The organism is Ignavibacteriales bacterium, from assembly GCA_016700155.1.
Lineage (GTDB): Bacteria > Bacteroidota > Ignavibacteria > Ignavibacteriales > Ignavibacteriaceae.
In genome coordinates, this window is sequence record CP065001.1 from 115,343 (window position 1) to 346,028 (window position 230,686).

The following is a 230,686-nucleotide window of genomic DNA, read 5'->3' on the forward strand; positions in this document are numbered from 1 at the left end:
CGTTTCAATTTCCGGGGAGAGAATAGGCAGAATATTTCTGATTTCATATTCATCATCATAAGTTTCCAGATCTGAATCACCGCGGCTTCTTCTAAGCCAGTCAATCGCTTTCAGTCTTGCGAGAAGCACCATCCAGGTATAAGCATTGTAAATTACAAAGTCGAAGTGCTCGGTCCATTTCCAAATGATAAGAAAGACATCTGATAATACTTCATCAGCAGCGTCTTTATTGCCGACAATTTTTTTTATGAGTGTGTAAAGTAAAGGCGAGTATCTGTCGTATAACATCTCAAGTGAGGCTGAATCATTTTTCCTGACCTGCAGAAGCAGTTCTTCATCAGTTATAAAATCGTTGTTCACCAATTCCAGATCCCTTTTAAGCTACAGTTAGACGACAATTTTTGTCAGATTAATCAAATTTATAGAAATATTATGCCACCACTTATTCACACTAATATGTAAGTGCATTGATTGCTGGCTGTAATTATTACAAGAAAGATTTTTCTTTGCTGTAAATTTTACGGAAAAGTTTTCGCGCAGTTCATTTTTGAATTTAATTCTCAGATGGCGGGCGGTAAAAAATTCTTGAAATGTTTTTGTTTAATAATCTTACATTTTATTTATTTTCACCGAAAGTATTTTAAAATATATCATCCATATTTTGAGCAATTTAGTTTTAAATCTCCGTGTTAAGTTATCTGCTTTACATTTAGTATTTCTTCTTTTATTTGCTTTAGCGATTCCTTCCTGTAATGCTGACAAAAAAGAAACAGCAGTTCATTCCTCAGAATCAGAAGCGTGGTATAAACAAGTTAACATTGATCTTGGATACAGAATTAAAATGTACAGTGCAGATTCTGGATATGCGGTATCACGCGGAAGGGGTTCAATACCGGGCGGGTTGTATAAATTTGAAAATGGTAAATGGCAAAAAATATTTGAATACCCATATTCAGATTATCCCCTTATTGCTTCTTATGATTCATCCACCGTTTGGTTCATAAACCATCTTGTACACAATGGGAAATACAAACCTGTATTAAACTCTGTTACAGGAAATAGAATTTCTGAAATAGAATTGCCTCAAATAATGTGGGATGAAACTGATTATTCAATGTGGAAATCACTCTGGATAAATAGGGATAAGTCTGCCTGGCTTGCCGGTCAGCAGGGAAATATAATTTTTTATAGTGATGGGAAGTGGCAAAGAGTTTTAAGTCCTGTAGAGCGCGATTCACTTAAATCACTCCTATCTGGAGATATAAATGATTTATTCATGCTTTCTGCTTCGGAAGGATGGGGAGTTGGCAAGGACGGATTAATTATTAAATATGAACTCGGATACTGGAAAAAATTCAAATCGCCGGTCAGTACACATTTAAATAAAATTTGTATGGTCGATTCGGCTTCGGGATGGATAGTCGGGCAAAAAGGCACAATATTAAAATTCAATGGAACCGAGTGGGAAATTATTAATTCAGGAACTCCCGCAAATTTAAATTCAGTAAAAACGGGTACTCAGGGAAGTGTATATATCGCTGGTGATAACTCAACACTATTAACATTAGATCAAAATCAATTTATACCTGTTGATGAAGTAAAATATCTCGAGGACAATTTTATTGATATTGAAATTATTGATGATGAAAACTCAGGAGAACTTATCTGGCTGCTGGGAGATAACGGTATTTATACAAACTCAAAATCAATTGGATTTTCATTTACCGATTTTACAAACCAGGCATCACTTCATAAACATGGTAAGGGTGGAATATTCTTTAATCTTCAGGAGAATAAAGACCCGTCACTCTTTGTAATGAACGAAGACGGACCTTCACTATTATTTGCGAATAATGGCAACGGAATATTTTCTGAAACAAAAATTGATGAAAGTGATAAGGGAATTCTTCCCGGTAACTCTGCAACAGCCATAGGTGATATCAATAATGATGGATATAACGATCTCATTCAGTTATACTATGGAAATTATTTTAGACTATTAACAGGCAGCAATTCCGGGTATGATGACCGAACAGTAAAATCACAAATCGATCTGACTCAAGTTGAACCTCAATCACTTATATCAACTCACTTCTGGGATTTGAATAATGATGGGAATCTGGATCTGTTCATCTCCAATGATGAAAAGCAGCCATTGTTTTTTCTTAATGACGGAACAGGAAAATTCAAAAGTTACACAAATGAATTAGTTAAGCTTAAGAGCGGTGCAAGAAGTTTTGGGGCTACGTTAAGTGATTTCAATAATGATGGCTTGATCGATATTTTTTTCCCTTATCAGACACAGGTGAATAATCAGAAATACCAAATATACCTGAATATGGGTAACATGAAATTCAGTGAATACCAGGATAGTTTGTTTTTCACCAATTCATCTTTCTCAGCATCAGCGACGGTGAGTATTAGCGAGGACTTTAACAATGACGGGCTGATGGATTTGTTTATACATCAGCAAAAAGCTCCTCCGGTTTTGCTTTTAAACTCCGGCAGCAATCATTTTAAAGACGCTTCATATGAAAGCGGATTCAGAGAAATTGTATTTCATCCAGAGCCTTTAAATGGTATTGTAAATGCCGCAGATGTAAACAATGATGGGTGGATTGATATTTATGTAAGTTCAAAACTGTACCTTAACAGTGAAGGATGCAGGTTCACTGAAGTAAGTGAACAAACGGGAATAACTTTTACAGGGAACCCTTCATTCAGTGATGTTGATGATGATGGTGATATGGACCTGTTCATCGGCAGTTCCGAAGGTGCGCTTGGTAAAGGAGATCGCGCCGTGCTTTACAGAAATAATCTGAACAACAATAATTATCTAAAAGTAATTCCTGTCAGTGATGAAAGTAACCGCTCTGCTGTAGGTACGGTAGTTACTCTCTCTGCATTCGACAGGAACGGAAATGAAAAATATAAAAGCAAAAAAGTATTCGGCTTCGGTTCTTCACCAATGCTTCCACAGAGTATTTCTGAAATTCATTTCGGGATCAATCCTGATTTTAGTTATAAATTATTAGTTGAATATCCTTCCGGTAAAAAGCATACTGTTTTAAAAATCAGTCCGGGAGATAAAATTTATGTAAACGAATCAAACTTACTTGTGCGAAATTATTTTCATGTATTTAAAGACTTAGAAAGAACAATTAACTCACTTGACTACAGGTTTGAACTTATAAAACTTTTTTTGTTCATAGTCATAGTATTTGTTTTAAAAAGAATAGCGGTGAAGAATAAGATTGAAAAACTTCAAACATCAGCCGGGTACTATATAAGCTTGTTTATCATCTTCCTGATTTCATTACACTATTCAATCGATTCAAAAATTTTAAATCAAATTATTTCGACTTCAACAATTACATTTATTTTCGGTGCAGTGATATTGTTTATATTCAATGAAAAACAAAAACGGGATAAAAGAAATTTAATATCGCACTACAGGATAGCTGAACTGCTTGGTACCGGTGGAATGGGGAAAGTTTACCGAGCAATAGATATCAATACAAACAATCAGGTTGCGTTAAAGGTTATAAACCCTGAGCTGTTAAAAGATCAGGAGAATAAAAATCGTTTTGCATTTGAAGGAAATCATCTCTCTGCTTTCAAACATAAAAACATTGTGAGGGTTTTTGAATCTGTTTCACTTGAGGATAATAGTTTTATTGCCATGGAATTATTGGAAGGAGGTTCATTAAAACAATTCCTGAATAAACATCATCCTCTTACTAAAGAAAAATTTAAAAATATATCAATCCAGGTCTGTGAAGGTCTGAAGGAAATCCATTCAAAAAAAATTATTCACAGGGATATTAAGACAACTAACCTGATGTTTGATTCATCCGGTGTTCTTAAAATCATGGATTTCGGTATTTCAAAGTCAACTTTAGTTACGACTATGACATCGCTCGGAACAGTTGTTGGAACACTTGGGTACGTAGCCCCGGAACAAGTAACAAACACTAATGCTGATGAGCGATCGGATATTTATTCGCTTGGTGTTGTTATGTATGAAATGGCGACGAACAGACTTCCGTTCAATGGTGAAAATGAAATTGCGTTGATACATTCGATCTTCAATACCACCCCTGAATTACCATCAACATTGAATGATCTGCTGACAAAAGATATTGATGAAATAATTTTTAAATGTCTTTCCAAAGAGCCATCATTAAGGTACAAATCAGTTGAAGAATTACTCGATGTAATTTTAAAACTTTAAAACAGATTCTAATTATAAATAGTTTACAACAATCAACTATTATTATTTTCTTCATTCTTAAAAAAGAGAACCTTTATTTTTATTATTGGCATTCATTTAGAATTCTCCCGGCAATCAACTAACAATATCAATTGTATTTTAATTTTCATCATAAAAGAAATCCGCTGAAACTGTTCATTTGATGGAACAATATTTGTCTTAAAGCTTCAGATGAATTGAATAACTTGGTACACGTATGGAAAAACTTCAGGGGATTGCGGTAAAACGACTTGTATTTGTCGGAAGAAAGAAAGCCGGCAAAGCTGCCTTGATAAAACAATTCAGCGGGCAAGCAGATTCTGATTTAATAAATGGAGAAGCAAAACTACCCGGCGTAATAAGACTTGACCCTTATGATATTGATGTAATACTTGACAGTATTGATATCGAAGATCTGTATGAATTTAAAGATGAAGAAAATATCAGGCAGATAAAATCTCTTGCCGCTTCAGATTTCCTTATAATTGTACTTGACGGCACGGAGCGTATCACAGAAGAAGAAAAACAACTTATTAATCTTCTGAGAAAATTATCTATTCCACATTTAGCCGCAGTTAATAAAATTGAGTATGGAGTTAATTCAGAACTCCTTACGGAAATAAAATCATTGAGACTTGTTCACTTCGAAATATCCTGTAAAGAAAATGTGGGCATTGAAGCGCTGAAAGCAAAACTCATACGAATGCTTCCCTGATAAATTGCTGATCCTTGCCGGTCGGCAACATTTTATAATTGAATAATTAAGAAAAAATTATTGCTTGATTTTTTTTAAGGATAAATCTACACTCATCATAGAATAAAAATAATTAATTATGGTTCAACTAATATTTGGGCAATTTATGAAACCATTATTTGCACTTGGCTTTTTACTATTAGTATTGATTTTCAGTTGTTCAAATGAAAAAGATTCCCTAATCGTAAATCCTCCGCCGCACACACCTGATTCATCTTTACACATAAATAGTCTGAGTCATAATTCAATTCATCCCGGAGAAAAAATACTGGTCAGTGTGAATAATTTATCCGGGGCTGATCTTCATTTTGTGCAGCTTAACGGTATTTATGTTTATCATCGTGAGGAATCTGATTCTGTCGTTTCGGTTTTCATCCCCTTCAATGGCGCAAGCGGTAAACTTAAATTCGTCTATTCGGGAACCGCTGACACAGCCATTTACAGTGACTCTATAAATGTTATTCCGGATTGCGCGGATTCATTATGTATTGGCTGGAATAATGGTGAACGGATCACGGAATTTGATTCAAAATTCACTTCGTGGGATTCGACTCATACCTGGGACTATTATAAAAACGGAGACACTTCGTTCTTCAATATTTCCGGACTTTGCGGTGATGAATGTTCAATCACTAAAACTATAGCATTCCTGTCTAATGAGGATGAACAGCTTCCGCAGTTTTTATTCTCTGCTCAAACCATTAGGGATTATATGGGTGGAAACGAAGTTACGGATACTCTGCACCGGGGTATCTTAAGGGTGGATAATTGGAACACGAACAATATAATGAGCGGCACTTACTCTTTTACTGATTATTCGTGGGTTTTCTGGTTTAAAAATAATTAAAGCGGACAGTAAATAAATAGTAAATACATTCGATAATAACATGGATAATTATTTTTATTAATCCTTTTATCGAATGAAAAAAATGAATCTTAACAGTTTTCGATTACTTGCCGCTGTTTGGGTAGTGTCCCTGTTTTTTAATCCCTCTCTATCACAAAATGATAATCTCCAACAGATAAAACTTAATGCTGTATTGGTGAATGATCAGGTTGTTCCGGAAAGTGAATGGCAGGATCTTAATCTTACAACCAGCGATAAACTAACTATAGATTATTCTTATGAAGGTATTACAGGGAAAGAAATTTTCTATAAGATTTTTCTGAACGGGATTAAAGTTGAACCTGAAAAAAGAATAACAGCAGGTGATATTTCCTTAAGTAATTTTTCAGAAGGAAATCAAATAGTACGTATACAGGCTTATGATCTGGAAGGATGGGAATCGAACGCTTATATCCTGAAATTTAATGTAAGACATACTTCAAACGTCGGGCAGACAACTCAAATGCCAGCAGTTGCTGATAATACATTTCTTATTTATTTACTTGGCGGTATCTGTCTTATACTTGCCGTTATAGTTTCATACTTATTGATTAACCGTCCCGTTAAAGTAGTCAAAGAAGTGACTGACAAAAAAACTGAATACATATCAGATAAAAAACTTGAGGACAGTTTAAGATCACTCAAAGAAATAAACACACAGTTGAATGAAGAAAATACTTTTCTTAAGGAAAAGGTTAAGGAACTTGAATCAAATGTTAAAGACCTTGAATCCGCAAATCTTACTCTTCTTGAACAGAAAGAAAAATTCGCAGAAAGTAAACGTCAGCTTGAATTGCTTCAGTCACAAAAAGAAGAATTATTCGCAATCGCCGTTCATGATATTAAGAATCCCGCATCGGCTATAAAAAGTTATATCGATCTTTTAAATTCCTACGACTTGAACGCGACTGAACAACAGGAAATAATGACATCGCTTGTCGCTTCCTCCGAAGATATAGTTAAACTGACTCAACAAATCTGTCTCGTTATTGCAAAAGACAAACCGGATATCACACTTAAGTTCACTAAGACTTCAATTAAAAAATTAATTGAAAAAACATATAATCAAAACTTGTCTTACGCCCGCACAAAAAAAGTGATGCTGATAAATAAAGCGACACAAAATCTACCTGAAATAAAACTGAATGAGTCAAAGATCGAAGAAGTGATTGACAACCTGCTTAATAATGCGATTAAGTTTGCACCGCCGGAAACACAGGTAGAGATAAAATCTTTTATAAAAGATAATTCAGTTGTTGTTGAAGTAGTTGATAACGGTGTTGGATTATCACAGGCAGATCTTACAAAAATATTTCAAAAAGGCGCGACGTTAAGTTCGCAGCCAACAGGTCTGGAACACAGTTCCGGTTTAGGTTTGTGGATTGCAAAAAAAATGGTTGAAGAACATAACGGAAAAATTTGGGTCACCAGTCATTTAGGAAAAGGATCCGCATTTTTCTTTTCTCTTCCGTTGAATGAAAAAGAAACTGAATAAAGTGTTTCCTTATCAATTCCCGCAATTGATAAATGTGTTGTGAAATTCCACGCAATGCACGGCAGTTGTTAATATTTAGCAAATAGCAATTAACACAAAGATTGGGAATACTCCTTCTTACTATTAAGAAAAAAACATCATTCCTAAAAAAAAAATCACTTTAATTCATTTAGAGTAAACATTTTTTACTGCCTCAATGGCACTTAAAATGTGTAATCCGCAATGTATTTATGAACGAGGAAAAAATGCATTCGGAAATATTCAAAAACTACGAACCTAAAGAGAAAAGCGGATTGATTCCTTTACTGCAGGATGTTCAGAATATCTACGGTTACTTACCTGAACTTGCTTTACAAGAAATATCAGACTTTTTAGATATACCGCTAAGCCGTGTTTACGGAGTAGCGACTTTTTATAACCAATTCAGATTAACTCCGCTTGGCGAAAACGTAATTAAAGTTTGCCGCGGAACAGCTTGTCACGTTAAAAGTTCTGCTAATATTTTATTTGCACTTGAAACAGCACTTAAAATAAAAGCGGGCGAAACCACAAGAGATAAAAAATTTACAATTGAAGTTGTGAACTGCATAGGAGCCTGTAGTATTGCACCTGTTATAACTGTTAATGAAGAATACTTCGGAAGGATTTCTGCGAAAGATGTTCCTGCTATTCTTAAAAAGTTTAACAAACCGGCTAAACAAACAGAAGTAGTTCCGGAGGTGAAATTAGCATGAACACCTTTATAGAAAAATGCTGTAGTGAATGCTGGCACAGTCCGGAAACACCTTGTGATCTTTTTGTAAGATGTTCAACGGAAGGTGCGTTGTGCCATCATCATAAAGAATGTGAAGATAAAATAAAATCCCTGAACAGAAGATTAACATACCAGGAACATGAAGTCCCGGTGATCTTTATCGGAATGGGAACTTGCGGACTTGCATCCGGCGCACAAAAAGTTGAAGAAGCAATTAAAGCTGAATTAGAAAAGCTGAACATTACAGCACAAATTGAAGCAACGGGCTGCATAGGCTTTTGCGCTAAGGAAGTTATAGTCGATATAAAGCTGCCGGGACTCGACAGGATTTCATATTGTGAAATCACACCTAAGTTAGTTCCAAAGCTTATTCAAAAAACTCTTATTGATAAAGAAATATTCAGAGAGAAACTTCTTGGTTCACATGGAAAAGGAACTTCAGAGATTCCATCATTAAATGATATTCCTTTTTTCAGAAGCCAGCATAAAATTGTACTTGAACATTGCGGGGTAATAAATCCCGCTTCAATCGATACATACATCGTTTATGGCGGATTTAAAGCTCTTGATAAAGTTCTTCGCTTAATGAAACCTGAAGAAGTTATCAAAGAAGTTCTTGCAAGCGGATTAAGAGGTCGCGGCGGCGGCGGATTCCCAACAGGAAAAAAATGGGAGCTTGCATTCAAACAAAAATCAGATAAAAAATATTTGATATGTAATGCGGATGAAGGTGACCCTGGCGCATTTATGGATCGTTCGGTTCTTGAAAGTGATCCATTCAGAATTGTTGAAGGAATGATCGTTGCGGCTTATGCAATGGGCGCAACATTCGGTTACATTTATTGCCGCGCGGAATATCCACTTGCAATTTCAAGATTACAAAACACAATTGAACAATGCAGAAGATACGGGCTGCTTGGTGATAACATACTCAACAGCAGTTTCAGCTTTGATATTAAAATTAAAAAAGGTGCAGGCGCATTTGTCTGCGGTGAAGAGACTGCTCTTATCGGTTCAATTGAAGGCAGAAGAGGAATGCCGAAACCGCGTCCGCCATACCCGACAGATGCAGGACTTTATGGTAAACCAACAGTGATCAATAATGTTGAAACATTTGCTAACGTAACTGCCATCATCAACATGGGCTCGGAAAAATTTTCATCAATCGGAACAGCAACAAGTAAAGGCACAAAAGTATTTGCACTCAGCGGCAATATTAAAAACACAGGTCTTGTTGAAGTACCGATGGGAATTACGCTCGAAGATGTTGTGTTTGATATCGGCGGAGGAATTCCAAACAACAAACAATTTAAAGCTGTTCAGATAGGCGGACCGTCAGGCGGATGTTTACCTGAAAGCGTTATAACAACACCTGTTGATTATGAATCCTTAAAACAAGTCGGCGCAATGATGGGTTCCGGCGGATTTGTTGTTATGGATGAAGATACCTGTATGGTTGATGTTGCAAAATATTTTCTGACATTCATTCAGCAGGAATCGTGCGGTAAATGCGTTCCATGCCGTGAAGGTACAAAGCGAATGCTTGAAATAATTGAACGGATACCAACAAGCTATAAGAACACAAAAATAAAAACAGATCAGCTTCAAAGATTTAAAGGAATAGTTCATCTGCAAAGATTAGCTGATGTCATAAGAGATACATCGCTTTGCGGACTTGGTCAGTCGGCACCAAATCCGGTTTTATCAGGATTAAGATATTTCAAAGATGAATATGAAGAACATTTATTCGAACGTAAATGTCATTCAGGTGTTTGTAAAGAACTGTTAACGTTCACAATCGATAACAGCGTCTGCACAGGCTGCGGAGTTTGCATCCGTAAATGTTCAAGTGATGCAATCGTTGGTGAAAAAGGTCAGGCACACTACATAGTTGATGATAAATGTATCCGTTGCGGTATGTGTGTTGATTCGTGCAGGTTCGAAGCTATAAATGTTAATTGAAGTCTGACTTCTATTGGAGAAAATAATGGTACAGCTAACAATAAATAATATAAAAGTAAATGCAGAAGAAGGAATGACAATCCTTGACGCTGCCAAATCAGTAGGAATAACCATCCCCACTTTATGTCATCTTAAAGACCTTGCACCAACGGGTGCATGCAGAATTTGTTCTGTTGAAGTTGAAGGACAAAGAGGATTAATTCCATCGTGTGCATATCCTGTTTACAACGGAATGGTTGTGGAAACAAATTCAACAAGGGTTCGTAAAGCAAGAAAAACTATTGTAGAACTTCTTGTTGAAAATCATCCGCAGGATTGCCTGATATGTGTAAGAAACAAAAACTGTGAACTTCAGGACCTTACAGAACAGTATGGATTAAGAGAACACAGATTTGTCGGCGAAACAAAATGTCATGAAATAGATGCATCAAGCGCGTCGATGGAAAGAGATCCGGCAAAATGTATTCTTTGCGGAAGATGCGTACGCGTTTGTCACGAAGTTCAGAAAATAGGTGCGATAGATTTTACAAACCGTGGATTTGCAAGTCACGTTACAACCCCATACAACAAAGGTTTGAATATCAGTGATTGTATTCTTTGCGGTCAATGTATTCTTGTCTGTCCTACTGCAGCTTTGAGAGAAAAGAGTACATTGAAAGAAGTTTCAAATGCACTCAATAATAAAAACAGATATACAATCGTTCAGGTTGCGCCCGCAGTAAGAGCAACACTTGGCGAAGAGTTCAATATTCCGCTTGGTACAGATGTAACAGGGCAGCTCGTAACTGGTTTAAGAAGACTCGGTTTCAAAAAAGTTTTCGATACAAACTTCGGTGCTGATCTTACAATAATGGAAGAAGCATCCGAATTAATAAGCAGGATAAAAAGCGGTGGAACTCTGCCGATGTTCACAAGCTGCTGCCCTGGCTGGATTAAATATGTTGAACAGAACAGACCTGAAGTATTAGATCATATATCATCGTGTAAATCACCGCACGAAATGGAGGGCGCAGTTCTAAAAACTTATTATGCTAAGAAGATGGGAATAAAACCTGAAGACATTTATGTTGTTTCAATTATGCCTTGCACGGTTAAGAAGTATGAATCAAACAGGGGCGAGCTTAGTGAAGAAACAATGAAAGATGTTGATGCAGTTATCACAACAAGAGAACTTGTAAGATTCTTTAAGATAGCAGGTTTAGATTTTAATGATCTTCCTCATGATAATTTTGATAACCCGCTTGGTGAATCAACCGGCGCTGCTGCAATATTTGGTACAAGCGGCGGTGTTATGGAAGCTGCACTGAGAACAGCGTACTTCAAAATATCAGGTAAAGAATTAGAGAAACTTGAGTTTGAAGAAATACGCGGACTTGACGGAATTAAAGAAGCATCCATAAACATTGAAGGAACTGTGGTAAACATTGCAGTCGTAAACGGAATTGGAAATGTTAAACAGGTTCTTGATGATGTACAGAACGGTACAAGCAAATATCATTTCATTGAAGTTATGGCTTGCCCCGGCGGATGTATCAACGGCGGCGGTCAGCCGATACATCAAAAACCTGAAAAGGTTATGAAGAGAATCAAAGCTCTCTACCAGATCGATACAAATATGAAAACACGTAAGTCTCATGAAAACGAATCAGTAAAAGCTCTGTATAAAGAATTTTTTATTGAACCGAATTCACATATAGCTCATGAGATTTTACACACAGAATATTTTGACAGAAAAAATGTTTTGAAGAATTAATTTGAATACTGTGAAGTCATTTCGAAGGAGTCCTTGACTGAGAAATCTTTTAGTCTTTAAAGAAGATTTCTCAGGCTCCGCCGTCGAAATGACACAATAAGGCATAGATATAATCAGATAACTATATGAACAGCGGAATAGTCAGCACAATACTCGACAGATGCAAGAGATGTTACTCATGCATAAGGGAGTGCCCTGCAAAAGCAATCCAGGTTGTGAATGGCCAGGCTGCCGTTGTGGTAGAAAGATGTATTGCATGCGGACATTGTGTTAAGGTCTGTTCACAGGAAGCAAAAAGAATTCATAGTGATATGAGTAAAGTATTCACTGAAATTCTTCCTTCGGGTAACAGCATTGCAATTGTAGCACCGTCATTTGCCGCTTCTTTTCCTGATTCATATTTCAAGATTCCGACCGCATTAAAAAAACTCGGCTTTGATATGGTTGTGGAAACAGCATTCGGAGCTGACCTGATAAGCAACAGTTATCTTGACGAAATTCAGAAGAGTAATGGTAAAACTGTTATTAGTTCATCATGCCCTGCTGTTGTCGGTTATATAGAAAAATATTTCGGGGAGCTTGTTCCAAGTCTTGCAAAAGTTGTTTCACCAATGGTTGCGATAGGTAAGTACCTTAAAGAAAATCTTGGTGAGGATAGAAGAATAGTTTTTGTTGGTCCGTGCATCGCAAAAAAAAGTGAAGCAGTTCAGGATGAAATTCTCGGAACAATCGATGCAGTAATAACATTTTCGGAATTGAAAGAATTGTTCGCGATAAACGGAATAATTCCCGAACAACTTGAAGACAGTGATTTTGATCCGCCGCATGCTTATATGGGAAAATCATACCCGCTTGCCGGAGGATTATTAAAGACTGCAGGAATTTCCGACGACATATTAGAAAAAGAAATTATTGTTGTTGAAGGAAAGAACAAAGTTCTTGAAATCATTGACGAGATATCAAACAATCACATCAACGCAAAGTTTGTTGATATACTTTTCTGTGAAGGTTGTATTAGTGGTCCCGCAATTGACAGCAATCTCAATTACTATTCACGCCGTGAAAAAGTTATTAAGTACATTGAGCAAAAAATTCATTCGACAGATAAACAAGTCTGGAAGAGCAATATTTATAACAGCAGGAACCTTGATCTTAAAAGAGACTTCTCCATAAAAAATCAGAGGAAACCTTTTCCAACTGAAGACAGGATCAAGGAAATACTGGGACAGACAAATAAAACAAAACCCACAGATGAATTAAACTGCGGAGCGTGTGGTTACGCTACGTGTCGCGAGTATGCTGTTGCTATTGCAAAAGGTTTGGCAGAGACTGAAATGTGTCTTCCGTTTTTAATTGATGAATTGAATAAAGCGTATAACAATCTAAGTACTACACAGGAACAACTGCGAACTGCGGAAAAACTTGCATCGATAGGACAGCTTGCCGCAGGTGTTGCGCATGAAATAAATAATCCTCTTGGAACAATTCTTCTTTATTCTTCAATGCTGAGAAGAGATCTTGATAAAGATCCAGAACATCAGCAGAAAGTTGAAGACCTTGAATTAATAGTTGATGAAGCCAACAGGTGCAAGAACATTGTTTCGAACCTTCTGAACTTTGCCCGGCAGGGTAAATTGAAAATATCAAAAGTAAATATGGTGCAACTGTTTGCCGATATTCTCAAAACTGTAAGAGCAAATCCGGTTCATAAAGGAATTCATCTTAACCTTGAAAGATCATCACGTGATTTTATAATTGAAGGTGATGAAGATCAATTGAAACAGGTATTTCTTAACATCATCAACAATGCCTGTGAATCAATGGAAGAAACAGAAAAGAAAAATCTGGATATAAAAATGTTATACGAAGATGAATACTTCGTAGTTCAGATAAGCGATACAGGCTGCGGTGTTGCCAAAGAAAATTACAGCAAACTTTTTACACCTTTCTTCACGACAAAAAAAATTGGAAAAGGAACAGGATTAGGTCTTCCCATTTCTTACGGAATTGTAAAAATGCACAGGGGACATATTACTTTCCAGAGTGAAGTCGGGAATGGAACTACTTTTAAAATTAAGCTGCCGGTAAAACTCGACGCACAGACTATAAATGTGAATTAGAAAAGAGAACCAAAATGGATAACACAAAATCAAAAAGAATATTATTAGTGGACGATGATATCGATCTGCTTGAACAACATAAATTCTTACTCGAATCAAAAGGATATAAAGTAATAACCGCTGATAACAGTAAAGACGGCTGGGAAGTATTCAAAAAAGAAAAACCGGATGCATGCGTACTTGATCTAATAATGGAAGAACATGATTCGGGTTTTATTCTGAGTTATAAAATTAAAAAGGACGAATCCGGAAAAACAATTCCCGTGTTCGTGCTTACCTCAGCAACACTTGTTACGGGATTCAAATTCAGTTCAGCAACCGCTGAAGAAAAAGAATGGATAAGATGCGACGAGATCATTAACAAACCTGTTGTGATCGACGATCTTGTTCAGAAGTTAGAAAAATATTTTACTCTAACAGAAGTTCATTAAAATAAGGGGTGAACCCGGATTTAAATTTGGTAGCCGCAGGCTTTAGCCTGCGCGGATGCAGCGGCTCTACATGCAAATGGAATATTACTGCGGCACTTGCGCAACCTGAAGGTTGCGGCTACCAGGGATTGGCTTGATCCGGTTTCATTATTAAAATGGAAACGAACAACAAACCAAAAGTTCTTATTGTCGATGACGAAAAAGGTCTGAGGCTCGGAACAAAAAGACTTTTGGAAAGTGAGGGCTATTTTGTTGTTGCTGCTGAAAACGGTACTGAAGGAATTGAAGCAGGAACAACAACAGAATTTGACCTTGCAATAATAGATTTAAAGATGCCTGACATTGAAGGTACACAGGTACTGAAAAAGATCAGGGAAGTGCATCCAAATACCGTATGCTACATAGCGACTGCATATGCCTCTTACGAAACTGCGATTGAGTCAACCAAACTCGGGGCTTACAGTTACATACCAAAACCATTTACACCCGAAGAACTTTTACAACAATTGAAGGATGGATACAACCGCAGACTTGTTCTTGTTGAATCAGAAAAATGGAAACGTGAACGTGAAGAACGGCTGCTTGAAGTCGCGTTTGAAAAAACCCGGCTTAACACCATCATCAATTCAATTACAGATGGACTTCTTGTTGTAAATAAAAATGGTGAAGCAGTCTTATATAATCCGAGCGCACTTAATTATCTTAATCTTCCTTCAATAGCGATTGAAGAAAAAATTATTGACAAACTTCCTTCAGAAATTTCTTCGCTGATAAATAAATTTTTAGACGCAGGCATTTACGAAAATAAATCCTACTCCAGCCAGATCGAAATAAAACCAAACCGTGAACTTTTTGTTGAAGCTACAAGCTCGCCTGTTCCTCATCCTGACGGATCTCTCGCCGGTGTTGTTGTTGTAATGAAGAACATCACCGAAATGAAGAAGCTTGAGTTTTTAAAATCACAATTCGTTTCGATGGTTAGTCATGAACTAAAAGCTCCGGTCGCCGCTGTATATGGCTACTTAAAGCTGCTTGTTGATGATTCAATAAAACTTTCACAGGAACAGGAAAAGAATTTTATAAAGCGTTCGCAAATACGTCTTGATAACCTGCTTAAAATGGTAAACGACCTGCTTGATATTTCACGAATGGAAATGAAAACCGCAAAACGTGAGATCATATCTGTTAACCTTGCTGAGACAATTAAGTCCGTCATCGAACTTTTCCAGTTTGAAGCAGAAAAACGTGAAGTGAATGTGTTATTCAATTATGATGAGAACCTTCCGCTGCTAAATGCTGATCTTGATGAAATCACAAGGCTGTTTACAAATCTTATCAGCAATGCAATTAAGTACAATAAGGTTAAAGGGTTGATCGAGATTAATATTCATTACAACAAGCCATATATCATTACAGAAATAAAAGATAACGGAATAGGATTAAAGCCTGATGAAAAGAACAGATTGTTCCAGGAATTTTTCAGAGCAAAGAATGAAAACACAAGAGAGATAAGCGGGACAGGATTAGGTTTATCAATAGTTAAAAGAATAGTTGATTCGTATGCAGGTAAGATTGAAGTGGAAAGTGAGTTCAATGTTGGAACCATGTTCAGAGTATTTCTTCCATTGAAGAATGAAAATAACACTGATATAAAATCAGTTTGATATTTAAGGTTAAACAAAACATAATTCATGAATCATCAACATATATTCGAAAGGGAGAAATGATAAGAAATTTCTTACTTGCAATTGCTCTATTGATGAGCTTCTTTCCGTTTGCGGAAATGTCACTTGCTAACAATTCACCCGAAGGTGTAACGGTTACAAAGTCCGGCAGCAGCTATGTTATAAACTTCAGACTGCCGCAATTTGATTATCAAAACCTTTCTGTAGAGGGAGAAGATTTCTTCAGATTGAGGGTCGGCGATTACGGTACAACTTCAGAATTCGGACTCCCTGAACTTCCGATAGTGTCATTCAATATTCCCGTACCTTATAGTCAGTCAGGTGTGGGATACAAGGGGTTAACAACGCATCAGTTTGAACAGCCTGTAAACGGAAAAGTTTATCCGTTCCAGCAGCCGTGGGAAAAAGTTAATCCGGTTAGTGAAAGACCATTTACAATTAATCGTGATTATTACAACAGCAGGGGAAGCGCACTTCCTTTTATAAAAATTTCAGAACCATTTGTTATCGGAGGCGTTAAAGGTGTTACTGTAACATTGCAGCCTTTCAGCTATAACCCGGTTGAAAATAAACTGACAGTTATAGATGAAGGTAATTTTGTAATCAGTTTTGACGGAAATGTAAGTGTGAACGGACAGATTTCAGAATCAATGAACTCATTCCTGTCATCGATATTTGTTGCGTATGAAAATACCAATGTAAGATTGGTCAATAAGTATCTGATTATCACCGCGCCTGAATTTGAAGCCGGGCTGGCATCATTCGTTAATCATAAAAATTCATCGGGATATAATGTTGACCTGTTTACAACTACTGTAACAGGAACTACTACTACCGCAATTAAAACTTTTATACAAAACCGTTATGATGTTCCATCAACAAAACCTGATTACATTCTGCTTGTTGGCGATGTTGATAAGATCCCGGCATGGACAGGCGGCGGTGAAGGAAATCCAAAAACAGATTTGAACTACGCTCAGCTTGAAGGAGGAGATTATTTTGCAGATGCTTTCCTTGGAAGATTTTCAGTAACAAGTGCATCCGAACTTCAGAATGCTATAAATAAAACGATATATATGGAAAACTATATCGGAACGCTTGCTAAGAAAAATGTTTATATGTCTTCGGAGGATAACTGGAGTATAACAGAAGGCACTCACAATTTTGTAATTGATACATATTTTACTCCCGCAGGATATACTAATCTTAAATTATACTCACACACTTATAGTGCAACAACAGCACAACTGATTGCTGCGTTAAATGATAACCAGGTATTCGCAATTTATTCCGGACACGGTGCAGAAACTTATTGGGCTGATGGTCCGGTTCTTAACCAGACCCAGGTTCGTGCATTAACCAATACAGTTTTCCCGTATGTGTATTCATTTGCATGTGTAACAGGATCGTATACACTTGGTGAATGCTTTGGTGAAACATGGCTGCGTACCACAAACGGTGGTTCTGCTTTCTATGGTTCATCTGTAAATTCTTACTGGGATGAAGATGATATTCTGGAAAGACGGCTTTATAAGGCTATGTTTGAAGATGAACTGACAAAGATCACTCCTATGTTCGATAAAGGAAAAGTTTATCTCTATAACCATTATGGAAGTTTCACTCCTACAATCAAAAGATATTTTGAAATGTACAACCTGATGGGTGATCCTTCATTAGCAACTGTAAAACAAATTCCGCCTGACTCAACCGCGCCGCTTCCGGTAACAGATCTTGCAGTTGTAAATCCAACTTCAAATGATCTAACACTTAACTGGACAGCGCCGTATGATTCTACATTTAACGGTGTTACACGTTATGATATCCGTTACTCAACATCAAATATTACAAACGAAATTGAATTCAATAACGCACCGCAGATACTTTTCGGCGGACAGGCAGATACAGCCGGTACACCAAAAGTATTTACAGTTCCTGAACTTGTATTCAATACTCAGTATTACTTTGCAATAAAAGCAGAAGATATGTGGGGAAATAAATCCACAATGTCTAATGTTCCTTTTATGGCTACATACCAGGCACCGGATATTGCTTGTGATAAAGATTCAGTTTATTGCATGCTGTTACCGAATGTGAATAGCCAGGATAGCCTTGTAATTTCAAACGTAACTTCATTCAACTCTACACTGGATTATTCAGTTGAACTTACAAATAATACTTTCCCCGGAAATATGAGAGCGTACATCGTACCGATAAACGAAGATAAAGTGAGTTCCTTTGCGGATGATAAAAACTTTGTAATCAATAAAGCAGGAAGCAGTATTAAAGGAAGCGGCGGTCCTGATCTATTCGGATATGAATGGATTGACAGTGATGATCCGAATGGTCCGGACTATGTATGGAATGATATAGTTGCAACAGGCACACAGATTACAAACTGGGTATCAACTGGTTCCAGCGATCCTCGTGATGACGGTGTTGCAGGTCCATTCCCGCTTGGATTCAATTTTAAATTTTACGGTAATGTTAAAACACAGATTTATGTATATACAAACGGTATCTTCGCGTTTGAACCAATAACTGCTAACTGGTATTCTAACACTTCAATACCAACTGCAACAAGTCCCAACTCATTCATCGCTCCTTTCTGGGATGATCTTGATGGAAGAACACAGGGAACAGTCCATTACAAACAGGATGGAAATAAATTTATCATTCAGTTCACTAACTGGCAGAAGTACAGCGGTACAGGTTCACTTACATTCCAGGCAGTATTTAATTTAAACGGAAAAGTTCAATTCTATTACCAGACTCTTACAGGAACTTTAAATAGTTGTACAGTCGGTATTGAAAACGACTTAGGTACTGATGGTCTGCAGGTTGTTAGAGATGCTGCTTACTTAAAGAATAATCACGCAATTGAATTTGCTGCTGAACCGGACTGGCTTGCTGCAAACAATATCAGCGGCAGGATCTATAACGGAAATAACGCCGCCATCATTCTGAACTTTATGAATGATCAGCTAGAACTTGGTTTATATTCAATGGATATGGTAATAACAACAAACGACCCGGATGAACCAACCGTTACCGTACCCGTTGTGATGAATGTTACAAATGATGTCCCTGTTGAACTCTCAACTTTTTCTGTAAAAACTGTTTATGATGAAGTAATACTTAGCTGGCAGACAGCCACAGAAAAAAATAACAGCGGTTTTGAAGTTCAGAGAAGCATTAACAACGGAAATGAATCAAGATCATGGCAAACACTTTCATTCGTTGACGGAAAAGGAACTACAACGCAATCAACTAATTATTCTTACCGTGATCAGATAAAAGGTACTGGAAAATATGTTTACCGTCTGAAACAAATTGACTTTGACGGAACATTCAGCCTTAGTCCTGAAGTTGAAGTTGATATGACAGGTCCTGATAGATTTGAACTTGTACAGAACTATCCGAATCCTTTCAACCCGACAACAACAATAAAATATGCGCTTCCGGTTGAAAGCAATGTTACAATTTCAGTTTACAATCTTCTTGGTGAACTTGTTGAAACATTAGTCAACAAAGTTGAACAGCCGGGTTACTTTGAAGTTGAATGGAACGCATCGAACCTTTCATCAGGTATGTATATCTATTCAATGCAGACGAAAGAAGTTGCCACCGGAAATGAAACACGTTCAATCAAAAAAATGGTACTGATGAAATAATTTCTTTGCCTACGGAGATTACAGGCAGCTGCATGTTTGTAATCTCCGGGTAGGAATAAGAGAAAAGTTTAAGAGACAGAATAAATCCATATAACAAAACAATAATAAATATGGGGTTCGCAATGGCTAAAGTAGCAATAATAGACGATGATCCGGATATCCTTGATGCCAGCAGTTTGGTTCTGCTTTCAAAGGGATATGAAGTAGTTACCACTAGTAACCCGGATGACGGATATAAAATCATAAAAGAACAATCTCCGGATATCATCATACTTGATGTGATGATGAATGAACCGGATGACGGATTTTTCCTCGCACAGAAATTACGCAGAGAAAAAATCAGCATACCAATACTTATGTATACATCTGTTTCAAAAGCGCTGGGACTTGAGTTCGGTGCCGGTGAAATGGTTCCCGTTGATGACTTTGTTGAAAAACCTATTTCGCCTGAAACACTAATCGAAAAAGTTGAAAAACTTTTACACATACACGTAAAGGAGTAGAGCGAATGCTTGTTGTAGAAAAAAATGCTCTCTCCGAAGAGATAGAGAGCTACGTAAATAAATACGGCACTGACAGATCATCACTGCTGATGATTCTTCATGAAATTCAGAATAAACACAGACACATTTCTGAATTTGCACAGCAGGAAGTTGCAAGACTTCTTAACATACATCCTGTTGAAGTGTTCAGCGTTATATCATTCTTTGCTTTTCTGAATTCAAATCCGAAAGGAAGAAATCTCATTCGAGTATGCCAGACTATTTCCTGCGATATGCAAGGTAAAGGCGCTGTTATAAAAGCAATCGAAAGAGAACTGGGAATTAAAATCGGCGAAACAACAAAGGATAATAAATTCACAGTTGAATACGCAAACTGTCTCGGCTTGTGTGATATGGGTCCGGCTATGGCGATCAATGATCAGGTTTACACTAATCTGACGCCCGAAAAAGCAGTTGAACTTTTAAACAGGGTTAAGTGAGGTGAATATGGAATTAACAAAAACTAAAAGAACCGGTCCTGTAATCTTCTCTGAGTACAAAAGGGGGGATGCAATTAAAAAAGCTTTAAAGATGTCGCGTGAAGACGTCTTATTTGAACTTAAAGATTCTAAACTTAAAGGAAGAGGCGGCGCAGGATTTCCGACATCAACAAAATGGATGCTTACTGCTGCTGCAAAATCGGATAAAAAATTTCTTGTATGCAACGCTGATGAAGGTGAACCCGGTACATTTAAAGACAGAGTTCTTCTTATTGAATATCCTGAACTTATCTGTGACGGAATGGTTATCGGCGGATATACTATCGGTGCGCAGCAGGGAATAATTTATCTGCGCGGTGAATACGAATATTTATTAAAGCCGTTCGAAGATTATCTTGAATCAATGAGACAGGATAACCTGCTCGGCAAAAATATTTGCGGAGTTGATGGATTTGATTTCGACATCACTGTATTCCTTGGTTCCGGCGCTTATGTGTGCGGTGAAGAAACCGCATTGATCGAATCGCTTGAAGGACATCGCGGCGAACCTCGCAACAGACCACCTTATCCAATCAACACAGGTTATCTCGGTAAACCTACTTCAGTTAATAACGTTGAAACACTTGCTGCAATTACTCACATCATAATGAAAGGCGGAAAGTGGTTCAGTGAACACGGAACAGATAAATCGTCAGGCTCAAAATTATTTTCTGTCTCCGGTGACTGTGAAAAACCAGGTGTATATGAATTACCATGGGGAACTAAGATAAGTGAACTGCTTCAACTCGTCGGAGCTAAAAATACTAAGGCAGTACAAATTGGAGGCGCATCAGGAGTCTGCGTACCAAAATCACAATTCAACAGAACGCTTGCTTATGAAGATGTTGCAACAGGCGGTTCAATAATGATCTTTAACGAAAGCAGAAATATGCTTCACGTACTAAAGAACTTTATGGAATTTTTTGTTGATGAATCCTGCGGTCAATGTACTCCATGCCGTATCGGAAATACAAAACTTCTCGAAGGCATTGAGATGATCGAAAAGGGTCAGTTTACTTTTGCTTACATAAATAAGCTGAAGGACCTTGGAAGAACAATGCAGTTATCTTCAAAATGCGGATTGGGACAATCAAGTCCGAACCCATTCATATCAATTCTTGAAAACTTCAAAGATGAAATCTTTAACAGCGGTATCGGAGGAAAAAATGGAAGGTAAAAAATCAATGAGAGCACCAGTAAGCCAGAAGCCGCATGTTATTGAAAAGCCTGAACACCCGGAACATATCGGTGGTTCAATTTCAATTGAGATAAATGAAAAGAAAGTTACAGTTCCGTTCGGCACAACCATACTTGAAGCTTGCAGGCAAAACCAGGTACATATACCAACACTTTGTCATCATGAAGATCTTTGTGTTGCCGGGGTATGCCGTGTTTGCGTTGTTGAAGTTGAAGGAATGAGAACACTACAGGCATCGTGCGCGTTTCCTATAACAGCGCCGATAAAAGTCAGAACTACAACAAATGAAGTAAGAAGAGCAAGAAAAAATATTATTGATCTTCTTTTAAGTGAACATTACGGTGAATGTTATTCGTGTTTCAGAAATAACAATTGCGAACTTCAGACTCTTGCAAAAGAATACGGCGTTGATCATTACAATTTTGGTCATGTAACAAGTCCAAGATATGAAGTTGATAACTCATCATACTCAGTTGTTCGTGATATGGATAAATGTATTCTTTGTAAACGCTGCGTAAGGACCTGTATTGATCTGCAGGAAGTTGGCGTGCTTGAAGCAATCGACAGGGGACACAACACACACATCGGAACATTCTGGGATAAACCGCTTGCAGAAGTTATATGCATCAACTGCGGACAATGTATTAACAGATGTCCAACCGGTGCTTTACGCGCTAACGATCCGCGTGATGAAATATGGGCTGCCATCGACGATCCGAAAAAACATGTCGTCATTCAAACAGCTCCGTCACCAAGAGCGGCAATCTGCGAAGAGTTCGGAATGGAAGCAGGAACATCACTTACAGGTGAAATGAACACGGCATTAAAACGTATCGGCTTTGATGTTGTATTCGATACAAACTTTACTGCCGACTTAACAATCTTTGAGGAAGGAACAGAACTTATAATAAGATTATACAATGCGCTTGTAAAGAAAGAACCTGTATTCTTACCACAGTTTACATCTTGTTCACCGGGATGGGTAAAGTACCTCGAACATTTTTATCCTGAATATATTCCGAATCTAAGTACTGCAAAATCACCGCAGCAAATGTTTGGTGCATTGATCAAAACTTTTTATGCACAGAAAAAAGGCATTGATCCGAAAGACATAGTATCAGTTGCATTGATGCCTTGTTCAGCTAAAAAGTTTGAGTGCAACAGACCGGAAATGATTGACTCAGGATACAAAGATGTTGATTATGGTTTAACCACACGTGAACTTGCACAGATGATTAAGGAAGCCGGCATCTATTTACCTGAAATGCCGAAAGCCAATTTCGATGATCCGTTTGGAGAAGCATCCGGTGCGGGATTAATCTTCGGCGCAACCGGCGGAGTTATGGAAGCTGCTTTAAGAACTGTTGTAGAATTCGTAACAGGAAAGAAAGTTGAAAACATATTTGCCAATGCCGACATAATTCCTTTACGCGGATTTGAAGGTATTAAATATGCCGAACTTCCAATCACAGAAGTTGGTCCGGTTCCTGAATTGATTAAACATCTTGTAAAAGATTGGAACTGGCTCAAAGGCGCTACTCTTAAAGTTGCAGTTGCTCACGGAACAGCTAATGCTAAAAAAGTTATGGATGATATTAAAGCAGGCGGTAAGTTCAGTGAATGTCACTTCATTGAATTTATGGCTTGCCCTGGCGGATGTATTGGCGGCGGCGGACAGCCTATTCCGACAACACCGGAGATCCGTAAGCAGAGAGCAAAAGCTATCTATGATGAGGACAATTCACTTCCCGTTAGAAAATCTCATGAAAACAGGCATGTTGTTGAGATATATAACGAGTTCCTGAAAGAAGGTCCTTGCGGACATCTTTCACACAAACTTTTACATACTCATTATGTAAAAAGAGGAAAGTATATAGCATAACAAAATTGAAGCGAGTCTGTCTCAATATCCTAGGTTGTTGTTTAATACTCTAATCCCTGACAAACAACAAATTGGGACAGGCGCTTCGCTATAAGCATAAATTATTGTGAGAGTTTTATGCTGAATCTTGTTCCAACATGGGCGCATCATTACGAAGAATTCTGGACATCAATCCGGGGAAGAAATCTTTGGTTCATAAAACTGCGTTACGGTGCAGTTGTGATGCTGACTTTTTTTATTGTCAGTACAGAGTTCCTGCTGAAAATAAAACTTGGTGAATCCCAGCAGAAAATCATTATTCTGATAACGGCAACAATTCTTGTTTACAATTCTCTTCTCCATTTTTTCAGAAGATATTTGAAACTTGATGCACTTCAGTTCAATCCCTTACATCTCTCCTTTGTTCAGATCATACTTGACCTTACAGCATTAATGTTATTGGTGTATTATAGCGGAGGAATAGAATCTCCGCTGTATATGCTTGCTGTATTTCATATGATAATCGGAAGCCTGATACTTCCGAGTATTATAATCTATTCAATTGCTGTGCTGGTTGTTTTAAGTTTTGCATTTATAAGTTTTGGTGAGTACTCAGGAATTATACCTCATCAACCGCTGACGGGACTATTGAATTTTAATTTGTCAAATGATCTCAATTACATTATAGCATTCAATGTTGTATTTGTCTTTACAATTTTTGTAAGCGTTATGCTGGCAAACAGGATTGCCAAACAACTACTAAAACAGGAACAGGACCTGGTAGAATCATTTGAAAAGCTTAATACTGCCGAAATTGAAAAACAGAAATATATTATGGGCGTAGTTCACGAAATAAAAACACCGCTAACAGCAGTGCATTCATACATAGAACTTGTACTTAAAAAATATCTTGGTCCTATTAATCCGAGAATGGAAGAAAAACTTGAAAGGGCAAAGTTAAGATCAAGTGAAGCAATTGAAATGATCAATGATGTATTGAAAATATCAAGATTAAAACTTCTTGATGAGACTTCACATGAAGAAATCAATCTTAACGAGGTAATTGAAAATATTTTTGAAAAGCAAAAAGCTGTAGTACGGTTAAAAAAGATTTCACTTAAATTTTCAGATGAAAGAAACGAAAAAAATAATTTGTGCGGGGATAATGTCCTTCTTGAAATGGCATTTTCTAATCTTATAAATAACGCTGTTAAATATGTAACCTCTAACGGCGAAGTTCTTGTTACAGTCAGCAACGGAGCTAAAAAAAATATAATTACAATCTGTGATAACGGAATTGGCATCCCGGAATCTGAACAGAAAAAAATATTTAATGATTTTTACCGCGCATCAAACGTAAAACAAAAAGGATACGAAGGTACAGGACTGGGTCTTTCAGTTGTAAAACAAATTATAGAAAGACATGGCGGCACCATTTCAGTTGAAAGTCCATCGAAGTTGGGCACTAAAGAAAAGCCGGGTGCTTGTTTTTGCATAACATTACCTGCCGGGTAAAATATTACTAATTTTTCTTTACAATTTTTTTTTCCCCCAAAGTTCCGGTATCAGTAACCCTTTATCAGTGCAATTTTCTAAAACACCATCATGAATTCAGAAACTTATTTTAATCATACAAGCTAATTTCAAAATTCAAATTCTAAAATAGAAAAGAATCCGGAACAGATGAATAAAAGGTAGTTCGCATTATGTTGTTTAAGAAAATCCTAAAAAGAAAAGTAAGTTAATTATTAAAATTGAAAAGGCAGGTTGTAAAGAATTAATTATTATTTACTGTACTATTAAACTAAAAACGACCCTTTATTCTACTTTATTAAATAACCACGTAAGAATAATTATTCGACCAAATTGTTGAACTCCTCGACGAAATGAGTTGCTTAATTTCCTTACCATAATAAAATATCATTCTATCCTCTTAAATCGAATATTCTTTCCAGCCAAATTCTGGCTTGAATTTTTCTAATGGCTGAATATTGAAACCATTTTTTAGGAATATTGATTGAAAAAGATAGCGGTGATTTTTGGAACACGACCTGACACTATTAAAATAGCTCCTATTGTTAAAGAGCTTGAACAGCAAACCGGACATTTCCAACTAATTACTATCGCTACTGCACAACACCGTCAAATGCTTGATCAGGTTTTAGATGTATTTAAAATAAAGCCTGACTACGATTTAAACATAATGAAGCCTTCACAAACGTTAGCCGCAATCACAAAAAATACGATTGAAGAACTAGATATTATCTTTGAAAAAGAAAAACCTGACCTGGTTTTAGTGCAGGGTGATACTACAACAACTTTCGTTGGTAGTTTAGCAGCATTTTACCGACAAATACCAGTCGGACATATTGAAGCAGGATTGCGTACAAATGATAAAAGTAATCCTTTCCCTGAAGAAATTAATCGCCGATTAACAAGTGTAATTACGGATCTGCACTTTGCACCAACGCAAACCGCAAAAGAGGCATTGTTTGTTGAAAATGTAAATCCCAAAAATGTTTTTGTTACAGGAAACACTGTTATTGATGCTTTAAGTTATACCGTTAAAAAAGATTATATCTTTTCCTCAGATAATGTAAATCAGATTGTCGCCCAGGGTAAAAATATCATACTCATTACTATGCATCGCCGTGAAAATTTAGGGGAGCCTATGAAGAGTGCGTGTAATGCAATCAAAAATCTTGCTTTAAATTATAAAGAATATAATATCATCTTTCCCGTTCATCTTAATCCTAAAGTCCGGGAAGTTGCACATTCGATTTTAGGTAACATCTCAAATGTAAATCTTATCAACCCTCTCGACTACCCCGATTTCGTAAACCTGATGTCTAAATCATATTTAATTTTAACAGACTCCGGAGGCGTTCAGGAAGAGGGTCCGCATTTTGGTATTCCAATACTTGTTTTACGCCAGGTTACAGAAAGACCAGAAGCAGTTGAATATGGTACAGTCAAACTTGTCGGATTAGATGAACGTACAATTTTTACAACAGCCGATAATTTGCTGAGTAATGAAGAAGAATATCTGAAGATGGCGACGGCTATTAATCCTTATGGAGATGGCTTTTCAGCCAAAAGAACCATTCAGATAATTAAGAACTATTTTCAGATAACTAATACACCAGTAAATGAGTTTGATCCGCTTGCAATGAAGACAATATCAAATCATATGGTCTTAACTAAGAAATTGGAATATGAAAATAATATCTAAAATTTATTTCCCGCTGATACTTACAGTAATCTTATCACTGCAGATTTATGCTGAGAACAGCTATAAGCAAAAAAAAATATTAGTTGTTGTACAAGGTAGCTCTCAATTAACTAACTTAGCTATGGGTGATGGAAGACAATTGGCCCAACTGCTCGGACATTTTAACACAATAACTGATGTTATTGGAGTTGATGAATATAAAGCATCATCACTGGAAGACTATGATTATATTTTTTATTTAGGGTTCTATCAAAAAAATTTAGTGCCTGCGTCTTTTGTTAATGATGTAGTAAAAACAAATAAACCTTTAATCTGGATTAACACCGGATTCATAGAGTTTTCCGCAAAATATAACACATCAGATTTATTCGGATTTAAGGTAACGAAACTCGACACTACAAGTATTTTTGATTTTGTAAAATCGAACAATAAATCCTTCACTAAAGGTGAAGGAAATATAAATTTGATTGAAATATCTGATCACAGTAAAGTTGAAATAATTGCATCTGCTGTATCATCAAAAAAGAAAACAAAAGCTCCGTACATTATCAAATCTAAAAATTTAGTTTACATTGCAGACTCACCCTTTGCGTATGCAAATTCCACTGACCGCTATTTATTATTTGCAGATTATCTTCATGAAATATTAAATGAACATCACGAAGAATCTCACTCAGCAATTGTAAGAATAGAAGATGTAACACCGTTAGATGATCCGGATAAAATCCGAGATATCGCTGATTACTTATCTGAAAGAGGCATTCCATTTTTGATTGGTGTCGTTCCATTTTATGTTGATCCAATTGGCGGAATTAGAATTAGTCTTTCAGATAAACCGGATATGGTTGATGCATTGCACTATGTTGAATATAACGGCGGAACAATTGTGATGCACGGTGTAACTCATCAATACAAAGATGTAACCGCAGCGGATTTCGAATTCTGGGATGCAAATCTTAATCTTCCAATTCAAGATGAAGATGCAAATCTTATCAATAGAAAAATTGAAATGGGACTTGGTGAATTTTCTAAAAATGGGCTTCATCCATTATTATGGGAAACACCTCACTATACAGCTTCTAACATTTTATACAAAACAATCTCTGAATATTTTAGTACGGCTATCGAACAGAGATTATCAATTGAAAATCCTGATTACAGTCAATTTTTCCCATATGTTATTTATAAAGATTTGTACTGCCAAAAAATTTACCCGGAGAATTTAGGCTACATTCCCCTTGATCCAAATCCCAAAGCAATAAAAAAAGCTGTTGATGATATAATGAAAGGAGCTGAGGCAAATCTCTATGTTCGTGATGGTTTTGCCTCATTTTTCTTTCATTCTTTTCTTGATATAAAAATCCTTGAGGAGCTGGTTGATAAAATTGAAAGGCTGGGTTATACCTTTTTAAATTTAAAAGATGAAATCAACTCGGTTAAATCCAAAAAACAAATTCTTCTTTCAGGTTCACAGCATTATTCATTAACTGTGGATGATCAATATTTAACTGAAACATATTTTGATCAGGACGGAAAAATCAAACAGAAAAAAAATGCAGATAAAAGAACTCTTGGCAGTATCACTAAAAAGATAAATCTGAAACCAGGTGAATATTACCAGGCAGAATTAACCGAGTTTTATAAAAGTGAACCAGGTTTTTTAGAAAATCTATTTCAAAACGTTAGTAGTAAATATGATGAGATATTTGATTTAGATGAGAACTGGAATGAACTACGGGCGGTTATATTATGGAATCACTACGCTAAAGGAGCTGCATATAATGATCAGGCATCGTTGGCATCTGTGTTTCAAAGTGTTAACGTAACAGTCGATACAATATTTGCAGAACAGCATATCGATTTAAGTAAATACAATTTATTGATTGTTCCATATACTTCTGTGGAATCGTTAAAGCCGACCGACTATAACATTATAATCAACTTTGTAAGAGGCGGCGGAAATATAATTACAGATACCAAAAATTATTTATCTGAAGAACTGGGTATCAGGTATACCTCTACCCAAATTAATGTTGAAGGTATTCGTGATAATATTTTTCACGAAGAGAAAATTATTTGGAACGATCCGGAACTGGTAAACAAGTTTGAAACAAATGATGTTGATGAGATCTTCTGCTTTGATCAGGCTACTGAATTCCCGATGGTTATTGGTAAAAAATATGGCGCTGGAAAAGTAATTTACATCAGTTCTAAATTCGATCCTCATTCACAACTTGGTTACAGTCACTATCCTTACCTGCTGGAATATGTAAGACAATATTTCCGGTTAAAACCAACAATCAAAAAAAATAATTTGGAAGTTTATTTTGATCCTGGTTACAGATCAAAGATCAGCATTGAAAAATTAGTTACGCAATGGGTAAAACAAGGAATCAGAATAATACATGCTGCAGGCTGGCATCAATATCCCAAATATACCTACGATTATAAAACCTTAATTAATCTTGCCCATGCAAATGGAATTCTGGTGTATGCATGGTTAGAGCCGCCTCAGGTGAGTTTAAAATTCTGGACAGAACATCCGGAATGGAGAGAAAAAAACTTTTTAGGTGAGGATGTTAGACCTTCATGGCGATATCCGGTTTCTCTAACAGATGCACAATGTGTTAATACAATGAAGAACGAGTTTGTAAAATTTCTTGAAAGTTATGATTGGGACGGAGTTAATTTAGCTGAGTTATATTTTGAAGCAGGTTTAGGTTTCAAGAATCCAAATCTGTTTACTCCAATGCATCGTTCAGCGCAAAAGGAGGTAAAAGAAAAATATAACATTGAGCTTACTAAAGTATTTGAACCGACATCAAAATATTATTGGGAAAAGAATCCGCAGGTAAGAAAAACCGTAGTTGATTACAGAGTTAATAAACTAAATGAAGTTTACGAAACACTCTTAACTTCATTTCAAAACATAGCAAATAGAAAAAAAGGATTTCAAATTGTTGTTACAGCAATGGATAGTTACGGCTCGCCGGAGCTTCGTGAATATATTGCTGATGATATAGACAATGTTTTAAAGCTGCAAAAGAAATACAATTTTATCCTGCAGGTTGAAGATCCTCAGAATCTTTGGTCAACAAATCCAATAAGATATTATGATATTGGAATCCAATACCAGGAAAAGATCAGTGATAAAAGTAAGCTGATGCTGGATTTAAACATTTTAAAATTCCGAACTGAAAATGATGTAATACCATTTCCAACTTTAACACAAACCGGAACCGAAAGTTTCCACATGGTTCGCTCCGCTTCTCTGGGAGCCCCAAGACTAACGATTTATTCTGAATCAAGTATTAATCCTCAGGATCTTTATTACATGCCTTATGCTTTAGCAAGTGAAGTTAAATATAAAGTCACCGCAGATGGATTTGAATATTATTCACCAACCTCTTTTACTTTAGAATTACCAAAAAGTGTTATGAGTATTAACCTAAACAATAATACGATATCGCCCGGAAGAAATAATTCATTCATAATACCCGCCGGAACTCATCATATTAATTTCAACAAAAGTAAAGACCAGTTTAATCCAGTGGAATTACAAACTAAGGTGCTTGCATTTACCGGGAATCTTCTCTCACTCAACTATGGTTATCAGGATTTATCATTTAGTTATGAGTCAGATACAAGAGCAATTATTTCGCTGAATCGAAAGCCAACATTCGTGAAAGTCGATGGGAAAGATTTTAGTTTTAAAATTATGAGGGGAGATGATTGTTTCAGCACTTTTTTACCTGTTGGAAGTCATAATGTCGAGGTAACTGTGGGTGATGCTTTTGCAAAAGGAGTAAACCTGACGAGCTTCTGGTCATCAACGAGTATAGCGCTATTTGGAACGCTTTCTATTGTTCTGCTTTTAATAATGTTTTTATCAGTAAAATATTTAAACCGAAAGTTCAGACTGCAAGAGATTAGACAATGACAAATTTAGAATTAGATCTTAGTGTATTATTCCTTATAACAGTTATACTTATCTGGTTTATGATAGCATATCAATTTGTGCTGACTGTATTCGGATATATTAATTATTTAAAGTCGTTTAAGGAAAAAAGGGTTGTTGACGAAAATCATTTTGATTTGCCTACGTGTTCAATTTTAATTCCCGCTCACAACGAAGAGAAAGTCATCGGACGAACAATAGAATCAATGCTGCAACTGGATTATCCAAAAGACAAACTAAAAATAATTGTTATTAATGATGGTTCTGTAGATTCAACTAAACAAATAATTGATCATTTTGCTTTGAATGATGATCGGGTTGTTTTGTTCGATGTTCCAAAAGGTTTGGGTGGAAAAGGTAAATCCCGGGCACTTAATCTTGCTTTAGAAACTGTTGAATCAGAAACGATTGCTATTTATGACGCTGATAATACTCCGGATAAAAAGGCGCTTAAATATTTAGCGGCACAGCTTATTGCAAATAAAGAACTTGGTGCAGTACTTGGAAAATTCAGGACAATTAATAAAAATCAGAATTTACTGACAAAATTTATAAACATTGAAACGCTAAGTTTCCAATCAATGCTGCAGGCAGGCAGATGGCAAAGTCATAATATCGCAACTTTGCCCGGAACTAATTTTATTATGTGGACTGACCTAATCAGAAAACTTAAAGGCTGGGATGAAGAAGCACTTACTGAAGATTCCGAATTAAGTATAAGAATTTATCAGGAAGGATATAAAATTAAATATTTACCTTACTCTGTAACATATGAACAGGAACCGCAGGAATGGAAGGTGTGGATAAAACAGCGATTAAGATGGGTCAGAGGAAATCATTATGTAATTTCAAAGTTCTTTAAACAGATACCGCATTTTAAAAATAAACGTCTTGCCTTCGATTTACTTTACAATCTTGCGCTGTACTATATCTTTTTCTTTGCAATACTAATCTCAGATTTTCTTTTCATAATCAGTGCAATGGATTTGGTTAGCATGTCGCTTCCGGGTCCTTATACAGTTGTATGGTTAATCGCATTTGTACTTTTCATATTCGAAATAATAGTTTCGATTTCTTACGATGAAGAAGATAGTTTTGGAAAAATCGGGCTTATAGTTTTAATGTATTTCAGTTATTGCCAGCTATGGATTTACCTGGTTATCAAATCTTTTTATATCGAATACATAAAAAAAGAAAAACACGTGTGGGATAAAACAGTAAGGTTTGATTTGGCTTCAGAGAAAAAAAGCGAATGAAAATAAAATCAACAATATTGTTACTTGTTATCTTATGTCACGTAAGCAGTTTTGCACAATTATCTCTCTATGGTTCCGCCAGTTACGGATACTATCAAAATCCTCTTTACAATTATCAAGAGCTTGATGACCAGCTAAAACAAACTTACACTGAATTAAACTACTCAACAGCTTTTGACCACTCAAAATTAAATTTTAGTTACATCAGCGGCCTGGTATTGTTTAATCGATTTGAGGATAGAAATTATTATGAACATAATTTAACATCAAAATACTTGTTCGAATTTAAAGATGATGAACTTTCTGAAGAAAATACTCAAACTGTTTCAACTGATTCTATTAGCCCGCTTCTAACACTGGCAGTCAGAGTCGGGGGAAGACACGATAAAGACATTTTCAAAGACTTTAATAATTTTGGAACAAGCGCATTGGCTGGTTATAGATTTATGATTTCTGATGATTATTATTTTGAACTTACCAATACCTTTGGTTTTAGAGATTATTCAAACATCACAGTTTTGTCTAATATAACTGATATTCTAAATCTGCAGATCGGAAATAAAACTAATAGTTCATTTAATTATGGTCTCAATCTTTCCGGCGGGTTTAAGTATTATACAGAATCAATTTATGATACAAGTAAATTTGAAGTAGAAAGAAGTTTTACAATAAAGTATTCCGGGAAAGGCAAAACCGGCGCAAAAATAACTGTCCCATCAGATAAAGAAATTTTGATTTCTCCATTTGCAAAGGGTACTTCACAATTTGTAGCAGATATTTTTATGAAGACGAATTGGGGAGCTAATTCATTTCAAACAAATTTTCTCTATCGGTATAATCCAAACACTTTAGTCAGATACCTGGCACAGTATGCTAACACTACTTTTTTAACGGAAGATATTTATAATGATATTTTCAGTTATGAGGGATTGGAAATAAGATCTGCTTTAATTCAGAAAATATTTTATGATATCGAAGTTAAACTGGACCTCTCTATCCAACAAAAATTATTTGGTGCACCGGCGCTTGATCTGGTTGGAACTGAATTAGCCGATCAACGAATTGACCTGCGGTCATGTACCGAACTTTATATTTCCAGGTACTTTAATTTATCTGATAATCTTGGAATGGGCATTGCAATAAGTTCCGGGTTTGTCCGAAATCAATCTAATGATGCTTACAACGATTTTTCTTCTTACTACATTTCTTTATCAATGGGCTTTGGCTTTTACACGGAGTTTTAAATGTTTTATAAACTTATACTTTTTATGTTTTCATTTTTCACATTTACAATTGCAGGCGATTGGAATTGGCAATATCCAAAACCACAGGGAAATAATCTGTGGGCAATAGAATTTTATAATCAATATTATGGGTATGCTGTTGGTGAATGGGGAACTATATTATTTTCCTCAGATCACGGGATAACCTGGGAAGTACAATATGAGGCGATTACAGATAATTTACTGGATATTGCTGTAGCGGATTCAGTTACTGCATGGATTGTCGGTGATAACGGAACAATATTTAAAACAACTAACAATGGTTTTAATTGGATTGAACAAAATAGCGGCATCCAGAATGGATTAAACGCCGTTTATTTTATAGATAAAAATAACGGGTGGGCAGTTGGTGACAATAAAAGAATTATCAGAACGAACGATGGTGGAACTAATTGGGTGACTCAATCAGTGTCTTCTATTCCCAATAGTATAAGTTTTAACGGAGTGCATTTTGTTAGTTCATCAGAAGGATGGGTTGTAGGGTCTTCCGGTTACATACTCCACACTACCAATGGCGGATCAGATTGGATTGTTCAAAAGAATAGCGGGGCACCTTGCTTACAAGTAAAGTTTAACAGTTCAACTTCAGGATTTGTAGTTGGTTCAAACGGATCAATTTTTAAAACAACTAATTCCGGAACAAACTGGAACTCTATAACTTCAAATACTTCGCTTGGATTAAATGATATTCATTTTTCTACGGAAACAGATTATTGGATTGTAGGTGACAATGGAATTATTCTGAGGTCATCAAATTCAGGATCATCATGGTATTCTGAAAATCTGGATACTTATGCTTCAATACATCACATGACTGAGTTTTCCGGTATTAAATTTATTGCCGGTGAATATGGATTTTTAGCTAAAAAGACTAACTCAGATCCCTGGGATTATCTGAATAAAGGAATGAACATCAGTATTAATTGGATTACTTTCTCAGAAGGAGTATACGGATTTGGTGTTGGACAATACGGAAGAATTATAAAAACTTCTGATGGTGGAAAATTATGGACTGATGTTTACAACGGCATTACTGGTGATTCATTCTACGGTGCTGATATGCCTGAGAAAAATAATCTATGGCTTGTAGGCGATCTGGGAGTTCTTCTCCATACATCCGATGGTGGAAGTAGTTGGTTACAACAAACAACAAATACTACTAACACTCTCATGAGCATAAGCTTTGTTGATGAAAATAATGGATGGGCTGTTGGAGATTTAGGCACACTGATACACACCACAAACGGAGGAGTAACATGGGTCATTCAAAATTCCGGTACAAGTAAATTACTCTTTGGTGTCACCTTCAAAGATTTATTTAATGGCTGGATAACCGGGGAAGATGGTTTGGTATTGCGGACGACCGATGGTGGCAACACCTGGAATCCACAATCCAGCACCACAACCAACGCACTTTTTTATCCAACCTTTATTGATTTGAATATTGGATATTGTGCAGGTTCTTATGGAACAATAATTAAAACCATAAATGGTGGAAACACCTGGCTTACACAAGCAACCAATACAACTAATAATATTTATATGGTAAAGGGTATTTCAGATAATTCTATCTGGGCGATTGGTGATACTGGATTTGTCCTCCATAGCTCAGATGGAGGATCAAACTGGCAGACCGAGTTTGGAAAAACAGGCTATGATTTTTTTGGATTAGAAGTGCTTAATGATACTACTGCATGGATATGCGGTGACAATGGAACTGTACTTGTTACAGGTAATCCTGAATCTATAACAAATGTTTTTGAACAAGAAAACACTAATGTTGAGTTGCCCGCGGAATTTGAATTATCTCAGAATTATCCCAGTCCATTTAATCCTTCCACAAGAATTAGATTTTCTATCACAGAATATGCTCATGTCACGATAACTATATTCGATATTTTAGGTAATGAAATAGAAACTCTGGTGAACAAAGAAACTTCTCCAGGCATTCATGAAGTAAACTGGATCGCATCAACTTTACCAAGCGGGGTTTACTTTTACAGGATGCAGGCAGGAAACTTTGTTCAGACAAAAAAAACAGTTTTATTAAAATAAGAGCATCAATAAAATGCTTTTATATGATTAATGTTTTCGACCGTTTAGTCATACCGAACTTTGTTTGTCGATTACATTTAGTCTAAAGTTTGATATTCGTTGAACTTTAACAGTATTTCAAGTGGCATGTATATTGATAAATTCAAGCAGAGGTTTATATGAAAAAAATAATAACGATAGTATTACTTTCAGCCGGAATGATCTACAGCCAGGCAATTTCTGATTCGACTCAAATAAAAAACAGGAATAAGGAAAAAGAGAAAATCCAGAATCAACAGTCTGAAATGAAACAACCTCAGGATGAAACAGGGACAAAAAAAAATAAGCAAACAGAGACTAACGGACATCGCAAAAAGAAAGATGTGTTTATAGATAAAGACGGTGATGGTATTTCTGATACTCGCGCCGGTGGAATGGGAATCAACAAATTGAGAAAACGGAACAGAGGCGGGAATCATGGTTCAGGGTCAGGAGGTAATGGAAATGGTAACGGCGGCAATGGCGGTCACAGGTAACTCTTTCAGGTATGCATTATGAATATGCGTTTTATCCTTTCCGTCATGATTTTAGTTTTTATTTTTTCTGAAAAAATCTTTCCACAATTTTATCTTGGCACATCTTTCGAAAATTATTACGACGACAATATCTTTAATAACTACACCCGTGTTTCTGATTTTGTAAATAACTTATCAGGTGAAGCCGGATATGATTTTGAAACCGCAAGAAATAATTTTGAACTGTACTATTCAGGAAATTATAATTACTACAACACCAATATTACAAAAACATCTTCGTCACATAAGTTTGGTATTGTTGAAACATATTTATTTGCAGATGATGATAATCCTTTGAACATAGGCGCCAACTATGGTTTCAGATCAAACAGGGAAGAGTTTTCCGTTTATGATTACGGACAATTTTCAGCCTACGCAAATTATATGCATTCAATCTCAGAAGCCGATAAACTGCAGGGCGGGCTGATATTTAATAAAATTGATTTTAAAAATTATTCTTTGTTTTCATACAATGAGTATAAATTTTTTGTTAAATCAATTTTTAGTTTTGAAACAGGTACATCACTAATAATCGGAGCGGAGTTAGATCATAAACAGTATTCCGAAAAACTAAATGATCCTGAAATGGCAGAAACGGTTACCCAGTCAAAATTTTTGTTGCAATCCGGACAATCATTAACCGATGAGCTTGGAGTTAGTGCATATCTGCTCTATCGAAAAAATCTTAAAAGCGGAAACAGGTTTTTTAATGTAGATGATTTTGTTTACTACGAGGAAGAAATATTTAATGATGTTTATTCAAATGAGGGCTACGAAACAGGGCTTTCAATAACATATCTTATTTCACAAACGGTGACAGGAAAAGTTGAAGGTAGATACCAGGTCGGAAATTATCTTAATCTTCCGGCAGCGACTGCAGACGGAACTGAACTAAACTACAATAGAAAAGATAAGCTATATGCCATTGGTTCTGCGCTGCAAATAAATCTTAATTCATTTATAAGCGGAATGAATTTATACCTGAATTATAATATCCTGCTGAATGAATCGAATGATTATTTTTACGATTATTCAAACCAGCTTTTCTCATTTGGTCTTGGATGGGATTTATAGTTTTACTTGATGTCATACTTTTTCAGTTTATACCTGAGATTGCGTTCGGTTAATCCTAATATTTTACCCGCTTTAGTCTGATTTCCATTGCTTACATGAAGAGCATCGAATATTAATTTTTTTTCCAGCGCTTCAACCTGTTGTGTCAGAGTTTCATTTTCCCGTTGTGATAAATTCACTTCTTCCTTGAATCCGGTTACATTCATCGGCAAGTCTTTTGCTGTAATTGTATTACCTCTTGCAAGCACAACAGCGCGCTCTATAATGTTTTCAAGCTCACGCACATTACCGGGATAGTTATATTTCATCAATGTATCAACTGCTTCTTTTGAAATGAGAAGATCTTCTTTTGCATTTTCTTTACAGTACTTCTTAATAAAATATTCTATCAGCGGAATGATATCTTCTTTTCTTTCTTTTAAAGATGGAATTTTTATTGCGACTATGTTCAGCCGGTAGTAAAGATCTTCACGGAACAATCCATCCCTGATTTTCTTTTCAAGATCCTGGTTGGTCGCGGCAATAATTCTGACATCAATATTAATACTTTCGGTACCGCCAACTCTTTCAATTTGATGTTCCTGCAAAACTCTCAGTAGTTTTACCTGTGTTGAAAGCGGTATATCTCCAATCTCATCAAGAAAAATTGTTCCTGTATTAGCAAGTTCAAATCTGCCTTTCTTTAATTTATCTGCGCCGGTAAATGATCCTTTTTCATGACCGAACAATTCACTTTCCAAAATTGTTTCTGTAAGTGCGGGAATGTTAACAGCTATAAAAGGATTGCTGCTTCTCGGACTTATAAAGTGAATAGCTTTTGCGAGCACTTCTTTACCGGTTCCATTTTCACCTGTTATCAATACGGTTGCTTTGCTATCCGCAACCCTGGAAGCAATGCTTATCACTTCTTCCATCATTGATGAATTAGTAATTATTGAAGAGATGCTATGTTTCTCCTTCAACTGTTCTTTCAAAAACTTGTTTTCGGATTTAAGATTTTTATTCTCAATTATCCTTTCAAGTAACAGGTCGAGTTCATCAAGATCAACAGGCTTTGAAATGTAATCGAACGCACCCAGTCTCATTGCTTTTACAGCATTCTCAATTGTCCCGTAAGCTGTTATCATCACAAAACTTATTTCAGGATTCAGGTGTTTTAATTCTTCAAGGACTTCAAGCCCGGTTTTATCCGGCATTTTATAGTCTGATAAAACAATGTCAACGAGATTGTTTTTAGCGATGTTGATTGCGTCACTACCTGATGATGCGGAGAATATTTTATATCCTTTTTTCTTTAAGTAGCCGGATAAAATATCACGCTGTGTTGATTCATCATCTGCGATTAGTATTGTATAATCTTTCATTGTGGTATGCTGATTATAAATTTTGTTCCTGAGTTTAATTTACTTTTTACACTAATTGAACCATTGTGTTGAGCTACAATTTTCTGAGCGATACTAAGCCCCAGTCCATTTCCATCTTTCTTTGATGTGTAATAAAGATCAAAAATCCTTTTTAGATTTTCTTCAGCAATGCCTCTGCCATCATCACTTATTTCTATCAGAAAGTTATTCTCAGAAAAGGAATATTTGATTTCGACATTTCCGTTTTTATCTGTTGCATCGAATGCATTTTGAACGATATTGATTAAAGTTTGTTTTAATAATTCCGGATCAATATTTATAACTCCTATGTCTTTCAGTTCAAAATTAAGAGTAATGTTCTTGTGCTTTGACTGGGCATCAAAAAGTAAAAACAGTTCGTTGAAATATTCTTTTGTGTTCACCGGTTTTATCTGAATATCAAGAGGTTTTGCGTAACTAAGGAACTGAGTTATTATCCTGTTGATCCTGTTTACTTCATGTCTCAAGAGCGATGTGATATTGTGGTATTCGTCTGAGTTATTATCAACAATAAATTCTTTATCAAGTCTTTGCGCAATCATCCCGATAGCATTTATAGGGTTACGGATTTCATGCGCAACGCCGGAGGCAAGCTCACCCATCGCGGAAAGTTTTTCATTTCGTTTTGTTTCTTCTTCAAGTTTATGGACTTCAGTGAAATCCCTTATAACAATTGTATAACTCTCTGCTGTACCTTCTGTATTCAGGTTAGTGGAAAAATTCAGTAAGAGGAATTTGTCTTCCTTATCAATTCTAATTGGAGTGATGAGAGTTTCTGTTCCGGAATATTTTCCCGCTAAATATTTTTTAAGTTCAATTAATAATGGCGGAGAAAATGATTCAAGCGGTTTACCTGAAAATAATTCTTTAGTATTGAAAAGAAGTTGTTGAGCAGACTTGTTCGCTAACGTTATGTTAAACATTGTATCTGTTACAATAACCGCATCTCCCATATTTTCCAGCACTGAGGCTGTGAATGATTTAAATTTACCATACTCAGTTGAAACACTCTTTAGCGTTTGGTTTGTAAAAATAATACTGAGAGTTATTATTGAAATAGCAGCAAGTATTAGTGAAATTAAAACAAGCCTTCTTGTCATTCGTTCTTCAACAAGCTTAACCTCTTCCATAGTTAAACCTAACCTGAACAAGCCGGCTGTTTCTCCTTCATAGTATAATCTCATTACGGCTTCAAAAACTTCCTCGCCTTTATAATATATTATACGTGTTAAAATTGAATCTGAGGTAAGAGCCTTTTCAAGAAATGCATCGGATTCAATTGATGAAATAGAATCCAACGTGCTGTTAGCAGCAAGTATCCCGATAGAGTCCTGCAATGCCAGATATTTTATTCTATGGTTATCGGATAAATCATTAATGATTTTTCCAATCCCAATTTTTTTTCTGAATTCGAGAAAGTCAGCCGCATCAAGATTAACAACTATAGCGCCTCTGTTATTAACGCGCGAAACAGCAATTGCATAACGTTGTGCATTTGTAAACTCGGCATCCTTTAACCCGATTATTATTTCGTCTTCTTCGCCTGTTAAAATTTTATAAAGTTCAAAATATCTGTTGATATTTTCTTCACCGTGTATGTGCCCTGGCTCAGGGATACGGTTTGATAAAATTCTGTTCCCTTTATTATCAAAAATATTGATCCTGTATATCGAATTCTTTTTTCCAATCTCAATAAGTTTGTTTGTTGTAAGCAGATTTAAACTATCCAGCTGTTTAATTAAAAATGCATTGTTAAGAAGACGCTCGGTGATAATGTTTTCAATTTCTTCACTGGAGTTTAAAGTGTTGAGCGAGCTTTGTCTTATCGTTTCAATTAACGAGTAGGAACTTTCAGTAAGCAGGTGAATTGTTTCTTTTTTACTTTCACTCAATTCTACAATTGAAGAAATAATCATTACTGCGGCGATAACAATTGTTATCGCAATAACTCCCCCTGGTCGTACTCTCTGAAGAAATTTCATATTCAAAACTAATAATTCTTAGAAACACGGTAAAGAAATATTATACCGTAAAATTGGATTCACATATAACTGAACGGATTCACTTTTTTCGTCTGCATAGTCGCTGAATCCGTCCTTATCGTCGAAGTTAAATATCTTTTTATAAAAAAGTTCAGAAAAAAAGCTGAATTAAGTTTTACCTCTCTGGCACATTGGTTGAATAAAAAGTAATGAAATAAATGAAACGAAACACATAACAAAAGGAGTAGTAAGATGAAAAAGTTCAGATTGATTTCAACACTAATAGTATTTTTTTCAATACTGTCATTTGCTTCATTTTCGTTTGGGCAAAATGATCAGACCGGAAATCAGAACCAGATCAAAACAAAAACACAATTACATGGTAATGGATTCGTTGATACTAATGGTGATGGATACAATGATAATGCGCCGGATGCAGACGGCGACGGAATACCGAATGGAAGAGACGAGGATTATTCCGGATCCAAATTCAGGAAAGGAAATGGCTCAAGAGGATTTGTTGATTTGAATGGTGATGGCATAAATGATAATGCAATAGATTCTGATGGTGATGGTATTCCAAACGGACAGGATCCGGACTACATCCGACCGAAGGATGGTACAGGTCAGCAGAACAGATTCGGAAATCAAAACCACAGGGGCGGTTATAAGTGGGGAGCTAATAACGGAACAGGAAATAATGGAATCTGTCCGGCATATGGAAACGGTTTAGGTCAGGGTAATGGTTCAGGAAATTGCGATGGCACAGGTCCAAAAGGCAACAGAAGAGGCGGCAGGAGATAGTCGCATATCAAACCCCGGGCGGTGCTTAGGCATCGCCCTTTTTTATTATAAAAACTTATGAGGAAAAAAATGAGCACAAAAAAAATTCTTTCGGCGCTTGGTATGCTTATGATTTTAATTCTTTTATTAGGATGTAACCAGGAAAACCAGGTGACAACACCAGGTGATAAGTCGTTTCAAAAATCAGGATTCGGTCAGGGCGGTGAAACGCTGTACGAAATTTCTCCCGAAGAAATTGCCGGGCTCATCCATATGAGATTAGAAGAAAAATTAGCCCGTGATGTCTATACAACATTTGGAGTTCAATACAACTACAAGGCGTTTTTAAACATCAAACTCAGTGAACAGAATCATATGAATGCCGTAAAAAGAATGCTTGATAAATATTCAATTCCTGATCCTATAGTTTCAGATGAAATTGGTGTATTCCCGGATGCAGCATTTCAGGATCTGTACAACAATTTTATTGCACAAGGAAGCTCTTCATTATATGAAGCTTTAGTTGTAGGAAAAACAATTGAGGAAATCGATATCGCAGACCTGGAGGCACAACTTCTTATTGTAGATAATCCGGATATAATCAGGGTTTATACGAATCTTAAAGCCGGATCTGAAAATCATCTTGCCGCGTTTATAAAATGTATCAGTGGATTACCATCATCAACTCAGGTTGTTGATTAAAATTTAAGTTATGCAAGCTAAACAGAAAAGCAATCCATTGGATTGCTTTTCTTTATTATTAAGTGTCTCTTTGTTACATTAAAACAGTATCAATAATATTTTTCGGGGAATGACACATGTTCAGAAATTTGTGTTTGTTTATCCGGTTTGACGGGCAATTTTTATCCGAAGCTGTTATCAACTTCATTTTTCATTTCAGAATTAATCCATCAATAAGTTTTAATAATCACAAAGGATAAAACATGATAAAATATTTACTGCTATTCATGATCGTGTTTCAAGTGATGAACTATTCACAATCAGCAGGGGAAGAAGCATTAGGAACACGGAAGTATGAGGAATATAAAACACCACAGTTTTGCGGAACGGCATGTCACACTGATTTTTTTCAGCAGTGGAAACAGGCTATGATGTCCCAGGCATACACGCATCACTGGGATGAAATTGAGTACTTCAAACTTGCAATTCCACACGCAGAAAAAGATCCTGTAGTTGCAGGTGTAAAAGCTGGATGTAACGGATGTCACGCTCCCGTTTCATTTTTAGTTGGTGATGTTCCTCCTCCAAAGCCGGAAATGAAATCACGTGCTAATGAATCTGTGTCCTGTGATGTTTGTCATACAGCATCTGGATTTGCGGGTGACATACCTTATAACTTTAACTTCATATCTGATCCGGGAGATGGTAAAACCAAATTCGGTCCAAGAGGAACCGGAAATTCTCCTGAACATAAAATCATTAAATCTGAATTTCTTAAGTCAGGAGATTTTTGCGGTACATGTCATAACGAAAAAGATCCTTATGGAATTTGGGTCAAGTCAACACATCTTGAATGGAAAGACGGACCATATTCAAAAGAAGGAGTGCAATGTCAGAACTGCCATATGACGCAAGCAGAAGGATTCACAGCAACTATGGGTAAAAAGTATCCTGATGCCTGGCAGCACTTATTCCACGGCGCACACGATCCCGGAAAAGTAAAAGGCACGATTGAATTGAGAATACATCCCGATATACGTGAAGCTGAACCGGGAGAAAAAGTGAAATTCACTATTGCGTTGTTTAATCAGAAGACCGGTCACAAATTTCCCACCGGCTCCGTTGAAGACCGAATTGTATGGATGCATGTAGAGGCAGTTGATTCGAAGGGAAAAGTATTTCACCTTCCTGTAGATAGAAAGGGATTTGATGGAGAGGAATACACAATTGGTACTGACATTCTTGCTTACCAGGATATGGGAATTGCTTTAAATGATCCGGACTTTAAAGGCGTTCAGAGAGATGGAATTCCGGTTGGTGACAGGATATTTAGAATGCCATATCTTGATCCTCAGGGCAGAATGACAATTCAGCAGTGGAATACAAAATCACTTGGTGTGGATTATAGAATTGGTCCAAGAGAAACTAAACTGGAAACCTGTTCATTTGTTATTCCTGATAATACCGCTGCAGGTGAATTAAAAATCACTGCGGTGCTGAATTATCAAAAGCTTGTTAAGCCAGTTGCAGAATTTCTTGGTGTTCCCGCGGAAGAATCTGAGGTTATTATTGTAAATGAACACTCAACTTATATAACTGTTTTACCTTAACTGAAATATAGTTTAGGGATATCTGTAAATAATAGAAACAGGGAGAAGAATTATGAATAGAAAATTTTTTCATTCAATCATTTGTTTAGTTATTGTTCTTACTTCTTTAAGTGACTTAAATGCTATACCTGCCTTTGCCAGAAAATATAATATGACCTGCAAAACCTGCCATGCACCATTCCCTAAATTAAAAGAATACGGAGAAGAGTTTGCTGGTAATGGATTTGTACTTAAAGATCAGGATGCCCCGAGATACTATGTGGAAACAGGTGATGCTGAACTTTCACTTATCAGGGATATTCCGATTGCAATGAGGTTGGAAGGTTATTTAACATATAACAACTCATATACAGAACAGACTGATTTCTCTGCACCATATATCCTTAAGCTGCTTTCAGGGGGAACAATAACAAAAGATGTAGCTTACTATTTTTATTTCTTCTTCAGTGAAAGAGGAGAAGTAGCAGGATTGGAAGATGCCTTCCTCATGTTTAATGATCTGTTCGGCAGCGATCTTGATTTATATGTTGGTCAGTTCCAGGTATCTGATCCGTTATTTAAAAGAGAACTAAGACTCACTTTTGAAGATTACCAGATTTACAAAACAAAAGTCGGTTTATCTTCCATTGATCTTACTTATGACAGGGGAGTTATGTTGACTTATGGTTTTGATTCAGGCACTGACATAACGTTAGAGGTTGTAAACGGCGCAGGAATCGGCGCAGCAAATTCTTTCAGAAACTTTGACAATGATAAATACAAAAATATACTTGGACGAATTTCACAAAGTATCACAAAGGCGGTCAGGGTAGGAGGAGTTGGTTATCTTGGAAAGGAAAACCAATCAGGCTTTAATAATGAAGCAATTATTTTTGGCGGAGATGCTACGCTTTCATTTGAGCCTATTGAACTCAATGTTCAGTACATTGAAAGAAAAGATGACAATCCTTTATTCAACCAGGTGAAACAGGAAATAAAAACAAGAGGTGCGTTTGGTGAATTATTATTTATGCCGAATGGTGATGAAAGTAAATGGTATGCTGCCGGATTGTTCAACTGGACAGAATCAGATATTGAAAGTCTGAACTATAAATCGGCTGCATTAAATATTGGATATATGATTAAAAGAAATATCCGTCTTGCCGGTGAATTCAGCTATAACATTAAAGATAAGTTTGGAAAAGCAGGTATCGGGATAATAGCGGCATTTTAAAAATCGAACTAAATGAATAATAAAGACATGCCGGTAACATAATATTTAGTAATTTTGTTCAGATAAAATTATAAGAAAAGGGAAAATCAAATCGCCGGTAAAATTATTTTTGTACTTGTGGTACTATCATCACATCTGTTTGCGCAAGCATGGTTTCCGCTTGATGTGGGGAATAAATATCAGTTCCTGAAAAAATCATTTTTGCAGGATGACTCATCCAACGCGCATTGGGAATACCAGCTTTTTTATATCGATGTGTTCGCCGATACGACCATTGGAGACTATCAGTATTATAAAACCACAATTTTCCCCGACACATGGATACGGCATGACTGCCGTGATTCCAAAACGTATATCTATTGGGATAGCAAAGATCATCTGATGATGAACTATGCACTACCTGTTGATACATTGTTTGAACATCTTGATCCGGCAACAAAAACTGTTAAACTTGTTCAGTCACTTGTTGACACAATGTTTTTTGCAGGCGATGAAAGGATAATGCGAGGCTACCGTACATTTGAAACATCGCCTGCGGGATATACTGATTTGTTCATAAGCCCTGACATAGGATTTTTTAGCTTTTACCATCAGCAGTTAAATCCCGGGCAGGATACAACAAAAATTTTTTATGAACTCATAAACGCAAAACTTGTTTTAAATTATTTTACTGAAAATTATACTCCTCAAATAAATCATATTCCGCTTTCGGAATTTTCCGATAGTGTGTTTCATTTTTCCGCTGACGTAAACCATTTTTATAATAAGTTCTTTACGGTAGCCGGTCCGGATTCAGGAATTAACTACATCGATTCTGTGCTGCTTTATACGCAGTACAAACGTGATGATTCCATCCTGATTGCAGGTTCATTTAGCTGCTTTAATGTTGAAAATTCTCCTGAATGGATTTATGATCTTCCGCTTGAAACTGATTTGCTAAATGACGGTTTTGTTCTGCAATACTATATAAGGGCAGTAGATAAAGCAATTGTTCCGGTTACTTCGGCTTTTCCCGATACAGGATATATCACTCTGAATTATGTGCCGACTGCTATCTCATATCAAACCTCAAACGTTTCCGGTTTTGAACTGATGCAGAACTACCCTAATCCATTTAACCCTTCAACAGAAATTGAATTTCATTTACCGGAAGAAGTTCAGGTTCAAATTAATGTTTATGATATTCTCGGCAGTAAGTTGGATGTTCTACTTGATGAAATTAAATCTGCCGGTATTTATCAATTGACGTTTGATGGCAGCGATTACTCTAGTGGAATATATATCCTTCAGCTTAGGGCAGGTGATTATGTCAGCAGGCTGAAAATGGTACTCGCTAAATAGCTGACAATCAATATCTAAAAATCAAACCAGTATTTTGTTTTTCCTTTCTTATTTCCCACTCTCCGGGAAAACTACAGATTCACGTAGTGTGATTAACAGACTCCATTATTAAACTTTCCCAGGAAATTCAAAAAAAATTTTTATTGGATGAGCCGTTTTGAAAATCTTTTACGCATGTCTCTATGAAGCCAGAAAATGATCTAAATCACTTAATTACCAACTAACTAATTAACTTTCAATAACTATGAGGGCCTAGTATGAAAAAACTAACAATCTTTCTTTTGTTTTGCGGTGCTTTAATATTAAGCAGCTGCAGTGATGATGCTGCACCAACCGGTAGCGGTGGATTTGGCGGACCCGGCGGCGGCGGCGGAACAGGTAGCGTTACATATACCGTTGCAGTGGTTCAGGACCAGCAGCAACAGTATTTCTTTGAATTCAAACCAAGTACAGGTGCAACTGTAGAGTCTATTACGGGTAACTGTGCTGCAGCAGGAGTTAATAATGAAACAGTCCAGGGCGATGGAACATCAGTTTTTAATTCAACTACTCCAGCTTATATAGGTCCGATTAATAATCTTGCACAGGGACAGACATGGACATTTGTAATTAAAGGTAAAGTAGGCAGCAGTACCGGTGCGGCTTATACAGCAAATGCCACCCTGAACATCTAATTAAATTTCACAGAATTAAACCGAAGGAAAAAAATGAAAACTTTAAGAAACATTATCATACTATTAGCAGTAGTTTTTATTTCACAGTCAGTTTTTGCACAAAGAATCCTTATTGGACCAAGACTATCCGGTAACTTTAATATTTATAATTCAAAAGGATTAACCGGAACATGGAACGGGCTTGGTATAGGCGTGGGTGGAACGGTGGATATTCTTTTCAGTAAAAGTATAGGACTTATGGTTAATCTAACTGCATTTGATATGCGCAATTTTTCAAGTTCACAGACTCAGCAAAACGTTACCACTGAAACTTCACTTTCTCTTTCATACCTGTCAATAGATCCAATGTTTAAAGCAGAATTCAGCGGCTTTTACATGGTAGGCGGGCCATCATTGGGAATCAAATTAAACTCAAGTGGTGAACAGACACAAAGCGCTACCGGTCAGCAGCCTCAGGTGAATCCAATAAATCCTGAAACTAAATCAGTAAGGTTTGATCTTGCTGTTGGAACCGGATATACATTTACATTATCGCAGGATATGTATATGGGAACTGATTTTATTGCTCATATTCCTATCACCGACACTTATAATTTCCCCGGTGTAAGCAATAGTGTATTTACCTTAAAACTTGGCGTATCACTCAAATTTAAAATATAAAAATTATCAGTTCGTTCCCATGCCCTCGGCTCCTGACTGTAATGGTTGGGGGCCGATTTTATTTTAAACCCGAATATTTAAAATCTTATTTCTTTGGCGACCATTCCTTAAAGAACGCCATCAGCTTTTCTTTGCTGTAATCCTTGCCTTCTTCAAGTTTGCCGGTATCCTGTGAATGTAAAAATTTTCCGTCCGACTCAAGAACAAAGAAATGAGGATAACCCGGCACTTCAGGATATTTTGAAAGCACTTCTTTATTCTCATTTTCTTTACTGAAATTTATTTTCAGCCAGATAAAATTTTTGTCAATCAGTCTTTTAATTCTTTGTGTGATTCTATGAACGCATCAAGCCGGTGACACCAGATACACCACTCTCCTCCTACATCCAATAAAATTCTTTTCCCGTATTGCTTAGCCAAATTAATTGTTTGCTGAATATCCTCTGCGGCATTCCTGGCAGGATCAAATTTTTCCGGTAATGTAAATCCTTGTTTATTTTGTGAGAATGAATCTCCGGCAAGCATTAGAAAAATTACAGCAGTGAAAATAAAATATTTCATAAATCGTACTCGTTAAAATTTTAGATCAGATATTTGATAACTACAAATCCGCCGATTAATAATACAGTGAAAGCAATGGCAAGAATGTTAAAATATTTGTCGATAAAATTTTTAATCTGCGGACCGAATTTCCAGATAAGGAAAGCAACAAGAAAAAATCTTGCGCCCCTGCTTATTACAGAAGCAACGAGAAACATCACCAGGTTTATATTAAACGCTCCTGATGAAACTGTAATAACTTTATAAGGAAGCGGGGTAAAGCCCGCGGTAAATATTATCCAGAAATCATACTGCTCATACATATTCTGAATTTTGTAGAATACATCCTCTGTAAAACTTGGAATGTTGCTGAAGAAAAAATTTGCAATACCTGTAAACTCACCTGAAGGTGTCCACCATAGGAAATGACCAATCGCGTAGCCTAACAAAGCACCGGTTACGGAGGCAATAGTACAATTTGCAGCAAACTTAAAAGCCTTTGTTCGCGCACCCAGTACAAGAGCAATCAGTAAAGCATCCGGTGGTATTGGGAAAAAAGAAGACTCAGCAAATGCGAGTATGAAAAGTGCAATTGCGCCGTTTGGAGTTTCAGCCCAGTGAAGGACCCAGTCATAAAGTTTTCGTATAAGTTTCATGTTCAATAATCTGTTAAAGATGAAGCCAAACATAATCAAATTAACATCACATTAAAAAACCTAATAACGCGTAAGCTTGTGCTGAATTTTAGAATCATAATTGCCAACAGTTCAGTGAATCACTATTTTAACATCCGTTATTTCAACGTTATCAGCATTTGAAAGATCTGTATGTCAAATTCAACTGAAGCCCATCAGCAGTTCCAAAAGAAAATGGGCGAAAGTATTAGCAGGTTATCCGCTTCTTTTCTGGAACTTTCCAGTGAACTTAAATCCAATAGTATTTCCACAGAACTACAAAAAAAAGTAGACCGTATCTTTAAATTATTTATGGAACATACTCAGAGTATTAATTCTGATGTGAGCGGCTTCATAGAAAAAAATGGGGGGCTTGAAAGAACTATTTCAAATCTTCTTGAAGAGAAACGCAAACTTGAGGTTTTATACTCGTCAGGAATTGTATTCTCATCAGGTATAGAAAAACAAATGCTGATGGAAACAGCTATAGATACTGTTGTAAAAGAACTTAAGGCTGATGCGGGCTTCATAATAATTAAAAACGCACAAGGTGAAGATGATTCAGTATTCGCAAAGAATATGAATCCTGAGGGCTCTGAAGCGATGCAGTTAAGCACGACGGTTATTTCAAATACAATAAAAAGTATTTCCCCTGTCAGGGTAGATAATGCCGCCGCTGATGAAGAACTTTCTTCAAAGAATTCTATAATTCAGTTAGGTATATCGGCAGTGCTGTGCGTACCTCTCGTTAACGGCTCCAATGTTATAGGCGCGGTATATATAGACAGAAGAAATAAGGAAAATCCATTCACTCACTCCGATCTTCTTTTTCTTTTATCGTTCGCAAAACAGATTGTGAAGGGTTTAGAAATCTCAATTGAGATATCTTCACTTGAAAAGAAAATACTGACGGACGCAATCACAAAATTTGAAGACCTTCGTAAAGAGTTTAACTGTGAAAACATCATAGGCAGAAGCAGCCGACTGTTTGAAGTTTTAAAAATCTCAGCAAAAATATCATCAACAGATGCATCGGTAGTATTGCTTGGTGAGAACGGAACCGGAAAAGACGTACTTGCAAGAACTATTCATCAGAACAGCAAGCGCAGTGGCAAACCATTTGTCACAATTGATTGCGGCTCCATACCTTCAGACTTGCTTGAATCAGAGTTATTCGGATATGAAAGCGGCGCATTTACAGGAGCGACAAAATCAAAACCCGGTAAACTTGAACTTGCAGACGGCGGCACTTTATTCTTTGATGAAATTGGTGAAATGAACATTAATCTTCAGGCAAAACTTTTAAGGGTTATACAGACCAGGGAGATTGAAAGGCTTGGTTCCGTAATAACAAAAAAAATTGATGTTAGAATTATCTGCGCAACAAATAAAAACATAGCAGAACTGATTGCAAAAGGACAATTCAGAGAAGACCTTTATTACAGGTTAAAAGTGATTGAACTGACAATGCCGCCTCTCCGTGAAAGGAGAGAGGATATTGAAGAACTTGCAAATCATTTCCTGAAAAAACATTCACAGGATGGAAAAACGTTTAAACTTTCTGAAGATGTTCTTGAGATACTTGAAGAATACAACTGGCCCGGAAACATAAGGGAACTTGAAAACATAATTCTAAGATGTGTTGTACTTGCCAAAGATGAAATGATTGGAACAGAAGATCTGCCGCCGGAAATCATCGGCAGTAATCCACCCGAAAATAAAATTCCGTTAAGCAAAACATTACTTGATGCCGAAACGGAATTCAGAAAAATGTATATCATCAAAACATTAAGAAAGTGTAAATCAAAAGCCGAAGCTGCCGAGATGCTTGGAATAAACCGGACACACTTCTATAAACTGCTTGCTCAACTTGATATTCAGGATTGAACAATCTCACCCGCTATTTACTTTTAATGAAAGAATTTGATATTTTAAGCCAACAAAAAATAGGATAATAGTTTTGGGTGTTGTCGCTCCCGAACGACATTATGTTAAAAGTTTTTGTCACCGATACGCATTACAGTATTTATTCAGCGTCGATTATGCATTTCTCAGGATTAAAGCTGTTTTATTTGAATAATTAAGTTCTGGTACAGGGTTTGTTTATGTTAGCATCAAAAACTATTGATGGAAATGAAAAACCAGATCTTGGTGCTGGATGATGATACAAGAGAATTAAGAAAACTCAGAGAGATTCTGACTAAAGAAGGTTTCAATATTATAACAGCTACAGATAAAGAAACCGCTATAGAATTAAGCCGGCATATTAAATTTGAATTTGTTTTGGGAAAAGCCTCTGCTCTGGGTTTTGAACAGACGAAAAAAATAAACGATCAATAAATGAGAATAGATCTCATTGTATATATCACTAAACAATAATCATTTAGGAGACCTAAACATGAAAAAGATGTTACTCGTTCTTATTACTGTACTTTGCGTTGCTGGATTTACCTCTGCACAAAACAAAATGTACGCTGGTGTTGGATTGAATGTTGCTTTACCAATGGGATCATTTGGTGATGTTGCTGGAACAGGTTTTGGCGGTACAGGTACATTTGAAATGCAATTCACTCCTCAATTATTGGGAACCGGTACTGTTGGTTACATTTCATGGGGTGGAAAAGATTTTGGATTCTTTTCATATAGTTATTCAGCTATTCCGATTTTAGTTGGAGCAAAATATTATTTCATGCCTAACTCAGGTTTTTACGGTCATGGTCAGCTAGGTTTTTACATGTTCTCAATTGATGTCGAAAATAAACAACCTATTGCAGGGTTCAATTTTGACACAGGTGGAAGCAGCACCGAATTCGCTATCTGCTTTGGTGCAGGTTATGAACTTCCTCTCAGCAAAACCGTTATGGGTGATTTGGGTGTTTCATACAATATCATAAGCGAGGCAGGACATATTGGAATAAGAGCTGGAGTTAAATTCGGTTTATAATTTTATATAAGTTATAATGAAGCGGTATCAATTACTGATACCGCTTTTTTATTTTAAATACTTCATACTGTTTTTTATTTACCGAATGCTTTCACTATTTTTTGCGGGAAAATTTTAGAGGGATATATGTACTTTGAACGTTCTGCCGGAATATTACTCCATCCAACTTCTCTTCCCGGTAAATATGGAATCGGAGATCTTGGTAAAGAAGCTTTCCGGTTTATTGATTTTCTGGAATCTGCCGGACAAAAATTATGGCAGGTCTTTCCTCTCGGACCTACCGGATATGGGGATTCACCCTACCAATGTTTTTCAGCATTTGCCGGTAATCCGCTATTAATAAGTCCGGATAAACTAAAAGAGGAAGGACTCCTATCCGATACTGATTTTACAGATTTACCGCATTTTAATTCCACAAATGTTGATTACGGAAGTGTCATTGATTTCAAACACTCACTGTTAAAAAAAGCATTTCAAAATTTTAATAGTTCAGCAAATGATGAGTGGAAAAATTTCTGTGAAGAACAAAAAGACTGGCTTGAAGATTACTCATTCTTTATGGCGGCAAAAGAATATCATAACGGCGAACTGTGGACAAAGTGGGATAAATCACTTGTAGTAAGAGATGTTAATTCACTTAATGAATGGAAAGAAAAATTAACCGAAAAGATTAATTACCAGAAGTTTATTCAGTTCAAATTTTATGAACATTGGAAAAGCATAAAAACTTATGCAAATGAAAAAGGAATAAAGATAGTCGGTGATATGCCCATCTTTATTGCTTACGACAGTGCCGACCTTTGGGCTAACAAAGAACTTTTTTCTGTTGATGATGAAGGAAATCTTTTAACAGTCGCTGGCGTTCCACCGGATTATTTCAGTGCTACAGGTCAGTTATGGGGAAACCCGCTGTATCGCTGGGATAAAATGGAAGAAGATGATTTCCTGTGGTGGAGAAAAAGAATTAAAAGTCTGCTTGAGTTTGTTGACATAATCCGTATTGATCACTTCAGAGGGTTTGAAGCATACTGGGAAATTCCCGGCGATGCACCAACCGCAGAAACAGGTAAATGGATTAAAGCTCCCGGCGAAAAATTATTTTCATCATTAAAAAAACATCTGGGGGAATTGCCTATTCTTGCCGAAGATCTTGGCGTAATTACAAAAGAGGTTGAAGCTCTGCGTGATAAATTTGAATTCCCCGGAATGAAGATTCTCCAATTCGCGTTCGGAACAGGAATGGAAAGAAAATTTTTACCTCATAACATTTTAAAAAACTGTGTTGTATATACAGGTTCACACGATAACGATACTACCCGCGCCTACTTTGAAAAGGAAAGAAATGCGGGCAATGATATTTTTTCACATGCGCAGAAATATCTTGATTACAATGGTCCGGACATCGCACAAAAATTAATTAAAACTGCTTATGCGTCAGTTGCTGATATTGTTATCATACCAATGCAAGATGTTTTAAACCTTGGCGCTGAAGCCAGGATGAATTTTCCCGGTAAGCTTGGCGGCAACTGGACATGGAGATTTGAATGGAAACAAGTTCCCGGATTTTTAGCCGAAGCATACAAGGAACTTGCAGTATTATATGAACGGTTGATTCCACAGAAAACTGATAAACCCGAATGATAAATATTTAGAGTTATGTTCGATTATCTGAAAAACATTTTACTTGGTGAAAACAAATCACCGGATAAAACATCCGGTGAAAATAGCAGTGAGAATCTTAAGCTGCAGATCGCTACATGTGCGCTGTTTATAGAAATGGCTAATGCTGATAGTGATTTTACTGAAGAAGAAAGAAATAAAATTATATCTGTTATGCAGAATATTTTTTCAACGGATAAAGAAGCCGTTGAAGAATTAATCGAGCTTTCTGAGAACAGGATCAAGAAAAGTATCAGCCTGTATGAGTTCACCAGTATTGTGAATGAACATTTTTCGAATGATGAAAAATTTGAACTTTTGAAAAACCTGTGGCGCTTAATTTATATTGATGAAAAACTTGATATGTATGAAGATCAATTAATAAAGCGAATCGGTGGGATGTTAAAGATCGATCATCAGGTTATTATTGGTGCAAAGCTTTTGGTGAAAGAGGAATTAAAATCCGGGAGGGATTAATCCTCTTTCACTTCAATATTAATTTTTAGATAGCTGCTCTTCAATAGAGGAAGTTATCTCATAGCTGGTCGGCTCGGTCTTCTTAAAAAATCTATCAACAATTTTTCCTTCTTTAGAAATTAAAAATTTCTCAAAGTTCCATTTTATATCGGATTTTTCGGTGACGGCATTGTTGGTAAGTCTTTCATACAACGGTGATTTTTCTTCACCTAGTATTCTGATCTTATCAAAGAGTTTAAATGTTATACTATAATTAGTTGAACAGAAATTTTTTATCTCTTCATTTGAACCGGGTTCCTGCTGACCAAAATCGTTGCATGGAAACGCGAGTATTTCAAATCCTTTATCTTTATACTTTCTGTAAATTTCTTCAAGTCCGGCATACTGCGGCGTATACCCGCACTCACTGGCAACATTAACGATCAATAAAACCTTTCCGTTATATGAAGAAAGTTTTATTTCATTGTTGTCCATATCCTTTACGGCTATATCATTTATGTTATCCTTCAATTCATCTCCTGATTTGATTTTGGGTATTGTAAAACTTTTATGCTTCAAAGAATCCGCTATGAAAATAGAAAGTGCTACAAAAACAAGTAATAAAAAGAGCCGTAAAATTGCAGATTTCAATTCATCTCCTGATAATTGTTTCAAATGTTTTATATCTGAACGGAACTATTCTGAAAAAGAGAAAACAATATTAAGACGATCACATCGCCAAAAATTTTCCCTGCATTCATCTGATAATTTTTTGTGGCGGAGAAATATCGCTAAAACGGATAACTTATCAAAGAAGTGTACTTTATCATTTTGTTAAGATTTTCTGTACAGATCATAAATCATACAGGCAGTCAATGGAAATGGCGCCCGGATTTTTCTGAACTCATAAAATTTTTTGCCGAGATACTGTCCCAGAAAAAATGCTGCAACTATAACCGGATATGTGATTAACTCAAAACCAATCCCCGAATAAATTCTGAGAAGAACAACAAATGGAACAGGCAGATGCACTGATAACAGCCATTGCAAGGAAAATTTTTTTACGTGTGCTCTCCAGTATCCAAACGGAAGATTAAGTATAACAACGGACAGACTAATTATTACTAATGCGATATCAACCTCAATTAAGAATTTCTAATTCTTTTAAAATATTTTTTGTTATTTCTATACGAGCTTTTGCAAAATTATCACCTGCCGGTTCACTTTTTTCTATGTTGGTTGCAAAGAAGTAAACGTCGTTGCCGGTTTCAATAAAACCAACGTACCAGCCATAATTAATTTTATCAACATCTGCCCAGCCCGTTTTAGCATATAGTTTATAAGATGAAGTTTCTTCTGCAAGCATTATACTTTTTACAATATCGATTGATCGCTTGGAAAAACTTAATTCATAGTTATAAAATCTCTTTAAGAAATTTATCTGTTCAACCTGCGAGATTCTTAGTTCACCATCCAACCAGAACCTGTCAATTCCGCCTGAAATGTTTTCATTTCCATAATGTTCCTGTTCAATAAATTCTTTCATTCTTTCGTAGCCAATCCTGCGTGCGAGTTCCTGGTAATACCACACTGTTGAATTTTTGAATGCGGTTTTCATTTCCTGATCTTTATTCCAGGATTCAACCCAACGTTTTTCGCCATCCCATTTGAATACCTCATACTCATCTTTGATAACACCAGTTTCAAGTGCTGCAAGAGAATTAAATATTTTAAATGTTGACGCGGGAATAAACTGTTTTTCGCATCTTTTTTTATTGTGATAAAAATATTCTTCCTTATTCATATCATACATGACGAATGAACCGGTTACATTATAATCCGCGAAGAATTTTTCAAATCGTTCAAATTCATTTTTTACTTCTTGAGCAAAAGATGAGATAACGCAAACCAGAATTATTAATAAGACTTTTTTCATTTTTAGAATAGATGGGGATATGAAGTAATTTAGAGATGACATCTTTTTAAAATGATGTCATCTCTTTTTTGAAATTAAAATACTAACTCATCAACGCAGCTATTGCAGCTGTGTTAACTATATCATCAACACTGCAGCCTCGGCTTAAATCGAAGTAAGGCTTCTTCAATCCCTGAACCATTGGACCGACTGCTTCAGCTTTACCAAGCCGTTGTGCAATTTTATAACCAATATTTCCTGCATTAAGATCAGGGAATACGAGTACATTAGCTCTGCCAGCGACACTGCTTCCCGGGGATTTTTTCTTACCGATTGAGTCAACAATTGCCGCATCAAACTGAAGTTCACCATCAATGTTAAGATCAGGACGTTTTGTTTTTGCAATGCTCGTTGCATTAACAACTTTATCAACAAGTTCGTGTGATGCGCTTCCTTTTGTTGAGAAGGATAACATTGCAACATAAGGTTCTTCACCTGTAAGCTTTTTGTGGTTGTCAGCAGTTGTAACCGCAATATCCGCAAGCTGGTTTGCATCCGGATTAGGAACAACGGCACAATCTGCAAAGCTATAATTCCTGTCTGGGAACAACATTAAAAAGAAACTTGAAACGATTGAAATCCCCTCAGGCATTCCGACAACCTGAATCCCTGCTTTCATTACATCAGCAGTTGAAGCAGTTGAACCGCCGACACTTCCGTCAACCATTCCTTCTCTTACCATCATTGCGGCAAAGAAAAGATCACGTTTCATTGTTGTTCGTGCTTCTTCAATAGTAATTCCTTTTTTCTTTCTAAGGTTAAAATACATGTTAGCAAAGTCACTGAACTTTTCTGATTTCTCCTGGTCAATAATCCTGACACCCTTTAAATCAACACCGAGATTTGCTGCATCCTGCCGGATTTTTTCTTCATTGCCTAAAGTTATAACCGAAACAATTTTTTCTTTTGTTAAGATCTGAGCTGCTTTTAAAACTCTTTCATCGTGAGATTCCGGAAGTACAATTGTTTTCTTTCTTCCGGCTGCTTTAGCTTTTATCTCTTTGAGTAGTTCTAATTCCATTTTTTCTCCCTGTAAAAAATTTTGCTTTCAAATTTACTAAAAAATGTCATCAACATCTTTGGAATTAAATACTGCACATCATAAAGATTAACCTGACCTATCAACACAGTGAAGAGCGGGATTAGTTATGTGGAAATAATTAAATTTCAGATACTTGTATTTGGCTTAAATAACATTGATTTTTGCGACTAAAAGCAATAGATTCACGTTCCAAATTTTATATGATAGCTGAAAATTTTAAGCGTATAAAAGCTCGTATTAACGAAAAATGTTCGGAAATCAGCAGAAATCCCGCTGAAATTAAGCTCATCGCAGTTTCAAAAAATTTTGGAGTTAGCGAGATACTGGAGGCAAACCAGGCGGGAAGCCTTGATTTTGGAGAAAACAGGGCTCAGGAGCTTAAAAGCAAATTTGAAGAATTGGGGAATAAGGTTACCTGGCACTTCATAGGAAACCTTCAGCGTAATAAAGTTAAATATGTAGTTGGTTGTGCTGAGTATATTCATTCAATGGATTCATATCTTCTTGCCTCCGAAATTGAAAAACGCGCAGCTAAAAATAATATTGTTCAGAAAGTTTTATTGCAGTTTAAAACTTCTGAGGAGGAATCAAAATCAGGTTTAACTGATTTGAATGAAGCAAAGGAAATACTGGAGTTGTGCGGAAAGTCACCGTATCTGGAACTAAAAGGATTAATGACTATCGCTGCTTTGACAGAAGATAAGAGTCTTATAAAAGAAAGTTTTAGTTATCTTAGAAGATTAAAAGATGAATATAATTCACAAGGTTATAAGCTAAGTGAATTATCGATGGGAATGACAAGCGATTTTGAAATAGCGATTGAAGAAGGCGCGACGATGTTAAGAGTGGGCTCCGCAATTTTCGGTGTGCGTGATTATAATAAACAGTGGAAAGACTCATGAAAATTTCACCGCAAAGTTTAAAGAAACAGGAATTCAATAAATCAATGCGCGGTTATGATAAGGAAGAAGTACATGCATTCCTTAACAAGCTGGCTGATGAAATTGAAGAATTGCAGAATGAACTTGAATCTATCAGAAGTGAATTTGATACTGCCACAATTGAATTAAACAGACTTAAGCAGCTTGAAAATCATCTTAACGACACCATTGAAAATGCACAAGAAGCTGCTTCAAAAAATATTGAGACTTCCAGAAGACAGGCTGCACTGATGGTTAAAGAGGCGGAAATTAAAGCCGCTCAAATACTTGATAATGCAAGACAGACTTCCGATGAAATGCGTACTGCTGTAATAAATCTGCGTGAAGAAAAAGATATGATTGTAGCTAAACTTAAAGCTATGATAAATACCCAGGCAAAGCTTCTTGAGATGAAAGTTGATGAACCTGAAAAAGAATCCGCCGATTCATCAGCATCAACTCAGGCAAATAAAGTAGATATAGATATCGAGAATATTGTAAATAAACTTTTATAAAAATTTAATGAGCAGTTTAAAAGAAAAAATCGATGAGACTCTTTCAGTAATCAGATCTAAGACTAAAGATCAGTTCCCGGTTGGTATAATACTCGGCACAGGTCTGGGAGGATTGGTCAAGGAAATAAAAATAGATCATGAAATTGATTATTCTGAACTTCCTCATTTTCCTCTTTCAACTGTGGAGTCACATCACGGGAAATTAATTCTCGGCTCAATCGGAAATAAAAAAGTAGTCGCAATGCAGGGACGCTTTCATTACTACGAAGGTTACACAATGCAGCAGATTACCTACCCCGTAAGAGTGATGAAATTTCTCGGGGTAACTGATTTGCTTGTTTCAAATGCCTGCGGTGGAATGAATCCGCTTTTCAAACGCGGCGATCTTATGCTTATGGTTGATCACATTAATCTTCTTGGGGATAATCCTCTGATAGGAAAAAATGAAGATGAATTCGGTCCCCGTTTCCCTGATATGAGCGAGCCATACAGTCATCAGCTTATAAATATTGCAGAAGAAGTTGCACTTGATAATAAAATTAAAATTCAAAAAGGTGTTTATGTTGCTGTGCCGGGACCCAATCTGGAAACAAAAGCTGAGTACAGGTTTTTAAGAGCAATCGGCGCAGATGTAGTTGGTATGTCAACCATTCCTGAAAATATTGTAGCAAACCACATGGGGATGAAAGTTCTTGGAATGAGTATCATAACAGATGAATGTTTTCCTGATTCATTAAAACCTGTTAACGTTCAGGAAATAATAGCTGCAGCCATGGCTGCCGAACCTAAAATGACTTTAGTATTGAAGGAAGTAATCAGGAGAATCTAACATGAAAAAGGGAAGATTGTTCAATTACTTTGTTGCACTGTTGCTTGGATTGCTTATGTTTGCATCCAACTTTTTGAACACAAGCCTTTTCAGCTTTGGTGATAACAATTTTGCAGTTTGGTTTGTTATATCAATACTGTGTTTTGCCTGTGGATGGTACATCAATAAAACACTAGGCTGGCAGTTTGGCGGTAAGGTTGTATTTGCAATGATTATTGCAGCAACCTTTATAAGCATTGTTATAATAACTTTTTTCCAGGAGTATTTTCATACAAGTGAATTGATAGCAGAAAACCTGATACTATACAGCTTAAGGAACATCACTCTTGGTTCAATGGCAATTTTCGGAATGGCTATTGTTGAAATTTTATCATTACAAAAAGAGATGATGCTTCTTAAAGAAAAGAATAAAGTGTTTGAGGATCTGACAATCGATGCAAAAAAGGAATCGGAACTGGAAATAAAAGAAGCTAAAGTGAGAGCAGAAAAAATAATGAATGAGGCTGAACTCGACTCAAAGAAAATCTTAATGATGAAAGAAAAAGTTGAACGGGAGCTTAAAGAGTTCATCCAGGCTGAAAAAGAATTAATAAAAAAATACGAAAACCTATAAGCAATATTTTTTGAAAGTAGTTCACATAAATGTTCAAGCAGAATTTAGATAAAGCGGGTTATCCTGAAATTGAAGAAAGAATATTAGAGTTCTGGAAACAAAATAAAATTTTTGAAAAAAGTGTAACGTCAAGAGACGCATCAAAGTCATTTACATTTTATGAAGGTCCGCCAACAGCAAATGGTAAACCCGGTATTCATCACGTTATGGCGCGCGCACTTAAAGATCTTGTTTGCCGTTACAAAACTCTGCAAGGTTACAAAGTTGAAAGAAAAGCCGGCTGGGATACTCACGGACTTCCGGTTGAAATTGAAGTTGAAAAAAAGCTCGGTATAAAACACAAAAGCGAAGTTATCGAATACGGAATTGAAAAATATAACCAGGCTTGCCGCGAATCAGTTTTTACATATTTAGACCTTTGGGAAAAAATGACAACCCGTATGGGTTACTGGGTTGATCTCGATTCCGCTTATATCACACTTACAAATAATTATATTGAATCTGTCTGGTGGGCACTTAAAACTCTTTTTGATAAAGGACTTATTTATAAAGATTATAAAATTGTTCCGCAGGATCCTAAATCAGAAACAGTTCTTTCATCACACGAACTTGCACTTGGTTACCGGGAAACTAAAGACCCGTCAGTTTATGTTCTCTTCAAAATAAAAAATAAAGATGAACACTTTCTTGTATGGACAACAACTCCATGGACATTGATCTCAAATGTTGCACTTGCTGTCGGCGCTGATGTTGACTACGTGAAGATAAAAAACAAAGGAAAAGTTTTAATTCTCGCCAAAGCCCGGTTAAGTGTTATTGATGACGAATATGAAATCATTGAAGAGATGAAGGGTTCATCACTTGAAGGAACAGATTACGAACAACTTCTACCATATTGCAGTGTTGATAAAAAAGCCTTCTATGTAGTAAGCGGAGATTTTGTTTCCACAGAAGATGGTTCCGGTATTGTACACATCGCACCTGCGTTTGGTGCCGATGATTATGAGTTGTCGAAGAAGTTTGGTTTGCCAATGCTTCAGCCTGTTACACGCGGCGGTTTGTTCACGAAAGAAGTAACCGACTTTGAAGGACAATTTGTTAAAGATGCTGATAAGGACATTATCATAAAACTTAAAGAGCAAGGTAAACTTTATAAGAAGGAAACGATTGTTCACTCTTATCCTTTTAGCTGGCGGCATGAAAATGTTCCCGTGATTTACTATGCGAGAGAATCATGGTTTATCCGCACAACTGAAATTGCAAACCGGATGGTTCAGTTAAATAAAACAATTAATTGGCAGCCTCCGGAAGTTGGTTCTGGAAGATTCGGCAACTGGCTGGAAGAAAACAAAGACTGGGCTTTGTCACGTGACAGATTCTGGGCGACACCGTTACCAATATGGTTAAGTGAAGACGGCGATGCATTTGCAGTTGGCAGTATTGAGGAACTTAAAAAAGGTTTCATTGAAGAAAATGGTAAACGAGTACCGGTTAAAGATGTAGCGGACATCGATCTTCATAAACCTTTTGTCGACAAAATATTTTTTGAGCGTGATGGCAAAATTTATAAACGAACACCTGAACTGATTGACGTGTGGTTTGATTCAGGGGCAATGCCATTTGCACAATATCATTATCCTTTTGAAAATAAAGAATGGTTCGAAAAGAATTTCTTCCCGTCAGATTTTATATGTGAAGGAATTGACCAGACAAGAGGATGGTTCTACACACTTCATGCTATCTCAACAATGTTGTTTGACAGTGTTGCTTACAAAAATGTAATTGTTAACGAACTCATTCTTGATAAGAATGGCTTGAAGATGTCCAAATCAAAAGGCAATACAGTTGATCCGTTTATGCTTTTTGATAAGTACGGTGCCGACGCGACACGCTGGTATCTTGTAACAAACAGTCCGCCCTGGCGACCAACTTTATTTGATGAAGAAGGTCTGGTTGAAGTTCAAAGAAAGTTTTTTGGAACATTGTTAAATACTTATTCATTCTTTGTGTTGTACGCAAACATTGATAAGTTCAATGCTTCAGAAGCACATGTTCCTTATGAAGAACGCCCGGAAATTGACAGGTGGGTAATATCAAAACTGAATTCACTTGTTAAAGAATACGAACAGTTGATGGATGATTACGATGTAACAAAAGCGGCAAGAGCAGTTTCAAATTTTACTATTGATCATCTTTCAAACTGGTATGTAAGAAGGTGCCGCAGAAGATTCTGGAAATCTGAAATGAATAAAAATAAATTGTCAGCTTACCAGACTCTTTATGAATGTTTGATAAAAGTTGCAAAACTTACTTCGCCATTCGCACCGTTTATTGCTGAAGAATTATATCAGAATCTTAATTCAGTAACAAAACAAGAACAGTTTGAATCTGTTCACCTTGCAGATTTTCCGGATGCAGAATACCAGGATAAAAACCTTGAACTGAAAATGGAAATCGCACAGCAGGTTGTGTATCTGACACGATCAATGCGTGCAAAAGCAAATCTTAAAATCCGTCAGCCGCTTCTTAAGATTATGGTTGTTGTTGACAGGAATAAAAAAGAAGCTCTTGAAAAAATGAAGGATGTAATTCTTGATGAAGTTAATATCAAAGAATTAATCGTGCTTGATGATGATTCAGGAATTGTAAACAAGAGCGCAAAAGGAAACTTCAAAGCAATCGGACCTAAGTTCGGTAAAAAAGTTAATCCTGTTGCCAACCGTATCAAAGCAATGACAAAGGATGAAATTTCTGCTTTAGAAAAAGAAGGCAGTATAAAGATCAGTCTGGACGGTGAAGAAATAGAAATCCTAAAAACAGATGTTGAAATTATAAGTACTGAAATTGAAGGCTGGGTTGTTGAAAGTGAAGAAGGTGTGACAATTGCTCTTGATACCGAATTAAATGATGAACTGATTGCAGAAGGGTTTGCAAGAGAATTTGTCAACCGCGTACAGAACATGCGGAAAGATTCAGGCTTTGAAGTTACAGACAGGATAAAAATAAATTTTACATCAGATTCAAAATTAAATGATGCAATAAAATTATTTCATGATTATATTTCCAATGAGACACTTGCAGATAATATTTATTCACAATTAAATGAGAACGGGGGAGTTAATCAAAATTGGAAAATCGGGGAGTATGACTGCTCCATTCAAATTGAAAGGGTGTAAATACCTAAAAAAGGAGACCGACTGATGGCTAAAAAAACTTCCACCAAAAAACCGGCAGCTAAAAAAGCATCACCTAAAACTGCTAAAAAGAAAACAGTGCTAAAAAAAGCTGCACCAAAATCTGGCGGTAAAACAATCGTCAAGAAGAGCGCCAAAAAAGCAGCTCCTGCAAAGAAAACAGAAAAGAAAAAGGTTGTAGCAAAAGTGAAAGAGACTAAGAAAAAAATTGTTCCAAAGAAAATTACAGAGAAAAAACCACTGAAAAAGATGACAGAAAAACCGAAGAAGAAAGATGTAGTTCCTGTTGTTGAAGTTATTTCAACAGCGGAATCACGTGCAAAAGCAATTGAAAAGATCAAAGGTTACGGAAAAAAGGATCTTGAGCATTTCAAAGAAATTATTCTTGAAAAGCGGGATGAGATTATCGAACAGCTCCAGAATCTTAAAGATCAGATGCTGGACCCGACGACCGGAGAATATATTAATGAAAATTCTCCATACTCACTTCATATGGCAGAACAGGGAACAGATGCTATGGAAAGGGAAAAAACTTTTCTATATGCACAAAGGGAAAATAAATTCCTTGGTTACCTTGAAGACGCATTAAAAAGAATTGAAGCAGGAACATATGGTATTTGCATTGAATGTATTGAAGAACCTCAGCATCTTTGTGATACCTGTCCGCTGATTCCAAAAGCAAGGCTTGAAGCTGTTCCTCACAGCCAGTTATGTCTGCCAATAAAACAGCGACAGGAAAAAAAATAAATTAAACGATCTGATGAATCCGGAACTACCGGCTTTGAATGTTAAGGTAAAAGATTGAAAGTTTTAATAGTTTCATTATGTATTGTATTAGTTGACCAGGTATCCAAACTTATCGCCCGCGGAATTTCAATACCCTTTCTCGGCATTGACTGGCAGGGATTAAATCACGGGCAGCGAAACACTGTTTGGGGAGATGTATTTAATATTACGCTTGTTGAAAATCCTGGAATTGCTTTCGGGATCAACCCGGGCACTGAATTAAAACTTGTAATATCAATTCTTACACTTGCTGCCTGCATAGGTCTCTTTATTTATCTGTATAAAATCAAAACCGAAAAATTATCATCTCGTTTTGCCATCGCTATGATTCTTGGCGGCGCAGTAGGAAATCTTATTGACAGAACTTTTTACGGATTGATATACGGCTATGCCCCTTTATTCCACGGCAGTGTAGTGGATTTTTTTGATATAAGGATATTTGAACTTTTCCTTTTCAACAGCACCATTGGTACATACATATTTAATATTGCGGATGTTGCCGTCACTATCGGTGTGGTTATACTTTTGTTTTCATTAAGGAAACAGCCTGACAGAAATTCCGTTGTTGACGAATCAGCTATAGTTACAGAAAACCAGGATTGATTTGAAAGTTTTATATTTATCATTCTTTGTCGTATTGATTGACCAGGTTTCAAAACTTCTTGTAAAAGGATTTTCGATTCCTTTTCTTAATATCAATTACCCGGGGATGTACCATGGTCAGCGAGTTCCGGTGCTGGATGATTTTTTCAGGCTGACATTTATTGAAAATCCGGGAATGGCATTCGGATTTGATCCCGGACTCGACCTGAAATTTTATGTTTCTCTCTTCTCGCTTATCGCAAGTATTGGATTGATCATTTACATCTACGTTGTTCGTAAACAAAAACTTAGTTTAAGAATTGCACTTGCGTTTATACTCGGCGGCGCTGTCGGTAATTTAATCGACAGAGTTTTTTACGGAGTGTTTTATAATTATGCCGGATTGTTTTATGGAAGAGTTGTCGATTTCCTTGACTTCGATTTTTTTGATGTGAACTTTCTCGGTCGTAGTTATGAACGATGGCCCATTTTTAATATTGCCGATGCTGCGGTTACTATCGGTGTGCTTATACTTATCATATTCTACAAACATCATAATAAAACGGTTGAAGAATCTGAACCAGCCGTTGAAAGTGCGACTGGTGAAATAATAAATGAATCAACTACATCATCTCAGTTAGTCGAAGAAATAGTTGATTCAAAAAATGATCTGACAGAAAAAAACGATTCAGCAAATGACCAACCTGATAAAGGAAAAGAAATTCCGCTTTGAACTGCCGGATGGTAAACGTCCGCAACGGATAGATCTTTTTCTTACCAACACAATTGAAAATGCAACACGCTCAAAAGTACAGAAACTGATCGAAGCAGGTTATGTTCAAGTTAACGGCAAAATTGTAAAAGCCAGTCATCTTGTACAGGCGAATGATATAATCGAAGCAGTACAACCAATCTCACCGCGACCCGAATTCAACGAGCCTGAAGCAATACCGCTCGACATAGTTTATGAAGATGAATACCTTATCATCGTAAACAAACCGCCGGGAATGGTAGCGCATCCCGGTTATGCAAACTATACCGGCACACTTGTAAACGCGCTTCTTCATCATACAAAAAAATTAAGTTCGGCTAATGAATCAGACAGACCGGGTATTGTTCACCGGATTGATAAAGATACAAGCGGACTTCTTGTTGTTGCTAAAGATGATTGGACGCACGCAAAACTCGGAGAACAATTTTCTCGGCACGAAATTGAAAGAGAATACTGGGCAATTGTATGGGGTATATTTAATAAAAAAGCCGGAATGATCGATACACTCATCACAAGAAGTAAAAAGGACAGAAAAAAATTTACAGTAAGTGAAGACGAAGGCAAGCAGGCTATCACATACTATGAAGTAAAACAGGAATATGATTTTACATCACTAATTAAACTTAACCTGAAAACTGGAAGAACACACCAGATACGTGTTCATCTTTCATCAATGCATCACCCTGTATTTGGTGATCCTGCGTACGGCGGAAGAGAATTGGTTTATGGTTCATCACTTCCTAAAATAAAAAGCCGTGTGCAGAATCTTTTAGAGTTAATGAAACGTCAGGCACTTCACGCAAAGACACTGGGATTTATTCACCCACACACAAATAAATTTGTTCTCTTCAACTCTGAACTACCGGAGGATATGAAGGAGTTGATGAAACTGCTTTAATAATGTATAATGTACAATGTATAATTTACAGTCCGTCTGAGCATGGTGTCACCACATTTATCTCACTGAATGGCTCTGATTCATTTGTCACATTAAGCACTGTCGAAGGGTGTACATTCTACGACACAATAAAATTAAACTTTCCATTTGAGATTCGCTGTACATTGATTTAAGTTGCTATTGTGTTTGTGCGCCCCAATTACCAAATCATAAATCCCGGGGCAGTGCTTTGTGGCAAGATGTGCAGGTGTTGCTTGTATGTGGAAAGCGGATCGGGAAAATAATGTTAAGGAGAAGTGAAAAGTTGGTAAGTTTTGTTATATAACCTACTTACTATCGATGTGTGAAATTGATTAGTGGAAGTTGAATTATAATTAGGCAATCATCATATGAAATATTTTTTAGGATTAATTATGGCTTTTAATCTATTTAACTTCTCAAACGGTCAATCGAAAGAAATTAATTTCTGGAATTGGTTCATCAAAAACGAATCAAGAATTTTCAGCTTTGAGTCAAATCAAGAAAAAATATTCAACGAACTTAGCAGAGAACTGAAAAAAATTAACAAAAGTTTGACTTTTGAATTTGGACCTGTAGAAAAAAAAATGCGCGAATTTGTAATAAGTGCTGATGGAGATAAGCAAGCATTCCCATCTGTACTTGCATTAAAAGAAAAACAACCAGAAAATCTTAATAATTTTTATGTTACATATTTTAGACCCAGACAAACTGAGCCAATGGCCAGAATAACTTATGACAACTTAACATTATCAATTGAGGATGTATCTTATAAGCTAGAGCAAAGTGATGATAAAATTGATGTAACATTTTTCATCAAAGGTTTTACTGAAAACAGAAAAAGAGATTTTTTCGGACCAATTTTTATAATGCTCGATCATACACTAGGCGAGTTTGATATTGAAATGAAAATTGGCGCGATAGAATTAAAACAAGATGAAGGAAATAATAGTTATAAGAATTTCAAATTCTTACAAAAAGATTTTGATGAATTAATAAAGAGAACCAGTATTCCTAATTAATTACCTAACCGCTTTAATAATTAAAGAATCACAAGCTAAAAGAAAATATATAAATAGGATCATTACAGTCGTTATAGCTTTTGAAATACTATGAATACTTCAATTAAAATAAAAACTTCTCTTGTAGATGGCAGTGGAATAGATGATGAAATATCTGTTCAAGAATTAATATATAGACTACTTGGAGATGATGTTAAACCACCATTGACTAATTGCAGAATAGAATTTAATGATGGATCACAAGAAGTTTCAATTGGACTATCCAAAAACAGTGACAATTTTTCAATATCAGTTGGTGAAAATGTTTTAGAAGAGTTTACTATTCAATCCACATCTAAGTATACAGCGGAATGCAATGAAATCCCGATAAGAAAAACAAAAAATACTCGTTTAGTTTTTAAACCGCTTCTTATTGATAATCTTAAGAATAAAAATGCTGTTATAAAAGGAAGTTTCTTTTTTCAAAAAAAAGGAATCAAAGATGATTGGATAGATTTAAAGGATCTTAGTCTATCTAATTTGAAGTCTGGGGAATATGTAAAACTAGAACTTAAGTCAGATGAATTACTAAATTTTGTTAAAGAAATTGTATCGTTATATAAGTTCCATATAAAAGAAGGCATTCAATTTGGCGAAACCAAATACATTAAAGCTCACGGTAGTTTAAATGAATTAAGTCAGATAAATGAAGGCGAGTTAAAAACTTTTTTTGAGTTAAATAAAAAGGCTGGTGTAAACGTATTTTCAAAATTGATTAATTATGCGATTACTATTGATGACAGTAACCAGCTTGTAGAACGGCTTGAGAAATTAGAAGTCGATAGTTTACAGAAACTTAATAGTATAGTTGGATTAAGCAACCTAAAAAAAATTTATGAATCTTGGCTAAATCAATCGGATAATGCTGATGAAGATTATTGGCAAAAACATTTTGCGGAAAATTCATTTTTATTATCGCAGATTTTCGCATTTCCAATAATAATTTTAAAAGGTAAAGCTTATGTTGGGGGGAAATCTTTTGATAACAAAGGCGCAAATCTGTTAGATTTTTTGTGTCAAAATTCTCTTACAAAAAATACAGTTTTAATAGAAATTAAAACTCCTATGACAAAACTACTAGGTTCAAAATATCGTGATAATATTTACAATGTTTCTTCTGATGTTTCAGGAGCAATAATTCAAGTATCAAATTATAAATATAGTCTAAGCAAAGATTTCTATAGCCTAAGAAGTGAAAAGCTACAAGATATGGAAACATTTAATCCACAAAGTCTTGTGATAGTCGGTAATATAGAACGTGAGTTAATAGAAAATGACCAGAAAAAATCTTTTGAATTATTTAGAAATGAATTAAAGAATGTACAAATAATCAGCTATGATGAATTATTTTCTAAAGTAAAGATATTAATTGATTTATTAGAAGGAAATGATATAGAGCATTTATAATTTCATTAGTCCCTCAAAGCTAAACTATTAGACAAAAACACCACTCCTATCCCATAACATCTCTCCCGCATACTTCATATATTTGAACAACAAAACTCAGCAATTATAAGGTTATAAAATGATTTCAGTTTACAATACACTGACAAAGAAAAAAGAAGAATTCATTCCAATAGATCCATCATTGGTAAGAATGTATGTGTGCGGACCAACTGTTTATGATTACTTTCACGTGGGTAACGCGCGTTCATTCATTATGAGCGATATCATCAGAAGATTTTTGGAATACAGCGGCTATAATGTAAAGTTCGTTATGAATCTTACGGATGTTGATGATAAAATTATTAAGAAGTCCATTGAAGAGAAAAAGGAATCAAGGTTAGTCGCTGAAAAATACGCGGATGCTTTTATGGAGGACATTCACAGACTAAAAATAAAACCTGCAGATGTTTATCCAAAAGCAACACTGCACATGGACGAGATTATCAATCTCATCAAGAACCTTGTTGATAAAGGTTTTGCTTACAACATAAACGGAAATGTTTTTTATGATGTGAACAAGTTTAAAGGTTACGGTAAACTAAGCGGAAAAAATATTGATGATCTTGAATCCGGTGCCCGTATTGAAATAAACGAAGAGAAAAAAAATCCATTAGACTTTTCATTGTGGAAAAAAGCAAAAGAAGGCGAGCCTTTCTGGGAAAGTCCCTGGGGCAACGGAAGACCCGGCTGGCATATTGAATGTTCAGCAATGAGCTGCAAACATCTCGGTGAAACTTTTGATATACACGCAGGCGGGAATGACCTGATATTTCCGCATCACGAAAATGAAATTGCGCAGAGCGAAGCATCAACCGGTAAGAAGTTTGTTAATTACTGGATTCATTTCGGATTTCTTAACATCAATGATGAAAAGATGTCGAAGTCACTCGGCAATTTTTTTACTGCGAGAGATATACTTAAAAAATATTCCGCAGAATCATTGAGAATGTTCTTTGCACAGGCTCATTACGGCGGTCCGCTTAACTTCAGTGAGGAGCTTCTTGCATCTGCTCAAAAGGGATTGGAGAAACTGAACACACTTGCTGAACGTATTGAAGAAAAAATAAAAAACGGAAGTGATTCAAAAGATAAAACCCAGTTTGATTTTAATAAGTATGAATCAGCTTTTAAATCAGCGATGGAAGATGATTTTAATTCGCCGCAGGCTGTTGCGGCAATTTTTGATTTTGTAAAAGAAGTGAATAAAGTTTTAGCAGAAACTGAAAATCACTCATCTGGGTTTTACAATTCAGTAAAAGATTTTCTTGCAAGAACAGCTTCGGGAGTTTTGGGCATATTAAGTTTTGATAAACAAACAGAATCGGGTGATGCTGCATTAGAGAATAGTCTTATTGAATTGCTGATAAATCTGAGGAACGATGCAAAGCTTTCGAAGAATTATGCGCTGTCTGATAAGATAAGAGATGAGTTGAAAAATCTTGGAGTCATCTTACAGGATTCTAAGGAAAAGACGAGTTATAAAAAGGGGAAATGATGATATTTGTGCTACAATCATTTTGCTTATAACTAAACAAATGAGCTGGTGCAAGTCATCCTATTTGTCAACCTGCCCGCCTCAGGCGGGTCGGTTCAGGTTCTTCTTCTTAACTAAAATGAATAATTGATACCGAAAAAGTCAAATGCTGAAACAAGCCCGCCTGCCGGTCGGGCAGGTTCAGCATGACGATGTTTAGAGTGCTATTATTAAGTATTCTGCATAGAGGTATCAAAATGGAATACTAAACTAACCTCAAGGTTAATGAACAAAAACACAACTAAAACAATTGAATTATCGAAGCAGTCAGTACCTTATAAAGTTATTCGTAATAACCGTAGTAAAAACATTCGATTGTATGTCAATGTGTTGGGCGAGCTTGAGGTACGGATTCCTAAACGGGTAAAGGAAGATTCCATCAGTGAAATACTAATGCAGCATAGTAAATGGATACTCAAACATTTATCAAACCGTCAACAAAAGAAAGAGTTTTATTACCTGGGAAGAAAACTAAACGTTGTTCAATCATTTGATATGTTCGGTACAATCAATCATTTCAAACTAAAAGATAATGTGTTGAATATTATTTCTCCCTGTGAAAATTCTTTAACGACAAATGATCTTTTCGAAATGTGGTTGAAACAGGAAGCAATGGAATACATTCCGGCACGAACTGCAAAGTTAGCAGAGCAATACGGGTTCGTACATATACGTATCACAATCAGAAGTCAGAAAAGCCGCTGGGGAAGCTGCTCGGCTAATGGTTCGTTATCATTTAACTCAAGACTGATGAAGTTTGATAAAGATGTTATAGATTATGTGATAGTCCATGAGCTTTGTCATTTGAAAGAAATGAATCATTCAAAAAAATTCTGGAAGCTGGTTGGAGAAATAATACCGGAGTACAAATATTTTGTTAAGAGATTAAGGAGTATGATATTCAGCGAGGATATGCCTAAACAAAAGTTTAATAGTAACTGAGCCGACTATAAGTTTTTTGTCATTCCGAACTTGTTTCGGAATCTAATGTTATATCAACACACAAAAGACCCTGAAACAAGTTCAGGGTGACAAAGTAATTTAACCAGTACTATTCAAACAAGTTTCCTCTACATAAAATCATATTGGGATCAAGAATTTTTTTTATAGTAATCATCTTTTGGACAGCTTCATCACCGTACATAAGTTTTAAATAATCACGTTTTATTTTTCCAACTCCGTGTTCTGCGCTGACGGTTCCTTTCAATTCAATGGCTCTCAGACAAATTTTATGATACAAATCTTTGCTTAATGCAAACTGTTCTTCAGTCTCCGGTAAAAAATTAAAATGCATGTGTGAATTACCAAAGTGTCCATAAACAACATAATTAATGTTTTTTTCTTCGGTGATCTTTTTTGAATAATGATAAAGATCGTTGAATGATTCATCCGGCACAGCAACGTCTGTCCCCAATTTGCGGAAATTATTTCTTGTTAAAAACTCATTTACATTCGCTGAGATTGAATGTCGGAATCTTTGAATTTTTTCTGCTTCAGATTCAGAGAAAGCAAACCATACATTTTCAGTATTCCCGTTATGTTTTTTGATAAGGTCTGTCCATTCATCAAGTACAGTTTCTTCAGAAATAATATTTGTTTCCTGTTCGAACCAGACTGCAGCGCCGGCTAAATCGGGAATATTCGGATAATCATTAAACAAAAATTTCAGAGAGTTGTTGTCAAAAAATTCCAATGCAAGAGCATCCATTGATGAAGCGGAAATTCCCGAAATATTCATGCGCGATAAAATTCTTGCTTCATTAATAAATGAAAGAGCATCATTTTCATTCATAAAAAAACTTACACATGAAATTATTTTTTCAGGATAAGGAAGAAGTTTTAGTTTTGCTTTTGTCACAATACCAAGCGTTCCTTCAGAACCAATGAACAGATCAATCGTATCCATATTTTTCCGGCAGTAATACCCTGCAGCATTTTTTGTCAGTGATAATCCTGTTTCCGGAATTTCAAATGAATAAGCTGACCCTTGTTCTGAATTTAAAACAATGTTATAAGCGTTGGCGAAACTTTCTCCCCGTTTTAGATGAATCACTTCACCATTTGTTAGAACAATTTCTAACTCCAAAATGTAATCGCGTGTTGAAGCGTATCTAAAAGTTTTCTCACCTGAAGCATTTGTACATATAGTTCCGCCGATAAAACAATTTTTCTCTGTCGGGTCAGGTGGATAAAGAAGTTTTTTCTGTTTCAATTGTGACAACAAATGTGAAAGTAGTACACCCGGTTCAACGACTGCATATTTTTCGTCAACATTTATCTCGTGAATTTTATTTAATCTTTCAGTCGAAATAACAATTCCGCCCTGTGGGACACGCGCGCCTGTGAGCCCTGTACCATTACCGGAAATAGTAACAGAAGTATTTAGCTCGTTTGCTTTTATAAGGATATCTCTTACTTCGTCTACATTTTCAGGAATAAAAACCGATTCACAGAATCCTTTAAAGTTGGAAGCATCACTAAGGTAGTTTTGAATTTCATCCTGTGTTGTTTTAATTATCATCTTAATTGATCGACATTTCCAGTTCACGAAGTTTAAAAAGATATTCTTTCTGTAGCGCTAGATCAGGAATAGCAACAGAATTATTTCTATCCGGTTTACTTACATTAAAGTAATCAAATATTTGATCGAGTGCATCGAACATATTAACCAAGGGAAATTCAGTATCTCTTAAATGATGAATAAGTTTTAAAGTTCGGAAGCCGTCAAACCAGTTTCGTTTTTGTTTTTCTATCTGCCCAATGTTCTTTGAGTTAGATATGATCTTGCTCAGAGAGTTTTTAAAATCATTATTTAGCAAAAAATTATATAACTCTTCCGAAATTATTTTTGATGCTTGCAGAAACTCCGACGGAGATGATTCAGTATTACTAAATGATTCTAACCATTGTTTTAAAACGATGAAACATCTTATATCATACAAAAGGTATTCATCTTTTATTCTGTCGAGAAAACGTCCAACACGTTGTCCGGTGCCAAATGGTACTCTCCAGCTTCTTCTGCCTGAAGGATAGACTAATGGTTTTTTTATTGTATGAATACTTGTGACCTTTGAGAGCTTTTCAAGAAAATAAAAATCTTCAGCGGCTTTCTTTTTATTCATTCCGCCGATCTTGATGTAACTTTCAACATCACAAGCCATCGATGAACCAATTGTTTCAAATGCATAAGGTGAATTGGCGAGTTTTAATCCGACAACATAATAACGAAGGAATAATTCGTAGCAGATTATCGCATCACTAGTGTTGATATTTGTTTCAACAGGATGTTCAAAGTTTAATGATGCTGCAGATAAGTTTTTTGAGTTAAATTCATCGACAATTGTTTTAAGATAATTCTCTGATACTTTACAATCTGCATCAAGACAGATTAAAATATTTTTATCTGGTGAAGAATAGTTAAAGTGAAGTAAAGCTGCATCCATTCCAATCTTTCTTGCAAGCCCGACTCCTGCGTGTTTATGATCCATTTCATTACCGGGAGTTGTGGCATCAATAAAACCTAAATGCCGTATAACGTTTACGTTGTGAAGTTCATCTTTCAGATAGTTTATTGATTGCAGATTATTATTTTTTACTTCATCAGAATCGGACTTTGAGTTGTTAATCACAAATAATATCAAGGTATCGTTTAGATAACCGGAATCATTTTGTGATAAAGATGATAATACAATTTTTATATTTTCAGATTCAGCGACGCAGGGAATTACGATGATATTGTGGAAGGTTTGTTTGCTGTTAGTCTCAACATTATAAACCTTTTCAGAAAATTTGTTGAGATAGTTCCGGACAAACAGAGGAATATTATTTGAATCAGTTGACAAATAAATTCCTCTCAATTATTTCTTTGGCTTTATTGAATGACGGTTCTTTGATCCAGTTTATATTCACACCTTCGCGCTCCATTTTTCTGAACCACGTCATCTGGCGTTTTGCAAAAGCATTAATTGCACTGTTAAGTTTCTGGAACATATCATTGTAGTTCAATTCATTCAGAAGATATTGTGATATGAATTTATATTCGAGTCCGAATCTTTGCAGACGTTCATGCGTAACACCGTTTTCATGAAGTTGTTTGACTTCTTCAATCATTCCTTCATCTAATCTTTTTTTCAAACGTGATTTTATCCTTTGTATAATTACCTCTCGCTGAGGTGAAACCCCGATGATAAGATGTTTGGCTTCTATCTTTATTGACGAAGTTGACTGTGAATGTTGATGAACAACGATTGCAGAAATAATTCTATCCCGTTCAATGAGGTCAGTTGTGTTATGTAATTCAGGATTAACTTTTAATAGCATTTTCTTCAATTCGTCGGTAGGCAAGGATTCATATTCTTTTATATGTTCTGTATCAAATTCAGCTTTATTCATCTTGTAGTTTTGAAGAATTGAACTCAGATACAATCCGGTACCACCGACAAGAAATGGAAGTTTATTGTGGGAAATTATTTTAGTTATAGAATTTTGAACATCCCGCTGAAATTGAAAAACGTTGTATTCATCGACAGGCTCAATGACATCTAAAAGGTGATAAGGAATCTTCTTTCCGTTTACCAGGTAATCATCATAATCTTTTCCGGTTCCGATATTCATTCCTTTATAAACCTGGCGTGAATCTGCAGAAATTATTTCACCATTAAAATGAAAACATAATTGTGCTGCGAGTTTTGTTTTACCGCAGGCAGTAGGGCCTAGAATGGTTATTAATTTGCGAGGCATGATTTGTCACAACACAATCAAATGTGTGTTTAGTTTTTAACTATAGGCACAAGGATGATGAATGTTGTCCCCTCACCGGGAGTACTTTGAACATTTATCGTCCCGTTCATATCAGTAATTATTTTTTTAGTGATAGATAACCCGATTCCTGTTCCACTGTTTCCGTTTCCGGATACAAACGGTTCAAAGATGCTGTCCTTTATATTTATTTGTATTCCCGGTCCTTCATCCCTGATATCAATACGCGCAAAATCATCATCCGAAGTACACGTGACATAAATGTTCCCGCCGTTGGGCATAGCATCACAAGCGTTTTTAGCTATCTGAAAACATGCCTGATAAAACGCACGCTGATCAATTTCAATTTTAGCAGTGCTTTCAATCTTCTTAAACAATTTTACATTCCTGGATTCAACATATTCTGATAACAATGTCAGTATTTCATCAACAATACCGCTGAGACTTTTTACTTCAGTGGACAACGATTTTTTATTCTGTGCAAAATCAAATGTGGTTTGAACCAGATCAATGACAGAGTTTGCCTGACTGGTAAGCATATCCAGAATATTTTTCACCTCCGGAGTAACATTTTGTTTCTTTAGCAGGTTTGAATAGTGTTTAATTGTAAGCACAGGTATTTTGATATCCGATATAAGAAAGTTAGAAATTTCTTTAAGCGATAATAACTTCCCCTCGCGTATAACATCATTGAACCTTGTTGAGCGGTCGATTGCAGCGATAAAATGTTTGGAGAGCAAATTAAGTTTGTGTTCATCGTGACTGTCAAAAACTCCTTTTGAACTATTTAACAGTTGAAGCACAGCGAGAACTTTTTCTTCCGATGAGATTAATGGATAACACATCATATTGATGACTTTATATTCAGGGGAAATTTCAGCCCCATGGACGAACATTGTGTCATTGCTTATATCATTTTTGAAAATAATTTCTTTTTTATTTAAACATTCTTCCGCAATAGTACCGGCTTCAAAAATTGCTAACTCGCTCAGAGGATTGTTTTCTTTCAGATCCGCACCAGAATTTTTAATAACCTCATCGGATATAAAAACCACTCCTTTATCCGCATCAGTAATCTGTTTTGCCGTTTGAATTATACTTCTGAATGTTTCTTCAATGTTTATTCCTGAATGAATATTTATATACTGATCATCGTCGATAGTTATTTCTTCATCTTTTCCGGCGGCATTAAATTCCTGATCTGGTCGAGAAGAATAGTAAGAAGGTTCCGGTATTGTTTCAGGCAGTTCCTCTACCTGTTCGTCCTTGAGTAATTCTTCATTCGCCGAATTGGATTCAGTATTGAACTCTTCTTTTTCATGCTCAACAGTATCAGAAAACCTGATACTGGTTTCGTCATCAGGTTCTTCAAGGAGTTCCTGTTTAAAAAATTCTTCTTTATTAATTCCCGGGTGAATGTTCAACTCAACATATTCCGCATGCTGATCATCAAGTTTTAAACTTGAAGAAATTTCAGGAATTTCAACCGGTGAGATATCTATGTTTTCAATCTTAGTACGCTCTCCGGAACTTTCTGGCAAACCAATTTTTTCAGTGGTTGTTTTTAATTCAAGCCTGGCTTCTTCTGAAAGATTATAAAGGTCAGTTGAAGTTTCGGGCAGACCCAGATTGGTCAATAATGGTTTGTTAAGAGAAGACAAATATTCCAGTTCTTTTCGGCTTATAGTATAAAGCAGGCAGTCGGTCATTGCAACAGCAGAAGATCTTCTTGAACACTTTGCAAGAAGCTCATCATCACCGAAAAACTCATCGCGGTATTTTCTGATAACACCTCGTTGTTCCTGTGTCCAGATAAATTTTATTTTTACTTCTCCCTCAAGTATCAGATAAATTAAATTACTTTCCTCACCCTTCTGGTAAATAATTTCGCCCTCTTTCAGTTCCAAAAAATTCTGAGGATTGAATTTGAGTTTTAACTCTTCTTCAGATACACCTTTGAAAAGTTTATTCTTTTTAACAGCCGCAGAATTTTTATTTTGAAACATGATTTTGGTTTATATTTGTTAGGTAATATTTCACTGTTATAAGTATAATGAATTCCACAGAAATAGAAAACGGTACGAGGCATATTTATAAGAATGATCCTGCTCTTGCGGCAATAATTGATGCTGCGGGAGTGTGCACAATCAGAAAGAAAAAGGATTTTTATCACGCTATGCTGCGGTCAATCATAGGGCAGCAATTATCAGTTAAAGCAGGCGACGCAATCGAAAAGAAATTTTTTACATTCTTCAAAAATGATCCGTCACCTGAACACATTTTAGAGGCGACTGATCTGCAGTTAAGAAACCTGGGGATGTCATGGGCTAAAGCGAAGTACGTGAAAGATCTTTCACAAAAGATTGTGGACGGTGAAATACATTTTCGTGGTCTGGATAAAAAGACTGATCAACAGATCATTGAAGAACTGACAAAAGTAAAAGGTGTCGGTGTATGGACGGTTCATATGTTCCTGATATTTACTCTATGCCGTTTGGACATACTGCCGGTTTCTGATCTGGGTATAAGGAAGGGAATTCAAAAATTATATCGGCTCAAAAAATTACCCGATGAAAAAAAGATGATAAAAATTTCCCGGACAAATAACTGGAGTCCTTACAATAGTATCGCATCGTGGTATCTCTGGAAAAGTCTCGACCTGAAATTATAATAACGAATCTTAAAAATAATATCTGCATCTCACGCTATGGATGAAAATTTAATTATTCAGCAGGCAAAAGAAGGAAACAAAAAGGCATTAGCCGAACTGGTTAAAAATTATGAACAGACCGTTTATAATTTTTCATTCAAGATTTGCCGCGACAGGGAAAAAGCTGAAAATATAATGCAGGAAACTTTTTACAGTATGGTAAAATCACTGCATCAGTTTGACGGAAATTCGAAACTTTCAACGTGGCTTTACAGGATTGTTTCAAATCATTGCCTTATGGCAGCTCGCAAACTTAAAAATCAGCAGTTTGTTTCATTAGAAAATGAAGACGGACTTTATGAGGAAAAATATATTGCTGACTGGGAAACTCTTCCTCATAAGAGTACCGAAAATGAAGAACTTAGAAAAATTCTGGATGATGCCATCGTAAAACTTTCGCCGGAGTACAGGATGGTTTTTCTTTTAAGAGACGTTGAAGGACTATCGACCGAAGAAACAGCGAAGGCGACTGATCTTTCGGTGCCTGCGGTTAAATCCAGGCTGCATCGTGCCAGAGCCTATTTAAGAAAAGAAATTGATGAGGCGTTCAAAAAATGAAACAAGAAACTGTAACCTGCAAAGATGTTATGCATCATATATGCGAAAGTCTTGGAGAAGATCTTAATTCTGAAAGATGCATAGCAATTAAATCACATCTTGATGAATGTGACGGATGCAAAAGCTACTTCAAAACAGTTGAACTGACTATTGATTATTATAAAAAGTACAACGTGGATATGCCGAAAGATGCACACAGCAGACTAATGTCTTTTCTTGATCTTAAGGATGAATAATATTTTTATAACAGAGGAGTAAAACATGCCAATTTTCGAATACCAGTGCAGTGAGTGTAGTTCCAAATATGAAGTGCTTGTCAGAAACACTTCTGATGAACAGGAAATAACCTGTCCGAAATGCAAATCAACAAAGAATAAAAAATTGTTTTCAACCTTTGCGGCATCTGTAACAACATCAGGTTCATCATCAGTATCAGGATGTTCTGATGGTTCTTGCGGGGTTCCGTCTTATGGCGGATGCAGTACAGGAATGTGCGGGTTGAACTAGGATAATCATGAAAAGAACAATAATAATTTTTACAGCGTTAATAATTTACAGCTTAATAGGTTGTGCACAGGTTGATCCTGCTGCTAACATTTCTATAGTCCAGTTAAAAGAGAAAATGAGTAATGATACATCTCTTGTAATTCTGGATGTAAGAACACACCAGGAACTTTCAGGACCCTTAGGAAAACTAGATGGCGTTATTAATATTCCTGTCCAGGAACTAAGTCAAAGAATAAATGAACTTGATACTTATAAAGGCAGGGAGATAGCAGTGATTTGCAGGACAGGTAACAGATCGGGATCCGCTACAACAATTTTGCGTAAAGAAGGATTCAACGCAAAGAACGTTTTAGGAGGAATGGTTGAGTATAGAAATTCCGGGACGAAAAATTAAATCTGACCGAGCTCAGTTAATCTTCTTTGAGATTTTTCTTTTGCAAACTTATCCCTGAAATCCTGTTTGGGAAGTGCTAAAACTTTTTTAAGCATTTTTATTTCATCCTGTTCGCGTTCCAGTTTTCTGTAGGTCCTTGCAAGCTGAAATGTAGCGACAATCATATCCGGCTGAAGTTTCAAAGCTTTCAAAAATAATTTTTCCGATTCCTCATAACTGCCTTCAGGTACTTCGCCAAAAAATGTATTAGCAAACAGTCTTTCAATCCAGCTTAACGAGGCTATTTCACGATTATATATTCCGAGTATCACATACGGCAGGTAATCATTAGGATTTTTCTTTAAAGATATATCCAGGTTCTGCCTGATCATCTGTGCATATTTAACTTTTTCTTTTCCACCCTTGAACATCGCAATATTTCCGTATGACATCGCCAGGTATGTATAAACTGCGGCACTGTCGGGATATTTCTTTTTGAATATCTCGGCGTATTCAACAGCTTTGTTAATATACTTTTCTGCCTCTTCCCGATTTCTTAATTCTTTAAATTCCTCGCCTGCGTCATTGTATGTGCGCGTAAGCTTTAACAGCACTTCATAGTTATCCGGTGCAAGTTCAAAAGCTTTTTTATAAGAGTTAACTGCATTAATAATTTCATACTTTTTATAATGTTCATCGCCTTTTTTCAGAAAGGTCTGCACATCATTCCCATAAGCCGGGAATAGTAAATTTAAGAGGAGAATAAAAATCATATAAACAACTTTCAGATTTTCTCTCCAAAAATAAATCTTTATTTCATTTAACAATGTTAAATTAGGGTTAAAATTTTTCACCAATACTTTTTCTGAGAATTGTTATGAAAAAAATATTTATAAGAATCCTGATAACATTTGTGTTTTATAATTTCAATTTATTTTCTCAAACAGATGAAGGAAACCCGATGAGTAAAAATGATTTTGTGCCGGAATGGGCAAAGAAAGTTGTGTGGTACCAGATTTTTCCTGAACGATTCCGGAATGGTGATACATCTAATGATCCGACAATTGAAACTCTGAAAGGCTCCTGGCCACATGATCATACATCTGATTGGGAGGTTCATCCGTGGGCATCAGACTGGTATGAACTTCAGCCGTATGAAAAGAAAAATGGTAAAGATGTTTGGTTCAATATTCAAAGGAGAAGATACGGTGGTGACCTGCAGGGAATTATTGATAAACTTGATTACTTGAAAGAACTCGGAATCGGAGCTATATATCTTAATCCTGTTTTTGAAGCCCCTTCAATGCATAAATATGATGGCGCAACTTATCATCATATTGATCCTAATTTTGGTCCTGACCCTGAAGGCGACAGGAAAATGATACAAAGCGAAATCCCTCATGATCCTAAGACATGGGTCTGGACTTCTGCTGATAAATTATTTCTTCAACTTGTAAAAGAAGTGCATAAAAGAGGGATAAGAATAATTATTGATGGTGTGTTCAATCATATGGGAATTAATAGCTGGGCATTTAAAGATGTTGTTGAAAAACAGGAAAAATCTTTATACAAAAATTGGTTTTCAATTACTTCGTGGGATGATTCTGTCAAGGGAACTAAATTCAAGTACAACGGCTGGTTTGGCGTTAAAGAACTTCCAGAAATAAAACAGGATGAGAACGGTGCTGTAAAAGAACCACGCGAATATATTTTTAATATAACAAGAAGATGGATGGACCCGGATGGCAACGGAAATATTGCTGATGGAATTGATGGATGGAGGCTTGATGTAGCATTCTGTATAAAACATGGTTTCTGGAAAGACTGGCGTAAACATGTTAAGTCAATTAATCCTGAAGCATACATTGTTGCTGAGATCGTAGATAAAATAGAAGTTAATCAGCCTTATCTAGAAGGTGATGAATTTGACGCGGTAATGAATTACAACTATATGTTCGCAAGTATGGAATATTTCTTTGATAATAAAACGAGAATAAAAACATCAGAGTTTGAAAAGCTTCTTGAAGATCTTAGAAAAGGATTCCCTGGTTGTGTTTCTTACGTTATGCAGAATTTATTAGGAAGCCATGACTCTCAGCGAATGGCATCCTATCTTGTTAACAAAGACAAATACAAAGTGCGTGAATGGGGAAAGAACTTTGATAACTTCAAAGGTTCCAATCCAAAATATGATACACGAAAACCAACAGATACTGAGTATGAGATTATCAAACTCGCATTAATATTTCAGATGACATACATCGGTGCTCCATATATTTATTACGGTGATGAAGCCGGTATGTGGGGAGCTAACGATCCTGACTGCCGTAAACCAATGGTGTGGGATGATCTTGTTTATTTAAATGAAACAAATCTTCCTGATCAAAAACAAAAAAGTAAAGCTGATAAAGTTCTCTTCAATAAAGATTTATTTGAGCATTATAAAAAGTTGATAGCAATTCACAATGAATATGAAGTGCTGCAGACAGGAATTTATAGAACGTTATTTACAAACGATGAAAAAGAACTTTTTGCATTTGAAAGATATAATGATAAAGATCAGGTCATAAGTATTGTGAATAATAGTTCAGCACCTCAAAGCATTGAACTTAGCGTTAAACACAACGAGTATTACAAGGACTTGTTGAACGGAAATATTATTGAAGTGAAGAATGGTAAAATAAATTTTGAATTAAAATCAAAGTGGGGAGCCATATTGCTCAAAGATTATTATAAATAATCTGACTCAACTTTGAAATTGAATTCGACTTTGGAAAATTTTTGACTGACATTGTCATAAGTATTTTCAGCAAAAGTCACGTTGTTATCTTTATCAATTAAGATAACTGTAGAACATCGTGTTCCATAGGGTTCACTTTTAATAAACATTGGTGAAAGTAATCTCTCCAATTGAATTCCAACACCTGAATCGGGTAGAGTATTATCCGGTGCTGGTGTTTCATCATACATTAGTTCAAAAACTTTGTTAGCATCAACGTGATTGGAATCAAGCAAATCTCTTAATTTCTTTTTACCGGATTCGACTTTGGGCCAGTTTGTATTTAACAGGTGATTGCTGAGTCCATGAATTCCTTCATTAATAATTTCAACTTTGCCGGTGATGTTTGAAAAGAAAAATAGCTTTTTAAGATTACCATAAATCAGGTTAAAGCCATTATAGTTTTTCCCTTCGGTCATAAGTATTTCGGAATAATCTTCTGCTGAAATATTATTCACCAAAAAATTCTTTACTAAGTTACCGCGGCTGGGTGCGGATAGTTTTATCGAACTGAGGTCACGGTAGTTTGTAATTGCAGCAAACTTTCCATTGCGTGTAATACCAAGCCAGGTACCGCCGTCTTTGAGATCTTTTCCTGCAAGAAAAAAATTATGCTCGTCCCAGAATTTTGCTTTTACCGCGGGTCTGCTATAAAACTCATCGCGGTTTGCAGCGATAATGAAAGGGTATTTTTTCAAATATTTTCTGGCTAAAAGAATCAGGCACATAATAGGTATTAAAAGGATAAAAATATTATTTTTGCAGAAAGTTATGATGTTATTCTTTATTAACAAAACGGGACAAACAATTTGCGGATTATAAGTTAATGATGTTTGAAAAAATCGTGGTCAAAGCCACATCTGCTGAGGTTGTAAAACTGAAAGAACTTCTTAAAAGACTTGAAGAATCAATCTCTGATTTGATTATCGGTCCCTTGCTTTTAGGCGAACTGGGACATGACTTTATAGTTAGTTTTAATGTTGATGATAAACACTATCGTATGATAATCGAAAAACTAACAATGAATAAAATCAAGGTTCTGACTCTCGATGATAAGATCATTGAGATCATCAACGCAACACCGATGAATGTTAATGTTGAAACACGTCTGGAAGAAGTAAAGGAAAAAGAGCAGACGAAACTTTCACCCTTTGAGGTGCAGGATAAGGTTCTGGATGAAGCAATTCAAAATGGTGACTATGAAAAAGTAATACAGATAGCAATGGATATTCGCAACAACGGTGATATCGTTGAGCGGGCAAAAAACAATATTTCCTACACTTTGTTTATAGCTATCGAGAAAGCTTATCACAAAGCGCTTGAAAAGAAATACGAAATTCCGAAAAGTTTTACACGACTGATTGAAATTTCTGCGGATAACAAATTGAAGACATTACAATTCACTGAACTTCTGAAGTATGCCGGGGCAAGGGCTGTGAATCTATCTGCATTACAGAAAGAACACTTTAGAAAACTTATTCAAATTTGTAACGACAGCAAACTGATTAATTATGTTAACATAAAAGCAGCAGTCAAATTTTCGGAGATTGCTTTAAAAGATCAGGAGCAATACCGTTTTGAAATTGATCTAGCTGTCAGAGAGTTGAACATCAAATGGCTGCAGATAGTTTTCGATATCGCCTCTGTTGAGTTTAGTGCAGAAGAACAAAATCAGTTCAACGAACTTGTCGACTTTATCAGAGCAAAGAGATCCGCACCCGGAAGTACGGGCTCATAATTATTCAATAACTATCTCATCTATCATTATCCAGGGTTTACCGCCTGCCTCAGGATGCCATTCCGGTAACACATCAACATTCTTTGCGAACACTTTGATGAACCTTCCTTCAATATTATCAAACAACTTTTCATAATTTTTAATTGTTGGATCAGGATTTCTCATAGATGATGGAAATTGTACCCTGTGATTATTACTATAATTTACTCCGTCAGTTGAAAAAGAATATTCAACATACTCAGGAAAAACAACCCATGAAGACGTTGCCTGAATAAAACAAGCTGATATTTTATTAACGCTTTGGTTTGAACCAAGATCGATCACAGCCTCGAAATCAGTTCCGTTAAATCCCTGCCACATACCATCACGGAAATTATCTGTACCGTGTAATCCGTCAACAAGTGCGTTGTTACCGGACGAAGGGTAATTCTTGTGATATGGAAAAGTATATTTTACGTTTCTTGAAATGCCTTTATGTATAGAAAAACTTCTTTCTGAATTGGCAACATTGGTTTGATTTACAAATGCAGCCACTTTTACTGTTGATGTCTTATCAATTAGGAAAGGATTTATCTGTATGCGGGAATCAGGTTCTGGTTCACTTCCATCGGTGGTAAAATAAATATCGATATCATCCTGAAGTTTTTCAATCTCAACTTTAAATGAATTTGATTGATTATCGTAAACTGAATTAATTTTAAATGGAACTTCTTCGGGTCCGTAGCTCACACCGAGTCTCTCAAGATGTTGATAATGAAATTTAACTCTGCTTAGAAATTCGTCATAATTTCTTTCAGCGGGATATGACCAGACAACTTCGGAAAGAGCAAGAATTCTTGGAAAAAGTTTGTTGTCAACTTTTTCCTGTGGGGCATATTCACTCCACATATTACACTCACCGCCAAGTATATGTTTTCTTTCATCAGCATTCAACTCAACAGGAACCGGATCGAAAGAATAAACTTTTTTAAGGTCAGTTGTTTCTATTCCGTAGTCAAAATAACAATGTGAAGTTGGTGATACGATAACATCGTGACCTTGTTTCGCGGCATCTATAGCGCCTTGCAAACCTCTCCAGGATTGGACAGTTGCTTCAGGCGGCAGACCTCCCTCAAGTATTTCATCCCACCCGACAATTCTTTTTCCTTTTGAGTTTACAAATTTTTCTATCCGTTTTACAAAATAACTTTGCAGTTCATGTTCATCTTTTAAATTCTCTGATTTAATTCTTGCCTGGCAGTCAAGGCATAATTTCCATCTGTCTTTGGGAACTTCATCACCACCGATGTGTATGTTTGTACCGGGAAAAAGATCAATGACTTCTGCAAGGACATCTTCCAAAAAGTTAAAAGTATTTTCTTTGCCGGCACAGTAAACATCTTTATAAACACCCCATATTGTTCCAACCTCAAACGGTCCGCCGGTACATGAAAGTTCAGGATAACAAGAAAGTGCGGCAACTGAATGTCCCGGTAATTCAATTTCAGGAACCACTGTAATAAATCTTTCCGCGGCATACTCAATCACTTCCTTTATATCATCCTGAGTATAATAACCGCCATATACTGAACCATCGTCATAAGTTCTGAATGCACCTTTATCAGTAAGCAACGGATATTTTTTTATTTGAATTCTCCATGCCTGGTCTTCGGTTAAATGCCAGTGGAGGACATTCATTTTATGAAATGCGAGTAAGTCGATGTATAGTTTTACAAATTCTTTCGACATAAAATGACGGCAGCAGTCAAGGTTAAGCCCGCGCCACTGGAATTTAGGGTAATCATATATTTTAACCGATGGGATTTTAAATTTCTTTTCTGTTAACGAAAATTCATCGCAGGGCAGCAACTGTTTTAGTGTTTGAACCGCGTAAAATAATCCTTCTGCTTGTAAAGCTTGAAGAAAGATATTCCCTGCATTTACGGAAATTCTATAACCCTCCTTTTGCGGGATCATACTTTCATCAACTAATTCAAAAACTAATTTATTCACTTTTATGTCCGGAGGTGAAGTTGAAACTTCTTTTTTTATTCCGAGTTCATCCAGAAAATCACAAAAGTATTCAGCAATTTTTTCTGCTGATTTATCGCAATAAATTTTAGTCTCTTCGGAAAGAAGAAAATAGTCTTCACCTATCGCAACTAATTGTGGTTTAGGAACTATGCTGATGTCTTGCTGGCTCATAAGGTTTGTTATTAAAAAGATTGGAAGAAGACAGAATAAAATTTTCATAGCAGTAATATTTTTGTTTAACAGAAAATTGTCGCTGCAAATTAATCAATAAAGTTTGTTTTATCGACATTAACTTTTCTCGAATAAAGCTTTGACTTTAGTCGACTCAAAAGTTAGTTTCACATCACAGTAACTATGCTTCAATCACTTCACTGGCAATCAAAGAGTTTTACACATTTTAATCGGAGGAATTTATGTTTGGTCGGACTCCAGGAACAACAAAACTGAGTAGTGCAATTGGCAGGAAAGATTTTTTGGTGAGAACAGGACTTTTGCTCGGTGCCGCAGCATTTACATCAGCCGGCTTCAGACACAATTCAATCGATGACTTTTCTCCTTCTTTCAATCCGGATAGCTGGAAAGAAATAAAAGATTTATTCCCGCTTGACAAAAACATGATTCAGATGGCGCATTTCTTTTTAACATCACACCCTGAACCGGTAAGAAAAGCAATTGAAAAAATAAGAGATGGTCTGGATAAAAATCCTATAGGGTATATTTTTGAGCATGAGATAGAACATGAAGCAAATGTTCTTGGCGCTGCGGCGGAATATCTTGGGGTAAACCCGCATAACATTGCTTTAACTGACAGTACAACTATGGGGCTTGGAACTTTTTATACTTCAATGGATTTAAAGGCCGACCAGGAAATACTTACAACTACGCACGACCATTATTCGACGGAGACTTCACTAAATCTAAAAACTGAACGAAGCGGCGCAATGATTAAAAGGATTTCTCTTTATGAATATGGCGTACCCACAACAGCAAATGAAATAGTTGACCGGCTTAAAAAAAATATTTCTTCAAAAACAAAATATGTAGTTGTAACCTGGGTTCATTCATCTTCAGGAATGAAACTGCCAATTGCAAAAATGTCAGAAGCTATAAAAGAGATTAATAGAAATCGTGATGAAAAAGATAAAATAATTTTTTGCGTCGATGGCGTTCACGGTTTTGGTATAGAGAACACAACCATTCCCGAACTTGGCTGCGATGTGTTTATTGCCGGTACGCACAAATGGATATTCGGACCAAGAGGGACAGGATTAGTTTGGGCATCTGACGAAGCATGGAAACTTGCCCATGCAACTATTCCAACTTTTGATCTTGATAATTATGAAATATGGATGAATGCAAAGCCGCCAAAAGAAATTGCAAAGTCCGTACTTATGACTCCGGGTGGATTCAAATCGTTTGAACACCGCTGGGCTGTTGATGCTGCGTTTGAATTTCATAAATCTATAGGTAAGCAGAAGATCCAGGATAGAATTCACTTACTAAATACAATGCTTAAGCAGAGACTATGCGAAAACAAAAAAATAAAAATGATAACACCAATGAGTGAAGAATTATCATCAGGCATAACCTGCTTTGAAGTAGAAGGAAAGATTCAGTTTGATTTTGTAGGACAACTCTGGGATAATAAGATTGCTGCGAGTGTAACACCTTATAAAACATGGTTTGTAAGATTAGCACCGAGTCTGGTAACTCTTGAAGAAGATGTTGAGAAGGCGGTAAAGGTTGTAGAGAGTTTGGTCTGAAACAATGGCACGCTGATTATTATGATTGATTAAGATTAGTTATGATCATAAAAAACCAGAAGAATCTTAATGATCAGCGTACTATTTTTTTATTCTAAGAGTATCCTCACCCTTGTTTCAGGGTATTAATTATCTCAATTAATAATTTCATAATCCATTCTTTTATCTATAATTTTCACCTACAGATATTTTAATAGTTGCTAAGTATTGTAAGGGACAATTATGAAATCAGTTATATCACTTCTCGTTCTTCTTCTTTTTATTTCCACATCTTTCCTAAAATCCCAGGATAAAAACAAAGGTGTGTTTGTTGAACCAAAGCCGGGATACTTCCAGGAAATTGAAAAAGGAATAAGTGAATTTAAAAATCCGACAAAAGAAAAAAAGAAAACATTCAGATTGGATTTTACCGGGATGAATTATCCTCAGTCGAAAGAGGAGTTTAAATACTTCTGGCACAATGATCCGATTTCACAGGGGAACACAGGTACCTGCTGGTCTTTCTCAACAACATCATTTTTTGAATCTGAAATATTTCGTATTACAGGAAAGAAAGTTAGCCTTTCACCAATATATACTGCCTATTATGAATATATCGAGAAGGCAAAAGAGTTTGTACGAACAAGAGGCAATTCAATTGTTGAAGAAGGATCAAGTTTAAATGCGGTAATCAGAATCTATAAAACTCATGGGATTGTTCCCGCAACAGCTTGCACGGGATTGTTAACAGGACAGCAATATCACGACCATAGCGAGTTGGTAAAAGAAATTCAGACTTATCTTCAGAATGTAAAAACAACCAATGCATGGAATGAAGAAGAGATAATCGCAGTTACAAAATCAATCCTTAATCATTACCTTGGTGAACCTGTGACCGAGGTTGAAGTTGATGGAAAAAAACTTACACCTAAAGAATATCTCAACAACTATTTAAAACTGAATATGGATGATTACATAGATGTGCTTTCATATATGCAGCAGCCGTACTGGAAGAAAGTTGAATATGAAGTTCCTGATAATTGGTGGCACAACAAAGATTACTATAACCTGCCGCTTGAAGATTTCATGAAGATCATAAAAAATTCTATTAAGAATGGTTATACAATTGTAATTGGCGGCGACGTTAGCGAGCCCGGCTATGATAGCTGGACCAAATGTGCAGTTGTTCCCACCTTCGATATCCCTTCAGAATATATTGATGAATACAGCAGGCAATTCCGTTTCAGTAATTTAACAACGACTGATGATCACGGAATTCATCTTGTTGGATATGAAGTACTTGATGGCAAAACATGGTTTTTAATTAAAGACTCGGGTTCAGGTTCCCGCAACACAGGCGAAAAGGGATATTATTTTTATCATGAAGATTATGTCAAACTTAAAATGATGGACTTCATGGTTCATAAAGATATGCTGAAAGAATACCTGCCTAAATTTTCTGAATAATTAAATGAGTGGAGTTATACAAAAATATAACTCCAATTTTTATTTTCAGGTACATGAAACATTCTGTATTTTTGACCCGAACATTTTAAAAATTTTCTGGCTTACTTATGTACGACTTCATCTTCAAACCATTCGAAGAGATGACCGAAGCAGATTACAAAACTGTCGGTTTCAAATCAGGACTCGAAATTCATCAACAACTTTTAACTGAGAAAAAACTTTTTTGCCGTTGCCCCGCAGGTAAATACAGCAGGGATTATGATGCTGAAATATTGAGGCATATGCGTCCCACACTTTCTGAAATGGGAGTTTATGATGGTACTGCGTTAATGGAATTCAAAACAAAAAAGAATATCAACTACCGCATTAAACGTGAGACAGTTTGTACTTATGAAATGGATGATACTCCGCCATTTCTGATAAATGAAGATGCACTTGATATTGCAATCGGAATCGGTATGCTTTACAACTGCAATACTGTTGATGAACTTCACATTGCACGCAAACAATATCTTGATGGAAGTATTCCCACAGGATTTCAACGTACCGCCATTTTTGCGCTTGATGGATGGATTCCATATAAAGATGGAAAAGTTAAAATAGTTCAAATGTCGATTGAAGAAGATTCGTGCAGGGAAGTTTCTGACATCGGTCATGAAAGAGTTTATCTTACTGACCGGCTTGGAATGCCGTTGATTGAAACTGTAACCGAACCCGCCATGAAAACTCCGCAGGAAGTTGCTGAAGTTGCCTGGCAGTGCAGTAAACTTGTAAGAAGCACTCAACGAGTAAGAAGAGGAATTGGCGCAGCAAGAGAAGATGTTAATGTTAGTGTTGAAGGCGGAACAAGAGTTGAAATTAAAGGGGTGCCACAGATAGGGATGATTCCTTTGCTTACTTACAATGAAGCGATGCGTCAATGGAACTTGTTAAGATTAAGAGAGGAACTTAGACGAAGAAAAATTACTCCCGATACTTTTAAATCCGAACATTTTGATGTGACAAATCTTCTGAAAAAAGTTCACTATGCACCACTTAAAAATGCTGTTGAATCCGGAATGAAAGTAAACGCAGTTGTTCTTAAAGGATTTAAAGATTTACTTCACTGGCATACGCAAACTGACACATATTTCTCAAAGGAAATATCAGATAGAGTACGTGTAATTGCTTGTCTCACAAGCATACCTAACCTGATTCACTCTGATAGTAAGAGTGATACAATCACTTCATCTGACTGGCAGAAAGTTAGAAAGTTAACAAACGCATCCGACAATGATACGCTTGTAATTGTTTGGGGCAGTGAAGATGATGTTCATACTGCCGTTAAGGAAATAATCATCCGAGCGAAAGAAGCAACAATCGGAGTTCCTTCAGAAACAAGACAGGCATTAAGTGACGGCACAAACGGATTTGAAAGAATACTTCCGGGCGCAGATAGAATGTATCCTGATACTGACCTTCCCCCTAAAAAAATTACGAAGGAAAAATTATCAGAGATAAAATCATGGCTTCCTGAACAGTTCTGGAAAAGAATAGAATGGTATATCAAACTCGGTATTCCAAAAGACACAGTTGAAGAATTATCAGTTTCAAAATATGCTGAAGTTTTTAAGAAAGCTGTAAACGACTGGAAGGTGAATCCAACAACCGTTGCTGTTATGCTAATCCAATTCCCAAAGAGATTAAAAAAGACAGGACATAATATTGATTCACTTAATGAAGAAATGTTTTTATCAGTCCTAAAAAATTATTCAGAAGGTAAGATCACCAAAGATTCACTTTATTTTACACTTCAAAATGTTCTTGAGCTTGGTATGTTTACTGATGAGGTTCTTTCAACTTCAATAAATAAAAAAGATTTTGAAAAATTATTTAAGGATGAAACGGAAAATTTCAATAAGATTGTTCTAAATAATCCTGAAAAGAAAAATTCATTGTTCATGGGAATACTGATGAAGAAGTTGAGAGGGAAAATTCCTGCTAAAGTTGTTGCGGAGAAAATTAGTTTTGGAGATGAGGTGGTGAAATGACAACAATTACAAATGAAGATTATAAAGGTTATCGCGGTGTTGCCCTTCAGACTTTACAAAGATTCAGTTCACCTGTGTGGAGTGATGTCGAAATAATAACCGGTGATGGAACTTATAAAGGATTGATTCTTCCCCGATCTGAAACTGCCGATCAATTTCATATTGTCATTAAAATGCCAATTGGCTATAACATCGGAATTGCTGCTGAAAAAATTAAAGATATAAAAATAAATGGAAGACGCGAGGCTAAGTATAAAATACCTGAAAAAGATTTTCCATACGATCCTAAGAAACCTCGCGTTAAACTATTTGGAACCGGAGGAACTATTGCATCCAGGTTGGATTATCGAACCGGGGCCGTTATACCAGCTTTCTCTCCCGGCGAACTTTACGGGTCTGTTCCTGAGCTGGCTGATATTTGTAATCTTGAAACTGAAAAACTTTACGGGGAGTTTAGTGAAAACATCGGACCGAAACATTGGAAAGGTGTTGCTGAAGCAATTGGAAAAGAAATTGAAAAGGGTGTACGGGGAATTGTAATCGGGCACGGAACGGACATTATGCATCATACAGCAGCTGCTTTATCTTTTATGGTGCAGGATTCTCCGGTTCCTATTGTTATGGTTGGCTCTCAGCGTTCAAGTGATCGTCCTTCATCTGATGCAGCGCTAAACTTAATTCATTCTGTAAAGACAGCCACCGAGAGTGATATAGCTGAGGTAATGGTTTGTATGTTTGGTCCAACTTCTGACATTTACGGATTGCTTCATCGAGGAACACGTGTAAGAAAAATGCATTCAAGTTATCGGTCTACATTTAGAACAATTGGTGATATTCCTATTGCAACTGTCAGTCGTGAAAATATTACTCCTTTAAGAGAAGATTATAAACGAAGAAGAAATGATAAAGATGTAAAAATAAACGCTGTGTTTGAAGAGAAAGTTTCGATCGTTTACTATTATCCTAATATGCAGCCGGATATTATTGATTCCCTGGTTGATAATGGTTATAAAGGAATTGTTATTGCGGGTACCGGGCTTGGACACGTTAATAAACCTATGTATCCGGCACTTAAACGTGCGAAGGAGAAAGGGGTTGCTGTTTACATGACTGTTCAAACACTTTGGGGTTATGTGCAGATGTATGTTTACGATACCGGAAGAGATATGATGGAACTTGGTGTTGTTCCCGCAGCCAATATGCTTCCTGAAGTTGCGTATGTAAAACTCGGGTGGGCGCTTGGGCAAACAAGTGATCTTCAAAAAGTTAAGGAGATAATGTTAACGCCTATTGCCGGTGAAATAACTGAACGTGAACCAAGCAACGGTTATTTAATTTACCAGGGGGGTTTACCTGAAGTGGAAGAGTTTATTAAGCAGTATAGGAAGTAAAATTTATGAGGACCAAAATTATTTTGATCCTCATTTTTGATTAATGATTATTCCTGCTCATAAGCTATTTCACCGTGAAGTGAATTATCCAGACCTGTTTCTTCTTCCTGTTTTGTTACTTTAACAGGAGTTATAAAATTAATCAACCAGAGTGCTACATAAGTAAAGATAAAACAATAGGCTCCTACAACGATTACACTTATTAACTGTTTCCATAGAAATTCTAAATTACCTCCGGCAAATAGTCCGTTGGAGGTTACAATCGGATTTACTGATGAAGATGCGAACAGACCAAGTAAAATTACGCCTATTGTACCGCCAACGCCGTGAACTCCCCAAACATCAAGTGCATCATCCCAATGAAGTTTATTTTTCAAACTTACAGCAAAGTAACAAACGATACCAGCAATTATTCCGATAATAGCGGCGTGTTGAACAGTAACAAATCCTGCTGCAGGTGTAATCGTTGCAAGCCCTGCTACGGCACCCGTAAGTAGCCCGACAAATTTTGGTTTCTTTTCAAGGAACCATGCAAGGAATAACCAGACTATTGCTGCAAATGATGCAGCGACGTCTGTGTTTAGAAATGCTGTTGCGGTGATTGCATCGACTTGTAATTCACTTCCTGCATTAAAACCGTACCATCCGAACCAGAGTAATCCAGTACCTAATGCAACAAGCGGAATGCTGTGCGGACCTCTTTCAATAATATTTCGTTTACCCACATAAAATACCGATGCAAGTGCTGCCATACCTGCGCTTGCGTGAACAACAATTCCACCTGCAAAATCAAGAACTCCCCATGTTGCTAACAGACCACCTCCCCAAACCATGTGAACAAGAGGGAAGTAAACAAAAATTAGCCAGAGTGTGAGGAAGATCATGTAAGCAGGGAACTTCACCCTGTTAGTGAAAGCTCCGGTAATTAATGCAGGAGTTATAATTGCGAACATCATTTGGTATGCTGCAAAAACATAAAGTGGAATTTGATTATTCCCTGTAAATGCAGTATTAAGATCAGTGCCGTTAAAGAATGCCATATCAAAGTTTCCGATCAAGCCGCCTTCACCGCCGCTGAAGCATAGTGAATAACCGAATGCAAACCAGATAACAGTTGTCCATCCCAATGAAACAAAACTCTGGATCATTATTGCGAGTACATTTTTTCTTCCAACCAATCCGCCATAAAAGAATGCGAGACCAGGTGTCATTAACATAACAAGGCTTGTTGCAATAAGCATAAAGCCGGTACTGCCAGTGTCGAACATAATTACTCCTTTAAAAATTTATTTTTAAAACATTAATCCAAATACCAAATATGTTGTTTCAGTATTTGGGTTGCCGATAAATGAAACCGAAACGGGTAAAGAATATTCTTCGGTGATCTTTACAGACTTTGATGCTTTAACACCAACATTAATGAGATTCAATTTTTCAGAACCATAGTAGAAAGGATTTTCTGCACTGCCGGTTGTGCCGCCGACAAAAAAGTTTAATGATACATCCTGAACTTCAACAGGATAATCTGCCTGGAAGTAAATGTTATTACCAGCATCATTATAAAAATTCAAATATCCACTTAAAGTTATTGGAAAACATTCCGGACCTTTTACACTTAATCCGGCTTCAATAACATGTGCGCCCGGTCCATCCGGATCGTCATAATCATTAAAGTTTCCCCATTTTATTCCGGCAATGGCAAAATAGTAATCAGTAATAAGTGCAGTAACGCTCATACCATTGTTGAAACAATGTGTATATCCAAGCCATGTATCTAACTCTTGTCCTAATGCTGATTTTGTATTTGAAGGATCACTTGAAAGGCTGTATGAACCCCAGAATCCGAGGCTGAAACCATAAGCGGAAAATGTTAGCGCAGGTTGAATGTTAACCGCGTCATTAACATTTAAACCACGCCAGATATACCTGCTGACTAATTCGGCATTTAGGTTTGTTTCAAATTCCTGTGCAAACATAGATGTTGAACACAATAACAGAACAATGAAAAAAAGAATTTTGCGAATCATTTAATCTCCTCCTTTTTGTATATGGGAATTGTTTGAGATGGTGTAAGAGGTTTGAATAATATGTGTTATTGATTTCCATAAAAAACAACCGTTACAATAATAACCGGACGATTTTACGATTGCATTTTTGTAATCAACAAGTGCAACATATACACAATGAGCGAGAAGCTGTCAAATAGAATTAATTTTTAATCTTTGTTTGAGAATCATTATACCAGTAAGTTTGAACAGCTAATTTTTTTATTTCCGGGGAAGATCGGATCTTGTGCGAAAAATATTGATTGTTCACGGTTTACCCGATCAGGAAACCTCATATAAAGAAACTCTGAAAGCTGAAGGATTCAACACTTATCTTACAGCAGGCGAAAAAAACGGTATTAGCATTGCCGTAACCTACCTGCCTGATATTATAATCTGTGACATCTGTAATCCGGAATCAGAATTGAAAGTTGTTAAAGAACTTTCTCATAACAACGCAACCTTATCAATACCCTTAATAGTTTTAACAGATATAAAACAATTGATCCATTCAAGAACACTTATGGAACTTGGTGCTGATGATGTAATAGTAAAACCGGTTGCAGGTGAACCTGTTTTAAAATCAATTCAAAGCAGGTTAAAAAAGTTAGAAGCGTTAAAGGAAAAATTAATTTACAAACTGACATATATTGAAAGTGAAAATAAAACTGCTCAAAAGAAAAATGATCATCTGCTGATAAAAATCGGCAACGATCTGAAGTTCATTGAATACAGCAGTATTGTCTATATAATTGCGCTTAAAGAATACACCAAACTTGTGCTGGAAGATGGCTGCAAATTAATAGTAAGGAAATCCATCCGTAACTGGATAGATACACTGCCCCCGAAAGATTTTTTAAGGATTCACAGGGCAACTATAGTAAACATCTGGCATCTTCAAAAAATTGAAAAGTGTGGTTTGAGAAGTTACTGCGTTTATATGAAAAACATTTCCAAACCTTTCCAGTTAAGCCAGCGCTACGGAAATATTATGCGAAAAACCTTTAAAGGGTAATGCAGTTTCAACTTCTTGTCAAATGCCTGTACTTAATCCTGTGTGGTTGATCGGCATCGACACCTAATCGCTCTTTACGTTTTTCTTCATACTCAGTATAGTTTCCGTCAAACCAAACTGCTTTGCTGTCACCTTCAAATGCGAGTATATGTGTTGCGATTCTGTCTAAGAACCACCTGTCGTGACTTATAACCAAAACACAACCTGCAAATTTTTCAATTCCTTCTTCAAGTGCGCGTAGAGTGTTCACGTCTAGATCATTTGTCGGTTCATCAAGAAGAATAACATTTGCACCTTGCTTTAACATCATAGCAAGATGAACGCGGTTACGTTCGCCGCCAGATAATGCTGCGACTTTTTTCTGCTGGTCACCACCGGAAAAATTAAACTGCGCAACATAAGCGCGTGAGTTAACCTGCCTTGTACCAAGCATTATAGTATCTTCGCCACCGGAGATTAATTCCCAAATACTTTTTTCGGGATTAAGTGCGTCTCTTGATTGATCGACATAAGACAGTTTTACTGTTGAACCGATTTTGAGATTTCCTTTATCAGGATTTTCCAACCCTGTTATCATTTTAAATAGGGTTGTTTTACCCGCGCCGTTTGGTCCTATAATTCCAACTACTGCGCCAGGAGGAATTGAGAATGTTAAATCATCAATTAAAATATTATCTCCGTATGCTTTGGAAATATTTTCACATTCAATTACTACATCACCTAATCTTTCCGCAACAGGAATGTATAGTTGAAGTTCTTTCTGTGATTTTTCTTTTTCATCTTTTAAAAGATTTTCATAAGAAGTAATTCTTGACTTTGATTTTGCGTGACGGGCTTTAGGACTCATTCTTATCCACTCAAGTTCACGCCGTAAAGTTTTTTGTCTTTGACTTTCCTGTTTCTCTTCAACTCTAAGCCGTTCCTGTTTTTGTTCCAGCCACGAAGAATAATTTCCTTTCCATGGGATTCCTTCACCTCTGTCAAGTTCAAGAATCCAGCCTGCAACATTGTCAAGAAAATATCTGTCGTGTGTAACTGCTATAACTGTACCTTCATATTTTTGAAGATGATGTTCAAGCCATGCAACTGTTTCAGCGTCAAGATGGTTTGTCGGTTCATCAAGCAAAAGTATATCAGGCTTTTGAAGAAGTAATCTGCACAACGCAACTCGTCTTCTTTCCCCGCCTGAAAGAACTTTAACATTCATCTCACCTGGTGGACACCTCAACGCATCCATTGCCATTTCAAGGCGCGAATCAAGATCCCATCCTCCCATTGCTTCAAGTTTTTCCTGAACTTCACCTTGATGCTCTAGCAGTTTTGTCATTTCATCATCATCCATTGGTTCAGAAAATTTTTCTGTTATTGCATTGTATTCTTTTAACAGGTCAACAACTTCCTGAACTCCTTCCTCAACAATTTCTTTTACAGTTTTATTATCATCAAGTAAAGGTTCCTGCTCAAGGTAACCAATGGTATGACCGGGAGAAAGAACTGTTTCGCCATTAAAATTTTTGTCAACCCCGGAAAGAATTTTTAGCAGTGATGATTTACCGGAGCCATTTAATCCTATCACGCCGATCTTTGCACCGTAAAAGTATGATAGGTAAATATCTTTAAGAACAGGTTTATTGTTATAAAACTTACTTACTCCGATCATGGAGTAAATTATTTTGTTTACTTCGTTGCTCATTAAGGCTTTCTTATATATTTATTTTAATAGCATCATTTTTTTTGTCTGCTTAAATGAATCGGTTGTTAATTGATAAAAATAAATTCCGCTTGTCAAAGTTGAAGAGATATCATTCAGATTAAATGATGCACGATGTGAACCTGCTTCAAGTTCACCATCGATCAATGTAGTGATTTCTGTTCCAAGAACATTAAAAATTTTTAATGTCACATGCTCACGTTTCAAAATTGAAAATGAGATTTCGGTGGAAGGGTTAAATGGGTTTGGATAGTTTTGATTTAGTTCATATTTGAAAATGGGCTTATCCTCATTAATAGTAACAGCTGATGTAGTTGTAAAACTGAATACCTGTGAATATATACCTTCATATGAAGGGGTTATTCCACGCACACGCCAATAATATTTTTTGTTGTTCTGCAGGTTATTGATAGAATAGGTTGTGTCTGTAATTCCATTTGTATTTAATACTAAACCAGTGCCAAAAAATGCGGCAGTTGTCGCGACTTGTAACCTATAGGATTGTGCACCCAGAACGTTGTTCCAAATAAATTGGGCATTTATCGGAACATTAGTCGCGCTGTCAACCGGCGAACTAAGCAGTGGAGAAGCTATCCCAGTTATAAATGATCTTGTTTCTGAAAACTCGCTGTAGTTACCCCCATTATTCGCTCTGACCCGCCAATAATATTTTACAAAACCTTGATCAAATTCTCCGCGGGTAATGTTAGTCCTTCCAACCTCAACCTCTACATCAAGTACTGCAAAGGTTGAGTCTTTTGAAATTTGTAATGTGTATAAAACAGTCTCTTCATCTCCGGCCCATTGAAAATTTATACCACCCACCACATCTGCTAAACCATCTGCTGGACTTATTAGAGTGGGTGCTGAAGGAATATTATTATTTACGCCAATAGAAGTGATAAACATTTCTATTTTTTGAACAGGTCTTTCTGTTCCGGGTACAGTTGGTGAATTAACAATGTTATCAGCTACATCCATTCCTTCATAGACTCTGCCGTATGCGGTATAGTTGCCGTTCAAACCTGAGTTTTCAACTACATTAATAAAAAATTGTGAGTTCGCACTGTTGATATCATTATCTCTGGCGGCTCCTAATATACCCCTTGTGTGATTTACGTTACTGAATTCTGCCGGCACATTTGTTTGGGTTGAATCTCCATTACCCCATGTAGATGGATCACCATGTCTCGAGTTCGGATCCCCGCCCTGAATAACAAAATTTGGAACCACCCGGTGAAATGCAGTAGTATCAAAAAATTGAATGTTTACCAGGCTATCAAAATTATGTGTATGCAGAGGAGCTATATTAGAAAATAGTTCAACTTTAATATTTCCAATAAAAGTTCCTTCACGTTCGCATCGGATATTGTATTGCGGTTTACCTGATTGTGCTAAGGTAGTTGTTAAAATTCCGATACCAATGCAAAATAAAAATGTCAATCCAGTTATTTTCATTCTTAACCTCTTTGGTCAAATTAAACTCTGAAAATTATTTATGTTAAAAATCCAAAATCAGTTTTCACTGAATTCTTTATTCAATAAATGTTTGAACCAAAACTTAAGCTCTTCCTTCACGAGGTGGAAGTATTTCGGCGGACCCCATCCATGTCTTTCATTTGGATACAACATCATCTCAAAGTCTTTATTCAAATCCTGTAACTTATCAACAAGTTGAATTGTATTTTGTAAATGAACGTTGTCATCCATGGTGCCATGAATTATGAGCATTTTCCCTTTATACTTATCTGCATGAGTAATTGCTGAGCCATTCTTGTATCCGTCGGGATTTTCATCCGGGGTATCCATATATCTTTCAGTATAAACATTGTCGTACAACTGCCAATCAGTGACAGAAAATTCAGCGATACCATGAGTAAAATAATCTGCACCAGCTGTCAGAGCCATACAGGTAACATAGCCTCCATAACTTCCGCCGGTGATTCCTATTTTTGTTTCGTCCACAAATTCTTTAGTACGCAGCCATTTGACAATTGAAATCAGGTCCTCAGTTTCCCATTTACCAAGATATCGATGCATCATTGACTGTCCTTTTTTACCAAAATGTTCTGAACCCCGATTATCAGCAACTATATAAATGATTCCGTTTTGTGCTAAGTATTGCGGACCAAGAAAAGTTGAAAATGAGTTTTTCACACCTGCGGTACCGGGTCCTCCGTAAATTGAGAAGACAACCGGATATTTTTTTGATTCATCAAAATCAGGCGGAAGAATCCACTTAACGGGCAGTTCAAATCCATCCTCGGTGGTTACTGTAAATAATTCTGTCCTGCCGAGTTTATAATCTTCAATAGCTTCATTGAATTGATTGCCTAATTCAAGAATTGAAGAGCCGTCAATACTTTTAACTTCAAGAATGCTTGGAGTTTCAATGCTATTAAATCTGTCGATAAAAAAACTACCTTCCGGTGAAATAGAACATTTATGAGTTCCTTCGTCATCAGTTAACTGTTCTATTGACTGAGTTTTCAAATCGACTTTAAATAAGTGAGACTCAGTTGTGTTTTCTCCTGAACCATGAAAATATACTATACCTTTTTTCTCATCGACGTACTGGATATCACTTACATTCCATTCAACATTTGTTAGTTTTGAAATTAGTATACCCTTCATATCATAGTAGAATAAGTTCTGCCAACCGTTTATATCACTTCGGACTAAAAATCCTTTTCCATTTTTGAATAAGTAAAGATCCTCAAAGAAGACTACCCACGATAATTGCTTCTCGTCATATATCTCCTTTATTTTTCCGCTATTAGGATCGGTTGAATAGATTTTAATGTTATCCTGTCCACGGTTCATCCATTGAACAAAAATCTGTTTGCTGTCATTTGTCCAGAATGGCCAGGCGATATACTGATCGTTTTTTTCAGGGATATTCACCCACGTTGTTTTTGAATTTTTTAAATGAACGATCCCCATTTTAGCATCAGGATTCGGATCACCGGGTTTAGGATATCTCTGTGTCTCAAGTTCACCGTGAATCCCATTTGCATTTACTAAATGAAATTCAGGTACAGGAGAATCATCAGTTCTCAGAAAAGCAATCATTTCACTGTTTGGCGCCCACCAGTAAGCTTTATAGTTTGTAGATCTACCAAGGATTTCTTCCATATAAACCCAGGAAGCATAACCATTATAAACCAATCCTCCGCCATCTGTAGTAAGCTGTGTTTCTTTGCCCGAGTTTATATCAATTACATAGAGGTTATAGTTCCGGGTAAATGCTATTTTTTTATAGTCAGGTGAAAATGATGGATTGTATTCTTCAACATCAGGGGAGTTGGTTAGCTGTTTAAGTGAATTATTCTTAATTGAGTAATAGTAAATATCATTCTTCTGATTAAACATAAAATGTCTGTAATCATTTGAATATTCATCAGCGCGCTCAATGGCAAATCCTTCCGGAAGTTTTTTATTTATTTCATTGTAATCAAGCAGAACAGATTCATCTCCATTCTGCGCATTTACTTTAAGCAGTGCGTAAGCATCGGAGGTTCTCTTTATCTGCAGAAAATTTTTATCATCATACCATCCTTTTATCTGGGGAAGGGGACTGAATAATCTGGGTTGACCACCTTTATATGTCTGTTGAAATGTAAGCTGCTTATCCTGCGCGGGACTTGAGGTCAATCCGGCTAATAGAATTACTATTGCAAAAATAGCGTATAAAGATTTGGTTGGTTGCATCTTGATTCTCCGAAAAAGTTTGCATTGTTAAAAATGAAATTAAGAATTTCCGGTATAAAAACGGAATTTGGCTCATCATAAAATGTGTCCGTTTAGTGTTCTATATCGTCTCATTTTTTTAATTGGAATTGAATTCAGCGCATAAAAGAATTTCGACTAAAATTCCTTAACCGGTTAAGTAATCCGTACTTCCAAAATCTTTATTATTGTTTTTCTATCGATTAAATTAGCGTCGTGCATGGATGTTTGTTTTATTAACAGGTAGAAAAATTGACACAAATAAATGAGGGATTAGCTTAGCGGAAAGTTTTTACAACACTCCATAAAACAGCCGCTTTGCATAAATTGCTGACGTCTTTATCGCCGGTAGTTCAATAAATCGAAGTATGTACGAGAGAAAAAAAATATATCTGTTTGTAGTATTGTTTTGCGCCTGTCAAACAATCACTAATGCAAATGTTCATATTGGTGATGAACAAGTAATTGCTACAGTGGGCGGACATTCTATAACACTTTCCGAATTCAAGTTACGTTATAATAACTTTCTTAACTCTTCCGGAACCAGGGACAGCAAAGCAGTCCGTGATGCAGTCCTTAATAATATGATCAACGAAATTCTGCTTTATTCATATGATTCTAATGAAGAAGTTTTATCCGATGTAAATTTTATACGCGAAGTAGAGTGGTCAAAAAGAAAAGTTGTACTTGCTCATTTTAAAGAGCAGGAAATCTATTCAAAAATATCAGTGACTGAACCTGAGATGCGCGAGGCATTTCTTAGAGCGAATGAATCTTTAACTGCACGACATTTGTACGCTTCAACTGAAGTAGAGGCTAATGAACTTTATCGGCTTGTAAATAACGGCAACAGTTTTGAAGAATTAGCAAAACAGGTTTTCACGGATTCGACTTTAAAAAATAACGGCGGACTCATAGGCTCATTTACCTGGGGCGATATGGACCCGGCGTTTGAAGAAGCAGCATATTCATTAAGGGTAGGTGAAATTTCAACTCCCATAAAAACAGCACAGGGATATAGTATAATAAAGCTTGAGAGCAGAAATCAAAAGCCGTTATTAACTGAGTATGAGTTTCAAAACAAAAAAGCTCACCTCGAAAAAGTTTTAAGGATTAAGAAAAACCTTCTGGCGGAAAAAGAATATATCAATCAGATTTTTGACAGGAACCAGTTGTCATTTAATGATGATGTTGTTAAAGAAATGCTTGCTGGAATGTACTCTGCTAATAATGTTGAATCCGAACCCGATCAGATGACCAAAGAATTAGTGTCTTATAAAGGCAAGAGTTATACTGTCAGAGAAATTGAGCAAAGAATTTTCACCATTCCGGACTCTCACATTAACAGAATCAACTCAATTGAATCACTGAAAGCAGTGATTGAAGGACTTCTGATTAATGAAATAATTTTCGGTATGGCTGAAGAGCGTGGATATGTATCAGCCCAGTCTGTTATTGATATGATGGAAGCTTATAAACAAAATATTTTCTTTAAATATAAAATCGAACGCATATCACAGAATGCATTTCTTCCTGATTCCACTTTAGAAAAATATTACAGAGAAAATATTCACACATTTTCTTCTGAAAGAGAATTGAATGTTCAGGAAATACTGGTTGATAATGAGTCTCTTGCTGACAGTCTTTTCAGGCAAATATCGAACGGCGAAGATTTTGGATTGCTTGCAAATAAATTTTCTATCAGAAGATGGTCGGCAGAAAATAATGGTGAGATGGGATTCGCACCCATTTCCCGTTACGGCAATTATAAAGATACATTTTGGCAATCGGAAGTAGGTACACTTATCGGGCCTTTACACATTGAAAATCTTTACGGAATATTCCGGGTGCTTGGAAAGAAAGATAGTGAACCATTAGATTTTGAAATTGTTAAATCTGATGTGCTTAAAGCAGCCCGGTTTGAAAATCAAACTGTTACTTTAAGAGATTATATTAAAGAGTTAAAAAAGAAAATCAATGTAAGCATTAATTCTGCCTTGCTTGATTCATACAATATTTTAGGTTGAAAAAAATCAAAAAAATTTTTCAGTTAAGGAGCAATACATGAGAAAAGCGATACAATTATTTGTGGCTGTAATCTTCTTTTCGACGAACATTGTATTTGCGGGAACCACAGGCAAGATAACCGGAAAAGTTCTGGATCAGAAAACCGGTGAGCCGTTACCTTTCGTAAATATAATTCTTGAAGGAACCAATTACGGCGCAGCTACGGATCTGGAAGGTGAATATGTTATTCTTAATTTACCTCCGGGCCGGTACAGCGTTAAAGCACAGGCAATAGGGTACCAGGCACAGATTGTTCAGAATGTACTGGTATCTATCGATCAGACAACCGAGGTGAACTTTACACTTTCCGAAGTTGCTGTTGAACTTGAAGCAATTGTAGTTGAAGGCAAAAGTGATCTTGTAAAAAAGGATGTTACATCCAGTCAGTCATCAGTTTCTTCAGAACAGATTGAAAGACTTCCTGTTGCCGAATTTGATGACGTACTTCAGCTTCAGGCAGGCGTAACACGCGGTGCCGATGGTAGTTTTCATATAAGAGGCGGACGTACATCGGAAATTGCTTACTGGGTAAACGGTATTTCTATCACTGATGCTTATGATAACAGCAGAGGTATACAGATTGATAATAACAGTGTTCAGGAATTGCAGGTTATCAGTGGTACATTCAATGCTGAATACGGAAATGCGATGTCAGGAATTGTTAATACTGTAACGAAAGAAGGCGGTCGTGAATATCACGGAAGTCTTATGATTTACAGCAGTGACCATATCAGTAACTTTACGGAATATTTTCCTCACATAGATAATATTGATCCCGTTTCAACTTATAATTTCCAGGGAAGTATCGGTGGTCCTGTCCCGTTTACAAATAATATCGTTTCATTCTTTATAAATGGAAGATATAATTATGATGACGGTTATCTATACGGTGAAAGAAGATATAATCCTGACGGCACACAGGGAGACAGTAAAGTCGTTCCAATGAACTGGAGGAAAAATTATTACGGTCAGGGAAATATCAGTTTTTCACCCTTACAGGAAATAAAGATTAATCTTGAAGGATTATACTCAAAAGAAGATTACAGGGACTATAACCATGAATATCGCTGGAACCCGGAAGGTGATGTTAAGAAGTTTTCGGAAAGTTATAATGGAACAGCGACATTTACACACATGCTTTCTTCCGCAACCTTTTATACAGCGAAAGGTTCATTCTTCCAAAAAGATTTTAATGAATATCTGTACGAAAATCCTTATGATACACGCTACTTCTCACCGGATTCATTTCAGAATCGTGCAAGCTATTCCTTCCTCACAAAAGGAACAAATCTTCACAGGTTTTTCAGGGCGACAAATACTTACCAGGGAAGAGTTGATTTTACCAGCCAGGTAACAAAAGATAATCTTATAAAATTTGGTGCTGAAGTTAAATCTCACAACCTGAAATTTGATGACTATAATCTGCAGCCGGAAGTAATAAATGGAGTTACAACGCAACCATTCAAACCAGCTATTCCCGGTGTAACTGAACCAAACCGTGTTAAATACAATAATGATCCATTTGAGATGGCGGCTTATATTCAGGATAAAATTGAGTTTGAAAATGTAATCATAAACATAGGTGTCAGGTTTGATTATTTTGATGCTAACGGAAAAGTTTTGTATGAGGGGACCTATAATGGGAAAAGCATTAACTCATTCAAAGATCCAAATATTTATGCACCATTAAGGGCTCCATCTTTCTTTGGAATTAATACTCCTAATGACACCTGGAAAGATGTAGCTGACATTACTCAATATACCAGCATGCTTGAGCCGTACTTTTATAAAGATTCGGAAACAAAAATGCAAGTCAGCCCACGCTTTGGTATTGCATATCCGATCAGTGCAGCCGGTGTAGTTCATTTTTCATACGGACACTTTCTTCAAATTCCCCCATTTCAATATTTATTTGCTGATGGACCATATTATGTACCTAACGATGGAAGTTTTGTCGGTTTATACGGGAACCCAAATCTCGAGGCACAAAAAACTGTTATGTATGAACTTGGTTTCCGCCAGGAATTTTGGAGTGACTACCTGATAGATATAACTGGTTTTTACAGGGACGTCAGAGACTGGATTACAGCCGGACCGCCTATTTCAACTCAAATCGGTGTAACATATTCAATCTACACAAATAAAGATTATGCTAATGTTAAAGGAATAACATTAACGTTCAACAAAGTATTTAAAGATAATTTTGCGTTCGATATTAATTATACCTACCAGGTTGCAGAAGGTACAAACTCCAGACCTGAAGAAGAATTTTTTGCATTTCAGGGTAATTCAGAACCAAGTTTATATTTAATTCCGATGGATTGGGATCAAAACCATCTTTTGAACGCATCTGTTTATACAGGTTTTGACGGATGGGGTGCAAGCTTAATTGCGAGATATGGAACAGGGCTTCCATACACACCAACTGTTACTCAATACACCGCTGAACGTTTAACAGGTGGTGGCTTTCTGAGAAACAGCAGAAGAATTCCAGCCCAATTTACACTGGATTTAAAAGTAGATAAAACTTTCCAGGTGATGGACTTTAATATTACTGCGTTTGTAAGAGTATTTAATTTGCTCGATAACAGAATTCCTGTTACCGTTTTCGGGGATACTGGACAACCCGATTTTACAACAGAGCTGCAGTCAGTTGGATTTGATCCGAGAAGACCAAACACACCGGAAGAATTTATTAAGTATCCGGGTCATTTCGGAGAACCAAGGAATGTTCAGTTCGGATTTGATTTAGCTTTTTAAAAAGAACATCGGAGGAATTTAATGTTTACACTCAATAAAAAATTATTTCTGCTTCTTATCCTGATATCAAGTTTAATCGATGTTGGATACGCACAGTATGTTCCAAGCAACGAGAGGGGCGATATAAGGTTCAGGCGTTTTGGACATATGGAAGGAAATCAGATCAGGACAACCATCTTCAATTATGGAATGACCGGACGTGAATCCGGCTCTTTCCCGATTTCAGTTCAAACTCCTTATGAATGGCCTAAAAACACCGGACAGATCTACCTTGCAGTTGCTGGTATTATCGTAGGTGCTGAAGTAGTGGATGATAATGGTGATACACTGCATATAGTTTCAAGGTGTCACTACTTGCAATCACCTCAGGGTCTTACCTGGAATTTTGAACCTGTTGGCGGTTATTTCAATGAACAAAAGCCGGAAGGATTTGCAACCAGCGATGATCCGACTTCATGGCCTGATACCTGGCCCGACAAATTAACTGATCCGAGAGATCCGGGCTGGCCGGGTTCGTGGAATGGTTATTTTGGTAAAAGTGTTTTTAATGCCGACCAGGAAATGTATTTCAAGGCTTCCGACAATAACTATGACAGGTACCCTTTTTATTTTCCGGATACTACAGATCTGACAAGAAAAGGCTTGGGTCTTATACTTGACACCAGAGTTATGACGTGGTCTCAGATACTTGTTCAGGATGCAATGTTCCTATTATTTAAAATTAAAAATGATGGAACAAAACCTTTAAACAAGGTGGGTGTTACTATTACCTGGGCTGATTACGTGGGAGAGACGGGAAACGATGATATAACTGAATACGATATTTTAAATGATATGATCTGGTCAAGAGATGATAACAACCAGGGACAAGGTTCATCAGGAAGTTACATTGCCGGTATAGTTGGCGGTGCCTTTCTTGAAACTCCCGGTAACGCAATTGACAGAATTGATAACGATGGTGATGGTGAACCGGGCGGACCAAAGGTTACAGCCCTGATGGTTGCAACTGAAAGCGATACTTCTAGTTTAGCTGATCCCCGAAGATCAGATGGAATTGATAACAATGGAAACGGATTAATTGATGAGAATAATACTCACATACTTCAGGATGGACTTTCCTACGCTGACAGAATAGATCAGAATTTAAATGCAGAAAGCGGCAGCCCTGTTGTAACACAGGAGATGGTAGATCAGTCATCAGGAGATATCTGGAAAAGATGGCCTGCTAATCCTGAAACAGATCCAATTCAGAATGGCGCCGTTCATCTGATTATGGTAGAAGCTGATGATTTAGGCAGGGCATATACTGATTTTATTGATAATGATGATGACGGTGAAGAAGGCAGTCCTGTTATAACCCAGGAAATGATTACTGCTGCTGCAAACGATGCACCTTATTACAGGTATAAAGTTCCCGGAACAAACATAATTTTATATGATGTTAAGGCGGAAGATCTCGGGAAAAAATTCGCAGATGGAATTGATAATGATAACAACGATGCCGTTGATGAGTTTATGGATGAAGGCATCGATGATATGATTGATGAATCAAGAGACAATGGAATTGATGACGATGGTGATTGGAACATTGCAACTGATGATGTTGGTCTTGATGGTTTAGCAGAAACAGGTGATGAAGGTGAAAATGATGGTAAGCCGACACCCGGTCGTGATAATCTCCCCGGAGAACCAAATATTGATGTTACAGATGTTTCCGAGACAGATCAGATTGGAATTACGGGTTCATTTTACAGACCATCATCAGAAGGGTTGAGTGACCAGTACACAGATGAATTCGTATGGGATAATTTTATGGTTCCCGGTAACTTTTTTGATCCCGCCAATGCTGTAGCAGGTGAATATAATATCTTTGCTTCTTCAGGATTATTCCCGCTGTTACCCGGACAAACAGAGCCAGTTTCACTTGCTATCATTCTGGCAAACGGACCAGCAACTGATCCAAACGGAACAATAAGGAAACAGGCAGTACTTGATAAAAAATTCCGTGCACAGGAAACCTATAATAATGACTACCAGTTTGCCAATGCACCGCTGAGCCCAAAACTCACAGCCGTTGCAGGAGATAACAAAGTAACACTCTACTGGGACGATGTTGCTGAATCCAGTTTTGATAAATACATTTCAAATATCGGTGGAGTTGGAAATGATTTTGAAGGTTACAGAATTTACAGGGCTTCTGATCCGGCATTTCTTGATGCAAGAGTAATTACTAATGCCCAGGGTTCACCGACATTTTTATTGCCAATAAAACAATTCGATCTTGAAGATGGTATTGTCGGTTACGACTCAGTTGGATTTGAAGGAGTTCATTTTAATCTTGGAACCGATACCGGGTTACAGCATTCATGGGTTGACTCATCAGCCCGGAACGGATTCACATATTACTATGCAATTACTGCTTATGATTTCGGTTATACATTTGGCGGTATCGCACCTTCTGAAAGCGATATAAGCATTTCATTAAATCCTGATGGTACAGTTAATAAATTAGGATCTAATGTTGTTGTTGTAACACCCGAAGCGCCTGTTGCCGGTTATCAGCCTTCAACATTAGGTGAGATACAATTAGTCCAGGGCTTTACCACAAGTAAAGTCAATTACGAGATTATAGATCTTAATAATATTAGAGATGGTCACGTTTACTATATAACTTTTGAAGATACGACTATAACAGGAGCGGCAGATACTCTCACAACTAAAAATTATTCACTACTTGATTCTACATCAAATGTTTTACTGATTGACAAGGCGACCAACTTTAAATCCAATGATGAAGGATTGATAACAGATGGATTTAAATTATCATTTATTAACTCAAGTAAAGTTGAACTGGATACTGTTAAATCAAGGTGGAGTACCCAGGGTGTCACAAGATTTAATGTTGAGAAGTTTAAGCCGCCAAGACCAACAGAACCTAAAGGGGTTGAAAAACCTAATGACTACAAAATTATTTTTGGAGATGTTGGGCTTGATACTTCAAGAAGTTTTGTTTACTCAGGTATAACCTTCCCAGCTAAGCCGGTAAACTTTAAGATTTATAATGTAAGTCAGGCTAAGTTTATTGACTTTGCTTTTATTGAAATTGATACTGCAGGTACCGGTTCAGGAGTATTTTCTTCAGATGGCTCTCTAAGGAATGATATTATTGTGTTTATGGAATCCGGGATAACTGATACAGCAATTGCACCAAGCTGGCAATTCTCTCTTGCAAGAGTTGGCGCTGCTAATATTGTAATTCCATCATCAGGAGATTCGGCAATAATAAATATTATTAAACCATTCCTGTCAAACGATGTTTTCAGGTTCGTTGCCAAAACAGCTTATGTTGACAATGAACAGGCAAAACTTGATATGGAGAATATAAAAGTTGTTCCGAATCCATATATAGCTACAGCTAAATGGGAACCTAAGAATCCTTATTCAAGCGGACGCGGTCCTCGTTCAATCCACTTTATTCATCTGCCGAATAAATGTACAATAAGAATATTTACCGTCAACGGAGAACTTGTTGCAGAGATTGAACATGAAAGTACGCTTAACGACGGAACAGCTGAATGGAATCTATTAACCAGGGATAATCTGTCTGCTTCATATGGAATTTACATCTATCACATTGAAGCACCCGGCATTGGAACTAAAACCGGAAAGTTTGCTATCATTAAATAGTGAAGCAAAATTTTAACAGGAATGAAATTATATATGGAGATATATAGTATATGAAAAAGTTTATAATATTAACCTTGGTTCTGTTTGCTGCACTTCAATCGGATGGTTTCAGCCAGATAACTAAAACCGGAACCACCGCCGCAAAATTTCTTAGTATCGGTGTCGGTCCTCGTGCTAATGCAATGGGGGGCGCGTTTACTTCCATTGTAGATGATGCAACGGCACTTTACTGGAATCCGGCAGGTGCTGCCACACAGAACAAATACACAGTAATTTTCACACACTCTGAATTATTCAAAGGGCTTGATATAGGACTTAATTACGCCGCTATAATACTGCCTATTGAAGGATTAGGAAGTTTAGGTGCAAGTGTTACAAGTCTTGACTTTGGTCAGATGGATGTAACCACCGAACTATATCCTGAAGGAACGGGTGAAAAATTTACTGCAGCCAGTTATGCTTTCGGTCTTACATACGCAAGAAATATAACTGATGATTTTGTTGCGGGTATTTCCGTAAAGTATATAAGAGAGATAATCTTCAACTCATCTGCAGACGGAGTCGCATTTGATATAGGAACAATTTTTAATACGCCTTTTTACGGTATCAAGTTCTCAAGTGCAATATCAAACTACGGATCAAAGATGCAGATTTCGGGAGAGGATCTTCTTGTAAGACATGATTCTGACCCTGACCGCGAAGGTAATAATGAAACAACAGATGCATACTACAAAACTGATAAATTTGATCTTCCGCTTAAACTTCAGATAGGTGTATCGAAAGAGTTCCAGTTTATGGAAGAACAAAGTTTTACATTAGCTATAGATGCAACTCATTCAAATGATAATTCAGAATACCTGAACCTTGGCGGTGAATTGTCTTTATTTAATGATATACTTTGTCTTAGAGGCGGATACAAGGCATTATTCCTTGAAGACAGCCAGGAAGGATTGACCTTTGGTGTTGGAGTTAACTATGGTTTAGAGGTCATTGATTTTGGTTTTGATTATGCGTTTCAGAAATTTGAATATTTAGGCGACACACATAGTTTCGCGGTTAAATTAAAATTTTAATAATTAACAAATGCTCCAATCAGGAGAACTTACGAACTAAACGAAAGGAAAATGTATGAAACAAATCTTCGCACTACTTTCTGTGATGTTACTTCTGAGCTTTGCAAGTATGCAGGCGCAGAACGTGGATGTAACATTCCAGGTAGATATGGGTGTTAAGATAGCTACCGGCTATTTTAATCCTGCTACTGAGGTTGTTACATGTCCGGGCGGTTTTAATAACTGGTTAAATGAACCTCCGGCAAATACAGAAAAAATCATGTCTGACGCAGATAATGATAGTATTTACACTATCACTATCTCAATGGCAGGAAGCCAAACATACGGGTACAAATTTAATATTGGTACTGGTTGGGATGGTAAAGATGAAACACATGGCGACAGATCAGTTGCAGTTGGAACAACAAACATGACTCTACCAGTCAGTTTCTTTAATGACTATACTCCTTACACCGGAATCACATCTTCAATCGATTTCCAGGTTGATATGCGTGGCCCAGCCCAGGGAAGTTTTGATCCTGCAAATGATAATGTATATGTTGCGGGTAACTTTACCGATTGGGGTAACGGAGCTGTTGAGTTGTTTGATGCAGATAACGATACGATCTTTGCCGGAACAGTATCAACATTGACCTCAGGTAACCATGCTATTTATAAATTTATCTGGAGCACAGGCGGCGCAAGCACAGGAACATGGGAATCTCCGCAGGAAGGTGATGATATTTTCGGAAACGATCATAATAGAATCTATGGAATCCATGATGGCATGGATACTGTTTATAGATTCTGGGATAACGTTAACCCGAACCAAGTTCGTGCTGACGGAAATATTTTCTTCGAAGTTGATATGAGCGTTCTGTCAACTCTTGGTGTTTTCAATCCTAGTGTCGACTCAGTTCAGGTTCGCGGTGGTTTCAATGGATGGAGTGCATCTGATCCTGCAAGGGCACTTATGAATCAGAACATTGTTAATCCTGATAACTGGTTCCTTGATGTTCCTTTCATCCAGGAAATACTCAACAGCAAATGGTATTATAAATTCTTTATTCAGAATGGAACTGGCAGCACCCCTTATGCAAATACCGGCTGGGAAGTTTCACTTGATCCTACAGACAGTGGAAACCGTGACCGTCCGTTTGTATTTATGGGTCAGGCAAACCAGGAACTTGGTCTTCAGTATTTTGATGGTGTAAGACCTGAATGGGTAATTCAAACAGGTACTACAGTTATGTGTGAATTCAGTGTTGACATGACTTATGCAACATTACCAGATACCCAGGGAACAAGCCCTGTATTTAATCCTGCAACAGACAGCGTATTCTGGATGCCTCAGCTTCCGCTTTACTATTCTGTTAACGGCTTAGAATGGGGTTCAAACCCAAGAGTACTTCAGTTAACCGATCCGAATTCTGACATGATCTACACAGGTACATTAACATTGGTCGGACCTAATTTCAATGGTTTCATGTACAACTATGGGTATTCAAATTCATCTGCTGGTATAGTTCTGGAAGCTGGTGGTCAGGTTGATCACAGAGTAAGATTTATTAATCAGCCGGCTCCAAACCAGTTTACAAGTCCTTATTCCATGCCTCTTGATGTATGGAGTAACTCAGCAAAGCCGGAAGAAGTCGGACCATTTACAGATGTTAATGAAATTCCAGGTGTTTTACCTGAATCATATTCACTCGAGCAGAATTATCCGAACCCGTTCAACCCGACTACAATGATCAGGTTCAGTGTTCCAAAACAGAGTCTTGTGAACATCCAGGTTTACAACCTGCTTGGTGAAGTTGTAGCTACAGTAGTTAACAGCGAATTCACTACCGGTAATTACGAAGTTAATTTTGACGCTTCTAATCTCAGCAGCGGAATTTATTTCTACAGGATTACCACGGATAACTTTATGGCTACAAAGAAAATGATGTTGGTTAAATAAATTTTACCACGTGTAAATTTTATTTGATACAAAATTATCATCAGCCGGGATGTTCTTAACCCGGCTGATGTTTTTTTATAGCACTTGTTTTTAGTTAATAGTTTTTATGAATATTGGTATAATTATGAAAAACCTCAGAAACGTTGTAATAACATTATTTTTATTACTCTTCTTACAGACAAATTTATTTTCACAAACACATCACGACTGGACTTACAATCTTCCCATCTATGAAGTAAATGTAAGACAATACACTGCCTCCGGAACATTCACAGAATTTGCTACACATCTTGACAGACTAAAAGATCTTGGCGCGGGTATTTTATGGTTTATGCCGATACATCCAATCGGTATACAAAACAGGCTTGGTACGCTTGGCAGTTATTATTCAGTAAGAGATTACTACGGAATAAATCCCGAATTCGGAACTCTTGAAGATTTTAAAACATTAGTAGATTCAATCCATGCAAAAGGAATGTATGTAATGATGGATTGGGTCGGTAACCACACCTCTTGGGATAATGTGCTTACAATATCACACCCTGAATGGTATGTGCAGGATGGACTAGGAAATTTTGTTCCTCCGCCGGGAACTAACTGGACAGATGTAATTCAACTAGATTTCAGTGAACAGGGTCTAAGAGATTATATGATCGATGTAATGAAATACTGGGTTGACTCAGTTGGTGTTGATGGGTTCAGATGTGACGCAGTTGGTTTTATGCCGCTTGATTTCTGGGCTGAAGCGATCACCGAATTGAAAACCGGCAAACCCGACATTTTTATGCTTGCCGAAGATAACGGCTCGCAATACAATACAGCAGGTTTTGATATCACTTATGCATGGAACCTGCTTGCTTTTGGTACCGGCATCCTTCCTAACATTGTTGCCGGGACGAACAATGCAAATGTAATAAATTCTTTTGCTACTCAGGAGAACAACAACTACCCGGCTCCATATTACAGGTTATATTTTACATCAAATCATGATGAAAACTCATGGCATGGAACTGTTTATGAAATGTTCGGTAACGCCGCTGAAGTATTTGCAGTATTAACATCAACATTCAGAAGTATGCCGTTGATATACGGCGGACAGGAAGCAGGATTAAATCACCGTCTCGCATTTTTTAATAAAGACCAGATAATCTGGCAGCCAAGTCCTTTTGCGGAAATTTATACTAGATTGTTCCAATTAAAAAAGTTTAACAAAGCATTATGGAATGGTGCTGCGGGAGGACAGTTGCAGAGAGTTACAACAACAAATAATACCGCAATATTTTCGTACGTCAGACAAAAAGATGAGGACAAAGTTTTTGCGATTTTGAACCTTACAAACCAGCCTCAGACATTTACATTGCAAGGCACATTATATCCCGGTACTTACAGAGATGTATTTACAGATGATTCAGTTTCATTTAGTGAGAATGCTGAAGTAACATTGCCTGCCTGGGGTTACAAAGTTTATGAAACAGGAAGCGGAATTACTGATATAAAAGAAATTGAGAATGGAATACCAACAGAATTCAATCTTGAACAAAACTATCCAAACCCGTTTAACCCAATTACAAAGATACAATTCACTGTAGGGGACGCATATTATGCGTCCCCTGTGCGTGTGATACTGCGAGTATATGACGCACTCGGCAGGGAAGTAACAGAACTTGTAAACACCGAAAAATCCGCAGGCACTTACGAAGTTGAATTTGATGGTTCAAACCTCAGCAGTGGGATATATTTTTATAAGTTAAAAGCAGGAGATTATAATTCAACAAAGAAGATGCTTTTACTTAAATAAATATTAAAATGATTCAGACTAAAGCCGGTTCCTATAACCGGCTTTTTAATTTCTACCGACCGCAGTGGACAACTGTTGTTTTAAATTCTGTGCTGCAGGGTAACTTGGTGAAAGAGCTAAACACTTATTCACCGCATCAAGTGCTTTTTGAAGTTCATTTAGCTTTGCGTAAGCGCCAGCAAGATTATAATAAACCTGCGGGTCCTTGTTATTCAGTTCCTGACTTTTGTTAAGAAAAAATGCCGCAACTTCTGCATCGCCTTTAAACAACGCAATATTTCCTAACCACTTTGCGGAGTAATCACTCGGCTCAATCTTAAACCTCGCACTTAGATACTTTAAAGCCAGATCATAAAACTGATGTTTGAGAAGACTCAATGCCGTTTCATCATAATATTCGACAACGATGGGGTACTGATAAATTAAAATGTCCATATGTTTCAGGAATCCTGCAACATCCTTGTTTGAAAAATATTTTGCAGCAGTTTTGAGATGTGCGTCAGCCCACGATACTTTATTGTTCATCACTTCAAGTGCGATTGAATCAACAAAACTTACAGGATTAAATAATTCGGCGCGGCGCTTTGCTTTTGACTTATCAATAAACGGCCAGTCATTCTTCAACAATGCTATTCTATTGTTCCCGATAATTGAATCCAGATCAGTGAACTGAAAATTTGCACGTGTAACATTATCAATCGAATGAGGTGCTATGACCGGTTTCGTATTTTGGGGCAGATAATTCTTTCTCTCCATCTCATCGTAAAAGCCTTTGCCCATAATCCAGAAGCCCTCAATATTGGGATGAAGATGATCAGTCATCAGGTTATCGCCGACTATTCCAAGCGGACTTGCTGCATTAAAAATGGAGTCAGACTTTACACAACCGAGTTTGTATTCTAAACTTAATTTGTTAATGATGGAATTAATTTCTTCAGATGCACGGAATCTTAATCCGTCAAGATCCCTGGCAAGTCTGAATAATGAATCTGCTTCAAGTATTTTGCCTTCGTTAAGTTTTTGATTCGCCTCCTCAAATACACTCAGCGCCGTTGGATATTTCTCAGACTGTATTGAGACAAATGGTTTCTGATCTTTTAAATTGCTTACAAGTTTTCCAATAACAACAGGAACATTATTCTCTTTAAGCATATCAAGTATGTCGCGCATATTGCCTTCAAACTGTTCAAGTCCAAGTGCATACTTATCGGAATTAAATTCTATGTACTGATCTTTCGCCATCCGCGACATTAGAGTACCCGGTTCATCATTTTCATTTTCTGAACTGAAAGTTGTAATGATCGATGCTAAAATATCACGCACAAGCTGAACCGTTTTAAATTTATTTAATTGAAGCAGCAATTTTACAACTGTTCTTGAAGTACCAAGGGATTCCATTGATCCTGCACCAAGTGCGCCATAGTATTCATTGTGCCCAGCATAGATCAATACAAGATCAGGCTTTTGCTCAATCACGCCTGGAACAAGGTCAAGCAATGTGTAAGTGTTGACAGCAGATAGCCCGATGTTAACAACTTCAATGGGTGTGTTTGGATAGTTTAGTTCAAGTCTTTTTCTTATGTAACGTGAAAATGAACCCATCGGCATATATGGGAATCCGGCAGCGGTGCTTCCACCAAGAACAAAAACTCTGAATGCGTTTGGTTTTTTCTCTTTATCAAAAACATCTTCAATTGTTGTGGGGATATTTTTAACCTGGCTAAAATACCTTCTGGCTACTTCAGGATTTATAATCAGCTTACCTCTTCCAGCATCAACCCATTGAGGTATTTCCTTACCGTAATCAAAAATTCTAAGTCCAACCTCGAGCAAAACAAAAAAGATTACAGGAATTAACAGCATTATTAAATAAAAAACTCTGCGGGTCTTTTGATTGTTTTTCAAAAATTTTTCCGCTTCGTCAACACTTATTTTAAATTCTTTTGCGACTTCATTTGCTGTAGCTTTTTTATTTTTGTCGAGCCAATCTTTTTGCTTTTTAGATAAATTCAATTTGTCCTCTTCTTCTGTCAATGTTCAAAGCTATCACCGCAGTATAGCCGTTAAATTGTTTTGAGAATAAGCATCTAATACTCTATCTTTAAAATAATGAATTTTCAATCTGTTTTGATTATCAACTAAAGAATCTGTTTAATGTACATCTTAGGTATATCCGCATTTTATCACGATAGCGCAGCCTGCCTTGTTAAGGATGGTGAAATAATTGCTGCGGCGCAGGAAGAAAGATTTACCAGAAAAAAGCATGATCACAACTTTCCTGTAAATGCTGTTAATTTTTGTTTGAACTATGCTAAGATTCAGAGTAGCGATCTTGATATTGTCGCGTTTTATGATAAGCCGTTTTTAAAATTTGAACGCCTGCTTGAAACTTATCTTGCTTATGCCCCGGTTGGAATTAAATCTTTTATCAAAGCTATGCCTTTGTGGATAAAAGAAAAATTATGGATGAAGGAAATGATAAAGACCCAGCTTGGTTATGAAGGGAAAGTCATTTTTCCTGAACATCATGAATCACATGCTGCTTCGGCATTTTATCCGTCACCATTTAATGAATCCGCTATTATCACGATGGATGGAGTGGGCGAGTGGACAACAACAAGTTACGGAATAGGCAGAGGCAACAAAATTGAAATTCACGCAGATATAAAATTTCCCCATTCACTCGGATTACTATATTCAGCGTTTACGTATTACACCGGATTTAAAGTTAACTCCGGCGAGTACAAAGTTATGGGTCTGGCTCCTTACGGCGAACCTAAGTACAAAGATATTATCTTGAAAGAACTGATGGATGTTAAAGACGACGGTTCATTCAAAATGAACATGGAGTACTTTAATTATTGCGCCGGACTTACAATGACAAATTCAAAGTTTGATAAGTTGTTTGGAGGTCCGCCGCGGGAACCTGAATCAAAACTTACTCAAAAGGAAATGGACCTTGCAAGATCAGTTCAGGATGTTACCGAAGAAATTGTACTTAAGATGGGTAAGCACGTTCATAAAGAAACAGGCATGAAAAATCTTGCTCTTGCAGGCGGTGTTGCTTTAAACTGTGTTGCTAATGGAAAACTTTTAAAGCGGGGATGGTTTGATAATATATGGATTCAGCCGGCAGCAGGAGATGCAGGCGGAGCCTTAGGCTGTGCCTTAACTGCCTGGTATCAGTATGAAGGTAATGAAAGAAAGGTTGAAGAATTAAGTGATTCACAAAAAGGTTCATACCTTGGTCCTGTTTATAGTGATAACGAAATACTTTCATTCTTAAAATCAAAAGAAGCTGACTATCAATATTTAAATGATGAAGAAATTCCTGATGTAATTGCTAAGCATATTAATGAAGAAAAAGTTATCGGTTGGTTTAACGGAAGAATGGAATTTGGTCCGCGTGCACTCGGCGCAAGATCTATTATCGGCGACGCGCGTTCGCCTAAGATGCAGGCTGTGATGAATCTGAAAATAAAATTCAGGGAAAGTTTCCGTCCTTTCGCTCCTTCTGTCCTTGGCGAAAAAGTTAATGAATATTTTGATATGGATGTTGCAAGTCCGTATATGCTTCTTGTCGCAGATGTGAAAGAAAACCGTCAGAAAAAAATGACAAGTAAGGAAGAAAAACTTTTCGGCATTGACAAACTCAATATTGTTCGTTCGGATATTCCGGCAATAACGCATATAGATTATTCTGCAAGGATACAGACGGTTCATAAGGAAACAAATCCGCTATATCACAAAATGATATCGAAGTTTGAGGAACAGACCGGGTATGGTGTAATCATCAACACTTCGTTTAATGTAAGAGGCGAACCGATTGTCTGCACTCCTGCAGATGCTTATAAATGTTTTATGAGGACAGATATCGATTACCTCTTACTTGGAAATTATCTGTTGAATAAAATACATCAAAAACCGTTGATAGATGATACAGACTGGAAAAAAGAATTTGTGCTGGATTAAAAATGATTCTTGAAGAAATAAAAAATATAAAAGAGACAAAAAAAGATTTAAGAAAATTCGGATTAACTGTCGGGATTGTTATTGCTATTATTAGCGCAGTTCTGTTTTATTATGAGCGCGCGTCATATTTCTATTTTGGATTAGCCGCCTTATTGTTGATTATTCCCGCAATCGTTTCTCCGCAGGTACTTCGTCCGCTAAACAAGATATGGATGACGCTTGCAATTATAATCGGCTGGTTTATGACGCGGGTGATTTTGAGTATCTTGTTTTATCTGATACTTACTCCAATCGGATGGATTGCAAAAATAGCCGGCAAAGAATTTCTTGATCTTAACTGGAAGCAGAAAAAGGAATCATACTGGATTAAACGGGACAAAAAGATTCCCGGACGAATTGATTACGAAAGACAGTTTTAATTATTATAGAGAAGACTATGAGCAAACTTTCAATATTATCAGAACTTTGGGACTTCCTAAAAGTTCGTAAAAAATGGTGGCTGGCGCCGATACTTATTTTTTTAATTCTGCTCGGCGGACTTATTATGATTACACAAGGCTCCGCGTTAGCGCCTTTTATATACGCAATTTTCTGAGATGAAAAGTTGAAGAAAGCAGGAATGAAAAAGTCTAAGGATAAGGCGAAGGATAAAGATGTTATAGTTGTGAAAAAAAAGAAAAAAAGAATTCCTGTTGCCAAGAAACCTCCAAAGATTGAGCCCAAAAGAAAAGCCTACAACAGATCCGCTGAGAAAAAGAAAATTGCTAATCTTGATTCAGACGATAATTGATGAAACCGGAAATATCAGTTATCATTTCTTTCTATAACAAGATAAAATATCTTGAACTTCTTTTAGCGGGATTCCAAAATCAAACCTTTAATAATTTTGAAATCATAATCGCTGATGATGGATCAACTCAGGATGTAGTCAAAAAGATAGAATCAATTGCATCAACTTATCCATTCACGGTAAAACACATCTGGCAGGATGATAAGGGATTCCGAAAGAACAGAATCTTAAACAAAGCAATCCTTGCCTCATCATCTGATTATCTTCTGTTCGTTGACGGCGATTGCATACCTCATTATGCTTTTGTTGAAGAACATTTCAACCACAAAGAAGAAAAGATTTGTTTGACGGGAAGAAGAGTTAATCTCTCTCAAAAAATAACAAATCAACTTACTTCGCAGCGTGTTGAAGAAAAGTACCTGGAGAATAACTTATTAAAACTTATTGATGACGGATTATTCGGAAAATCTATTGATGTTGAAAAGGGATTTTATTTCCGGAATAGTTATTTGCGGAAGATATTCAATAAGAAAAAACGCGGATTGCTCGGTTGTAATTTTTCAATCCACAAAAAAGATCTCATTGATATCAATGGTTTTGACGAAAGATATGAAGCCCCTTCAATTGGCGAAGATACGGATATTCAATACCGTCTTGAGCTAAATGGTGTTGAAATAAAATCGTTGAATAACATCGCGGTTCAATACCATTTATTTCACAAACTGCAGGAAAGAAATCCTGTAAATTTCGAGTTATTCAATTCAGTAAAACAGTCCGGGACATATTTCACTTCATTTGGTATAAAAAGCTGAAATCAAGCTGATTTCGAATATTTTCACCTAAAAATTATTTTTTTTGACTCTTGCTTGAGGCAGCATCACGCCTTATATTTCTAACCATCTTTTCCGAACAACTTAATATATTAAGGGAAATTATGTTAGATGACTTAGATATTAAAATTCTCAATATGCTTCAGGTAAACGGCAGAACCAAGCGGAATGTCCTTGCTGAAGCTGTCGGATTATCCATCCCATCGGTCAGTGAGCGTTTAAATAAATTAGAAGAGAAAGGTGTTATTGAAGGTTATCATGCGAAGTTAAATAAGAAAATGTTCAGCTTTGATATTATGGCTTACATATCTGTGATTATGGAATCTTCAAAACACTATAAAACTCTTATCACAAAAATTGAAAAGATGCCTCAGATACTTGAATGCCATTCAGTGCTGGGTGAAGGTTCACATCTTTTAAAAGCTGTTGTTAAAAATACCGAAGCACTTGAGAAACTTCTCGGCGAGATTCAATCCTGGCAGGGAGTAATAGCAACAAAAACAACTTTTGTGCTTTCAACGATAAAAGATTCTACTTCAATAGATATTTAAAAAAATATTTCAATTAATTAATTAATCAAAAGGAAAATTTATGGCTAAAACCAACTCGCCCGTTTCTGATGTTCTTAAGCAAATTCAATCTAAAGGAATAAAATTTGTCGATTTAAAGTTTATGGACTTTCCCGGACAGTGGCAGCACTTCACTGTACCTGTTTCGCAGTTCAGTGAAAGCAGTTTTGAAGATGGATACGGATTTGACGGTTCATCGATAAGAGGATGGAAAGCGATTAACGAAAGTGATATGCTCATCATTCCTGATCCGAATACCGCATTCATTGATACATTCATCGAAGCGCCGACAATGAGCCTTATCTGCGATGTATATGAACCGGCTACAAAAGAAAAATATACAAGATGCCCGAGAAACATTGCTCAAAAAGCTGAAGCATATTTAATCTCAACTGGATTAGCAGATACAGTTTATTACGGACCTGAAGCAGAATTTTTTGTGTTCGATGATGTCCGCTTTGACTCACAACCTAACGGAAGTTTTTATGTTGTTGATTCAGTTGAAGGAAAATGGAACAGCGGAAGGGAAGAAGGACCGAACCTCGGATATAAACCCCGATACAAAGAAGGATATTTCCCTGTACCGCCAACAGATTCATTAATGGATTTGAGAAATGAAATGGTAACCAACCTAATCAACAGCGGTATTGATGTCGAAGCACAACACCACGAAGTTGCAAGCGGCGGACAGTGCGAAATAGATTTAAGATTTCAGCCATTGCTTAAGGCTGCAGACCAGCTATTAATGTTTAAATACATTGTAAAAAATACAGCAAGAAAAAATAACCGTACTGTAACCTATATGCCTAAACCAATTTTTGGTGATAACGGAAGCGGTATGCATGTTCATACAAGTTTATGGAAAAAAGGAAAACCATTATTTGCCGGCTCAGGTTATGCAGGATTAAGTGAAATGGCATTGTACTTCATAGGCGGATTAATAAAACATGCTCCATCATTACTTGCGTTTACAAACCCGACCACAAACTCATATAAAAGATTAGTACCCGGATATGAAGCCCCTGTTAATTTAGCTTACTCACAAAGGAACAGAAGTGCATCTATCAGAATACCTATGTATTCATCAAGTCCCAAAGCAAAAAGAGTTGAATTCAGATGTCCTGATCCTTCCTGTAATCCGTATCTGGCATTTTCAGCAATGCTTATGGCAGGGCTTGATGGCGTAATGAACAGGATCGATCCAGGTCAGCCGCTCGATAAAGATATTTATGATATGGAACCTGAAGAGTTGAAAGATGTTCCGTCAACACCGGGAAGTTTAAATGAAGCCCTTAATGCACTTGCAGAAGATCATGAATATTTGCTTAAGGGGGATGTGTTTACTGAAGATGTGATCTCAACATGGATTAAATACAAAACTGAAAAGGAAATCAAACCGATGGCTCTGCAGCCGCATCCTTATGAGTTCTCAATGTACTACGATGTTTAATCGGTTGTATTGATTTATTTTTAAAGACCGCTTCACGATTATTTGTGTTTAGAAAAGATTTTTTATGATAATACGAAGCGGTCTTTTTTATTAATTGAATTGAAATAATGAGGTAAAAAATTCTATTCGTCTCTGTGAACAGTATCGGGGGAAAAAGCAGGAAGACATACCGCAATATATTCTGCACCCTCAGGACCGGGAGTGCTGTATTGTATCCATTCATTTTTATTTACGATAATTGCTTCACCGGCTTGAACTTCAAACTCTTCGTTAAGAGTTTTTATTTTCAACATTCCTTTTAACACGATTGTATATTCATCAAACTCCGGTTTTTGTCCTGGTTCAACCCAACCGGAAGGGCTTGTCATCTTTGCTACACTTAAAGAAGAAGTATTGCTGTTCACTCTTCCGATAAATTCCTCAATGATTTTTGGTTTATTTCCGGCAGCTTTTATTTGAGTTGGTGAATTAATTTTCTTTGCCACAATTAACCTTTGGAAATCCACTTTGTCCAGGTATCAGGTTGATACCCGATTGTAGATTCATCACCATTTCTAACAATCGGAGTTTTGAAGAGTTTGGCGTTGGTTAATAATTCCTGTCTCAGGTCATAAACCATAAACTGCATATTTTTTCTTCTGAATTCTTTCCCGGTTTTATCAATCAGTTCGTAAATGGGTATCGACTTACAAATGTTATCCAGTTCGCCTTCAGATATTCCATCTTCAGGCAATTCTCTGTAATGAAAAGGAATTCCTCTCTCTCTGAAAAACCGTTCAGCTTTTTTTGATTCCTGAGATTTCCTATCGCCTAATATCTGAATATTCATACTTAACCTTTCAAAATTCTTTATGGATATCCTGCGTACGTTTAGCACGCGGAAACCTGCTTTTAACACCGGATTCTGTTACCACAGCTGAACCAAGTACATTGTTATTAAAACTCACCACACACTGACCTTTTATCGTACTCTTGTTTTTAAAGATCCCGCCTTCAAGGTATCTGTTTAATTCTATTCCCTCTGTAATATAATAAACATTTTCTCTAAAGTATTCAGCTAATACCTGTGCTGCCTGGGTATTTAATATTATTTCACCGTTACGGTCAATTAACCCAAACCTGGTGCCGATCCGTTCATATATACCTGGGTTATCATCACTCCAGTTCGCATTATGAAAATAGATATCATTATTTTTAAGTTGAAATCTAAACCGTTCAAGCAGGGCTTCATCAATGCCGTAGTAGTTAAAAAGCCTTAGCAGGTGTGAATTTATTTTTTTGTTTTTGTAATCGGTTATTAAAACATCTTTTGCGCGCAGTGATGATAACTTTTCCATCGGAGGAGTTTCTTCTTTTTTAATAAGCCTTGCAAGAAAAAATCCGTCTGAATTAACTTCCCATGGAATCATTCTTTTTGTTAATGAAAGATCATTGCTCAGTAATTCATCATCGTATTTTGTAAGCCCCTGTTGATTTGTTACAGGCAGATCAAAGCTATCAAGTATAACAGGATATTTTTTTAATACTGAATTTATTACAAGTTCATTTTCTTCCGGAGTTAAAGTGCATGTCGAGTAAACTATGTTACCACCGGGCTTTGTCATTTTGATAGCCGCTATTAAAAGTTTCAACTGCAATTCACTTAGTGCTTTTACACGTTTAGTTGACCACCAGTTACTTACTTCCTCTTTCTTTTGAATAATTCCTAACCCGCTGCAAGGTACATCCACCAGAACTTTATCAAAATAGTTATCATAAATCTTGCTCAGTATCTCACCTTTAAAATTTAAAACACCGGCATTGATGATATTCATCCTGTCGAGATTGTAAACCAGAGTTTTAACACGGCTTAACTGAATTTCATTTACTATCAATGTGCCGGTATTTCTCATTAACTCTGCAAGCTGTGTTGACTTTGAACCAGGCGCAGCACAAAGATCAAGTACGCGTTCTCCGGGAGATGGTTTGAGTACATAAGGCGGCAGCAGTGAAGATAGGCTCTGGATGTAATACAAACCGGTGATGTGTTCAACAGTCTTTCCGATAAGCTCGTTTCCGGATTGAACCAACAATGAGTTTGGCAGGTTGTCTATTGTTTTAGTTTCAATCCTGTAATTGTTGAATAATAATTCTGAAAGATCATTCGGGTTCGTCTTCAGTGAATTGACACGTATGTACTGAGCCGGTTCCTGTTTAATATAATCAAGATAGTGAGCTGATTTTTCCTCACCATATAAATTAACAAGGTAAGTATATATGTTTTTACTTACTTCGATCATACTGGATTAATAACGGATAAGATTTATTGCACGAAGGATATTATTCACGACAGTCTTTTGATTCTTTTCCCCGGGAAATTTCTTTTTATAATCAGTTCCTATCAGCCTTATGATAGAATCGATATAGTCCTCATAAGAATTAACGGCTTCAGAAATTTTAATTTCATCATCGGGGATGTAAGTCTGGGATGGTAAATTTCTATTGGCATAGATTATATACTTTGCAAAATGAATACTCTTTACCTGCCTGAATACAAGTCCATCAATCGTAAGTATTTCAATATCTCCAAAAAATTCTTTGCCAAGCAATAAAGTTTTTCCAGGCAGATTTATGGTTTGTGAATCATTCGCCGGAATAAAATCCTGTGGAAAATCCCTTATGCCTTCATGCTGAAAATTATTCAGCCAATACGAAATAAATTCTCTCTCTTTCAAGCGGGGGTATTATATAAAATGAAATTATTAATGACAGATTTTAATTCATCACTGTCTGTATAACTCCGGACAGCAATTAAATCGGATGTACAGCCGGTAATCATAGCGGATACTTTAGCCGAATCGATCCGGTGTAAAGCCAGTACGGGAATATTCAGTACATATAAAGCAAAACTTATTTCAAATCCCACGCCGAGACTTGGACCTGAAATTTCAGCTACCATTAAATCACTTTCTTTAAGCCACTGAATATCACGTGTAAATATTTCCCGGTCAGTTAATTTTTGCGTGGTAAATAATTCTTTGTTTAGTTCGGAAAGGGCGAGGTGACCTTCATTGTTAATAATCTCTATAATTTCCCTGTAGTATTGCTGAAATGTAATATCACCTTTGATAGCACCGGCACAATATATTTTCATTTGTTCAACACTTTGTGATAATGTTCTTCATAAAGCGGGATTACAATTGACTTATCAAATTTATTTACAGCTCTTGCCCGTGCGGCAGATGAAAATAATTCATACTTACGCTGGTTCGTCAACAGGTCTATTGCATACTTAGCCATCCTGTCAACGTCCCCGATTTCTGCGATGAATCCTGTTTCATTATGCCGGACTAATTCGGGTAATCCGCCTACACTTGAACTGATTACCGGTACACCGACAGCCATAGCTTCAAGCGCTGCCAGCCCGAAGCTTTCGGATTGAGATGGAATTAAAAAAAGATCAGACGCAGACAATATTTCTACAAGACCATCCTGTTTGCCAAGAAACTTTATGTGTTCAACAAGATTAAGTTCGCGAGCTAACCTTTCACATTCAGATCTGTCAGGTCCGTCGCCAACCAGCAGCAGCTTTGAAGGGATTTCCTTGTGTACAATATCAAAAACTCTTATTGCATCGGTTACCCTCTTTACCTGCCTGAAGTTAGAAGTATGAACCAAAATTTTTTCGCCTTTTGGTGCAATGTGTTTTTTGAATGAACAGTGTTCGATCGGTTTGAAAATATTTGTATCGACAAAGTTTGGTATTACTTCAATTTCTTTTTCAATCTCATAGTTGGTCAAAGTTTTCTCTTTTAGGAATCGCGACACAGTTGTAACACCATCACTTTGTTCGATGCTGAACTTTACAAGCGGAAGGAATGAAGGTTCCAGACCGACAAGTGTAATGTCTGTACCGTGTAAAGTTGTTGTGACTTTTAAATCTTTAAGCGGTTTTAACATTTGCTTTGCTAAATATGCGCTGCTTGCATGGGGTATTGCATAATGTACATGCAGCAAATCAAGTTTTTCATAATTGGCTACTTCAACCATTTTGCTTGCAAGAGCTAAACTGTAAAGCGGGAATTCAAATAACGGGTAGTTGCTCATCTCGACTTCGTGAAAAACTATATTCTCAATGTATTGATTCAAACGAAAGGGCAGTGCGTAACTTATAAAGTGAATTTCATGTCCGCGGAAAGCAAGTTCTTTTCCGAGTTCAGTTGCGATAACTCCGCTTCCGCCATAAGTAGGATAACAGGTAATTCCGATTTTCATTTTTGTTCTTTAGTAGAGTGTGAAAATTATTCAGTTATTTATTTGTTCTTAAATTGACATCGTAATTTGCTGCCTTCAGGACTACACTCAGCACAAGTTCAGCCGTCTTTTTGATTTTCTGAAAGTCTATTTCATTCACTTCATCAGAGGGTCGGTGATAGTCTTCTTTCATATTATCATAAAAGAATACAACGGGTATACCAAGCTTCGCATAGTTATAGTGGTCACTTCTGTAGTAAATTTTTTCAGGATCATCCGGTTCATCAAACTTAAAGTTAAAAACAAAATTTGAAGTTTCTGTGTTTGCTCTTTCAACAATTTGTTTAAGTAATGGATTTATCTTATCAGAACCTACTGAATAAATTGTATCAACACTTTCTCTTCCTACCATATCAAGGTTTACCTGCGCGACTATTTTATCCATAATTTCCAGATTGTCTGAAAGATATTCTGATCCGAACAAGCCTTTCTCTTCTGCGGCATGAAATACTACAAGCACTGACCTTTTATTAGTCTGCATTTTTGAAATAGCATTGGCAACTTCAAGAACTGCGACGATACCCGAACCATCGTCATCAGCACCGTTATAAATACTATCGCCTGAAACACCCAGATGATCAAAGTGTGCACCGATTGCAACATATTCATCCTTTAGTTTCTCATCAGTTCCGGGAATCACTCCGATTATATTAAATGATTTCTTCAACTCGTTTTTTAATCTGATTGTCAGCGAAAGACTGCCCTGAAAATCAAACTTAGGAATAATCTTTCCGGTCTTTTCTGTTGCAAGAAGACTTTCAAGTGAGTGCTTTTCATTTTGTAATAGTAATGCAGAACTCTCCTGATTAAAATAAAGTACAGGGATTGAAAATATTTCTTCAGCGGGTTTAAGGCTAAGATCAGGTTTTGTAAACCAGTCATATCCTCTTTGCCAGTTATAACCGCTGCTGTCTGTATCAAGGAATAATATCCCCTTCACCCCGAGTGCAGTTGCATTCAGTATTTTTGATCTTAGTGATGCATAACGAGTATCGGATGAGCCGTTAAAATAATTTACGTCATCACTGACCGGTTCACCCGGAAGTACGGCAATGATTTTATCCTTAACATCTATATCAGAAAAGTCATCGTAATTAAATTCTTCAGCAGTTATTCCATAACCCGCAAATACAACGGGTGAATTAATCTCCGATGCCGATGAGCGGATAACATAAAAATCACGGTTTAAACTAAAACTAAGTTGAACTGAGGACTTCGTATAAGTCACCCCGGAAGTTTCATCAAATGATTTTGAAATAAGATCAAATCTCTGGTAATAATCATTGTAGAAAGGTTGAACCCCATACTTTTTCAGTTCCGAGGAGATAAAAAGTCCTGCTATCCTTTCGCCTCTTGTAGTAGCTTCACGTCCTTCAAGCAGATCATCTGCAAGAAATTCAAGATTTGCTTTAAGATTTTCTATCCTGATTATTCCTGAAGCGGAAGAGTCGGGAATACTATTTTGTACACTTACACATCCTGTAAAACTCAGGACTGTCAGTATCCAAAACGCTGTCGCAAGATTCTTTGTGTTCATATAGTCCAAATTATAATAATTAAACTCATGGAATGCTGTAAACAAAATAAAGATTCTTTTTATTTTAAACCATTCCATAAATTTTATTAATAATGGCATTATCAGATTATTTAACCGCTTTCAATTACAATTATCTTCGCCAGAAGTTATTCAGGCGTGAAGTAGAAGCTTCGGCGTTCAGCGGCAAGCGTATATCAATGCCTTCTATCAGCACAAAAACATTACCAATAATTTTTAAAGAAAAATATCCGTTAAGATTTTTTGATACCCCGCAGGAAAAAGAAAAAATTGTAAATGCGATTCTTTCAAGTGAGGAAGCCGGTGAGATACTCAAAGAAGCCGAAAAAGTTGTAAGCAATATTTATGATGTTTGCTGTTCCGGCGAAACCGACTTAGGTGAAGAAATAAACTGGCATTGTGATTTTAAAAGCGGTTTCGTCTGGAACGTGAATTTGACCTGGAGATACGACTATTATTCATTTCCGGACGGTACAGATCTGAAAGTTCCATGGGAACTGGCAAGATTTCACCAGCTAAATACTCTTGGTAAAGCATATCTTATTTCTTCAGATGAAAGATATACTGAAAAATATATCTCGCTTATAAAAAGTTTTGTCCTTTCAAACAGGTTTTGTCATGGTATAAACTGGCTTAACACCTCTGAAGTTGCGATTCGATTAATTAATCTGGCATTCTCTTTCAGCTTTTTTATCGGCTCTGAACTGATTGATGATTCATTCATTCAGTCATTTAATGATCTTCTGCTTCATCATTCTTTATTTATAGACAATAACCTGAATTACTCTTCTACACGTGACAGCAGTTACATTATAAATCTTCTTGCCCTTGGTACATGCGGATTGATTTACCATAATGACTATTACGGAAAAAAACTGCTGCGTTTTTCTCAGACAGGATTGGAGTATGAGATCAGATCACAGTTTTATGATGATGGAGTAAACAGGGAACAATCCGTCCCATTACATTCAGTTGTTCTTGAAGCGTTATATCTGTTCAGGATCATATTGAATAAATCAGGTCAATCGGTTTCTAAAAAGTACGATGAAACTCTGATAAAAATTTTTGAGGTTTTAAGAAATTATTTGAGAGAAGATAACTCTGTTCCGCAAATCGGTGATTCAGTAACAAGCGGAATACTTCCATTAAGTTTAAGAAAAAATGAACATTCACATTTTTCAATTGCTGCTAAATTATATCCCGATCACCAGAATTTTCACCTGGCAAATGTATCGGTTGAGTCGGTATTATTACTTGGAACGGAAACCAATTCAGAAACAATACCTGATAACGTTGAACAAAAGGAGTTAGCCTCAAAGGGATTTATAAATGGCGGTCATTATATTTTAAGAAATAAATCGCTTCACTTTTTTATTGAAGCCGGAGAAATCGGCAACAGCGGAAAGGGCGCACCGGGTCATAATGATACTTTTACTTTTGAATTATTTTATAAAAAGAAAAAATTTATTGTAGATTCTGGAACATATTCGTTTTATGCCAACCCAGAGTTAAGGAACAGGCTGAGATCTGTAAGGAGTCACAACACCGCATACATTGATGATCAACTGCTATCTGAATTTGATGGGCTGTTCAGAATTAAAGAAGATCTTACCAAACCAAAAATAATTCAGTGGATATCAAGTGAATCAGAGGATGTACTTTCAGCACAGCATTACGCATATACGCGTCTTGCTGATCCGGTAATCTGTAAACGGACTTTTCATTCAATTAAAAAAGAGAACAGAATATTAATCAGAGATGAATTTATAGGCGGTACCGAACATAAAGTTGTTTTGAATTTTCATCTTCACCCGGAAGTAATGATTTATGAGATTGATGAAAACAGTTGTCGCCTTGAAAGTTCCGGGGAAAAGATTATTTTGAAAATATTGAGTGATGCTGTAAACAAAACCCTGAAAGTTAATGAGTCCGTTTATTCTGAAAAGTATGGTTGCCTGCAGAACTCAAAGAAAATAACATTTATCATGAAAGAACAACTGGCGGCTTCAGTTGAAACGGAAATTAATTTACTCTGATCGAAATGAAACTTTTGGTAATAGGACAAACAGTAGAAGACCATTACATAAAAGATGGGGAAGAGGTCGTAGCCCCGGGTGGAATTTATTACGCAGCCGCGGCTCTTGCACAACTAAAAGATGCGAATGATGAAATAATGCTTTGCACTTCAATTGAAGAAAATAATTATCAGCTCTTTGCAGATGTTTATGAACGATATGATAAAAAATATATTTCCAGAGTTGATGCTATTCCAAAAGTATGGCTGACTGTTGATCCGCACAAAGAAAGATCAGAACGATATGTTAATATCACAGCAGAATTGAAAACCGGATTTTCTTGCAGTGATTATGATGGTGTGCTTGTTAATATGATCACCGGGTTTGACATCTCCATAGATCAGTTTCAAAAAATCAGGGAGGAATTAACAGGAGTACTTTACCTTGATGTGCATACACTTTCAAGAGGCATGGATTTTGAAAACAACAGGAAGTTCAGGATAATCCCGGAGTTTGAAAAATGGGCAAGATGTGCTGATATTATTCAGGTGAACGAACACGAATTATTTTGTCTGAGTGAGTTTAAAACCGAAATGGAGATTGTGAGCTGGCTGTTAGATTGCAATGTTAGAGTAGTGATAATTACATTAGCTGAAAGAGGCGCAAAATATTTTTATAGAGACCGGGGTGAAATTGCTTCGGTCTATCATTCGGCATTAAAGGTGGAAGTGAATAATAAAATAGGCTGCGGTGATGTATTTGGCTCGGCGTTTTTTTTCAATCATTTGAAGCACAAAGATTTGCTGAAGGCATTGGTGTTTGCAAACACTGCCGCAGCTTTCATAACTTCATACAATGACACAAAACAGATCAATCAATTAAAAGATGATATCCTCAGACAATCTTATTAAAAAAAGAATACTGATTACAGGTTCCAATACAGTTATAGGACAAGGTCTTGTAAGTTTTTTTGCCAGGCATTTACGGGTGCAGGTTCTGGCAACTTCTTTAAATCCCGTGAATAATATCTATGAAGCTGAATATCTATCCTGTGACATTACCAATCGTGAGCTATTCAAACGTGCAGCTCTGGACTTCTATCCTGATGTCATAATAAACACTGCAGATTATAATCATCCTGTTAAATCTGATATTGAGAGAGAAAAAACCTGGAAGATTAATGTTAAGAGTCTTGAATTCATTACAGAAGTAGCAAGGGTGCTGGATTCACACATAATTCAGATATCAACAAACAGAGTATTCGACGGACTTAAAGGACCTTATAGTGAAAAAGGAATTCCAAATCCATCATCATATTATGAGCGGACTAAACTGGCGGCGGAAAACGTTCTAAAGCTCAGTGGTACTATTTATACTCTTGTAAGAATAAGTGAAGTTTTTGGAATCAACAGGATTTGTAAAAATGATCTGCTGAACGAAAAGATTGGGCAGATAAAAAATGATTCCATCATACACAACGAATTTGACAGGATTACAAACCCCGTTTTCTCTGATGATGTTGTTCAGGCAATCAGCAAGATCATCGAATATAAAAAAACCGGGATATATCATATCGGTGGAAAAGAGTTGATCAGTGATTTCGATTTCAATAAAAGAATCGCAGTAATATTTAATATTGATACGAAGTATATTAGCAATGGAAATAATTCAGAACATTTTACAAAAAGCAGATTAGATCAAAGTCTCTTAACAATAAAAGCAGAGACTGAACTTGGTTACAGTCCTCATACATTAAATGATGCTTTAACTTTGATAAAGAAAACCTTACAACCATGAAAACAAAAACAATTCTTTGCCTCTTGATCAGCTTCTGTGCTGCCTCAGTTTTAAAATCACAATCAGCGCCTCCCGAATGGGCTAAAGGTATAGTGTGGTATCAGGTATTTCCCGAAAGGTTTGCCAATGGTGATTTGACTAATGATCCGGAGGCAGGAAAAGTTTTTATTAATTCAGACAAACCTCTCGAAGGTTGGGAAATTAGTAAATGGACGTCAGATTGGTTTTCAAAGTCAGGTTGGGAAAAGAAAGCGGGGCAAAATGTCCGCGATCATATGTATGAACGAAGGTACGGCGGTGATATCCAGGGATTGATAAACAGACTCGATTATATAAAATCACTTGGAGCCGGAGCTATATATCTGAACCCGGTGTTTGAAGCAGTGTCACTTCATAAGTATGATGGTTCAACTTTTCATCATATCGATGTTAACTTTGGTCCCGATCCTGACGGGGACAGAATCATTATCGAAAGCGAAATTCCTGATGATCCATCAACATGGAAATTTACATCGGCTGATTCATTATTTTTTAAACTGGTTGACGAAGTTCACAAGCGCGGAATGAAAATTATTATTGATGGTGTATTTAATCATGTCGGAGTTCAATTCTGGGCATTTAAGGATCTGGTTAGGAATCAGGCAGAATCAAATTATCGTGACTGGTTCATTGTCCGCACATTTGATGATCCTTCAACTACACAAAGAGAATTTAATTACAAAGGCTGGTGGAATATCGCTTCACTTCCGGAGTTTAACCGAACTGAAAACGATTTAAATCCCGGACCAAAGCAATATGTTTTTCATGCAACTAAAAAATGGATGGACCCAAATAACGATGGCGACCCTTCTGACGGTATTGACGGCTGGCGGCTAGATGTTGCGAGAGAAGTGCCTTTAGGATTCTGGAGGGACTGGAATCATCTTGTTAAATCAATAAATCGTGATGCGATAATTATTGGTGAACTGTGGGAGCTATCACCGGATTTTATTTCAGCAAATGGTGTGTTTGATGCATTGATGAATTATAATTTTGCTTTCGCTGTAAATGACTTTTTCATTGCGAAGAAAAATAAAATTAATGTATCGGAATTTATTCAGAAGTTAAAGGAGATTGATAAAAACTATCCGGCGGAAAATCTGGATGTGCTTCAAAATTTAATCGGAAGTCATGATACTGAACGGCTATCTTCATTAATCTTTAATCCCGATAGGGGATTTGACAGGTATGCAAATGAAGGAAATCAGGACTATAATCCGTCAAAGCCTACATCGGAAGTTTATGAAAAACAAAAACAGGTGCTTGCATTCCAGATGACTTATAAAGGCGCACCGATGATCTATTACGGTGATGAAGTTGGTATGTGGGGTGCCGATGATCCGCATTGCCGCAAACCAATGGTCTGGAGTGATCTGAAATACGATGATGAGATAATTAATTCTTCATCGGGTTTTAAAAAGGGTTTTGGAAAGTACAGTGTTGAACAGGACACATCATTATTCTTTTTCTATAAGAAGATGATATCAATCCGGAATTCCAGTAAGGCATTACAGAAAGGCGCTTTGAATTTCCTTTATTCAAATGATGATAATGCTGTGTTTGCATTTGAAAGAATACTAGGTGATGAAAAAGTAATAGTGGTTTTTAATACCGGGTCAAGGATTGATAATTTTACTCTGCCAATAGATATAAAAAAGGTATCTTACATGGAGTTAATTTCAGGTGTTTCCGGAATGGCTGCGGGAACATCAGGCAATGACGCAGTATTAAATATAAGCATTGCTCCAAATTCTGTTCAGGTTTATAAACTTTATCCTGTAAAATAAAATGATTGAAAAATACGACTATTTCATCTTTGATCTTGACGGCACAATTTATCGCGGTAACAGTATTATCTCCAGAGCCGCAGAAACAGTAAATCATCTTAAGAAAATCGGGAAGAAAATAATTTACATCTCCAACAAAACCACAGGCAGCATTGAGGAATATTATAATTTCCTTTCCGGTTTCGGACTTCAAATTGAAAAGGACGAAATAATAAATTCTACATTAGTATTAAAAAAATATCTTTCTGAAAATCATTCTGGAGAAACATTTTTTGCGATTGGCGAAAAAATATTCATTAGTGAGATAGAAGATGCAGGTCTTAAGTATGAGGAAGACCCATTAAAAATTAAAATTGTTCTTATTACGCTGGACCGTACTTTGAATTATGAAAAACTTGAAATAGCAGGGCGCGCTCTTGAAAACGGTGCAAGATTCTATGCTGCCAATATAGATGATACCTGTCCTGTGGATGTGGGTGAAGTACTCGATGCCGGTGCTACAATATCTGCACTTGAAAAACGAACTCACAGAAAACTTGAAAAGCATTTTGGAAAACCATCAGGTTATATGATAAATGAAATTAAACAGCGTCTTGGTTCCGACCTGTCAAAAGTTCTTTTAACAGGTGACAGGCTTGAGACTGATATAGCGATGGGGAATGCATGCGGAATAGATACTGCGCTTGTTTCAACAGGCGTTAAGTATTTTCCAAACGGAAATGCAGATGTAAAGCCTACGTACAATATTGATTCGGTATTTGACCTGATAAAGACAAAAATCAGCGATTAATTTTTATTAAGTAACCCAACCTTTTAAACGTGCCCGTAGTCTAACAGCTTAGAAATAAAAAATTATGCTGCAGACAGACTCAGAATTAATCATAAAAGCCCAAAAAGGTGATGCCCTGGCATTCGAGGAATTGATATACCGTTACGATAAGAACGTGCTTTCGCTGGTTTTCAAATATGTGCGGGACCCGGACGAAGCAAAAGACTTATACCAGGATGTTTTTTTAAGAGTCTACCGCGGACTGAAAAATTTTGAACATCGAAGTGAATTTTCAACATGGCTGTTCCGGATCGCAACAAATGTATGCCTTACTTATAAAAGCAGGCACAAAAAAAGGATGATGGTTTCGTTTTATGATAAACCGGAAGATGAACACGAAGAAAATATTTTTGAATCAACTATTGCTGATACCGGGTTGACGCCGGATAAAAAACTTGAAGACATTGAGACTGATTCGAAAATACAATCGGCTCTGGATAATTTGTCACCTAAACAAAAAATGTCATTTGTGCTTAAACATTATGAGGGATATAAGATAAGAGAGATAGCTGAAATTATGGATTGTAAAGAAGGAACGATTAAAAAGTATTTGTTTGATGCTGTTCAAAAGCTGCGCCTGGAACTTGCAGCAATATATAATTGATGAGGAGAAAAATGGAACACAGGAATTTCGAAGAACTAGTACATCTATCGGTTTTTGGTGAGTTAAAAAAAACCGAACGTGTTTTGCTTGAAGCACACCTTTCAGAATGTGTTGATTGCAGGGAGGAATTAGAATCATTATTAAAATTGAAAAGTATCCTCAATAAAAACAGAAGCGTTGAAGTTGACGATAAATTGTTGAATGAAGCAAGAATGGAACTTCGTTCTGCTATCAGAAGGGAAAAATCCAAACCGGATTTTTTGGGTGGTATTTTATTCAGTGTAAAATCTTTACTGGTTCAAAATTATAAACCCGTTTTATCGGGACTGACGCTTTTAATTTTCGGGCTGTTACTCGGATATCTTTTCTTTTATCAGCCTGCTGACCCTGTACTGCTCACCGATAACGGTAGTCCCAATAATGGTGTAAGTTCAGTTTTGAACAGTAATGATGTAAGAATTTCTAATGTCAGGTTTTTAGACCAGGATGTTTCCGACGGGGAAGTGGAGTTTGTATTTGAGGCTATCAGACCAATGCGTATTAAAGGAAGAATTGATGATGAAAATATTAAGAATATCCTAACTTACTCAATACTAAATGATGATAACCCGGGCACGCGGTTAAACACACTGAGTCTTATAAATTCCAAAGAATCACCTTCAATGGATATGGAAATTAAATCTGCAGTACTCGATGTAGTAATGTATGATGAGAATACGGGAGTGAGACGCGAAGCATTTAAACTGCTAACTAAATTCCCGTATGATGAAGAAATTAAACAAACTTACCTGTACGTGCTTATGAACGATTCAAGTTCAAGCATGAGGATAGATGCTATGAAAGCTCTGGTTGATGCAGGTAAAGGCGGGTATAAATTCAGCCCGGATGATCTTTCAGTTTTCAAGGAGAAGATGCGAACTGATGAAAACAACTATATACGTTACTACGCAAAAACTGTTTTACAGGAGAACAAATAACATGAAAAAATCTGCTTTGCATCTTTTGCTCATTCTAGGATTACTCTTCATTTCAACCGGTGAAGTGTCAGCACAGTCATCAAAGACTTTTAAAGTCGGTAAAGGAGGAACACTTGATATCGTTACAACTTTCGGTGATATCAAAATTAAGTCCTGGGATAAAAATGAAATTCTCGTTAAGTATGATATTGATGAGGATGAAGAAATCTACAGCGGCATAAAATTTAATCAGAATGGAAATGACCTGACAATCAGAGCTACACAAGGGTATGGAACTTCATTTGACATAACTGTACCCGTGAATTTTAATCTGAAAATTGTCACCTCTGCAGGCGATATTCATCTGGTTAACGCTATTACAGGTGAAGTAAATGCGAGCACATCAGGAGGAGATGTAACCTTGAGTGATGTGACCGGTAAAGTGAAACTTACTACCGGAGGTGGTGATGTTCGAACAGGAAATATAAAAGGAACCGCGACTGTAAGTTCAAGCGGTGGAGATCTGAATGCCGGTGTGGTAGACGGTGACGCAGTATTTACAACCGGCGGCGGAAATGTTCAGATTGCCACCGGCAGTAAAACACTGACCGTGTCGACAGCAGGTGGAAATGTTTCTGTTGGAAACACAGGTGGTAACGCGACCGTTACAACCGGCGGCGGAAATATTTCTCTTGGTAAAGTTGGCGGCACTGCAGTCGTTAAAACCGGCGGCGGCGATATTAAAGTTGACAATGTATCCGGCGATGTTAAAGGTGTTACAGGTTCAGGAAATATTACTCTTCACTCAAGTGAAGATAAGGTAAATGTCGTATCGGGATCAGGTGATCTTGTTGTCAGTTTTTATCCCGGTGCTTCAGGTGATAGTAAAGTTGTAACGGGGTTTGGTGATATAAAATTATATATCCCGGAAAATTCAAGAACAACAATCGTCGCAAAGGTCAGAGAAGGAGGTTGGGGTGATTCTAAAAATAATGATGCTATCAAATCTGATTTCCCGATAACAACAGAAAATAAGGACGGAATTTCAATCATCACACATTATCAGTTAAACGGCGGCGGAAGTACAATTTATGTTGAGACAGGCTCTGGAACAATTGAGTTAAGAAAACTTAAGAAATAAACCTCAGCGGGAAACATTAATTAATCTAAACCGTCTTAACAAATGTAAACGAAGGTGATGAATGAAAATATTAATTTTACTGCTGTTGGTTGCATTAGCAAAAACAAATGCCGCACAGGGTGAAACACCAAAAGAACTGAAAAAAACAATCCCGGCTCATAAGATATCCGAGACTATTGAACTGGATGGGGCATTAAGCGAAAAAATCTGGTTGAACGCACAAGGCTTTAGCACCTTTACCCAAAAAGATCCTGTTGAAGGTGCGCCTGCGACAGAACAAACTGTTGTAACAATCGCTTATGATGCGGAAGCAATTTACTTCGGGGTGAAACTGACAGACAGTTCACCCGATTCGATAACTGCAAGACTTGCCCGCAAAGATGTTTATGTTGATGCTGATATGATCTATGTTTATATCGATCCGTACAACGATAAACGAAGCGGATATTATTTTGCGCTCAACGCTGCTGGAACTATGTATGATGGTGTTCTTTACAATGACGACTGGAGTGACGATTCATGGGACGGAGTATGGGACGGCAAATCAATTATCAATGAAGATGGCTGGTCTGCTGAGTTTAAAATTCCATTCTCACAGTTACGGTTTAATGCGATGGATGAGAATACATGGGGCGTTAATGTTAAACGTGTAATCTCACGTAAGAATGAATATGACTATCTTGTAATGGTACCCAAAAATGAAAGCGGCTTTGTTTCAAGGTTTGCAGAACTAAACGGGCTTGAAAATCTTCATCAACCCGGTAACATGGAAATTCTCCCTTATATAACCGGCAGAGCTGAATACACTCATCCGGAATCGAATAATCCATTTAATGATGGCTCCACATATCAGCCTAAAATTGGTGCGGACTTTAAAACAAATCTCGGTACAAATCTTACATTAAACGCAACAGTGTTTCCGGATTATGGACAGGTAGAAATAGATCCGGCAGTTATTAATCTTAGTGACGTTGAAACTTATTTCTCCGAGAAGAGACCTTTCTTTATTGAGGGATCAACAATATTTGAATTCGGTCAAGGCGGTGCACGGAATTATTGGGGATTCAACTGGTCGAACCCTAACTTCTTTTACAGCAGAAGAATCGGAAGAGTGCCGCAGGGAAGCTTGCCTTCATCTGATTATGCTGATATACCTTCAGGTACTGATATACTTGGTGCTGCTAAACTCACCGGTAAAATAAGTAACAGTTGGAACATTGGAACAATCCAATCTCTCACATCCAGGGAACATGCTGAGATTGATTTGAACGGGAACAGGTCTGATGTAGAAATCGAACCCCTCACATATTATGGAATTTTTCGAGCGCAAAAAGAAATTGATGAAGGCAGGCAGGCTATCGGATTTATTTCTACTGTAACATCAAGAATGTTTAAAGACGGAAGACTACGTGATGAGATAAATTCAAATGCATTCACCGGCGGCATTGACGGCTGGACCTTTCTTGATTCATCCAAAACATGGGTCACAACCGGTTGGGTTGGTATGAGTCATATTACCGGAAGTAATGAACGGATAATAAATGTTCAGAGAAACTCGCAGCATTATTTTCAGCGACCGGACTTAAAGACAAACAGGTTTGATAGTACGGCGACTTCATTGACCGGCTACGCGGGAAGAATTTACTTGAACAAACAAAAAGGTAATTCATTCTTCAATAGTGCATTTGGTTTTGTAACACCCAGCTTTGATGTAAATGATGTTGGTTTTATCGGGCGCGCGGATGTATTAAATATGCATCTCGGCGGAGGTTATTCATGGAAAGACCCAACTGACTTTTACAGGTACTTTGAATTAGGCGGCGCAGTATTCAGAAATTATGATTTTGACGGTAACATAACCTGGCATGGTATTTATCACTTCGGGTATTATGAGTTTACAAATTATTACAGTATAAACTGGAACCTCGCATACAACCCCGAGTCAATTAACAATCGTGGTACACGCGGCGGTCCATTGATGAGAAACCATTCGGGTTACCAGGTAAGTTTCTATGCCAATTCAGACAGCCGCAAAGACTGGGTGGTTGGTCTTGGTCATTTCAGATATGAAAGACCGGATAATTCATACGAATGGTCTGTTGATCCGGAACTTGTGTTAAGACCTGCAACAAATGTATCTGTAACCATTAGTCCCTCCTACGGAAAAAATATTGAGAGTATGCAATACGTAGGCGCAGTCGATGATCCTCTTGCGTCGGCTACGTTCGGCAGACGTTATCTTTTCGGTGAACTGGATCAGACCACATTTTCCGCCGGAATAAGATTGAACTGGACTTTTACACCAAAACTAAGTCTACAGCTTTATGTTCAGCCATTAATTTCATCCGGCAAATACACAAACATAAAAGAACTATCCCGTCCAGCCAGTTATGACTTTTTGATTTACGGGCAATATGGTTCAACCATAAATAATGAAACAAAAGAGATTGATCCTGATGGAAGCGGACCAGCGCAGCCATTCACTATAAGTAACCCTGATTTTAATTTTAAATCACTAAGAGGCAATGCAGTGCTTCGATGGGAATATCTGCCAGGTTCAGTACTTTATTTTGTCTGGACACAAAGCCGATCGGATTTTGAGGAACTCGGGGAATTTCAATTCAAAAAATCCGTTAACCGCCTGTGGGACGCAAAGGCTGATAACATTTTTATGGTTAAGTTCACATACTGGCTTAATATGTAAAACTATTTTTACAATTCTCGGCGGGATTTATCCCGCCGGATATTTATAAAAACAAACCGGCAACCGTTTTAACGGTTTACCTTAAATACCGACACCCCAAGCTTTTTAATAAATCGAAACTTAACTATTTTCATACACGTAATTTGAAAAAATATGCCCCTGTAGCTCAGTGGATACCTGCCCGACTTGGCTGTAAAAATAAAGAGTCGGTCAAGGCGGGGAGCAGAAGTTTCCTGAAAGAATATGAAATATTGGATATATATATTAAAGAGTATAGATACTGATAAAACGTACGTTGGATTTACAAACGATTTAGAAAGAAGATAAAGTCAATATTAGAAAAAAATATGCCCCTGTAGCTCAGTGGATAGAGCAGAAGTTTCCTAAACTTTTGGTCGGAGGTTCGATTCCTCTCGGGGGTACAATTCAACACTAAGTTAGTTCCTGTTTAAACTCTACACCAATGGATTAATATGGTTATATACTAAAGAGTATGGATTCTGATAAAACTTACGTTGGATTTAAAATCGATTTAGAAAAAAGATAAAGTCAATATTAGAAGACAATATGCCCCTGTAGCGCGATGGATACCAGCCCGGCTTGATAGTGAAATAAAGGGGCGGTCAAGGCGGTGAGCATAAGTTTCCTACCCGCCTCAGGCGGGCGATTCCTCTCGGGGGTACAAATAATGAGTTCATTTTTATTTTGCGATTCTTCTCAGTATTCAAGAAACGCCATTCCCAAAAATAGTTCATCCTTTCTATTGAATTCTAAAATTATCATTGTCATCTTGCGATAAAAACTATAATGAAAAAATCATTTAAGATAATGTTAATTGCTATAGTAGTGCTAATTTCAACACTTGCAGGAATTTACTTAATAGCCTGGAAATCTCCGCCATACTACATAGTTGAAGACACCTCAGAAGTATTTTCCGACTCAATGATTTCGTTTAAAGATTATGATTTGATTATTGATCACCCGCGTCCATTAATAATATCCAATTCTAACCTTGTAATCTTCGGTGCTGAACATTCAAGAGACCCGCATCATCCGCAAATAAAATTGATTGAAGATGAATGGAATAAACTCAAACCCACTGTGACTCTTGTTGAAGGTAGATTGGATTTTTTATTACCTGGTTTAATGGATCCTGTAGAAAATCTTGGCGAAGGCGGATATGTTAAATATCTTTCTCAGCGCGATGACCTGGATATCTTTAACTGGGATTTATCCAAAGAACAACTTGCCAAAGAATTATTGAGAAAGTTTGAACCCGAGCAGATCGCACTCGCACAAATATTAAATCCGTACTTTGGACAGTTACGACACGGTAAACCTTCCAGCCCAGAAGAATATATAAGCGAATACTACAAACGTGCTGAGTATGTTAATCAGCAGGATAATTTTAAAACTGTAATTGATATAGATAAGTACTGGAAAAAATATTTTCCTGAAGGACCTGACTGGAGGGATGTTGATGATAGTTATGGGCTGCCCGGTTACCTTGATGAGATGATGATATTCACCAATGATTTAAGAAATATACAGCTTACGAGGGTAGTAAAAGAATTGTTGAAAAAAGGTGAGAAAGTATTTTTGATTTGTGGTTCCAGTCACGCAGCGTGTGTTGAACCTTCATTCCGGAATTAAAATTATTTTTGTACGATAAATCTGCCAGCCGCTTCCAGAGTTTCGTTTGCGTATAGTTTCCAGTAATATAATCCCTCTTTAAATCGCTTTTCTATTGTAAGTCCGGAACCGGAAACCATCGTGCTGTATTGTGTGTTGTTTTTATTGTCGACAATTACAAAACGTAAATTGCCGGCATGTGAATTCATTCTCCATTTGAAAGAAATATTAGTTGAAACAACTTCATCAAGTATTGGAGAAAGAATCCTGATGTTACGGTTTTCTGTTCTGCTTTGACTGATAAAATTTTCAAGTAAAATATTTTGATGAAATTGTTCAGTAACATCCTGCCGGGCAATCAGACTTTTTTCGTCAGGCAAATTTTTATCCTGCGCAGGGTCACGGGGGGATTGTATGACAAAATCTACTGTATCCGGAATCTCAGGTAAATTAGTTTGCAAATTATTCTTACCGGCATCCGGGTCATAAAACATCAGTATAAAAATGAAGATGATAAAAACTATCGCTGCCGCATATTTTAGCAGCTTGAAATTACGGGCAATCCACGATTCAGATTTTTGAATCGGATAAGGTGTTTTATTACTGTATGGCTCAACCTGGTTATCTTCAATTGAAAGAGATACCAACGCTTCTCTGCATATACTACAAGAGTTAAGATGTGACTCAAAAAAAATTATTTCATCATCGCTGAACAATTCTTTAGCATTTAAAAAATTTGAGAGACATTCAGAATTTAAATGTTCGTTTGTCTCGTTCAGGTATTTTGAATACTCTTCAGGAAAATTTTCAATTGCCATTATTTTATTTTAATGAAGTGACTTGATTCTACAAAAAAGGCGATTTAATACAAATCGCCTTTTGATAAATTTTATTTTTTGAAAATTATTTTATCAGCATCATTTTTTTAGTGTTGATGAACTCGTTTGCCTTCAGCCTGTAAAGATAAACTCCGCTTGAAACATTCTCACCGCTTTCATTAAGTCCGTTCCAGTAAACAATATGATTCCCTGAACTTTGTGATTCAGAATTTAATATTGTTTTTATTTTTCTTCCTAAGAGATCGAATATCTCAATTGTTACAACACTTCTTTCCCTTAGTGAATACGAAATTGATGTTGAAGGGTTGAACGGATTAGGGTAATTCTGATTCAGTATAAAATCAACCGGAGTTAATGGAATATTACCTGAATTTTCTTTTGCGAATTCCGCTGTTCCGATTATCAACTTCAGGTTTTTGGCATTTGCTTTCGTCAGTTTCAGTGTTGCTGTGTTATTATAAGTCGGGATTGAAATCTCTCTGTCCATATCAAATAAATAAATTTCAAATCCATCAGGTAAAGAACTCAACTCTTCGAAATTTAATACAACATCTTTGTTCAGATGCGATGTGTTTAAAGTTAACATCCAGACCGCTCCATCCGGATTAACCCCGACAGTATTTTGTGCATAGCGTTTATTATTCTCAATTATACTTAATCTTATGTCATTTGTAATCGGAGGGGGTTCAAGAAGTTTTTGTGAATGAGGATTATTCTGATCGTTTATCATCCCGACATAGTTCTGGTTGTCTTTATATTTTATCCCATCGATACCAGAATTAATTTTTATGAGAAACTCTCCATTTGCGAAAGTAGTATTCCCCGGATTTTTTTTATCTATGATAGCTCTTATGGGGGGAATTGCAATCGTAACAGACTGTGAATAATTATTTCTTACAAAATATCCTTCCCAGGGATCGAGATAATTCAAATTCATTTCATAGTCGAGAGAATCCGGATTCCAGCTGTACAATGGGAGGCTTAATGTATCAAGCAGACTTGCCCAGTCTATAATAAATGCAAACGGGTTACCGATTTGAGTCCAGCTATTTGGAGCTAATGTAATCATAAAATCATTAAGCGATTCCATAGAGACAGCATTGTCTACATCAAAAGTTCTTCCTTCACTGTGAATCAGCCAGAATGCCTTTCCGGGTGTTATCTGATCAGGCATATCTGGAAACTCCGCGTACTCATTTAACAAAGACTGCCACCTGAATATTCTCCAGACGGTTGAATCATACTGTCCAAAATCATCACTGAATACAGAAAGTATTCCCGGATCAGCAACCTGAAGCGGAACAGAAACCATTCTGTAAACCGAATTTGGAATTGTCAGCGCAAACGGGAATAAAGGAACTGAAACTTCAAGAACCGCAGGCTGAACTTGTGGATTCGTTGTAGGGTATGTTACCGTGGTGCTTCCGTCAGTGAATATAATATAAAACTGAAGTCCTTTTATCGTTACAAACTGAGGCGGGATATCTGCAAGATAATTTGTTCCCTGTAAAGTAAGAGGTGAATTATTGTAAGCAAGTTCGCCGGCAACCCTGTAGAAAATTTCTCCGGATGTAGGTTGAAAACCTGCGGGTGGAACAACATTCATTAATACATTTTGTCCAAGCATCGGCGCGGCAGGTACCTCAACAGTAATACCAGTTACAGCAATGCCTTGAAGATCAACGACATCAGGGCTGCTTGGTGCGTTGCTCAATATCTGCATCTGCGCAGATTTAGTTCCTGAACTTGTGGGTGAAAATCTTAACTGAACATTTTTAACTTCTGATTGAACTAATGTATCAGGAAATTCACTGACATTTAAAATTGAAAACTCTGATTGATTTAAGCCGATGATTAATGGCAACAAAACTGCGACTGGTTCGGTGCCTGTGTTAGTGATAGTTAACTGCCTGTCTGTAAAATTATCAGTATCTACGGTGCCAAAATCCAGCAGACTTGTTGAGATCATTAATGAAGTTGAACCTGCTGTACCGGTCAGAAAAAGTGTATCCGGACTTCCAGGTGAATCGCTTTCAAAAATAATATAGGCTGATTTTGTTCCTGTTGAAAGAGGAGAAAAATTAACAGATAACTGGTATGTCTGCAATGGTCCTATTGTGCCGGGAATCTGACCAAATGAAAAAGATAACGAATCAGTTCCTCTTAGTATTCCGCTGAAGACATGCAATGTGGCATTTGTCTGATTCATCAAAGGTACGTTTAGATTATTACTTGAACCTACAGCCACCGTATCGAAATCGACGGTCGTATTTTCTATTACTAATTCAGGAGAAGGAAGTTTTCCAAGTACGCCATCATATTGTCCGTTGCTTAGCAAAGGTGTTCCGCTGAAAGTAGCATTGTCATAAAAGTATCCTGTAAAAACAATATCTCCGTTATTATCAACAGCTAACTTTTCCGGCGAATCACTGTTCGGCCCTCCGCAGACAAAACCCCATAGTTTTGCGCCGTTCTTATCATAGCGTGTTAAATAAATATCATCCACTTCACCTTCAAGTAAAACCTGGGAGATTGAAGATGCGACTGTAATATTTCCGGCATTATCTAAAACAATTGATTCACCGACATTATCTAACAGTCCTTGACCATCTCTGATAGCCCAGACAGGATCGCCATCAGATCTAAGCTTTACAATAAAAGCATCGGTCTGTCCTGAGCTTGTAAGAGAAAACGTTCCAAAGTTTACAGTCTGACCAAATGAACCGGTCACATAGACATCATCATTTTTATCCACTAAAATATCCCTGCCCTGATCATTAAAGCTTAAGCCTGTAGCAGGAATTGCCCAGAGCAGATCACCATTAGTGCTGTACTTATTGATGAAAATGTCGGCACCATCCTGACCGGTTAAAATTGTTCCAGAAAAATTTATCGACAGTTGAAATGAACCTGTTATATAGACATCATTAGTACTGCTTGTGGCAATCCCGTATGAATAGGGGTAATACAAGTTTGAAATGCCTGTTCTTACCCATTGAGCATCACCCGTCGAATTATATTTAGCCAGGAAAATACTAGCTACCTGTCCGCCGGGTACTGAAATGGTATCAAAGAAAGCGGATTGTTCATACTCACCGGTAAACAAAATATTATTAAGATTATCGGTTGTTAACTGACCTACATACTCATAACCGGCACCCCCTGCGCGGTCAACCCATTGTACGGTTCCTGATTCGGAATATTTACAGATGAAGATATCATAGCCGCCGCGTGAAGTAAGTATGTTTGATCCGAAAGATGCGCTGCCTGAAAATAAACCTGCCACAACAATGTCACCGTTACCATCTATATCAAGTGACAAGCCTTCATCATATTCCGCTCCTCCAGCCTGCACAGCCCACAAAGGGTTTCCGCCAGTATCAAACTTTGCAAGAAAGATATCCGCGCCACCTGTTGAAACCAGGTTTGTTGAGCCGATAGCAAGTGTGCTCTCAAATGATCCGATGATAATTATGTTACCATTATTATCACTTGCCACATCGGCAATACGGTCATAACCTAAACCGCCGATATTCTTAACCCATGAGAATGCCGGTTCAGTCTGTGAATATGATACCGGAGACTGCGCGGCAGCAGCGATACATATCAGTGTTAAAAAATATTTATTTAAAAATGTTCTTACCTTTTTCATTTCGTCACCATTTTTATGTGGTTATCTGAACGATGATCTGAATCAGAAATTAAATTTTAAACCTCCGCCAACCTGGTAGTTGGTAAGTCCCAGATTTTCGCTGTGACTGCCAAGTGCAAATCTGAAGAACAGGGGAAGGCTGATATTTTTTGCAATTGAAAATTCAGGAGCCAAACGGATTCCATATACTGTATAACCGGAGAAGTAGAGTGAAGTTTTTTCATATAGCAATAGGAAAATTCCGTAGTTCATATTAACAGTTTGGGATATCCTGTGATGAAAAGAAATTCCCGAATAAAACTGACTTGGATTAATTTTTTCTTCATCCAGCACCGGGCCGGAACCTTCTATTTCATCTACCGAGATATGCCTGTAAATCACATTGACAGAAAGTACATTGTGCTCAAAGTATTGTTTGTACATAAGATTCGTGATCAACCTGTTACCGGATTTAAATACTTTTTTCCCGTCAAGTTCATCACTACCATAAAATATTCCGGTAACGTCACCTGTTATGCCTGCATTTTTACTCACGCTTACATCAAAACCGGCAGTAGCAGAAAATTCATCTGCCGGATTGTATTTATCAGGTAAATCTTTTAAAGGCTGGTATTCATTTTTTAACTGATACGAAACTCCCGCGCCTATTACAAACACATCTGATAAAGGCTGTGTCCATGTCAGTCCTAAAAATGCATTTAGACCCTGTCCGAAATTCGGTGTGTTAAGTGCAAACAGGTTCTGGCTTATAACACGGGCAGTTAAAAATTCTTCATAACTCAATTTGGTTTTTCCACTGGGGATATTTACTCCAGCCTGAATCCCAACAACTTTATTTTTGAAGAAATGACTTATCATCAGTTGAACATCTGATAATCCGCTAAGTTTATTAAGATCGCCGCCAACGGTTGCGTATTGCGAGCTGAATGATGCGCTTGTACTTGGTGTAAAGTAAAACGTACCATTTAAATTACTCGTGAATTCGGAAAAGCTCGTGCTGTCTTTCATTGACCAGCTTTCATAAACCGGCAGAATATTAAGTGAAAAACTTTTTATTTCGTTCTGCAGATTTTGTGCAGCCGAAACACCGGCAAAAATAAATACAGTGATAATTAACTTTAACAAAATATTTTTCATAGTAAAACCCTCTTCTGAAAACAGTTCAGAAATTTATTAACGTCCTCTCAGTCCGGCACCGCCGGGCGGGGGTGGCGGGGGAGGAGGCAATGCACCACGCTCAACGAAAGGTTCTTCAGGCGCGGCATTCCTGTTATCAACACCCTGTATAAAATTGGATGTAATATTATTCCCGAGATTTGATGCGCGGTTGGTTACAAGCTGGTTCGATTCAGATTGCACTGTTGGCTCAGATCCCTGTAAAGTTGTAACTACCTGCTCTTTAGTGCCGCCGCTGCTGCTGAGTTTTTGATTCATCTGCATTTTACTCTGAGCCGCATTGAACTGAGGATCAATTGATATTGCATCATTAAAAAATGTTTCAGCCTGACGGAAATTGCCTGCGTCTTCCTGCAGTAACCCGCGTGAATATAAAAGGAAAGCTTGCAGATTCTGGGTAGGTATAAATGATATAGCTTCCATTTCAGTTTTGGTAAGTTCAATACCATTCGCTTTTAAAAAGGCGAACACAACTTCTTTCTGCAGACGGAAGAAATCGTCCAGCGTACCGGATTTATTAACCCATGATTTCCTCATACTTGTCTGGGAATCCCACGAGCCGAGATTTATTCTGAAGTAGCCATTCTTGGTTACATCATAATCGCCTGAAACTATAGTTCCGGCTTTAAGGATTTTTCCTGCGCGCGGAGCAGTTGATTGATCAACCAATGTTGATTGGGAGAATTTGATTTCATCAAGCACAGCCTGAATTCTGATTCGTTCAAGCACACGGAATTGTTTTACCTTCGCCAGATCGATACTAACCATCTCACTGAAACCTCTGCTTAAAGGAACAAATGTTGTATCAATTCCCTGGTAGATCAATGGAAAGACTGCAATTGTACTGTCGGAAACATCCAGCACCGATAAGTTAGCTTCCTGTTCAAACAGAGATTTAGTTTCTGTGTATGCCTGGTTTTTATTCAGCCATAACAGTCGTCCTTCCATCATGTCTCGGAACGGGTTGTCTTCAGGGTAGCTGTTATATTTCCTGTAGTACTCTAAAGATTCTTCAGGTTTGTTCAGCAGTTCAAGGTTCAATCCGTAATAAAAATTTATTGCGGGATCCCCGGGCTGCTGCTGAATAGCTTTGGTAAGATGTCTTCCTGCTTGTTCAGTATCTTTTGTCTGCACATAGTAGATGCAAAGATTTTTCCGCGTTTCAAAATCATTTGGATCTTCTTTAAGTTTTTGTTCCCATTCAACAGCCTGCTGCCTGTAATATTCAGGATCATCCATTAACGATCCTGAAGAGCAGGCTGCTAAATTTAATAGGAGAAAAACAAGTGCAGCATTAACCGAATATTTTATTAATAATTTCAATTCAATCACCTTTATAAAAAATAAAAAGGTAAGCACTGCTTCATTTTACTGAAGCGGCGCAATGCTTTGTGCTTTTAATTTTGCTTTTTCGTAACCGGGGTCATATCTGAGCGCTTCCTGGAATTTTTCGAATGCCATTTTGTAATCTTCTTTTTCAAGATAACTTAGTCCGATTGAATAAGACATTATAGCATCGAGTGAAGGCGCATTTGCTTCCTGTTCTGGAGTCAGATCATTTAGTGTTACATTAATTTTCTCTGAAATTTTATTACTCAGTTGATCAACAAGGTCAAAGAACTCTTCGAGGTCACCCCGTATTTCATCAGTTAATAGAATTTCACTTGTTTCTACTTTAACTAATCTCGCACCAAGCCAGATCTCATCACCTGTAACGATAAAACTTCCCATTAAAACGGATTGAACCCCAAGCTGCTTGCCAAGCCTTACAGCACCTTCCATCTCATATTCATTCTGAAGTTTTATTTCATCAAGTATCCATTGAATTCTTTCTCGTTCAACTACTCTCAGGTTGGTTGAATTATTCAATCTGTTAATAAGAAGATCAGCAAATCCTTTTTCCATCGGATCATATTGCTCACGCTCGGTTATTGAACGATTCTTGAAATCAATTACTGCCAGATTTTTCATTCCCGGATCTTCACGTTCAAGTGTATATGAGCCTGTAATATTTTTTCTGGATTCATAATAAAGTTTCATAAATACAGGCGGTTCATAATCCGGATTGAAAACAACCATAGGTGGTTCTAATTTTAGCAGTTTTGTAATTGCATCTTTTGCGTTCTCATAAAGACCCTTAGCGGTGTATGCTCTGCCTAAGAACCTTAATGCATCTTTCTGGATTTCTTTATCGATTGTGTTGTCATTTGAAAGTTCAACGAGTATGTTTATAGCATCATCGAACTGCGCGGCATTATAGTATTTTTCAGCATCAGCAAGTTTTGATTTTGGATCATCAAGTAATGCGCTGCCTGAAAACAATACCAGCGAAAAAATAATCAATGCAACAGAAACGAACATTTTAAAAATGTTTTTCTGTTTAAATGTGATAGGAATCATTTCTCAATCCTCCTGTTATTGTTAAAAACTGAAAGTATTAATTACGATGGAATAGAAAAAGTAAAAGTAATAGACTGCTGCGTTGAGTAATTCAATTTAGCTTTTTATTACTCAAGATGAAAAACCATTGAACGGGGCCTGAATTCAAATGACGGAGAAATCTTTACGACCTGATCTGTTTCGGTTGTTTTGTAGCCGGCTTTTTTTACCGTAATATTATACGTGCCGGGTCCAAGCAATGTATCACCCGGAGTTGTTTTACCGGTATTTACATTGTTAATATAAATAGTACCCCAGAAGGCATCTCCGTTCTTATTAAGTGATTGGATATTAATACGCTGTCTGAAGTAACAGGTAAGTTCTTTAGACTGATCGCTGTCAATTTTTATTGTTGATTTTTTTGATCCATAGACCGGGTGACTGAATTCAATATTATGTGTACCGGTTGGAACCTGAACCCTTACGCTTCCATTATTATCAACAGTTTGTTTTTTATTATTGACGGTGATGGTTCCGCCGTTTTCTGTTTTAAGCAGAAGTACTCCGCTGCCTCTTTCTATAATTGGTTTCAGGCGGATGTCGATTGTATTCGCACCAGGTTTTAATGTGTAATTAGCATCCGACCATTTTTCATATCCAGCTAAAGACAGGCTGACTTTATAAGTTTCAGTTTTTAATGAATCTCTGAAGAAAGGAGTAACACCCACATTCTCATCATTCAAAATAACATTTGCGCCAACGGGGTTTGAAGTTATAAAAAGATTAGGAGGAACTGTTTCAAATGAACCCTGCAGTTGTTTCTTTTCTTTAGGCGGTTCCGGTTTAACTTCTTCACTATTTAATAACAGAAAAAGTGAAACGACAACAATACAAACTGCCGCTGCTGAGCTTATCCAGATATAAATATTTTTCTTTTTTGATTTTTCTTCCGTGTACTGCTTTATAGAAGTATTATCAAGTACTAATCGGGTTTTCTCTTCATCCGAACTTTCTTCAGGAACAATTGATGAAAGATCCTTTATCATTTCAGAAACAGTTTGATATCTTTTATCAGCATCTTTATCAATTGCTTTCATTACAAATCGGTTAAGCTGCTTGGGGATGAGCGGGTTGAATCGTATCGGGGGAGGTATCTTGCCCTCAATGATCTGCTTTTGTATTTCGTATTCGGATTCGGATTTATCAAAAGGAACTCTACCGGCAAGCATTTCGTAAACACTCATGCCAATTGAATAAATATCACTCCTTGTATCAACATTTTTTAAACCTTTGATCTGCTCAGGTGACATATAATAAAGTGTACCTGCTGCTGCATGAGTTGCTGTTGCCTGCGAACTATGTTCCTGTGCAACTTTTGCAAGTCCGAAGTCCATCACTTTTACGGTACCATCTTCACAGAGCAAAATATTATTTGGCTTTATATCACGATGGATAACACCTACAGCGTGTGCGTGATTGATTGCATTTAAAAGCTGGTTTGTAATTGCTATAGTTTCTTTAGCAGAATACTTCCCGCTCTCACGCATCTGTTCTGATACTGTCAGACCGTGCACATATTCCATCACCATAAATAAACCGACAGGAGTTTCGCGCAAAGCATATACTGCAACTATATTCCTGTTCTCAAGTTTAGCGAGAGCTTTTGCTTCAGTCTTAAACCTGTTCAGGAAGTTTGAATCCCTGGCAAGAAAAGGATCGATCATTTTTAGAGCGACAATTTTTTCAAGGTTCATATCCATTGCTTTAAAAACAACACCCATGCCGCCGCGTCCAATGACTTCGATTATCTTGTAGTTGTCAATTATTTGTCCGATTAACGGGTCCATATTAAACTATAATTTGATTGTGTTACTTCGTATTATTTTTTTGAATTACTGTTTTTTCTTACCGGATATAATAATGTTTGAAATTCTGGCTGACACATATTTACCCGAGAAAAAACCTACTTCTCCTGAAAGTTTATCAGGTGATTTCCACTGTCCTATCTGCTTATCATTGGAATAAAGGTTTATCTGCTGACCGGAACACTGGATTTTTATTTTATATGCATCATTCTCTATTTGCGAAACAGAAAATGATTCAACTTCTTCTTCATTTTCACCTGAGACTTTTAGCAATACAAGTTTGTTTTTATTGTTAACGCAGAATAGCAGGTATGAATCCTCGTCCCTGTCGCAAACAATCCCGATTCGTGATTCATCGGGCGCTGAAAAAATTCTTATGTCAGATGAGACAACTATATCATTCAGTTTTTGATTGAGAGAAATAATTTTATCAATTGCACTGCTGGCAAATGCAATTCCGGAATTTGTCATTTCAAAATGGTTAAGATTTAATCCGTTAAAGTTCCATTCATTCGATACGAACTTTGTTGTTGTAAAAATGGGAACGACTTCTTTTGGCGGAATAGTAGTTTGAACATTATTCTCAGCTTGATTTTCAACCTCAGGTACGGATCCGTACATGATCTGGTGTTCACATATTCTTATCAGGTTAAATATTTTTTCATTCTCGGGCTGAAGTTCCGCCACTTTATAATATAAACGTAATGCCTCAACAAAATTTTTCTTTTCCCTGAATTTTTCGGCGTCGTGAAGATAAGATTCGGCGATTTTATTTAATCCCTTTAGAGCAGCAAGATGCATAGGTTCATCACTCAGAATTTTCTGATAGATGATCAACGCGTTATCAATTTTTCCTGATTTAAATGTTTTATCGGCAAGCGCGAGAAGTTCATCTTCCCCTTTATTGAGATTAGCAAGTTCCGGATCGACCGGGTTTATAATCACGCTGGTAGTATCAGAACTAGGATTGGACTCAGAACTGAAAAGTTTAGTGACACTGTCCTTCAAAAAGAATCCTGCGGCAAGCAGCAGCACTGCCAAAAAGAAAAGAAGGGGAGTTTTACTGCTTTTCTTTTCAAGCTTTTCTTTAGAGTATTCAGTTGTAACAGGCTGCGAAGTTTCACCAACGGATACTATCTGCACAGTTACATTGTCCTTGCCGCCTCTTTCATTTGCAAGATTGATAAGCGTTGAACAGGCATCATCGGGAGAACTACTTTTTATAATTTCAAGAATCTCTTCTTTGCTCACCTTAGCAAGCCCATCAGTACAAAGAACAAAGGTTTGTCCGGCTTTTAAGTGGATATCCTTTATGATATCGACTTTAACTTTTTCAATTACTCCAAGTGCACGTGCGAGTACTGATTTTGAAGGATAATTTTCTGCTTCCTGTGGAGTGAGAATACCTTCTCTCAGCATTTCATTTACTTTGGTGTGATCTTCAGTTAACTGTGTTATCTGCCCATTCTCAATTTTATAAATTCTTGAATCACCCACGTGTCCTATAATACCGGAATCTTCTTTCAATAAAAGACTGACGAAAGTAGTTCCCATCCTGTTATATTCTGTTGAGCCCTGGGCTTTTTTGAAAATTGTATCATTTGCAGTTTCAATCGCCTGCTTCAGTGCATCTGCAGGTAAGGAGGAATAATTTTGTGAGTAATCATTAATTACTGTCTCGACAGCAAGACTGCTCGCGAGTTTTCCGCCGGTGTGTCCGCCCATTCCATCTGCTACGATGAACAACTGACCTTTAGCAGTGTAAAGGTCAAGATCAGTATCAGGGTACTTTCCTAAACTATCCTGATTTTCGGTTCTAACCAAACCGATGTCAGTATTGCCGGCAAATTTTAAAAATAGTTGTGAACTGCTTGATGAAGACATGTCGATTATAATTGTTTATTATTTGTCTAAAATCTGTAGAGCTTCTTTTAAAGGATTTTCAAAATCGAAACCAAAAATTTTCGGGTTTTCACAAATCACAGCAGCAGAAAATATATAGAAGACGTAGTTGTAAGTTTCATCAGGAATTTTTTCTCTGTACTTGATCAATAAGTTCCAGAAATTTCTGTCGCGTGGATTTTCAGGCATAGTACGGATGAGGTTAATAATATTCCTTTCACCCCAATTGTATGATGCCATTACAAGCAATCCGGAAGCCTGAGCATCTGTGTTATAAATATACTTTATGTACTGAGCTGCGGCACTTGTAGCTTTTGGAAAATTAAATCTTTCATCGCCGGGGTCATAAACCTGCTGATGTGATAAAGGTCCTATCTTCAATCCATATCTCTGTGCAGTCTGCGGAATAAACTGCCATATTCCTTTAGCGTATCCGTATCTTGTTGATGGTCCTACTATCTGTTCTCTGAAATCACTTTCCTGCAAAGCAAGAAAAAAGAATTGAGGTGGAAGTTGTTCACGTGCAAAGTAACTGACAACCACGGGAACATAACCGTTTTCTTTAGCCCGGGTAAGTGCGTTAATAAGCCGTTTACTTTGTTTCCATTTATTGATATAAATTTTTACTTCATCGATGAATGCTTTCGGGATTGTTAATTCACATTCACCGAATAACCTTGCTATGTGAACAATTATTTTTTCGTCTTCTGAAAGATTATAGATTCCAAGGTCAGCCACTAACTGTTCATAATTTTTTCTTAACTGCTGACGGCGTTCATCAAACTTTTCAAGTGCTTTAATTATTTCCGGGTCGCCGGTGCTTGCAAGTTTTTCTTTCAGAACAGAAATCTCCAGGTCGAGAGTTTTCATATCATAAAAAATATTCTCTGCAAGATCTTTCTGTTTATTCTCTTTTAGCTGCTGATAAATTGCATAAGCCCCGAACAGTACAGCAATAACACCTACTATTATTAAATATTTTTTGTAACGGGTAGTTTGTTTTTTCTTAACAACCTTAAATGCTTCACGCATTAGTTTGGTATGTTCGCCTGCATTGCTGTCATCACCAGATTCATCAAAGTAATGTTTGATATATCTTGTTAATGATGGATCATCTTTTTGCTGAACAGGAACAGGTTCTTCTTTTACCGGTTGGGTGGACTGTTCAAATGTAAAATGAAGGATTGGTCCGTCTGTGCCAAGCGCAACGGTTGAAGCATCTTTTAATTCCTCTTTCTCAATCTTTTTTCCATTAATAAAAGTCCCGTTACTGCTGTGCTTATCAACAAGCCACCACGACTGATTATCAAATACAACTTCAAGATGAACCCTGCTTACAACACCGTGCTCAATTTTTATTGAACAATCATCCGAGCGGCCAATGGAGAAAGTTGAACTGAAGAAATACTCTTTTTGTGCGGAATCTCCTCTTTCAATTTTTACTTTGACAATTTTATTATCCGAGTTTTGAGAGGAGGAAAGTTGAGTGTTTTTCATTTCTGGATTAAAATCATTTTGCCGGAGCCGGTTTGAATGATAACATCATTCGCTCTACCTGCGGTCCGATTGTTTGTCTCGTTTTTTTAGTAAATGAAGCGGTTAATTTAAAACCTGTTTTTTCATGCAGCACATATATCTGATGCTGGTATATTTTAAAATCATTAAGCGGATACCATTTGAAAATTGCTTCGTAGGCTTCAGTACCGTCAAATAATTTTGTATCACCTTGTTTAAGCAGGGAACAACCTTTTAATTCCTGCTCAAGAGTTTTTATCTGGTAATCCGCATATTCTTTTAGGGTATCAAACGGAACATCCTGTTCAACCGTTAGAATAACATTATGTTTGATGCCGTCTGTAACAGGTCCTGTAAGAGTATAGATTGTTTTGTCTTCCCAGTCCTGGAGCTGATTAATTGTAAAACCGTTACCCTGGAATACAACAGTTTTATCTTCCGGTTTAGGCTGCGGTTTAGGTTGTTCCTTTTTAGCCTCTACAGCAGGAGGAGTTTGTTTCGATTCAGGTTTTTTCTCCTCTTCCTTTTTTTGTTCAGGCTGATTTTGGAACTGGCGATAATAATCGGGGATTTTCATTTGTCACTATCTTTATAATGATGACTCTGTGAATTTTATTTATCGTTTCTATCTGGGGGTCAGTGTAGCGATTCTTCCATTGCTGAAACACTGATCATCAATGTTATCATCAAGCCTGTAAAAAATAATCGGACAAAGCATGTGCGCTCCCATCAATTCAAAATCATCGGGAGTTGGTGTTCTTCCGACTCCGTTACTTGCCAGTATACTTACTCCGGATTCAGAATGAATGCTGTCGCTTCTCGCATCACTCCATCTGGGGTTATCAGGTCGATTATCGGTTTCTGCTTTACAATGTGCAATCTCATGAAATGCTGCAGTTGCAAGATTCCTTGCCAGCAAATCACGCCAGTTAGTAGCTTCAAAATTTTGTCTTGCATTGCTGAATGCACAAGCGATAACAGGAAAAGATGTACCACTGATCCCCGGTAAAGATAAACCGCTGTGCTCACCTGCGCTTCTTAAAACCTCCCTCTGATCACGAACCCAGCTTTCAGGAAATTCCTGAACACGGGCATTACGGATTGCTTCGAGCATTGCGTACTCCGGTCTCCTGTCAAGCGGGTCTGCAGGTCTTTCACTCATTTCGCGTGCTGTGAAGTAAACAACAGGGTCGCCTATATTTATGCTTAAACCGGAAAAATCAGGTCTTGTAGGATTGTCCGCAGCAGCCGGGATTTCAGTCACATTAATTGTTGTACTTGTTCTTGATGGTGCGTGCGGAATATGTGCTTTAGCCTGATTCATAAGGTCAATCAGGTTGGATCTGAAATCTGTAAAAATACTTTGAACGACAGGTGAACTCATTCCCGGTGCTTCTATAATAGTTCCCGACCCGCCTGTTGCAACATTTATCTGAAGAGGTTTAATTACAAAATAGTAAATATTAAGAGCAGGCATTTTCTAAAAAAAATTATTAAAGTGAATCAAGGTGCTCGTGAATTTCAGTAGTACTCATCTGCGAAAATTTCCACAACAATGTACTGCCTTCATCAAAAGGATTGTTCAACACACGTCTCCATTTACCCCACAGCCTGTGATCTGTTGGTACAATCATCTGACCGGGTGTTCCGGCGGGAGCTTCGAATCTGTTAACAAAAGGATTTTTTGTTGAATGACCTAAAGTTTTATGAGCATCGACCCGGCAGTTAGGACGACGCGTAGCTAATTCATCCCGGAGTGTTGCAGCAAATCCATCATCGGTTGCACCGGTTGAACATGCATATAAAACAACTTTAACGTCCGGGGTAGCTATGCGTGCTATTGCTTCAGCAAGTGCCGCACAATCTCCGTATGTAGAACTCTGGTATTCCACTGAAGTATTGGTTTTAAATCCGAATTGAAATCCTGTTTGCCAGCCATGACAAAAAAACGCTACAACTCTCATAGGTTGACTTGCCGGCAGACTATCGAGCGCGTCCAGAACTTTTCTTTTTCTCTGATCATAGGATACAGGATTGGTTATTTCCCCGCGAACCAGTGCACATTCACCATTATCAACAACGTAGGTTGATCCAACAGGTACAAAGTTATAGTGTGAAAAATAAAATGACTCGGGTAGAAAAGCTCCGCCAACATCATTAGGTCTGTCGGGATGATTACAGCGCAAACGGAAACTTACAATATCATTCCTGATAACGAGTGTTGTTGTGTCGTTTTCTCTATCCAGCCTTCTCACATTTCTGTTATAGGAATTGAATAGTCTGCTTTCAGGATCGGTCCATCCTTCAGAACCGTATGCACATCTTCTGTGAGCTGGAGTAGCGCAGGGCATAATTTATTTTTTGGTATTAAGTGTTTTAAACTTTTTATTTACTTTGTCAGCAAGATCGGATGAAAGATCTCCATTAACAGGGAGATTATTTTGTTTTTGAAAATTCTTGATGGCATCTCTCAACATCGGATTTAATGCACCGTCGATTTCACCGTTGTAAAATCCAAGACTTTGAAGTCTTGTTTGAATTCCTTTTGTGTCTGTCTCCGGCTCAATTGATTCAAACCGTAATGTGGTTTTGTAAGTTGCTTTCTCCTCGCCGTCTTTCAGCCACACAAGCAAATCTGCTTCAGTAATGTCAGCCGGTATTTCGGCTTCAATCAAACCGTCACCGGATGTATTTCCGCCGACTGTATCAAGTCCGTATCTTATTTCAAATTTTTTGTTTGAATAAGAATTATTCTCCGCATCCTTCAGATTAATTTTTATCGTTTGCTTTTCCTCTTCGTTATCAGAATCCTCATTCTCATCTTCCTCTTCAAGTGACACACGTACAGGACCGGGTGATGAATATTCGAGCCTGTATTTACCGTCATCGTCAAATGTTCCGCTGACTTCAGAACCATCAGCCAGGTACATTTTAAAATTTTTATTCGCGGCTGGTTCACCGTTAGGGTAACGCCATTCTATCTCAACCCAGTCTTTGAACTTTATCACTTTTGAATCTTCTGATTTACCACCAACAACGATTCGAAAAAAATATTCGGGCCAGCTATAGCCATTTTCATTTTCTTCATCTGTGGCAATGTCGTCGGTATCATCTACATACTGGAATTCCCACTCAGTCTCGATTTTTTTGTTCTTAACATTGACTGGAATTGAAGTAACAAGATCATGTGCCTGATCAGAATCAAATTCCCAAATCTGAACCTCAGCCTCAGCGCCATCATAAGCACCGGAAATATCCGCTGTGATTTTTAAAATATCACCCCTGTGTACTTCATCTTTATCCCATTTAAGATTTTTTATTTCAATCTGCGGTAGAAGATTTAATGCTGCTGATTTTTTTGTCAGACTAAGTTTTGAAATTTTAACTTCAGCATAGAGTTCATCTTTTGCTTTTTCCGGGATAGTTAATTCAACACGATACTTATTGCCGAATAATTTTTTCTTTATCGTTTCAAAAGATTTACCGGATTTATCCGATAATTGAATAGACGCTTCTGTATTGTTGCCGACCAGCTGGGTGAATATATCAAGAGCGACTTTGCCGCCGGGCGCACCTTTTGCTTTTGACCACAAAACCTGTTCAATAGCCGAAGTTAGTTTTTCTTCTTTTACTTTATCGCTGTCGCCGGAGACTTTACTCATTTTAATTCTTCACTTACAAGACAGTATAAAAATTTGTTTGTACTGACAAAGATTTCACCTTTCTCATTTATGATTGGAGGTGTTGAGGCAATTTCATTTTCAAACTGATAAACAAATTTTCGTTCACCTGTGCTGTCAAAAGCAAAAATGTATTTATCCTCGCTGACTAACAATAGGTTATCCTCCAGACAAACTGCTCCATGAGTGAAGCCTGTATTCTGTTCCCACAGTTTAACTTTATCTTTATTCACTGCGGTGATCATTCTTGTATTAAAAAGATAGACACTACCATCAAAGCCAATGTGAGGAGGGAAATAATTCTCTTCTGCTTGCACTGGAAATTCAGAAACCTTTTTACAGGAAGAATCCAGAATCCAAAGCGCATATTTATCTTCTTCAGTGAGTACAATAACATAGATGTTTGAATTGTCATCCACACTTAAAGCAAGCGGTGTGAAGTTATCCTCTAAAGCATTTGTAGTGGAAAAATCTTCATTCAGGATTTCAATTTTATCTTTATACGCAATGAAAAATGATCCGCCATTTGTTGCCGCATAAGTTAAACCCGAGTTTCGCTTCTCAAGTTTTTCTCTTACTGCTGTTGTCACTATTGAAAGATCATCAGTTTGAATGTTCCCGCCGATGTTCTGTTTTTCAAGGTAAGCAGTCTCAGGCTTTTCGGATGAATGCGCATCCATAATTTGTTCGTTGCTTAAACAAATAAGTGCATTTCCTGTTCGCGTTAAAAATGTCCGGTGATACTTTGTCCCGTAAAATCCGTCAACAATAAATTTAAGCGTGCCGTCACCAATATCATAAGCTTCAATCATGCTGTTATTATCAACGGCATATATCAGGTTATTTGATGTGTCCAGCACAACATTTCCATTAGCGAAACTATTTGATGTTATTGCCTTACCGTTGAGATCAAACATCTGCCATACTTCACTGCCCTGGATCACAATCCTGTCTTTTGAAACCAGAAGATGTTCAGGGTTTATGCCGCCAAGTATTGGTGTCTGCCATTTAACTTTCCACATCCCGGAAGTGAGTTTTTGATTAAGCCTGGAATTCAGATTGTCGTTTATAAATGGTCTTATCATTCCACTACCATTGTTTAAGTTAAGTGAAACAGTATGGTCTGAGTTTTCAATTTCATTTTGTGAGAAAAGACTTTCAAAAAAAAAATCCCGCCGTCGCGATTATTGCAAGCAAAACTATGAAGAATAATTTTTTATAAACTGTCAACTTTACCATCCGTCATTACTTTGTTAACAATAGGAACAAGGCTGGGTTTAAGAATAAATAAACCGCCTGATACTGATCCAAGATTCAATCCTAAAGCCTGCGCTACAAGTTTTTCAAATTTGTTAAACTCATCAGAGCGCAGAGTTATTTTATCGTTATCAATTTTTGATGTCTTGGTTGTTGGCGGATCTATTACTTCAACTTTAAGATGAATATCATGCCTGTCTTCAAGGCTCTCGGCAAGGTCATTATATTTTCCTTTTGTTCCGCCGTTTCTCTTTAAATACTTTTTGTTCTCGTCATTGTCCTCGTTGGTTATTGTTTCAACAAGGTACCGGAAACTAAACATAAATATGCATGGATCGAATTCAGTGCCATCAACTTTTCCGGAAGCTTTAAATTTTTTATTAAACAATTTTTCAAGTCGAGTATTTAGCTTGTTGATGTCCTCGTTGATTCTCCCGAATGTACCGTCAGGAGTATGAGAGGGAGTTTCCGGAAATTTAAATTTCAGGTGTATCATCACTAATACATTTCCCTTAAAAGTAGTTCCGGGTTTCACAATATTTGTACTGAAAGTATCCTCGCCAAGCAAATAGAAAAACACACTGAATTTATTCTTGCCGATGTCTGTATTGACGTTAGCTGTTCGCGGCCAGTTAGTGAATGTCCTTAAAGATTTTCTATTGGACTTATTATTATTTGGATGCGGCTGAACTTCATACTTAAAAGTGTCATGCTTAACAATATATTTTCCATCAATAAATGAACGCATCCATTCTGCAACGTGCCAGTAATACCGCGCTCTTATCTGTTTGTTGGAAATCATCATAGCTCTGCCGTCGAGATCAAAAAAATCTCCCGGAAGGTTATTACTTCGTAACGGTGTCTGGTTATAAGAACACAGTGTTGATGATTCAATATATTCATCAGGTAGTGAACCGCCGTGTCCGCATTCGTGCGCAGCTACAAGCTTGCCGCCGCCTTCATCTTTATTCGCACTGATTCGTAATTCTGCCGTTCCGTCAAAGCTTGCCATAAAAGATCTGCCGTCATCGGATACCACATCAAGTTTAAAATGAGCAAGACTGTTGTCGAGTGACTGCGCAAGCCACATCACTTTTGTATTTAGTTTTAATGAATCTTCTTTCGATTCAATTTCTGCAGGACCGGGATTTAGTGTACCATCCTTCTGGCTCCATCGTTTACCAATATTAATGCAAGTATCTTTTTTGTATTGAGATTTTTTAGCGGCACTATTCTTAAGTGAATCTGGTGCATTGCTGAAATCAAAACTGAACCTGTAGTATTCAAGTATTACAGAAAACTCTTTGCCATCTTTTACATCACAGCATCTTAAAAAAGCCCGGTCGAACCTTCCGATGTTACTTGTTTTGCCACGGTTACCTGACGGAATATCAGGTGTAGTCATAAAATTATATGAGCCTGCATCAAGAGAGAACAATTTGTGAATATATTCCTGCTGCAGGAACGGCTGTTCAACGAAAAAGCTTTTTATAACAGGTGAAGGTCTGGTTGAAAATGAATTTCCCGGAGTTTTACCTACACCATCTGTAGTTTGATTTGTTGCGTCGACCCATCTTACTGCAGCACGTGCACCGACAATGTCTCCCTTACCTTCAACAGTTCTCTGGTCAAATGACTCAAAAAGATTTCCTTTGTAAACGACAAGTCTTGTCCAGTCAGGATAGTCAGCAATGTAGTTAATATTGTTTTTGACCCTTTCAACTTTTTGAGAGAAGTAAGGTTCAGAAGTGTCGGGCTTGAAGATTCCCAGTTCAGAAACGTCACTGTTCGCAGGATCTTTACCAAAGAGATTTGAGAATATCGCAATTCGTTCATTCTGGTCAACAGTAATTGGCTTAAGATCTTTATCGGTCAGGACAATATCATCTAATGAGATGAGTAAAGGTTTTTGATTTGTAGTTGTATCAAAAACTATGTTCTCAAAAACATCTTCTTTAGTCGGGGCTGCACCGGTACCTCCCGATAACTTCGCAAAATACTTCGTTGATTTCCAAATAGCCGGCATATCATAAAACGCTAAACGTTTTTCATTTGGCTGATTCAAATCTACACCGGTTCCTTCACCTTCATTCAAACCTGCATCAGCAGAGGCGGGCGGGCTTTTTGTTACATATTTCCTTGTAAAGTTAGATTCGTCACCTGTTGTTTCAATAAATGTATTTGGTGCTGATCTTAACTTCAGCAGACTGTTCGCATCCGGTTTTTTAACTGTCTGAATGATCCACGGCAGACATTGACACCCTTCATCTTTTGTAAACCAATTGCTTCGTGTAGTAAAAGTCGCATCTGATTTAAGTGAAAAACCTTCGACTAATGCAGGGGGAATACTGAGTTTCTTTTTTACAAATCTATCGAAGTATAAAAATTTTATGAACTGCCATTTGGGATCAAGAATCATTTTTATAGGCGAAGCTTCAGACCCTATATTTTCAACACTTAAATTGTCGAGGTCTTTGAACTGCTTTTCAGTGTTGTCGAAATTTGAAACGGCAGGAGATAACTCCCATTTTGTATTTTTAAGATTCCATTCCTGCGGAAGGTTAAATACTTTGAACTTTTCTTTCACCTTACCTTTTACTTCAGGTTCTTTAATTAAAATATCTTTTTTTGTTTCATCATCAGGAGTAGCGACATAAGAAATCTCACTTATCTTGAATTCGATTGTGAAAGATTTTTTTTCTCTGAGTATCTGAAGGAATACCTGTCCCGAATCATCTTCAAGTTTTTTTCCTTCAGTACTGCCGTCCTGGAACTTTAGTATGTATGGAAAATCTTTCGGAAAAGTTCTTTCTTTCTCATCAGGGGTTTTGTAAATGAATTTTAAATGTACTCTTACAGCAACACCGCTTGGTAACGGAAGGGGATCAACAGGAACAGGTGTGTGTTTAAAGAATTTATCTTTCGGGTATAGATCACATTTTGATTTAATGCATTGAAATTTTTTCGGGTGACATTTTAGCTCCGGTTCTTCACCTTCATCAAAAAATAAAATTTCAACACGCCTGTCAATTTCATTCGGATCTTCAGAAGTAGCACCGCTTGCAGGAAAGTTTTCTCCGCAGCCTATAACAGGAGCCGGCTGCGTTTGTCCTTTCTTAACAAAAGTTAACTTAGTCCTTTGTTCATTGAGGGCGTCTTCGGTGATGCCCATAACTATCAACAGCTCAAGAGTGTACATATCGAAAAACGCACCCCATGTTTTGGTCCCCATTTTACCGTCTTCATCAAGCTTAATAAACTTACGTGTGAATTTTTCTTTATGCTTTTCCTGTATTACAAAATCTTCATTATATCTTTTCTGAAATGCAAGTATAGCGCCGGTCGTTTCGGCATTCATCTTATTTGTTTTTTCCCCGGGGTCGCAATCATACCTGAAATTAAATGAAATCCATTTCAGTATCTGCTGTATATCCTCAACCTGGTGTTTTGCATTTGAAGATTCAGCCCACTTCGTTCTCTCACCCATCATCATGAAAAAAACATTTTCAGCACGCTGCTGTGAAAGAGTAAGGTTATAAAACTCACCGCCGCTTTTATCCGTATGTCCGGCTACAAGAATTTTCTGTTTGAATTCTTTTTCTTCGGCAAGCTTGAAGCAGGCAAAGATTACTCCTAATCCAGTAATCCTGTTTTGTTCTTCGTTACCGGGCTGCGGTTCTTCGGTGCCGTAATCCGGAAGAAGCACAGCGCTGTCAAAATGGAAGTTGATATCTTCCATTTCAATAACACTTACTTCACGTTTTGACTGAACAGAAAATTTATTTACTCCACCCGATTTCAGGTTGTCAATTTTCTGATCAGCATCTTTAAGTTTTATATCAACTGTTTCAGGCACAGGAAATTTATTATTGATTATTCAGGTTTTTGAGATTCGGAAATTTTACAGAATAATTTCCGGAAGGAACTTTTTCAATCTTTTTATAACCGTTACCGTCTAACTTACCCTGCTCAACTTTACCGTTCGGAAGGAATAAAATAAACTCTTCATTTGCTTTTGGGTTACCTTCATCATCTTTCAATTCAATTTCTATTGTATCTTCATTGAACAACATACCTGATTTCGTTCTGCATTGTCCGCTGAAAACCTCAAAATAATATCCGTTGGAAATACTGTTAGAGCCGGGCTCAGATTCTTCGAACTTGTTTTCAATCTCAACTTCTATTTTGTCGTTACTGATTTCTTTTTCAATTGTTTTAACAAGCACATCAGCGGCATTAAGATTTTTTTTGAATATCTGTATCGTGGCTTTCTGCCCGGTCTCCAATCCTTTAGACTCAGCAGTTAATTTTACTTTGTCGCCGACCTTTGCAATCTCTTTTGACCATTTGGCATTTTGAAGGGTTAGCAGAACAACTTCTGCTTTACCTTTGCCTGATGAATCCCGAAGAATTTTTCCATCCGGTTTTAATATTCCCTCAGATTCTTTTCCATCAGGGTCTTTTAATTTGTATGGTACACCGCTTACAGGATTTCCGGCTTTATCTTTAAATTCAAATTCGAACCAGTGTTCCTGTTTTGTGGAAACCTCAATGTTGTCAGTCATTGCTGTGGCTGCACCGGCTTTTGCGCCTGCAGCACCGCCTCCACCAGCACCACCTCCGCTGCCGCTTCCCGAACCGGCAGTTCCAATCATTACTGTCGGGCATCCCATCACTATTGAATCAGGCGGACCTGTGCACGGAGCCATATCGCCCATACGTGCAGCGGGCATTCCACCAATCAATACAGTCGGACTTCCGGGAGGAATGATCGGCATTCCAACATGCGGAATTGGCGGAGTTCCGGGTGTAACCATTGGACAAACATGCGGGTCACCAACTCTTGCTGCTGGCATTCCTCCGATCAAAACAGTTGGGCAACCGGCGACGATTGTTCCGCCGTGTGCACATGAATCACCCAACCTTGCTGCCATACTCATCTTAAATTCCTTCTTAAAATTTTATCAATTAATTTTTACAAGGGATCCTTTGATCGTATTGACACCCGAAGCTTCGACTGTTACTAATGCTCCTTTTACCTGAGTATTAACTGAGGATTCAACTGTTGAGTTCAGTGCTTTTAACTTTAAATCTGTTGAGGCTTCTGTTGTAACACTCATACCTTTTTGTTTAAGATCACTTTTAGCTTCTATTTTTGCATTGGTTGATTTGAGTTCGAAATCAGTTTTTATATCATTCTTAAATGTTCCGGATTTAAGTTCAGTGTCTGTTTCAGTTTCAATCTTGAGTGCTTTTGATTTTATAGTCAGATTACCTTTCGGGGCAAGAATATCAATGTCGCCTTCTTTAGTTTCAATGACCAGTTTGTTATTCTGAATATCGAGTGTGAAAGAATTCTTACCGGGCTTATCCGATATCTGAATTTTTTCGTCTCCTCCTGTATCATTGAAAAGTATGAAGTGTCCGTTCTTCGTTTTCACTTCAATCTTTGTGTTCTTATCATCCATTAAAATCGTGTGACCATCTTTACTGTTAACGGTTATATTCTGATTCTTATCATCCATCACAACTTTGTGTTTATCTTTAGAAACAACTTCAATCTTATCATCTTTATCATCGAGTAAAAGTTTGTGTGATTCGGAAGAAGTTATGGAAATCTGTGTTTCATTTGATCTGTCATCAAAAACAATTTCATTACCTGAAGCTGTCCTGATAATATTCTGTGATTTGTTCTTTGCCGCAACAGGAGATGCCTGTGACGGATTAGGTACTGTACCTATTCCTATTGGTCTGTCAACATTACCGTCAACACAAGCCCATAATAATTCAGTGTCTGCGTGGTTTGGAAAGTGAATTCCATATCCCGCACCCGAATAACTTTGAACGAGCCGGATAGGTAAAGAAGCTTCTGCATCAGATGAGTCACTTAAATCAAAAAGCATTCTTGCTCTGTACCTGCCGTGATCATCAAGGAATGAATATTCATCACCCGATCCTGTCTCAAGTTTTGCGCTCATTATTCCGGAGATCTTTGGTATAGGCGTGCATCGTTCTGGTCTGAAATCAACTTCAAAAGGTATTGCTTCAAACTTGCATTCGAAAACAAGATCATTTGTCTGAAGCTTTTGCGGAACCGCGAACTGACCTTTCTGTGAACCGTATGAAAATGTTTTTGTGATTATGTATTCAGTATTCCAGTCTTCGCGGTAATGGTTTTCCATTTTAAATCTGTGACCCGCACTGAACAACCTGCAGTTAGTTCGTCCTTTAAAGATTTTACTTCCCGCTAGTATTTCCTGGTTTCTTACCTTAGCAAGAAACTCAGCGTCCTTTTCATTTTCAAAGTTATCTCCGTAATCATAATATTTGCCGGGCAGGTTTGAATTGATCTGGCTTTCAGCCATTAATTGCTTTTCAGGATACAGATAATTGTAATCCTTTAACTGAACTGTACCGGTAACAACTTTTTCAATTGAAGCGAGGTCAAGAATTGATTCAACATCACCAAAAGGATCCTGGTTTTCGTTGTACCCTATTTTATCCTGAAGTTTTACATCCGGTAATTTGCTGTTGTCATCCGTAACACAGAACGTATCTTTTCCGCCGTCGTGATCGAAGTAATAATATATTCCGTAGTGTTCCATTCTCCTGTTAATAAAATCAAAATCAGTTTCCCTGTACTGAACTATAAACTCATTAGTAGGGTACCGGTTTTTCAATTCTATTTTAACATCGATACCTAATTCACCGACAACCGTATTTACAAGGTCTTCAATAGTAAAATGCTGGTATACCTCATTCCGGAACGTAAGATCGGAAAGCCATATTCGCGGCACTAACGTTACTTTGTAAAAAACATGATCTTTTGACTGCCCGAATTGTTCGAAGCTGGAAATGATACCGTGAATTTCACGGGTGCTCTGATCACTTCGGATCATTGTAAACATTGCGTTTCGGTTAAGCACTTTTGATGAATCAATTTTAGGATCGAATGAAGCGAGGGTTATCCTGTACTCAAATATTCCAGAGATTTCTTCTTCACCTTCAAATGAAACCACTCCAATGCTGTCGTCTTCGAGATCAGCAAAATGAATTTTGTAAAACGGTTCATTAAATTTTTGTTCAGCCATTTCAGCCTCTCAATCGAAATATTTTTTTTAAAATCATTAATGAGTATTCAAACTATTCGTCTGTTCCGTCATGTAAACTTGTATTTATAGGAACCATCTTTTGCTTTAGTGACAGTTACTTTTTCCGGACTCTTTCCTTCAGCCATAAAACCCAAAAGCTGTGATGAAATTTCTGGTGCAAGTTTTCTGTCAACAATTGCATCTATATTTCTTGCGCCTGTTTCCGCTCTTGTGCAGGAATCAACTATGTCCTCGATTACTGCTTTGTTAAACTCAACTTCAAGATTCTGATTTTGTTTAAGTCTGCGCTGAATCTTTCCAAGTTTAATTTCAACAATTGGTTTCATGGTCTCTTTATTTAAGGGTAAGAATACAATCGGTTTTAGTCTTCCTAAGAATTCCGGTCTGAAATATTGATTCATATAAGGACGAAGTTCTTCGAGAAGATCATCCGGGTTCGTCATACCGTCATTGTATTTTTCAAATAACACTTCGGAGGCAAGATTAGATGTCATAAAAATTGTAGTGTTAGTAAAATCAATATTTCTTCTGTCAGCATCCTGCAGCATACCTCTGTCAAATATCTGCATAAACAGATCAACCACTGATGCGTTTGCTTTTTCAATCTCATCAAGAAGAACAACACAATAAGGTCGTCGTCTTACAGGCTCACTCAACGCACCGCCTTCACCGTAACCAACAAGACCTGGATCTGCGCCAATTAATCTTGAAGTATTATGTTCGCTCTGGTATTCAGTCATGTTAAGTGTAACCATAAATCTTTCATCGCCGAATAAAACCTCTGCGACTGCTCTTGCCAGTTCGGTTTTACCAACACCGCTTGTTCCGACGAGAAGAAATACCCCGTTTGGTCCTTCTTCTTTTTTTATTCCGACTTTAGCTCCGCGGATAACATCCGCAATTTGTTTTATTGCGTGATCCTGACCAACAACACGTTTCTTTAAATCCTCTTCAAGGTTTAATAAAGTTGTCATTTCGTCTTTAGTCATGTTGCCGACTTTAATACCTGTCCAAGCTTCAATAACTTCTGCAACTGTGTTTGATGTTACCTCTGCAAATACCTGTGGATTGGATGTCTGAAGCTCTTCAAGTTCTTTGCGAACATTAGAGATTTCTTTTGCAAACTCTTCATCTTCCTTACTTTGACCGTTGGATTTTGCGGCAGACTTTTTCATTCTCAGATCCATTAGCTTGCGGGTAAGTTCACTTTCTTTCGTCCATCTCTCTTCATTAGTCTTAATTTCTTTTTCAAGATTTTCTTTCTGTGTTTTTAATTCCGTCAATGCCTTTTGATCTATTTTCAGATCCATATCAGAATCTTTTTGCTGAGTGTTGATAGCCATATTCAAAGAGTTCATCCGGCTTATCATCAATTCAAGCTTTGGTGGTTTGCTTGTTAATGACATCTTAACTCTTGTCGCGGCAGTATCAAGCAGGTCAACAGCTTTATCAGGAAGTTGTCTGCCGGCAATATATCTTCTCGATAATTTTACAGCAGCTTCAATCGCACCGTCTGTTATGTGAATTCCGTGATAACCTTCGTACTTAGTTTTTATACCGCGTAACATTACTTTTGCTTTTTCATCATCCGGTTCACCAACGTGAATCGGCTGGAATCTTCTTTCGAGTGCGGCATCCTTTGCAAAGTATTTATTATACTCAAGATAGGTTGTAGCGGCAATCGCTCTGAATGATCCACGCGCAAGAGCAGGCTTTAAAAGATTTGCTGCATCACCACCGCCAGCCGAAGCACCCGCGCCAATTAATGTATGTGCTTCATCAATAAAAAGAATTGCCGGAAGGGGAGAGTTTGTTACTTCATTTATTACTGCCTTTAAACGTTTTTCAAATTCACCGCGCATTTTTGTTCCAGCCTGCAACGAACCCATATCGAGAGAATATATCTGGTTGTTCTTTAAGATGTCGGGAACTTCACCGGCAGCGATTTTTATCGCCAACCCTTCAACGAGCGCTGTTTTTCCAACGCCGGGTTCGCCAAGTAAAATAGGATTTGATTTTTTTCTCCTGCAAAGAACTTCAATAACCTGGATTATTTCTTCATCTCTTCCAAGTATCGGATCTATCTTTCCGTCTTTTGCCTGAGTGACAAGATTAGTTGTATATAGATCAAGTACAGTTCCATCAGCAGGTATTTCTTTTGCTTCTTCCTGTGATAACATTTCAGATGAAACTGATGCATCTTCAACTGAACCTTTTACTATGTTATAAAATTCTGTTCTGAGTTCTTCCTGTTTGATAGGGGAAAGTACATCCATCAGTCTCGTGCTGATAACCTGTTCCGATGCGATGAACACTTCGAACAAAGCGCCTGATCTTATTTTAGTTTCATGATGATGAACGGAACTTGTTATCCAGGCCTGTTCTAACAATTCAGTAAGAAGGGGAGAGAGTTTGGGCTTTCCTGAATTTCCTTTTTCCATTGTGTCAATGCTTCGAAGGCATTTTGCCTGCACATCACCCGAATCAATTGCATAATGTTTGAGTATTAAAGGCACATCACCCTGACCATCTTCTATCAGTGCATTTAGCAGATGTTCGATTGTGATTTCATAATTGCCCCGGTTTATACCTAATCCTGTTGCTGTGTCAAGATTGCGTACAAGGTAGTTGTTTAATTTTAAAAGTAATGATTTCAAATCTTTACTTTGCATTTAAATCTCCTGCAATTGTTAAGCGATTAGTGATGGATTTATTTTTATTGAAAAGCGTGTTGAAGTTCCAGAAATCAGTTCACTGATGAAAAATCTTCATTCCTTATATAAACTTTAAATTCTTCTACCGAAGGCTGACCTAACCAGAATGTTGAACCTAAATGCAGCCGTTCATCATTCCATGAAATTGATACAATGGTGTCTGCTTTTATTCTGAACTTCACATCAAACTCAAGTCCGTCGTTCAGATAAAGTTTTAAAAGTTCGTTTAATCTTTTTGCGTTGGATGTTCCCGGAAGAAAATTCAGATACTGATCAAATGTAACGGGACCTATTTCTATACAAATCCTGCTCATATAATCTACTGTTGAACTTCCGATGAAACTGTTTTTCCCGAGTTTAAAATCATCACTGCCAAGCGATGGTGTATCAACAAGATCAACCCAATGCGGGACAAACTCTTTTATCTTTGCGGGATAGTCAGGGAACATGTGACCGATTAAAATTCTTAATCCTTCTTTACTCCTTACTCTGGGACTGAATACACCCGCATACTTCAGTAATGTAAAATCAGAAATGTTAGAAGATGAAGGTTTGGCAAATAGACCTCTTCCAATAAATGAGTTGATGCGTTCCGCAATTTTATTTTCCGGATCACCATTAAGATTTAAATAGAATCGGTATTTCTTCCACGACTGATAATAAAGCCAGTAGAACCTGTTGTTAAAAACATCAAGAAAATTCTGAAGCGGGATATTTCCTTCACCAAGAATTTTTTCCTGGAAAGAAATCTGTTCATGATAACAGCGGGGCAGCGGCGAATTAATTCCATACAGTCCGAGGAAGTTCAATACAAACTTCATCTCGCCTTCATTATACTCAATTGAACGAATATCACGCGGCGGATAAATATAGTATTGGTATGGTCTGAATTTTAATCCAAGCTGATCGAAGAGAAAATCTTTGCGTTTAGGATTTTCTTTCCTTGTGATATTTTCACTTAGCCATACTGCCTGCCATACGTGATATTCAGGACCGCTGGCTACTATATCTTCGATTATATTGGAAGTATTTGTCCTGCTACCGGGTTCCATGTGTAACTGTTGCTTGTTCCTGATTCAGTGAGTTTAAGAAAGACGTAAGAGTTAAGAGTAACATAATGTGAAAGAAACGCGTTCAACACCATACCGAAAAGATTTATTTCACCTTCACCGTTTTCAAATTCTTTTGAATCAACTTCGATGTGAAATTCAATTCCTCGTATCAGACTCTGATTAATAATTTTATTAACCAATTTCGGTTTGTGGATTTTCCTTATGCTCTCAATTCTTTTTTTATTCGGATGATTATGGGATTTTGCCCAGTTGTATAAATTTAAAATACTCTTAAGTGTGTTCACATCAGCAAGTGTAGAAAAGCTTACAGACAAATGCGCGATGAGCGACCACAAATAATTCTGACGTTCCGGGCAGTCTAGTATTTCACCGGGCACTGTTATGTTGTAACCTTCAATGCCGGGAGGAAAATCAAGCGGTTCTTTTATTGAGCCAACTTCAAGATAAGCTGAAGGAAGAAAACCGTTTGATAATGTCGCTTCAATACTCAGAGTTTCTTTGGGAAATAAATCCTGTTCCATGCTCGGTCCGAATAACCTGATAAAAGTTTCAGCCATATCACTGTGTATGGTTCGTCTGAATGTTGAGAAAAATCTTTTAAAGTCATATTCAGGATTTGTTGTATCAAGTATATCGTGTGCGGTTATCGGTATGTACTTGTATTGTTCAACGCGGTTCTCACTTATTCCGCTTACTTTATCTATTGAATAAATCTCCCTGCTTTTTCTTCTGTAAAGATCGGGAACTATATAATATTCTGGCAGGCGTTGTGTTACCGAGACTTCTTCTGTTGAACGTGAAAATAAATTTACGATAGGCGTACAATTAATAATTATGTTGTGTTTTTCAGGCCACTTTTCTCTTGGCATCTTTCTGTTGAAATCAAATTTTATTTCAACAGATAATGATTCGCCTGAAGCTTTGTATTTGTTCAACCCGAAAATATCTATGAAGAAAAATTTTTCCGGGTAAGCAAAATATTCCTGGAGTATTCTGAACCCACTGAACGATTGTTTCGCATAGGGAAGGATTGAGTAGTCATCACCGTCATATTCTATTGCAGGCGAAAGTTCAGGTACACCGATTTTAAATCCGTCAATTTTTCTGAATGTACTTTTTTCGTTTACAAACTCTCTTACTGAAATTGATGAAACATACTTCGTAAGGAACAGGTGAAGATTGTATTTTACTGATGCAGATCCATGCAGATAAATCCTGAATGATTCCATTTGTAAGGAGTTGTAATCAACATTCCTGTCGAGCTGCAGTTTTAATGTTAATGAAGATTTTCCCTGGTTATTTTCTTCGATTAAAATATCATTGAGTTTAACCGGTCTTACTGCAATGTCCTGCGTAGTTCTGAAAATAAATTCTGTCGGTTCCTCTTTTTCAGTTAACCTGCTGCCGGTTCCTGAGCCAGACTGGACTTTATATTTAACTTTATATTTTCCCGCCTGAGTCTGAATCTCACTTCCTTTTTTAATAACAATAGGTTCAGTTAACGCACCGGATTTAATGTTCGCCTGAAGTATTGCACACGAAGGAAAAGTTTTAAGCATATGAGGAAAGAGTATCTCAAGAATTCCTCCGGCTATTTCGGGAAATTCATCATCGAGTCTTTCGTGAATCCTTCCGGCAAGAAACGCGAAACCTTCAAATAATCTTTCAACAAAAGGATCTTTTCTTTCTCGTTCACTCATGTGAAGCCGTGAACCCAGCGTAGGATGTTTTTTGCTGAATTCTTCTCCGGCTGTCTGAAGAAAATTATACTCCCGTTCAAAATATTTATCAGTACTCATTGGGAATCCTTATCAAGTACTACCTTGGTCCATCCGGTAGTGGAAAATTCTGTAAGTAAAATTTCTTTGTTGGGACTGTCTTTAACCTTTATTATGATCTTGAGCGATGCGCGCAAAGTCTTCTGATCAAATTCTGATGTTTGAATTTGAACCGATCCGATCCTCGGTTCATATTTTAAAATTACATCTTTTATTTCCTGCTTCAGGGATTCTACAGGATTATCCGATGCAAGATAAATCTGGAGAATATCTGAAACGCCAAAATCAGGAAGATGCAAAATTGAACCTCGCCTTGTTGTAAGTATCATACGAAGGTTTTCAACAATACTTAGACTTAGTTTCTGATCTTCAGTAAGAGTTTCAAATTGCTGCGGACCGATTTCATCTGGGTTAACAACTTCCGAGATAAACTGACCGAGCAGCAAATTGTAAAGGCTGAGATTTTTAGACAAGATTTTTCAAGAAGATTTTCATATTAAAAAACAGGGTGGATGATAAGATCTATCTTGTTTAAAGAATTGAATCAAACAATCCACCCTCAATGTTAAAGAATAATCGATCAGGATTAAATAACTTTGAACGAGAAGAATCCCTGATCGGCGAACATTGTACTTCCTTTCACATGTTCCCATTCTGCAGATTCTGCAACAAGGGCAATCCTTTCCAGGTGAGCAACATTCAGCTTAGGATTATCGTATGAAGGAGGCATAAAGTTTTCTACTGCTACAAGTCTTGCATTGGTAAGTGTATATTTGAAATACACAGTTTCCTTACCGGTTGCTTCTGCAATTTCATAAAGTGAAATAACAATTGACTTGAAAACTTTTCCTTCAGCACAATACTGGTACATGAATGGAGTGAGTTTATCAATCTCCTTCAATATGGAAAATGGTTCGTACATTCTGCTGCCAGTAACCTGACCGGTTGATCTTTCAAAAGGCAGTTTAATACTCTGTGAATATTCCAGAACAACACATGAACCATTTGGACGTGGACCTTCTAGATCATTTCCCTCTGCATCTTTAAACAGGATTTCGCCTTTTACAGCCATTTCTTACCTCCTTGGTAATTGTTATTAGTTTGATTAATTAATTGAATTATGGAACATCATTATTCTTCACCTGAATGGTAGGCAATAAGTTTCAGGTTCACATCCATTCCTGTAATTGCAACATGCGGTCTGAATTCTGCGCTGATCTGGAAGAAACCAGGTCGTTCTTTTAATTCTGTTACTTCAAGTTTGTATGAACGTAATGGTTTTTCAGCAACAATTTTTTCTGCCGGGTTGGGCATATCAACCACAAGTGTATCAAGCCAGCTTGACATATCTTTTTTGATATCACCTGCGCCTGCGTTCTTACCAACAAACACAAGCTGACGGTATTTTAGATAATGAGCTATCCTTGTAACAAGCATTGTATATTGAAGTCTTGATCCAACTGAAAAGTTTGCAGATGCCTGCGGATCATTCTTTATTACTTTTGGTCTGTTAGCAGAAGGTGTTTCAAAGAAACATGCGTAATCGGTTCTGTCCCAGTGAGCAAGAGGAATAAATCCGAGATCACAAAGTTCAGCATCTTTAGCCTGACCAACAGAAGCTTCAACAGGGACTTTAAGTTTTTTCTGTCCGTGTTCTTCATAAGTAGGAACAGGAAGATTTTCTACTTTACCGCCTGATTCAACACCAACCACCTTTACGCTCCATCCCCAGCTTTCGAAACTCTTAACCATGTTTGAAGCGAGTGCGAATGAAGTGCTGCACCAAAGACTGTTGTCCTGTCCGCCTCGCATTACGTTCTCAGTGTAGTTGAAATTTTTTGTCGGTTCAGCTTCGGCATTGTAAGGCAAACGTCCCAGGAATCTCGGCAAAGTTAAACCAATATATTTTGAACGATCGTCATCCCGGAAAGCTCTCCACGATGCATAAGCCGCGCCTTCTTTTAATTGTTCAGGAAGGAAACGATTGTTCATTACATCGTTCATATTTTTTTCACCGAAGAACTCGTGACTTGCATTTCCGATAAAAGGTATCTGCGCTGATTCAGATAGAACAGATAAATGCTGAAGAAGTGAGATATCCTGTGGTTTGTTGCTTACAGCAAAGTCAGCTACTATTGCGGTATATGAATGTCCGCCAACTTTATCATAAGCTCCCCAGTATATGTGATGCCATAAACCGGAATCTTTTTCATAGCCTTCACCAAGTGCCGCATCATTCAGGTCATCGTAAAGTTCTTCTTTGGAAACATCAAGTAATTCAAACTTTACAGGTTTACTGAACTCGGTATTCTGCACAAGGAACAACAATCCGCGCCATGTTGATTCAAGTTCCTGGAAATCCTGGTTGTGCAATATCTCATCCATTTGTGCGCTAAGGACAGTATCGAGATCGGCGATGTACGAATCAACAAGAGCTCCTGTGATTTTAAATACTTCCGATTCTTTACCAACTTTTCCTATAAACTCTGCTACTGCTGATTTTTTAGAATCATCCAGCATGGAGATTAACTTATCGACAGAAGTCTGTTCAGTTTCCTGACCTTGTTCTGTTGATTCTGATTTTTCTTTTGCCATTTAATTAAACCTCCGTTTAACTTTTAATTTTTTTAAAATCGATGTTATTTAGTCGTTCCTAATTTGTTCATCAGGTCATCAATACTTGCACCGCCATCTTTAAGCACTCCTTCAAGTGCTTTTTTCAAATTGGCGTCTTTCAGAACAGCGAGTTTAAGTTCTTTTAATCTTTCTCTCGCATCCAAAAGTTTTTGCAGAGGTTCAACTTTTTTTACTATTTCATCGGGATGAAAATCTTTAATGTCCTGGAAGTCTAAATTCACTTCCATTTTTGCTTCAGGATCATCGGAGATTTTATTTGCGACCGTAAGTTTTAGCTTTGGATTAATATCCTTAAGCATTCTCTTAAAGTCACCTTTGTTCCCGATAGTTCTCAATCTGCGGTCGCGTACAGGCGGCTGGCTGCCGGGTTCGCTTTTACTAAAGTTACCGGGGATCAACATCCTGTAATCGAGTTCTACACTTTCCTTTGCATCGCTGCTTGGGAGAATTGCGACCTTAACACGCTGTGCTATTTTGGGTGTAACTGGTCTTGCCATAATTACTTCCTCCTTTTATGTTTTTGTTGTTCTAAATTGATTGCTAAAATTCCGTTGTACTTCGCAATATTATTGTATAATTCTTCCTGTTGTTTTTCTATTGTAAATTTTGTTGAATCATTATCAGTTGTAAATAACAATTGAACATTCGTAAGATATAATGACTGCCATACCGCAGTACTTAATGCCGGTTCCCATTCACCAAGATTTAGTTTATCTATTGTAGTATTCAGTTCTTCAAGATTTACTTTTGCTACATTGTAGTGTTTAGCTTCATAACAATAGTTCGCAAGGTTCAGTCTTCTTAAAAACTTTCCTTTTATTCTGTCGTCAGCGCGGATTTTCTGCTGCATCATTTCAAAATTCTCCTGGAACTTTGCAGGCAGATTGCTCACTGCTTGCTTGTATTCTGATTGTATATCATCAAAGCTGGCATCAACAATCGGAGTAAGCATTGTTGATGAAACACTTTCAGATGATTTTGAGGATTCTGCTGATGCAGTCCCTAATTCACCTAACCAGTTGATAGTCTCTTTATCAGCAAAAGGAATTTCACCTCCGCTGAAGAAAAAAGTTTTTAGTTCAGGTAATCGTTTGTTAAGACGCGATAAATAATACTTAATATCATTTGCTGCATTTGTGTAACTGCCGCCTTTTCTTTCAAGCGCGGTAACTAAATATCTTTGTGCATCCAGCCAGTAGCGGAATTCGCTGTTATCTTTTATGAACTCGAGTTCAATGCGGGGAATTAAAACTTCAAACTTATTATCAGTGAACCATTCTTTAACAAGTCTTCTTATTACATCATTAGGAGGCTCGATGTTGGTTATTTTTTCTTCGGCTGAAGGAAGTGACAGTCCGCCCCATTGTACCTGTCTTGCAATACCATAAACAAAATATGAATCAGGGATTTTCTCTTTCGTTTCTCCATTTGAAATATATTCGTGAAAATATGTAAGAGTTCTTCTTAGTTGTACAACTGCTTCATCCTCAGAAGCGGGGGCTGCTGCTTTAACAGGCGCTGATTGTTCCGTCCCCTCAGACTGAGTTTGTTTAAACTCTGTTCTTGGCGCAGGCGGTGGTGCTATCTTTTTTTCCGGCGGAGGTGGCGGTGGGGTAGATGCTTTTTTTGCCGACTCAACATGGTTTGTTATTATATCCTGCAATGTCTGAAGTACAGGAGGATTGTCGGGAATAAGTTTTTCCCCTTCAGCGGCTATTTGCTTTAACAGCTCATCAATTGCATTAATATCATCAGCATTTGATTTAGTGATCTGCTCGCGTTCAATTAGTTTGGTCACTCTTGATGTATTCAGAAACTGGATCGCTTTACTTTTGTGCTGAGGATTTTCAGGGTATAAACCTGTTCCGTATCGTTTTAGCAATTCGAGAACCAGTATAAGTCCGTCTTTAAATCCTTTTAGATTCTCCGTCCTGTAAAAAGCGAAACACAACCACGAAGCAACTTTTATGTCTTTGCTTTTTTCTTTTAGAATTATTTCTGAAAGTTCAATCCAGTTTTTGTAATCAGGAACAGTTTTAGGAAACTCCATATTCAGTTTGAAAAACTCTTCCTCATTGGCGGCATCTTTACCCACAGGAGAATCACCGGGAATAGGCTCAAGGTATTCCTGTATTAAGTCAGGGATTGTTATTTCAGCAGTTTCGCTCATCAATTATTACTCCGAATCACGTTCATCTTTTTGATGATGAAGTTCATAAATAAAATCTTTTAAAGTGGTATCAGGATTGAACGCGTTAACCAAATGGTTAAGATTATTTCCTTCGACAACAGGATTTAACATTTCAACAAAATCACTTGGAACAGGCTGGGCATTTCTGATCATTAATTTTGTTTTAAAATTTTCAGTCCGTGATTTGAAAATAAACGAATTGTTGTCTTTTTCATGATTCAGCAATGAAGACATTAGAACTAAAAACCCGCTGTCAAGATTATAGTTCTCATCATCAGTACTAAAAACATAACTGAATAATTTTGAATCACTTGATGCTGATGAATTCATATTTGTACAATCAAATCTTTTGCATAAATCATTGAGTGTTGTGGAAGCTAAGTATTCATCAAAAATATTCTGCGCTGATAAAACGGAAGCAGGTTTCGTTTCAGCTTTATCAAAACTGTTTATGATTGAAGTTGTATCTGTTGCCTCGTATGCCATTTTATAAAGTTGCTTTGCCTGGTAGTAAAATCTGTTTAACTGTAATGGAACAAGAAAAGTATTTTCTGAACTGAAAATTTTTTCAGGTAATACTGAAAAAATTATAAACGGAAATTCTCTATTGCTTTTATCAACTGACGGAACCAGGATTCCGGCAATAACTGAATTATTTTTTTTTACAGGAAAATAAAACTCAACGACACCTGAGAGCGAGTAAATTTCTTTCCAGTTATTTTTTAATGATGATTTTGCGTATGCAATTCCGCTTTGAAGCCACTCATCAAGAATTGCAAATTCAGTACTGACTGATTTATGTTTAATAAAATCCGGGAACTGCGGAAGTTTTCCAAAAAAACTAAAACTGTAACTGTCAGGATTTTTAACATTCAATTTATTTTCAGTTGATACTTGCTGGAATTGTTAAAGCTCTGAAGAATCCGGATGTAAAAGGATTTTTTGAACTGCCTGCAGTTAACTGGTAAGTGACAGTTACATCATAAACATTTTCTTTTTTAAATGACCAGTTAACATTGTACTGAGCAGATTGTCCCTGCATTGAAGAAGCATCCTGCAGCAGTTTGAACAATGCCCATTCACCATCAAAACCTTTTGTTTCGGATGTACCGTAATCTCTTATTGAAATATTCATACGTGCGACAGGGGCGCCTCTGCCGCCAGGCCAGTTGTAATCAGTCCAGAACGGTGAACCCATTTTATAATAATCTTCATTTCCGTTTATGTTAAGGTAAACCTGTTCAACGATAGGTTTTTGTCCGCGTATCGGTTTTGAATCAGGCAACTGAGGCTTTAACCTGAATGATACACTAAGATCACCGCTTTTAAAAAGTGTACTGGTTATATCATCGGCTCTTTTCAAAGTATTTATAAATTCACCTGAGAACCCAACGCCTTCATTTTCCCATGCATTTGCTTTCCATCTCTCTTTATTAATTAATGAACTTAATTCTTCATTAAAGAATGACCATAGTATTCCATCTGGTTTAAAGAAATCTTTAAAGTCCTGTATCGGAGCGTCAGGACCGTTTTGTTTAAATGGAAATGAATTTGCCAGAGTCCTTGAATAAAATTCATGCACTTTTGATTTCCATTGAGCATTAAGATATTGTGAAGCATCTGAAAGTATTGCACGCCAGCTTAATCTTATTGGATCAATAAACAATGGCTGAAGTGCGGGAATATTATAGAGTGCACCTTTTATCATTTGTAATGCTGTTGGAAATTCTACAGCTCTTTGTGATAGTACATTCACAGCATAATCTTTTGAAAGATCCTGTCCGCCTCTTATTGATTCGAGCACACCGCTTATAACACCATACTGTACTATGATAGCATTTATCTCTCCAGGCTTTGAACCATCCGGTGCACCAAGAACAAATTTTTTGTACTTCATTACCTCAGCGGCGTTTGTTGCATTAAGCTGAAGTCCCGCAAACGGATTTGCACGAAGTGTATCCGTCGGCGAATAAATTTCAGAAATAACCTGAAGCTGATCAGCAAATATTTTTGTGATCAATACAAGCGGTGAACTTATCGGGTCACTTAATAATTTCAGGTTTGTTGCCGCAACAGGTCCCGAGCCAAAATCTCCGTAGCGTAAACTTTGTAAAAACTGAACCCACGTTTGCTGATAGTCATTCAAATAAAGATTAAGCAGATTTCGTTTCATTTCGTCAGGAGTCATTTCTGATCCGGTCGCAGGTTTGATCTGCTGTTTACCAAGCGCCCAATCTTCTTTACCGGGATTGGTGCTTTCCTCAAGTATCGCATCCTTAATATAGTTTATCCATCCGTCAGCGGTGAAGATATACGGAACTCTCATATCAGTTGTAAGTATGTTGGAATAGATTCCTCCGATCGCCTGTTCGAGAGTAAATTCATTCGGGAACTCGCTCATTCCATTTTGTTTTAATCTTGCATAAATACCTTCAGCATTTGGCTGGTACTGCATACGGCTGCGCACAAGATTAACCAAGAGATTATCATTTTTAATGTTATAAAAATTCTTATCGCTTAAATTATTTGCGAAGAATGCCAGGTAATTTCTGAACATTGATTTGAGTGAATCTTTTATCTCTGTTGTTGCGGCAGGATTTGATTTTATAAAACGCGAATCAAGAATTCCTGTAAATACATTTACTAAAAATTTCTGGTTTGAAGTATCGAGTCTTGCGCGTTCACTTCCTAAAAGTAAATATGCTTTTAAATAATTATATGTTTCTTCACCAGAATAATCCTGACCATTTGCATAGTGGTTCAGATTGCGGACCATATCATCATAAATATTTTGTGTGAAGAACGGTTCCGTCTTTTTCAGGTACAGTTGTTTTAATGACTGCAAAGTTTCTTCACTTCTATCCAGACCCATCGTGATGAATGCTTCATTAGCACTTCCATCTTCAATCTTTTCAATAAGTATGCGAAGTTCTTCTGCTTCTTTAAAATTACTTAAAAGATTTCCGCTCCAATTAATTTTATTAAATGAAGAAACCCTGGATGAGATATTATCTAAAACTATACTGCTTCCGTTGTAGCCCATAAATGCAAAAAGTGAAAGTAAGACAAGCAATACAGCAGATGCTGCAATGGTTACCGTCCTCATAGTACTATGCTGCTTTACAACACCCGATGTTTTTCCAACAGCATAATTCTGATCGCCGATTACTAGGTCACTCAGCAGATCTTTAATAAAATAATTTTTTGTTTCTGTTCTTTCTTCAAATTCATCTGATGATGCGGGTGCAAGATTAAATTGTTTTGCAATTTCTCTGATTGCAAGATCAAGCGGCAAGCCTTCCTGCGTTCCAGATGAAAAATAGAATCCCCGGAAAATCGGGTTATCCTGGTAAGGATTATTCTGAAATACTTCTCCGATCAGGGATGTCAGTTTTGATTGAAGAGTTTTGAATTGATACGGGAATAAAAATACTTTTCTTCTTTGTTCTCTTTTTAACGGCGAACTGAGTCTAATTGTTCTTATATCAAAAAGTTTGTTAGCTAAAACATTAAACTCATTTTCAAAAGCTGTTTTCGCATCAAAGTCGTGCATCGGGCTGAAAGTGCTTCCCCAAATTTGTCCGCGTTCAATCTCACTAAAGTCACCGAAGTATTCAACAAATCCCTGGATCAGATCGCATTTGGTGAACATAAAATAAACAGGGAAGTTTACACCAAGTTTTTCAATCAGTTCATCAATACGCTGACGTATGTTGCGTGCATGCTCATACATCTGATCTTTATCATTATTAATTATTTCATCGATATTCAGCGCAACTATAACACCATTAATAGGCTTTCGGCTTCTGTTCTTTCTTAATGTTTCAAGGAATGCCATCCACTCGGCTTTGTCTTCTGACTGGGTTACATATCTTCCGGCAGTATCAAGAAATATTGCTTTAGTTGAAAAGAACCAGTCACAATTTCTTGTTCCGCCGACACCTCTGAATCCTTCTTTGCCGAAGGGGAAATCGAGACCTGAATTTTGGATCGCTGTAGTTTTACCTGCTGCGGATGGACCTATTATCATGTACCAGGGAAGTGCATATAATGCTGCTCTGCCTGACTTACCTTTTGCGAGTTTAGAATTTTTTAATGAAGCAATCGCTGCCTGAAGTTGTTTCTTGAACTGTTCAATCTCTGCTTTTTTCTCAGGACTCAGATTTGCCATCTGGTCATCAGCGGATGAATTGATTGAGTCTTCAATCTTACCGGCTTTCTGTGCGTCCTTCATTTTCTTGAACATAAAGAAGAGTGCGCCGATCAATAAAAAGAATAGAATGATTACAACCTGTACAACCCAGGATGCACCGAAATATCTTCCCACAAAAATTATCAGGAAGATAAGAACAACTGCAATGATAAGTCCAATTAAATTTTTGCCTTTTAAGAATTTAGCCATGATGATTAAAAATTTTATTCGTTAGAAGTTTGTCAGGAGATGATTTTATTTATCAGGTCGCTAACATCACTTGCAGCGCCTGAAATTGACAATGAAAATATTAAATAGACAATAACAAAGATCACAATTGCACCGGCAGGATAAACCCAAACCGGCATTCCTGATCCTGCTGCCTGAACCATTCCTTCTTTTGGTTTTGCGTGCGGAGAAATAGCATCTATTGTGTTATACATTTCGGGATGAAGTTCCATGTTCAGGTCATCGATCACTCTTCTGAGGTTTTCTGGGGACTGAAGCTGATACTTACCTTTAAAACCAAGAGCAAGACACAAATAATAAATTTCAAGAGTGTCTTTATTCCCTGATGATCTTTGTCTTAACTGGTTAAGATTTGTAAAAAATTCTTCTCCCGCATTAAATGTATCGAACATCATTATCTGAAGAGGTTCTGCAAGCCACTGTTCTTTTTGATTCCACGATGAACTTATAATAGTCTCGTCAAGGAAAGCAACAAGAGCAAATTTTGAAAGAGTTATCTTCTCATTATCAATCGCATTTGAACGCGCTTCCGTTTCAAACCTGTCAAAAAGTTCAGTACAGTTTTTTTTCAGTGATGAAGCATTGCCGTAATCATTTGATGAACGCAGTTGAAGTATAAGTATCAAACTTTCCGATGCGATATCTGCGAGAGATTTTTTCTTTTTACTTTTCGGTGTATTGTCCATATAATTTTTATTTGTTAGGGTAACAGTACTAATTCCATTTGAAGTGATTTAAATTCTGAAGCGATAAAAAATGCCACATTATTTTTACCGACTATTTTTTCCCAGAATCTTCCTTCCTTATTTATCTTGAAGTAGTGAGCCTTGTCATCGATAGAAACTCCTGCAGGCGGGCGTGCAATATATTCAATTGTCAAACCCTGTATGCCTGCTTGATGCACTGCAAAAATTTCTTCGTAAGCGGAGATCTTTATATTCTTCGGTAGTTCTGTAATGATTTTCTTCTCGGGAATATCTCCTTTTACAGCTATGAAGAACTGCGCCTGTACATGATTCGGTGAGAGTTGCCCGACAAACAATGTATCAGCCTGTCTTCTTAATGTAATGATGATGTCTTTTCTTTCAACTGTCTTTTGAACATTAAGCATTCCGTTTATTTCAAGGATCATCTGGTTAAATATTTCCGTCAGATGCCTGTGATCATAAACAGGAAAATCTTCCGCTTTAAGTCCGAGGTTAGTAAATGTTGAAAGCTGTCCTGCAAGATTAAGAAAAATTGTATAAAGACTTTCCGGGTGTTCGTGTTTGGATGAGTAATAATAATTTAATAGCGGAATAAAAGTATTAATTGAATGAAGCATCATTAGTATTTCAACCTGTGTGATTGACAATTCAGGTTTGTTGATACTTGCCTGTGTTCTGAGTTCCTTGCTTTTGGAAACAAGTGCACTAAGTATTCCGCGAATATGATCAAGCAGAACTTCTGAAGCGGAAATGGAAACTGATGAAACAATATATTCACGGTTCATTGTGAATTTTCCGTCACTGCTTCTTGCAAGTTCACCGATTTTTATTGAACTGAATCCTTCAAGATTTTCATCACCGAACCTGAACTGAAAATTAGATTTTACCACACCAACATTACGCAGGTTTGTTCCTGTATTGAAATCAAGCATTTCAAAATTCTGAAGAGTAAACCTTGAATTATTATTTGAAGCGGATTCGTCTAACAGGCAGTTGTTGCCGCCGGCTACTTCGGAAGGTATTACAAGAAACACATCAAGTTTTTCTGAAGTAGCGGAAAAAAGTGAATCGAAGTTCCTGTTCTTTGGTAGCGGATCATTACCCGGCATATCAAACAGTAATCCATCCGGCATTACTCCGCTGCATCTTACTAATCCGAAAGAACCGCCGGAAATTGCGGCATCATCAAATTGTAATTCTTTAAGTCCCCACGAATTTGGGTTCTGAGTATTTATTCTTGAGTTGGTATAGTATTGACTGTATTTATCCGCCTGTTGAAAGTGGTGCGGATCCAGTTTCATTCCTTCGTACCAAACGACTTTCTGAAATTTCATCGTATTAAATTTTCTCCCTGGTTTTTGTGTGTTAGTAACAGCAGGATTTTATTCAGCAACAACTGAAAGTGAATTTTCGTGAATTAATATTTTCAATTCATCAGGACCATCTTCAAGTGAAACTACTTGCAGCCATCCGTCTTTTGCAGGGGAATGAAAGTCGCCTACAATTCCAAGGAACATAGCATCTGATTTTATTTCAAGTTCATTCAGATTAAAATTTTCATTTGGTACCATAAGTTTTTCATACTTTGCGTTTGCGATCATATCATCGCCAAGCACTGATTCAGGGCTTCTCAATAATGATTCAAAACTTGCTGTGCGGAATTTATCGGCAGATTTTAACTGAAATATTTTTATCACAACAGCATTATTGTTATTGCAGTTTTCATCGCAGGACATGTTAACCATCATTGTACTGCTGCCGCCGCAGCCCGCAGCGTTGATAATCAATAATAGTAATGGTATGTATTTAATTAATTTCATTTAGTTCTCCGGAGTTGTGTTTGAATTCTAGTATTCGTTGATCTGTTTTTTTGCAAGTATCCTGCTTTGATAACCTTTCATAAAAGCAGGTCTGAAATATTTTTTTTCTATATGATACGGATCAGACATATATTTTTGATAGTTGTCTTTTATTGTATCAAGTATCTTAGACTTTTGCGTGATGGGAAGAATTTTTCCAATATCTAACCCGGACTGTTTACTTTGCAATTCTTTCTCTATCAATTCCGGATCAAGACTTTGTAAAAGAGATTTGCTTCCTTCAGTGATAGAAATTTTATAGCCTTCAAGCAATCCAAGCTGATGAGTTAAAAGTTTTTGTATCTCTTCATTTAAAAGATCCATCCTTTTCTTTTCTTCATCTGATGAAATATCAGGATTAAACAAAAATTCTTTCAATTCTTTTAGTGAACCTGATGGCATTGTATGATAAATAGTGACGCCGAAAAATTCCTGGCGGAAATGAAGAAAACCCTGTATCAACTTGCTGAATGTATCAAGCAGAACATCAACAGTATTTGTAAAGTGTGAGTTGAAAGAGTAATCCGTACTCACCGTCTGAGCAGGTTTAAATTTTGTTTGCTGCGCAATCGGTTCAACTTCTTTTGGAATTGCGGATTCAGGAAAATCGAAAACAGGTTTACTTTGTTCCTGCTGTCTGGGGGCAGCAGGTATTTGTCTGCCTAAAAAACTTTCAGCAAAAAATTCGGCGATTATGTTACTTGCATCATTTTTTTCAATACTGCTTAAACTTTGCAGTACAGAAATCCTGAACATTTCAGCTTTAGCCGGTGAATCATCAAGAGCGTATTTAGCCGTAAGTAATTTTAAGTTTTCAGCAAAAGCTTCAACATCTTCGGCAAACGGACTTGAGAATACCATTGTTTTCTGATCATCATCGGCTACTTTTTCAACTTCACGCACTAATTCTACAATTAGTTCATAATCACTTACGCGGATAACATCACCGGTTTTAATCGCGTTTTCTTCATTCGGAAGCAGTCGTTCACCATTCAAATAAGTAAAGTTAGGAGCTTCAAGATCAACAAGCTGGAGTATACCTTCAGTGTCGATAATCTTTGCATGTTTTCTGGATACGACTTTAAATGGGTCCGGCAGAATTACATCATTTTTTTCTTCTCTGCCTATAAAAACAGGGAACCTGTTAAAATCCAGTTGCTGAGAAAGAGAGGAATCGGACTGACGGCTGATAGATAATTTGAGTTTCATTATTAAAGATTTAATTGATAGTTAAAAAAGAAGAAATAAGGTTGGTTTAAATACAGCTTCGCCACGTTAGTCACAGATTGAATTGGTTTTTTACGTATTGTTTCCACAGAATTTTAGATAATTGTACAAGTGACAGTAATTGGAAATAGAACTTTATTCCAATACGGGTCAAAAAACTCAACATAATCAGTCGGCAAAAACTGATTTCGATATCAAAGGAAAGGAATGAATAATTAAAAAAACTCTGAGACAATAAATACAGGACTCAGATCATTCAAAGAAAAATGCCCCTGAAATTTTAAATTTTTCTAATATTTAACAGACTAAGTACCAAGTAGTTTAAGCCCGCAATTTCAATTGAACTTGAATGTACTCGATTGCAGGCAACGGAAGATTTCTGATTTATTTATTCAGAAACGCAATCAAAATAAAGGAATCCATAGCGATAGTCAATAGAGTGTGAATAACAAAACTTACCGTCAAATTATTCATAAGCATAAAATAATAAATACCGGCAGAGATGTTTAAAGTTTATGAATAGTTGACAGCATTCCTTGTAAACATTATTTTGATGCTGAATCCTGTCATCCAATTAATTCTATCACAAACTTATTTGCCGAAAAACTGAAAATATTGATTAAACAATTTGGAACACTTGTAATATTTACGGCGTTAATCTTTTGCGGGTATAACCAAAATACCTATTCCCAGGATACAAACTTCAGGTTTGAGGAGCTTTCTGGTTCAGAAGGCTTGTCTTCAAATTTTATTAATTCTATAGTTCAAGATAAACAGGGTTTTTTGTGGATTGGGACAGAAGATGGATTAAATAAATATGACGGCTACTCATTTAAAGTCTATAGGAATGAAAAAGGAAATATAAACTCACTCTCCAACAATTTTATTTGGTGTTTAGCAATTGATTCTACAGGCGATTTATGGATCGGTACGGATGGAGGTGGGTTAAACAAATTTAATCCGGAAACTGAAACATTCACACGCTATACAAATGACTTGGATAACAGTAGTTCGTTAAGCTCAAACATTGTACAAAATATTTTTGTTGATAAGAAAAATAATATTTGGGTTTCAACCTGGGGCGGCGGGCTTAACCTTATGGAAAAAAACAATAGCGGCTTTATTCACTTTCGCTTTGATGAAAAAAATAAAAACACTATCGGCAGTGATAAAATCTTCAGTGTATTTGAAGACAGCAAAAACAGAATCTGGATCTGTACTGAAGGCGGCGGGCTGAATCTATTTAACCCGGTAAGCAAAACATTTAAAAGATATTTGGCTGATAAGGATAAAAACTCAATCAGTTTTAACAACGTATCTTCTATAGTTGAATTGAATAACGGTAGTCTGCTGGCAGCGACAACCGGCGGAGGATTAAATCAGTTCTTCCCGGAAAAGAATGAGTTTAAAATTGTTGATACTGAAGGATTTATAAATATCTGGAAAATATTTAAAGACAGTAACGGGTTGATCTGGATGTCATCATCAGTAGGCGAGGGTCTGGCAATCTTAAATATGACTGATAATAATATTCGAAAATTTTCGGCGGATAAATCATCATCCGGTAAAATAACTTCGAATGACATACGTGATATTTATGAAGACAAAAGCGGGATGCTGTGGCTGGCAGCCAGTGGCGGTGGATTAAACAAAGTCGACATCAAGCCCAAAAAGTTTTTTAATTTTAATCTCAACAATTCTTCACTAAATGATTATTTCATCTTTTCATTGGAAGAAGATCAGGCAGGGAAAATATGGATGGGCACTTATAAATCCGGTGCTATCACTTACGATCCGGCAAATAAGAATTTTAAACATTACCCAACTTCAAAACAAAAGAATGGATCTTTGAACGGCGAGATTGTTCGTTACATTTATAATGATAAAAAAAATAACTTGTGGCTTGGAACTTATTACGGCGAACTGAACCAGTATGATGCTAAAACAAATCGATTTACTTACTACAATCTTGATTCGGGTAAAAAAAATCCAAGCGCTAATCTTGTCAGAATAATATTTGAAGATTCAAAAGGACTGATCTGGTTTGGAGCTTCAGGCGGCGGCGGCTTAACTTCATACAACCCGTTGTTGAAAGAATATAAACATTACTCATCACAAACTGAACCCGAACTTTCCGGCGATGATATTACATCAATCGTGGAAGATAATTCCGGCAACCTATGGATAGGGACCTACAGCTTCGGTTTGAATAAATTTGACAGAACAGCAAACACGATAACCAGTTATTTTCGGAAGGAGGATGATCAGTTTTCACTGCCGGATAATATAATTACCGATATGCTTGATGATTCCAAAGGAAATTTATGGATCGGCACTTACACAGGGGGATTGTGTAAATACATACCTCAAAAAAATAATTTTGAAGTTATCTCGGAAGAAAATGGTCTCTCTTCCAATTCAGTTTTCGGAATTCTTGAGGACGACAAAAATAATTTGTGGTTATCAACGGCAAAAGGTATTTCGAAAATTAATGCTGCAACGGGAGAGATTAAAAATTATGATGCGTTGTTCGGGATACAAACTTCAGGCTTTAATCCTTCATCAAGACTTAAAACAAAATCCGGGCACATGTATTTTGGCGGAATAGATGGAGTGACATTTTTTCATCCCGACAGTTTAGAGAGCAACAACTTCATCCCTCCTGTTTTTATAACTTCGTTCAAATTGTTTAACGAAGAATATCCTTTACAGAAAAATATTTCATTCACTGATACTATCACTCTTAGTTATAATGAAAATATTTTTTCATTTGAATTTTCATCCATGGATTTTACTTCCCCGGATAAAAATATGTACTCATATATGCTGGAGGGTTTTGATGAAGATTGGGTAAATCCCGGTTCAAGAAGATTTGTGAACTACACACATCTTGATGCCGGTGAATATACATTTAAAGTCAAAGCTACAAACAGTTACGGCAACTGGAATAAAAACTTTGCACAGGTATTGGTTATTATCAATCCTCCGTTCTGGTTAACCTGGTGGTTTAAAGGAATTATGGTAATAACAATTGCCGGACTTCTTCTTTCCATTTATAAGAGAAGAACCAGACAGCTTAAAGATGAAAAAGAAGCGCAGATAGATTTTTCAAAAAGATTAATTAGTTCGCAGGAAGAGGAAAGAAAAAGAATCGCTTCCGAACTTCATGATAGTTTAGGACAGAATCTCCTGGTTATTAAAAATCTTGCGCTGCTTGGATTAAAAGAAGGATTTGAGAAATCAAGGCTTGAAGAAATTTCCGGTACAGCCGATACAACAATCGATGAAGCAAGAAGGATTTCCTATAACCTTCATCCGCACCAGCTTGACAGACTCGGGTTAACAAAAGCACTCGAAGCGATGATCACAAATATTGAAAGCAGTTCATCGATTTTATTTGAAAGGGAAATAGATAATATTGATTCACTCTTTAGTAAGGAGAAAGAGATTAATATTTTCAGAATTATACAGGAATGCCTGAATAATATAATCAAGCACTCGGATGCATCAGCAGCAAAAGTAGGGATATTAAAAAAAATACAATTCATTGAGATAGAAGTAAGCGATAACGGCAAAGGAATAAATACAATCAGTCTGGAGACAAGTCATGGATTCGGATTGAAGAATATAAATAACCGCGTCGCATTACTTAATGGTAAATTAGAAATTACATCCAATGAAATTTTTAATACACAAATAAATATCAGGATCCCTTATCAAAATGCAGGATAGAAAAAAAATACTTATTGCAGATGATCATCCATTGATGCGGCAGGGAATAAAATCCGTTTTAGCTTCAACGGGTGAATATGAAATAACTGAAAAAGGTGACGGTGAATCTGCACTTGAATCACTTACTCAAAAAACATTTGATGTTTGCATACTTGATATAGAAATGCCCAAACAAAGCGGACTTGAAGTTGCCAGGAGAATTGGTGAACTGAGCATCAAAACAAAAATAATTTTTCTTACTATGTATAAGGATGAAGATATTTTCAATCAATCACTTGATATAGGCGCCATGGGTTATGTTCTTAAAGAGAACGCGGTGAATGATATTGTTGATTGTATCATTAAGGTTTTAAATAATGAATATTATATAAGCCCTGTTATATCAGGATTTCTAGTATCACGACTAAAGAATAAAGAATCAATGATTAGTCAAAGTCCCGGTATAAATGCGCTTACTATATCAGAAAGAAAAATTCTGAAACTGATCGCCTCAGAAAAAACCACGCAGCAAATTGCTGATGAACTTCATATAAGTTACAAGACGGTGGAAAACCACCGCAACAACATTTCAAAAAAACTTAATCTTAGCGGCACACACAGCCTGGTTAAATTCGCAATCAGTAATAAAGCTCTTCTTTAGTCTCCTACATTATAAAACTTGTCCGCCTCAGGCGGATTATAAATTGTACATTATACATTCTACATTATCATAGGTGCTTCCACCTATAAAGAATGAGAGTGTCCACCGATTTATTTCCCTTCTGCCAGAACCCATCTTTGAATTAAAAATAAACAAAGACATGAAACTGCTTTTAGTTGATGACAATGAAAGAATACGCAAGATGATGTTAAGTATTTATTCAACACACTTTGAAGAGATAATAGAATGCAGCGACGGCATTGAAGCGGTTTCGCTTTATGAAAAATCAAAACCGGACTGGGTTGTGATGGATATAAAAATGAAAGTGATGGATGGACTCGAAGCTACAGCAAGCATCATCAGCTTAAATCCACATGCAAAAGTGATCATCGTCTCCCAGTACGAAGACAATACAACAATACAGGCTGCAATGAATGCCGGTGCTGTGGAGTTTGTAAGCAAGTCAGACCTGTACAAAGTGATTGATGTGATAAAAAGATAACTCTCTTAATTCATTTTAATTCAGTTCTAAACAAAAACAAAAAAGGAGCATATATGAGACAAAAGTGGATTTATCAAAAAATCTTTCTCGTTGTAATCAGTCTTGTGATTACAAATGCTGCATATCCGCAATCCGGCGTATCGCAAAGTGTTTTCAGTTCCGGCGGAGTGACTCAACAGGGCGGCGGATATATTCTTACCGGGACAGTCGGTGAAGCAGTAACCGGAATAATTTCTGGTTCATCATACCGGAACACCTCAGGGTTCTGGTCAGTGTATTCGCAAATTACTGTAACCGGTATTGACGATAAGGAAACCATTCCTTCTTCTTTCAGGATGGAACAGAATTATCCGAACCCCTTTAATCCTTCGACGAAAATAAGATTCTCCGTTCCCGAAAAAAGTAGTGTGTCATTAAAGGTTTATGACGTTCTGGGAAATGAAGTAGCGGAATTGGTGAATGAAGATAAAGAAGCGGGCTGGTATGATATAAGCTTCGATGCGTCAGGCTTTGCATCGGGTGTATATATCTATCGGGTAATTGCGGGCAATTTTATTTCAACTAAAAAAATGCTGATGATAAAATGACAGATTCATTTTATCAGAAGTCCATTTAGGACTGATGCTCAAATGATAAAATCATTTGAACAGAAATCCCGTTTTGCGGGGACTTTTATTAAATAAGAAAGGAATAAAAATGAAAACAAAAATATTATTCACAGTTCTGTTCCTGTTCAGCGTCATAAATATTTTTTCTCAGGGAATTCCCGGAACAATTAATTACCAGGGAGTTTTAAAAGATAATTCCGGAGTTGTAGTTCCTGACGGTGACTATAACATCACGTTCAGAATTTATCTTGTGTCTGCCGGTGGTGTAGAAGTATGGTCGGAGACAAAATCAGTTCCCGTGTACGGCGGGGTTTTCAGCACAGTACTGGGAAGTGTTAATCCTATAAATATTGATTTCAATGTTCAACTATATGTCGGTATTTCAATCGCCTCTGATCCTGAGCTTACACCAAGAATTCAACTCACCTCCGTGCCGTATAGTTTAATTTCCAAAACAGTTCCTGATAATTCATTAACCGCAAATAAAATTAATTCAGGCGAAGTGGTTAAAAGTGTTAACGGATTAAAAGACAATGTTAACATCGTTGCGGGAACAAATGTTACTATAACACCTGTTGGAAATAACATTACCATATCATCAACCGGAACAGGAGGCGGAGGAACAATTACAGGAGTATCTGCGGGAACCGGGCTTTTCGGCGGAGGTACCAGCGGTAATGTAACACTTTCTGTACAGGCATCAGGTATAACAAATACTCTGCTCGCGAACAATTCTGTTACATCAAATAAAATTGTTGATGGAACATTAGTCGCCGCTGACATCAGCACAAACCAATTAGTAAAATCATTTAACGGATTGAAAGACAGCGTTACGCTTGTTGCCGGCAGTAATATTTCAATCACTCCCTCCGGAAATAATTTAACAATCTCCTCTACCGGCAGCGGCAGCAGTGTGTGGAGTACAAACGGAACAAATGCTTTTTACAATACAGGTAATGTCGGCATTGGTTTAAACACTCCGCAGAACCTGCTTCAACTTCACCGCACAGACCCGCTGTTTGGTTCACCAAGTGTTCTGCGGCTCACTAATTTTACATCAGGTGCAACTTCAAATGACGGTATGATCCTATCACTTAACAACACAGTGGCTGACTTTGGATTGATCGGTGTGCTTATGATGCAGGAAAACAACTCGCTTGCTTTCGGCACTAACAATACTTATCAGATGTTTTTAAAAGAAACCGGTTTACTCGGGCTTGGCACATTTAACCCGCAGGCTAAGTTTGATATTTTTCACAACAGCCAGGGCACAAGTCCGCAGTTAATGATAAGTGAAAATGAAAACGGCGGATTCGGCAGAATAAGTTTCCGCAGTGAAGGTGTTGACGGAAAATACTGGACTATCGCATCAAGGAGCCAGGCAACAGATGCTTCATCACAATTTAATATTTATTATTTCAACGGGACATCGGGTCAGGATGTGGTCAGTGTGAATGGAAATGGAAACGTGGGAATCGGTACAACAGCACCTGCGCAAAAACTTGATGTTGCCGGTAACATACGAACCACCGGGGAAATTAACAGATCCACAACAGGTAATGCGAACCTGCTTCCGATCTGTTACGGAAACGTTTCAACAGTCGGTGCAATAAATACAGGTACAGGAAATTTTAGTGTTACAAGAACTTCTGCAGGGAATTATGACATCACAATAACAGGGGAGGATTTCGTCCTCAGCAATTACATTGTCAACGTAAATGCAGTAGGTTCGGGAACCGCTGTATTCAGCAGTGTTGATGGTAAATTATTAATCCGTACTTATGATATACTTGTTTCGGGATTAGTAAGTGCAGATAAAACTTTCGCATTCACAGTTTATAAACCATAACAGGTTGTGTTATTAATAAATGCTCAGGAGCTATTATCCTGAGCATTTTTTTTCTGATCATTCATCTATTCAATCTATCATTTCTGCACCCATCCTTACAGTGCTTAATTACAATTCTCTAATCACACACTCCTGTCTTGACTTTGACAGGTATCAAAATTATTTTGGCTTCCGATTACAGTCAGAAATCCCGAAGAAAAAATTATCTCACTAACTATCACTTTATAGAAGGAGTTAGTATGGAAGATTCATTGGAGAATAAACTCTCAATGTACGGAGCAGTTATATACCTGCTTGATGATAATACCACAAAGACCGCCCCAATAACCGCGATAGCATCAACCCTCCTAAATTTTAAAACTCTTGTTCAACAGATTGAAGCGAAAGATACAGAGCAAGAAGAAGCAACGACGGGAAAAACCGCGAACAAGCGACAGGCAAAGACGGCACTTATAAATGCGTGTGTGAGGTTTGCCGGGAATATCAAAGCGCTTGGTGTGAACACGGGGAACAATGTGCTTATAGAAACGGGGGATAAGAAGCGAACGTTCTTTGTTACTCAGCGTGATACTGATTTAAAGTCGCAGGCAAATATTTTGCTTACGGCTGCGAATGCTAATGCTGCGGCACTTGCGGGTTATGGAATAGCGGCGGCTGATATAACTGATTTCGGTGACCTGATAACCGCTTATGAACCGACATTAGGCGCGAGGGAATCGAGCAGAGGTGTACAGGTAGCCGCAGGTAAGGAAGTGGTAAACCTGTTCAAGCAGGCTGATGTTGTTCTTAAAGATGTGCTTGACGGATTGATGGAGAATTTTGCTACTTCTGATACTCAGTTTTATAATGAGTACAAGAGCGCGAGAGTGATAGTTGATCTTGGCGGCGGTGGTGGTGGTGGTTCAACTCCGCCTGAAGGACCGAATCCCTGATAAATAATTAATAAAATAATTTAATAACGATACGTTAGTGAGATAACGTTTTTTGGGCTGGCAGTTGAGATAGTTATAATTAATTAAGGAGTTTTGGGTTGAAAAGGAGTACATTTCCGTTCACGTTTAGTACATTCCCGTTCAAGTTAAGTACACTTCCGTTCACATTGAGTACATTTCAGTTCACATTAAGTACACTTCCGTTCAAGTTAAGTACATTTCCATTCACATTAAGTACATTCCCGTTCTCGTTCAGTACATTTCCGTTCAAGTTTAGTACACTTCGGTTCACATTCAGTACATTTCAGTTCACATTAAGTATACTTCCGTTCAAGTTAAGTACATTTCCATTCACATTAAGTACATTTCTGTTCACGTTTAGTACATTCCTAAGAGAATTTTATTTGTTTTTGTTGAATAAATGAGGAAAAGGGTGTGAGTTATGTTAAAGATTAATTTTAAGGCGGTGTTTGCCGCACGAGGGATTCAGAGTCCTACAGGGTTTTTGAGGAGGGCGGGGTTTTCTCCGCATACTGCTTCTTATATAGCAACGGGTAAGGTTGAGAAGTTGAATTTAAAGGTGCTTGAGAGGTTGTGCATTTTACTTAATTGCACTCCGCACGATTTGCTTGAGTGGGTTCCGGATGAAAAGCTGGCTGACCCAAACAGGTTTGAGTTGAGCAGGTTGGCGGGGGAGAAAAAAATACTGCCGCTGCAGGATGAGTTGAGCGGGCTGACGCTGGGGAAGGTGGAGGAGGTGAAGAGGTTTATTGAGGAGAAGAGAAGGGAAGGAAGTTGAGAGTTATGAGTTATGAATTATGAGTTATGAATTATGAGTTATGAATTATGAGTTATGAATTATTGATGGATGTAATTAAGATTTTTATTATTTAAATTTATGGCGGTAATTGTTGTTTACTGGGACGCCTTGAACAACACTCATAATTACCACCCCCAGCCCGGTGACGTTCCTGCCCGGCGTCCCGGGCGTTTTTATTTTAAATATTGAAAGTACTTATGAATTAATTTAAGTTGGAATTGATTTTATACGCCCCTTTAGAACCCTTTAAATCCCGGGGCAGTGCTTGATGGCAGGTGTACATATTATGATTGTATGAAAAGCAGAGCGGGAGAAAAATAATTTTAGCAGAAGCCAGAAGAAAGAAGTAAGTAGTAAGAATTTATGCGGGATAATATTTTGCCATACCGACGCGTTACACTACATTAAATTTTGAAGTAGATATGTCATACATACTTCCTTCGAAATGATAGACCGTATGCTGGCGGAATAATTATTAGTTACACAAAATCAAATATTAAAGGAGTTTTTATGAATCAACCTGAACCACAAGGAATACAATTTTCTACATTAATGAGTGACATCGATAAGGGTTTAATAAAGATCCCTCAATTCCAGAGAGATTTTATATGGACAAAAGAAAAATCAGCAAAACTAATTGATAGCATACTAAAAGGTTATCCAATTGGAACATTTATTCTTTGGAAAACAAAGGAAGCATTACGAACGATCAAGAATCTCGGTAAAATTAATTTGCCTGCGACACCCCACGGTGAATTTATACAGTATGTTCTTGATGGACAACAACGATTGACTACACTTTACTGCTGTATTAAGGGTTTAGTAATTCAAAGAAATGGAGTATCAGATGACTTCTCAGAATTATATGTTGACTTATTAGCTGAAGAAGATGAAGATATACTAATTATTGACATTTCTGAAAAAGAGCCGTCAAACATTATCAAATTATGTGATTTAATGAATAAAGGTATAAAGTATTTCGCTAATAACTATGAAAAACATTATGAAAAAATTGATAGATATAAAACCCGGTTACAGTCTTATTCATTCTCAATCGTTTTGATACGCGATGCACCGATTGATGTAGCAACTGAAATATTCACAAGGATTAATGTAACCGGTCAACCACTATCCGTCTTTGAAATAATGGTCGCCAAAACATTTGATCCTAAGAAAAAATTTGATTTGGCAGAAAAGTTTGATGAATTAATTGAGAGATTAGAAATAGTTGATTATGAGACAATTTCGAATGCTACCATTCTTCAAACTGTTTCTGTTTTGTTGGTCAAGGAGTGTTCTAAAAAACATATTTTAAAATTGGACAAAGACAAATTCATTAATATTTGGGAAAAAGCTATTGATGCGATAGAACAATCAGTAGAATATTTTAGAAATTACTATCGAATACCTGTATCAAAACTCTTACCTTACAATGCAATGTTAATTCCGTTCAGCTATTTTTTCTTCAAGCATAAAAACAGACCAATTGGGAGAAAACAAAAATATTTAGAAGATTTTTTTTGGCGCACTAGCCTTACTTCTAGATACTCAAGCAGTTTGGAAAGTCGAGTTGCACAAGACATTAAAAGGATAGATAAAATTCTTTCTGACAAGTTGCCCAAGTATGATTATTCTGTCGACATATCTCCTGAATTTATCGAGACAAATGGCTGGTTTAGTGCCTCTGCTGCATATATCAAAGCTATTTTATGTCTCTTGGCTCATCACGAGCCAAAATCATTTGTGGATAATTCTATTGTTAGGTTAAGTAACGATTGGTTAAAACAAGCCAACAGTAAAAACTATCATCATTTTTTTCCAAAATCATATTTAAAAACTAATGGTGAAGACTATCGTTACATAAACCATATTGCTAATATTACTTTAGTTGATGATTTCTTAAATAAAAATGTAATTCGAGCAAAAAGCCCAGCACAGTATATGAAATCGTTTAAAGATAAAAATCCAGATTTGGCAGAATCAATGCAATCTCATTTAATTGATATTGATTCTTTTGGCATCTGGGAAAATGATTATGATACATTCTTCAGAAAGAGAATTAATGCTTTTTCAAAAGAATTAAAAAAGAGAATAATCATTCAATCAATTGATAGAAAATCATCAATAAGAGAATAGTGCAAAATCACAAGAGCAAAAAATAATTTCTTTCATTCTGATAAAGAAGTTTCTACTGTACAAAATCATTACTTTTCTTTATTAAAATTGAGGTATTAATGCTGTGGACTAATGAAATTGAAAGGCAATTTTTTATTGAAGCTTTGCGCAACTTTGCAGCTCCAGAACAATTATTTTATAACTTACAAGGTGTAAATTATGCTTATGTTCCCAGAGGAATTAATGGAGAAGGCCAGACACTTCAATCAAGGAATTCATTAATTGGCCAATTTACTGAAAGGTGGACAAGAAATTTATTAGACCCAATTGCAAGAGCATCTGACTTATATGCTGTGAATGGAGTAATTTGTGAGGAAATTGGGTTGCCAAATCGCTCCTCAGCGGATTTAGCTTTTTGTACCACAAATAGTGTTAACCAGACAGCAAATAATGTTAAAATCATTTTTGAAATAAAAATGAGTGTCGTTTCAAATTATAGATACTTAGGTCAGGAAAATGTGGAATTTGTTGGAGATTATAAATCACATAAAGGAAATCCAGCTTTATTACGTTCTGATTCAATGTTAAAAGCAATAGGTAAAGCAATTAACATTCGTGTTTCTGGTGCTGCTTCGACAAAGATTCCTATTGTAATTTTAGGCAACAGTCCAATTACAGATAGTTACATTCACAAGGTTGATTACCTAAAAACTGCTGGCGTGATACAAGGTTTTTTATCGCTCAATCCGACTCCTACCAATACGACATATGTAAGCAATACTCCTAATTCTGGTTTTAGAACAATCGAAACTGTTGAAATATTGAGAGAATACATAGTCAATTTATTGAATCAAGACATTAATTACTTTTCATCCATGGTATCTAAGAGAAGACTTGGTGAAATAATAACTATAGCTAGTCGTGAAGGCACTGATGTTGGAAAAGCTGAAAGATTTTTAGAATTAATAAGAGAACAATGAAAAAGCGAGAAGGCACAAAAACAAGTTCATTTGGCACAAACGGTAGAATCAATCATGATTCTTCTAAATTTTATGATTCGAAATTATATAAAGAATTGAAGAGTGAAGAGAGATTAGTTGATTCTCAAAATTTGCTTCCTGTTGAATTAGTTAATACAATTATTCTAGGTTCCTGTGAAAATATGTCAATGATTCCTGCTAATTCAATTCATCTTATGATAACTTCTCCACCATATAATGTATCTAAAGATTATGATGAGGATTTATCTTTAGAAGAATATTTAGGTTTATTAAAAAATGCATTTACTGAAACCTATCGCGTCTTAGTGAATGGTGGTCGTGCGTGTATTAATGTAGCTAATCTAGGTAGAAAACCATATATCCCCTTATCAGATTATGTCTCAAAGATTATGATCGATATTGGGTACAAAATGAGAGGAGAAATTATTTGGAATAAAGCTGCAAGCGCTAGTCCATCCACAGCTTGGGGGAGTTGGCAATCCGCTTCAAACCCAACCCTTCGTGATATTCACGAATATATTCTGATTTTTTCAAAAGGAGATTATAAAAGGACTAGAAAAAAAGAAGAAATGCACAATAAAATAAATACCATTACTAAAGAACAATTTATGGAATGGACAAAGTCTATTTGGACAATGAATGCAGAAAGCGCCAGAAGAATTGGACACCCAGCTCCATTTCCCGAAGAGTTACCTTTTAGGTTAATTCAATTATTCTCTTTTAAAAATGATATTATATTAGACCCTTTTATGGGGAGCGGAACAACTGCTATCGCATCTTTGAAATCGGAAAGAAAATATATCGGCTTCGATACAGATGACGCATACATAAAATTAGCCGAAAAAAGAATTGATTCCTTAAAATCCCAATTGAAATTATTTTAATAATTTTTAAAAGAGTCCCACATAACCGCTTTAATCCATCAAAGACGGACAATTAAGCAAACGGACAATACCATGAATAAAGTTCGGGTAGATCTATTAAAAAGTAACATTGGTGAAATAAACACTCAGGAAATATTTTAAATCATCATAAACACTGTGTGGTGTTTTAACAACTTGTCCCGACTATTCGGTATAACATCATTAATCCGTTAAAACCGGACAAGTAAATAAACAAAAAAATAATTATCGGTTTCGAATCAGTTAAGTAGCGTTCTTAAGGATAAATAATATGAATAAAAAAATAGAACCAATACATCCAGGTGAAATACTGCTTGAAGAATTTTTAATTCCAATGGAAATCAGTCAGTACAGATTAGCACAAGATATAAATGTTCCTGCCAGGAGAATAAACGAAATCGTTCTTGGTAAAAGAGCAATAACAGCAGATACAGCCTTAAGACTATCGGAATACTTTGGCTTGTCAGAAAAATTTTGGCTGAACCTGCAGATGAGGTATAATTTAGAAATAGAAAAAGACAAACTAAAAGACAGACTAAAAAGTGAAGTAAAGAGATTATCAAAAGTCAGTTAAATCGGTTTAACATCTTTAGTTCCCCTAATACGGACAGGTAAGTAAACATTCCCGCCAAAGACGGGTAAACAATATCGTATAAAGAAATAAAATAACTCTGACCAACCCACTCCCCCCGAAAATGTTTGCAGATTTAGCATCGATAGCTGTACAATTCTTAGTAGTGTCCTAATTTCACAATTAGTCATCCCGATGGCATTGCCATTCGGGATCTACTTAATTGAAAAGATTCTGAAATGAATTCAGAATGACAGATTGGTTATTTGAAGCTATAAGTGAAATTAGGGCACGACTCTATTCTTAATGATGTTAGAGAATAAGACTTAATTGGTTATATTAAATTGTATTTATGAAAACCAAAACAAAATTATCGCTCGTTGTTATTCCTCTTTTTTCTATTTTATTTTTAGGGTGGGGGAGTGTTGGTCACCGGATAATAAATCAAAGAACTATCCTGTCTGTAACACCGCAAATGACTTTCTGGGAAAGCTGGTCTGATTCATTAGCCGCACACGGTTCTGATGCTGATTACAGAAAATCAACCGATCCGACTGAGGCACCAAAGCACTATATAGATATTGATAATTACCCGGAATTTGTATCGACCGGCAGAATCTCTCAAAACTTTGATTCTTTAGTTGCATTGCACGGCTATTCATTCGTTATGGATCAGGGAACTTTGCCATGGGCTGTTTTGCAAACGACGGCTACACTTCAGAATTATTTCCAGAATAATGATTTCAGTAATGCTATGCTTACCGCAGCCGACCTTGGTCATTACATCGGTGATATGCATATGCCGCTTCACCTTACAAGGAATTACAACGGTCAATATACGGGGCAGAGCGGAGTGCACAGCAGGTATGAGTCCGATATGATAAACCGGTACAGCAACCAGATTTCGTACGCAGGCGATAGTGTTTTTTACATTACTGACATTTCTGAATTTGTTTTTGAAACTGTTTATGAAAATTATCTTTATGTCGATTCGGTTTTAAGATGTGACAGTATTGCAAAAGCTTTTGCGGGTAATACAAACAGCACAACTTACTATCTGAAACTCTGGGAACTGAGCAAAGAGTTTACAACAAAACTTTTTAAAAATGCCTCTTTCAAATTAACGTGCCTGATTTATACAGCATGGATAAACGCCGGCAGCCCTGTTTTTGTTGAAGATGAATCAATTGTTGTAACTGATTTTAGATTATCACAGAATTATCCTAATCCGTTTAATCCATCAACAACAATTCAATACGCAATACCAAACGTAGAGACGAGGCACGCTTCGTCTCTGCACGTGATGTTACAAGTCTATGATATATTGGGTAACGAAATAACAACATTGGTAAACGAAGAAAAACCCGCAGGCACTTATGTGATTAATTTTAATGCTGCTAATCTTAACAGCGGTGTTTATTTCTACAGGTTACAGGCAGGTTCTCCTTCGTCAGGCTCAGGACAGGGATTTATTGAAACAAGAAAAATGATTCTATTAAAATAAACTCCGATATTTTATATTAGAAATAATTCACAATCAAAATAATGTGAATATAACTCACTGCTCCTGATATCTTGCATTTTCAATGCAAAGTAGTAATATTTATTCCAGCCTCTTATAATAGTCTTAAACGGAAAACCAAATGCGAATTTTAACAGGATATCTTTTTGTACTGCTGTGCGTAACCGGTTTAAAAACTTCACTGCCGCAGCAGGATTACGTCCTTGCAGATACTTCGGAAGCGCAAAAGTATTTTAATCACGGTAAAACTTTTTTGGAAACCGCAAAGTACGACAGCGCTCTTCTTTCATTTGAAAGATCAAATATTATTTACAGTTCATTAGCTGAAAAGTTTGATAATCAATCCCTCTGGAAGAGTTCTGTGAACAGTCTTAACAGGATAGGGCGGACATTAATTGCTCTTGGTAAAATTGATTCATCTTACAAACTATTAAACAATACACTGAATCTTTCTATTAATAAAACAGGTAATAAAAGTGCGGAGACAGCAGATTCATATTTTTATCTCGGCAATGCCTGCTGGTACAATGGTAATTATGATGAATCACTTTCCAATTATAACACAGCACTTGCGATCAGAATTTCGTTATCCGGTGAAGAAAATATTGAAGTCGCAGATATTTATAACGGCATCGGGATAGTTTATGCTGAGAAAGCAGATCATGATAAAGCGGTTGAATACTTTCAAAGATCACTCGATCTGAAAATAAAAATATTCGGGGAGGATAATCCTTTAGTTGCAATAGCGTACAACAATCTTGGCAATATTTATAAAGACCGTGAGGATCTGGATAAGGCGATTCAGCTGCATGAAAAAGCTCTCGACATCCGGTTACGTCTCCTGAAAGAAAATCATCCGCACATTGCTTCAAGTTACAGTAATCTTGGACTCGTTTACTATAAACAAGGCGATTATAACAAAGCTGTTGACGTGCATCAAAAAGCACTTAGTATAAGATTAAAACAGCTTGGGGAAAAACATCTTCAGGTTGCATCAAGCTGCAATAATCTTGGACTAGCTTACTGGAAACTGAATTTACTTGACAGCGCGCTGGTTCATCATCAGAAATCATTAATGATAAGGCAGCAGATATTAGGTGAAGAACATAATGATGTAGCAAAAAGTTATATGAATATTGGTCTGGTGTATTTTGAAAAAGGAGAAGATGAAAAAGCACTTGAGCAATACAATAAAGGACTTCAGATAAATCTTAATCTTCTGGGCGATAAACATTTCGAAGTGTCTCATCTCTATCAGAATATGACAGAAGTTTACATGCGAAGAAAAGATTTTAACACTGCTCTTAGTTATTGTCAAAAAACTATTTCTTCACTTATCCCAGAATATGAAGATTCAACTATTTCAGGGACACTTCCGCTGGATAATATTATTTCTGAAACTGATTTATTGAACGCGCTCAAAACAAAGGCTATGATAGTTTCCTCCCTGATCGCGGGGGACAGCAAAGCAAATTATGCGGATGTTTTATCAATTTATAATTCCGCGGATAAACTGATTGAAAAAATACGGACGGGCTACAGGAATGAAGGTTCAAAATTATTTCTCGGTGAAAAAGCATCAGTCATTTATGACCGCGCAATTCAAACATGTATTAATTTATTTGAAAGCACCAGAGATGATAGTTATAAAAACAAAGCATTTTATTTTGCTGAGCGGAGTAAGGCTGTTGTACTTTATGAACAGTTAGCCGAATCAAAAGCAAAACAATTTGGTAAACTTCCTTCAAATATAGTTGAAGAAGAAAAACGATTAAAAGTAAGTCTGGCGTTTTATGACTCACAGTTGCAGAACGAAATATTAAAGAAGAATAAATCTGATGCACAAAAAATAAATGGATACAGGGATTCACTGTTCAGCTTATCGAATGATTATGAGAAGTTTGTTGCAAAACTTGAAAAAGACTTCCCTGAATACTACAGGCTTAAATATGATTCCAGAACTCCCGGTGTGAATGAACTTCAGAATAAATTAAATGACGCTACAACCGTTGTTCAGTATTTCACCGGAGAAAAATCGATTTACATTTTTGTAATATCACAAAATAGTTATGATGTTCTGTCAGTAAACAAACCCGAAAATTTTTCTGAACTCATAAAGAATTTTTATTCATCGATTGTAAAAGCCGAGACTCAAAAATATTTATCATCGGCAGAAGCGCTTAGCGGGTTGTTGATTTATCCCATTAAAGAAAAAATAATTAACGCTGAACGAATAGTTTTTGTGCCGCACGATATTCTGTACAAAATTCCTTTTGAGGCTTTATTCGGAAACAGTTATTCCGCTAAGTCAAACAACCAGGTTGATTATTCTGAGTTACCTTACCTTGTTAAAATTTTTGATATTCAGTATCAGAATTCAGCAGCACTATATCTGAACAGTTTGGAAGCTGACAGAAAGTCAAATGATAAAAACTTTATTGGATTCGCCCCGGTTTTTTCAAAAACAGGGAAGAACGGATATACAATCAACAATGTGAACATCGCTTCGGTATCATCATTGCCTGCAGAAGTTTTACGTTCGGTTTCCGCTGATGGAAAAAATTATGATGAACTTAAATACAGTGAGTGGGAAGTAAAATCGGCTTTGGAAATTTTAGCATCAAAGACTCTTGCAAAGCAATCGGCAGGATTGTTTTATGAGGATGCGAGCGAGACCTCTTTTAAAACTAATGTAAGCCGGTATGATATAATTCATATCGCATCTCATAGTTTTATTAATGATGAACATCCTGAATTGTCGGGAATAGTGTTTGCTAAGCAGGATGAAATCTTCAGCACTGATGACGGAATATTATATTCGAATGAAGCCTATAATCTTGAACTGAATGCTGACCTTGTTGTGTTAAGCAGTTGTGAAAGCGGAATAGGTAAACTTGTTAAAGGGGAAGGACTGATGGCGTTAACACGCGGTTTTATTTATTCAGGTGCAGACAATATTATTTTTTCACTTTGGAAAATTCCGGATAAACACACAAGCGAATTGATGGTAGAATTTTATAAACAAGTTGCAGAGAATAAGAATTATTCTGAATCACTTAGGCATGCAAAGCTGAACCTGATAAAAGATAACTTAACAGCAAGACCAAGATCCTGGGCAGGGTTTGTTCTGATTGGCGGAAATAACTGAGAGGAAATAGAACACAGATGACACAGACAATTTTGATGCGCACTGATTAAGATCAGTTTAAATCTGTTCTATCTGTTAAATCAGTGTGCTATTTACTGTTTTTGCTCAAAAGAAAATAAAACTTACCCAAGTATAAAACCTCGTTTTCATCCTCTAATTTCCAGTAGTACAAACCGGGAGATAAAAAATATTTTGAGTTAACAGTTACTTCATACGAAGGAAAATGGTCATGTTTAATCGGTGCTGAAAAAATTGTTCTTTCAAGGTTATTCATCACGGTTATATCAATATCATTCTTTTCATTCATTTCCCACCTGAATGTTACTGCGCTGTCAATTATCTTTTCATTATTGGCTGGAGAAGTAACTACCTTGATTATATTTTCATCCGAACGGACATTATCTTTCATCCATTCTTCAAGGTAAGGATTGAGACGAAATTCCGGTGCTGAAAGGTCAGCAAGGAGTTCGTCCTCATTTTCAGGTATTGAATGCGATGTATCACTCTTTATTAAAAGAGAATCCTTTGAGATCACTAATTCATTTTCACGTTTTAAATTATCTGAACTGTTCAGAGCAAAGTAGAGGAAAAAAGCCATGATTATAACTGCGGCTGCAAATCCTATTCTTACTGGTGAAGAAAATATTTCCGTAAAGATTGCCATAACCGGATTCTGATTTTTCATTTTTATCTTTGAATCCGGAATACCTTCCGTTCGAATAATTGTAACGGCTTGTTCAGCGGCTTTCAATTCATTAAAACATTCCGCGCATTGAAAATAATGTTCTTCAAATTTTAATAAATCCGCTTCATCAAGATCACCGCTAAGGTAACCGCTTATAAATTTTTCTCTTTCTATTAAATTACATTTCATAAAAGCGTTACTACTTTCATTTAGTTATTTGCTCTTTTGCGACGGATATTGAAAATAATTTTCTTTTTTCAGTTCAGTCAGTAAAAGTTTAAAGGCATAGTTTATTCTTTCGCTTACCCGTCTCTTTTCGATTCCGAGATGATCTGAAATTTCTTCGATTGATTTATCATCATAAATGCGGAGTATCAATACTTCCTTGTATTTGTCCTTAATCCGGGAAAGACATAATTGTATCTTTTCTTTTTTTTCTTCTTCAAGAATATCAGATAATTGATTCTCACCATTACTTATATGCTGATGTAAATCTATATCATCGGTTTGTTTTTCTTTTTTGAGATTCCTGAAATGAAGTGCAACAACATTACTTACAATTCCGGCAATGTATGCTTCAACCGGTTTTCCTTTGGAAGGATCAAATCCGCCTTTTCTTAAACTTACAAGCACCGCATTGTAAGCTTCACTAACAATATCTCGGTGTATTTCAGAGTTTATTCTTCCGCGCAGACGCACTCTTACTAAAAAGTGTATTCTCTCTTCATATCTTTTAAAGAGAGTATTTTCAGCATCAGAATCGCCTTTAGCAATTTTATCCGCAAGAAGGATATCATCATTGTTAATCTGCATATCAAATAATAACAACAATTGGTTTAAAACTAAAATTCAAAGTGGTTTAGATAGTTTTCAATATTTCACGCCGAACTGCAAATAGACTATATAAAGTAATTCCCTCGTAAAATTAATCATCAGGAGTAAACTATGAAAAGCTGGTTTTTCAGATTACTTATATTGTTAGTACTCATCTTGATACGAATATCATATGGACAATGGCAAACAGGTCCTTTAGTTGATAATGTAATTTGTATTGATTCCTCGACACAGATCAATTCAAGGATTGCCACAGACGGCGACGGAGGGGCTTTTATTGTGTGGCAGGATTCGAGAAATTATGCAGCAACAGGACATGATATTTATATACAAAGAATCAATAAAGATGGCTACACTGTATTTGCAAACAATGGAATACCTGTATGCAGGGCAGGCGGCGACCAGCTTTATCCTCAGGTTGTTGAAAGTGATAACGGGAGTGCGATTATTTTCTGGTTTGATAACCGGACAAATTATACAAACTCGACTGATCTGTATGCCCAGAAAATTGATGCACAGGGAAATATTTTGTGGACAATTGATGGAGTGCCGGTGAGTGACTATTCCACAAATATTCCGGGTGCTGTAGTAACTTATAACATTTTAAAAGATGATGACGGCGGCGCGTTTATCGCGTGGCAGCTTAACTATTATGGCTATGGTCATATAAGAGCACAAAGAATTAATACCGATGGAAATATCCTTTGGGATTCCACCGGAACAAAAGTTACAGATGGTGCAAGAGATGACAGGTTACCACAGATAATAAATGACAAACTGAGCGGCGGGATAGTGATTGTACACAGAAGTCATTTGTATGGAGTATCCGCCCAACGGCTTGATGCAGACGGAAATTTACTTTGGGCTTATCCCGGTGTCCTTGTATTTCCTGATGGTCCGCAGAATGAATGTTCAATAACTCCCGGGGATATTTATTCAAATGGAGGTTTAGTTGCAATCACGTTTGCATTTTACGGTCCTGTTTATGCACAATTGCTTGACACGCTTGGTAATAAACTGTGGGGACCGGATGGTATTGTAGTGAATAATTTATCCGGCGGAAATGTGTTCGCCAAGATCGAAAATAATTTTGATGAAAATGAAATTTCTCCATTTTCACCAGGGGTTATTGACTCAACATTTGGAGTTGGTGGTATTACATCTACAACTATACAAAGTTTTAGTACTCTTTGGGATGCAGCATTGCAAAGCGATGATAAAATAGTTACCGTAGGTTTTTCAAGTCCGGGTCTGAATAGTGACAACGAGTTTTCACTCGCCCGATATAATTCTGACGGTACACTTGACAATACATTTGGAACGGGCGGTGTTGTGCACCATTCTGTGACTAACGGATCAGATTGGATTAAATCGGTAGCCATTCAGCCAGATGGGAAAATTATCGCAGCCGGTGAAGGGCAACAAGATGGAATATATTGTTTTGCTCTGGCCCGTTACAACCCAGATGGTAGTCTTGATAATACATTTGGATCTCAGGGAACTACAATCACTATTGTTGATAGTGCTCATTATAATACTATTCATTCGATAGCTCTTCAAAGTGATGGTAAAATTATTGTCGCTAGCGGGTATTTCGGAATTTTAGCGAGATACAATAATGATGGTACTCTGGATAACACATTTGGTATGAATGGATTCATACAAACTGAAGCTGATTTTCTGGAGTCTGTAGTCATACAAGATAATGGAAAAATTGTAGCTGTAGGAAGCAATAAATTAACCAGTTCTGAATATGATTTCATTATCGTAAGATATAATCCTGATGGGAGTATTGATTCCACTTTTGGATCTAACGGGTTGGTTACAACACACACCGGTGCAGAATGGGAAAGCTTTTTCACAGTAAAGATCCAGGATGATGGTAAAATTATTACCGGTGGTTTAAAAGGTTTACCCTATGCTGAAAAAGATGCCGTATTGATGAGATTCCATGAGGATGGTAGTCCGGACAATTCATTCGGTGTAAACGGCATAGTAATAAGTCCAACTCTTGAAATAGTAAATTCAATACAGTTACAAGCAGATGGTAAAATTGTAGCTGGAGGTAACGTTGATAGTGTATCACAAAACAGTAAAGACTTTGCACTGACACGCTATAATACCGATGGAAGTCTTGACATTTCATTTGGTGATAATGGAACCGCGATAACAGTTTTTGAACCAGTCGATTTACTTGATAATGATATTCAAAAGGTTTTAATCCTCAGCGATAGTAAAATTGTAGCAGCAGGATCATCCTCTTATAGCGCAAATGTTAGAAAAAATGTTTTGATAAGCTACTATGGCGGTTCAAAAATAATCGGGAACTACTATTTAAGCTGGCTTCACTCTGTAAGTTTTCAGGGTTATGAAATTTATGCTCAGAAATTAGATGTGAATGGAAATTTATTATGGACACAAAACGGCATACAGGTTTCAAATAGTTTAACCGCTTATGCTGATGATGAAACCACACACCAGATATTTTTTAATGGTGAAAATATACTTTCAACCTGGCAGGATACACGGGCAAATACAAATGGTATCTATGCACAATTAATTTCTCAGGATGGTCAACTACTTTGGGGAAACCAGGGAATGCGGGTTTCATCACTGACCGCAAGAATGAATTTTGTAAAATCACAATCGCAGTTAGACGATGCTGCAGTCATTATTGCATTTCACGGAAATGGAAATCCTGTCGGAACATTTTCAAATGTTTATGCAAAATATATTTCATCGGAAGGAGTGCTGCCAGTTGAACTGACTTCCTTCAGTGCAGAATTAATTGATGACGCTGTAAAACTAAGCTGGGTTACAATGACGGAGGTGAATAATTTTGGCTTTGAGATTGAGAGATTGACTGAGATCAATCCAACCTGGCAAAAGATAGGATTCGTTGCGGGCAATGGAAATTCAAACACGGTAAAAACATATTCATTTGTTGATACTGATATTACAGCAGGCAGATATGTTTACAGGTTCAAACAGATAGACAATGACGGGAGGTATGAATACTCTCAAGAAATCGAAATAAATCTTGGAATGCCGGATGCATTTTCATTGGAACAGAACTATCCCAATCCATTTAATCCTGCAACGACAATTCAATACACAATACCAAACGTAGAGACGAGGGACGCCTCGTCTCTGCACGTGATGTTACAAGTCTATGATATATTGGGCAGCGAAATAACAACATTGGTAAACGAAGAAAAACCCGCCGGCACTTATGAAGTTGTTTTTAACGCGAGTGACTTACCAAGTGGAGTTTATTTTTACAGCCTTTCTGCTGGCAACTTCAAACGGACAAAGAAATTTGTATTAATGAAATAGATAAAGTGAAACGTCAAGGGTCAAACGACAGACGTGAGATGAATAAGAAGGCGATCATAAATGGTCGCCTTTTTTGTTGGGGGAGAATTTTTTTTAACCACTCAGGCACTAAGAACACTGAGAAGCACTAAGGAAGAATTGAACGAAGATAGTTACAGGTTACTAAATGCTTGTTACTTGATACTGGTGACGAGATCCCGGATACCTGATCTCAAATACATTTTTGTAAAGCGTGATTGCTTAATCTTTTTATTCATTCAGTCATTCAATCAATCAGCCATTCATCTTTCCGGACTCAGCCCTCCAAATTAAACACTTAACATTTAGTATTTAACATTTGAAATTAATTTCCCGTTGCTTTAAGTTGCTATTGTATTTATGCGCCCCTTTAACCAGTTCATAAATCCCGGGGCAGTGCTTTGAGGCAGTTCTACAGGTTAGGCTTGTATGTGGAAAGCGGATCGGGAGAAAATAATTTTAGCAGAAGCCAGGAGAAAGAAGTAAGAAATTTTTGAGGTTAATATATTTTAGAATAAAGCATGATATATAGTCTAGACATTCAGGTATAAATTATTGGCTGCATAAGCACTAGAGACGTAATAATTGTGAAATCTACAATCATAAAGTTTGAATATTTTGTTTCATTAATAATTTTGGTTTCAATTCTTACAAAAATTCAATTATTTAATTTTTTAGGGTTCATTTCATTCGCGGATAGTGTTTTAGTTTTTGTTTTCTTTTTATCAGCATTACTTGCCATTTTAGGAATGTTTTTACAAAAGCATTGGGGTTATTTTTCTACCTACATTTTTATTATGGTATCTTCAATTGTATTCGGAATTGCTCCTATACCATTTGTAAAAATACTATTTCCAAACAGTATTATTAATCTTTCTGTTGTACTTACAAGTGCATCATTATTTGCTTTTACCCTATTTCTTCATATAAAATTATTTATTAATAAACCGTCTGGCATTATTAATAAATAAACAGTTAAAGGTTAAATAGAAAAAATAATTTTAGATTTCTATCTAGTAAAACAGAGTTCTTTAGAAAAATAGACACACAAAAAATCTTTTAAATAATTATAAACCCGGAATCGTGGACTCAAGTCTATTCCGGATAACACGATTCTAACTGGAAAATAACAGGGTGCGATAATGAAGATACTTATTTTCATCATTTCCTTTTTTCTCTTTAACAATTTGATCTATTCACAATCAGATAGTTTACAATCTGGTTCTCAGAATATGAATAATGATCAGAGCTCAGACTTCGCTGAAAATAATAAACCGGTTTCTGTGGCAGGGGCTATCTCATTGTCACTTATGGTTCCCGGAGCCGGATTGTTTTTATCTGAGAACTATGGAGAAGGCGCTGCTTATTTTGGAGTTTCATTTGCTTTTTACACTACGGCTTTAGTTTTTTTGCTTTCAGGAGAATCACCAAGTGAAAATGTTGCTTTACCATTTTTCTTAGTTGGGGGTTCTATTCATTTAGGGAGTATTGTACATACTATAGTTGCGACAAAAGAATACAATGAGAGTATTTTACCTTATGTGTCATATAACGGAAAGAATTATCAAGTTGGTTTATCCTTTAGATTTTAGGTCAAGATCTTTTTTATTCATTAAGCGAAGCACAGTAAGTAATCAGTTGAACGATAGTGCAAAAAAATAGTTCAGGTTGATCTTTTTGAAATGAGTTCTTTAAAAAAAATAAACACATAGAAAATTTTTTAAATAATTATAAACCGGCGTTGTGTTTTAACATTACACGCCGTTAGGCATATGAGAAGTAGACTCCAAATACTATTCAAAGTTTTAAGCGCGTTTATTATAATATTCTTCATTGTATTAAACTTTGGAAATGTAAACTTCATGGATTACTATTATCAACTTTACATTTTTTACACCACAGTATTTATAAATATTTTAGTCTTGTTTTATCTCAAGTATAGTAATCCTAATTCTAGATCTTTACAGAGTGAAGATAAATATTATTTAATTACCTCAATAATTTTATTAATAAACACCAATTGGATATTCTTTGATATCTTTGATTCTATTTCAAGTGGCTATGATATTGATATAGAATTTATTAAATCAATTTTTAGATATTGGTTAATGATACCTCAGTCAATTTTCACTTCATTTTTTATTCTCTGGATAGTCTTATTTAGTAAACATTACACTAAACCGAAAATATTTGTTGTTTTAACTTTTCTAGTATTATCAGATACAATTCTTATGTTATTCTATTATTATAAAAATGTTTTTCCTTATTAAAATGCGATGACTTTTTTAATAAGTAAAGAGCCCCGCCAAAGGCGGATAAACAATACTGTAAAAAGAAAAAAATAATTCAATTCGACCTTTACTGAATCGAGTTATTTAAATACACTAATATTAAATGGTTAATATTCCTTTCAAATATTTTTTGATCTGGCTTCCGGTTCTAATTCTTATTGGTCTTCTCGCATTCATCGATTTGATAAACTATCAAGATGATTTTAGTTCAATAGCTATCTCAATTACTTCAATTATTGCACTACTAATTGCACGATTTGAAATTTTAGATATAGCGAGTGAAATTACAATCTATCTAAAGAGAAATTATGCAGAACAGCTTAGAGCAAACAAAGTAAATATGAGCAAGGAAAACTTTTCACCTTTGTTTTATTCATTATTCAAATTGAATAATGTTGACACTGGATTAAAATTATTAAATGTTAAAGCGATAAAAGTATTTTTGTTCTTCTTTTCAGTTCAAATATATTTAATCACACTTGTTATTTTAATTCAAATAAAAACTTGATCCTTTAAATATATCAAAGGCTAGCAAGTAAGTAATGGTTTATTAAATAGTTCGAGTCGATCACTATTTAAAGAGCAATTTGAAGACGCACACAAAATATTTTAAATAATTATAAAAATGGCGTTATAATCTTAGAAGATGAGTATCGAGGATTTAAAAAATTTTATTAAACGTCTCAATTGCAAAATGGATTTCAACTATAATTTTGGTGATCCAATATCGATTAAAGATATAGAACTATATGAAGCAAGACTGAATGTTAAATTTCCTGAACAGGTTAAAGAGTTTTATTCTCAGATTAATGGTCTGTCTGTAGATTCGCCGGCATTAGAAGTTTATAACCTGGACAAAGTATTTGTACGTAATGGATTACTTTATTTTGGAAGATTTGATAATCAATACGAAGTGGCATTCAAATTTGATAAAATTAATATGGCAAATCAGTGGGATATAGTTAATCCTCAGAATAGTTATTGTATTACGCACACAATGGCGAGTTTTTGGAGTAATAAAATTCAAGTTTGGCTTAAGAATCGTAGAGAAGTATGGAATGAAGAAAAATATTAAGATTATAGTCCCAATTAAGTAAAGAGTCCGGTTAGTGCAGGCAATAGGTAGAAAGAAAAATTGTTCTTGGTTTCAAATCAATTAAGCAGAGTTCTTGAGAAAATTAAATACACACAATCTTTTCAATAATTATAAAAACGGCGTTGTGGTTTAACATAACAGCGTTATACGTTTATGGAATTAATTCAATTACCAGAATTTATTTATAAATATATTTCCTGGGATAAAGATTATCATAGAAGAATATTAAAAGAAAATGAAATATTTTTTTCTTCAGTTAAAAATTTTAATGACCCTTTTGATTCAACTATTCCATTAAGATATGATATTGGTTCAAATGAACAAATATTCAATCTATTTGTTAAACTTATTCGAAAAGACAATCCAAATTTGACTGAAGATGAAGTAAGGCGAATTGCCAGAAATGAAATAAATTACGATGATGTGCGCGGAAAGAACCGGATACAAAACACAAATGATAATCAAAGAGAAATAATAGCAACAAAATATGGGATTTTTTCAGCCAGTTATAGATTCGATAGCATTTTAATGTGGTCACATTATGCTAATTTACACAAAGGACTTTGCGTCAGATTTAACTGTAAAAAATTTAAAGAGTATATAGAAAAAGAGTGTCCTAAAGACGATTGTGTAATTGTTTGGGATAAAACTGAATATAAGAATGACTATCCAATATTAAATCCATTTGAATTATCTGATTATGATTTAATAATGAAATCTCTTTTAATAAAATCTGCAGTATGGACATATGAAGAAGAGATTCGGTTTATTTTATTTACTGATGCGAATAAGGTTTTGTCCTTACCTAATGGAATTATAGATGAAATAATACTCGGCTGTAGAATTCAAAAAGATTGTAGAAAAGAAATAATTGAATTAGCTAAAGAAAAAAATATTCAAATAACTCAAGCTTATCGGAAAGAAAATTCATTTGGTATAGGCTTTATTAAAGTAAACGTATAACATCTTTAATCCGTCAAAGACTGACAAGCGAGTAGAGAGTTCACGTAGTGGCGGCAATAGGTAGAAAGAAAAGTAATTCTGTGGTTCTATTCAGTAAAACAGAGTTCTTTAGAAACATAAGCACAGGAAATATTTTTAATAAATATAAAGACGATGGCGTTGTTTGATTTAATTTTAGGCTTTCAATAAGTGATTAATATTCCTTTTAAATATTTTTTGATCTGGCTTCCAGTTCTAATTCTTATTGGACTTCTCGCATTCATCGATTTGATAAACTATCAAGATGATTTTAGTTCAATAGCTATCTCAATTACTTCAATTATTGCACTACTAATTGCACGATTTGAAATTTTAGATATAGCGAGTGAAATTGCAATCTATCTAAAGAGAAATTATGCAGAACAGCTTAGAACAAACAAAGTAAATATGAGCAAGGAAAACTTTTCACCTTTGTTTTATTCATTATTCAAATTGAATAATGTTGACACTGGATTAAAATTATTAAATGTTAAAGTGATAAAAGTATTTTTGTTCTTCTTTTCAGTTCAAATATATTTAATCACACTTGTTATTTTAATTCAAATAAAAACTTGATCCTTTAAATATATCAAAGGCTAGCAAGTAAGTAATGGTTTAATAAATAGTTCGAGTCGATCACTATTTAAAGAGCAATTTGAAGACACACACAAAATATTTTAAATAATTATAAATCCGGCGTTGTGGTTTAACATCACGAGTCATAGCATATTTTAATTTTATGGAAATGAATAAACATTTATCGAATAAATGGAAAATATTTTCATTTATTCTAATTCTTCTTTTAATCCTTACCAATGTTTTTTGGATTTATAATTTATTGGATCAAGGTGTCACATTAAAATATTCTGATCAAGTTAATTACGAGAAAACTGAAACTGTAAATCAGCTCCTTGAAATTTATCCATTAATAAACTATGGAATGGATAAGAGTGAAGTCATTTCAAAAATCAAAATGATTGATTCAACATCTGAGTGTTTTGAAAAAGATGGGGAATTAATTTTTGGTTTTCTTGCTTTCACTTTTGATAGTAATAATAAACTAAATAAAATTGAAGAAAACAGTTCTTATTAAAATTATCATCTTTAAAAATCATTAACCCATTCAATCAATCAAACCCGCTATTTTCCCGCACTCCCTCCTCATTTTCCCATTTGACTTATTTAATTGATGCGCTAATTTTGTCATCAATAAATATCGAGGTATGGTTTGAAAAAATTTGTTTTTGTTCTGATCGCTTTCATTTCTGTTTTCTTCACATCGTGTGATAAAGAAAACCTTGAACAAAAGGGAAGTCCCGAATACGTTTCTGAAATTCAGCATTGGCATAACCAGAGAATAACAAGACTAAAATCAGAAACAGGATGGCTTAACCTTGCCGGGTTATTCTGGCTGAAGGAAGGTGAAAACAAATTCGGTTCAGCGAAAGATAATGATATAATTTTTCCGTCAGGTCCTGAACATATCGGTTCATTATTCCTTGCGGATTCCGTCGTAACGATTAAAGTTTTACCGGGAGTCAATGTCCTCCTCAACGATTCAGCCATCACCGAAATGAAACTGAATGATGACTTCACTAATCCGACAACTTTTCTGCAAGCCGGTTCACTCAAATGGAACATTATAAAACGTGTGAAAGGTTTCGGTATTCGTTTGCGTGATCTGGATTCAGAACTCGCGAAGAACTTTACAACGATAGAAACTTTTCCGATAAACAGTGACTGGAAAATTGAAGCGAAGTTTGAACCATATAATCCGCCAAAGAAAATATTAATTCCCGATGTTATCGGAACAACTGAAGAAGAAGATTCTCCCGGTGCGGTTGTGTTCATACGCGATAATCAGACATACAGGATGGACGCACTTGACGCAGGCGGTTCAAGGATATGGTTTATTTTTGCCGATCAAACGAGCGGAGAGGAAACTTACGGTGCGGGAAGATTTCTTTATGCAGATAAACCTGATTCAAACGGAATAGTTATACTTGAGTTTAACAAAGCATATAATCCGCCATGTGTATTCACAAAATTTGCGACGTGCCCGCTTCCTCCCAAAGATAATTTTTTAAAGTTGCGGATTACCGCAGGCGAAAAAATGTGGGGTGAACAGCACTAAATATTTTCAGGGATAAACAGATTCAAACTTTGAAATTATTTTATCCATAAGATGATTTAATCCTTCATCAATTATTTGTCTAGATGGATCGGCATTATACCAGTTCATAATATCTTCGGCTCCCTGTGCAAACAGAATTGTAGCTTCAAATTCCGGGACGAACTTTTTTATTTTGGAATTATCGAACACAACACTTGTTGATTTATCTCCGAGCAATTCCTCGCCCCACTGTTTGTCATAAGCCGCAATCACATCTGAAGGTATGTGAATGATATCAGCTTGTGTTCCCGCTGCTTCAGCCATGATATTACATATCTGGTTCCAATTTAACAGTTCATCAGATGTAATCTGAAAAACTTCTCCGACAGCTTTTTGATTTCCCAGTAATCCAGTAAAACCTTTTGCAAAATCTTTATGATGAGTTAATACCCAAAGTGAAGAACCATCTCCGTGAATAATAATTCTCTTTCCTTTTCTCATCCTGTCGATAGCTGTGTATGCGCCTTTGAGCGGTATCATCGTTTTGTCATAAGTGTGAGACGGACGCACAATTGTCACAGGGAAATTCTCTTCCCTGAAAGCGCGCATCAATCTTTCTTCACACGCAATTTTATTTCTTGAGTACTCCCAGTAAGGATTAACCAATGGAGTGTTTTCAGTGATAGGAAGTTTCTGCAATGGCTTCTGATATGCTGACGCTGAACTGATAAAAATAAATTGTGAAGTTCTTCCGCTGAATAGATTCAAATCATTCTCAATATCTTTTGGGGTGTAAGCAATCCAGTCAACGACACAATCAAATGCTAAACTGCCTATCACGCTTTTTGCAGAATCAGCATCATAAATATTTCCGTTTAATATTATTGCTTCTTTTGGTGCGGGTCTTTCTGTTGTCTGACTCCGGTTCAGAAGGTAAAGTTCAATTCCTTTTTCAACGGCAAGCTGCGAGCATGCTGAACTTATTTTTCCTGTTCCACCGATAAATAATACTTTCATCTTTTTGTCTCTTTTGAAATCGATTTAGTCAAAGTTAAGAATTATTCGTGAAGTAATTCAAAAATTCAGAAGTTCTAAACTCTTACAAAAACTTTATCTCGCTGTTACAATTCCGTGATAACTGAACAGCATCTTTGCCTTCGAACTTCAGATTAAAAACCAAAGGAGGCACTAATGAAAAAACTTAAATCTGTTTTGATAGTAGTAATTCTGTTTGTGTTATCATCACAATCAAAAGCACAGGTTGATCCTGATACTGCAATGAAAGCAAGCATTGACAGGTTCAGTGTTGGCACAGGTATGTTGTTCGTAAGGGATACAACAAATAATCTTCCCGGACCAAATGCGCCGATAGATTTTGATCAAGGTCCGTTTATAACAAAAGGTCTTGGTAAAAACGGTGAGTTAGTCTCTTACTATAATTTTGATGTACAGCCGACCCAGCCTGCACCGATCTATGTTTTGTTCAGAGAGGGTGAGACGAGTCCGGTTGAGGGACAATTGAATATTGTAGGCGTAATTCCAGGCGATGCGGGCTACAATGATTTCTGGAGAGTGAACTTTGTTACTGTTCCGTCAAACTATGTTGCGAACACGGTTACAAAAGTTTCAGAAATTACTGCAGGCAGTTATCCGATAGATACCAAAGATATTATAGTTAATTGCCCGATTGTTCCGTTTGGTTCAACTGCTCTATTAAGGTATAATGAAATGGAAGACCCCGGATTAACACGCGGCTGGTATGAAACGCAGGTTGTTTACTATTTTAATTTTTCTGAGAAAGCTTTGATGGTTACCGGGACAGGAATGGTTCCGGTATCACCTATATATGTTACATTCAATATTAATCCAGGTGAACCGGGAGGCGGACCACCTTCAGGATTTAAAAGTGATGGAACAGGAAGGACACATAATGTTCCCGCTACACTCCCTGAGGATGATTCATATTCACCGCTGTGGGTAGTTAATATTTATGACAACGCGGATTTTGATATGGTGCATGATCTTGCTTCTGCACAAATGGCAAATATACTTGCTGCTGGTGCGGCGATAGTAAACTGTCCGATTGTTTTAAATGAATCCGCAACTTCAGTTGAAGAAACAGGTGAAGGTATTCCTGAAAATTTTGAACTTGGACAGAACTTTCCGAATCCGTTCAACCCTTCAACTACAATAAAATTTTCTTTGCCATCAAATGAATTTGTATCATTGAAAATATTTAACAGCATTGGTCAGGAGGTAAGTGAATTGGTTAACCAAACACTTCCTGCAGGTAGTTATTCAATTAATTTTGATGCAGAAAATCTTTCCAGCGGAATTTATTTTTATACACTGTCATCTAACAATTTTAAGAGTACGAAAAAAATGCTTCTGCTTAAATGATGTGTTTGATTAATGTTTTGACACTGATTGGTTATCTAATGCGATACGATGAGTGATAAAGCAAAGCTCACATAATCGTGGGCTTTGCTATGGATATTCTTATTCTAACAAACTATCTTTAATTAAGTGTTAAGAGTATCGTGATAATTCCGTTACAATTAAATTTTATTTTTCAAGCAAAAATTATTTAAAGTGAAAAAAGTACTTGTAGTTGAAGATGACAGATCAATTGTTGATCTGTTAGAAATACATCTTAAAGACCTTAACTGTGAAGTTGAATCTGTCTTTGACGGTGAAGAGGGATTGAAACAGGCTGTGTCGGGTAATTTCGATCTTATCGTTCTTGATCTTATGCTTCCTAAAATGAACGGTCTGGATATCTGCAAAGAGATAAGACGAAAAGATAATTACACCCCGGTGTTAATGCTGACCGCTAAATCGGAAGAGTTTGATAAAGTGCTTGGACTTGAAGTCGGCGCAGATGATTATCTTACAAAACCATTCGGTATTCGGGAATTTATCGCGCGTGTAAAAGCAATCTTAAGAAGAGTTGAAGCAGTTCAGAAAGAAAACGGGGACGCATTAAGTATTCTCTGCGGTGACCTTACAATCGATGTGAGTAAAAGAAAAGTATCTTTGTACGGCGATAGGATTGAGTTGACACCGAAAGAATTTGATCTCCTTCACCTTATGGCAGCGCACCCGGGAAAAACATATACACGTGAACAGCTTTTAAATTTGTTGTGGGGTTATCAGTATAATGGTTATGAACATACGGTTAACTCGCACATCAACAGGCTGCGGAGTAAAATAGAACCTGATATCGCTGAACCGAAATATATTCTGACAACTTGGGGTGTTGGCTACAGATTCAACGAAGAGCTTATCAACAACTGATGGAAAAAAGCAAAACAAAACATATCGGATTTTTCTCAAGCCTTTATATTCGTATTGCCGCGATCATACTATTAGTGCTGATACTTGTTTCCGTCGCTTACCTTTATATTGCTGTGTTCACCGCTGAAATGTACTTCCAGGAAGCAAACCAGCGATTGAATGTTGAAGTCGCCCAGCATATTGCTGATGAGCATGAATTTTTTATCGATGGTGAAGTGCAGAAAAAATCTCTTGAAAAAGTATTTCACGATATAATGGTCATCAATCCGAGTATTGAAGTTTATCTTCTCAATACTGAAGGAAATATACTTGCATATTACGCACCAAATAAAAAAGTACTAGCTGAAAAAGTTCACCTCGAACCGATTAAAAAATTTGTTGAAACAAAAGGCTCATCATTCCTTATGGGTGTTGATCCCAAGGATGGTTCTAGTGAAAAAACTTTCTCAGCCGCAGAAGTGTATGAAGACGGTATTCACAGGGGATATATTTACGTAATACTCGGCAGTGAAGAATACATCACAGCGACTCAATTCGTGCTTGGGAGTTATATACTGCGTCTCGGTGTTCGTTCAATGACGATTACATTAATTGCTGCGGCGCTGCTTAGTCTTTTTGCTCTTGCACTAATAACAAAAAATTTCAGAAATATTATTTCAGTGATAAGACGATTTAAAGACGGCGATCTTTCAGCAAGAATAAATGTTAAAGGAAAAAGTGAATTGAGAGAATTCGCAAATTCATTTAATGAAATGGCTGATACAATTGTAAAGAATCTTGAGGAAATAAAAACGATGGATAACCTGCGGAGAGAACTTGTCGCCAATGTTTCTCATGATCTAAGAACGCCGCTTGCTTCAATACAGGGATACATCGAAACTATAATGATCAAAAAAGATTCTTTGTCAGAAGAAGAACAACAGAAATATCTGCGGGTAATTTTCAACAGTACTGAGCGTCTTAAAATCCTTGTCGCTGAATTATTTGAGTTATCAAAACTTGAAGCGAGAGAAACAAAACCACAGCCGGAAGCTTTTTCACTCGCTGAGCTTGTCCAGGATATTTATCAGAAGAATAAAATGCTTGCGGGGAAAAGAAACATCAAAATAAAAGTTGAATCACCATCAACGCTGCCGCTTGTTTACGCTGACATAAGAATGATGGAAAAAGTTATTCAAAACCTGCTCGATAATTCACTTAAGTTCACACCTGAAAACGGGAACATCACAATCAGATTGTTAAATAAAAATAATTTTATCCGCTTTGAACTCGGTGATGATGGACAGGGAATAAATGAAAAGGAACTTCCTTTTATATTTGAAAGATACCAGAGGAAAAAAAGATACGGGCAAAAAGAAAATGAAGGATCGGGTCTGGGACTCGCAATCGTAAAAAGAATACTTGAAGTTCATCAAATAGAAATCAATGTGAAAAGCATTGAAGGAAAAGAAACAATTTTTTCATTTGAAATTCCGGTCTATATACTCCCTTCAATATTTAAACCAATGCCTGCAGAAACTGCTTAACGGGCTATTCTTGCGCAAACATTAATGAACGAATGATCCTGTATCAACCTATTCCTTAACCCAGTCGATAGCGTTTCTTATCAACATCCTATAATCAGTGTTTTCATAAGCCTGGTGATCGTGACCTAATTGCAGGTAGACTATTTTAGAATTTTTGTAAGAGTTTGTCCATCCAAGGTATTTGCCGTTTTCACAATTATCACTGGTAAGCAGAGGTGAAACATAATCATGGACATTGTAATTCAGGTACGCTTCATCAGTTATATGAAATCCGGTCATATCTTTTGTAACAGGATTCTCTTTGTCGACAATATTTATAAAAAATTCCTGATCGTGTTTATAAGTAGATTGCCCGTATTTCTTTCCTTCATCTGAATATGCTTTATGATGATATCTGCCGCCGAGAATTTTTTCATACTCATCCCAGTCCTGGTGTGATACAAGTGCATGATGTAGAAATACCAATCCGATTCCTTTTTCGGTCAGACTTAAGAACGATTTTTTTTCGTCTTCATTTATCGGCTGGTAAGCATCATAAAATACAACAGCATCATAATAATTTATCTTATCTGAGTTGAAATCGTTAAAGACTGCAGGCTTTGTGGCTGTATCATAAACGATATCACTAAAGCTTTCAAAGATTTTATAAAATGAATCCCGTTCAAATTCTTTTCCGCCGGTAACCACTAATATTTTAGTTTGCGAAAATAGTGTTGAACTGACAGCAACGAAAAACAATGATGCTACAAAGAGAGTTCTGGCATTTATCATATCTGTTCTATCCTTATTAATGAAAGAAACTTAAATTCTTTCCGCACAACTATTATTTTTAAACTTCCCAAAGTTGCGGATCATCAATTATTTACTGCTGCCCCCGATTGCACTTTTTGAAAAATATAAATACTTTTAATCAAATATCAATTTATTGATTACTGTATTCATTCAAAGGAGGTTCTATGCGAAAAATTTTTTCTACAATTCTGTTTTTAACTGCACTCTTTTCCGTTTCTTTGACATATGCACAGCAAAATTCTTTTAGTGATCTTATAATTGAAAAAGAACTTAATCCTTCGGTATATATCGAAGCAAGGCGTGCTGCCATGGATCTTGGATTACCGGTAAGTATAAAAATGAACGATGGTGTACTCATCGATGTAATTAAAATTGTTGATGGAACTGTTCTGTACTCGGTAATAAAAAATGCCGTGCATCCTTTTTCAGATGGTGAAATACTAAGCTATGCACAGGTAAGCGAACGATATAATCTTGCCAATGCAGAAATTAATTGGGGGATAGTATCATCGGAAAATCAAAATGAAAGAATTCTTGCAACAGAGCTTTTGTTAATCCCGGACTGGACAAACGATAACGTGCTTGCGTTTGATCCTGTAACAGGTGATCTGGTGAATGCTAATTTTATTCCTCCAAATCCGGGAAACCTTGGTTCACCAAAACATGCTCTTTTTAACCCGGCAGGATTTATAAGTGTGTCTGATCAGATAACAGACCTTGTTCAGAAGTTTGATACATCAGGTGTATATACAAGTATTTTAGCGCCTGCAGGCGGGGTTAACACAGCTTTGCTTGATAATCTCCGGGGACACGAGTATAGACCAACAAATGGAAATTTAATTGTTACTGTAGGAAGCAGTGCAAACCAGAATTCTGTTGCTGAGTTTGATCTTTCAGGAAATTATGTCGGTCAGTTTATTGCAACAGGTGCGGGTGGATTGAACAGTCCTTTTTGTATTTTGTTCAGAGATAACAACGTGTTGATTACAGGTTCAAGCAGTGACGCAGCACATATGTATGATTTGAACGGAAACTATATAAGCAATGTAATTTCAGGTGTGCAGTTCCCTCAGCAGATCATTGAACTGCCAAATGGTAACCTTGTACTATGTGTTTTCTCACCGCCATCCGGTCTTGGAATATATGATTCCACAGGATTGCAATTGAATTTTTTCACTGCAGTTACCGGTGTAAGAGGTGTTTATCAAATTCCTAATGGAAATTATCTTGTTACAAATGGTGCAGGACTTCATGAGATAAACGGAACAAACGGAAGCCTTGTCAGGACGATCCACACCTCCGCTAATATGCAGTATATTTCTCTTGTAAACTTCACAGTTGTTCCTGTTGAATTAACTTCATTCACATCAACAGTTTCAGGAAATAAAGTTGTACTCAACTGGGTAACATCAACTGAAAAAAATAATTCAGGTTTTGATATCGAAAGAAGCGCTGACAACATAAGCTTTACAAAAGTAGGATTTATCCCTGGTTATGGAACAACAACCGAAACAAAATCTTATAGTTTTACTGATCAACAAATTTCAGCAGGAAAATATTATTACCGTCTGAAACAAATTGATTATGATGGAACATTTGAATATTCAAATACAATTAAAGCGGAAATTGGTCTGCCGCTAGAGTTTGCACTTGAACAGAATTATCCAAACCCATTTAATCCCACAACAACAATCCGTTACACTGTAGCGGACGCATATTATGCGTCCGGAGTGCCGGTACGTTTAGTAGTATTTGATGTACTTGGTAATGAGGTAGTTACACTTGTGAATGAAAACCAGCCCGCAGGACATTATGAAATCCAGTTCAATGCTGAAGGATTATCCAGCGGAATTTATTACTACAAACTTATTTCCGGTAGTTTTAGCGAAACCAAGAAACTGATATTACTCAAATAATTTTCTTTCTGACCTTCAAGGTTAGTGCAGTTACAATGCATTAACTTTGAAGGTCTCTATTTTTGCAGTCTGCCTCTTAAAGAAAATGATTTTCCACTCCAAATAACTATGCATTCAGTGATTTACTATTTAATAACTTATAATTAAGTTATTAAAAAACTTCCCCTGTTTTTAATTAGCAAACATTATCTCATGCAAAAAAGAATATGCCGGTGAATAAAAACTATATTGCAATAATTTTGGTTTTTACCGCAATGCAGATATTCCCGCAGACGAAAAATCTGTTATTCAAGCATATCAGTGCCGCGAATGGACTATCAGATAACTTTGTTGTTCACATTTTCCAGGATAAAAAAGGATTTATCTGGATAAGTACACAGGATGGAATAAACCGGTACGATGGTTATGATTTCAAGCACTACAAACATATTCCGGGCGATCTGAACTCACTGAGTGATTACGCTGTCAACCATATCTTCGAAGACTCAAAAGGAATTTTCTGGATTTCAACAAGAGAAGGATTAAACCGGTTTGATCCAAAGACAGAAAAATTTATCCACTACAAAATGAATAAAGACGATCCGAATTCTTTAAGTGCGCAGAGAGTTAACCGATGTGCCGAAGACAAAAACGGAAATATCTGGGTCGCTACCAGGAATGGGTTGAACATGTTTAATCAGAGTAAAGGTATCTTTGAAAGGTTTAATCATACAAAAGCCAATAAAAGAAGCATCAGCGGTGATGTCATTACAACTTTGCTGTCTGACACTAAAGGGAATTTGTGGATTGGAACAACGAGCGGATTGAACCAGTATGATTTCAAATCTATTTCATTCAGGAACTTTTTTAGTGAATCGGGAAATATGGCTTCACTTCCATCAAATACTATCACTGCCTTGTTTGAGGACAGTAAAGGTAATATATGGATAGGAACAACATCAGGGTTATCAAAACTTGTTTCAGTCAATACGAATTCGATTGAAGTAAGAAATTATCTGCACAATCCGGAAGATAAATTTTCACTAAACAATAACAGTATTACAGCAATCGATGAGGACAGCAAAGGTAAACTATGGATAGGAACTTTTGGCGGCGGACTCAATATCTTCAATCCATCTTCAGAGAAATTTGAATCGATAAAACATTCTCCGGAAGACAAAACAAGTTTGAGCAGTGATTTATTTTTCACATTGCTGGTTGATAACTTTGATAATGTTTGGATTGGCAATACTACAACAGGTATTGATAAATACAGTCCTACAAGTGAAAGGTTTGTGCGTTTTCAATCAGAACCAAATGCTGAATCAAATATCTCAACAAACATAACGAGTATGCTTATCGATAAAAACGAAAGGTTATGGATTGGAACTGAGAACACCGGCATAAAAGTGTTTAAAAATAAAATTCCTGTTGAGCAGAATCTGCTCTTTACGCTGGATGCATCAATAAAAAATAAACACTCTTTAAGCGGAAATAGTATCACATCTATTTTTGAAGATGATGAAGAAATGATCTGGATTGGAACTGCAGGTTATGGCCTGAATATTTTTAATCCCTCTACAAAACAGGTTGAAATATTTAAGAATGAAAAAGATAATCCAAACTCACTCAGCGGTGATTATATACATTCTGTTTACCAGGACAGCGAAGGAATCATCTGGATAGGAACAGGAAGAAACGGACTGAACAGGTTTGACAAAAAAACTAAATCCTTTAAACGATTCAGAGAAAATCTTGACGATCCGACAAACAATAAATTTCTAAGTTCAAGAGAAGTGGTATCAATAGTTGAAGATCATAATGACTATTTGTGGCTTGGAACCACAACAGGCGGTATTAACAGGTTTGATAAGAATGCTGAAACATTTCTACACTTTATTCATATTCATGAAGATGGAAAAAGCATAAGCAGCAACAGAGTTGTGTGTACTTATATCGACAGGAAAAAAAGATTATGGGTAGGCACCTACAGCGGCGGGCTAAATCTATTCAATGAAAAATCAAATTCCTTTATTCATTTCATGGAAAAAGATGGATTACCATCCAACACTGTGCAATCAATAACAGAAGATGAAAATGGAATTCTCTGGATAGGGACAACAAACGGACTCTCAAGGTTTGATACGGAAAGTAAATCATTTAAAAATTTTGATGTTAGCGATGGACTGCAGGGAAAAGAATTTAATCCTAAGAGTTGCTTAAGAGATTTGCAAACGAACAACCTGTATTTCGGTGGTACTGATGGTTTGAATATTTATTCCCCGGGTTCTGTTTCAGAAAATGAAATAAAACCTGAGATAGTTCTAACGGATCTCAGACTGTATGATAAAACTGTTGTTCCATCTGATGATTCACCGGTTAAACACAGCTCGGCTTATGCACATGAAATTGTTTTAAGCTATGATCAGAATATAATTTCTTTTTCGTTTGCCTCACTGGATTTTACTAGTCCGTCAAAGAATCAATATGCGTACAAGCTGGAGGGATTTAACGATGAATGGATTTACTCCGGGAACATTCGGGAAGTGACATATACTAATCTTAGTCCGGGTGATTATGTTTTTGTTGTTAAAGGAAGCAACAGTGATGGAGTTTGGAATGAGAGTGGAACTTCAGTAAAAGTAATAGTTAATCCTCCGTTCTGGAAAACCTGGTGGGCTTATACAATTTATTTACTTGCCGCATTATCCGGTCTGGTGTTTATAAGAAGATATGAACTGAACAGGATAAAACTGAAGAACGAATTAAAGCAGCAGCAGTTCGAAGCAAACAAACTCCAGGAAGTTGATCAGATTAAATCTCGTTTCTTCGCTAACATCTCTCACGAGTTCCGAACACCATTGACAATAATTCTGGGGTCACTTGAAAAGCTTAGAAACAAATCAGCAGTAAGTTCGAATGAAAAAGAATATCATTTAGTTAAAAAACATTCTTCCAGACTTCTGCAGTTGATCAATCAATTACTTGAACTCTCAAAAATTGAATCAGGTAATGCAAAACTTGAAGCAGCGGAAAATGATATTGTCAAATTCACAAAAAGAATTTCAGCATCATTTTCTTCACTGGCTCACCAAAAAAATATTCAGATCAGGTTTAATAACAAATCAGTTGAAGAATCTAATCAGGAGGAATCAATTCCGGTTTTCTTCGATAAGAAAAAACTAGAAACAGTTTTTTACAATCTTCTGTCGAATGCAATCAAGTTTACTCCCGCGGATGGCGTGATTTCGATTTTAGTAGTTGAGAAAAACGGTTTTGCAATTATAGAAGTTGAAAACACCGGGATTGAAATTCCCGCTGATAAACTTTCAAAAATATTTGACAGGTTTTACCAGGTTGATGACAGCGGCACAAGAAATTATGAAGGCACAGGTATAGGGCTTTCTCTTGTAAAGGAATTTGTTGAACTGCACACAGGCAGAATCGAGGTGGAAAGCAAAAACAACAGGACATCATTCACTATTTATCTAATGAAAGGTAAAGACCATTTTCATAAAGATGAAATTATTGAAGAAGCTGCTGAGAAGGATTTGACTACATCTTTTGAAATAAATAATGAAAACAAAATCCCGGCTTCGGATATTATTTCCGAGACAGATAAAAAAGAAGCAGCAAAAACAATTGTGCTTGTAGTTGAAGACAACGACGATCTGAGAGAAATGATTAAAGAAACTATCCGGGGAGATTATCATATCATCGAGGCTGAAAACGGAGTTAAAGGATTGCAGTCTGCTGAAGAAAAAATTCCCGACCTTGTTATAAGTGATATTATGATGCCCGAAATGAACGGCTATCAGCTATGCAGTAAATTAAAGACGAATGAGAAAACCAATCACATTCCTGTTATACTATTAACAGCAAAAGCATCGACAGAAGATAAACTTGAAGGACTTGAAACCGGTGCAGACGATTATCTCATCAAGCCGTTTAATGAGGATGAGCTGAAGATCCGTGTAAGAAATCTTATCACTATTCGCAGACAGATGAGAGAAAAATATCAGACGCAGATGCTTGTAAAACCCGCAGATGTTGTTGTTCCTTCATCGCAAAAAGTATTTGTTGATAAGCTTGTGTCGATAATTGAAAAAAATATTGACAGCGAAGAATTTTCCGTCGAGATGCTTTGCGACGAGATCGGAATGAGCAGAACACAGCTTCATAGAAAAGTAAAAGCAATTACAAACCAGTCTGCTTCTGAATTTATAAGGAATTTCAGGCTGCAAAAAGCTGCAGAATTGCTGAAACGGGATGCCGGAAATATTGCCGAAATTTCATATCGGGTTGGCTTTGGTAGCCAGGCATATTTCACTAAGGTTTTCCAGGAAGTTTACAATACCACGCCTTTAGACTACAAGAAACAGCACACCAGATAACCGTATTTTTCGCTTCTTTTCCTAATAAACCACTCTTTGGAACATACGTTATAAAAATCGGAACGACAGCGGAATATTTCGCCTCGTTTTAATAATACTCTTACTCCTCAAAAAATCACTTTTAATAAATGGTGTCTGGAGACAAAATGAAATTCGCAATTCTGATAAGCATTTTTTCTATTGCAACTACTATTGCACAAGTAACTCAAGAGTGGGTAAGCCGGTACAATGGACCTGGTAATGCCACCGATATATCTCGTTCTATTGTAGTTGATAAGTCGGGAAATGTCTATGTAACAGGTTCCAGTATTGGAAATGTATCAATTGATTTTGCAACTATTAAATACAATCCTGAGGGTGTTCAAACGTGGTTGCAAAGATACAATGAAGGTGTAGCCTATGCGATGGCAATTGACAGCATGGGTAATGTTTATGTGACCGGTTACAGTTTGGAAGATACAACTCATGCTTATACAACAATAAAATATAATTCTGATGGTGTGGAACTATGGCTGAAGAAATATGATGGACCTGGTAATAATGCTGATTACGCAAGAGCAATTGCGGTTGACAATCAAGGGAATGTTTATATAACAGGAGAAAGTTACGGGGGCGCAACAGTTAATTATGACTATGCAACAGTAAAATATAATTCTGCTGGAGTTGAGCAATGGGTGAAAAGATACACCGGGCCCGGACTTAGCGGCGATTTAGTAAAAGCAATTGCAGTTGACAATGATGGAAATGTTTATGTAACAGGGGTGGCTCGAGATAGCGGGTTAAATTATGCCTACACCACAATAAAATATAATACAGATGGAGTCGAGCAATGGGTGCGGAAATACAACGGACCGGACGAAAATGGCTATGATGTGGCCAGGTCAATTGCAGTTGACGATAATGGAAATGTTTATGTAACCGGAGAGAGTCCCGGAAGTGCAGCAAATCTTGACTATGCAACAGTAAAATATAATTCTAATGGAGTTGAGCAATGGGCGAAAAGATATCAGGGACCGGTCAATCTCAATGATGTAGCATACGCAATTTCAATTGACAACAATGAAAATATCTATGTAACAGGTGAGAGTTCTGGAAGTGGAACACATTTTGATTTTGCAACAATTAAATATAATTCTTCAGGTGATGAACTGTGGGTACAGAGATACAATGGACCGGGTAATAATGAGGATCAGGCAAATGCAATTACCATTGATGATGATGGGAATGTTTATGTAACAGGAGAAAGCTATGGAAGTGGTTCAAATTATGATTATGCAACAATAAAATATAATTCATCAGGTACTGTACAATGGGTGCAGAGATATAGTGGGCCATCCGGAATTGGTCACGATCGGTCAAATGCAATTGTGGTTGACAGTGCGGCAAATGTGTACATCACCGGCGGCAGCGACGGAGATTATGCGACAATCAAATACTCACAAGGATTAAATATTACCAGCCCGGTTGCCGGTCAAAAATGGATTGCCGGTGAAACCGATACAATTAAATGGACAGGCGGTGAAAATGGACAACTGCTCGATATCGAATACAGCACCGATGATGGTAACACATATTCTATAATTAAACTTGGAGTTCTCGCCAAAGACCGCAGGTATCCCTGGAAAATTCCAAAAAACACTCTCAGCAAAAAAGTAAAGATAAAGCTAACAGATGTTATTAATCCTCTTGTCTCTGCTACAAGCGGTACTTTTAAAATAAAACCGTATTTGCTAACAAGACTTACCAGCAACGGAGACTATGATGCGTATTCTATTACCAGGGATCCTTATCAGTTTGGAAATGATTCTGCATCTGTGTGGCCAGTAGAGTTCTGGCAGAATTTTAATTATTACGGGACTGACCCCTTCACCGGCTCGAATTATTTACTTGGTGTTCCGGCTTTGTTACTTCTCCAGACATCAAGCAGCGATCATCCTGATTGGGTCTCATGGGTAAGAACATTCGGAGTAAGTTCGTGTTACTTTAACACTTCTTTTCCTCCGGTCTATTCAAGAACGGCATTACTCAAATGGATAGATTATTCTGACGAATGGGGAGGTTCGTGTTTTGGTTTGTCAACATCAAATGTTTTGCTATTTAAAAACAACGCTGCATTTCAAAGTAACTATCCTTCGTTTCCTGCTTCGAACCCTATTCAGATTCAGCCGGATGATTCAGTGAGAACAGTAATAAACGAACTATATACGCACCAGTTTGGTGTTGAGCACAGAGCATACAGAAATGCTATTGGTTTATTGAAAACACCTAACGAAACACTTAACGACCTCAAAGCAATGCTGCTTGATGACGATCCGATTGTAAGAACATTAAGTATAGTCAGCAATGATCCGAATGATGCTGGCGGACACTCTATTATGGCATATAGATTAGAACAGGATACAACGCTGCCAAATATCTGGTATGTTTTTACGTATGATAACGCTTATCCTGACAACCTGGATAGCGCCATAATTATTGTTGATACAATAGCGAATACATGGACACCGATATATGCATGGACAAACTGGGGCGGAACAGAGACGTTTTACGTGCGGGATCCGGCAATCAATTACTTAGTTAACCCTTCTATGCCAAAATACTACTCTGGAAATTCTCCATTTATACTTGGAGAAAATGAACTGCAGATTTTTAATACACGTAACGCGTCAATTAAAATAACAGACCAGCTTGGGAATTCAAGTGGGTATGAAAACGGGATATTGATTGATGATATTCCAACCTGCATCCCGAATATTCTTGAAAATGGAAGTTCCAGTCCACCGATCGGGTATGATATGACAACAGCAGATTATTCGATACACATGAATGACTATGAAGAAGCAAATGCTTCAGTCAGTTTCTATTCGGGTAATAAATCATTCAAAGTTTTCAGAGATGATGTCCTCAGTTTAGACAATGACAGATTCTTTTTTGATGGGGGTGTTTCAGCAGTAAATCCTGATCAGCGTGATAAAAGTTTAAACCTTTTAAATATTATAAATGAAACTGTTCTTGAAAAATCATTCTTTCTCACAGAGCTTGACTTATCACAAAATGACTCCGTCAAAATTGAAAACCCTGACAGCAGCAAGTTAAGTCTGATTTCTTATGGTTCTGCAAAAGATTATAATATCGAACTGAACTATGTTACCGAAAATGGTGTCGGAATATTTAGTGCTTCGGATATTGAGCTAACCGCAAATACCTCACATATATTTATTCCAGACTGGATTGATTTAACCGGTTCACAGCTTGTTGTACTTATAGATGTGGGCAACAATGGAACTATCGACGATACACTTCATCTCAACAACACAGTTGACGTTAAAGATGAAGGAAGTTTGCTGTCACCAAAAGAATTTCAACTTGCACAAAACTATCCCAACCCCTTTAACCCGATAACCACAATACAATACTCAATCCCCCAAAGAAGCAATGTTGTATTAAAAGTATATGATGTACTTGGGAATGAAGTAGCTGTTCTCGTAAACGAGGAAAAATATAGAGGTGTTTACTCCGTTAACTTTGACGCTTCACAATACGCAAGCGGAATTTATCTGTACAGGATACAGGCAGGTTCATTCGTTGAAACAAAGAAGATGATATTAATAAAATAAAAACATCACTCAGAATTTATAAACAAAAAATACTTTAACGGAGGCTTTATGATTCTAAATAAAAAAATTTTCTTGTTCGTTCTTTTATTTGGATTAATTGCAACTGGCAATGCACAAGAATTAATAAAATCACCTGAACAAAAAATTGATATAAACACAAAATCACAGGAGCCTGGAATCAGTTCAGAACAATTGCAGTCTATTTTAAACTCAGCATCAAATAAAGGCGGTGGCGAACCTTTGCCTGAAGCAATCCAGGAAAGAATTTTTACAGGACAGGTTGCTGGAGATCAGTTTGCTTTTTCAGTTTCTTCTGCCGGAGATGTAAATGGAGATGGTTATGATGATATTATAGTTGGCGCACCTTTCGCGCAGACAAATGGCAGAGCATATGTTTTCTTTGGGGGACAGATAATAAATTCTATTCCGGACAGAATATTGGATGGTGGAAATCTTGCCGATTCCAGATTTGGCTGGTCAGTTTCTTCCGCTGGTGATGTGAATGGGGATGGGTTTGATGATGTGATAGTTGGTGCCTGCTCTTCTGATGCA

The 230,686-nt window shown here is 36.7% G+C and carries 176 protein-coding genes, 1 tRNA gene and 1 pseudogene (2 of these 178 cut by a window edge); 114 read left to right on the top strand and 64 right to left on the bottom strand.

Translation table 11 applies throughout. The features are described 5' to 3' along the window. On the bottom strand, positions 1-363 hold the 5' portion of the coding sequence (locus tag IPM56_00475) for a sigma-70 family RNA polymerase sigma factor (GenBank protein ID QQS36461.1). The gene continues 210 nt to the left of window position 1, outside the view; 363 of the gene's 573 nt are visible here — the first part of the coding sequence; the start codon lies at positions 361-363; its stop codon lies off the left edge, out of view. A gap of 298 nt (positions 364-661) precedes the next feature. Here IPM56_00475 and IPM56_00480 point away from each other — a divergent pair, with 298 nt between their 5' ends. The 22 genes and pseudogenes from IPM56_00480 (at position 662) to IPM56_00585 (ending at position 37,255) form a co-directional block, all read left to right on the top strand. Next, the gene (locus IPM56_00480) at positions 662-4,234 is read left to right on the top strand and encodes a protein kinase (protein ID QQS36462.1); all 3,573 of its coding nucleotides are present in this window, start codon (positions 662-664) and stop codon (positions 4,232-4,234) included. 235 nt (positions 4,235-4,469) lie between these two features. Continuing rightward, positions 4,470-4,967: a 50S ribosome-binding GTPase gene (locus tag IPM56_00485; GenBank protein ID QQS36463.1), complete on the top strand. Its 498-nt coding sequence runs from the start codon at positions 4,470-4,472 to the stop codon at positions 4,965-4,967. 145 nt (positions 4,968-5,112) lie between these two features. Next, positions 5,113-5,853: a hypothetical protein gene (locus IPM56_00490; GenBank protein QQS36464.1), complete on the top strand. Its 741-nt coding sequence runs from the start codon at positions 5,113-5,115 to the stop codon at positions 5,851-5,853. A gap of 82 nt (positions 5,854-5,935) precedes the next feature. Beyond that, on the top strand, positions 5,936-7,387 hold the full coding sequence (locus tag IPM56_00495; protein ID QQS36465.1) for a hypothetical protein: 1,452 nt from the start codon (positions 5,936-5,938) through the stop codon (positions 7,385-7,387). A 245-nt stretch (positions 7,388-7,632) separates the two neighbouring features. After that, on the top strand, positions 7,633-8,121 hold the full coding sequence (nuoE, locus tag IPM56_00500; protein ID QQS38193.1) for an NADH-quinone oxidoreductase subunit NuoE: 489 nt from the start codon (positions 7,633-7,635) through the stop codon (positions 8,119-8,121). After that, positions 8,118-10,103, top strand: a complete 1,986-nt coding sequence (locus IPM56_00505) for an NADH-quinone oxidoreductase subunit NuoF (protein QQS36466.1) — start codon at positions 8,118-8,120, stop codon at positions 10,101-10,103. The genes nuoE and IPM56_00505 overlap by 4 nt, the downstream gene beginning before the upstream one ends. Before the next feature lie 25 nt (positions 10,104-10,128). Further along, positions 10,129-11,856 carry an iron hydrogenase small subunit gene (locus IPM56_00510; protein QQS36467.1) on the top strand — a complete coding sequence of 576 codons (1,728 nt, stop codon included), beginning with the start codon at positions 10,129-10,131 and terminating at the stop codon, positions 11,854-11,856. A gap of 125 nt (positions 11,857-11,981) precedes the next feature. Then, positions 11,982-13,976 carry a 4Fe-4S dicluster domain-containing protein gene (locus IPM56_00515; GenBank protein QQS36468.1) on the top strand — a complete coding sequence of 665 codons (1,995 nt, stop codon included), beginning with the start codon at positions 11,982-11,984 and terminating at the stop codon, positions 13,974-13,976. Positions 13,977-13,990: 14 nt separating this feature from the next. Further along, positions 13,991-14,407, top strand: coding sequence for a response regulator (locus IPM56_00520; GenBank protein ID QQS36469.1), 417 nt, complete (start codon positions 13,991-13,993; stop codon positions 14,405-14,407). Positions 14,408-14,562: 155 nt separating this feature from the next. After that, positions 14,563-16,071 (top strand): response regulator, encoded by a 1,509-nt coding sequence (locus tag IPM56_00525; GenBank protein QQS36470.1) that lies wholly within the window; start codon positions 14,563-14,565, stop codon positions 16,069-16,071. 59 nt (positions 16,072-16,130) lie between these two features. Further along, positions 16,131-19,763 carry a T9SS type A sorting domain-containing protein gene (locus tag IPM56_00530; protein ID QQS36471.1) on the top strand — a complete coding sequence of 1,211 codons (3,633 nt, stop codon included), beginning with the start codon at positions 16,131-16,133 and terminating at the stop codon, positions 19,761-19,763. Between the two features lie 122 nt (positions 19,764-19,885). Further along, complete coding sequence (locus tag IPM56_00535) at positions 19,886-20,266, top strand: response regulator (protein ID QQS36472.1); 381 nt, start codon at positions 19,886-19,888, stop codon at positions 20,264-20,266. Positions 20,267-20,271: 5 nt separating this feature from the next. Next, positions 20,272-21,961: pseudogene (locus IPM56_00540) on the top strand (NAD(P)H-dependent oxidoreductase subunit E). Beyond that, positions 21,951-23,864 carry an iron hydrogenase small subunit gene (locus tag IPM56_00545; GenBank protein ID QQS36473.1) on the top strand — a complete coding sequence of 638 codons (1,914 nt, stop codon included), beginning with the start codon at positions 21,951-21,953 and terminating at the stop codon, positions 23,862-23,864. Before IPM56_00540 ends, IPM56_00545 begins: the two are co-directional and overlap by 11 nt. 117 nt (positions 23,865-23,981) lie before the next feature. Then, the gene (locus tag IPM56_00550) at positions 23,982-25,358 is read left to right on the top strand and encodes a HAMP domain-containing histidine kinase (GenBank protein QQS36474.1); all 1,377 of its coding nucleotides are present in this window, start codon (positions 23,982-23,984) and stop codon (positions 25,356-25,358) included. Positions 25,359-25,860: 502 nt separating this feature from the next. Continuing rightward, positions 25,861-27,075 (top strand): UDP-N-acetylglucosamine 2-epimerase (non-hydrolyzing), encoded by a 1,215-nt coding sequence (gene wecB / locus IPM56_00555; GenBank protein QQS36475.1) that lies wholly within the window; start codon positions 25,861-25,863, stop codon positions 27,073-27,075. Further along, positions 27,059-31,015: a DUF2334 domain-containing protein gene (locus IPM56_00560; GenBank protein QQS36476.1), complete on the top strand. Its 3,957-nt coding sequence runs from the start codon at positions 27,059-27,061 to the stop codon at positions 31,013-31,015. The genes wecB and IPM56_00560 overlap by 17 nt, the downstream gene beginning before the upstream one ends. Continuing rightward, entirely contained in the window at positions 31,012-32,289 is a 1,278-nt protein-coding gene (locus IPM56_00565) for a glycosyltransferase family 2 protein (GenBank protein QQS36477.1), read from the top strand. The genes IPM56_00560 and IPM56_00565 overlap by 4 nt, the downstream gene beginning before the upstream one ends. Next, positions 32,286-33,533 carry a hypothetical protein gene (locus IPM56_00570; protein QQS36478.1) on the top strand — a complete coding sequence of 416 codons (1,248 nt, stop codon included), beginning with the start codon at positions 32,286-32,288 and terminating at the stop codon, positions 33,531-33,533. Before IPM56_00565 ends, IPM56_00570 begins: the two co-directional genes overlap by 4 nt. Then, positions 33,534-35,627, top strand: coding sequence for a T9SS type A sorting domain-containing protein (locus tag IPM56_00575; GenBank protein ID QQS36479.1), 2,094 nt, complete (start codon positions 33,534-33,536; stop codon positions 35,625-35,627). It begins immediately after the preceding gene. Between the two features lie 158 nt (positions 35,628-35,785). Then, positions 35,786-36,142, top strand: a complete 357-nt coding sequence (locus IPM56_00580) for a hypothetical protein (protein ID QQS36480.1) — start codon at positions 35,786-35,788, stop codon at positions 36,140-36,142. Positions 36,143-36,160: 18 nt separating this feature from the next. Then, positions 36,161-37,255: a hypothetical protein gene (locus IPM56_00585; protein QQS36481.1), complete on the top strand. Its 1,095-nt coding sequence runs from the start codon at positions 36,161-36,163 to the stop codon at positions 37,253-37,255. Positions 37,256-37,257: 2 nt separating this feature from the next. Here IPM56_00585 and IPM56_00590 read toward each other — a convergent pair whose 3' ends face one another. Both IPM56_00590 and IPM56_00595 read right to left on the bottom strand, forming a co-directional pair. Continuing rightward, positions 37,258-38,619, bottom strand: a complete 1,362-nt coding sequence (locus tag IPM56_00590; protein QQS36482.1) for a sigma-54-dependent Fis family transcriptional regulator — start codon at positions 38,617-38,619, stop codon at positions 37,258-37,260. Continuing rightward, on the bottom strand, positions 38,616-40,640 hold the full coding sequence (locus IPM56_00595; protein ID QQS36483.1) for an ATP-binding protein: 2,025 nt from the start codon (positions 40,638-40,640) through the stop codon (positions 38,616-38,618). Before IPM56_00595 ends, IPM56_00590 begins: the two co-directional genes overlap by 4 nt. A gap of 252 nt (positions 40,641-40,892) precedes the next feature. On the opposite strand from IPM56_00595, the gene IPM56_00600 reads away from it, so the two are divergent. The 7 genes from IPM56_00600 to IPM56_00630 all read left to right on the top strand — a co-directional run bounded on the left by IPM56_00600 (position 40,893) and on the right by IPM56_00630 (position 47,602). Continuing rightward, positions 40,893-41,444 carry a hypothetical protein gene (locus IPM56_00600; protein QQS36484.1) on the top strand — a complete coding sequence of 184 codons (552 nt, stop codon included), beginning with the start codon at positions 40,893-40,895 and terminating at the stop codon, positions 41,442-41,444. A gap of 69 nt (positions 41,445-41,513) precedes the next feature. Beyond that, the gene (locus IPM56_00605; protein ID QQS36485.1) at positions 41,514-42,125 is read left to right on the top strand and encodes a DUF2202 domain-containing protein; all 612 of its coding nucleotides are present in this window, start codon (positions 41,514-41,516) and stop codon (positions 42,123-42,125) included. A 242-nt stretch (positions 42,126-42,367) separates the two neighbouring features. Beyond that, positions 42,368-43,714 (top strand): hypothetical protein, encoded by a 1,347-nt coding sequence (locus IPM56_00610; protein ID QQS36486.1) that lies wholly within the window; start codon positions 42,368-42,370, stop codon positions 43,712-43,714. A 52-nt stretch (positions 43,715-43,766) separates the two neighbouring features. Further along, positions 43,767-44,927, top strand: coding sequence for a hypothetical protein (locus tag IPM56_00615; GenBank protein QQS36487.1), 1,161 nt, complete (start codon positions 43,767-43,769; stop codon positions 44,925-44,927). Between the two features lie 117 nt (positions 44,928-45,044). Next, complete coding sequence (locus IPM56_00620; GenBank protein QQS36488.1) at positions 45,045-46,268, top strand: T9SS type A sorting domain-containing protein; 1,224 nt, start codon at positions 45,045-45,047, stop codon at positions 46,266-46,268. A 257-nt stretch (positions 46,269-46,525) separates the two neighbouring features. Beyond that, positions 46,526-46,942: a hypothetical protein gene (locus tag IPM56_00625; protein ID QQS36489.1), complete on the top strand. Its 417-nt coding sequence runs from the start codon at positions 46,526-46,528 to the stop codon at positions 46,940-46,942. A 33-nt stretch (positions 46,943-46,975) separates the two neighbouring features. Beyond that, positions 46,976-47,602, top strand: a complete 627-nt coding sequence (locus IPM56_00630; protein QQS36490.1) for an outer membrane beta-barrel protein — start codon at positions 46,976-46,978, stop codon at positions 47,600-47,602. A gap of 85 nt (positions 47,603-47,687) precedes the next feature. On the opposite strand, the gene IPM56_00635 is transcribed toward IPM56_00630, so the two are convergent. From IPM56_00635 to IPM56_00645, 3 genes are read right to left on the bottom strand one after another with little or no spacing between them, the layout of a single operon-like run. After that, complete coding sequence (locus IPM56_00635; GenBank protein ID QQS36491.1) at positions 47,688-47,852, bottom strand: hypothetical protein; 165 nt, start codon at positions 47,850-47,852, stop codon at positions 47,688-47,690. Positions 47,853-47,911: 59 nt separating this feature from the next. Next, on the bottom strand, positions 47,912-48,163 hold the full coding sequence (locus IPM56_00640; protein QQS36492.1) for a DUF255 domain-containing protein: 252 nt from the start codon (positions 48,161-48,163) through the stop codon (positions 47,912-47,914). Positions 48,164-48,183: 20 nt separating this feature from the next. Then, entirely contained in the window at positions 48,184-48,798 is a 615-nt protein-coding gene (locus tag IPM56_00645; GenBank protein QQS36493.1) for a DedA family protein, read from the bottom strand. 171 nt (positions 48,799-48,969) lie between these two features. Here IPM56_00645 and IPM56_00650 point away from each other — a divergent pair, with 171 nt between their 5' ends. From IPM56_00650 to IPM56_00670, 5 genes are all read left to right on the top strand, one after another. Beyond that, a complete protein-coding gene (locus IPM56_00650; protein QQS36494.1) occupies positions 48,970-50,703 on the top strand; it encodes a sigma-54-dependent Fis family transcriptional regulator in 1,734 nt (577 codons plus the stop codon). A gap of 246 nt (positions 50,704-50,949) precedes the next feature. Next, entirely contained in the window at positions 50,950-51,156 is a 207-nt protein-coding gene (locus IPM56_00655; protein QQS36495.1) for a response regulator, read from the top strand. Positions 51,157-51,214: 58 nt separating this feature from the next. Then, entirely contained in the window at positions 51,215-51,760 is a 546-nt protein-coding gene (locus IPM56_00660) for a hypothetical protein (GenBank protein ID QQS36496.1), read from the top strand. A gap of 126 nt (positions 51,761-51,886) precedes the next feature. Next, a complete protein-coding gene (malQ, locus tag IPM56_00665) occupies positions 51,887-53,401 on the top strand; it encodes a 4-alpha-glucanotransferase (GenBank protein ID QQS36497.1) in 1,515 nt (504 codons plus the stop codon). 15 nt (positions 53,402-53,416) lie between these two features. Next, entirely contained in the window at positions 53,417-53,896 is a 480-nt protein-coding gene (locus tag IPM56_00670; protein QQS36498.1) for a TerB family tellurite resistance protein, read from the top strand. Positions 53,897-53,914: 18 nt separating this feature from the next. Here IPM56_00670 and IPM56_00675 read toward each other — a convergent pair whose 3' ends face one another. The 4 genes from IPM56_00675 to pta all read right to left on the bottom strand — a co-directional run bounded on the left by IPM56_00675 (position 53,915) and on the right by pta (position 56,871). After that, entirely contained in the window at positions 53,915-54,406 is a 492-nt protein-coding gene (locus IPM56_00675) for a glutathione peroxidase (protein QQS38194.1), read from the bottom strand. Between the two features lie 303 nt (positions 54,407-54,709). Continuing rightward, entirely contained in the window at positions 54,710-54,925 is a 216-nt protein-coding gene (locus IPM56_00680; GenBank protein ID QQS36499.1) for a hypothetical protein, read from the bottom strand. Positions 54,926-55,016: 91 nt separating this feature from the next. Continuing rightward, positions 55,017-55,811, bottom strand: coding sequence for a class D beta-lactamase (blaOXA, locus tag IPM56_00685; protein ID QQS36500.1), 795 nt, complete (start codon positions 55,809-55,811; stop codon positions 55,017-55,019). A gap of 82 nt (positions 55,812-55,893) precedes the next feature. Continuing rightward, complete coding sequence (pta, locus tag IPM56_00690) at positions 55,894-56,871, bottom strand: phosphate acetyltransferase (protein QQS36501.1); 978 nt, start codon at positions 56,869-56,871, stop codon at positions 55,894-55,896. Positions 56,872-57,092: 221 nt separating this feature from the next. Between pta and IPM56_00695 the strand changes: the two genes are divergently transcribed. From IPM56_00695 to IPM56_00755, 13 genes are all read left to right on the top strand, one after another. Then, positions 57,093-57,794, top strand: a complete 702-nt coding sequence (locus IPM56_00695; GenBank protein ID QQS36502.1) for a YggS family pyridoxal phosphate-dependent enzyme — start codon at positions 57,093-57,095, stop codon at positions 57,792-57,794. Further along, entirely contained in the window at positions 57,791-58,327 is a 537-nt protein-coding gene (locus tag IPM56_00700; protein ID QQS36503.1) for a DivIVA domain-containing protein, read from the top strand. Before IPM56_00695 ends, IPM56_00700 begins: the two co-directional genes overlap by 4 nt. A gap of 7 nt (positions 58,328-58,334) precedes the next feature. After that, positions 58,335-59,156, top strand: coding sequence for a purine-nucleoside phosphorylase (locus IPM56_00705; GenBank protein QQS36504.1), 822 nt, complete (start codon positions 58,335-58,337; stop codon positions 59,154-59,156). A gap of 1 nt (position 59,157) precedes the next feature. Further along, positions 59,158-59,769 (top strand): hypothetical protein, encoded by a 612-nt coding sequence (locus IPM56_00710; GenBank protein QQS36505.1) that lies wholly within the window; start codon positions 59,158-59,160, stop codon positions 59,767-59,769. Positions 59,770-59,798: 29 nt separating this feature from the next. Then, positions 59,799-62,945: an isoleucine--tRNA ligase gene (locus IPM56_00715; GenBank protein QQS36506.1), complete on the top strand. Its 3,147-nt coding sequence runs from the start codon at positions 59,799-59,801 to the stop codon at positions 62,943-62,945. Between the two features lie 24 nt (positions 62,946-62,969). Then, positions 62,970-63,710 carry a conjugal transfer protein TraR gene (locus IPM56_00720; protein QQS36507.1) on the top strand — a complete coding sequence of 247 codons (741 nt, stop codon included), beginning with the start codon at positions 62,970-62,972 and terminating at the stop codon, positions 63,708-63,710. A 54-nt stretch (positions 63,711-63,764) separates the two neighbouring features. After that, positions 63,765-64,352 carry a signal peptidase II gene (gene lspA / locus IPM56_00725; GenBank protein QQS36508.1) on the top strand — a complete coding sequence of 196 codons (588 nt, stop codon included), beginning with the start codon at positions 63,765-63,767 and terminating at the stop codon, positions 64,350-64,352. Between the two features lies 1 nt (position 64,353). After that, entirely contained in the window at positions 64,354-65,064 is a 711-nt protein-coding gene (locus IPM56_00730; protein QQS36509.1) for a signal peptidase II, read from the top strand. After that, entirely contained in the window at positions 65,027-66,001 is a 975-nt protein-coding gene (locus IPM56_00735) for an RluA family pseudouridine synthase (protein ID QQS36510.1), read from the top strand. The genes IPM56_00730 and IPM56_00735 overlap by 38 nt, the downstream gene beginning before the upstream one ends. Before the next feature lie 413 nt (positions 66,002-66,414). Continuing rightward, complete coding sequence (locus tag IPM56_00740; GenBank protein ID QQS36511.1) at positions 66,415-67,041, top strand: hypothetical protein; 627 nt, start codon at positions 66,415-66,417, stop codon at positions 67,039-67,041. A 90-nt stretch (positions 67,042-67,131) separates the two neighbouring features. Beyond that, complete coding sequence (locus IPM56_00745; protein ID QQS36512.1) at positions 67,132-68,487, top strand: DUF4263 domain-containing protein; 1,356 nt, start codon at positions 67,132-67,134, stop codon at positions 68,485-68,487. 121 nt (positions 68,488-68,608) lie between these two features. Then, positions 68,609-70,021, top strand: a complete 1,413-nt coding sequence (locus IPM56_00750; GenBank protein ID QQS38195.1) for a cysteine--tRNA ligase — start codon at positions 68,609-68,611, stop codon at positions 70,019-70,021. A 264-nt stretch (positions 70,022-70,285) separates the two neighbouring features. Beyond that, the gene (locus IPM56_00755) at positions 70,286-71,002 is read left to right on the top strand and encodes a M48 family metallopeptidase (protein ID QQS36513.1); all 717 of its coding nucleotides are present in this window, start codon (positions 70,286-70,288) and stop codon (positions 71,000-71,002) included. 109 nt (positions 71,003-71,111) lie between these two features. On the opposite strand, the gene IPM56_00760 is transcribed toward IPM56_00755, so the two are convergent. The 4 genes from IPM56_00760 to IPM56_00775 are packed head-to-tail and all read right to left on the bottom strand — an operon-like array spanning position 71,112 to position 76,824. Then, positions 71,112-72,581: an FAD-binding oxidoreductase gene (locus tag IPM56_00760; protein QQS36514.1), complete on the bottom strand. Its 1,470-nt coding sequence runs from the start codon at positions 72,579-72,581 to the stop codon at positions 71,112-71,114. A gap of 1 nt (position 72,582) precedes the next feature. Beyond that, positions 72,583-73,902: a hypothetical protein gene (locus tag IPM56_00765; protein QQS36515.1), complete on the bottom strand. Its 1,320-nt coding sequence runs from the start codon at positions 73,900-73,902 to the stop codon at positions 72,583-72,585. Beyond that, entirely contained in the window at positions 73,892-74,800 is a 909-nt protein-coding gene (miaA, locus tag IPM56_00770; GenBank protein QQS36516.1) for a tRNA (adenosine(37)-N6)-dimethylallyltransferase MiaA, read from the bottom strand. The genes IPM56_00765 and miaA overlap by 11 nt, the downstream gene beginning before the upstream one ends. Before the next feature lie 29 nt (positions 74,801-74,829). After that, positions 74,830-76,824 (bottom strand): cyclic nucleotide-binding domain-containing protein, encoded by a 1,995-nt coding sequence (locus tag IPM56_00775; protein QQS36517.1) that lies wholly within the window; start codon positions 76,822-76,824, stop codon positions 74,830-74,832. A 47-nt stretch (positions 76,825-76,871) separates the two neighbouring features. On the opposite strand from IPM56_00775, the gene IPM56_00780 reads away from it, so the two are divergent. Genes IPM56_00780 through IPM56_00800 form a run of 5 tightly spaced genes read left to right on the top strand, consistent with a single transcriptional unit; the run spans position 76,872 to position 78,987 of the window. After that, positions 76,872-77,489 carry a DNA-3-methyladenine glycosylase 2 family protein gene (locus IPM56_00780; protein ID QQS36518.1) on the top strand — a complete coding sequence of 206 codons (618 nt, stop codon included), beginning with the start codon at positions 76,872-76,874 and terminating at the stop codon, positions 77,487-77,489. 36 nt (positions 77,490-77,525) lie between these two features. Beyond that, positions 77,526-78,086, top strand: coding sequence for a sigma-70 family RNA polymerase sigma factor (locus tag IPM56_00785; protein ID QQS36519.1), 561 nt, complete (start codon positions 77,526-77,528; stop codon positions 78,084-78,086). Beyond that, positions 78,083-78,322 carry a hypothetical protein gene (locus tag IPM56_00790; protein ID QQS36520.1) on the top strand — a complete coding sequence of 80 codons (240 nt, stop codon included), beginning with the start codon at positions 78,083-78,085 and terminating at the stop codon, positions 78,320-78,322. Before IPM56_00785 ends, IPM56_00790 begins: the two co-directional genes overlap by 4 nt. Positions 78,323-78,347: 25 nt before the next feature. Next, positions 78,348-78,593, top strand: coding sequence for a zinc ribbon domain-containing protein (locus tag IPM56_00795; GenBank protein QQS36521.1), 246 nt, complete (start codon positions 78,348-78,350; stop codon positions 78,591-78,593). A 7-nt stretch (positions 78,594-78,600) separates the two neighbouring features. Next, positions 78,601-78,987: a rhodanese-like domain-containing protein gene (locus tag IPM56_00800; GenBank protein ID QQS36522.1), complete on the top strand. Its 387-nt coding sequence runs from the start codon at positions 78,601-78,603 to the stop codon at positions 78,985-78,987. On the opposite strand, the gene IPM56_00805 is transcribed toward IPM56_00800, so the two are convergent. After that, entirely contained in the window at positions 78,984-79,688 is a 705-nt protein-coding gene (locus tag IPM56_00805) for a hypothetical protein (GenBank protein QQS36523.1), read from the bottom strand. The genes IPM56_00800 and IPM56_00805 overlap by 4 nt on opposite strands. Before the next feature lie 155 nt (positions 79,689-79,843). Here IPM56_00805 and IPM56_00810 point away from each other — a divergent pair, with 155 nt between their 5' ends. Continuing rightward, positions 79,844-81,706, top strand: coding sequence for a glycoside hydrolase family 13 protein (locus IPM56_00810; GenBank protein ID QQS36524.1), 1,863 nt, complete (start codon positions 79,844-79,846; stop codon positions 81,704-81,706). Here IPM56_00810 and IPM56_00815 read toward each other — a convergent pair. Next, positions 81,697-82,443 carry an NRDE family protein gene (locus IPM56_00815; protein ID QQS36525.1) on the bottom strand — a complete coding sequence of 249 codons (747 nt, stop codon included), beginning with the start codon at positions 82,441-82,443 and terminating at the stop codon, positions 81,697-81,699. The genes IPM56_00810 and IPM56_00815 overlap by 10 nt on opposite strands. Positions 82,444-82,571: 128 nt before the next feature. Here IPM56_00815 and IPM56_00820 point away from each other — a divergent pair, with 128 nt between their 5' ends. Next, positions 82,572-83,483, top strand: a complete 912-nt coding sequence (locus IPM56_00820) for a hypothetical protein (GenBank protein ID QQS36526.1) — start codon at positions 82,572-82,574, stop codon at positions 83,481-83,483. Here IPM56_00820 and IPM56_00825 read toward each other — a convergent pair whose 3' ends face one another. Further along, positions 83,484-85,667, bottom strand: coding sequence for a family 20 glycosylhydrolase (locus IPM56_00825; protein QQS36527.1), 2,184 nt, complete (start codon positions 85,665-85,667; stop codon positions 83,484-83,486). A gap of 242 nt (positions 85,668-85,909) precedes the next feature. On the opposite strand from IPM56_00825, the gene IPM56_00830 reads away from it, so the two are divergent. From IPM56_00830 to gatD, 4 genes are all read left to right on the top strand, one after another. After that, entirely contained in the window at positions 85,910-87,259 is a 1,350-nt protein-coding gene (locus IPM56_00830; protein ID QQS36528.1) for an aminotransferase class V-fold PLP-dependent enzyme, read from the top strand. Positions 87,260-87,481: 222 nt separating this feature from the next. Further along, a complete protein-coding gene (locus tag IPM56_00835) occupies positions 87,482-88,705 on the top strand; it encodes a peptidase C1 (GenBank protein QQS36529.1) in 1,224 nt (407 codons plus the stop codon). Positions 88,706-88,812: 107 nt separating this feature from the next. Continuing rightward, a complete protein-coding gene (gatE, locus tag IPM56_00840) occupies positions 88,813-90,735 on the top strand; it encodes a Glu-tRNA(Gln) amidotransferase subunit GatE (protein ID QQS36530.1) in 1,923 nt (640 codons plus the stop codon). Continuing rightward, the gene (gene gatD, locus IPM56_00845) at positions 90,732-92,126 is read left to right on the top strand and encodes a Glu-tRNA(Gln) amidotransferase subunit GatD (protein QQS36531.1); all 1,395 of its coding nucleotides are present in this window, start codon (positions 90,732-90,734) and stop codon (positions 92,124-92,126) included. The genes gatE and gatD overlap by 4 nt, the downstream gene beginning before the upstream one ends. A 47-nt stretch (positions 92,127-92,173) precedes the next feature. Here gatD and IPM56_00850 read toward each other — a convergent pair whose 3' ends face one another. Beyond that, the gene (locus IPM56_00850) at positions 92,174-93,394 is read right to left on the bottom strand and encodes an ammonium transporter (GenBank protein ID QQS36532.1); all 1,221 of its coding nucleotides are present in this window, start codon (positions 93,392-93,394) and stop codon (positions 92,174-92,176) included. Positions 93,395-93,418: 24 nt separating this feature from the next. Further along, a complete protein-coding gene (locus IPM56_00855) occupies positions 93,419-94,153 on the bottom strand; it encodes a hypothetical protein (protein ID QQS36533.1) in 735 nt (244 codons plus the stop codon). Positions 94,154-94,418: 265 nt separating this feature from the next. Between IPM56_00855 and IPM56_00860 the strand changes: the two genes are divergently transcribed. After that, entirely contained in the window at positions 94,419-95,186 is a 768-nt protein-coding gene (locus IPM56_00860) for a response regulator transcription factor (protein ID QQS36534.1), read from the top strand. A 7-nt stretch (positions 95,187-95,193) separates the two neighbouring features. Here IPM56_00860 and ettA read toward each other — a convergent pair whose 3' ends face one another. The 3 genes from ettA to IPM56_00875 are packed head-to-tail and all read right to left on the bottom strand — an operon-like array spanning position 95,194 to position 100,608. Further along, complete coding sequence (gene ettA / locus IPM56_00865; GenBank protein QQS36535.1) at positions 95,194-96,879, bottom strand: energy-dependent translational throttle protein EttA; 1,686 nt, start codon at positions 96,877-96,879, stop codon at positions 95,194-95,196. A gap of 18 nt (positions 96,880-96,897) precedes the next feature. Then, on the bottom strand, positions 96,898-98,355 hold the full coding sequence (locus IPM56_00870) for a peptidylprolyl isomerase (protein ID QQS36536.1): 1,458 nt from the start codon (positions 98,353-98,355) through the stop codon (positions 96,898-96,900). A 57-nt stretch (positions 98,356-98,412) separates the two neighbouring features. Further along, complete coding sequence (locus tag IPM56_00875; GenBank protein QQS36537.1) at positions 98,413-100,608, bottom strand: S9 family peptidase; 2,196 nt, start codon at positions 100,606-100,608, stop codon at positions 98,413-98,415. A 386-nt stretch (positions 100,609-100,994) separates the two neighbouring features. Between IPM56_00875 and IPM56_00880 the strand changes: the two genes are divergently transcribed. From IPM56_00880 to IPM56_00905, 6 genes are all read left to right on the top strand, one after another. Further along, on the top strand, positions 100,995-102,653 hold the full coding sequence (locus tag IPM56_00880) for a peptidylprolyl isomerase (protein ID QQS36538.1): 1,659 nt from the start codon (positions 100,995-100,997) through the stop codon (positions 102,651-102,653). Positions 102,654-102,690: 37 nt separating this feature from the next. After that, positions 102,691-105,453 carry a TonB-dependent receptor gene (locus IPM56_00885; protein QQS36539.1) on the top strand — a complete coding sequence of 921 codons (2,763 nt, stop codon included), beginning with the start codon at positions 102,691-102,693 and terminating at the stop codon, positions 105,451-105,453. A 21-nt stretch (positions 105,454-105,474) separates the two neighbouring features. Next, positions 105,475-109,140 (top strand): hypothetical protein, encoded by a 3,666-nt coding sequence (locus tag IPM56_00890; protein QQS36540.1) that lies wholly within the window; start codon positions 105,475-105,477, stop codon positions 109,138-109,140. A gap of 50 nt (positions 109,141-109,190) precedes the next feature. Next, positions 109,191-110,213 (top strand): PorV/PorQ family protein, encoded by a 1,023-nt coding sequence (locus tag IPM56_00895; protein QQS36541.1) that lies wholly within the window; start codon positions 109,191-109,193, stop codon positions 110,211-110,213. A 55-nt stretch (positions 110,214-110,268) separates the two neighbouring features. Next, on the top strand, positions 110,269-112,152 hold the full coding sequence (locus IPM56_00900; protein QQS36542.1) for a T9SS type A sorting domain-containing protein: 1,884 nt from the start codon (positions 110,269-110,271) through the stop codon (positions 112,150-112,152). Between the two features lie 124 nt (positions 112,153-112,276). After that, complete coding sequence (locus IPM56_00905) at positions 112,277-113,950, top strand: T9SS type A sorting domain-containing protein (GenBank protein QQS36543.1); 1,674 nt, start codon at positions 112,277-112,279, stop codon at positions 113,948-113,950. 45 nt (positions 113,951-113,995) lie between these two features. Here the strand turns inward: IPM56_00905 and IPM56_00910 are convergent, their stop codons facing one another. After that, a complete protein-coding gene (locus tag IPM56_00910; GenBank protein QQS36544.1) occupies positions 113,996-115,963 on the bottom strand; it encodes a tetratricopeptide repeat protein in 1,968 nt (655 codons plus the stop codon). A 141-nt stretch (positions 115,964-116,104) separates the two neighbouring features. Between IPM56_00910 and IPM56_00915 the strand changes: the two genes are divergently transcribed. The 7 genes from IPM56_00915 (at position 116,105) to glnA (ending at position 121,561) form a co-directional block, all read left to right on the top strand. Then, positions 116,105-117,922, top strand: coding sequence for a carbamoyltransferase (locus IPM56_00915; protein QQS36545.1), 1,818 nt, complete (start codon positions 116,105-116,107; stop codon positions 117,920-117,922). A gap of 2 nt (positions 117,923-117,924) precedes the next feature. Next, positions 117,925-118,341 carry a hypothetical protein gene (locus IPM56_00920; protein ID QQS36546.1) on the top strand — a complete coding sequence of 139 codons (417 nt, stop codon included), beginning with the start codon at positions 117,925-117,927 and terminating at the stop codon, positions 118,339-118,341. A 17-nt stretch (positions 118,342-118,358) separates the two neighbouring features. Further along, positions 118,359-118,517 (top strand): hypothetical protein, encoded by a 159-nt coding sequence (locus tag IPM56_00925; GenBank protein ID QQS36547.1) that lies wholly within the window; start codon positions 118,359-118,361, stop codon positions 118,515-118,517. 9 nt (positions 118,518-118,526) lie between these two features. Next, positions 118,527-118,712 (top strand): hypothetical protein, encoded by a 186-nt coding sequence (locus IPM56_00930; GenBank protein QQS36548.1) that lies wholly within the window; start codon positions 118,527-118,529, stop codon positions 118,710-118,712. Further along, entirely contained in the window at positions 118,712-119,524 is an 813-nt protein-coding gene (locus IPM56_00935; protein ID QQS36549.1) for a glycosyltransferase, read from the top strand. The genes IPM56_00930 and IPM56_00935 overlap by 1 nt, the downstream gene beginning before the upstream one ends. 122 nt (positions 119,525-119,646) lie before the next feature. Then, positions 119,647-120,093, top strand: a complete 447-nt coding sequence (locus IPM56_00940; GenBank protein QQS36550.1) for an Lrp/AsnC family transcriptional regulator — start codon at positions 119,647-119,649, stop codon at positions 120,091-120,093. A gap of 40 nt (positions 120,094-120,133) precedes the next feature. Continuing rightward, positions 120,134-121,561, top strand: a complete 1,428-nt coding sequence (glnA, locus tag IPM56_00945) for a type I glutamate--ammonia ligase (protein ID QQS36551.1) — start codon at positions 120,134-120,136, stop codon at positions 121,559-121,561. A 122-nt stretch (positions 121,562-121,683) separates the two neighbouring features. Here glnA and IPM56_00950 read toward each other — a convergent pair whose 3' ends face one another. From IPM56_00950 to IPM56_00980, 7 genes are read right to left on the bottom strand one after another with little or no spacing between them, the layout of a single operon-like run. Then, the gene (locus IPM56_00950; protein ID QQS36552.1) at positions 121,684-122,046 is read right to left on the bottom strand and encodes a cupin domain-containing protein; all 363 of its coding nucleotides are present in this window, start codon (positions 122,044-122,046) and stop codon (positions 121,684-121,686) included. Between the two features lie 2 nt (positions 122,047-122,048). Then, complete coding sequence (locus IPM56_00955; GenBank protein QQS36553.1) at positions 122,049-122,390, bottom strand: ArsC family transcriptional regulator; 342 nt, start codon at positions 122,388-122,390, stop codon at positions 122,049-122,051. Positions 122,391-122,400: 10 nt separating this feature from the next. After that, positions 122,401-123,840, bottom strand: a complete 1,440-nt coding sequence (locus IPM56_00960) for an RsmB/NOP family class I SAM-dependent RNA methyltransferase (protein QQS36554.1) — start codon at positions 123,838-123,840, stop codon at positions 122,401-122,403. A 6-nt stretch (positions 123,841-123,846) separates the two neighbouring features. Then, positions 123,847-124,275 (bottom strand): hypothetical protein, encoded by a 429-nt coding sequence (locus tag IPM56_00965; GenBank protein QQS36555.1) that lies wholly within the window; start codon positions 124,273-124,275, stop codon positions 123,847-123,849. Then, on the bottom strand, positions 124,272-124,694 hold the full coding sequence (locus IPM56_00970) for a nucleoside 2-deoxyribosyltransferase (protein QQS36556.1): 423 nt from the start codon (positions 124,692-124,694) through the stop codon (positions 124,272-124,274). The genes IPM56_00965 and IPM56_00970 overlap by 4 nt, the downstream gene beginning before the upstream one ends. Continuing rightward, on the bottom strand, positions 124,691-125,815 hold the full coding sequence (bshA, locus tag IPM56_00975) for an N-acetyl-alpha-D-glucosaminyl L-malate synthase BshA (GenBank protein ID QQS36557.1): 1,125 nt from the start codon (positions 125,813-125,815) through the stop codon (positions 124,691-124,693). Before bshA ends, IPM56_00970 begins: the two co-directional genes overlap by 4 nt. Positions 125,816-125,849: 34 nt before the next feature. Continuing rightward, positions 125,850-127,469: a M28 family peptidase gene (locus tag IPM56_00980; protein ID QQS36558.1), complete on the bottom strand. Its 1,620-nt coding sequence runs from the start codon at positions 127,467-127,469 to the stop codon at positions 125,850-125,852. A gap of 14 nt (positions 127,470-127,483) precedes the next feature. Here IPM56_00980 and IPM56_00985 point away from each other — a divergent pair, with 14 nt between their 5' ends. The 12 genes from IPM56_00985 (at position 127,484) to IPM56_01040 (ending at position 140,934) form a co-directional block, all read left to right on the top strand. Next, on the top strand, positions 127,484-129,445 hold the full coding sequence (locus IPM56_00985) for an alginate lyase family protein (protein QQS36559.1): 1,962 nt from the start codon (positions 127,484-127,486) through the stop codon (positions 129,443-129,445). A 5-nt stretch (positions 129,446-129,450) separates the two neighbouring features. Next, positions 129,451-130,335, top strand: coding sequence for a carbohydrate kinase family protein (locus IPM56_00990; GenBank protein QQS36560.1), 885 nt, complete (start codon positions 129,451-129,453; stop codon positions 130,333-130,335). Continuing rightward, positions 130,310-131,221, top strand: coding sequence for a sugar nucleotide-binding protein (locus IPM56_00995; protein QQS36561.1), 912 nt, complete (start codon positions 130,310-130,312; stop codon positions 131,219-131,221). The genes IPM56_00990 and IPM56_00995 overlap by 26 nt, the downstream gene beginning before the upstream one ends. Next, complete coding sequence (locus IPM56_01000) at positions 131,218-133,047, top strand: glycoside hydrolase family 13 protein (GenBank protein QQS36562.1); 1,830 nt, start codon at positions 131,218-131,220, stop codon at positions 133,045-133,047. The genes IPM56_00995 and IPM56_01000 overlap by 4 nt, the downstream gene beginning before the upstream one ends. 1 nt (position 133,048) lies before the next feature. Continuing rightward, positions 133,049-133,837 carry an HAD-IIA family hydrolase gene (locus tag IPM56_01005; protein ID QQS36563.1) on the top strand — a complete coding sequence of 263 codons (789 nt, stop codon included), beginning with the start codon at positions 133,049-133,051 and terminating at the stop codon, positions 133,835-133,837. Between the two features lie 64 nt (positions 133,838-133,901). Beyond that, entirely contained in the window at positions 133,902-134,480 is a 579-nt protein-coding gene (locus IPM56_01010) for an RNA polymerase sigma factor (GenBank protein QQS36564.1), read from the top strand. Positions 134,481-134,491: 11 nt separating this feature from the next. Further along, positions 134,492-135,457 (top strand): zf-HC2 domain-containing protein, encoded by a 966-nt coding sequence (locus IPM56_01015; GenBank protein QQS36565.1) that lies wholly within the window; start codon positions 134,492-134,494, stop codon positions 135,455-135,457. After that, the gene (locus tag IPM56_01020; protein ID QQS36566.1) at positions 135,402-136,577 is read left to right on the top strand and encodes a hypothetical protein; all 1,176 of its coding nucleotides are present in this window, start codon (positions 135,402-135,404) and stop codon (positions 136,575-136,577) included. Before IPM56_01015 ends, IPM56_01020 begins: the two co-directional genes overlap by 56 nt. 61 nt (positions 136,578-136,638) lie before the next feature. Then, positions 136,639-139,281, top strand: coding sequence for a carbohydrate binding family 9 domain-containing protein (locus IPM56_01025; protein ID QQS36567.1), 2,643 nt, complete (start codon positions 136,639-136,641; stop codon positions 139,279-139,281). 243 nt (positions 139,282-139,524) lie between these two features. Next, complete coding sequence (locus tag IPM56_01030; protein QQS38196.1) at positions 139,525-139,608, top strand: GIY-YIG nuclease family protein; 84 nt, start codon at positions 139,525-139,527, stop codon at positions 139,606-139,608. Positions 139,609-139,630: 22 nt separating this feature from the next. After that, a tRNA-Arg gene (locus IPM56_01035) sits at positions 139,631-139,703 on the top strand. A gap of 385 nt (positions 139,704-140,088) precedes the next feature. Further along, the gene (locus IPM56_01040) at positions 140,089-140,934 is read left to right on the top strand and encodes a hypothetical protein (GenBank protein QQS36568.1); all 846 of its coding nucleotides are present in this window, start codon (positions 140,089-140,091) and stop codon (positions 140,932-140,934) included. Between the two features lie 2 nt (positions 140,935-140,936). Here IPM56_01040 and IPM56_01045 read toward each other — a convergent pair whose 3' ends face one another. The 30 genes from IPM56_01045 to IPM56_01190 form a co-directional block, all read right to left on the bottom strand. Further along, complete coding sequence (locus tag IPM56_01045) at positions 140,937-141,731, bottom strand: hypothetical protein (GenBank protein QQS36569.1); 795 nt, start codon at positions 141,729-141,731, stop codon at positions 140,937-140,939. 85 nt (positions 141,732-141,816) lie between these two features. Continuing rightward, positions 141,817-145,404, bottom strand: coding sequence for a choice-of-anchor D domain-containing protein (locus IPM56_01050; protein QQS36570.1), 3,588 nt, complete (start codon positions 145,402-145,404; stop codon positions 141,817-141,819). A 42-nt stretch (positions 145,405-145,446) separates the two neighbouring features. Beyond that, entirely contained in the window at positions 145,447-146,541 is a 1,095-nt protein-coding gene (locus IPM56_01055) for a hypothetical protein (GenBank protein QQS36571.1), read from the bottom strand. A gap of 36 nt (positions 146,542-146,577) precedes the next feature. Next, positions 146,578-147,903: a hypothetical protein gene (locus tag IPM56_01060; GenBank protein QQS36572.1), complete on the bottom strand. Its 1,326-nt coding sequence runs from the start codon at positions 147,901-147,903 to the stop codon at positions 146,578-146,580. Positions 147,904-147,948: 45 nt separating this feature from the next. Continuing rightward, complete coding sequence (locus IPM56_01065) at positions 147,949-148,980, bottom strand: hypothetical protein (protein QQS36573.1); 1,032 nt, start codon at positions 148,978-148,980, stop codon at positions 147,949-147,951. 107 nt (positions 148,981-149,087) lie between these two features. After that, positions 149,088-150,806, bottom strand: a complete 1,719-nt coding sequence (locus IPM56_01070) for a serine/threonine protein kinase (GenBank protein ID QQS36574.1) — start codon at positions 150,804-150,806, stop codon at positions 149,088-149,090. A 45-nt stretch (positions 150,807-150,851) separates the two neighbouring features. After that, positions 150,852-152,708, bottom strand: a complete 1,857-nt coding sequence (locus tag IPM56_01075) for a Stp1/IreP family PP2C-type Ser/Thr phosphatase (protein ID QQS36575.1) — start codon at positions 152,706-152,708, stop codon at positions 150,852-150,854. A gap of 18 nt (positions 152,709-152,726) precedes the next feature. Then, positions 152,727-154,223, bottom strand: a complete 1,497-nt coding sequence (locus IPM56_01080; GenBank protein ID QQS36576.1) for an FHA domain-containing protein — start codon at positions 154,221-154,223, stop codon at positions 152,727-152,729. 13 nt (positions 154,224-154,236) lie between these two features. Beyond that, the gene (locus tag IPM56_01085; protein QQS36577.1) at positions 154,237-154,818 is read right to left on the bottom strand and encodes a DcrB-related protein; all 582 of its coding nucleotides are present in this window, start codon (positions 154,816-154,818) and stop codon (positions 154,237-154,239) included. A 48-nt stretch (positions 154,819-154,866) separates the two neighbouring features. Next, entirely contained in the window at positions 154,867-155,718 is an 852-nt protein-coding gene (locus IPM56_01090) for a hypothetical protein (protein ID QQS36578.1), read from the bottom strand. A 16-nt stretch (positions 155,719-155,734) separates the two neighbouring features. Next, a complete protein-coding gene (locus tag IPM56_01095; protein ID QQS36579.1) occupies positions 155,735-156,592 on the bottom strand; it encodes a hypothetical protein in 858 nt (285 codons plus the stop codon). Between the two features lie 3 nt (positions 156,593-156,595). Then, a complete protein-coding gene (locus tag IPM56_01100; protein ID QQS36580.1) occupies positions 156,596-157,903 on the bottom strand; it encodes a peptidoglycan-binding protein in 1,308 nt (435 codons plus the stop codon). Further along, positions 157,900-159,006 carry a hypothetical protein gene (locus IPM56_01105; GenBank protein QQS36581.1) on the bottom strand — a complete coding sequence of 369 codons (1,107 nt, stop codon included), beginning with the start codon at positions 159,004-159,006 and terminating at the stop codon, positions 157,900-157,902. The genes IPM56_01100 and IPM56_01105 overlap by 4 nt, the downstream gene beginning before the upstream one ends. A 131-nt stretch (positions 159,007-159,137) precedes the next feature. Then, complete coding sequence (locus IPM56_01110; protein ID QQS36582.1) at positions 159,138-163,034, bottom strand: hypothetical protein; 3,897 nt, start codon at positions 163,032-163,034, stop codon at positions 159,138-159,140. A 10-nt stretch (positions 163,035-163,044) separates the two neighbouring features. Further along, a complete protein-coding gene (locus IPM56_01115) occupies positions 163,045-164,118 on the bottom strand; it encodes a PAAR domain-containing protein (GenBank protein ID QQS36583.1) in 1,074 nt (357 codons plus the stop codon). Positions 164,119-164,142: 24 nt separating this feature from the next. After that, complete coding sequence (tssI, locus tag IPM56_01120) at positions 164,143-166,269, bottom strand: type VI secretion system tip protein VgrG (protein QQS36584.1); 2,127 nt, start codon at positions 166,267-166,269, stop codon at positions 164,143-164,145. 68 nt (positions 166,270-166,337) lie between these two features. Then, complete coding sequence (gene tssH / locus IPM56_01125) at positions 166,338-168,962, bottom strand: type VI secretion system ATPase TssH (GenBank protein ID QQS36585.1); 2,625 nt, start codon at positions 168,960-168,962, stop codon at positions 166,338-166,340. Between the two features lie 74 nt (positions 168,963-169,036). Beyond that, the gene (gene tssG / locus IPM56_01130; GenBank protein ID QQS36586.1) at positions 169,037-170,056 is read right to left on the bottom strand and encodes a type VI secretion system baseplate subunit TssG; all 1,020 of its coding nucleotides are present in this window, start codon (positions 170,054-170,056) and stop codon (positions 169,037-169,039) included. After that, entirely contained in the window at positions 170,020-171,876 is a 1,857-nt protein-coding gene (gene tssF / locus IPM56_01135) for a type VI secretion system baseplate subunit TssF (protein QQS36587.1), read from the bottom strand. Before tssF ends, tssG begins: the two co-directional genes overlap by 37 nt. Beyond that, positions 171,873-172,328 carry a type VI secretion system baseplate subunit TssE gene (tssE, locus tag IPM56_01140; protein QQS36588.1) on the bottom strand — a complete coding sequence of 152 codons (456 nt, stop codon included), beginning with the start codon at positions 172,326-172,328 and terminating at the stop codon, positions 171,873-171,875. The genes tssF and tssE overlap by 4 nt, the downstream gene beginning before the upstream one ends. Positions 172,329-172,441: 113 nt before the next feature. Further along, positions 172,442-172,927 carry a type VI secretion system tube protein Hcp gene (gene hcp / locus IPM56_01145; GenBank protein QQS36589.1) on the bottom strand — a complete coding sequence of 162 codons (486 nt, stop codon included), beginning with the start codon at positions 172,925-172,927 and terminating at the stop codon, positions 172,442-172,444. A 59-nt stretch (positions 172,928-172,986) separates the two neighbouring features. After that, a complete protein-coding gene (tssC, locus tag IPM56_01150) occupies positions 172,987-174,450 on the bottom strand; it encodes a type VI secretion system contractile sheath large subunit (GenBank protein ID QQS36590.1) in 1,464 nt (487 codons plus the stop codon). A gap of 44 nt (positions 174,451-174,494) precedes the next feature. Continuing rightward, positions 174,495-174,989 (bottom strand): type VI secretion system contractile sheath small subunit, encoded by a 495-nt coding sequence (gene tssB / locus IPM56_01155; protein ID QQS36591.1) that lies wholly within the window; start codon positions 174,987-174,989, stop codon positions 174,495-174,497. A 2-nt stretch (positions 174,990-174,991) separates the two neighbouring features. Then, a complete protein-coding gene (locus tag IPM56_01160) occupies positions 174,992-176,662 on the bottom strand; it encodes a type VI secretion system domain-containing protein (GenBank protein ID QQS36592.1) in 1,671 nt (556 codons plus the stop codon). Positions 176,663-176,668: 6 nt separating this feature from the next. Continuing rightward, positions 176,669-177,559, bottom strand: coding sequence for a type VI secretion system-associated protein TagF (gene tagF / locus IPM56_01165; GenBank protein QQS36593.1), 891 nt, complete (start codon positions 177,557-177,559; stop codon positions 176,669-176,671). Positions 177,560-177,566: 7 nt separating this feature from the next. Beyond that, complete coding sequence (gene tssM / locus IPM56_01170) at positions 177,567-181,085, bottom strand: type VI secretion system membrane subunit TssM (GenBank protein ID QQS36594.1); 3,519 nt, start codon at positions 181,083-181,085, stop codon at positions 177,567-177,569. A 32-nt stretch (positions 181,086-181,117) separates the two neighbouring features. Then, positions 181,118-181,810: a DotU family type IV/VI secretion system protein gene (locus IPM56_01175; protein QQS36595.1), complete on the bottom strand. Its 693-nt coding sequence runs from the start codon at positions 181,808-181,810 to the stop codon at positions 181,118-181,120. A 14-nt stretch (positions 181,811-181,824) separates the two neighbouring features. After that, positions 181,825-183,165, bottom strand: a complete 1,341-nt coding sequence (gene tssK, locus IPM56_01180; protein QQS36596.1) for a type VI secretion system baseplate subunit TssK — start codon at positions 183,163-183,165, stop codon at positions 181,825-181,827. Between the two features lie 48 nt (positions 183,166-183,213). Then, positions 183,214-183,651, bottom strand: a complete 438-nt coding sequence (tssJ, locus tag IPM56_01185; protein ID QQS36597.1) for a type VI secretion system lipoprotein TssJ — start codon at positions 183,649-183,651, stop codon at positions 183,214-183,216. A 27-nt stretch (positions 183,652-183,678) separates the two neighbouring features. Further along, on the bottom strand, positions 183,679-184,899 hold the full coding sequence (locus tag IPM56_01190) for an FHA domain-containing protein (protein ID QQS36598.1): 1,221 nt from the start codon (positions 184,897-184,899) through the stop codon (positions 183,679-183,681). A gap of 633 nt (positions 184,900-185,532) precedes the next feature. Between IPM56_01190 and IPM56_01195 the strand changes: the two genes are divergently transcribed. The 14 genes from IPM56_01195 to IPM56_01260 all read left to right on the top strand — a co-directional run bounded on the left by IPM56_01195 (position 185,533) and on the right by IPM56_01260 (position 203,259). Then, complete coding sequence (locus tag IPM56_01195; GenBank protein QQS36599.1) at positions 185,533-188,649, top strand: hypothetical protein; 3,117 nt, start codon at positions 185,533-185,535, stop codon at positions 188,647-188,649. After that, entirely contained in the window at positions 188,639-189,289 is a 651-nt protein-coding gene (locus IPM56_01200; protein ID QQS36600.1) for a response regulator transcription factor, read from the top strand. The genes IPM56_01195 and IPM56_01200 overlap by 11 nt, the downstream gene beginning before the upstream one ends. Positions 189,290-189,449: 160 nt before the next feature. Continuing rightward, positions 189,450-189,791, top strand: a complete 342-nt coding sequence (locus IPM56_01205; GenBank protein ID QQS36601.1) for a response regulator transcription factor — start codon at positions 189,450-189,452, stop codon at positions 189,789-189,791. 53 nt (positions 189,792-189,844) lie between these two features. Next, positions 189,845-190,378, top strand: a complete 534-nt coding sequence (locus IPM56_01210) for a T9SS type A sorting domain-containing protein (GenBank protein ID QQS36602.1) — start codon at positions 189,845-189,847, stop codon at positions 190,376-190,378. A 109-nt stretch (positions 190,379-190,487) separates the two neighbouring features. Further along, complete coding sequence (locus tag IPM56_01215) at positions 190,488-192,248, top strand: hypothetical protein (protein ID QQS36603.1); 1,761 nt, start codon at positions 190,488-190,490, stop codon at positions 192,246-192,248. Between the two features lie 239 nt (positions 192,249-192,487). After that, the gene (locus IPM56_01220) at positions 192,488-193,180 is read left to right on the top strand and encodes a hypothetical protein (protein ID QQS36604.1); all 693 of its coding nucleotides are present in this window, start codon (positions 192,488-192,490) and stop codon (positions 193,178-193,180) included. A gap of 98 nt (positions 193,181-193,278) precedes the next feature. Continuing rightward, positions 193,279-193,605, top strand: a complete 327-nt coding sequence (locus IPM56_01225) for a hypothetical protein (protein QQS36605.1) — start codon at positions 193,279-193,281, stop codon at positions 193,603-193,605. Between the two features lie 17 nt (positions 193,606-193,622). After that, positions 193,623-193,979, top strand: a complete 357-nt coding sequence (locus tag IPM56_01230) for a helix-turn-helix domain-containing protein (GenBank protein ID QQS36606.1) — start codon at positions 193,623-193,625, stop codon at positions 193,977-193,979. A gap of 531 nt (positions 193,980-194,510) precedes the next feature. After that, positions 194,511-196,136 (top strand): DUF262 domain-containing protein, encoded by a 1,626-nt coding sequence (locus tag IPM56_01235; protein ID QQS36607.1) that lies wholly within the window; start codon positions 194,511-194,513, stop codon positions 196,134-196,136. A gap of 98 nt (positions 196,137-196,234) precedes the next feature. Further along, on the top strand, positions 196,235-197,095 hold the full coding sequence (locus IPM56_01240; protein ID QQS36608.1) for a hypothetical protein: 861 nt from the start codon (positions 196,235-196,237) through the stop codon (positions 197,093-197,095). Beyond that, on the top strand, positions 197,092-198,000 hold the full coding sequence (locus tag IPM56_01245) for a site-specific DNA-methyltransferase (protein ID QQS36609.1): 909 nt from the start codon (positions 197,092-197,094) through the stop codon (positions 197,998-198,000). Before IPM56_01240 ends, IPM56_01245 begins: the two co-directional genes overlap by 4 nt. Positions 198,001-198,289: 289 nt before the next feature. Then, positions 198,290-198,592: a HigA family addiction module antidote protein gene (locus IPM56_01250; GenBank protein QQS36610.1), complete on the top strand. Its 303-nt coding sequence runs from the start codon at positions 198,290-198,292 to the stop codon at positions 198,590-198,592. A 349-nt stretch (positions 198,593-198,941) separates the two neighbouring features. Next, entirely contained in the window at positions 198,942-200,093 is a 1,152-nt protein-coding gene (locus tag IPM56_01255; GenBank protein QQS36611.1) for a T9SS type A sorting domain-containing protein, read from the top strand. A gap of 139 nt (positions 200,094-200,232) precedes the next feature. Further along, positions 200,233-203,259, top strand: a complete 3,027-nt coding sequence (locus IPM56_01260; protein ID QQS36612.1) for a CHAT domain-containing protein — start codon at positions 200,233-200,235, stop codon at positions 203,257-203,259. A gap of 88 nt (positions 203,260-203,347) precedes the next feature. On the opposite strand, the gene IPM56_01265 is transcribed toward IPM56_01260, so the two are convergent. Both IPM56_01265 and IPM56_01270 read right to left on the bottom strand, forming a co-directional pair. Then, the gene (locus IPM56_01265) at positions 203,348-204,133 is read right to left on the bottom strand and encodes a zf-HC2 domain-containing protein (GenBank protein ID QQS36613.1); all 786 of its coding nucleotides are present in this window, start codon (positions 204,131-204,133) and stop codon (positions 203,348-203,350) included. Positions 204,134-204,157: 24 nt separating this feature from the next. After that, positions 204,158-204,757, bottom strand: a complete 600-nt coding sequence (locus IPM56_01270) for a sigma-70 family RNA polymerase sigma factor (protein ID QQS36614.1) — start codon at positions 204,755-204,757, stop codon at positions 204,158-204,160. Between the two features lie 132 nt (positions 204,758-204,889). On the opposite strand from IPM56_01270, the gene IPM56_01275 reads away from it, so the two are divergent. The 9 genes from IPM56_01275 to IPM56_01315 all read left to right on the top strand — a co-directional run bounded on the left by IPM56_01275 (position 204,890) and on the right by IPM56_01315 (position 214,634). Then, entirely contained in the window at positions 204,890-208,114 is a 3,225-nt protein-coding gene (locus IPM56_01275) for a T9SS type A sorting domain-containing protein (GenBank protein QQS36615.1), read from the top strand. A gap of 605 nt (positions 208,115-208,719) precedes the next feature. Continuing rightward, positions 208,720-209,103, top strand: coding sequence for a hypothetical protein (locus IPM56_01280; protein QQS36616.1), 384 nt, complete (start codon positions 208,720-208,722; stop codon positions 209,101-209,103). Positions 209,104-209,274: 171 nt separating this feature from the next. Next, entirely contained in the window at positions 209,275-209,724 is a 450-nt protein-coding gene (locus tag IPM56_01285) for a hypothetical protein (protein QQS36617.1), read from the top strand. An 802-nt stretch (positions 209,725-210,526) separates the two neighbouring features. Then, on the top strand, positions 210,527-210,931 hold the full coding sequence (locus tag IPM56_01290; protein QQS36618.1) for a hypothetical protein: 405 nt from the start codon (positions 210,527-210,529) through the stop codon (positions 210,929-210,931). A gap of 186 nt (positions 210,932-211,117) precedes the next feature. Beyond that, positions 211,118-211,498 carry an SMI1/KNR4 family protein gene (locus tag IPM56_01295; protein QQS36619.1) on the top strand — a complete coding sequence of 127 codons (381 nt, stop codon included), beginning with the start codon at positions 211,118-211,120 and terminating at the stop codon, positions 211,496-211,498. A gap of 174 nt (positions 211,499-211,672) precedes the next feature. Continuing rightward, positions 211,673-212,482 (top strand): DUF2971 domain-containing protein, encoded by an 810-nt coding sequence (locus IPM56_01300; protein QQS36620.1) that lies wholly within the window; start codon positions 211,673-211,675, stop codon positions 212,480-212,482. Positions 212,483-212,671: 189 nt separating this feature from the next. Continuing rightward, on the top strand, positions 212,672-213,076 hold the full coding sequence (locus IPM56_01305; protein ID QQS36621.1) for a hypothetical protein: 405 nt from the start codon (positions 212,672-212,674) through the stop codon (positions 213,074-213,076). Positions 213,077-213,245: 169 nt separating this feature from the next. Next, complete coding sequence (locus IPM56_01310; GenBank protein ID QQS36622.1) at positions 213,246-213,593, top strand: hypothetical protein; 348 nt, start codon at positions 213,246-213,248, stop codon at positions 213,591-213,593. 135 nt (positions 213,594-213,728) lie between these two features. Beyond that, complete coding sequence (locus tag IPM56_01315; protein QQS36623.1) at positions 213,729-214,634, top strand: DUF1684 domain-containing protein; 906 nt, start codon at positions 213,729-213,731, stop codon at positions 214,632-214,634. A gap of 6 nt (positions 214,635-214,640) precedes the next feature. Here the strand turns inward: IPM56_01315 and IPM56_01320 are convergent, their stop codons facing one another. Then, complete coding sequence (locus tag IPM56_01320) at positions 214,641-215,630, bottom strand: SDR family oxidoreductase (GenBank protein ID QQS36624.1); 990 nt, start codon at positions 215,628-215,630, stop codon at positions 214,641-214,643. 174 nt (positions 215,631-215,804) lie between these two features. Here IPM56_01320 and IPM56_01325 point away from each other — a divergent pair, with 174 nt between their 5' ends. The 3 genes from IPM56_01325 to IPM56_01335 all read left to right on the top strand — a co-directional run bounded on the left by IPM56_01325 (position 215,805) and on the right by IPM56_01335 (position 219,436). Then, complete coding sequence (locus IPM56_01325; GenBank protein ID QQS36625.1) at positions 215,805-217,013, top strand: T9SS type A sorting domain-containing protein; 1,209 nt, start codon at positions 215,805-215,807, stop codon at positions 217,011-217,013. Positions 217,014-217,205: 192 nt separating this feature from the next. Beyond that, positions 217,206-217,910: a response regulator transcription factor gene (locus IPM56_01330; GenBank protein ID QQS36626.1), complete on the top strand. Its 705-nt coding sequence runs from the start codon at positions 217,206-217,208 to the stop codon at positions 217,908-217,910. Continuing rightward, the gene (locus tag IPM56_01335) at positions 217,910-219,436 is read left to right on the top strand and encodes a HAMP domain-containing protein (GenBank protein ID QQS36627.1); all 1,527 of its coding nucleotides are present in this window, start codon (positions 217,910-217,912) and stop codon (positions 219,434-219,436) included. The genes IPM56_01330 and IPM56_01335 overlap by 1 nt, the downstream gene beginning before the upstream one ends. 48 nt (positions 219,437-219,484) lie before the next feature. Here the strand turns inward: IPM56_01335 and IPM56_01340 are convergent, their stop codons facing one another. Further along, a complete protein-coding gene (locus IPM56_01340) occupies positions 219,485-220,207 on the bottom strand; it encodes a ThuA domain-containing protein (protein QQS36628.1) in 723 nt (240 codons plus the stop codon). A 1,328-nt stretch (positions 220,208-221,535) separates the two neighbouring features. On the opposite strand from IPM56_01340, the gene IPM56_01345 reads away from it, so the two are divergent. The 4 genes from IPM56_01345 to IPM56_01360 all read left to right on the top strand — a co-directional run. Next, the gene (locus IPM56_01345) at positions 221,536-222,144 is read left to right on the top strand and encodes a T9SS type A sorting domain-containing protein (GenBank protein QQS38197.1); all 609 of its coding nucleotides are present in this window, start codon (positions 221,536-221,538) and stop codon (positions 222,142-222,144) included. A 212-nt stretch (positions 222,145-222,356) separates the two neighbouring features. Further along, positions 222,357-226,517: a response regulator gene (locus IPM56_01350; GenBank protein ID QQS36629.1), complete on the top strand. Its 4,161-nt coding sequence runs from the start codon at positions 222,357-222,359 to the stop codon at positions 226,515-226,517. Between the two features lie 146 nt (positions 226,518-226,663). Further along, the gene (locus IPM56_01355; GenBank protein QQS36630.1) at positions 226,664-230,134 is read left to right on the top strand and encodes an SBBP repeat-containing protein; all 3,471 of its coding nucleotides are present in this window, start codon (positions 226,664-226,666) and stop codon (positions 230,132-230,134) included. Between the two features lie 48 nt (positions 230,135-230,182). Further along, a protein-coding gene (locus tag IPM56_01360) for an FG-GAP repeat protein (GenBank protein QQS36631.1) crosses the window boundary here: on the top strand, positions 230,183-230,686 show its beginning. It continues 3,990 nt past the right edge of the window; only the first 504 of its 4,494 coding nucleotides appear in the window; it begins with the start codon at positions 230,183-230,185; its stop codon lies off the right edge, out of view.

What these genes read in the sequence shown, in the direction of transcription:
- IPM56_00485 (QQS36463.1), top strand. Translation starts at nt 4,470, where the DNA reads ATGGAAAAACTTCAGGGGATTGCGGTAAAACGACTTGTATTTGTCGGA.
- IPM56_00490 (QQS36464.1), top strand. Translation starts at nt 5,113, where the DNA reads ATGAAACCATTATTTGCACTTGGCTTTTTACTATTAGTATTGATTTTC.
- IPM56_00495 (QQS36465.1), top strand. Translation starts at nt 5,936, where the DNA reads ATGAATCTTAACAGTTTTCGATTACTTGCCGCTGTTTGGGTAGTGTCC.
- nuoE (QQS38193.1), top strand. Translation starts at nt 7,633, where the DNA reads ATGCATTCGGAAATATTCAAAAACTACGAACCTAAAGAGAAAAGCGGA.
- IPM56_00505 (QQS36466.1), top strand. Translation starts at nt 8,118, where the DNA reads ATGAACACCTTTATAGAAAAATGCTGTAGTGAATGCTGGCACAGTCCG.
- IPM56_00510 (QQS36467.1), top strand. Translation starts at nt 10,129, where the DNA reads ATGGTACAGCTAACAATAAATAATATAAAAGTAAATGCAGAAGAAGGA.
- IPM56_00515 (QQS36468.1), top strand. Translation starts at nt 11,982, where the DNA reads ATGAACAGCGGAATAGTCAGCACAATACTCGACAGATGCAAGAGATGT.
- IPM56_00520 (QQS36469.1), top strand. Translation starts at nt 13,991, where the DNA reads ATGGATAACACAAAATCAAAAAGAATATTATTAGTGGACGATGATATC.
- IPM56_00525 (QQS36470.1), top strand. Translation starts at nt 14,563, where the DNA reads ATGGAAACGAACAACAAACCAAAAGTTCTTATTGTCGATGACGAAAAA.
- IPM56_00530 (QQS36471.1), top strand. Translation starts at nt 16,131, where the DNA reads ATGATAAGAAATTTCTTACTTGCAATTGCTCTATTGATGAGCTTCTTT.
- IPM56_00535 (QQS36472.1), top strand. Translation starts at nt 19,886, where the DNA reads ATGGCTAAAGTAGCAATAATAGACGATGATCCGGATATCCTTGATGCC.
- IPM56_00545 (QQS36473.1), top strand. Translation starts at nt 21,951, where the DNA reads ATGGAAGGTAAAAAATCAATGAGAGCACCAGTAAGCCAGAAGCCGCAT.
- IPM56_00550 (QQS36474.1), top strand. Translation starts at nt 23,982, where the DNA reads ATGCTGAATCTTGTTCCAACATGGGCGCATCATTACGAAGAATTCTGG.
- IPM56_00560 (QQS36476.1), top strand. Translation starts at nt 27,059, where the DNA reads ATGAAAATAATATCTAAAATTTATTTCCCGCTGATACTTACAGTAATC.
- IPM56_00565 (QQS36477.1), top strand. Translation starts at nt 31,012, where the DNA reads ATGACAAATTTAGAATTAGATCTTAGTGTATTATTCCTTATAACAGTT.
- IPM56_00570 (QQS36478.1), top strand. Translation starts at nt 32,286, where the DNA reads ATGAAAATAAAATCAACAATATTGTTACTTGTTATCTTATGTCACGTA.
- IPM56_00575 (QQS36479.1), top strand. Translation starts at nt 33,534, where the DNA reads ATGTTTTATAAACTTATACTTTTTATGTTTTCATTTTTCACATTTACA.
- IPM56_00580 (QQS36480.1), top strand. Translation starts at nt 35,786, where the DNA reads ATGAAAAAAATAATAACGATAGTATTACTTTCAGCCGGAATGATCTAC.
- IPM56_00585 (QQS36481.1), top strand. Translation starts at nt 36,161, where the DNA reads ATGAATATGCGTTTTATCCTTTCCGTCATGATTTTAGTTTTTATTTTT.
- IPM56_00590 (QQS36482.1), bottom strand. Translation starts at nt 38,619, where the DNA reads ATGAAAGATTATACAATACTAATCGCAGATGATGAATCAACACAGCGT.
- IPM56_00595 (QQS36483.1), bottom strand. Translation starts at nt 40,640, where the DNA reads ATGAAATTTCTTCAGAGAGTACGACCAGGGGGAGTTATTGCGATAACA.
- IPM56_00600 (QQS36484.1), top strand. Translation starts at nt 40,893, where the DNA reads ATGAAAAAGTTCAGATTGATTTCAACACTAATAGTATTTTTTTCAATA.
- IPM56_00605 (QQS36485.1), top strand. Translation starts at nt 41,514, where the DNA reads ATGAGCACAAAAAAAATTCTTTCGGCGCTTGGTATGCTTATGATTTTA.
- IPM56_00610 (QQS36486.1), top strand. Translation starts at nt 42,368, where the DNA reads ATGATAAAATATTTACTGCTATTCATGATCGTGTTTCAAGTGATGAAC.
- IPM56_00615 (QQS36487.1), top strand. Translation starts at nt 43,767, where the DNA reads ATGAATAGAAAATTTTTTCATTCAATCATTTGTTTAGTTATTGTTCTT.
- IPM56_00625 (QQS36489.1), top strand. Translation starts at nt 46,526, where the DNA reads ATGAAAAAACTAACAATCTTTCTTTTGTTTTGCGGTGCTTTAATATTA.
- IPM56_00630 (QQS36490.1), top strand. Translation starts at nt 46,976, where the DNA reads ATGAAAACTTTAAGAAACATTATCATACTATTAGCAGTAGTTTTTATT.
- IPM56_00640 (QQS36492.1), bottom strand. Translation starts at nt 48,163, where the DNA reads ATGAAATATTTTATTTTCACTGCTGTAATTTTTCTAATGCTTGCCGGA.
- IPM56_00645 (QQS36493.1), bottom strand. Translation starts at nt 48,798, where the DNA reads ATGAAACTTATACGAAAACTTTATGACTGGGTCCTTCACTGGGCTGAA.
- IPM56_00650 (QQS36494.1), top strand. Translation starts at nt 48,970, where the DNA reads ATGTCAAATTCAACTGAAGCCCATCAGCAGTTCCAAAAGAAAATGGGC.
- IPM56_00655 (QQS36495.1), top strand. Translation starts at nt 50,950, where the DNA reads ATGAAAAACCAGATCTTGGTGCTGGATGATGATACAAGAGAATTAAGA.
- IPM56_00660 (QQS36496.1), top strand. Translation starts at nt 51,215, where the DNA reads ATGAAAAAGATGTTACTCGTTCTTATTACTGTACTTTGCGTTGCTGGA.
- malQ (QQS36497.1), top strand. Translation starts at nt 51,887, where the DNA reads ATGTACTTTGAACGTTCTGCCGGAATATTACTCCATCCAACTTCTCTT.
- IPM56_00670 (QQS36498.1), top strand. Translation starts at nt 53,417, where the DNA reads ATGTTCGATTATCTGAAAAACATTTTACTTGGTGAAAACAAATCACCG.
- blaOXA (QQS36500.1), bottom strand. Translation starts at nt 55,811, where the DNA reads ATGAAAAAAGTCTTATTAATAATTCTGGTTTGCGTTATCTCATCTTTT.
- pta (QQS36501.1), bottom strand. Translation starts at nt 56,871, where the DNA reads ATGGAATTAGAACTACTCAAAGAGATAAAAGCTAAAGCAGCCGGAAGA.
- IPM56_00695 (QQS36502.1), top strand. Translation starts at nt 57,093, where the DNA reads ATGATAGCTGAAAATTTTAAGCGTATAAAAGCTCGTATTAACGAAAAA.
- IPM56_00700 (QQS36503.1), top strand. Translation starts at nt 57,791, where the DNA reads ATGAAAATTTCACCGCAAAGTTTAAAGAAACAGGAATTCAATAAATCA.
- IPM56_00705 (QQS36504.1), top strand. Translation starts at nt 58,335, where the DNA reads ATGAGCAGTTTAAAAGAAAAAATCGATGAGACTCTTTCAGTAATCAGA.
- IPM56_00710 (QQS36505.1), top strand. Translation starts at nt 59,158, where the DNA reads ATGAAAAAGGGAAGATTGTTCAATTACTTTGTTGCACTGTTGCTTGGA.
- IPM56_00715 (QQS36506.1), top strand. Translation starts at nt 59,799, where the DNA reads ATGTTCAAGCAGAATTTAGATAAAGCGGGTTATCCTGAAATTGAAGAA.
- IPM56_00720 (QQS36507.1), top strand. Translation starts at nt 62,970, where the DNA reads ATGGCTAAAAAAACTTCCACCAAAAAACCGGCAGCTAAAAAAGCATCA.
- IPM56_00735 (QQS36510.1), top strand. Translation starts at nt 65,027, where the DNA reads ATGACCAACCTGATAAAGGAAAAGAAATTCCGCTTTGAACTGCCGGAT.
- IPM56_00740 (QQS36511.1), top strand. Translation starts at nt 66,415, where the DNA reads ATGGCTTTTAATCTATTTAACTTCTCAAACGGTCAATCGAAAGAAATT.
- IPM56_00745 (QQS36512.1), top strand. Translation starts at nt 67,132, where the DNA reads ATGAATACTTCAATTAAAATAAAAACTTCTCTTGTAGATGGCAGTGGA.
- IPM56_00755 (QQS36513.1), top strand. Translation starts at nt 70,286, where the DNA reads ATGAACAAAAACACAACTAAAACAATTGAATTATCGAAGCAGTCAGTA.
- IPM56_00760 (QQS36514.1), bottom strand. Translation starts at nt 72,581, where the DNA reads ATGATAATTAAAACAACACAGGATGAAATTCAAAACTACCTTAGTGAT.
- miaA (QQS36516.1), bottom strand. Translation starts at nt 74,800, where the DNA reads ATGCCTCGCAAATTAATAACCATTCTAGGCCCTACTGCCTGCGGTAAA.
- IPM56_00775 (QQS36517.1), bottom strand. Translation starts at nt 76,824, where the DNA reads ATGTTTCAAAATAAAAATTCTGCGGCTGTTAAAAAGAATAAACTTTTC.
- IPM56_00780 (QQS36518.1), top strand. Translation starts at nt 76,872, where the DNA reads ATGAATTCCACAGAAATAGAAAACGGTACGAGGCATATTTATAAGAAT.
- IPM56_00785 (QQS36519.1), top strand. Translation starts at nt 77,526, where the DNA reads ATGGATGAAAATTTAATTATTCAGCAGGCAAAAGAAGGAAACAAAAAG.
- IPM56_00790 (QQS36520.1), top strand. Translation starts at nt 78,083, where the DNA reads ATGAAACAAGAAACTGTAACCTGCAAAGATGTTATGCATCATATATGC.
- IPM56_00795 (QQS36521.1), top strand. Translation starts at nt 78,348, where the DNA reads ATGCCAATTTTCGAATACCAGTGCAGTGAGTGTAGTTCCAAATATGAA.
- IPM56_00800 (QQS36522.1), top strand. Translation starts at nt 78,601, where the DNA reads ATGAAAAGAACAATAATAATTTTTACAGCGTTAATAATTTACAGCTTA.
- IPM56_00810 (QQS36524.1), top strand. Translation starts at nt 79,844, where the DNA reads ATGAAAAAAATATTTATAAGAATCCTGATAACATTTGTGTTTTATAAT.
- IPM56_00820 (QQS36526.1), top strand. Translation starts at nt 82,572, where the DNA reads ATGATGTTTGAAAAAATCGTGGTCAAAGCCACATCTGCTGAGGTTGTA.
- IPM56_00825 (QQS36527.1), bottom strand. Translation starts at nt 85,667, where the DNA reads ATGAGCCAGCAAGACATCAGCATAGTTCCTAAACCACAATTAGTTGCG.
- IPM56_00830 (QQS36528.1), top strand. Translation starts at nt 85,910, where the DNA reads ATGTTTGGTCGGACTCCAGGAACAACAAAACTGAGTAGTGCAATTGGC.
- IPM56_00835 (QQS36529.1), top strand. Translation starts at nt 87,482, where the DNA reads ATGAAATCAGTTATATCACTTCTCGTTCTTCTTCTTTTTATTTCCACA.
- gatE (QQS36530.1), top strand. Translation starts at nt 88,813, where the DNA reads ATGTACGACTTCATCTTCAAACCATTCGAAGAGATGACCGAAGCAGAT.
- gatD (QQS36531.1), top strand. Translation starts at nt 90,732, where the DNA reads ATGACAACAATTACAAATGAAGATTATAAAGGTTATCGCGGTGTTGCC.
- IPM56_00850 (QQS36532.1), bottom strand. Translation starts at nt 93,394, where the DNA reads ATGTTCGACACTGGCAGTACCGGCTTTATGCTTATTGCAACAAGCCTT.
- IPM56_00855 (QQS36533.1), bottom strand. Translation starts at nt 94,153, where the DNA reads ATGATTCGCAAAATTCTTTTTTTCATTGTTCTGTTATTGTGTTCAACA.
- ettA (QQS36535.1), bottom strand. Translation starts at nt 96,879, where the DNA reads ATGAGCAACGAAGTAAACAAAATAATTTACTCCATGATCGGAGTAAGT.
- IPM56_00870 (QQS36536.1), bottom strand. Translation starts at nt 98,355, where the DNA reads ATGAAAATAACTGGATTGACATTTTTATTTTGCATTGGTATCGGAATT.
- IPM56_00875 (QQS36537.1), bottom strand. Translation starts at nt 100,608, where the DNA reads ATGCAACCAACCAAATCTTTATACGCTATTTTTGCAATAGTAATTCTA.
- IPM56_00880 (QQS36538.1), top strand. Translation starts at nt 100,995, where the DNA reads ATGTACGAGAGAAAAAAAATATATCTGTTTGTAGTATTGTTTTGCGCC.
- IPM56_00885 (QQS36539.1), top strand. Translation starts at nt 102,691, where the DNA reads ATGAGAAAAGCGATACAATTATTTGTGGCTGTAATCTTCTTTTCGACG.
- IPM56_00890 (QQS36540.1), top strand. Translation starts at nt 105,475, where the DNA reads ATGTTTACACTCAATAAAAAATTATTTCTGCTTCTTATCCTGATATCA.
- IPM56_00895 (QQS36541.1), top strand. Translation starts at nt 109,191, where the DNA reads ATGAAAAAGTTTATAATATTAACCTTGGTTCTGTTTGCTGCACTTCAA.
- IPM56_00900 (QQS36542.1), top strand. Translation starts at nt 110,269, where the DNA reads ATGAAACAAATCTTCGCACTACTTTCTGTGATGTTACTTCTGAGCTTT.
- IPM56_00905 (QQS36543.1), top strand. Translation starts at nt 112,277, where the DNA reads ATGAAAAACCTCAGAAACGTTGTAATAACATTATTTTTATTACTCTTC.
- IPM56_00915 (QQS36545.1), top strand. Translation starts at nt 116,105, where the DNA reads ATGTACATCTTAGGTATATCCGCATTTTATCACGATAGCGCAGCCTGC.
- IPM56_00920 (QQS36546.1), top strand. Translation starts at nt 117,925, where the DNA reads ATGATTCTTGAAGAAATAAAAAATATAAAAGAGACAAAAAAAGATTTA.
- IPM56_00925 (QQS36547.1), top strand. Translation starts at nt 118,359, where the DNA reads ATGAGCAAACTTTCAATATTATCAGAACTTTGGGACTTCCTAAAAGTT.
- IPM56_00935 (QQS36549.1), top strand. Translation starts at nt 118,712, where the DNA reads ATGAAACCGGAAATATCAGTTATCATTTCTTTCTATAACAAGATAAAA.
- IPM56_00940 (QQS36550.1), top strand. Translation starts at nt 119,647, where the DNA reads ATGTTAGATGACTTAGATATTAAAATTCTCAATATGCTTCAGGTAAAC.
- glnA (QQS36551.1), top strand. Translation starts at nt 120,134, where the DNA reads ATGGCTAAAACCAACTCGCCCGTTTCTGATGTTCTTAAGCAAATTCAA.
- IPM56_00955 (QQS36553.1), bottom strand. Translation starts at nt 122,390, where the DNA reads ATGAATATTCAGATATTAGGCGATAGGAAATCTCAGGAATCAAAAAAA.
- IPM56_00960 (QQS36554.1), bottom strand. Translation starts at nt 123,840, where the DNA reads ATGATCGAAGTAAGTAAAAACATATATACTTACCTTGTTAATTTATAT.
- IPM56_00970 (QQS36556.1), bottom strand. Translation starts at nt 124,694, where the DNA reads ATGAAAATATATTGTGCCGGTGCTATCAAAGGTGATATTACATTTCAG.
- bshA (QQS36557.1), bottom strand. Translation starts at nt 125,815, where the DNA reads ATGAAAATCGGAATTACCTGTTATCCTACTTATGGCGGAAGCGGAGTT.
- IPM56_00980 (QQS36558.1), bottom strand. Translation starts at nt 127,469, where the DNA reads ATGGAATGGTTTAAAATAAAAAGAATCTTTATTTTGTTTACAGCATTC.
- IPM56_00985 (QQS36559.1), top strand. Translation starts at nt 127,484, where the DNA reads ATGGCATTATCAGATTATTTAACCGCTTTCAATTACAATTATCTTCGC.
- IPM56_00990 (QQS36560.1), top strand. Translation starts at nt 129,451, where the DNA reads ATGAAACTTTTGGTAATAGGACAAACAGTAGAAGACCATTACATAAAA.
- IPM56_00995 (QQS36561.1), top strand. Translation starts at nt 130,310, where the DNA reads ATGATATCCTCAGACAATCTTATTAAAAAAAGAATACTGATTACAGGT.
- IPM56_01000 (QQS36562.1), top strand. Translation starts at nt 131,218, where the DNA reads ATGAAAACAAAAACAATTCTTTGCCTCTTGATCAGCTTCTGTGCTGCC.
- IPM56_01005 (QQS36563.1), top strand. Translation starts at nt 133,049, where the DNA reads ATGATTGAAAAATACGACTATTTCATCTTTGATCTTGACGGCACAATT.
- IPM56_01010 (QQS36564.1), top strand. Translation starts at nt 133,902, where the DNA reads ATGCTGCAGACAGACTCAGAATTAATCATAAAAGCCCAAAAAGGTGAT.
- IPM56_01015 (QQS36565.1), top strand. Translation starts at nt 134,492, where the DNA reads ATGGAACACAGGAATTTCGAAGAACTAGTACATCTATCGGTTTTTGGT.
- IPM56_01020 (QQS36566.1), top strand. Translation starts at nt 135,402, where the DNA reads ATGAAAACAACTATATACGTTACTACGCAAAAACTGTTTTACAGGAGA.
- IPM56_01025 (QQS36567.1), top strand. Translation starts at nt 136,639, where the DNA reads ATGAAAATATTAATTTTACTGCTGTTGGTTGCATTAGCAAAAACAAAT.
- IPM56_01030 (QQS38196.1), top strand. Translation starts at nt 139,525, where the DNA reads ATGAAATATTGGATATATATATTAAAGAGTATAGATACTGATAAAACG.
- IPM56_01040 (QQS36568.1), top strand. Translation starts at nt 140,089, where the DNA reads ATGAAAAAATCATTTAAGATAATGTTAATTGCTATAGTAGTGCTAATT.
- IPM56_01045 (QQS36569.1), bottom strand. Translation starts at nt 141,731, where the DNA reads ATGGCAATTGAAAATTTTCCTGAAGAGTATTCAAAATACCTGAACGAG.
- IPM56_01050 (QQS36570.1), bottom strand. Translation starts at nt 145,404, where the DNA reads ATGAAAAAGGTAAGAACATTTTTAAATAAATATTTTTTAACACTGATA.
- IPM56_01055 (QQS36571.1), bottom strand. Translation starts at nt 146,541, where the DNA reads ATGAAAAATATTTTGTTAAAGTTAATTATCACTGTATTTATTTTTGCC.
- IPM56_01065 (QQS36573.1), bottom strand. Translation starts at nt 148,980, where the DNA reads ATGATTCCTATCACATTTAAACAGAAAAACATTTTTAAAATGTTCGTT.
- IPM56_01070 (QQS36574.1), bottom strand. Translation starts at nt 150,806, where the DNA reads ATGGACCCGTTAATCGGACAAATAATTGACAACTACAAGATAATCGAA.
- IPM56_01075 (QQS36575.1), bottom strand. Translation starts at nt 152,708, where the DNA reads ATGTCTTCATCAAGCAGTTCACAACTATTTTTAAAATTTGCCGGCAAT.
- IPM56_01080 (QQS36576.1), bottom strand. Translation starts at nt 154,223, where the DNA reads ATGAAAAACACTCAACTTTCCTCCTCTCAAAACTCGGATAATAAAATT.
- IPM56_01085 (QQS36577.1), bottom strand. Translation starts at nt 154,818, where the DNA reads ATGAAAATCCCCGATTATTATCGCCAGTTCCAAAATCAGCCTGAACAA.
- IPM56_01090 (QQS36578.1), bottom strand. Translation starts at nt 155,718, where the DNA reads ATGCCTGCTCTTAATATTTACTATTTTGTAATTAAACCTCTTCAGATA.
- IPM56_01095 (QQS36579.1), bottom strand. Translation starts at nt 156,592, where the DNA reads ATGCCCTGCGCTACTCCAGCTCACAGAAGATGTGCATACGGTTCTGAA.
- IPM56_01100 (QQS36580.1), bottom strand. Translation starts at nt 157,903, where the DNA reads ATGAGTAAAGTCTCCGGCGACAGCGATAAAGTAAAAGAAGAAAAACTA.
- IPM56_01105 (QQS36581.1), bottom strand. Translation starts at nt 159,006, where the DNA reads ATGATAAGACCATTTATAAACGACAATCTGAATTCCAGGCTTAATCAA.
- IPM56_01115 (QQS36583.1), bottom strand. Translation starts at nt 164,118, where the DNA reads ATGAGTATGGCAGCAAGGTTGGGTGATTCATGTGCACACGGCGGAACA.
- tssI (QQS36584.1), bottom strand. Translation starts at nt 166,269, where the DNA reads ATGGCTGAACAAAAATTTAATGAACCGTTTTACAAAATTCATTTTGCT.
- tssH (QQS36585.1), bottom strand. Translation starts at nt 168,962, where the DNA reads ATGCAAAGTAAAGATTTGAAATCATTACTTTTAAAATTAAACAACTAC.
- tssG (QQS36586.1), bottom strand. Translation starts at nt 170,056, where the DNA reads ATGGAACCCGGTAGCAGGACAAATACTTCCAATATAATCGAAGATATA.
- tssF (QQS36587.1), bottom strand. Translation starts at nt 171,876, where the DNA reads ATGAGTACTGATAAATATTTTGAACGGGAGTATAATTTTCTTCAGACA.
- hcp (QQS36589.1), bottom strand. Translation starts at nt 172,927, where the DNA reads ATGGCTGTAAAAGGCGAAATCCTGTTTAAAGATGCAGAGGGAAATGAT.
- tssC (QQS36590.1), bottom strand. Translation starts at nt 174,450, where the DNA reads ATGGCAAAAGAAAAATCAGAATCAACAGAACAAGGTCAGGAAACTGAA.
- tssB (QQS36591.1), bottom strand. Translation starts at nt 174,989, where the DNA reads ATGGCAAGACCAGTTACACCCAAAATAGCACAGCGTGTTAAGGTCGCA.
- IPM56_01160 (QQS36592.1), bottom strand. Translation starts at nt 176,662, where the DNA reads ATGAGCGAAACTGCTGAAATAACAATCCCTGACTTAATACAGGAATAC.
- tssM (QQS36594.1), bottom strand. Translation starts at nt 181,085, where the DNA reads ATGGCTAAATTCTTAAAAGGCAAAAATTTAATTGGACTTATCATTGCA.
- IPM56_01175 (QQS36595.1), bottom strand. Translation starts at nt 181,810, where the DNA reads ATGGACAATACACCGAAAAGTAAAAAGAAAAAATCTCTCGCAGATATC.
- tssK (QQS36596.1), bottom strand. Translation starts at nt 183,165, where the DNA reads ATGAAATTTCAGAAAGTCGTTTGGTACGAAGGAATGAAACTGGATCCG.
- tssJ (QQS36597.1), bottom strand. Translation starts at nt 183,651, where the DNA reads ATGAAATTAATTAAATACATACCATTACTATTATTGATTATCAACGCT.
- IPM56_01190 (QQS36598.1), bottom strand. Translation starts at nt 184,899, where the DNA reads ATGAAACTCAAATTATCTATCAGCCGTCAGTCCGATTCCTCTCTTTCT.
- IPM56_01200 (QQS36600.1), top strand. Translation starts at nt 188,639, where the DNA reads ATGCAGGATAGAAAAAAAATACTTATTGCAGATGATCATCCATTGATG.
- IPM56_01205 (QQS36601.1), top strand. Translation starts at nt 189,450, where the DNA reads ATGAAACTGCTTTTAGTTGATGACAATGAAAGAATACGCAAGATGATG.
- IPM56_01210 (QQS36602.1), top strand. Translation starts at nt 189,845, where the DNA reads ATGAGACAAAAGTGGATTTATCAAAAAATCTTTCTCGTTGTAATCAGT.
- IPM56_01215 (QQS36603.1), top strand. Translation starts at nt 190,488, where the DNA reads ATGAAAACAAAAATATTATTCACAGTTCTGTTCCTGTTCAGCGTCATA.
- IPM56_01220 (QQS36604.1), top strand. Translation starts at nt 192,488, where the DNA reads ATGGAAGATTCATTGGAGAATAAACTCTCAATGTACGGAGCAGTTATA.
- IPM56_01230 (QQS36606.1), top strand. Translation starts at nt 193,623, where the DNA reads ATGTTAAAGATTAATTTTAAGGCGGTGTTTGCCGCACGAGGGATTCAG.
- IPM56_01235 (QQS36607.1), top strand. Translation starts at nt 194,511, where the DNA reads ATGAATCAACCTGAACCACAAGGAATACAATTTTCTACATTAATGAGT.
- IPM56_01240 (QQS36608.1), top strand. Translation starts at nt 196,235, where the DNA reads ATGCTGTGGACTAATGAAATTGAAAGGCAATTTTTTATTGAAGCTTTG.
- IPM56_01245 (QQS36609.1), top strand. Translation starts at nt 197,092, where the DNA reads ATGAAAAAGCGAGAAGGCACAAAAACAAGTTCATTTGGCACAAACGGT.
- IPM56_01250 (QQS36610.1), top strand. Translation starts at nt 198,290, where the DNA reads ATGAATAAAAAAATAGAACCAATACATCCAGGTGAAATACTGCTTGAA.
- IPM56_01255 (QQS36611.1), top strand. Translation starts at nt 198,942, where the DNA reads ATGAAAACCAAAACAAAATTATCGCTCGTTGTTATTCCTCTTTTTTCT.
- IPM56_01260 (QQS36612.1), top strand. Translation starts at nt 200,233, where the DNA reads ATGCGAATTTTAACAGGATATCTTTTTGTACTGCTGTGCGTAACCGGT.
- IPM56_01265 (QQS36613.1), bottom strand. Translation starts at nt 204,133, where the DNA reads ATGAAATGTAATTTAATAGAAAGAGAAAAATTTATAAGCGGTTACCTT.
- IPM56_01270 (QQS36614.1), bottom strand. Translation starts at nt 204,757, where the DNA reads ATGCAGATTAACAATGATGATATCCTTCTTGCGGATAAAATTGCTAAA.
- IPM56_01275 (QQS36615.1), top strand. Translation starts at nt 204,890, where the DNA reads ATGAAAAGCTGGTTTTTCAGATTACTTATATTGTTAGTACTCATCTTG.
- IPM56_01285 (QQS36617.1), top strand. Translation starts at nt 209,275, where the DNA reads ATGAAGATACTTATTTTCATCATTTCCTTTTTTCTCTTTAACAATTTG.
- IPM56_01290 (QQS36618.1), top strand. Translation starts at nt 210,527, where the DNA reads ATGGTTAATATTCCTTTCAAATATTTTTTGATCTGGCTTCCGGTTCTA.
- IPM56_01295 (QQS36619.1), top strand. Translation starts at nt 211,118, where the DNA reads ATGGATTTCAACTATAATTTTGGTGATCCAATATCGATTAAAGATATA.
- IPM56_01300 (QQS36620.1), top strand. Translation starts at nt 211,673, where the DNA reads ATGGAATTAATTCAATTACCAGAATTTATTTATAAATATATTTCCTGG.
- IPM56_01310 (QQS36622.1), top strand. Translation starts at nt 213,246, where the DNA reads ATGAATAAACATTTATCGAATAAATGGAAAATATTTTCATTTATTCTA.
- IPM56_01320 (QQS36624.1), bottom strand. Translation starts at nt 215,630, where the DNA reads ATGAAAGTATTATTTATCGGTGGAACAGGAAAAATAAGTTCAGCATGC.
- IPM56_01325 (QQS36625.1), top strand. Translation starts at nt 215,805, where the DNA reads ATGAAAAAACTTAAATCTGTTTTGATAGTAGTAATTCTGTTTGTGTTA.
- IPM56_01335 (QQS36627.1), top strand. Translation starts at nt 217,910, where the DNA reads ATGGAAAAAAGCAAAACAAAACATATCGGATTTTTCTCAAGCCTTTAT.
- IPM56_01340 (QQS36628.1), bottom strand. Translation starts at nt 220,207, where the DNA reads ATGATAAATGCCAGAACTCTCTTTGTAGCATCATTGTTTTTCGTTGCT.
- IPM56_01345 (QQS38197.1), top strand. Translation starts at nt 221,536, where the DNA reads ATGCAGTATATTTCTCTTGTAAACTTCACAGTTGTTCCTGTTGAATTA.
- IPM56_01355 (QQS36630.1), top strand. Translation starts at nt 226,664, where the DNA reads ATGAAATTCGCAATTCTGATAAGCATTTTTTCTATTGCAACTACTATT.